This window comes from Kitasatospora sp. RG8 (assembly GCF_017813315.1).
Lineage (GTDB): Bacteria > Actinomycetota > Actinomycetes > Streptomycetales > Streptomycetaceae > Kitasatospora.
On sequence record NZ_JAGIYX010000001.1, the window covers coordinates 113,005 to 338,853 of the forward strand.

At 74.2% G+C, this 225,849-nt stretch carries 196 protein-coding genes, 1 pseudogene and 2 riboswitches (1 of these 199 only partly in view); of the genes and pseudogenes, 88 read left to right on the plus strand and 109 right to left on the minus strand.

Translation table 11 applies throughout. From position 1 onward, the window contains the following. On the minus strand, positions 1-1,308 hold the 5' portion of the coding sequence (locus J5Y04_RS00520) for a hypothetical protein (RefSeq protein ID WP_209408669.1). It extends 21 nt beyond the left edge of the window; 1,308 of the gene's 1,329 nt are visible here — the first part of the coding sequence; its start codon is at positions 1,306-1,308; its stop codon lies beyond the left edge, outside the window. A 143-nt stretch (positions 1,309-1,451) separates the two neighbouring features. Beyond that, positions 1,452-1,536, plus strand: a riboswitch (cobalamin riboswitch). Between the two features lie 107 nt (positions 1,537-1,643). On the opposite strand from J5Y04_RS00520, the gene cobN reads away from it, so the two are divergent. Next, positions 1,644-5,258: a cobaltochelatase subunit CobN gene (gene cobN / locus J5Y04_RS00525; RefSeq protein ID WP_209408672.1), complete on the plus strand. Its 3,615-nt coding sequence runs from the start codon at positions 1,644-1,646 to the stop codon at positions 5,256-5,258. Between the two features lie 277 nt (positions 5,259-5,535). Beyond that, complete coding sequence (gene lnt, locus J5Y04_RS00530; protein ID WP_209408674.1) at positions 5,536-7,125, plus strand: apolipoprotein N-acyltransferase; 1,590 nt, start codon at positions 5,536-5,538, stop codon at positions 7,123-7,125. Positions 7,126-7,285: 160 nt separating this feature from the next. Here the strand turns inward: lnt and J5Y04_RS00535 are convergent, their stop codons facing one another. Together J5Y04_RS00535 and J5Y04_RS00540 are read right to left on the minus strand one after the other, a co-directional pair. After that, positions 7,286-8,050 carry a VOC family protein gene (locus J5Y04_RS00535; RefSeq protein ID WP_209408677.1) on the minus strand — a complete coding sequence of 255 codons (765 nt, stop codon included), beginning with the start codon at positions 8,048-8,050 and terminating at the stop codon, positions 7,286-7,288. A 12-nt stretch (positions 8,051-8,062) separates the two neighbouring features. Beyond that, positions 8,063-8,971: an NADP-dependent oxidoreductase gene (locus tag J5Y04_RS00540; RefSeq protein ID WP_209408679.1), complete on the minus strand. Its 909-nt coding sequence runs from the start codon at positions 8,969-8,971 to the stop codon at positions 8,063-8,065. A gap of 199 nt (positions 8,972-9,170) precedes the next feature. Here J5Y04_RS00540 and J5Y04_RS00545 point away from each other — a divergent pair. After that, positions 9,171-9,695: pseudogene (locus J5Y04_RS00545) on the plus strand (amidohydrolase family protein); the annotation flags it as partial. Positions 9,696-9,776: 81 nt separating this feature from the next. On the opposite strand, the gene J5Y04_RS00550 reads toward J5Y04_RS00545, so the two are convergent. Continuing rightward, entirely contained in the window at positions 9,777-10,280 is a 504-nt protein-coding gene (locus J5Y04_RS00550; protein ID WP_209408681.1) for a DinB family protein, read from the minus strand. Between the two features lie 64 nt (positions 10,281-10,344). Next, positions 10,345-11,250, minus strand: coding sequence for a GyrI-like domain-containing protein (locus J5Y04_RS00555; protein ID WP_209408694.1), 906 nt, complete (start codon positions 11,248-11,250; stop codon positions 10,345-10,347). A 314-nt stretch (positions 11,251-11,564) separates the two neighbouring features. Here J5Y04_RS00555 and J5Y04_RS00560 point away from each other — a divergent pair, with 314 nt between their 5' ends. The 3 genes from J5Y04_RS00560 to ribA all read left to right on the plus strand — a co-directional run bounded on the left by J5Y04_RS00560 (position 11,565) and on the right by ribA (position 13,821). After that, positions 11,565-12,404, plus strand: coding sequence for a hypothetical protein (locus tag J5Y04_RS00560; protein WP_209408696.1), 840 nt, complete (start codon positions 11,565-11,567; stop codon positions 12,402-12,404). A gap of 34 nt (positions 12,405-12,438) precedes the next feature. Continuing rightward, the gene (locus J5Y04_RS00565; RefSeq protein ID WP_209408698.1) at positions 12,439-12,927 is read left to right on the plus strand and encodes a SitI3 family protein; all 489 of its coding nucleotides are present in this window, start codon (positions 12,439-12,441) and stop codon (positions 12,925-12,927) included. 234 nt (positions 12,928-13,161) lie between these two features. Continuing rightward, entirely contained in the window at positions 13,162-13,821 is a 660-nt protein-coding gene (ribA, locus tag J5Y04_RS00570; RefSeq protein WP_209408700.1) for a GTP cyclohydrolase II, read from the plus strand. 175 nt (positions 13,822-13,996) lie between these two features. On the opposite strand, the gene J5Y04_RS00575 is transcribed toward ribA, so the two are convergent. The 13 genes from J5Y04_RS00575 to J5Y04_RS00635 all read right to left on the minus strand — a co-directional run bounded on the left by J5Y04_RS00575 (position 13,997) and on the right by J5Y04_RS00635 (position 31,438). Further along, positions 13,997-15,301, minus strand: coding sequence for a family 16 glycosylhydrolase (locus J5Y04_RS00575; RefSeq protein WP_209408702.1), 1,305 nt, complete (start codon positions 15,299-15,301; stop codon positions 13,997-13,999). A gap of 202 nt (positions 15,302-15,503) precedes the next feature. Next, on the minus strand, positions 15,504-16,718 hold the full coding sequence (locus J5Y04_RS00580) for an FAD-dependent oxidoreductase (RefSeq protein ID WP_209408704.1): 1,215 nt from the start codon (positions 16,716-16,718) through the stop codon (positions 15,504-15,506). Continuing rightward, on the minus strand, positions 16,715-17,986 hold the full coding sequence (locus tag J5Y04_RS00585; RefSeq protein WP_209408708.1) for an ATP-grasp domain-containing protein: 1,272 nt from the start codon (positions 17,984-17,986) through the stop codon (positions 16,715-16,717). The genes J5Y04_RS00580 and J5Y04_RS00585 overlap by 4 nt, the downstream gene beginning before the upstream one ends. Positions 17,987-18,014: 28 nt before the next feature. After that, complete coding sequence (locus J5Y04_RS00590; RefSeq protein ID WP_209408713.1) at positions 18,015-19,340, minus strand: family 16 glycosylhydrolase; 1,326 nt, start codon at positions 19,338-19,340, stop codon at positions 18,015-18,017. Further along, positions 19,337-21,379 (minus strand): glycosyltransferase, encoded by a 2,043-nt coding sequence (locus J5Y04_RS00595; protein ID WP_209408716.1) that lies wholly within the window; start codon positions 21,377-21,379, stop codon positions 19,337-19,339. Before J5Y04_RS00595 ends, J5Y04_RS00590 begins: the two co-directional genes overlap by 4 nt. Before the next feature lie 5 nt (positions 21,380-21,384). Beyond that, the gene (locus tag J5Y04_RS00600) at positions 21,385-22,209 is read right to left on the minus strand and encodes a polysaccharide deacetylase family protein (protein WP_209408719.1); all 825 of its coding nucleotides are present in this window, start codon (positions 22,207-22,209) and stop codon (positions 21,385-21,387) included. Beyond that, positions 22,206-23,294: a glycosyltransferase family 2 protein gene (locus tag J5Y04_RS00605; protein WP_209408722.1), complete on the minus strand. Its 1,089-nt coding sequence runs from the start codon at positions 23,292-23,294 to the stop codon at positions 22,206-22,208. The genes J5Y04_RS00600 and J5Y04_RS00605 overlap by 4 nt, the downstream gene beginning before the upstream one ends. After that, positions 23,284-24,678: a lipopolysaccharide biosynthesis protein gene (locus J5Y04_RS00610; protein ID WP_209408725.1), complete on the minus strand. Its 1,395-nt coding sequence runs from the start codon at positions 24,676-24,678 to the stop codon at positions 23,284-23,286. The genes J5Y04_RS00605 and J5Y04_RS00610 overlap by 11 nt, the downstream gene beginning before the upstream one ends. Beyond that, the gene (locus J5Y04_RS00615; protein ID WP_209408728.1) at positions 24,678-25,919 is read right to left on the minus strand and encodes a glycosyltransferase family 2 protein; all 1,242 of its coding nucleotides are present in this window, start codon (positions 25,917-25,919) and stop codon (positions 24,678-24,680) included. Before J5Y04_RS00615 ends, J5Y04_RS00610 begins: the two co-directional genes overlap by 1 nt. Next, the gene (locus J5Y04_RS00620) at positions 25,916-27,241 is read right to left on the minus strand and encodes a glycosyltransferase family 2 protein (protein WP_209408733.1); all 1,326 of its coding nucleotides are present in this window, start codon (positions 27,239-27,241) and stop codon (positions 25,916-25,918) included. The genes J5Y04_RS00615 and J5Y04_RS00620 overlap by 4 nt, the downstream gene beginning before the upstream one ends. Beyond that, the gene (locus tag J5Y04_RS00625) at positions 27,238-28,068 is read right to left on the minus strand and encodes a glycosyltransferase family 2 protein (RefSeq protein ID WP_245203942.1); all 831 of its coding nucleotides are present in this window, start codon (positions 28,066-28,068) and stop codon (positions 27,238-27,240) included. The genes J5Y04_RS00620 and J5Y04_RS00625 overlap by 4 nt, the downstream gene beginning before the upstream one ends. Positions 28,069-28,520: 452 nt before the next feature. Further along, positions 28,521-30,635 carry a bifunctional diguanylate cyclase/phosphodiesterase gene (locus tag J5Y04_RS00630; RefSeq protein ID WP_209408736.1) on the minus strand — a complete coding sequence of 705 codons (2,115 nt, stop codon included), beginning with the start codon at positions 30,633-30,635 and terminating at the stop codon, positions 28,521-28,523. Beyond that, positions 30,632-31,438, minus strand: a complete 807-nt coding sequence (locus tag J5Y04_RS00635) for an SAM-dependent methyltransferase (protein ID WP_209408739.1) — start codon at positions 31,436-31,438, stop codon at positions 30,632-30,634. The genes J5Y04_RS00630 and J5Y04_RS00635 overlap by 4 nt, the downstream gene beginning before the upstream one ends. 223 nt (positions 31,439-31,661) lie before the next feature. Between J5Y04_RS00635 and J5Y04_RS00640 the strand changes: the two genes are divergently transcribed. Then, positions 31,662-33,440, plus strand: a complete 1,779-nt coding sequence (locus J5Y04_RS00640; RefSeq protein ID WP_209408742.1) for a glycoside hydrolase family 15 protein — start codon at positions 31,662-31,664, stop codon at positions 33,438-33,440. Between the two features lie 70 nt (positions 33,441-33,510). Then, positions 33,511-33,960 (plus strand): SRPBCC family protein, encoded by a 450-nt coding sequence (locus J5Y04_RS00645; protein WP_209408745.1) that lies wholly within the window; start codon positions 33,511-33,513, stop codon positions 33,958-33,960. A 108-nt stretch (positions 33,961-34,068) separates the two neighbouring features. Here the strand turns inward: J5Y04_RS00645 and J5Y04_RS00650 are convergent, their stop codons facing one another. Together J5Y04_RS00650 and J5Y04_RS00655 are read right to left on the minus strand one after the other, a co-directional pair. After that, positions 34,069-34,398 carry a hypothetical protein gene (locus J5Y04_RS00650; RefSeq protein ID WP_209408747.1) on the minus strand — a complete coding sequence of 110 codons (330 nt, stop codon included), beginning with the start codon at positions 34,396-34,398 and terminating at the stop codon, positions 34,069-34,071. A 20-nt stretch (positions 34,399-34,418) separates the two neighbouring features. Then, positions 34,419-35,000 (minus strand): antibiotic biosynthesis monooxygenase, encoded by a 582-nt coding sequence (locus J5Y04_RS00655; protein WP_209408749.1) that lies wholly within the window; start codon positions 34,998-35,000, stop codon positions 34,419-34,421. Between the two features lie 307 nt (positions 35,001-35,307). Between J5Y04_RS00655 and J5Y04_RS00660 the strand changes: the two genes are divergently transcribed. The 7 genes from J5Y04_RS00660 (at position 35,308) to J5Y04_RS00690 (ending at position 44,390) form a co-directional block, all read left to right on the plus strand. Beyond that, a complete protein-coding gene (locus J5Y04_RS00660; protein ID WP_209408751.1) occupies positions 35,308-36,468 on the plus strand; it encodes a MalY/PatB family protein in 1,161 nt (386 codons plus the stop codon). Between the two features lie 310 nt (positions 36,469-36,778). Beyond that, complete coding sequence (gene egtA, locus J5Y04_RS00665; RefSeq protein ID WP_374105930.1) at positions 36,779-38,131, plus strand: ergothioneine biosynthesis glutamate--cysteine ligase EgtA; 1,353 nt, start codon at positions 36,779-36,781, stop codon at positions 38,129-38,131. Next, entirely contained in the window at positions 38,128-39,528 is a 1,401-nt protein-coding gene (gene egtB, locus J5Y04_RS00670; RefSeq protein WP_209408755.1) for an ergothioneine biosynthesis protein EgtB, read from the plus strand. Before egtA ends, egtB begins: the two co-directional genes overlap by 4 nt. Beyond that, on the plus strand, positions 39,528-40,283 hold the full coding sequence (egtC, locus tag J5Y04_RS00675; protein WP_209408758.1) for an ergothioneine biosynthesis protein EgtC: 756 nt from the start codon (positions 39,528-39,530) through the stop codon (positions 40,281-40,283). Before egtB ends, egtC begins: the two co-directional genes overlap by 1 nt. Before the next feature lie 57 nt (positions 40,284-40,340). After that, positions 40,341-41,315, plus strand: a complete 975-nt coding sequence (gene egtD, locus J5Y04_RS00680; RefSeq protein ID WP_209408772.1) for an L-histidine N(alpha)-methyltransferase — start codon at positions 40,341-40,343, stop codon at positions 41,313-41,315. Positions 41,316-41,463: 148 nt separating this feature from the next. Beyond that, positions 41,464-42,873 carry a sugar porter family MFS transporter gene (locus J5Y04_RS00685; protein WP_209409936.1) on the plus strand — a complete coding sequence of 470 codons (1,410 nt, stop codon included), beginning with the start codon at positions 41,464-41,466 and terminating at the stop codon, positions 42,871-42,873. Between the two features lie 278 nt (positions 42,874-43,151). Beyond that, positions 43,152-44,390, plus strand: a complete 1,239-nt coding sequence (locus tag J5Y04_RS00690) for a nitric oxide synthase oxygenase (protein WP_209409938.1) — start codon at positions 43,152-43,154, stop codon at positions 44,388-44,390. A 107-nt stretch (positions 44,391-44,497) separates the two neighbouring features. Here J5Y04_RS00690 and J5Y04_RS00695 read toward each other — a convergent pair whose 3' ends face one another. Then, on the minus strand, positions 44,498-45,139 hold the full coding sequence (locus tag J5Y04_RS00695) for a TetR/AcrR family transcriptional regulator (RefSeq protein ID WP_148641687.1): 642 nt from the start codon (positions 45,137-45,139) through the stop codon (positions 44,498-44,500). 263 nt (positions 45,140-45,402) lie between these two features. On the opposite strand from J5Y04_RS00695, the gene J5Y04_RS00700 reads away from it, so the two are divergent. The 4 genes from J5Y04_RS00700 (at position 45,403) to J5Y04_RS00715 (ending at position 50,263) form a co-directional block, all read left to right on the plus strand. Continuing rightward, on the plus strand, positions 45,403-46,551 hold the full coding sequence (locus J5Y04_RS00700; protein WP_209408775.1) for an acyl-CoA dehydrogenase family protein: 1,149 nt from the start codon (positions 45,403-45,405) through the stop codon (positions 46,549-46,551). A gap of 112 nt (positions 46,552-46,663) precedes the next feature. Next, positions 46,664-47,851, plus strand: coding sequence for a thiolase family protein (locus J5Y04_RS00705; RefSeq protein WP_209408778.1), 1,188 nt, complete (start codon positions 46,664-46,666; stop codon positions 47,849-47,851). 94 nt (positions 47,852-47,945) lie between these two features. Beyond that, complete coding sequence (gene fabG / locus J5Y04_RS00710; protein ID WP_209408781.1) at positions 47,946-48,704, plus strand: 3-oxoacyl-ACP reductase FabG; 759 nt, start codon at positions 47,946-47,948, stop codon at positions 48,702-48,704. 197 nt (positions 48,705-48,901) lie between these two features. Beyond that, complete coding sequence (locus J5Y04_RS00715) at positions 48,902-50,263, plus strand: S8 family serine peptidase (RefSeq protein ID WP_209408783.1); 1,362 nt, start codon at positions 48,902-48,904, stop codon at positions 50,261-50,263. 166 nt (positions 50,264-50,429) lie between these two features. Here the strand turns inward: J5Y04_RS00715 and fabV are convergent, their stop codons facing one another. The 3 genes from fabV to J5Y04_RS00730 form a co-directional block, all read right to left on the minus strand. Next, positions 50,430-51,644, minus strand: coding sequence for an enoyl-[acyl-carrier-protein] reductase FabV (gene fabV / locus J5Y04_RS00720; RefSeq protein ID WP_209408786.1), 1,215 nt, complete (start codon positions 51,642-51,644; stop codon positions 50,430-50,432). A 343-nt stretch (positions 51,645-51,987) separates the two neighbouring features. Further along, the gene (locus J5Y04_RS00725; RefSeq protein WP_209408789.1) at positions 51,988-53,871 is read right to left on the minus strand and encodes a hypothetical protein; all 1,884 of its coding nucleotides are present in this window, start codon (positions 53,869-53,871) and stop codon (positions 51,988-51,990) included. Between the two features lie 758 nt (positions 53,872-54,629). After that, complete coding sequence (locus tag J5Y04_RS00730; protein WP_209408792.1) at positions 54,630-56,150, minus strand: FAD-dependent oxidoreductase; 1,521 nt, start codon at positions 56,148-56,150, stop codon at positions 54,630-54,632. A 256-nt stretch (positions 56,151-56,406) separates the two neighbouring features. On the opposite strand from J5Y04_RS00730, the gene J5Y04_RS00735 reads away from it, so the two are divergent. Then, on the plus strand, positions 56,407-60,018 hold the full coding sequence (locus J5Y04_RS00735) for a BTAD domain-containing putative transcriptional regulator (protein ID WP_245203946.1): 3,612 nt from the start codon (positions 56,407-56,409) through the stop codon (positions 60,016-60,018). On the opposite strand, the gene J5Y04_RS00740 is transcribed toward J5Y04_RS00735, so the two are convergent. The 13 genes from J5Y04_RS00740 to J5Y04_RS00800 form a co-directional block, all read right to left on the minus strand. Next, positions 59,945-63,916 (minus strand): BTAD domain-containing putative transcriptional regulator, encoded by a 3,972-nt coding sequence (locus tag J5Y04_RS00740; protein WP_209408796.1) that lies wholly within the window; start codon positions 63,914-63,916, stop codon positions 59,945-59,947. The two genes, J5Y04_RS00735 and J5Y04_RS00740, sit on opposite strands and share 74 nt — an antisense overlap. Beyond that, entirely contained in the window at positions 63,916-64,311 is a 396-nt protein-coding gene (locus J5Y04_RS00745) for a hypothetical protein (RefSeq protein WP_148641696.1), read from the minus strand. Before J5Y04_RS00745 ends, J5Y04_RS00740 begins: the two co-directional genes overlap by 1 nt. A gap of 229 nt (positions 64,312-64,540) precedes the next feature. Beyond that, a complete protein-coding gene (locus J5Y04_RS00750; protein ID WP_209408799.1) occupies positions 64,541-65,029 on the minus strand; it encodes a TadE/TadG family type IV pilus assembly protein in 489 nt (162 codons plus the stop codon). After that, a complete protein-coding gene (locus J5Y04_RS00755; protein WP_307852857.1) occupies positions 65,026-65,397 on the minus strand; it encodes a TadE/TadG family type IV pilus assembly protein in 372 nt (123 codons plus the stop codon). Before J5Y04_RS00755 ends, J5Y04_RS00750 begins: the two co-directional genes overlap by 4 nt. 35 nt (positions 65,398-65,432) lie before the next feature. Beyond that, the gene (locus tag J5Y04_RS00760) at positions 65,433-65,717 is read right to left on the minus strand and encodes a hypothetical protein (RefSeq protein WP_148641698.1); all 285 of its coding nucleotides are present in this window, start codon (positions 65,715-65,717) and stop codon (positions 65,433-65,435) included. A 66-nt stretch (positions 65,718-65,783) separates the two neighbouring features. Next, positions 65,784-66,662, minus strand: coding sequence for a type II secretion system F family protein (locus tag J5Y04_RS00765; RefSeq protein ID WP_148642265.1), 879 nt, complete (start codon positions 66,660-66,662; stop codon positions 65,784-65,786). Next, positions 66,659-67,648: a type II secretion system F family protein gene (locus J5Y04_RS00770; RefSeq protein WP_209408816.1), complete on the minus strand. Its 990-nt coding sequence runs from the start codon at positions 67,646-67,648 to the stop codon at positions 66,659-66,661. The genes J5Y04_RS00765 and J5Y04_RS00770 overlap by 4 nt, the downstream gene beginning before the upstream one ends. Then, positions 67,648-69,264 carry a CpaF/VirB11 family protein gene (locus J5Y04_RS00775; RefSeq protein ID WP_307852858.1) on the minus strand — a complete coding sequence of 539 codons (1,617 nt, stop codon included), beginning with the start codon at positions 69,262-69,264 and terminating at the stop codon, positions 67,648-67,650. The genes J5Y04_RS00770 and J5Y04_RS00775 overlap by 1 nt, the downstream gene beginning before the upstream one ends. Then, complete coding sequence (locus J5Y04_RS00780; protein ID WP_209408839.1) at positions 69,254-70,534, minus strand: hypothetical protein; 1,281 nt, start codon at positions 70,532-70,534, stop codon at positions 69,254-69,256. The genes J5Y04_RS00775 and J5Y04_RS00780 overlap by 11 nt, the downstream gene beginning before the upstream one ends. Position 70,535: 1 nt before the next feature. Beyond that, the gene (locus tag J5Y04_RS00785; protein WP_209408841.1) at positions 70,536-71,273 is read right to left on the minus strand and encodes an SAF domain-containing protein; all 738 of its coding nucleotides are present in this window, start codon (positions 71,271-71,273) and stop codon (positions 70,536-70,538) included. 107 nt (positions 71,274-71,380) lie between these two features. Continuing rightward, positions 71,381-72,325, minus strand: a complete 945-nt coding sequence (locus J5Y04_RS00790) for a hypothetical protein (RefSeq protein WP_209408843.1) — start codon at positions 72,323-72,325, stop codon at positions 71,381-71,383. Then, positions 72,319-72,891, minus strand: a complete 573-nt coding sequence (locus J5Y04_RS00795) for a hypothetical protein (RefSeq protein ID WP_209408845.1) — start codon at positions 72,889-72,891, stop codon at positions 72,319-72,321. The genes J5Y04_RS00790 and J5Y04_RS00795 overlap by 7 nt, the downstream gene beginning before the upstream one ends. Positions 72,892-73,079: 188 nt before the next feature. Continuing rightward, positions 73,080-73,943 carry a hypothetical protein gene (locus tag J5Y04_RS00800; protein ID WP_209408848.1) on the minus strand — a complete coding sequence of 288 codons (864 nt, stop codon included), beginning with the start codon at positions 73,941-73,943 and terminating at the stop codon, positions 73,080-73,082. A 311-nt stretch (positions 73,944-74,254) separates the two neighbouring features. Between J5Y04_RS00800 and J5Y04_RS00805 the strand changes: the two genes are divergently transcribed. From J5Y04_RS00805 to J5Y04_RS00815, 3 genes are all read left to right on the plus strand, one after another. Then, complete coding sequence (locus J5Y04_RS00805; protein ID WP_209408851.1) at positions 74,255-74,686, plus strand: pyridoxamine 5'-phosphate oxidase family protein; 432 nt, start codon at positions 74,255-74,257, stop codon at positions 74,684-74,686. Positions 74,687-74,859: 173 nt separating this feature from the next. After that, positions 74,860-75,312, plus strand: coding sequence for a MaoC family dehydratase (locus tag J5Y04_RS00810; RefSeq protein ID WP_209408855.1), 453 nt, complete (start codon positions 74,860-74,862; stop codon positions 75,310-75,312). A gap of 475 nt (positions 75,313-75,787) precedes the next feature. Beyond that, the gene (locus J5Y04_RS00815) at positions 75,788-77,068 is read left to right on the plus strand and encodes an MBL fold metallo-hydrolase (protein ID WP_245204044.1); all 1,281 of its coding nucleotides are present in this window, start codon (positions 75,788-75,790) and stop codon (positions 77,066-77,068) included. Positions 77,069-77,149: 81 nt separating this feature from the next. Here J5Y04_RS00815 and J5Y04_RS00820 read toward each other — a convergent pair whose 3' ends face one another. The 5 genes from J5Y04_RS00820 to J5Y04_RS00840 form a co-directional block, all read right to left on the minus strand. Beyond that, positions 77,150-78,097 (minus strand): DUF389 domain-containing protein, encoded by a 948-nt coding sequence (locus tag J5Y04_RS00820; RefSeq protein ID WP_209408859.1) that lies wholly within the window; start codon positions 78,095-78,097, stop codon positions 77,150-77,152. A 59-nt stretch (positions 78,098-78,156) separates the two neighbouring features. Beyond that, positions 78,157-78,513: a hypothetical protein gene (locus J5Y04_RS00825; RefSeq protein ID WP_209408861.1), complete on the minus strand. Its 357-nt coding sequence runs from the start codon at positions 78,511-78,513 to the stop codon at positions 78,157-78,159. 131 nt (positions 78,514-78,644) lie between these two features. After that, on the minus strand, positions 78,645-79,175 hold the full coding sequence (locus J5Y04_RS00830; protein ID WP_209408863.1) for a TetR/AcrR family transcriptional regulator: 531 nt from the start codon (positions 79,173-79,175) through the stop codon (positions 78,645-78,647). A gap of 158 nt (positions 79,176-79,333) precedes the next feature. Next, complete coding sequence (locus J5Y04_RS00835) at positions 79,334-82,015, minus strand: DUF6493 family protein (protein ID WP_209408865.1); 2,682 nt, start codon at positions 82,013-82,015, stop codon at positions 79,334-79,336. Continuing rightward, on the minus strand, positions 82,012-83,406 hold the full coding sequence (locus J5Y04_RS00840; RefSeq protein WP_209408868.1) for an SWIM zinc finger family protein: 1,395 nt from the start codon (positions 83,404-83,406) through the stop codon (positions 82,012-82,014). Before J5Y04_RS00840 ends, J5Y04_RS00835 begins: the two co-directional genes overlap by 4 nt. 136 nt (positions 83,407-83,542) lie before the next feature. On the opposite strand from J5Y04_RS00840, the gene J5Y04_RS00845 reads away from it, so the two are divergent. The 7 genes from J5Y04_RS00845 to J5Y04_RS00875 all read left to right on the plus strand — a co-directional run bounded on the left by J5Y04_RS00845 (position 83,543) and on the right by J5Y04_RS00875 (position 88,183). After that, positions 83,543-84,454, plus strand: coding sequence for an acyl-CoA thioesterase II (locus J5Y04_RS00845; protein WP_307852861.1), 912 nt, complete (start codon positions 83,543-83,545; stop codon positions 84,452-84,454). Positions 84,455-84,558: 104 nt separating this feature from the next. Beyond that, positions 84,559-85,209, plus strand: coding sequence for a TetR/AcrR family transcriptional regulator (locus J5Y04_RS00850; RefSeq protein ID WP_206670930.1), 651 nt, complete (start codon positions 84,559-84,561; stop codon positions 85,207-85,209). 528 nt (positions 85,210-85,737) lie between these two features. Then, positions 85,738-86,526, plus strand: a complete 789-nt coding sequence (locus tag J5Y04_RS00855) for an alpha/beta fold hydrolase (protein ID WP_209408874.1) — start codon at positions 85,738-85,740, stop codon at positions 86,524-86,526. A 129-nt stretch (positions 86,527-86,655) separates the two neighbouring features. Next, positions 86,656-87,054 (plus strand): MerR family transcriptional regulator, encoded by a 399-nt coding sequence (locus J5Y04_RS00860; RefSeq protein WP_209408884.1) that lies wholly within the window; start codon positions 86,656-86,658, stop codon positions 87,052-87,054. Between the two features lie 238 nt (positions 87,055-87,292). Further along, the gene (locus J5Y04_RS41230; RefSeq protein ID WP_245203948.1) at positions 87,293-87,472 is read left to right on the plus strand and encodes a hypothetical protein; all 180 of its coding nucleotides are present in this window, start codon (positions 87,293-87,295) and stop codon (positions 87,470-87,472) included. Positions 87,473-87,512: 40 nt separating this feature from the next. Beyond that, the gene (locus J5Y04_RS00870) at positions 87,513-87,791 is read left to right on the plus strand and encodes a hypothetical protein (protein WP_245203949.1); all 279 of its coding nucleotides are present in this window, start codon (positions 87,513-87,515) and stop codon (positions 87,789-87,791) included. Continuing rightward, entirely contained in the window at positions 87,791-88,183 is a 393-nt protein-coding gene (locus J5Y04_RS00875) for a hypothetical protein (RefSeq protein ID WP_374105931.1), read from the plus strand. Before J5Y04_RS00870 ends, J5Y04_RS00875 begins: the two co-directional genes overlap by 1 nt. A 3-nt stretch (positions 88,184-88,186) precedes the next feature. Here J5Y04_RS00875 and J5Y04_RS00880 read toward each other — a convergent pair whose 3' ends face one another. Next, complete coding sequence (locus J5Y04_RS00880) at positions 88,187-89,917, minus strand: DUF2398 family protein (protein ID WP_209408890.1); 1,731 nt, start codon at positions 89,915-89,917, stop codon at positions 88,187-88,189. Between the two features lie 302 nt (positions 89,918-90,219). Here J5Y04_RS00880 and J5Y04_RS00885 point away from each other — a divergent pair, with 302 nt between their 5' ends. Beyond that, positions 90,220-90,984, plus strand: coding sequence for a lysoplasmalogenase (locus J5Y04_RS00885; RefSeq protein WP_209408892.1), 765 nt, complete (start codon positions 90,220-90,222; stop codon positions 90,982-90,984). 104 nt (positions 90,985-91,088) lie between these two features. Here the strand turns inward: J5Y04_RS00885 and J5Y04_RS00890 are convergent, their stop codons facing one another. The 3 genes from J5Y04_RS00890 to ggt all read right to left on the minus strand — a co-directional run bounded on the left by J5Y04_RS00890 (position 91,089) and on the right by ggt (position 94,598). Then, positions 91,089-91,700 (minus strand): hypothetical protein, encoded by a 612-nt coding sequence (locus J5Y04_RS00890; protein WP_209408894.1) that lies wholly within the window; start codon positions 91,698-91,700, stop codon positions 91,089-91,091. Positions 91,701-91,853: 153 nt separating this feature from the next. Then, a complete protein-coding gene (locus J5Y04_RS00895; RefSeq protein ID WP_209408896.1) occupies positions 91,854-92,657 on the minus strand; it encodes an exodeoxyribonuclease III in 804 nt (267 codons plus the stop codon). 138 nt (positions 92,658-92,795) lie between these two features. Then, a complete protein-coding gene (ggt, locus tag J5Y04_RS00900) occupies positions 92,796-94,598 on the minus strand; it encodes a gamma-glutamyltransferase (RefSeq protein ID WP_209408898.1) in 1,803 nt (600 codons plus the stop codon). Between the two features lie 209 nt (positions 94,599-94,807). On the opposite strand from ggt, the gene J5Y04_RS00905 reads away from it, so the two are divergent. After that, complete coding sequence (locus tag J5Y04_RS00905; protein WP_209408900.1) at positions 94,808-95,161, plus strand: VOC family protein; 354 nt, start codon at positions 94,808-94,810, stop codon at positions 95,159-95,161. Between the two features lie 81 nt (positions 95,162-95,242). On the opposite strand, the gene J5Y04_RS00910 is transcribed toward J5Y04_RS00905, so the two are convergent. Genes J5Y04_RS00910 through J5Y04_RS00925 form a run of 4 tightly spaced genes read right to left on the minus strand, consistent with a single transcriptional unit; the run spans position 95,243 to position 99,256 of the window. Next, on the minus strand, positions 95,243-96,349 hold the full coding sequence (locus tag J5Y04_RS00910) for an ROK family glucokinase (protein ID WP_209408902.1): 1,107 nt from the start codon (positions 96,347-96,349) through the stop codon (positions 95,243-95,245). Continuing rightward, positions 96,346-97,200, minus strand: a complete 855-nt coding sequence (locus tag J5Y04_RS00915) for an ATP-binding cassette domain-containing protein (RefSeq protein WP_209408904.1) — start codon at positions 97,198-97,200, stop codon at positions 96,346-96,348. Before J5Y04_RS00915 ends, J5Y04_RS00910 begins: the two co-directional genes overlap by 4 nt. Continuing rightward, positions 97,197-98,240, minus strand: a complete 1,044-nt coding sequence (locus tag J5Y04_RS00920; RefSeq protein ID WP_209408907.1) for an ABC transporter permease — start codon at positions 98,238-98,240, stop codon at positions 97,197-97,199. Before J5Y04_RS00920 ends, J5Y04_RS00915 begins: the two co-directional genes overlap by 4 nt. After that, complete coding sequence (locus tag J5Y04_RS00925) at positions 98,237-99,256, minus strand: sugar ABC transporter substrate-binding protein (protein ID WP_209408909.1); 1,020 nt, start codon at positions 99,254-99,256, stop codon at positions 98,237-98,239. The genes J5Y04_RS00920 and J5Y04_RS00925 overlap by 4 nt, the downstream gene beginning before the upstream one ends. Before the next feature lie 358 nt (positions 99,257-99,614). Here J5Y04_RS00925 and J5Y04_RS00930 point away from each other — a divergent pair, with 358 nt between their 5' ends. Continuing rightward, positions 99,615-100,724, plus strand: coding sequence for an alpha/beta hydrolase-fold protein (locus J5Y04_RS00930; RefSeq protein WP_307852863.1), 1,110 nt, complete (start codon positions 99,615-99,617; stop codon positions 100,722-100,724). Positions 100,725-100,859: 135 nt separating this feature from the next. Here J5Y04_RS00930 and J5Y04_RS00935 read toward each other — a convergent pair whose 3' ends face one another. After that, positions 100,860-102,452, minus strand: a complete 1,593-nt coding sequence (locus tag J5Y04_RS00935; RefSeq protein WP_209408915.1) for a PucR family transcriptional regulator — start codon at positions 102,450-102,452, stop codon at positions 100,860-100,862. Between the two features lie 424 nt (positions 102,453-102,876). Between J5Y04_RS00935 and J5Y04_RS00940 the strand changes: the two genes are divergently transcribed. The 5 genes from J5Y04_RS00940 to J5Y04_RS00960 all read left to right on the plus strand — a co-directional run bounded on the left by J5Y04_RS00940 (position 102,877) and on the right by J5Y04_RS00960 (position 109,850). Next, positions 102,877-103,764 (plus strand): xanthine dehydrogenase family protein subunit M, encoded by an 888-nt coding sequence (locus tag J5Y04_RS00940; protein ID WP_209408918.1) that lies wholly within the window; start codon positions 102,877-102,879, stop codon positions 103,762-103,764. Next, complete coding sequence (locus tag J5Y04_RS00945; RefSeq protein ID WP_209408921.1) at positions 103,761-104,249, plus strand: (2Fe-2S)-binding protein; 489 nt, start codon at positions 103,761-103,763, stop codon at positions 104,247-104,249. Before J5Y04_RS00940 ends, J5Y04_RS00945 begins: the two co-directional genes overlap by 4 nt. Then, positions 104,246-106,618 carry a xanthine dehydrogenase subunit D gene (pucD, locus tag J5Y04_RS00950; RefSeq protein WP_209408924.1) on the plus strand — a complete coding sequence of 791 codons (2,373 nt, stop codon included), beginning with the start codon at positions 104,246-104,248 and terminating at the stop codon, positions 106,616-106,618. Before J5Y04_RS00945 ends, pucD begins: the two co-directional genes overlap by 4 nt. Positions 106,619-107,016: 398 nt before the next feature. Continuing rightward, positions 107,017-108,498: an NCS2 family permease gene (locus J5Y04_RS00955; RefSeq protein WP_209408927.1), complete on the plus strand. Its 1,482-nt coding sequence runs from the start codon at positions 107,017-107,019 to the stop codon at positions 108,496-108,498. 80 nt (positions 108,499-108,578) lie between these two features. Beyond that, positions 108,579-109,850 (plus strand): XdhC family protein, encoded by a 1,272-nt coding sequence (locus J5Y04_RS00960; protein WP_209408930.1) that lies wholly within the window; start codon positions 108,579-108,581, stop codon positions 109,848-109,850. 48 nt (positions 109,851-109,898) lie between these two features. Here the strand turns inward: J5Y04_RS00960 and J5Y04_RS00965 are convergent, their stop codons facing one another. Continuing rightward, positions 109,899-110,192 (minus strand): hypothetical protein, encoded by a 294-nt coding sequence (locus J5Y04_RS00965; RefSeq protein ID WP_209408933.1) that lies wholly within the window; start codon positions 110,190-110,192, stop codon positions 109,899-109,901. A 204-nt stretch (positions 110,193-110,396) separates the two neighbouring features. On the opposite strand from J5Y04_RS00965, the gene J5Y04_RS00970 reads away from it, so the two are divergent. Further along, entirely contained in the window at positions 110,397-110,690 is a 294-nt protein-coding gene (locus tag J5Y04_RS00970; RefSeq protein ID WP_209408936.1) for a hypothetical protein, read from the plus strand. Between the two features lie 29 nt (positions 110,691-110,719). Here J5Y04_RS00970 and J5Y04_RS00975 read toward each other — a convergent pair whose 3' ends face one another. Further along, complete coding sequence (locus J5Y04_RS00975; RefSeq protein ID WP_209408942.1) at positions 110,720-111,340, minus strand: LysE family translocator; 621 nt, start codon at positions 111,338-111,340, stop codon at positions 110,720-110,722. 141 nt (positions 111,341-111,481) lie between these two features. Next, on the minus strand, positions 111,482-111,685 hold the full coding sequence (locus J5Y04_RS00980) for a cold-shock protein (RefSeq protein ID WP_209408946.1): 204 nt from the start codon (positions 111,683-111,685) through the stop codon (positions 111,482-111,484). A 176-nt stretch (positions 111,686-111,861) separates the two neighbouring features. On the opposite strand from J5Y04_RS00980, the gene J5Y04_RS00985 reads away from it, so the two are divergent. After that, the gene (locus J5Y04_RS00985; protein ID WP_209408962.1) at positions 111,862-112,944 is read left to right on the plus strand and encodes a YafY family protein; all 1,083 of its coding nucleotides are present in this window, start codon (positions 111,862-111,864) and stop codon (positions 112,942-112,944) included. On the opposite strand, the gene J5Y04_RS00990 is transcribed toward J5Y04_RS00985, so the two are convergent. Beyond that, the gene (locus J5Y04_RS00990) at positions 112,935-113,849 is read right to left on the minus strand and encodes an SDR family oxidoreductase (RefSeq protein ID WP_209408965.1); all 915 of its coding nucleotides are present in this window, start codon (positions 113,847-113,849) and stop codon (positions 112,935-112,937) included. The genes J5Y04_RS00985 and J5Y04_RS00990 overlap by 10 nt on opposite strands. 120 nt (positions 113,850-113,969) lie before the next feature. Between J5Y04_RS00990 and J5Y04_RS00995 the strand changes: the two genes are divergently transcribed. Continuing rightward, positions 113,970-114,248 carry a CopG family transcriptional regulator gene (locus tag J5Y04_RS00995; RefSeq protein WP_209408986.1) on the plus strand — a complete coding sequence of 93 codons (279 nt, stop codon included), beginning with the start codon at positions 113,970-113,972 and terminating at the stop codon, positions 114,246-114,248. Further along, positions 114,245-114,682: a PIN domain-containing protein gene (locus J5Y04_RS01000; RefSeq protein ID WP_209408990.1), complete on the plus strand. Its 438-nt coding sequence runs from the start codon at positions 114,245-114,247 to the stop codon at positions 114,680-114,682. The genes J5Y04_RS00995 and J5Y04_RS01000 overlap by 4 nt, the downstream gene beginning before the upstream one ends. A gap of 38 nt (positions 114,683-114,720) precedes the next feature. Here the strand turns inward: J5Y04_RS01000 and J5Y04_RS01005 are convergent, their stop codons facing one another. From J5Y04_RS01005 to J5Y04_RS01020, 4 genes are all read right to left on the minus strand, one after another. Next, positions 114,721-116,442 carry an SDR family oxidoreductase gene (locus J5Y04_RS01005; protein WP_209408993.1) on the minus strand — a complete coding sequence of 574 codons (1,722 nt, stop codon included), beginning with the start codon at positions 116,440-116,442 and terminating at the stop codon, positions 114,721-114,723. Then, positions 116,439-117,404, minus strand: coding sequence for a M24 family metallopeptidase (locus J5Y04_RS01010; RefSeq protein WP_245203950.1), 966 nt, complete (start codon positions 117,402-117,404; stop codon positions 116,439-116,441). Before J5Y04_RS01010 ends, J5Y04_RS01005 begins: the two co-directional genes overlap by 4 nt. A 9-nt stretch (positions 117,405-117,413) precedes the next feature. Beyond that, the gene (locus tag J5Y04_RS01015) at positions 117,414-118,502 is read right to left on the minus strand and encodes a PDR/VanB family oxidoreductase (protein ID WP_209408996.1); all 1,089 of its coding nucleotides are present in this window, start codon (positions 118,500-118,502) and stop codon (positions 117,414-117,416) included. A gap of 86 nt (positions 118,503-118,588) precedes the next feature. After that, positions 118,589-119,503, minus strand: coding sequence for a metal-dependent hydrolase (locus J5Y04_RS01020; protein WP_209408998.1), 915 nt, complete (start codon positions 119,501-119,503; stop codon positions 118,589-118,591). Between the two features lie 328 nt (positions 119,504-119,831). On the opposite strand from J5Y04_RS01020, the gene J5Y04_RS01025 reads away from it, so the two are divergent. The 4 genes from J5Y04_RS01025 (at position 119,832) to J5Y04_RS41245 (ending at position 122,854) form a co-directional block, all read left to right on the plus strand. Next, entirely contained in the window at positions 119,832-120,608 is a 777-nt protein-coding gene (locus J5Y04_RS01025; protein WP_209409001.1) for a TnsA-like heteromeric transposase endonuclease subunit, read from the plus strand. Further along, positions 120,608-120,955, plus strand: a complete 348-nt coding sequence (locus J5Y04_RS41235; RefSeq protein ID WP_245203952.1) for a hypothetical protein — start codon at positions 120,608-120,610, stop codon at positions 120,953-120,955. Before J5Y04_RS01025 ends, J5Y04_RS41235 begins: the two co-directional genes overlap by 1 nt. 81 nt (positions 120,956-121,036) lie before the next feature. Beyond that, the gene (locus tag J5Y04_RS41240) at positions 121,037-121,663 is read left to right on the plus strand and encodes a hypothetical protein (RefSeq protein WP_245203953.1); all 627 of its coding nucleotides are present in this window, start codon (positions 121,037-121,039) and stop codon (positions 121,661-121,663) included. A 27-nt stretch (positions 121,664-121,690) separates the two neighbouring features. After that, the gene (locus tag J5Y04_RS41245) at positions 121,691-122,854 is read left to right on the plus strand and encodes a hypothetical protein (RefSeq protein WP_245203956.1); all 1,164 of its coding nucleotides are present in this window, start codon (positions 121,691-121,693) and stop codon (positions 122,852-122,854) included. 11 nt (positions 122,855-122,865) lie between these two features. Here the strand turns inward: J5Y04_RS41245 and J5Y04_RS41250 are convergent, their stop codons facing one another. Then, complete coding sequence (locus J5Y04_RS41250) at positions 122,866-123,321, minus strand: hypothetical protein (RefSeq protein ID WP_245203958.1); 456 nt, start codon at positions 123,319-123,321, stop codon at positions 122,866-122,868. Between the two features lie 163 nt (positions 123,322-123,484). Between J5Y04_RS41250 and J5Y04_RS41255 the strand changes: the two genes are divergently transcribed. Both J5Y04_RS41255 and J5Y04_RS01040 read left to right on the plus strand, forming a co-directional pair. Next, positions 123,485-124,135 carry a hypothetical protein gene (locus tag J5Y04_RS41255; protein ID WP_245203960.1) on the plus strand — a complete coding sequence of 217 codons (651 nt, stop codon included), beginning with the start codon at positions 123,485-123,487 and terminating at the stop codon, positions 124,133-124,135. Positions 124,136-124,138: 3 nt separating this feature from the next. Beyond that, the gene (locus tag J5Y04_RS01040) at positions 124,139-126,142 is read left to right on the plus strand and encodes a TniQ family protein (protein WP_209409003.1); all 2,004 of its coding nucleotides are present in this window, start codon (positions 124,139-124,141) and stop codon (positions 126,140-126,142) included. A 111-nt stretch (positions 126,143-126,253) separates the two neighbouring features. On the opposite strand, the gene J5Y04_RS01045 is transcribed toward J5Y04_RS01040, so the two are convergent. The 8 genes from J5Y04_RS01045 to J5Y04_RS01085 all read right to left on the minus strand — a co-directional run bounded on the left by J5Y04_RS01045 (position 126,254) and on the right by J5Y04_RS01085 (position 138,717). Next, positions 126,254-128,710: an alpha/beta fold hydrolase gene (locus J5Y04_RS01045; protein WP_209409006.1), complete on the minus strand. Its 2,457-nt coding sequence runs from the start codon at positions 128,708-128,710 to the stop codon at positions 126,254-126,256. A 1,157-nt stretch (positions 128,711-129,867) separates the two neighbouring features. Beyond that, entirely contained in the window at positions 129,868-130,647 is a 780-nt protein-coding gene (locus J5Y04_RS01055; RefSeq protein WP_209409009.1) for an IclR family transcriptional regulator, read from the minus strand. Positions 130,648-131,014: 367 nt separating this feature from the next. Continuing rightward, entirely contained in the window at positions 131,015-132,475 is a 1,461-nt protein-coding gene (locus J5Y04_RS01060) for a catalase (RefSeq protein WP_209409012.1), read from the minus strand. 71 nt (positions 132,476-132,546) lie between these two features. Then, positions 132,547-133,812, minus strand: coding sequence for an allantoicase (gene alc, locus J5Y04_RS01065; RefSeq protein ID WP_209409015.1), 1,266 nt, complete (start codon positions 133,810-133,812; stop codon positions 132,547-132,549). After that, positions 133,809-135,197: an allantoinase AllB gene (gene allB / locus J5Y04_RS01070; RefSeq protein ID WP_209409018.1), complete on the minus strand. Its 1,389-nt coding sequence runs from the start codon at positions 135,195-135,197 to the stop codon at positions 133,809-133,811. Before allB ends, alc begins: the two co-directional genes overlap by 4 nt. A 131-nt stretch (positions 135,198-135,328) precedes the next feature. Next, complete coding sequence (locus tag J5Y04_RS01075) at positions 135,329-136,486, minus strand: glycerate kinase (protein WP_209409022.1); 1,158 nt, start codon at positions 136,484-136,486, stop codon at positions 135,329-135,331. A gap of 436 nt (positions 136,487-136,922) precedes the next feature. After that, positions 136,923-137,810, minus strand: a complete 888-nt coding sequence (locus J5Y04_RS01080) for a 2-hydroxy-3-oxopropionate reductase (RefSeq protein WP_209409025.1) — start codon at positions 137,808-137,810, stop codon at positions 136,923-136,925. A gap of 61 nt (positions 137,811-137,871) precedes the next feature. Then, entirely contained in the window at positions 137,872-138,717 is an 846-nt protein-coding gene (locus tag J5Y04_RS01085) for a TIM barrel protein (protein ID WP_209409028.1), read from the minus strand. Between the two features lie 213 nt (positions 138,718-138,930). Here J5Y04_RS01085 and J5Y04_RS01090 point away from each other — a divergent pair, with 213 nt between their 5' ends. The 7 genes from J5Y04_RS01090 to J5Y04_RS01120 all read left to right on the plus strand — a co-directional run bounded on the left by J5Y04_RS01090 (position 138,931) and on the right by J5Y04_RS01120 (position 144,834). Beyond that, positions 138,931-139,176, plus strand: coding sequence for a thiamine-binding protein (locus tag J5Y04_RS01090; RefSeq protein WP_148642267.1), 246 nt, complete (start codon positions 138,931-138,933; stop codon positions 139,174-139,176). After that, complete coding sequence (locus J5Y04_RS01095) at positions 139,173-139,553, plus strand: helix-turn-helix domain-containing protein (protein ID WP_209409031.1); 381 nt, start codon at positions 139,173-139,175, stop codon at positions 139,551-139,553. The genes J5Y04_RS01090 and J5Y04_RS01095 overlap by 4 nt, the downstream gene beginning before the upstream one ends. Positions 139,554-139,776: 223 nt before the next feature. Next, a complete protein-coding gene (gene uraD / locus J5Y04_RS01100; RefSeq protein ID WP_209409034.1) occupies positions 139,777-140,280 on the plus strand; it encodes a 2-oxo-4-hydroxy-4-carboxy-5-ureidoimidazoline decarboxylase in 504 nt (167 codons plus the stop codon). A gap of 75 nt (positions 140,281-140,355) precedes the next feature. Beyond that, positions 140,356-140,691, plus strand: coding sequence for a hydroxyisourate hydrolase (uraH, locus tag J5Y04_RS01105; protein WP_209409037.1), 336 nt, complete (start codon positions 140,356-140,358; stop codon positions 140,689-140,691). A 27-nt stretch (positions 140,692-140,718) separates the two neighbouring features. Continuing rightward, positions 140,719-141,639, plus strand: coding sequence for a factor-independent urate hydroxylase (gene pucL, locus J5Y04_RS01110; protein WP_209409040.1), 921 nt, complete (start codon positions 140,719-140,721; stop codon positions 141,637-141,639). A 289-nt stretch (positions 141,640-141,928) separates the two neighbouring features. Beyond that, the gene (locus J5Y04_RS01115; protein WP_209409043.1) at positions 141,929-143,392 is read left to right on the plus strand and encodes a nucleobase:cation symporter-2 family protein; all 1,464 of its coding nucleotides are present in this window, start codon (positions 141,929-141,931) and stop codon (positions 143,390-143,392) included. Between the two features lie 56 nt (positions 143,393-143,448). Beyond that, positions 143,449-144,834 (plus strand): 8-oxoguanine deaminase, encoded by a 1,386-nt coding sequence (locus J5Y04_RS01120; protein ID WP_209409046.1) that lies wholly within the window; start codon positions 143,449-143,451, stop codon positions 144,832-144,834. Positions 144,835-145,070: 236 nt separating this feature from the next. Here the strand turns inward: J5Y04_RS01120 and J5Y04_RS01125 are convergent, their stop codons facing one another. After that, positions 145,071-146,309 (minus strand): MFS transporter, encoded by a 1,239-nt coding sequence (locus J5Y04_RS01125; protein ID WP_209409049.1) that lies wholly within the window; start codon positions 146,307-146,309, stop codon positions 145,071-145,073. A 55-nt stretch (positions 146,310-146,364) separates the two neighbouring features. Here J5Y04_RS01125 and J5Y04_RS01130 point away from each other — a divergent pair, with 55 nt between their 5' ends. Further along, positions 146,365-147,408 carry an ArsR family transcriptional regulator gene (locus J5Y04_RS01130; RefSeq protein ID WP_209409052.1) on the plus strand — a complete coding sequence of 348 codons (1,044 nt, stop codon included), beginning with the start codon at positions 146,365-146,367 and terminating at the stop codon, positions 147,406-147,408. Positions 147,409-147,462: 54 nt separating this feature from the next. Here J5Y04_RS01130 and J5Y04_RS01135 read toward each other — a convergent pair whose 3' ends face one another. Then, complete coding sequence (locus J5Y04_RS01135; protein ID WP_148641760.1) at positions 147,463-147,849, minus strand: gamma-glutamylcyclotransferase; 387 nt, start codon at positions 147,847-147,849, stop codon at positions 147,463-147,465. Between the two features lie 141 nt (positions 147,850-147,990). Next, a complete protein-coding gene (gene aceB / locus J5Y04_RS01140; RefSeq protein ID WP_209409055.1) occupies positions 147,991-149,643 on the minus strand; it encodes a malate synthase A in 1,653 nt (550 codons plus the stop codon). Positions 149,644-149,843: 200 nt separating this feature from the next. On the opposite strand from aceB, the gene J5Y04_RS01145 reads away from it, so the two are divergent. Continuing rightward, on the plus strand, positions 149,844-150,641 hold the full coding sequence (locus tag J5Y04_RS01145; RefSeq protein ID WP_209409059.1) for an IclR family transcriptional regulator: 798 nt from the start codon (positions 149,844-149,846) through the stop codon (positions 150,639-150,641). A 261-nt stretch (positions 150,642-150,902) separates the two neighbouring features. Further along, positions 150,903-151,526 (plus strand): hypothetical protein, encoded by a 624-nt coding sequence (locus J5Y04_RS01150; RefSeq protein ID WP_209409061.1) that lies wholly within the window; start codon positions 150,903-150,905, stop codon positions 151,524-151,526. A 27-nt stretch (positions 151,527-151,553) separates the two neighbouring features. Here the strand turns inward: J5Y04_RS01150 and J5Y04_RS01155 are convergent, their stop codons facing one another. Continuing rightward, entirely contained in the window at positions 151,554-152,834 is a 1,281-nt protein-coding gene (locus J5Y04_RS01155) for a family 16 glycosylhydrolase (RefSeq protein ID WP_245203962.1), read from the minus strand. A gap of 2 nt (positions 152,835-152,836) precedes the next feature. Further along, a riboswitch (cyclic di-AMP (ydaO/yuaA leader) is annotated at positions 152,837-153,002 on the minus strand. Positions 153,003-153,253: 251 nt separating this feature from the next. Continuing rightward, positions 153,254-154,594 (minus strand): triacylglycerol lipase, encoded by a 1,341-nt coding sequence (locus J5Y04_RS01160; protein WP_256463439.1) that lies wholly within the window; start codon positions 154,592-154,594, stop codon positions 153,254-153,256. Between the two features lie 271 nt (positions 154,595-154,865). Between J5Y04_RS01160 and J5Y04_RS01165 the strand changes: the two genes are divergently transcribed. Then, positions 154,866-155,195: a MoaF N-terminal domain-containing protein gene (locus J5Y04_RS01165; protein ID WP_148641765.1), complete on the plus strand. Its 330-nt coding sequence runs from the start codon at positions 154,866-154,868 to the stop codon at positions 155,193-155,195. 106 nt (positions 155,196-155,301) lie between these two features. Here J5Y04_RS01165 and J5Y04_RS01170 read toward each other — a convergent pair whose 3' ends face one another. After that, entirely contained in the window at positions 155,302-156,450 is a 1,149-nt protein-coding gene (locus tag J5Y04_RS01170; protein WP_209409078.1) for an esterase family protein, read from the minus strand. 401 nt (positions 156,451-156,851) lie between these two features. Next, the gene (locus J5Y04_RS01175) at positions 156,852-157,499 is read right to left on the minus strand and encodes a TetR/AcrR family transcriptional regulator (RefSeq protein WP_245203963.1); all 648 of its coding nucleotides are present in this window, start codon (positions 157,497-157,499) and stop codon (positions 156,852-156,854) included. Positions 157,500-157,602: 103 nt separating this feature from the next. Here J5Y04_RS01175 and J5Y04_RS01180 point away from each other — a divergent pair, with 103 nt between their 5' ends. The 3 genes from J5Y04_RS01180 to J5Y04_RS01190 all read left to right on the plus strand — a co-directional run bounded on the left by J5Y04_RS01180 (position 157,603) and on the right by J5Y04_RS01190 (position 160,474). Then, a complete protein-coding gene (locus J5Y04_RS01180; RefSeq protein ID WP_209409081.1) occupies positions 157,603-158,664 on the plus strand; it encodes a carboxymuconolactone decarboxylase family protein in 1,062 nt (353 codons plus the stop codon). A 235-nt stretch (positions 158,665-158,899) separates the two neighbouring features. Further along, complete coding sequence (locus J5Y04_RS01185; protein ID WP_209409084.1) at positions 158,900-160,009, plus strand: FHA domain-containing protein; 1,110 nt, start codon at positions 158,900-158,902, stop codon at positions 160,007-160,009. 72 nt (positions 160,010-160,081) lie between these two features. Further along, the gene (locus tag J5Y04_RS01190) at positions 160,082-160,474 is read left to right on the plus strand and encodes a hypothetical protein (protein WP_209409087.1); all 393 of its coding nucleotides are present in this window, start codon (positions 160,082-160,084) and stop codon (positions 160,472-160,474) included. 68 nt (positions 160,475-160,542) lie between these two features. Here J5Y04_RS01190 and J5Y04_RS01195 read toward each other — a convergent pair whose 3' ends face one another. Further along, positions 160,543-161,202 carry a Pr6Pr family membrane protein gene (locus J5Y04_RS01195; RefSeq protein ID WP_209409090.1) on the minus strand — a complete coding sequence of 220 codons (660 nt, stop codon included), beginning with the start codon at positions 161,200-161,202 and terminating at the stop codon, positions 160,543-160,545. A 231-nt stretch (positions 161,203-161,433) separates the two neighbouring features. Here J5Y04_RS01195 and J5Y04_RS01200 point away from each other — a divergent pair, with 231 nt between their 5' ends. Continuing rightward, complete coding sequence (locus J5Y04_RS01200; protein WP_209409093.1) at positions 161,434-161,964, plus strand: SMI1/KNR4 family protein; 531 nt, start codon at positions 161,434-161,436, stop codon at positions 161,962-161,964. A 93-nt stretch (positions 161,965-162,057) separates the two neighbouring features. On the opposite strand, the gene J5Y04_RS01205 is transcribed toward J5Y04_RS01200, so the two are convergent. The 5 genes from J5Y04_RS01205 to J5Y04_RS01225 form a co-directional block, all read right to left on the minus strand. Further along, positions 162,058-162,990, minus strand: coding sequence for a phosphotriesterase (locus J5Y04_RS01205; protein WP_209409096.1), 933 nt, complete (start codon positions 162,988-162,990; stop codon positions 162,058-162,060). Further along, entirely contained in the window at positions 162,987-163,385 is a 399-nt protein-coding gene (locus tag J5Y04_RS01210) for a carboxymuconolactone decarboxylase family protein (protein ID WP_148641772.1), read from the minus strand. Before J5Y04_RS01210 ends, J5Y04_RS01205 begins: the two co-directional genes overlap by 4 nt. Positions 163,386-163,402: 17 nt before the next feature. Further along, on the minus strand, positions 163,403-163,993 hold the full coding sequence (locus tag J5Y04_RS01215) for a DUF4865 family protein (protein ID WP_209409099.1): 591 nt from the start codon (positions 163,991-163,993) through the stop codon (positions 163,403-163,405). A gap of 141 nt (positions 163,994-164,134) precedes the next feature. After that, entirely contained in the window at positions 164,135-164,701 is a 567-nt protein-coding gene (locus J5Y04_RS01220; RefSeq protein ID WP_209409102.1) for a TetR/AcrR family transcriptional regulator, read from the minus strand. A 265-nt stretch (positions 164,702-164,966) separates the two neighbouring features. Further along, positions 164,967-165,986 (minus strand): LLM class flavin-dependent oxidoreductase, encoded by a 1,020-nt coding sequence (locus J5Y04_RS01225; RefSeq protein WP_209409105.1) that lies wholly within the window; start codon positions 165,984-165,986, stop codon positions 164,967-164,969. Positions 165,987-166,413: 427 nt separating this feature from the next. On the opposite strand from J5Y04_RS01225, the gene J5Y04_RS01230 reads away from it, so the two are divergent. Beyond that, positions 166,414-167,403: an aldo/keto reductase gene (locus tag J5Y04_RS01230; protein ID WP_209409108.1), complete on the plus strand. Its 990-nt coding sequence runs from the start codon at positions 166,414-166,416 to the stop codon at positions 167,401-167,403. A gap of 312 nt (positions 167,404-167,715) precedes the next feature. Here J5Y04_RS01230 and J5Y04_RS01235 read toward each other — a convergent pair whose 3' ends face one another. The 6 genes from J5Y04_RS01235 to J5Y04_RS01260 all read right to left on the minus strand — a co-directional run bounded on the left by J5Y04_RS01235 (position 167,716) and on the right by J5Y04_RS01260 (position 173,723). Next, positions 167,716-168,792 carry an LLM class flavin-dependent oxidoreductase gene (locus tag J5Y04_RS01235; protein ID WP_209409111.1) on the minus strand — a complete coding sequence of 359 codons (1,077 nt, stop codon included), beginning with the start codon at positions 168,790-168,792 and terminating at the stop codon, positions 167,716-167,718. Positions 168,793-168,796: 4 nt separating this feature from the next. Then, positions 168,797-169,702, minus strand: coding sequence for an ABC transporter substrate-binding protein (locus J5Y04_RS01240; protein WP_209409114.1), 906 nt, complete (start codon positions 169,700-169,702; stop codon positions 168,797-168,799). Positions 169,703-169,851: 149 nt separating this feature from the next. Next, entirely contained in the window at positions 169,852-170,652 is an 801-nt protein-coding gene (locus J5Y04_RS01245) for an ABC transporter ATP-binding protein (RefSeq protein WP_209409119.1), read from the minus strand. Next, positions 170,649-171,455, minus strand: a complete 807-nt coding sequence (locus J5Y04_RS01250) for an ABC transporter permease (protein ID WP_209409967.1) — start codon at positions 171,453-171,455, stop codon at positions 170,649-170,651. The genes J5Y04_RS01245 and J5Y04_RS01250 overlap by 4 nt, the downstream gene beginning before the upstream one ends. Before the next feature lie 128 nt (positions 171,456-171,583). Continuing rightward, the gene (locus J5Y04_RS01255) at positions 171,584-172,606 is read right to left on the minus strand and encodes an ABC transporter substrate-binding protein (RefSeq protein ID WP_209409123.1); all 1,023 of its coding nucleotides are present in this window, start codon (positions 172,604-172,606) and stop codon (positions 171,584-171,586) included. A 76-nt stretch (positions 172,607-172,682) separates the two neighbouring features. Beyond that, positions 172,683-173,723, minus strand: a complete 1,041-nt coding sequence (locus J5Y04_RS01260) for an ABC transporter substrate-binding protein (RefSeq protein ID WP_209409135.1) — start codon at positions 173,721-173,723, stop codon at positions 172,683-172,685. Positions 173,724-174,182: 459 nt separating this feature from the next. Here J5Y04_RS01260 and J5Y04_RS01265 point away from each other — a divergent pair, with 459 nt between their 5' ends. Beyond that, the gene (locus tag J5Y04_RS01265; protein ID WP_209409138.1) at positions 174,183-174,965 is read left to right on the plus strand and encodes an IclR family transcriptional regulator; all 783 of its coding nucleotides are present in this window, start codon (positions 174,183-174,185) and stop codon (positions 174,963-174,965) included. Positions 174,966-175,151: 186 nt separating this feature from the next. Here the strand turns inward: J5Y04_RS01265 and J5Y04_RS01270 are convergent, their stop codons facing one another. The 6 genes from J5Y04_RS01270 to J5Y04_RS01295 all read right to left on the minus strand — a co-directional run bounded on the left by J5Y04_RS01270 (position 175,152) and on the right by J5Y04_RS01295 (position 181,386). Then, positions 175,152-175,973 (minus strand): winged helix-turn-helix domain-containing protein, encoded by an 822-nt coding sequence (locus J5Y04_RS01270; RefSeq protein WP_245203965.1) that lies wholly within the window; start codon positions 175,971-175,973, stop codon positions 175,152-175,154. Between the two features lie 82 nt (positions 175,974-176,055). After that, positions 176,056-176,361, minus strand: coding sequence for a hypothetical protein (locus J5Y04_RS01275; protein WP_209410091.1), 306 nt, complete (start codon positions 176,359-176,361; stop codon positions 176,056-176,058). A 553-nt stretch (positions 176,362-176,914) separates the two neighbouring features. Beyond that, on the minus strand, positions 176,915-177,550 hold the full coding sequence (locus tag J5Y04_RS01280; protein WP_209409142.1) for an ATP/GTP-binding protein: 636 nt from the start codon (positions 177,548-177,550) through the stop codon (positions 176,915-176,917). Continuing rightward, positions 177,531-178,010 (minus strand): DUF742 domain-containing protein, encoded by a 480-nt coding sequence (locus tag J5Y04_RS01285; RefSeq protein ID WP_307852865.1) that lies wholly within the window; start codon positions 178,008-178,010, stop codon positions 177,531-177,533. Before J5Y04_RS01285 ends, J5Y04_RS01280 begins: the two co-directional genes overlap by 20 nt. Then, positions 178,007-178,426 carry a roadblock/LC7 domain-containing protein gene (locus tag J5Y04_RS01290; protein ID WP_209409145.1) on the minus strand — a complete coding sequence of 140 codons (420 nt, stop codon included), beginning with the start codon at positions 178,424-178,426 and terminating at the stop codon, positions 178,007-178,009. Before J5Y04_RS01290 ends, J5Y04_RS01285 begins: the two co-directional genes overlap by 4 nt. Continuing rightward, a complete protein-coding gene (locus J5Y04_RS01295; protein ID WP_209409149.1) occupies positions 178,423-181,386 on the minus strand; it encodes a nitrate- and nitrite sensing domain-containing protein in 2,964 nt (987 codons plus the stop codon). The genes J5Y04_RS01290 and J5Y04_RS01295 overlap by 4 nt, the downstream gene beginning before the upstream one ends. Before the next feature lie 520 nt (positions 181,387-181,906). Between J5Y04_RS01295 and J5Y04_RS01300 the strand changes: the two genes are divergently transcribed. From J5Y04_RS01300 to J5Y04_RS01310, 3 genes are all read left to right on the plus strand, one after another. After that, the gene (locus J5Y04_RS01300; protein WP_209409153.1) at positions 181,907-183,736 is read left to right on the plus strand and encodes a long-chain fatty acid--CoA ligase; all 1,830 of its coding nucleotides are present in this window, start codon (positions 181,907-181,909) and stop codon (positions 183,734-183,736) included. Positions 183,737-183,991: 255 nt separating this feature from the next. Further along, positions 183,992-185,164, plus strand: a complete 1,173-nt coding sequence (locus J5Y04_RS01305; protein ID WP_245204078.1) for a polysaccharide deacetylase family protein — start codon at positions 183,992-183,994, stop codon at positions 185,162-185,164. Between the two features lie 703 nt (positions 185,165-185,867). Next, positions 185,868-186,746 (plus strand): nitroreductase/quinone reductase family protein, encoded by an 879-nt coding sequence (locus J5Y04_RS01310; RefSeq protein ID WP_209409161.1) that lies wholly within the window; start codon positions 185,868-185,870, stop codon positions 186,744-186,746. Positions 186,747-186,951: 205 nt separating this feature from the next. On the opposite strand, the gene J5Y04_RS01315 is transcribed toward J5Y04_RS01310, so the two are convergent. From J5Y04_RS01315 to J5Y04_RS01325, 3 genes are all read right to left on the minus strand, one after another. Next, positions 186,952-187,752 carry an SGNH/GDSL hydrolase family protein gene (locus J5Y04_RS01315; protein WP_374105932.1) on the minus strand — a complete coding sequence of 267 codons (801 nt, stop codon included), beginning with the start codon at positions 187,750-187,752 and terminating at the stop codon, positions 186,952-186,954. A gap of 598 nt (positions 187,753-188,350) precedes the next feature. After that, a complete protein-coding gene (locus J5Y04_RS01320) occupies positions 188,351-188,995 on the minus strand; it encodes a hypothetical protein (protein WP_209409164.1) in 645 nt (214 codons plus the stop codon). A gap of 205 nt (positions 188,996-189,200) precedes the next feature. Further along, positions 189,201-190,106: a hypothetical protein gene (locus tag J5Y04_RS01325; RefSeq protein WP_209409166.1), complete on the minus strand. Its 906-nt coding sequence runs from the start codon at positions 190,104-190,106 to the stop codon at positions 189,201-189,203. 587 nt (positions 190,107-190,693) lie between these two features. On the opposite strand from J5Y04_RS01325, the gene J5Y04_RS01330 reads away from it, so the two are divergent. Both J5Y04_RS01330 and J5Y04_RS01335 read left to right on the plus strand, forming a co-directional pair. Next, positions 190,694-191,863 (plus strand): exonuclease SbcCD subunit D, encoded by a 1,170-nt coding sequence (locus tag J5Y04_RS01330; protein ID WP_209409169.1) that lies wholly within the window; start codon positions 190,694-190,696, stop codon positions 191,861-191,863. Further along, positions 191,860-194,919 (plus strand): AAA family ATPase, encoded by a 3,060-nt coding sequence (locus tag J5Y04_RS01335; RefSeq protein WP_209409173.1) that lies wholly within the window; start codon positions 191,860-191,862, stop codon positions 194,917-194,919. The genes J5Y04_RS01330 and J5Y04_RS01335 overlap by 4 nt, the downstream gene beginning before the upstream one ends. 43 nt (positions 194,920-194,962) lie before the next feature. Here the strand turns inward: J5Y04_RS01335 and J5Y04_RS01340 are convergent, their stop codons facing one another. Then, positions 194,963-195,238 (minus strand): hypothetical protein, encoded by a 276-nt coding sequence (locus tag J5Y04_RS01340; RefSeq protein ID WP_209410093.1) that lies wholly within the window; start codon positions 195,236-195,238, stop codon positions 194,963-194,965. A 294-nt stretch (positions 195,239-195,532) separates the two neighbouring features. Here J5Y04_RS01340 and J5Y04_RS01345 point away from each other — a divergent pair, with 294 nt between their 5' ends. Continuing rightward, a complete protein-coding gene (locus tag J5Y04_RS01345) occupies positions 195,533-196,246 on the plus strand; it encodes a DUF1990 domain-containing protein (RefSeq protein WP_307852866.1) in 714 nt (237 codons plus the stop codon). 4 nt (positions 196,247-196,250) lie between these two features. Here J5Y04_RS01345 and J5Y04_RS01350 read toward each other — a convergent pair whose 3' ends face one another. Beyond that, complete coding sequence (locus J5Y04_RS01350; RefSeq protein WP_209409176.1) at positions 196,251-196,688, minus strand: YjbQ family protein; 438 nt, start codon at positions 196,686-196,688, stop codon at positions 196,251-196,253. A gap of 253 nt (positions 196,689-196,941) precedes the next feature. Further along, positions 196,942-197,208, minus strand: a complete 267-nt coding sequence (locus J5Y04_RS01355; protein WP_209409179.1) for a hypothetical protein — start codon at positions 197,206-197,208, stop codon at positions 196,942-196,944. Positions 197,209-197,919: 711 nt separating this feature from the next. Between J5Y04_RS01355 and J5Y04_RS01360 the strand changes: the two genes are divergently transcribed. Beyond that, on the plus strand, positions 197,920-200,130 hold the full coding sequence (locus tag J5Y04_RS01360; protein ID WP_209409181.1) for a bifunctional glycosyltransferase family 2 protein/CDP-glycerol:glycerophosphate glycerophosphotransferase: 2,211 nt from the start codon (positions 197,920-197,922) through the stop codon (positions 200,128-200,130). Positions 200,131-200,232: 102 nt separating this feature from the next. Here the strand turns inward: J5Y04_RS01360 and J5Y04_RS01365 are convergent, their stop codons facing one another. Then, positions 200,233-200,445: an EF-hand domain-containing protein gene (locus J5Y04_RS01365; RefSeq protein ID WP_209409183.1), complete on the minus strand. Its 213-nt coding sequence runs from the start codon at positions 200,443-200,445 to the stop codon at positions 200,233-200,235. A 263-nt stretch (positions 200,446-200,708) separates the two neighbouring features. On the opposite strand from J5Y04_RS01365, the gene J5Y04_RS01370 reads away from it, so the two are divergent. Beyond that, positions 200,709-201,377, plus strand: coding sequence for a 1-acyl-sn-glycerol-3-phosphate acyltransferase (locus J5Y04_RS01370; protein WP_209409185.1), 669 nt, complete (start codon positions 200,709-200,711; stop codon positions 201,375-201,377). Positions 201,378-201,518: 141 nt separating this feature from the next. Here J5Y04_RS01370 and J5Y04_RS01375 read toward each other — a convergent pair whose 3' ends face one another. Further along, a complete protein-coding gene (locus J5Y04_RS01375) occupies positions 201,519-203,339 on the minus strand; it encodes an ABC transporter ATP-binding protein (RefSeq protein ID WP_209409187.1) in 1,821 nt (606 codons plus the stop codon). A 251-nt stretch (positions 203,340-203,590) separates the two neighbouring features. Next, complete coding sequence (locus J5Y04_RS01380) at positions 203,591-204,364, minus strand: SDR family oxidoreductase (protein ID WP_209409189.1); 774 nt, start codon at positions 204,362-204,364, stop codon at positions 203,591-203,593. A gap of 232 nt (positions 204,365-204,596) precedes the next feature. On the opposite strand from J5Y04_RS01380, the gene J5Y04_RS01385 reads away from it, so the two are divergent. Genes J5Y04_RS01385 through J5Y04_RS01400 form a run of 4 tightly spaced genes read left to right on the plus strand, consistent with a single transcriptional unit; the run spans position 204,597 to position 207,654 of the window. Next, positions 204,597-204,788, plus strand: coding sequence for a hypothetical protein (locus J5Y04_RS01385; RefSeq protein ID WP_209409192.1), 192 nt, complete (start codon positions 204,597-204,599; stop codon positions 204,786-204,788). Positions 204,789-204,832: 44 nt separating this feature from the next. Next, positions 204,833-205,690, plus strand: a complete 858-nt coding sequence (locus J5Y04_RS01390; RefSeq protein WP_209409195.1) for a hypothetical protein — start codon at positions 204,833-204,835, stop codon at positions 205,688-205,690. Next, positions 205,687-206,619 carry a hypothetical protein gene (locus J5Y04_RS01395; protein ID WP_209409207.1) on the plus strand — a complete coding sequence of 311 codons (933 nt, stop codon included), beginning with the start codon at positions 205,687-205,689 and terminating at the stop codon, positions 206,617-206,619. Before J5Y04_RS01390 ends, J5Y04_RS01395 begins: the two co-directional genes overlap by 4 nt. After that, the gene (locus J5Y04_RS01400; RefSeq protein WP_307852868.1) at positions 206,620-207,654 is read left to right on the plus strand and encodes a serine hydrolase domain-containing protein; all 1,035 of its coding nucleotides are present in this window, start codon (positions 206,620-206,622) and stop codon (positions 207,652-207,654) included. Between the two features lie 44 nt (positions 207,655-207,698). Here J5Y04_RS01400 and J5Y04_RS01405 read toward each other — a convergent pair whose 3' ends face one another. The 3 genes from J5Y04_RS01405 to J5Y04_RS01415 are packed head-to-tail and all read right to left on the minus strand — an operon-like array spanning position 207,699 to position 211,107. Next, positions 207,699-208,592 carry an SDR family oxidoreductase gene (locus tag J5Y04_RS01405; protein ID WP_209409209.1) on the minus strand — a complete coding sequence of 298 codons (894 nt, stop codon included), beginning with the start codon at positions 208,590-208,592 and terminating at the stop codon, positions 207,699-207,701. Next, the gene (locus J5Y04_RS01410) at positions 208,589-209,536 is read right to left on the minus strand and encodes an alpha/beta fold hydrolase (protein ID WP_209409213.1); all 948 of its coding nucleotides are present in this window, start codon (positions 209,534-209,536) and stop codon (positions 208,589-208,591) included. The genes J5Y04_RS01405 and J5Y04_RS01410 overlap by 4 nt, the downstream gene beginning before the upstream one ends. Further along, positions 209,533-211,107: an NAD(P)/FAD-dependent oxidoreductase gene (locus tag J5Y04_RS01415; RefSeq protein ID WP_209409215.1), complete on the minus strand. Its 1,575-nt coding sequence runs from the start codon at positions 211,105-211,107 to the stop codon at positions 209,533-209,535. Before J5Y04_RS01415 ends, J5Y04_RS01410 begins: the two co-directional genes overlap by 4 nt. A 180-nt stretch (positions 211,108-211,287) precedes the next feature. On the opposite strand from J5Y04_RS01415, the gene J5Y04_RS01420 reads away from it, so the two are divergent. From J5Y04_RS01420 to J5Y04_RS01450, 7 genes are all read left to right on the plus strand, one after another. Then, positions 211,288-212,091, plus strand: a complete 804-nt coding sequence (locus tag J5Y04_RS01420; RefSeq protein ID WP_209409217.1) for a MerR family transcriptional regulator — start codon at positions 211,288-211,290, stop codon at positions 212,089-212,091. Between the two features lie 130 nt (positions 212,092-212,221). Continuing rightward, the gene (locus J5Y04_RS01425) at positions 212,222-213,241 is read left to right on the plus strand and encodes an ABC transporter substrate-binding protein (RefSeq protein ID WP_209409219.1); all 1,020 of its coding nucleotides are present in this window, start codon (positions 212,222-212,224) and stop codon (positions 213,239-213,241) included. A 210-nt stretch (positions 213,242-213,451) separates the two neighbouring features. Continuing rightward, a complete protein-coding gene (locus J5Y04_RS01430; RefSeq protein ID WP_209409227.1) occupies positions 213,452-214,819 on the plus strand; it encodes an MFS transporter in 1,368 nt (455 codons plus the stop codon). A 144-nt stretch (positions 214,820-214,963) separates the two neighbouring features. Then, positions 214,964-215,308 carry a type VII secretion target gene (locus tag J5Y04_RS01435; RefSeq protein WP_148641807.1) on the plus strand — a complete coding sequence of 115 codons (345 nt, stop codon included), beginning with the start codon at positions 214,964-214,966 and terminating at the stop codon, positions 215,306-215,308. After that, a complete protein-coding gene (locus J5Y04_RS01440) occupies positions 215,305-216,861 on the plus strand; it encodes a WXG100 family type VII secretion target (protein WP_209409229.1) in 1,557 nt (518 codons plus the stop codon). The genes J5Y04_RS01435 and J5Y04_RS01440 overlap by 4 nt, the downstream gene beginning before the upstream one ends. Further along, the gene (locus tag J5Y04_RS01445) at positions 216,858-217,244 is read left to right on the plus strand and encodes a hypothetical protein (RefSeq protein ID WP_209409232.1); all 387 of its coding nucleotides are present in this window, start codon (positions 216,858-216,860) and stop codon (positions 217,242-217,244) included. Before J5Y04_RS01440 ends, J5Y04_RS01445 begins: the two co-directional genes overlap by 4 nt. A 134-nt stretch (positions 217,245-217,378) precedes the next feature. Then, positions 217,379-217,930, plus strand: coding sequence for a GNAT family N-acetyltransferase (locus tag J5Y04_RS01450; RefSeq protein WP_209409234.1), 552 nt, complete (start codon positions 217,379-217,381; stop codon positions 217,928-217,930). 70 nt (positions 217,931-218,000) lie between these two features. On the opposite strand, the gene J5Y04_RS01455 is transcribed toward J5Y04_RS01450, so the two are convergent. Then, positions 218,001-218,909: a LysR family transcriptional regulator gene (locus J5Y04_RS01455; RefSeq protein WP_209409237.1), complete on the minus strand. Its 909-nt coding sequence runs from the start codon at positions 218,907-218,909 to the stop codon at positions 218,001-218,003. A gap of 71 nt (positions 218,910-218,980) precedes the next feature. On the opposite strand from J5Y04_RS01455, the gene J5Y04_RS01460 reads away from it, so the two are divergent. Continuing rightward, on the plus strand, positions 218,981-219,583 hold the full coding sequence (locus J5Y04_RS01460; protein ID WP_209409239.1) for a maleylpyruvate isomerase family mycothiol-dependent enzyme: 603 nt from the start codon (positions 218,981-218,983) through the stop codon (positions 219,581-219,583). 315 nt (positions 219,584-219,898) lie between these two features. On the opposite strand, the gene J5Y04_RS01465 is transcribed toward J5Y04_RS01460, so the two are convergent. The 3 genes from J5Y04_RS01465 to J5Y04_RS01475 form a co-directional block, all read right to left on the minus strand. After that, positions 219,899-220,666, minus strand: a complete 768-nt coding sequence (locus tag J5Y04_RS01465; RefSeq protein ID WP_209409242.1) for a dienelactone hydrolase family protein — start codon at positions 220,664-220,666, stop codon at positions 219,899-219,901. 197 nt (positions 220,667-220,863) lie between these two features. Further along, positions 220,864-221,265 carry a VOC family protein gene (locus tag J5Y04_RS01470; protein WP_209409246.1) on the minus strand — a complete coding sequence of 134 codons (402 nt, stop codon included), beginning with the start codon at positions 221,263-221,265 and terminating at the stop codon, positions 220,864-220,866. Positions 221,266-221,311: 46 nt separating this feature from the next. Beyond that, positions 221,312-222,172 (minus strand): (2Fe-2S)-binding protein, encoded by an 861-nt coding sequence (locus J5Y04_RS01475; protein ID WP_245203967.1) that lies wholly within the window; start codon positions 222,170-222,172, stop codon positions 221,312-221,314. Between the two features lie 248 nt (positions 222,173-222,420). Between J5Y04_RS01475 and J5Y04_RS01480 the strand changes: the two genes are divergently transcribed. The 3 genes from J5Y04_RS01480 to J5Y04_RS01490 all read left to right on the plus strand — a co-directional run bounded on the left by J5Y04_RS01480 (position 222,421) and on the right by J5Y04_RS01490 (position 225,826). Beyond that, positions 222,421-222,705 (plus strand): hypothetical protein, encoded by a 285-nt coding sequence (locus tag J5Y04_RS01480; protein WP_209410095.1) that lies wholly within the window; start codon positions 222,421-222,423, stop codon positions 222,703-222,705. A 98-nt stretch (positions 222,706-222,803) separates the two neighbouring features. Beyond that, complete coding sequence (locus J5Y04_RS01485) at positions 222,804-224,057, plus strand: acetyl-CoA carboxylase biotin carboxylase subunit family protein (protein WP_209409251.1); 1,254 nt, start codon at positions 222,804-222,806, stop codon at positions 224,055-224,057. Continuing rightward, positions 224,054-225,826 carry an IucA/IucC family protein gene (locus J5Y04_RS01490; RefSeq protein WP_307852872.1) on the plus strand — a complete coding sequence of 591 codons (1,773 nt, stop codon included), beginning with the start codon at positions 224,054-224,056 and terminating at the stop codon, positions 225,824-225,826. The genes J5Y04_RS01485 and J5Y04_RS01490 overlap by 4 nt, the downstream gene beginning before the upstream one ends. The last annotated feature ends 23 nt before the right edge of the window (positions 225,827-225,849 follow it).

Consider the following 225,849-nt stretch of genomic DNA (forward strand, 5'->3'; position numbering starts at 1 on the left):
CTCGGCGACCGCCTCGGCCATCTCCTCGTTCGTCACGTCCACGGTGGCGGCGTCCACCGTCACCCGGTAGCCCTGCCCGGTGGCGAGCACGTCCACCCACGCCCCGGCCGGATGGCCGCAGCGCCGCTCGCAACCGGACCAGTGCACCCGCAGCCCGCCGCCCGGCACCGGCGCGAGGTCCAACGCCCGGGCCGCGTCCGTACGGACGTCGGCCAGGGACTTGGCACACCCCGGCAGTCCGGTGCAGGCGCTCGCGCCGTCCCAGGCGGTGCCGGGCGCCGTGCGGAAGCCGGCCGCCGCCAGCGCGGGCAGCCGGTCGGCGGCCGCCCCGGGCAGGACGACGCCGCGCCAGGGGGTCAGCCGCAGCTCCCCGGCCGACGCCCCGGCCAGCACGCGCCACTGGGCGGCGGTGGCCCGGCCGAAGCGCAGGCCGACGGAGAGCCCGCCGGGCAGCGCACCGAGCGGCGGGGGCGTACCCGGCAGGTCGGGCAGCGGGGCGGTGCCGGGGTCCAGCAGGTCCGGCACGTCGCGCAGGTGCCAGGCCTTCCGGCCGCTCGCACGCAGCGCGTCCAGGAACTCCCGGGCCGCGTCCAGTGCGGCGTCCACCGCACCGGCGGCCGGGACGACGCGCGCGGTGGCGGCCCGGCCGAGGCGCAGCAGCACCGTGCCGTCCGCACCTCCTGAGCCGGGGCCCGCGCCCTCCGCACCGGCGCGCGGAGTGCCGTCCGCGCCCCTGTCCACGCCGTCGGCCGGGGCCGTCCCGGGGCCGGCGCCCGAGCCTGCGATCAATGTCACATCGGCGTCGAGCGCGGCGACGTCGCCCCGCCCGTCGTCCAGCGCGAAGAGGAACTTGCCGGAGAGTCCGGTGGCCCAGCCGCTCGCGCAGAGCGCGGCGTCCAGCTCGCGCGCCCAGGCCCGGACGTCGGGCCGGCCGTCGGCGGGGCCGGCCGACGGGCCCGGCGAGGCCACGATGTTGCGGACCCGCTCGTGCGTCTCGGAGGGCAGCAGTGCGGCGGCGCGCAGCCGCTCGGCCAGCTCCTGCCCGCAGCCCGAAGCCAGGCCGCGCAGTTGGACGTTGCCGCGCGAGGTGGTCTCCAGCGCGCCGTCGCCCAGCGCCTCGGCGGCCTCGGCCAGCGCCAGTGCCTGACGGTCCGTCAGCAGACCACCGGGCAGGCGGACCCGGGCCAGGGCGCCGTCGTCGGCGGTGTGCAGACGAAGGGCCCCCGGGCAGGCGTCCGCGCGCCCCCGGTCGGGCACCGCGGCGCCCGGCGTGGTGGCGTCGGGTGTCGGTGGCATGGCCGCGAGCATACAGATGATCCGATCGCTTGCCTCCGTACGCCGGGTCACACTCCCCGCCGCCCCACCGGGGCACTCCCCCAGGTCAGCCGCACCCCGTACGATGCTGCCGGGCGGCCCTCGCGGACCGCCCGCACGCCAGCGACGGCGCAGGGGAGGAAACCGGTGCAAGCCCGGTGCGGTCCCGCCACTGTGACCACGGTTCACCGGACTTCCGGAGACCGTGGGAGCCAGGAACTCCTGCCGTCCTCCACCGGCCCGGGGCGCGGACCCCGAGGAAGGCTCCACGCCATGCGCCCCCGCAGTTCTGTGCCCATGCCCGCCATCGAGGCCGGGAGGGCCTTCGCATGATCCTGCTGCTGTCGACGTCCGACACCGACCTGCTCAGCGCCCGTGCCTCCGAAGGGCCGGTCCGCTACCGCCTCGGCAACCCGGCCCGGCTCTCGTCCGACGACCTGCCCGCCCTGGTCGAGGGCACCGACCTGGTCGTGGTCCGCCTGCTCGGCGGGCGCCGCGCCTGGCAGGAGGGCCTGGACGCGCTGCTGGCCGGCCCCCGCCCGGTGATCGTGCTGACCGGCGAGCAGGCGCCCGACGCCCAGCTGATGGAGCTGTCCACCGTGCCCGCCGGCATCGCCGCCGAGGCGCACGCCTACCTCGCCCACGGCGGCGCGGCCAACCTCGCCGAGCTCGGCGCGTTCCTGTCCGACACCGTGCTGCTCACCGGCCACGGCTTCGCCCCGCCGGCCTCCGCCCCCGCCTGGGGCCCGCTGGTCCGCGAGGCCCGTACGACCGACGGCCCGACCGTCGCCGTGCTCTACTACCGCGCCCACCACATGAGCGGGAACACCGCCTTCGTCGAGACGCTGTGCCGGGCGGTCGAGGACCAGGGCGCGCAGGCCCGGGCGTACTACTGCGCCTCGCTGCGCGGCGCCGAGCCCGAGCTGCTGGCCGCGCTCGGCGAGGCCGACGCGATCGTCACGACCGTGCTCGCCGCGGGCGGCACCCGCCCGGCCGACGCGCAGGCCGGCGGCGACGAGGAGGCCTGGGACGCGGGCGCGCTGGCCGCGCTGGACCGGCCGATCCTGCAGGCGCTCTGCCTGACCTGGTCGCGCGCCCAGTGGGAGGCCAGCGACGACGGCCTCTCCCCGCTGGACACCGCCACCCAGATCGCCGTGCCGGAGTTCGACGGCCGCCTGATCTCCGTCCCGTTCTCCTTCAAGGAGCTGGACGAGGACGGCCTCACCGTCTACGCCGCCGACCCCGAGCGCGCCGCCCGGGTCGCCGGCACCGCCGTCAAGCACGCCCGGCTGCGGCACATCCCGGCCGCCGAGCGCCGGCTCGCCCTCGTCCTGTCCGCGTACCCGACCAAGCACGCCCGGGTCGGCAACGCCGTCGGCCTGGACACCCCGGCCAGCGCGATGCGCCTGCTGGAGCGCCTGCGCGCCGAGGGCATGGACCTCGGCACCGACCTGCCCGGCCTGGACACCGTGGCGGAGGACCAGCACGAGGGCGACGCCCTGATCCACGCCCTGATCGCGGCCGGCGGCTACGACCAGGACTGGCTCACCGAGGAGCAGCTCGCCCGCAACCCGGTCCGCATCCCCGCGGCCGACTACCGCCGCTGGTACGCCACGCTGCCCGAGGCGCTGCGCACGCAGGTCGAGGAGCACTGGGGCCCGGCCCCCGGCGAGCTCTACGTCGACCGCTCGCAGAACCCGGACGGCGACATCGTGCTGGCCGCGATCCGCTCCGGGAACCTGCTCGTCCTGATCCAGCCGCCGCGCGGCTTCGGCGAGAACCCGGTCGCGATCTACCACGACCCCGACCTCCCGCCGTCCCACCACTACCTGGCCGCCTACCGCTGGATCGCGGCCGCGCAGGCCGACGGCGGTTTCGGCGCCGACGCGGTGATCCACCTCGGCAAGCACGGCAACCTGGAGTGGCTGCCCGGCAAGACCGCCGCGCTCTCCGCGGAGTGCGGCCCGGACGCCGTCCTCGGCGACCTGCCGCTGGTCTACCCGTTCCTGGTCAACGACCCGGGCGAGGGCACCCAGGCCAAGCGCCGCGCCCACGCCACCCTGGTCGACCACCTGGTGCCGCCGATGGCCCGCGCCGACTCCTACGGCGACATCGCGCGCCTGGAGCAGCTGCTGGACGAGCACTCCAACATCGCCGCGATGGACCCGGCCAAGCTGCCCGCGATCCGCGCCCAGATCTGGACGCTCATCCAGGCCGCCAAGCTGGACCACGACCTCGGCCTCGACGAGCGCCCCGAGGACGACGGCTTCGACGACTTCCTCCTGCACGTCGACGGCTGGCTCTGCGAGATCAAGGACGCCCAGATCCGCGACGGCCTGCACGTCCTCGGCCAGGCGCCGGCCGGGACCGACCGGGTCAACATCGTGCTCGCCATCCTGCGCGCCCGGCAGATCTGGGGCGGCGTCAGCGCCCTGCCCGGCCTGCGCGAGGCGCTCGGCCTGGACGAGGCCGCGCTGACCCTGGGCGCCACCGACGCCGCCGAGGCGCAGGCACGCGCCCTGGTCGAGGCGATGGAGGCCGAGGACTGGGCGGCCGAGGCGGTCGAGAAGGTCGCCGCCGGGCTGCCGGAGGCCGTCCACGAGGTGCTGGCCTTCGCCGCGACCCAGGTCGTCCCGCGCCTCGCCGCCACCACCGACGAGCTGGACGCCGTGCTGCACGCGCTCGGCGGCGGCTTCGTCCCGGCCGGGCCGTCCGGCTCGCCGCTGCGCGGCCTGGTCAACGTGCTGCCGACCGGCCGCAACTTCTACTCCGTCGACCCGAAGGCCGTGCCCAGCAAGCTCGCCTGGGAGACCGGCCAGGCGCTCGCCACCTCGCTGGTCGAGCGCTACACCGCCGACAACGACGGCGCCTTCCCGCCCTCGGTCGGGCTCTCGCTCTGGGGCACCAGCGCGATGCGCACCGCCGGCGACGACATCGCCGAGGCCTTCGCCCTGCTCGGCGTCCGCCCGGTCTGGGACGACGCCTCGCGCCGGGTCACCGGCCTGGAGGCGGTCTCCCTGGAGGAGCTGGGCCGCCCGCGCATCGACGTCACCCTGCGCATCTCCGGCTTCTTCCGCGACGCCTTCCCGCACGTGGTCGCCCTGCTGGACGACGCGGTGCGCCTGGCCGCCGCGCAGGAGGAGCCCGCCGAGCAGAACTTCGTCCGCGCGCACGTCCAGGCCGACCTGGCCGTCCACGGCGACGAGCGCAAGGCCACCGTGCGCGTCTTCGGCTCCCGCCCCGGCACGTACGGCGCCGGACTGCTCCAGCTGATCGACAGCCGCGACTGGCGCACCGACGCCGACCTCGCCGAGGTGTACACGGTGTGGGGCGGCTACGCGTACGGGCGCGGCCTGGACGGGCGGCCGGCCCGCGAGGAGATGGAGACCGCGTACAAGCGGATCACCGTCGCCGCGAAGAACACCGACACGCGCGAGCACGACATCGCCGACTCGGACGACTACTTCCAGTACCACGGCGGCATGGTCGCCACCGTCCGCGCGCTCACCGGCAAGGCGCCGACCGCCTACATCGGCGACTCCACCCGCCCGGAGACGGTCCGCACCCGCACCCTCACCGAGGAGGCCGCCCGGGTCTTCCGCGCCCGCGTGGTCAACCCGCGCTGGATCGAGGCGATGCGCCGCCACGGCTACAAGGGCGCCTTCGAGATGGCCGCCACCGTCGACTACCTCTTCGGCTACGACGCCACGACGGGCGTGGTCGCGGACTGGATGTACGAGAAGCTCACCCAGGAGTACGTCCTCGACCCGGTCAACCGCGAGTTCCTGGCCGGCGCCAACCCGTGGGCGCTGCACGGCATCAGCGAGCGCCTGCTGGAGGCGGCCGAGCGCGGCCTCTGGGAGCAGCCCGACCCGCGGCTGATCGAGGAGCTCCAGGCCGCGTTCCTGGAGACCGAGGGTGACCTGGAGGGCGACGAGGGCTGACGCCCGGCCCCGTGCGGCCGCCGTCCCCGCTCCGGGGGCGGCGGCCGCACGCGTGAGCGCCGACGGCGTTTCCCCGCCGACGGCGTGCCGGTCGCGTGCGGGGTGCCGGTCGCGTGCCGCGTTCCCGCCACCGGCCGCCTGCCCGCCACCGGTGGCGTCTCGCTCTCCGGTGGCGTCTCACTCGTCGGCGACGTTTCCTCGTCGGCGGAATTTCCATCGCCCGTTCGGGTGACGCGAATACTGGTGGCATTCCCCGGCCAAGCGGACAATACGGGGCATGTCGCGCCGCCTCGCCCTCAGCCCGCCCGCCCTCGGGACATCCGCCGGCCAGGACCGGGACGTCCGTGCCCACCGGTACCGGGCCCGGGTGGCCGCGCTGGCGGCCGGGGCGCTGCCGGTGTTCGCCTTTCCGGCGCCCGGGCTCGCCCCGCTGGCGTGGGTCGCGCTGGTGCCGGGCCTGATGCTGATGCAGCGGGCGCCCGGGGGGCGGGAGGCGGCGGTGCGGGGGTGGTGGTTCGGCGCAGGGTTCATCCTCACGGCGATGTACTGGCTGATCCCGTCGATCGGGCCGGCGCTGCCGGTGCTCGCGGTGGTGTTCGGGGCGTTGCAGGCGGGGGTGGGGTACGCCGTGTGGCGACTGCTGCACCCGCCGCTGACCACGCGTCGGGCGCTCTCGGCCCTGGTGGTCGTCCCCGCGGTCTGGCTGACCACCGAGTACGCGCGGTCCTGGCACGCGCTCGGCGGGCCGTGGGCTCTGCTCGGCGCGACCCAGTGGCAGCACCCGGCCGTCCTGGCGCTGGCGTCGGCGGGCGGGATCTGGCTGGTCAGCGCCGCCGTCGCGGCCGCCAACACCGGGGTGCTGATCGTGCTGACCGCCACCGGCCGGCGCCCGCGCGCCGTGGCGGCACTGGCCACCGTGCTGGTGCTGGCGGCCGGCCCGGTGCTGTTCTCGCTGCGCGCCGCGCCCGTCCGGGACGGGGCGGTGACCGTTGCGCTGGTCCAGCCCGGGATCGTCGAGGATCCGCAGGCCCGGTTCGCGGCGAGCGCCGCCGCGACCGCCGCGCTCGACGGGCGGCCGGTCGACCTGGTCGTCTGGGGCGAGTCCAGCACCACCGCCGACCTCGACCGCGATCCGGCATCGCTGGCCCGGCTGCGTCAGCTCGCCGCGGTCACCGGCGCCGAGGTGCTGGCCGGCGAGGACGCCCGCAAGGCGGACGGGCGGATCTCCAAGGACGCCGTCCTCGTCTCCCCGGCCGGCGTCGTCGACCGCTACCGCAAGATCCGGCTGGTGCCGTTCGGCGAGTACATCCCGCTGCGGCCGCTGCTCGGCTGGATCGCGGGCGTCAGCCGGGCGGCCGGCGAGAACCGGGCGCCGGGGACGGCGTTCCACGTCCTCCCGGCCACCGACCGCGGGGGCGCGCCGCTGCCGGTCGGGGCGCTGATCTGCTTCGAGTCGGCCTTCCCCGACATGTCCCGCACGGCCGCCCGGGACGGCGCCCGGGTGCTGGTCTACCAGTCCTCGACCTCGACCTTCCAGCGCACCTGGGCACCCGAGCAGCACGTCTCGCTGGCCGCGATCCGCGCCGCGGAGACCGGCCGGCCGGCCGTCCAGGCCTCGCTCACCGGCGTCTCGGCCGCGTTCGACGCCCAGGGCCGGGAACTGGCCCGGCTCGGCACCGACCGCACCGGCGCACTGACCGTGCGCCTGCCGCTGACCGGGCCGACCGAGCTGACCTGGTACGACCGCGTCGGCGACGTGGTGCCGGCGGTGGCGCTGCTGGTCACGGCAGGTGCGGCTGTCACGGCGGTGACGGCGTCACGCCGACGCGCCCGCACCGGCCGACGTGACCCGGACCAGCCGGCCTGACTCCGGCCTGCCGACGTGACCCGCACCGGCTGGTCTGACCCCGACCTGCAGGCCTGACTCCGGCCTGCCGACGTGACCCGCACCGGCTGGTCTGACCCCGACCTGCCGGCGTGACCCCGACCGCCCGGCGTGACCCGGACGGACCGGCCCGCGTCGGGGCTCAGCCGTCCCCGGGGTCCTGGTAGATGCCGAACGCCGCCCCCAGCGGGTCGCGCAGCACGGCGATCCGGCGGCCGCCCGGCATCGAGACCGGCGCCATCAGGACGCCCGCGCCGAGGTTGCCGGCCCGGAACGCGGTCACCTCCGCGTCCGCGACGGCGAAGTACGGCAGCCAGTGCGGCGGCACCTGCGGCGGGAAGCCGTCGTCCATCGTCAGCATGCCGCCGAAGTCCTCGTCGGCCAGGCCCCACTGGGTGTACCGGTCGGACGGGCGGACCGTCCAGCCGAACACCGCCGGGTAGAACGCCCGGGCGCCCTCCGGGTCGCGGGTCAGCAGCTCCACCCACCCCAGCGCGCCCGGTTCGTTGAGCACCTCGGCGCCGGTCAGCCGGTTCGCCTGCCAGAGCCCGAACACCGCTCCCGACGGGTCCGCCGCGATCACGAACCGGCCGAAGTCCAGCGCCTCCATCGGCGCGACGATGATGGTCCCGCCCGCCCCGGTGATCAGGTCGGCGGTGGCGTCGGCGTCGGTGACGGCGAAGGAGATGCTCCAGGCCGTCGGCTGGCCCTCCCCGTAGAGCGGGGCGATCGACGCGGCGATCGCCCCGTCCAGCCTCATGAAGGTGTAGCCGCCGGCCTCCGGCCGTTCGTCGCGGTCCGGCTGCCAGCCGAGGAGTTCACCGTAGAACCGCTGGGCCGCGCCCGGGTCCGCGCTGCCGTGCTCCACCCAGCAGGGCCCGCCCGTGGTCACCTTGTTCTGCTTCATCTCGCCCTGCTCTCAGCCGATTTCGAGGATCAGTTTGCCGCGCGCGTGCCCCGACTCGACGAGGGCCAGCGCCTCCGCGGCGTGGGCCAGCGGGTGGCGGCCGGTGATGTGCACGTCCAGCTCTCCGGCGGCCACCAGGGCGGCCAGTCCGGCGAGCGTCGCCGGGGTGGTGGAGCGGGTGATGAAGCGCCCGCCCAGCTCCGCGGCGGTGGCCGGGTCGACGGTGGAGACCAGTTTCGAGCGGTCGGACAGGGTCGCGGCGGCGGCGCGCAGGTCGTCCCCGCCGACGAGGTCGAGGATGCCGTCCACCCCGTCCGGCGCGACCGCCCTGATCCGCTCGGCCACACCGTCGCCGTAGCGCACCTGCACCGCGCCCAGCGACTCCACGTACCCGCGGTTGGCGTCGCCCGCCGTTCCCACCACCCGGATTCCGCGGCTGCGGGCGATCTGCGCGGCTACGCTGCCCACGCCGCCCGCGATGCCGAGGATCAGCAGCGTCTGCCCCGAGCCCACCCCGACGTCGCGGACCCCGTCGTCGGCCGTCGCCGCCGCCACCGGCAGCGTCGCCGCCTCGGCGAATCCGACGGTCCCGGGCTTGACGGCGCTCATCGAGGCCACCAGCAGGGTCTGCTCGGCGAAGGCCCCGGCCGCCGCGACGCCGAACACCTCGTCGCCCGGCGTGAACCCCGTGACACCCGGCCCGATCCGCTCGACCACCCCCGCGGCCTCCTGCCCCATGACGGCCGGCAGCTCGCCGTCCGTCCCGAGCCACCCGCGGCGGACCTTCCAGTCCACCGGGTTCACCCCGGCCACCCGTACCGTGATCCCCAGCTGCCCCGGTCCGGGCTCCAGCACCGGCCGGTCCAGGAACTCCTGATTCTCCGGCCCGCCGTAGTCGACGAACCCGAACGCCTTGGCCATCCTCGATCCACTCCTTCGCCGCGGCCCCTGCGCGGGGCGCTGCCAGGCCTCCTCCCCCGCCCCAGCATGCGGGCCGGGCCGGGGCACGGCCCGCCGGTGCTGCGCCGAACGGACGTGTGTCGGCGGCGGCGGCCGCGGGCCGGCGGCCGACTCGGGCTTCACCGTCCGTCAGCGGTCCGCCGTGCGCCGCGGGCCGCGGGCCGCCACCCTGCCCGCGCCGGAAAGGGAGGCCGCCCGGCTGCTCTCGCACGCGGTGACCCGGGGGACGCGCGCGGTGCGGGCCCACGTGGACGTGGCACCCGCGTACGGCCTGGCCGGCGTGGAGGGGCTGGCGGCCGTCCGGGAACGGCTGGAGGCGGCGCTCGACGTCCAGGTCGTGGCCTTCCCCCAGCACGGGGTGCAGGTGGGGCCTAGGCTCGGACGGGGTGCGCGACTCGTGGAGCCCGTTCGGCAACGCCGACATGCTGCACCGCGCCCACCTGCTCGGCTGGACCACCGACGCCCGGACCGATGCCGTGCTGACCGACTGCTTCGCCCTCGCGGCCGACGGCGGCGCCGAGTTGCTCGGCCTGCCGGTGGCGGACCTCGCGCCGGGCTCACCGGCCGACTTCATGCTGGTCTCCGGCGAGTGCCTGCCGCAGGTGGTGGTCGACCTGCCCGGTCGCGAACTGGTCGTCCGGGGGCCGGCCGGGTGGTGGCCCGGGACGGCCGCTTCACGGACTGAGCCGCTTCACGGACCGAACAGGGCTGGTGAACAGGACGGGCGGCCCCGGGTTGCCGGAACCGCCCGCCCCGCTCCCGCCGCTCACCCCCGGTTGTGGTCGCCCGTCCGGCCGTCGAGCAGTTCGCGGAGGATGTCCATGTGCCCGGCGTGACGGGCGGTCTCGGTGGCCATGTGGATGAGGACCCAGCGCAGCGACACCTCGTCGCCGAACCAGGCCCGCCCGAGGTCGTCCAGCTCCAGATCCTCGACCACCAGGTCGGCGGCCGCACGGGCGCGGGCGTAGAAGGTGAGGACGTCGGCGGTGGACTCGTCCGGCCGGATCCGCATGTCGGACTCCTCGTCCTCGTCCAGGTCGAACGGCAGCGGACCGCTCTCGCGGCCGAACGCCTCGCAGAACCAGCCGAGTTCGGCACCGCCGAGGTGCTTCACCAGACCCAGCAGGGACGTCCCGGACGGGGTCATCGGCCGCCGGAGCTGCTCGTCGTCGAGCCCTTCGAGCTTCCAGAGCACCGCGTCACGGTGCCGGTCGAGAGCCGTGAACAGGCTTTCCTTCTCCGCCCCTTGGAAGGGCACGCGCTTCATCATGCGCGGACCATAACAGCCCGCCGTTCCGGTGGGGGTGGCCAACTCCCCACCGGAACGGCCTGGTTCACCGCGCAGACCGCTCCACCTGGATCCAGAGCTGAGCCTCCGCCTCGCCCGCGGGCAGGAAGCGGGTGCGCAGGATCTCCGGGCCCGGGCGGGTCTCGTACGGGTTGGAGGGGAACCACTGGGTGTAGACGTCCCGCCACATCTCCTGGAGGGCCTTCGGGAAGATCCCGGTGTTGGAGAAGACGGCCCAGGTGCCGGCCGGCACCTCGCGCACGTCCAGGCCGTCCGGGACCACCGCGTCCGCACCGGCCACCACCGCGTGGTAGTAGTCGAGTTCGACGCCCTCCTCACGGCTGTCCGAGAAGAACTCGGTGACCGCGACGATCCCCTCCGGCTCCTGGTCCGAGAGGGCCGAGATCCGGTCGACAACCTCCTGGCCGAGCCCCTTGATGAACTCGGCGATGGCCGGGTTCACCCCCTCGTGAACCAGCGGGACCCGGGCCCGCCGTCCGACGATCCGGAACGCGGGCTTCTCGACGATGCGGTATTCCATACTGCTGCTCCCTTCGATGACGACTCGGAAGGACATCCGGGGCTGGGACTTCAGCGCCGCACCCCCACGACGGGCCTCCCCGGGCCCGACGCCGTGCATCGCCCGGAACGCCCGGGCGAACGCCTCCCCCGAGGTGTAGCCGTAGCGGACCGCCACATCGAGCAACGTCCGCTCGCCGGCGAGCACTTCGGCCCCGGCGATGGTGAGCCGACGGCGCCGCACGTACTCCGACAGCGGCATGCCGGCCAGTGCGGAGAACATCCGCCGGAAGTGGTACTCCGACGTCATCGCGATCCGCGCCAGCTCGGCCACGTCGACGGACGCGCCCGCGGACCCGTCGGCCGACAGGCCGACCGACGCGCTCAGGCACTCCTCGATGTGCTCCATCGCCCGGTTGAGGTGCTCCAGCATCCCTGCCCCCGTCCTTCCTCTTACTGATCACCACCGTAGGAAGGACCCAGCCTGCCGCACCCGACATCCTGTGCCCGCTCCGGTCGGGTGCCGGACGGCGACCGCCTCCGAGACGGTGGCCGGGTCGCCGCCCGACAGGCCGTCGGCCTCCCGGCGCGACACCGGCGTGAAGCCCACCGTCGGGGCGCCGGCGACCCACCGCCCGGGGCGGCGGCGGAGAATCCGTTTGACCGCGTGGCCTGTCAGGCCCCAGTGTTCCGACCCGGACGTCCGCCCACCGCGGGGGGACCGTCAGGGAGGGAACCCGAAAGCCGATGCCACGCAACGACACCGACCCCGCCGGAGCCACCGAGACCGCACCCGGGACCGAGGCCGGCGCCGGCACCACCTCCGACACCGACACCGGCCCCACCTCCGACACCGACACCGATACCGACAGCGGCACCGCGACCGCCTCCGGCGCCGAAACGGCCGCCGAGCGCCTGCGGGCGCGGTGGGCGGAGCCGCCGGCGGCGGTGCCGCCCTGGTACCGGCGGGTGTCGCGGCGGACGTGGAAGGTGTCGGGGGGCGTGGTCGCGGCGCTGGCGGCCTTCGGCCTGTTGGCCACCGTGTTCGGGCCGGACGATCCGGTGCGCTACCGGCTGGACGCGCCGCAGAGCATCGGCGAGCTGACCCGGGAGGCGGACTCCTCCGGTGCGTACGCCGCCCAGGACGCGGAGATCTTCCCGAACACCCTCGGCTACATCCGGTTCCACGAGCACTTCGTCGCCGGGTACCGCCGGCCGGGCTCCACCGAAGCGGACTTCCTCGTCATCGGCGCCACCGGCTCGTTCGCCAGCCCGGTCCGCGAGCTGGACGACCTGCTCGGCGGGGTGGATCCGGCGCTCCGGCCGGCCGCGATCGGCGCCGCCTCACCGCAGGCCTCCCCCAGCGGGTACACCATCTTCCCGTCCGGCCCGCTCGGCGGCTTCCTCAAGTGCACCGCGCACGACAACGGGCACAAGGACGTCATCGCCGTCTGCGCCTGGGCCGACTCCACCACCCTCGGCAGCGTCACCGACTACTCGCAGGACGCCGGCAGCATCGACCTCACCGCGCTCGCCGAGCGCACCCGGGCCATCCGCGCGGCGATGACCAGCCGCGCCGACGGGTGACACCCGGCCCGCCCCAGCCCCGGAAGGACGGCCGATGGCCCTCGACTTCGACCTCGAACTCACCGCACCCGTCACGGCCGGACAGCTCGCCGCCGCCGTCTGGGCCGCGGCCGGCCCACTGCTGCCCGCCGGCCGCTTCACGCCCGGGGACCTGCTGACGGACGGTGTCCTGACCGTCCGGGAGACGTGGCTGAAGGTGGTCGAGTCCCAACCGGTGGCGTACTGGCAGCCGACCCTGGACTGCGTGCCGTTCACGGCGACCGCCAGGCTGGCGCTGCGGCTCGGCAAGTTCACCGACCTCTCCGCCCAGCAGGACGACATGACCGGTCTCGCCGCCGCCGTCCTGGCCCTGGTCCCGGCGGAGGCGGACGCGGCGCTGCACTTCCAGTCCGAGGTGGTCTGGCTGGTGCGCCGCGGCGGCCTGCTGAGCCTGAGCGAACGGTCCGACCTCTGGCCCCCGCACCGGCTGGCCGCCTTCCCCGGGCCGTACGCCCGCGCCGCCCACACCCTCGACGGAGTGTGACGCGCGGGAACAACGGAGTGTGACGCGCGGGAACACCCGCGTCCTCCGTGGTGTTGCGAGCCTGCGCCGCTGCAGCGTCGCCCGTACCGGTCCCTGCCACCTGCCACCTGACGTCGGCAGCCGCCACCGAACGGTGAGCCGACGCCCCGGGCACGTGGACGGCAGTTGTTCAAATTGGAACGACCTAGTACGGTCGACAACCGACCACCACACCGCAATCGGAGGGCCCGTCCCATGCCGCAGCCCGTCACGTCGCAGCCCGGCACCGCCACGGTGCGCTCCCGGGTGCGCATCCCGCTGACCTTCCCGGACGGCTACCGCGCCGAGGCCGAGGTCTTCACCTTCCACGGCCTGGCCGACGGCGCCGAGCACCTGGCGCTCGCGTTCGGCGCAGTGGCGCAGGGCCGGCCGGCGGACGGCGGGACGCCGCTGGTGCGGCTGCACTCGGAGTGCCTGACGGGCGACGTGTTCGGCTCGGACCGCTGCGACTGCGGCCCGCAGCTGCGCGAGTCGGTCGAGCGGATCGCCGAGGCCGGCGGCTACCTGCTCTACCTGCGCCAGGAGGGCCGGGGCATCGGCCTCTACAACAAGCTGGACGCCTACGCCCTCCAGGACTCCGGCCTGGACACCTACGACGCCAACACCGCGCTCGGCCTGCCCGAGGACGGCCGCGACTACACCGCCGCCGCCCAGATGCTCGGCGCACTCGGCGTCACCGGCGTCGACCTGCTCAGCAACAACCCGGACAAGGCGGCGCAGCTGGCCGCGCTCGGCATCACGGTCGAGCAGCGGGTGCCGACCGGCGTGCACCTGAACGACAGCAACGTGCGGTACCTGCGGGCGAAGGTGGAGCGGACCGGGCACTCGATCGAGCTCTCCCGGCTCGTGGGCTGAGCCCGCGGCGCCCGTCCGGCACACCCGGCCCCCACCGGCCCGGCACCGACCACGGCCCACCGGCCGGGCCCGCCGGAAGGACCGCAGGCCGGAAGGACCGGCCGGACACGTCGGTCCGGCACCGCGGAGTGGCTCCGCGGTGCCGGACCGATAGGAAGCCGGCGGACCGGTCGGGTCAGTGCTGCCAGACCCGCACGTAGTCGACCTGCATGTCGCCCGGGACGGAGGTCGGACCCGGGGTGTAGACGGCGTTGTTGAGGATCAGGTACATCGGCGAAGAAGTGACGCCGCTGGTGATCTGACCGACCTTCACCCCGTCGTAGTAGTAGGTCACCGAGCCCGGCTGCCAGTCGGCGCCGAAGGTGTGCCACCCGCTGTAGTTGCCCGAGGCGCAGCCGCCGGGGCCGCCGGACGGGGAGTGGAAGTGGTAGCAGGCCTGACCGCTCAGGCCCTCCATCACGTCCATCTCACCGTCGGCCGGCCAGTTCTGGCCGTCGGTCCAGAAGGCCGGCCAGTTGGCGACCTGCGAACCGGCCGCGGGCAGGTAGATCCGGGACTCGAAGGCGCCGTAGGTGAACTGGGCCTTGCCGTTGGTGTTGACCAGCCCCGAGGTGTACGCGAAGTTCTTGCCGTTCACCGTGGCCGGCTTCTGGGCGGCCGTCAGGTGCAGGTTCCCGCCGCTCTCGGACACCTGGGACGGGGCGTAGGCGGCGGACTCGTCGCTGTTCACCGGAGGCGTCGTGCAGGTGGCGCAGCCGAACCAGTTGGGGTTCCACTTCGAGCTGTCGAGCGAGCTGCCGTTGAACTCGTCGGCGAACACCGGACGCCAGCTGCCGGGGATGCCGAGCGGAGCGGCCGAGGAACCGGACGGCTGAGTGGGCGACGCGGTGGCGGACGGCGACGACGGCGAAGCGGTGGCCGACGGCGACGCGGTCGGCGTCGAGGACGGGCTCGGCGTCGAGGTCGGACTCGGCGTCGAGGACGGGCTCGGCGTCGAGGTCGGACTCGGCGTCGAGGACGGGCTCGGCGCCGGAGTCGGGGCGGTGCCCGAGGTGAAGGCGCCGACCGGGGCCAGGTTGTGCCAGCTGTTGTTGATCTTGTACGCCACGAAGTACGTGTACTTGCCCGCCGGGAAGACGCGGCTCTGCGGGGTGAACGTCCGCTGCGCCGTGGTCAGGGTGGTCGCAGTGGCGCCGCCGAAGTCGTAGTTCGCGCCGTCGGCGGAGCGGACGGCGATGGTCAGGGCCTGCACCGCGGTCCGCTTGGTGGCGTGCAGCTTGGCGGTGGCGGTGACCGGGGCACTGGCGCCGGGGGCGGTCGGCGTGACCGACAGCGAGTCGACGACCACCGGCTCGGCCGGGGTGGTCGGCGCGGCCCAGGCGGCCACGCTGGTCCCGCTGGCGGCGAGGGCGAGGGCGAGGACGGCGAGCCGTCGTCGGCCGGTGAACGTGCTGCGGCGGTGCTTCGAATGCTTGGACATGCGTGGGAGGACCTTTCGTTCCCCCCCGGCTGTGGAATTGCAGCAGCCTGAACGAGGACTCGGTCCGTACGCAAGCCCGATGCCGCGGCCGGAACCGCGGCATCGATCGTGCACATTCTTAAAACTCCTGGTGGGACGGCCCCTCGAGGTGCCGGGACCGGGCGTCTGTGATATGAGGCACAGGGGCCGGTTCGGCGGCCGTTCAACGCCGTACGGCCGTGGCGATCGACCTGCTGATCGTCCGGGCCGCGAAGCCGGTCCCGCAGACGAAACGCATCATCGGCCCGAAGGTGTCGGCGGCGGCCAGGCCGGTGAAGTAGAGCCCGGGTACGGAGGACTCGAAGCCCGGGGAGAGCCGGGGAGCGCCTCCGTTCCGGCAGGTCAGCGCCCGGCGCAGTCCCGGCTCCAGCAGGTCGAGTCGCTCGACGTCCACCCGGTAGCCGGTGGCCACCAGGACCTGGTCGGCCTCCAGGGTGTCGGTCGGGCCGCGCAGCCGGAGCCGCGCCCGGCCGCGGACCTCCTCGGCCGAGACCACCTCGTGCCCGGTGAGCTGCGGGAACCGGCCGAGCGTCCGCTCGCGCAGCCACCATGCCCCGGACGGTCCGAGCACCGTCCGGACCAGGTGGGCCCTGGTGCGGTCCGGCAGGTACCGAAAGGCCTGGGGGGCCCGGCTGAAGGCGGTGAACGACCAGCCCGGCCCCAGCGGCGAGGCCGGCTTCGCCAGCCGCTCCGGCCACGGCCGGTCGCCCGGCCGGTCGGAGTCGGGCGGGTCGCCGAAGAGCAGGCGCCCGGTCCTCGCGACCAGGACCGGTTCGGAGCCCGCCTCGTGCATCAGCGTGGCGCTCTCCAGTGCCGACTGCCCGGCGCCGATCACCGCCACCCGCTGGCCGGCGAACTTCGCCAGGTCGGCGTGCTCCGAGGTGTGCGAGGCGAGGCCGGCCGCGGCCAGCGGCCTGAGCTCGGCGGGAATCCTCGCGTAGGGCGGGAAGCCGTTGGCCAGGACCACCGTCCGGGCGGTGAACGACTCCCCGGTGTCCAGGGAGAGCCGGAAGCCGTGCGGCGCCGGCTCGATCAGGGTCACGGCGGCCCGCTCCACCTCGGGGACGCACCGCTGCTGGAACCAGTCGCCGTAGCGGACGAACTCGTCGAGCGGCACCGCGTACCGGTCGCCCACCCACGCGTGGTGTTCGGCCGCGCGGAAGTCGTTCAGACCGTGGCGGCCCTCGGGGTCGGAGATCGAGGAGGCCCGGGGGGTGGACTTCAGGAACATCCCCACCGGCATCCGCGCCCTCCAGCTGCCCATCGGCACGCCGAGGACACGTACGGCCACACCCCTCGACTTCAGGTGGGCCGCGACTGACAGCCCGTACGGTCCGGCCCCCACGACCGCGACGGGAACTGGACTGGGAGAGATCATGTCGAACCTCCGGAAGTGAGACGGGCGGCGATCCCGTGCCGCACGTGGTCGGCCACGCGCCGCGTCCCCTGGCCGCCGAAGCGGACCGCCAGGGCGGCGGCGGGTGCGAGGTCGTCGCCGCAGAGCCAGGCGCGCTCGGTCGACCGGCGCGGGCGCAGATCGGGCAGCGGTCGCCGTTCACGCCAGACCGTGACCGCGGCGGAGAGCGCGTCCAGCTGCCCGACCCCGTAGAAGCGGCTCAGCTGCGGCGCACGGGGGACCGGGCGGCCGGTGAGCGACAGGTGGAGGGCACGGACGACGTCCAGGCCGTTCTCGGTCTCGAACAACCGGAACTGGGCGCCGGTGCGGGGGTTGAAGTCGAGGAGCTTGTACCTTCCGTCCCGCAGGTCCAGCCTCCAGTCCAGATCGGCGATGCCCCCGTAGCCGATCGCCCGGCACAGTCCGGCGGCCAGCTCGGCCAGTTCGGGGTTGGGCAGGGCGACGGCCCGGGTGGTGAATCCGCCCGCGGGCGGGTAGGAGCGCAGCTTGCGCCCGGTGAAGACGGCGAGTGGTTCGCCTCCGGGGCCGCAGCACAGGTGGGTGATCCAGTCCTCGGAGCGTTCCGGCGGCAGGTACTCCTGGGCCAGGACCGAGAACCGTTCGTCGGTCGGGCAGTTGGCCAGGAGCTCCCGCTCGTCGTGCACGATCGTGGTGTTCGGGACGACGGGGCGGCTGAGCCGGGTGAACGGCTCCAGGTTCTTCAGCACCAGCGGGTAGCCGCAGGTCCAGGCGGCCTTCAGCAGCTCGTCGTGGTCGCCCGGAGCGACGGTGACGGGTGCCGGGACGCCGTGCTCCTCGCAGATCGCGTGCATGGCGCCCTTGTTGGCCAGCCGCCGCGGGAGCCCGGCGGGCACCGGGGGCAGGACGAAGTACGGGGCGAGCTCCTCGGCGTGCTCGGCGAGCAGGACGGCGGCCTCGTCGTCGGTGGGCAGGGCGATGCACCGGCGCCCGATCGCCCGGCCGACGCCCAGGACGGCCGAGAGCAGCTCGTCGGTGCCCTCGCGCCCGGTGGTGGGCCGGACGAAGGCGCGCGTCAGGTAGCGGGAGAGCGCCGTCGGGGTGAGGCGGTCCTCGACCATCGCGTGGACGGGAACCCCGGCGCGGCCCAGCGACCGCACGACGCCGAGCGGGCCGTGCGCCAGCGGGTACCTCCCCACCTTGACGAGCAGGACTTCGGTGTCCCGGTCCAGGTCCGGCCTGGCCCGGTGGGCGTGATCGACGCGGTTCATGGTGTCGCACCTCCTCCGATCGTGCGCTTCAGTGCTGCCAGACGGCGACCCAGTCGACCTGCACCTGCGTCTTGTCGACGGTGGGCGGGGGCGACTGCTGGTAGCCCACGGCAAGGTTGAGGATCAGTTCCATCGGGGTGGTCGGGATGGCGGCCGGGTCGGTCACCTGGAAGACCTGGACGCCGTCGACGTACCAGGTCACGGCGTCCGGCTCCCAGTCGAGACCGAAGACGTGGTAGCCGAGGGAGTAGTCCTGCGGGCCGTGGGCGTAGTGGGCGTCGATGTTGCTGCCGTCGGGGGCCTCGGCGTGCAGGTTGAGGTCGGCGTACTGGTTGCTGTTGATGAACTCGACGGTGTCCAGCTCCGGCAGCCCGCCCCGGGTGTTGGCGGAGAGCAGCCAGAACGCCGGGAACATGCCGAGCGGCTGGTCGGTGGTCCTGAGGGCGGCGGCGAAGTACCCGTAGGTGAAGGTGTGCCGCGGGGTGCCGTCCCAGTTGTCGCGGCCGGTGGAGACCATCCCGGAGGTCCACGGGTAGGTCTTACCGTCGCTGCCCTGCGTGGGTTGGCGTTGGGCGGTGAGCGTGAGGGCGCCGTCCGCCACCGAGACCTGGCCCGGGAGGTACCACTCGTCCTCGTGGTTGCCGGTGTTGCTGCAGCCGCGGACGTTCCAGTCGTAGCAGGTGGTCCACTTGGAGCCGTCCAGTGAGGTGCCGTTGAAGTCGTCCCGGAAGGCCTGGTGCCACGGGCCGGTCCCGGGCGGCTGGTCCGCCCCGACCGGCGGCAGGATGGCGGTCGGGCTCGTGGGCGACGCGGATTGCGGGTGCAGCGCCGCCGCGCCGACGCCGGCGCCGTTGACCGCGCCGCAGGCGGCGACCAGGAGCAGCGTTCCGACCACCGACAGCAGCCGCCACCGGACCTTGGGCCGGGCGGCCTGCCGGCGCGGGCGCCGGAACCTGTGGGCGGGCCGGGCGGGCCCGCCGGTCACGGGTGCGGGGGCGGCGGGGAGCCGGCGCGGAAGCAGCGTCAGGAGGGTGGTGAGGACGGCGAGGGCCAGGACGGTCCGGCCGACCGTGAAGGAGTGTCGGAAGAACAGCGCCTCCGCCGCCAGCATCGTCAGCGCCAGGCTCAGCGTCACGGTCAGCGAGACGGCGCCCAGCCGGCCGGGCCCCCGCTCGCGCCAGGACGGGCCCGGCCGGGCCCAGGCCACGGCCGCCGCGCCCGGACCGGCGAGCAGGAAGATGCCGGCGGCGACGGCCCGCAGCGGGTTCCCGGCCGGGAGCAGCAGGGCGGCGAGGGCGATCCAGCCCGAGAGCGCGGGCAGCACGCGCGGCAGGGTCCACGGGCGGACGGTCATGGTGTCCCCCCTCCGGCCGGGGCCGTTGCGGCGTTCGCGCCGCCGGGCGGGACGTACTGGTAGACGACGGCGTCCTCGTTGGAGAACACGGGCCGCAGGTCGGGCGAGCTCGCCGCGGCGGCCGCGAAGGCCTTGGTGGCGGAGGCCGGCAGCAGCCCGGTCAGTTCGCACTCGGCGATCTGGGCCCGGGTCAGGATCACGTAGCTCGGTCCGCCGGCCGCGTTCGGTCGTTCCAGCGCCAGCCGCAGGACGTCGCCGGGGTTGGCGGCCAGGCGCTGGAGGTCCGCGCCGGCGGCGTCGCCGAGGACGAGCCGGTCGTGGTCGTCGTAGCGCATCTCGCCTCCCGGCTCGTTGGCGGTCAGCGAGACCACCCGGGAGCCGGGCGGGGTGGCGGCGACGTACCGGAGCGCGGCGGCCTCCTGCGGGGTGAAGTAGTTCATGCTCTCCTTGCCGAAGTATCCGAAGAGCAGGCCGGCGAGCAGGCCGAGCAGGACGACGGCGGTGGCACCGGTCCGCAGCGGGCCGACGGGGCGGGCGGCCGGGGGCGCGGACGACGTGCCGGACGAAGTGCCGGACGACGGACCTGACGACGCGCCGGGCGGGTCGGACTTCGGGGCGGGCGGCCGGACGGCGCGCGGGCTCCACAGCAGGGTCGCGGCGAGGAAGGCGGCGGCGGGAAGGGCGAACAGGTAGGCCCGGAAGAGCATCTCCCCGTCGTAGGCGTTGGCCAGCAGCAGCACGAGCGGCGCCACCAGCAGGGGTACCAGGCCGACCCGGCGCACCCAGCGGTGGCGGATCAGGGCGGCCAGGGCGAGCAGGAAGACGGTGGCGGTCAGGCACCGGTCGGCCCAGGAGGTCATGATCTGGCCGGGGGCGGCCTGCCCCAGCCGGGCGAGGCCGGCCACCGCGTTGTGGTCCGGCGAGCCCAGGGCGGTGACCAGGCTGGTCAGGTGTTCCGACACGAACGGCCGGGCCACGGTGGCGTCCCAGAGCACGGTCAGCCCGGCCACGGCGGCCAGTACCGGCAGGACGGTGCGGCGGTTGCGGCGGCCCAGGGCCAGCAGGGCCATGCTCACGGTCAGCATGATCGGGGTCAGCTGGTGCGAGGAGACGATCGCGGCGATCAGCACCAGGACCAGCGCGAACGGCGCCGCCCGCCAACCGCCGCGGGCCGATGCCTCGTCCGCCGCCGACAGGGCCAGGGCTCCGGGCAGGCCCGGCCTCCGCTCCCGGGGTTCGCGTGCGTCCGCCGCGAGCGAGCGCGCCACCGCCAGCCGGCGCATGACCAGCGCGATCACGGTGAGCGAGAGCACGTAGGCGAAGGCCTGCGGGGAGAAGTAGTCCTGGCCGACCCAGGCGGTCGCGAAGTAGAGCCAGACCCCTCCCCAGACCAGTCGGCGGTCGGTGGTGATGCTCCGGTACAGCATCAGCAGCGGGCCGACCAGCAGGAGGTTGGTGATCAGCGGGTACCAGGAGGCGTAGCCCAGGACGGAGTCCAGGCCGGTGGCGCGCAGGATCACCGCGTGGAGCTCGAAGAAGCCGGGCCACTGGTTGTAGACGTCCAGCTTGCCCGCCCCGGGCACCGTCCCGCCGTGGCGCAGCATGGCGTCGACGATCGCGACGTGCTTCCAGGCCCAGGCGTACCGCAGGGTCGGGTACAGCAGGCTGGGCGTCGCGTGGATCACCAGGATCAGCGCCAGGACGTAGGCGGCGGGCCAGCGGTGACGGACCTGCGGGGCGCGCAGCGCGGTGACGAAGCCGAGGGTGAGCAGGCCCAGTGCGGCGAAGTAGGCCGGCGGCAGGGCCTGGAGCAGGCCGAGGTCGCCCATCCGGGAGAGCTCCACCCGGGAGAGGGCCAGCAGCCAGAGCACCAGCGCGGCCGGCAGTGCGCACCGGACGACCCAGCCGGACCAGCCGGCCTCGGAGAGGGCCGCCCGGAGTTCGCGGGCCCGCTGAGCCTTGCTGCGGTGGGTGGTTGAGCGGTGGGCCGGTGTCCGTGAGTCGGGTCGGACGTCTTCACGTTCCAGGGCGTCGGTCACTGTGATCACTCCTGACCGCGAGTCCTCGGCGACCCGCCGACCGGGCTGCCGAGGGCCGCGCGCAGGCGGCGGTAGGCCCGCCACACCCGGGTGGCGGCGCTCTCTTGGAAGGGCGCGGTCGGGGCGCCCTGGCGCTTCGTCCAGTCGTCGAACACCTGGGGCGGCGTGTCGGCGCGGACCATCAGGCGGGAGATCCGCAGCGGGTCGTCGGCCGGGGAGCTGAAGGCGTTCCCGACGGCGGCCGCGGAGGTGTAGCCGGCCTGTGCGACCTTGCGGCGGACCTCCGCGCCGGAGTACCCGTGCGGGTAGGCGAAGGAGGCGACCTCGTGGCCGAGGATGTCCTCCAGGGCCGTCTTGCAGCTGGCGATCTCGTCGGTCAGCCGGCGGCCGTAGACGGTGTCCATGGGGACGTGGGTCCGGGAGTGGGCGCCGATCTCGACGCCCAGCGCGTCGAGGTTGCCGATCTGGCGCCAGTTCAGCATCGGTGCCGGCGGCAGCAGACTGCCGGTGCCCTGCCCGCCGGGCGGGTGGACGGCTCCGGTGGTGATGTAGAGCGTGGCGGGCAGGCCCTCGTCCGAGAGGATCGGGGCGACCGTCCAGTAGAAGTCGGCGTAACCGTCGTCGAAGGTCAGGACCGCGGCGCCGGGCGGCAGCGGCGGACCGCCGCGCAGGGCGGCGACCAGCCGGCGCAGCGGCACCAGCGACAGGCCGCTGTCCTTGATCAGGTCCAGCTGCTCGCGGAACACGCGGGGCGTGACGGTGTACGGCGCGAGCCAGGACGGCGGGTCGTCCGAGACCGAGTGGTACAGGAAGACGGGTATCGCGCTCATGGCCCGTCCCTGGTCGGGCGGCCCCCAGTGGGCCGGGCCTTGGTGGGCTCGGCGCCGGCGGTCCGGTCACGGGTGGCCGGACGGACCGCGCCGGTCCGGCGGGGCGCGGTCCGTGCGGCCCAGCCGCCGGCCAACCCGGTGAGGTAGCCGGCGGCGGTCAGGGTGACGCCGGCGCAGAGCGCCGCCGCCGTGGCGGGCCGGCGCCGCCGGAGGCTGTCCAGCAGCGCGGCGGGCACGGTGTGCCGCAGGTAGGCGCGTTCGCTGGCGAGGCCGGCGGCGGCGCCGTCGTGCCGCACCACCGCGGCCTTGGAACGGCCCTCGGCGAAGCAGCGTGCGGCGAAGTAGGAGAAGGTGGTGCGGGCCGGCGGCACCCGGTGGAGGACCGCCGCGGCCGGTTCGTAGCGCAGGACGGCGCCGGGGTGGCGGGCGGCGAGGCGGATGCAGAGCTCCGTCTCCTCGCAGCCGAGCGGACGCCGGCCGACGCGGCCGAGGTCGGTCCGGAAGCCGCCGGCGGCCAGTGCCTCGGCACGGCGGAAGGACATGTTGGCGCCGATGAGGTTCCGCACCCCGGCCGGCCGGCTCGGCAGTCCCCGGTAGGAGCAGCCGACCACCCAGTCGAACTCGGGCGGGAACCAGTCCGGGCGGCCGCTCTGCCACCAGGGCCTGACGTGGCCGCCGACGCCGAGCACCGCGGGTGTCCGGTAGCCGGCCAGGAGCCGCCCGGTCCAGGCGGGGTCGGCGGTCGCGTCGTCGTCCAGGAAGGCGATCAGCTCGCCGTGGGCCGCGGCCAGGGCGGTGTTGCGGGCGCCCGAGAGGCCGCGCTGCTGCCGGCTGGGGAGGATCCGCGCGTCGGCCGACAGGTGTTCCCGGGCGAGGTGCAGCAGCTCGGGGCAGTGGTCGACGACGAGCAGCACCTCGGCGGGCGGGTGGTGCTGGCCGCGTACGGAGGCGACGGCGGCGCACAGGTCGTCCCAGCGCTCGACGGTGTAGGCGCAGATCACGACGGTCAGGCTCGGTGCACGGCCGTCTGCGGCGCGCTCGGGGGTCCGGTCGTCGGCCCGCCCGGAGGACTGGTCAGTGGTCATGGTCCTGGGCTCCTTCCATGGCACGCAGCCAGCGCCGGAGGACGAACAGCAGTGCCACCGCCATCGTGTATTCGGAGATCACCCAGGCGAGGCCGACGCCGATCAGTCCGTGGCTCGGCAGCAGCAGGGCGACCAGGGTGATGATCATCGTGGCGGAGGCCATCCGCACCCCGACCATCCAGGGCAGCGAGCGGCGGACCCGGGCCACCTGGATGACCACGTTGGTCACCGCGATCGGCAGCGCGCACAGGGCGAGCAGACGCAGCACCGCCGTGCTGTGCTCGGCGTACTCGGGGCCGAACACGGCCAGGATCTGGCGCGCGCCGATCTCGATCACCAGCACGGCGCCGACCAGCAGCAGACCGGTGTGGCGCAGCATGCGCCGGGCGTACTCGGCGAGCCGCTTGGGGTCGCGCGCGCCCTCGACCACCAGCGAGTGGCCCATGCTGAACGTCGCGACGAAGAGGGTGGAGGCGATGACGAAGGCGAGCGAGTAGTAGGCGCTGCCCTCCGGGCCGAGCTGGGCGAGCACGATCAGGGGGACGGCGCTGTAGCTCGCGAAGCTGAAGAGGTTGCCGAGGTAGTCGGCGCCGGCCCAGCGCAGGACCCGCTGGGGCGGTTCGGCGTCGGCGTCGCCGGCCGCCTCGTGGTCCGGCACGGCACGGCGGAACAGCACCACGTTGGCCAGCCCGATCGCGACGACCATGGCCACCGCCCAGGCGACCAGGATGCCGGTGCCGACGGCCAGGGCCGCGCAGGCGGCGAGCAGCAGGGACTTGGCGACCGCGAAGACGGCGTTCTCGCCGAGGACCCAGCCGGTCCTGCGGGTGCCGGTGAGCGCGCCGTCCTGGAGCACGAAGACCGCGTAGCCGGCGGTGGCCACGACGAACGCGACCGCGAGCACCGGCGAGTGCAGGAAACCGAGGTTGGGGGCGACCACCGGGACCAGCAGCAGGAAGCCGACCGCGACCGCGGCGCTGCAAGCGGTGCTGATCGCGTAGCACCGCAGCACCAGGTGCCTGGTGTGCCGGCCGGCGGCGGGGACGAAGCGCACCAGGGCGTCCCCGAGGTTGAGGCTGCCGAGCGTGGCCAGGAACATCGCGGCCGACAGGGCGGCGTAGCTGCGCCCCACGGCCTCGACGCTGTAGTAGTGGGTGGCGAGGATCCAGAAGAACGCGCCGAGTCCGGCCGCGACGATCGAACTCGCCGCCAGTACGTGGCCGTTGTGCATCAGGGAGTCGGCGCGCAGGCTCTGGGCGGCCGCTCTGATCCGGGCCCGCAGCAGGGCCGGGTACGAGCACTCGCAGGGCAGCGCCACCGGGCAGGAGCACGGCCGTGCGGTGTCCGCCCGCCGCTTGGAGCGCGTGTGGTCGAGGATGGACATCACGGCCTCGCCCAGGTGTCGGCCCGGCGTTGCAACCGGACGCTGCGCAGGTAGCAGACCGGCCCGTAGAGCAGGCCGAGGAGTTCGAGCCGCCCGAGGTGGGCCATCAGCGGGTCGCGGCGGCCGGCGGCCGGGTCGCCCCGGCGCAGGGTCTGCCGGACCCCGTGCGGCACCCGGGCGAGCAGGGCGGCCAGCAGGCGCGGCTGCCGGCGGGTGGCTGCGGCCAGGTAGGCGCCGAAGCCGACGCCGAAGCCGAAGACCTGGGTGGTCAGCGCCTCCATGGAACGGCGGTGCGGGTGCCACACCAGCGCGTCCGGCCGGTACACGACCTTGTGGCCGGAGGTCAGGACCTGGAGGAAGGAGAGCAGGTCCTCTCCCCCGCGCGCCGGGGTGCCGGTGCTGGTCGCGGGGTCGAAGCCGCCGAGCGAGCGGAGCAGACCGGTACGGAAGGCCATGTTGGCCCCGGTGCCGAGCCGGCCGGTGGCGAACGGGAAGAGCGGGTCGTCGGACGGTTCGCCGAGCGACCAGCTGCGGACGGTGAAGCCCTTGGCGTAGCCGCAGTACCGTTCCAGGGCGATCTGCGCCCGGGTGTCCAGCTCGGCGGGCAGCACCAGGCCGGTCACGCAGCCCACCTGCGGGTCCGAACGGAACCCGTCGACCAGGGCGGTCACCCAGCCCTCGTCGATCAGGAGGTCGTCGTCGGCGAAGGCGCAGATCTCCCCGCGCGCGACGGCGAGGCCGCGGTTGCGGGCACGGGCCAGGCCGGGCACCGGCTCGCGCAGGTACCGGACCCGGCCGGGGTAGCGGAGCGCGACGAGCAGCTCGGTGGCCCGGTCGGAGGGGGCGTTGTCGACCACGATCACCTCGACGTGCCGGTAGGTGCCGGCCAGGAGGGCGTCCAGGGAGCGCGGCAGCAGGTCGACGCGGTCGTGCGTGCACACGACGATGCTCACGAGCGGGGCGTAGGGCGGCGCTTCCGGCCGCAGCGCGGTCCCTGCACGCGGGTCCGGCCCGCGGGCGGCCGCGGCGGCCAGGGCGCGGCGGAAGGCCGCCGGGTCGTCGGACGCGGCCTCGGCGGTGACCAGGCCGAGGGGTTGTCCCCCGCGGCGGATCAGGGCCAGCACCCGGCCGTTCGGGGTGAACACCTCGCCCCGGCCGGGCCGGTGCAGTTCGTCCGGGCGTTCGAGGTCCAGCTCGGCGACCTCGACGGGCGCCGGCGGCAGGGCGATCGGGGTGATCATGACAGCCGACCTCCAGCCCGGGGATGGCGTTGTTGCCAGACGGTGAACAGGTAGCAGAACGGGCCGTACAGCAGCCCTCGGCGCTCCAGCCTTCGGAGTCCGCGCAGGGTGTCGACGTCGGCCGGCCCGGTGCGGGCGCCGGGACGGTGGCTGACGTGCCACCGCCAGACGCCGTAGGGCAGTCGCCGGAGGAGCTCGGCGAGCAGGCTCGGCCGGTGGGAGACCGCCGCCGCCAGGTACGCGCCGAACCCGACCCCGAACCCGCTGATCTGGTGGGCCAGCGCCTCCATGGTCCGCCGGTGCCGGTGCCAGACGAGCGCGTCGGGCTGGTAGGCCACGGTGTACCCCGCGGCCAGGACCTGCTGGAAGGAGAGCAGGTCCTCCCCGCCCCGCGAGGGCGTCCCGGTGCCGGTGGCCGGGTCGAAGCCGCCGAGGGCCCGGAGCACCGCGGTGCGGAAGGCCATGTTGGCCCCCATCCCGAACCGGCCGACGGAGAACTGGACCAGCGGGTCGTCCACGGAGCCCTTGAGCGACCAGCTCCGGGCCTCGAAACCCCGGCCGGGACCGCAGTACTGCTCCACGACGAACTGCGCCTTGGTGTCGAGCTCCGCGGGCAGCACCAGGCCGGTCACACAGGCGATCCGGTCGTCCGACTGGAACGCTTCCACCAGGGCGTTCACCCAGCGGGAGTCGGCGATGGCGTCGTCGTCCGTGAAGGCGCAGAACTCGCCGCGTGCGGCGGCGAGGCCGCGGTTGCGGGCCCGGGAGAGGCCGGGCAGGGGCTCCTTCACGTACCGGATCCGGTCACCGTAGCGCGTCCGGACCAGCCTCTCCGTGGCGTCGTTCCTGGGGGCGTTGTCCACCAGGATCACCTCGACGAGGGGAGGGCCGATCCGCACCAGCGAGTCCAGGCAACGCGGCAGCATCTCGTCCCGGTCCCGGGTGCAGACGATCACCGAGACCGTCGGCCTGCCCGCAGGCACCCGGGCGCGGCCGACCCGACCGGGACGCGCCGCGGGTGTCGCGGTGGACAGGGCGGGAACACGCAGTTCCCGGTGAGCGGCATCGACCAGCGCCCGGCGCAGCGCGGCGCTCTCGCCTGCTGTTCCGGTGGCCGTGACCAAGCCGAGCGGGTGTCCGTGCAGCCGCACCAACGCCAACACGCGGCCGTCCGGGTCGGCGGCACCGAGACCTCCGGGGGAGCGCAGCTCGCCCGGTTCGTCCAGGTCCAGGTCGACAACACGGACGGGGGTGTAGAGCGAGTCGCGGGCGGCGGGGCGCGGGCAGGCAGCTGCGGTGCGCCGGTCGGGGCCATTCATCATCGCTCCTCCGCGGCGACGGCCGCCGAGGACCGGGCGCCGGGACGCTCGGAGATCAGGGTCCTCAGCACCCGGCGACCGTCGGAGACGGCGTGGAGGTGTGAGCGACCGCTGCGGCGGGGGAGTTCCAGGCTCGGCACTTCGGCGATCCGGAGTCCGGAGCGCAGCGCGTGCGCGATCATCTCGGCCTCGATCTCGAAGCCGGTGGAGCGCAGGTCGAGGGCGTCCAGGAAGGAGCGGCGGAAGGCGCAGTAGCCGTAGCACAGGTCGGTGAGGCTCGCGTCGTACAGGTAGTTGACGACGGCGAGCAGGGCACGGTTGCCGAGCGAGCGGATCTTGGTGAGGTCCAGCGAGCCGCCGCCGGCGATGCACCGCGATCCCTTGACGAAGTCGAAACCGTGGTCGAGGAAGTGCAGGAAGTGCGGGATCTCGCCGGGCCACATCGAGCCGTCGGCGTCCATCATGACGATGTACTCGCCGGAGGCGGCGGCGAAGCCGGTGCGCAGGGCGTTGCCCTTGCCCGGGCCGCGCTGCTGGACGCTGCGGACGGTCGGCAGGCAGTGCCGGGCCATCGGGACGGTGGCGTCGTCGGACGAGCCGTCGACCAGGATGACCTCGTCGACGCAGCGCGGGATCTGCTCGAACACCCAGGGGATGTTGCGGGCCTCGTTCTGGGCGGGCACGACCAGCGTGACGCCGTGCTTGCTGGCGACACCGTCCCCGGCCCGGCGCATCGGCCGCCGGGCGGTGACCCGGTCCTCGGCGCGGCGTTGCGGCCGGCCGTCCTGGTTCGGGTACGGGACGACGTTGGGGGGCATGGTGGTGCTCATCGAGGACGGCCTCTCAGGGGGAGGCGGCGGGCGGGCGCCGGGCACGGCGCGGCCCCTGATGTGACGGGGCGGGCCCGGTACGCGACGGATGCGCGGGGCGGGCGGGGCCCCGGAGGGAAGTCCCCGGACGGGGACTGCCGAAACGCGGAGAGCGGGTCGGGCGGCCCGGGTGGGAATCCGCCGCCGGCTCTCACGGGCGCCGAAGCGCCGGTCTGTCGAACTGGCCGAATGTGCTTCCCGCACCGGGGGTGCGGGGTGTGCCAGGGCCTCATCGTGCCCAGGTGACCGGCGTCACGTCAAGAGGTTTGCGGGGATTGAGTTCTTATGTCGGATTCGGCATGAATTGCCCGAGATGGGCCGGAGGCCCCGTCCCGACCCCGCACAACGGCCGGGCCCGGCCCGCCGACCAGGGCCGCGGCCGCCGTCGGCGGTCAGCCGCCAGCCGTCAGTCGTCAGCCGCCGACCGGGCGGCCCTCCGGCTCCTCGGCGATCCGGCGGGCGATCTCGGCCGGCCGCACCGGCCGCCCGAAGTGCCAGCCCTGCGCCCAGTCGCAGCCGATGGTGCGCAGCCGTTCGGCGTCCCGCCGGGTCTCCACGCCCTCGGCGGTGACGGTCAGGCCGAGCGCGTGCGCCATCGACACCAGGCCGCTGACGATCCGCCAGCCGGTCTCCTCGTCCTTGGCGGGGTCGTGCAGGTCGCCGACGAACGAGCCCGCGATCTTCAGGCCCGAGACCGGAAGGTCGCGCAGGTAGGCCAGGTTGGACCAGCCGGTGCCGAAGTCGTCCACGGCGAGCGAGACGCCCTGGTCGACCAGCCCGTGCAGGGTGCGCAGCGCCTCGTCCTCGGGGCCGACCACGGTGGACTCGGTGATCTCCAGCTGGAGCCGGGCCGGGTCCAGGCCGGTGGATTCGAGGATCCGGCCGAGGTCGGTGACGAGGGCTGCGCTGCGCGCCTGACGGACCGCCAGGTTGACGTTCAGCTGCGGCGCGTCGTCGCCGAACCGCTTGATCCAGTCGGCCGCCTGGCCGCAGGCCTGCTCCAGCACCCAGCGGCCGAGCGGCATGATCAGGCCGGTCTCCTCGGCGGTGGTGACGAACTCGTCCGGCCCGAGCACGCCGAGCTGCGGGTGGCGCCAGCGCACCAGCGCCTCCACCGCGGCCAGCCGGCCGTCGGCCAGCGCGTACAACGGCTGGTAGTCGATGAAGAACTCGCCGCGGTCGAGTGCGGCCGGCATCCGGACGGACACGGCGTACCGGCTGACCGCGCGGGCGTTCTCCTTGGGGTCGAAGAGCGTCCAGCGGCCGCGGCCGGCCTCCTTGGCCCGGTACAGCGTCAGGTCCGCGGCGCGGACGGCGGCGCCCGGGGTCGTCGTCGAGACCCGCCGCTCCAGCACGCCCACGCTGGCGCCGACGGCGAGCTTGTGATCGCCGATCAGGACCGGCCCGGCCAGCGACTTCAGCACGGTCTTGGCGGCGGCGACGGCCTCCTGCTCGCCCCGGCAGTTCTCCAGCAGGACGACGAACTCGTCGCCGCCGAGCCGGGCGACCAGGTGGCCGAGCGGGGTCAGGGCCGCCTTGAGCCGGGCGGCGACGGCGGAGAGCAGCTGGTCGCCGGTGTCGTGGCCGAGGCTGTCGTTGACCACCTTGAAGCCGTCGAGGTCGACGTAGCAGAGACCGAACCGGGCGCCCGGGTCCGGCTCCTCGAACAGCTTCTCCAGCCGCTCGAAGAACGCCGCCCGGTTGGGCAGGCCGGTCAGCGGGTCGTGGGTGGCCTGGTGGCGCAGCCGCTCCTGAAGCCGGTACCGGTCGGTGATGTCCTCCAGCATCGCCACCTGGTACTGCGGCACGCCGTCGTCGTCACGGATCAGCGAGACCGTCAGGTGGGTCCAGACCACTTCGCCGTCCTGCCGGTAGTACGGCTTGTCGAACTGGAAGTAGTCCCGTTTGCCGCTGATCAGCTCCTCGTAGGCCTCCCAGACGCCCGGGGCGTCCTCGGGGTGCACGAGGTCGCCGACGCGGCGGCCCTGCATGTCCTCGGGCGCGGCCCCGAACAGCTCCTGGAGCGCCTTGTTGACGGCCAGGATGTTGCCGTCGGTGTCGCCGATGCCGATGCCGATCGCCGCGCTCTCGAACAGCGCGCGGAACCGGGCCTCGGACGCGCGCAGCGCCCGCTCGGCCTCCTTGCGGGCCAGGTCGGCGGCGGTGCGGATGGCCTCCTGCTCGCGCAGGGTGCGCTCGCGCAGCGCGGCCGCCCAGCCGGCCGCGAAGGCGCCGCAGAGCGCGGGCCCGCGGTCGTCGGTGACCGGCTGCTCCTGGAGCAGCTCCAACGCGCGGGCCAGGACCACCGGGTCCGTGAAATGGGCGTCGACGAGCTCCGCACCGGCCTGGGAGGCCAGGTGCGGCTCGAACGGCTCGTCCTGCTGGGCACGGTGGAGCAGCACGGCGGTCCGGGAGACCAGCCGGCCGAGGAGGCCGGGGTGGACCGCCGTGCCGTGGTCACCGGAGAGCAGCCGCGCCCAGTCCTCGTGGAACCGTTCGGCGCTGCCCGACACCGGCGAATCGCTCACGGGCGGAACCCCACGCCCGCCACCCCGGTCATCCGCTCGGGGTGCTGGCCGACGGCCTCCGGCTGGTCGGGCCGCCACTGCGGCAGGTAGACGACGCCGGGCTCGACCAGCTCGAAGCCGGCGAACATCGCGGTGATCTGTTCGTGCGTGCGCATGGTCAGCGGGGTGGGCGTCATCCGGTAGAGCTTCTGGTGGTCCTCGGCCTGGTCCGGGCGGCCCTCCAGGGAGGCGTGCGAGAGGACGAGCGCGCTGCCCGGCGGGAGGGCGTCGCGCAGCACCTCGACCAGCTTCCACGGGTCCTCGGAGTCGCTGACGAAGTGCAGGACGGCGACCAGCAGCACGGCCACCGGCTCGCCGGCCGCGAGCAGCTTCTGCACCTCCGGGCGGGCCAGCAGGTCGTCGATGTCCCGCAGGTCGGCCTGGACGACGTCGCTCTTCGGGTCGTCCTGCAGCAGCAGCCGGCTGTGCGCGACGGCCACCGGGTCGCGGTCGATGTAGACGACCTCGGCCTCGGGGCGGATCGCCCGGGCGATCTCGTGCACGGCGCCGAAGGTGGGGATGCCGGAGCCGATGTCCAGGAAGCGGGTGATGCCCCGTTCGGTCACGAACTGCACGGCGCGGCGCAGGAAGGCCCGGTTGGAGCGCATGATCTGGGGCAGCTCCGGCCACAGGGCGATCGCTTTGCGGGCCATCTCCCGGTCCACCTCGAAGTTGTGCGAACCACCGAGGTAGTAGTCGTAGACCCGCGCGGCGTTCGGTTTGTCCAGGTCCGTGCCCTCCGGTACCCAGTTCGGTCGCCGCATCCTAGGGACTCCTTCGCTCCGGTTCCGGGAAGCCAGCTGTCCTAAGGGACGGCTGCGACTGATGAGACTACAAGCACAAAAGATCCTCCCTTGCACGCCGAACGCGTGCAAGCGGAGTTCTCCCATCCTGCCGGAGTCTCCGGTTCCGCTCGACGGGGCCCGGGCCCGCCGGGGTGCGGGGCCCCGGCCTGCCGGACGGGCGGCGACGGCCGAGAATGGGGTGATGGCCGGACGCATCGAGGACTACGCCCTGATCGGCGACCTGCAGACCGCCGCCCTGGTGGGCCGGGACGGGTCGGTCGACTGGCTCTGCCTGCCCCGGTTCGACTCCCCCAGCTGCTTCGCCGGCCTGCTCGGCGACCGGCAGCACGGCGCCTGGCGGCTCGCCCCCGTCAGCGCCGCGCGGTGTTCCTCCCGCCGCTACGTCGACGACAGCCTCGTCCTGGAGAGCGAGTGGCACGCGCCCGGCGGCACCGTGCGGATCACCGACTTCATGCCCCAGCGCGGGCAGGGCGCCCGCACCCCGCAACTGATCCGGATCGTCGAGGGGGTCGAGGGCACCGTCGCGGTCCGCAGCGAACTGCGGCTGCGGTTCAACTACGGCCGGATCGAGCCCTGGGTCCGCCGCACCGGCCGCCACCGGGTCGCCGTCGCCGGACCGGACTCCGCCTGGCTGCGCGTCCCGCCCGGGGTGCACACCTACGGCGTGGACGGCATCACCGCCTCCGACTTCAGCGTCACCGCCGGCCGCCGCGTCGCCTTCGTGCTCACCTGGCAGCCCTCCCACCTGCCCACCACCCCGCGGACCGACCCCGAGGAGGCCCTGCTCGCCACCCTGCGCGACTGGCAGCGCTGGGCGGCCGGCTGCCGCTACCGCGGCGAGTGGCGGGACGCCGTGCTGCGCTCGCTGATCACCCTGAAGGCGCTCGCCTACGCCCCCACCGGCGGCATCGTCGCCGCACCGACCGCCTCACTGCCCGAACGGATCGGCGGGATGCGCAACTGGGACTACCGGTTCTGCTGGCTGCGCGACTCCTCGATGACCCTCTCCGCCCTGCTCCGCGGCGGCTTCCGCGAGGAGGCGGCCGCCTGGCGCCGCTGGCTGCTGCGCGCCATCGCCGGCGACCCCGGCGACCTCCAGACCGTTTACGGCGTCGCCGGCGAACGCGTTCTCGGCGAGACCGTCGCCGAGTGGCTGCCCGGGTACGAGGGCTCCCGGCCGGTCCGGTTCGGCAACGCCGCCGTCGACCAGCTCCAACTCGACGTCTACGGCGAGGTGGTGGACACCCTGCACCTCGCCCTGCTGGCCGGACTGCCGATGGAGCGGCACGTCTGGATCCTGCTGCGGACCCTGATGGAGTACCTGGAAGGGCACTGGCGCGAACCCGACGAAGGCCTCTGGGAGGTCCGCGGCGGGCGGCGGCACTTCGTCCACTCCAAGGTGATGTCCTGGGTCGCCGCCGACCGCGCCGTCCGCCTCGCCGAGGCCACCGGCCTGCCCGCGCCCGTCGACCGCTGGCGGGCCATGCGCGACGCCGTCCACGCCGACGTCTGCGAGCACGGCTACGACCGGCGGCGCGGCGTCTTCGTGCAGCACTACGGCGGGCAGGGGCTGGACGCGGCCACGCTGTTCGTGGTCAAGAGCGGGTTCCTGCCGCCGGACGACCCGCGGGTGGTCCGGACCGTGGACGCCGTCCGGGAGGGCCTCGACCACGGCGGCCTCGTCCGCCGCTACCAGGCCCACCAGCGCACCGACGGCCTGCCCGGCGGCGAGGGCGCCTTCCTGGCCTGCTCCTTCTGGCTCGCCGACGCACTGGCCGCCACCGGGCGGCGGGCCGAGGCGCACGAACTCTTCGCCCGGGTGGTCGGGCTCGCCAACGACCTCGGCCTGCTCTCCGAGCAGTGGGACCCGCGCGCCCGCCGCCAACTCGGCAACACCCCGCAGGCGTTCAGCCACGTCGCACTGGTCAACACGGCGTTCACGCTGGCCGAACCGGAGTAGCGCAACGCGGCGGGCCGGGGCGGCGCGCGGAGGGCGCGCTCCCCCGTCGCGGGCGGGTACCGTTCGGCGGATGGACCCGAACCACTACCGGTTCCGCGGCGTCTGGCGACTGCCCGCGCCGCCCGCCGCCGTGTACGCGGCACTGGAGGACGTCCGGAGCTATCCGCTCTGGTGGCCCGAGATCCGCACCGCCCGGGAGACCGGCCCCGGCCGCGGCGAGGTGGTGGCGCGCGCGCTGCTGCCCTACCGGCTGGTCATCGGCCTGGAGACGGTGCGGTGCGACCCCGCGGCCGGGGTGCTGGAGGCCGCCATGCACGGCGACCTCACCGGCTGGTCCCGCTGGACCGTCGCCCCGGACGGCGCCGGCAGCCACGTGCTGTTCGAGGAGGACACCAGGCCGGCCAAGCCCCTGCTGCGCCGTCTCGCCCTCCCCCTGCACCCGGTCTTCCGCGCCAACCACGCCGCGATGATGTGGCGCGGCCGGCGGGGGCTGGCGGAGTACCTGACGGCGAACGGCTGACGGACGAGGGACGACGGACCGGCCCCGGCGGCCGGCTCGCCGGGGACCGGCAGGGCGGGGACCGGCAGGGCGGGCCGGACGCCTCTGCGGCGCAGGACCGGCCCGGGGTCACCGCTGCGGCAGGACGCGCCAGGCCGTCTCCAGGGGCAGCAGGTGGCCGGTCACCGAGTGGAGGTCGGCCCCGGGCGCGGCACGCTCCCGCAGGGCCGGCAGGTGTCCGGCGGCGGAGTGCGCGTGAGCGGCGGCCCCGGACCACAGGGTGGTGACCAGGTAGCGGTGCGCGTCGAGCCGGGTGACGAGGCCGCCGAGCATGCCGCCGGCCGCCGCCATGCCCGGTGCCCACACCCGGCGCTGCACGTCGAGGAAGTGCGCCTCGCGGCCGGGCCGGGACCGGAGGCGTACGACCCGGGGCGCCCTGGCCGATCCGGGCGGAGTCACGCCCGGATCGGCCCCGGCCGTCAGCGGCGGAAGAGCCACGGCCGCAGCAGCCGGGTCACCACCGGCAGCGCCGCGTACGTCATCAGCGCGCTGATCAGCGGCGCGGTGACGAGCGGCCGGACCGCGGTCGGCAGGCCCGAGAGGTGCGGGGCGATCAACAGGGTCGAGGTGACGACGATCGGGGCGATCGCGAGCGTCGAGGCGACCGTCATCTTCCAGCGCACCGGCGGGCGTCCCTTCGACGCGGCCGCCTTGGTGGTGGCGAACCAGCCCTCCATGCCGAGGATCTCGTGCCGGTGCACCTCGTGGTGGTGCCCGTCCGCCACGGCGAAGCACGCCGCCCGCGCCGGGGACGCCTGCCAGGAGCGGAACGCCTCGCCGTCGCGGAAGTGCAGCAGCAGGTGCCAGGGGTCGTCCGGCCCGGCCGGCCGCAGCAGCCCCGTGCCGAGGTTGCCCTCGTGCGCCGCGGCCGCGGCCAGGATGTCCTTCGCCCAGACCTCGAAGGCGTCCTCGTACCCGGGCTCCACCCGGCGGGCCACGAAGAGGGTGACCTCCTCGTCCTGTCCGCTGTCGGCCACCGTGTCGCGCGTCGTCGTCGCCATTGGTCCTCCCCGTCCTGCCCGAACGCCGTACCAAGGGCGCAGCGTACGGCGTGCGCCCGCGCTTGCGCGCCCCCGTCCACCGGGCGGCCGGACGGCTGATCATCATCCAGTCGGCCACCGGCTCCGGGCGGCCCGGTTCGAGTGATCGTCCGATGCGGCCGGTCCGTCCGTCCGTCGCCCTGCGATGCGCGTCCGGAGCGGCGCGGCCCGATCCGGCGGGATCCGGCGGGATCCGGCGGGATCCGCACGGAACGCCCTACCGTGGCTGCGGACGTCTTCGCCCGCCGCCGTACCGGGAGGCCCTGCCGTGACCGCCCCACCCGAGGACTTCGGCTTCGGCCGGCCCTTCGACCGCGCCGGAACCGGCAGCAGCAAGTGGGCCCGGGCGGCCGGTCCGCCCGGCGCGGCCGGCGCAGTGATCCCCATGGGCCTCGCCGACATGGACCTGCCCGGGCCGCCCGCCGTCGCTCGCGCGCTGGCGCAGCGGGCCCGGCACCGGGCGTTCGGGTACACCGTCTGCGATCCGTCCGGGCGGTCGCTGGTGGCGCGGTGGTACCGGGAGCGGCACGGCGTGACGGTGGACCCGGCCTGGGTGATGCTGCTGCCCTTCGGCCCGCGGACCGCCGTACGGCTGCTGCTGGAGGCGGTGCGCCCGGCCGGGCCGGTGCTGTTCCCGACGCCCGAGTGGGGCGGCTTCGCCCAGCTCTGCCGGGCCGCCGGGCTGCCCTACGAGGAGGTGCCGCTGGAGCGGGACGGCACCGGGTACCGGCTGCCGGTGGCCGGACTGGCGCCGCGCGGGGGCGGGGCGGTGCTGCTGAGCAGTCCGCACAACCCGTCGGGGCGGGTCTGGACCGGGGCCGAGGTCCGCGCGCTCGCCGGGGCGGTGGCGGAGGCCGACGCGGTGCTGGTCTCGGACGAGGTGCACGGCGACCTCACCCACCCGGGCCACCGGCATCCGGTGGCCGTGGCCGTGGCGGGCCCGTACCGGGAGCGGACCGTCACGCTCAACTCGGTCGGCAAGACCTTCAACACCTCCGGCCTGCCGAGCTGCTTCGCGCTCGTCCCGGACGGCGCGCTGCGCGAGCGGCTCACCGCGGTGACGGCCGGGTTCGGCTTCTGGGAGGGCGGGCTGCTGGAGCAGGAGGTGCAGCAGGCGGCGCTGCGGTTCGGCGGCCCGTGGCTGGACGCGCTGCTGGCGCACCTGGCGAGCGCGCGGGACCGGCTGACCGGCCTGCTCGGCGACGCCGTCCTGTCCGCGCCCGAGGCCTCGTACCTGCTCTGGGTGGACGCCGCCGCGCTCGGCCTGCCGCCGACCGGGGCGCGGGCGGCGCTGCTGGAGCGGTGCGGTCTGGAGGCCTCCGACGGGGCGGACTTCGGGCCCGGCGGGCGCGGCGCGCTGCGGCTCGACTACGCGTTGCCGGGCCCGGTCCTGGAGGCCGTCCTGGAGCGGCTGGCACGGCTCCGCTGAGGCTTCGGGGGCTTCTCCGGGAGGGCTGCTCCGAGGCCGCCCGAACGCTTCGAGCAGGCTTCGAGCAGGCTCCGCGGAGTCCTCAAGGAGGCTCCGAGGAGGCTTCGAGGAGGCTTCGAGGAGGCCTCCGGGCGGACCGGGAAAAGGCCCTGCGCGGGGCCTCGAAAAGGCCCGAATCACCCGATTGCACCGCCTCTGACCTGCGACGACATCTCTTCACGAGATGTTTGCGGAGCGCCTTCGCATGGTCCGTAGCAGACTGGGCAGGGTAGACCGGGCCGCAATCGTGATCCCGAGGATGGTGAGTCCGGTGATACCCGTTCGCCCGACCAGCCCGACCGCCCGACCGACCGCCGAGCCGCCCCCGGACGGGGTGACGCCGCTGACCGAGTCGGCCGCGCGCAGCCACATGGCCGGGGTCTGCTTCAAGATCGGGCCTCCCCGGCTGGTCGGCGTCGAGGTCGAGTGGTTCGTCCACGACGACCGATGTCCCGCCGACCCCGTCCTACCGGAGCGGCTTCACGCCGCACTGGACGCGCTGCCGCTCGGCGGCCCCGACGGGACGTCGCTCCCCTCGGGAGCCCGCCTCACCCTCGAACCCGGCGGACAGGTCGAGCTCAGCTCCCCGCCCGCCGACAGCCTCACCACCTGCGTCGACGACACCCGACGCGACCTCGCCGCCCTGCGGGCCGCCTTCGCCGCCCAGGGCCTGCGCCTCACCGGCACCGGGACCGATCCCCTGGCCCGTCCGCGGGAGATGGTGCTGGATCACCCCCGTTACCTGGCGATGGAACGGTTCTTCAACTCGGCCGGGCCCTGGGGCCGGATCATGATGACCGGCACCGCCTCCGTCCAGGTCTGCCTGGACGCGGGCGCCACGGACGGCCCGCACGCGCTGGACCGGCGCTGGCGCCTCGCCCACCGACTCGGCCCGGTGCTGGTCGCCGCCTTCGCCAACTCCCCGCTGCTGGACGGCAAACCGACCGGTCACCGGTCCACCCGCCAGACCGTCTGGTCCCGGATGGACCCCACCCGCACGCTCGCCCCGGGCCCCGACCACGGCGACCCGCGCGAGGCCTGGGCCCGGTACGTGCTGGACGCCGAGGTGCTCTGCATCCGCCGCCCCGACGGGCTGCCCTGGACCGCGCCGGCCGGGCTGACCTTCGCCGACTGGCTGCGCGGCGCCGGCGAGCGCCCGCCCACCCTGGCCGACCTGGACTACCACCGCACCACGCTGTTCCCGCCGGTCCGCCCGCGCGGCCACCTGGAGCTGCGGATGATCGACGCCCAACCCGGCGACGGCTGGATCGTCCCCGCCGCCCTGGTCACCGCCCTGCTGGACGACCCGGTGGCCGCCGAGGCCGCGCTCGCCGCACTGGAGCCGCTGGAGCGCGCCGACGGCCCGCGGCCGCCGCGCAGCGACGCCTGGCGCCGGGCCGCCACCCTGGCCGTCGCCGACCCCGGGCTGCGCCGCGCCACCCTCGCCTGCTTCGCCGCCGCCGACGCCGCACTGGGCCGCCTGCCCGGTGCCGAGCGGCTGCGCACCGCCGTCGCCCAGTACGCCGAGCGCTATCCCGCGCGCGGCCGCTGCCCGGCCGACGACCAGCTGGACGCGCTGCGCTCCGGCGCCCGACGCACTCCCCCGGAGGAGGCCGCACCATGATCGACGACGCCCGCCCGACCGGCGCCCCCGCCGCCGGCCCCGACGCCCGCCCGCCGCTGGAGACGCCGGCCTCGCTGGAGGCGCCGGCCTCGCTGGAGGCGCTGCGCGAGACGATCGCCGCCGAGCTGCTGGCCGCCCGCGCCCGCACCGCCGCGCTCACCGACTGCGTCGAGGACCGCGACCTGACCGCCCAGCACTCGCCGTTGATGTCCCCCCTGGTGTGGGACCTCGCGCACATCGGCAACCAGGAGGAGCTCTGGCTGCTGCGCAACGTCGGCCACCGGGACCCGATGCACCCGGAGATCGACCCGCTCTACGACGCGTTCGAACACCCGCGCGCCGAACGCCCCAGCCTGCCGCTGCTGCCGCCGAACGAGGCCCGCGCGTACGCGCACGAGGTGCGCGGCCGGGTGCTCGACCTGCTGGGCGAGAGCCCGCTGGAGGGCGCACCCCTGCTGGACGCCGGCTTCGCCTTCGGCATGATCGCCCAGCACGAACAGCAGCACGACGAGACGATGCTGATCACCCATCAGCTCCGGGTGGGCGAGCCCGCACTGGCCGCTCCCCCGCCGCCGCCCGCCCCGGCGGACGCGGCCGCCCTGCCGGCCGACGTTCTCGTCCCGGCGGGCCCGTTCACCATGGGCACCGACACCGAGCCGTGGGCACTGGACAACGAGCGCCCGGCGCACCGGGTCGAGCTGCCCGCCTTCCGGCTGGACACCACGCCCGTCACCAACGGCGCCTACCTGCGGTTCATCGCCGACGGCGGGTACGACGAACCGCGCTGGTGGACCCCCGAGGGGTGGGAGCACCGGCGGACCGCCCGGCTCAGCGCCCCGCTGTTCTGGCGTCACGAGGACGGTCAGTGGCTCCGCCGCCGGTTCGGCGTGCTGGAGCCCGTGCCCCTCGACGAACCGGTGCTGCACGTCAGCTGGTACGAGGCCGACGCGTACGCGCGGTGGGCGGGGCGGCGACTGCCGACCGAGGCCGAGTGGGAGAAGGCCGCCCGGTACGACCCGGCCACCGACCGCTCCCGCCGCTACCCGTGGGGGGACGCCCCGCCCGCGCCCGGGAACGCCAACCTCGGCCAGCGCCACCTCCGCCCGGCCCCGGCCGGCAGCTACCCCGACGGCGAATCGCCCCACGGGGTGCGGCAGTTGATGGGTGACGTGTGGGAGTGGACGGCCAGTGACTTCCGCCCCTACCCGGGATTCCGGGCCTGGCCGTACAAGGAGTACTCGGAGGTCTTCTTCGGCCCCGAGTACAAGGTGCTGCGCGGCGGGTGCTTCGCCGTCGCACCGGTCGCCTGCCGGGGCACCTTCCGCAACTGGGACTACCCGATCCGGCGGCAGATCTTCGCCGGGTTCCGCACCGCCGCCGACGCGGAGACCGACTGATGTGCCGTCACCTCGCCTACCTGGGAGAGCCGGTGGCGCCGCAGGAGCTGCTGGTGGAACCCCCGTTCGGGCTCTACCGGCAGTCCTGGGCACCCCGGGCGCAGCAGTACGGCACGGTCAACGCGGACGGCTTCGGCCTCGGCTGGTACGCGGACGGCGACGAGGTGCCGGCCCGCCACCGGCGGGCCGGGCCGGTCTGGGCGGACGCCACCTTCGCCGACCTCGCCCGGGTGATCCGCACCCGGGCGCTGCTGGCGGCCGTCCGCTCGGCCACCCAGGGCTGCGCGGCGGGCGAGGAGGCGGCCGCGCCGTTCACCGCGGAGCGCTGGCTGTTCAGCCACAACGGCGCGGTGGCGGGCTGGCCCGCGAAGCTCGACGCCCTGGCCGGGCTGCTGCCGCCGGCCGAACTGCTGGAGCTGGTGGCGCGCACCGACTCCGCACTCGTCTGGGGCCTCGCGCTGCACCGGTTGCGGGCGGGCGCCGGCCTCGGCGAGGCGCTGGCCGGCACCGTCGCGGACGTGGCCGCGCACACCACCGCGCGGCTCAACCTGCTGCTCACGGACGGCCGCGCGCTCGCCGCGACCGCCTGGGGCGACACCCTGCACCACCGGACGCTGCCCGGGCGCGGCGTGGTGGTGGCCTCCGAGCCGTACGACGACCACCCGGACTGGACGGCCGTGCCGGACGGCTCGCTGCTGCTGGCCGGCCCGGACGGCGTCACCGTCCGGCCGCTCGGCACCGTCCGGCCACTCTGAGCCCTCCACCTCCCCCACCGCCCTTCCTTCACCTTTTGAACCGAGGACCCGTCTGCCATGAGCACCTTTGACCTCACCCGACTGCTGCCCGCCGACCACTTCAGCACCGCGTTGCGCCACGACGTGCAGCACGGTCTGACCTCCGAACCGAAGTGGCTGCCGCCGAAGTGGTTCTACGACGCCCGGGGCAGCGAGCTGTTCGAGGAGATCACCCGGCTGCCCGAGTACTACCCGACCCGCGCCGAGCGGGCGATCCTCACCGCCCGGGCCGGCGAGATCGCCGCCGCCACCCGCGCGCGCACCCTGGTCGAGCTGGGCTCGGGCTCCTCCGAGAAGACCCGGCTGCTGCTGGACGCCCTGCGCGACCTCGGCACGCTGCACACCTACGCCCCGGTGGACGTCAGCGAGAGCGCGCTGACCGCCGCCGGCGGGGCGCTCGCCGGGGAGTACCCGGAGCTGGCGGTGCACGGCGTGCTGGCTGACTTCACCGCCCGGCTCGGCCTGCCCCCGGACGGCGGCCCGCGCCTGGTCGCCTTCCTCGGCGGCACCCTCGGCAACCTGCTCCCCGCCGAGCGGGCCGCCTTCCTGCGCGGCCTGCGCGCCGCGCTCGACCCGGGCGACTTCCTGCTGCTCGGCACCGACCTGGTGAAGGACCCCCGCGTGCTGGTCGCCGCCTACGACGACGCGGCCGGGGTGACCGCCGAGTTCAACCGGAACGTGCTCAACGTGCTGAACCGCGAGCTTTCCGCCGACTTCGACCCGGACGCGTTCGAGCACGTGGCGCTCTGGGACCCGGAGCAGGAGTGGATCGAGATGCGGCTGCGCTCGCTGCGCACCCAGACCGTGAAGATCCCGGCGCTCGACCTGCCCGTCCACTTCGACGCGGGCGAGGAGCTGCGCACCGAGGTGTCGGCGAAGTTCCGCCGGGAGCGGGTCGCCGGGGAGCTGGCGGCCGCCGGCCTGCGGCTCGCCCACTGGTGGACGGACGACGAGGGGCGATTCGGGCTGTCGCTGGCCTCCCCCCAGGTTTGACAGTTCACTTTACTAATAGAGAAAGGGACTTGGCGGGCATCCCATGTACAACACTTGAACATTGACGGGTTACGATCGCGGCTACCAAGCTCAGTGTTGAGTACCAGGAGTCAAGATCGTGAGCGTCACCCAGAAGCCCACGGAGCCGATGGAGCCGACGGCGGCGGAGGCCCGATCCTCCGACCGCCTCGGCTTCGTCGTCTTCATCACCGCCGCCGCGGCCCTCGGCGGGTTCCTGTTCGGCTACGACAGCTCCGTGATCAACGGCGCCGTCTCCGGCATCCAGGAGAAGTTCGGCGTCGGCGACGGCGTGACCGGCCTGATCGTCTCCTCGGCACTGCTCGGTTCGGCGGTCGGCGCCGCGCTGGCCGGCCGGTTCGCCGACCGCTACGGCCGGATCAAGGTGATGAAGGCGGGCGCGCTGCTCTTCGCGGTGAGCGCGGTCGGCTCGATGCTGCCGTTCTCCGCCTGGGACCTCGCCTGCTGGCGGGTCCTCGGCGGAGCGGCCATCGGCATCGCGTCGGTGATCGCCCCGACCTACATCGCCGAGGTGGCGCCGACCAAGTACCGCGGGCGCCTGGCCTCCTTCCAGCAGGCCGCGATCGTGCTCGGCATCGCGATCTCCCAGCTGGTCAACTGGGTGCTGGCGGACGCCGCGGGCGGTGACACCCGCGGCCGGCTGCTCGGGCTGGAGGCCTGGCAGTGGATGCTCGGCATCTGCGTGCTGCCCGCCGCCCTCTACTTCGTGCTCTCCTCGATGATCCCCGAGTCGCCGCGCTACCTGATCGCGGCCGGCCGCCTGGACGAGGCCCGCGCCGTGCTCGCCGAGGTCGAGGGCAGGGGCGCCGACACGGACGCCCGGATCGCCGAGATCCAGGGCCTGATCGACTCCGACCACCGCCCGCGCTTCCGCGACCTGCTCGGCGGGCACTTCGGCCTGCTGCCGATCGTCTGGGTCGGGATCGGCCTCTCGGTCTTCCAGCAGCTGGTCGGCATCAACGTGATCTTCTACTACTCGTCGATCCTCTGGCAGTCGGTCGGCATCGACCAGAGCAACTCGCTGCTGATCAGCTTCATCGGCTCGGTCATCAACATCCTCGGCACCGTGGTCGCGATCCTGCTGGTCGACCGGATCGGCCGCAAGCCGCTCGCCCTGATCGGCTCGGCCGGCATGGCCGTCGCACTGGCCGCCTGCGGCTGGGCGTTCTCCTCCGCCACCGGCAGCGGCGACAACGTGACCCTCCCCGACCTCCAGGGCACCGTGGCGCTGATCGCCGCCAACGCGTTCGTGCTCTTCTTCGCGATGTCCTGGGGCGTGGTGGTCTGGGTGATGCTCGGCGAGATGTTCCCCAACCGGATCCGCGCCGCCGCGCTCTCCGTCGCCGCCTCCGCGCAGTGGATCGCCAACTGGGCGATCACCGTCTCGTTCCCCTCGCTCTCGCGCTGGAACCTCTCGGCGACCTACCTCGTCTACGCGGCGTTCGCGGCGCTGTCCGTCCTCTTCGTGGCACGGTTCATGAAGGAGACGAAGGGCATCCGGCTGGAGGACATGGGCTGATCCGACCGTCAGACCGTCGGACGTTCGGCCCCCGCACCCTAGCGCCCCCGGCGCGGGTGCGGGGGCCGAATCGTTCACTCCCTGCGGCGGGGCGCACACCTCGGGTACTCCTGGTGGCCAGGAGGGATGTGTCCTTGATCTTCAACCGGCTTCGCACCCGCAGCGCCCGCAGGACCGTGGCAGCGCCTGCCACCGGCTGCCCGTACGCCCACACGCACCCCGCGCCCGAACCCGCCGGGCCGGCGCCCGCCGAGGGCACCGGACACCCCGCCGGCCGGCTGACCGACCACGTCACCGGCCCGCTCACCCGCCTCGCCGGGGCTCCCGAGGAGCGCCCGGCCCCCGGGCCGTCCGCGGACGGCCCCACCGGCGCCGCCCGCAGCACCGGCTCGGGCTCGGGCTCCGGCCCGGGCTCGGGCTCCAGTGCCGGCCACTTCACCGATCCGGCGGAGGCCGAGGCGTTCGTCCGGCAGTTCCACCACGAGCAGCCCGCCGCCGGCGACCCGGCCGAACGGCTGCGGGCCGTCCTGGACGAGATCGACCGCACCGGCACCTACGAGCACACGCCCGCCGAACTGGCCTACGGGGCGAGGCTGGCCTGGCGCAACGCGGCCCGCTGCATCGGCCGGCTGTACTGGCGCAGCCTGGTCGTCCGCGACCTGCGGCACCTCGGCTCGGCCGACGACATCGCCACCGAGTGCTTCGAGCACCTGCGGGTGGCCGGCAACGGGGGCCGGATCCGCCCGGTGATCTCGGTGTTCGCCCCCGACCGGCCCGGCCGTCCGGCCGCCCGGATCCTCAACCAGCAGCTGGTCCGCTACGCCGGGCACCCCGGCGGGGACGGCGCCTGGATCGGCGACCCGGCCGGCGCCCGGCTCGCCGCCCGGGCCCGGGACCTCGGCTGGAAGTGCGGCGAGGAACCCTTCGAGGTGCTGCCGCTGCTGGTCCAGGAACGGCCCGGCGAACGCCCCGAGTGGTACGAGCTGCCGGACGACACCACGCTCGAGGTCGACCTCGTCCACCCCGACCACGCCTGGTTCGCCGACCTCGGCCTGCGCTGGTACGCGGTACCGGCGATCAGCGACATGACGCTGGAGATCGGCGGCGTCCGCTACCCCACCGCACCGTTCAACGGCTGGTACATGGGCACCGAGATCGGCGCCCGCAACCTCGCCGACGCCGACCGGTACGACATGCTGGCCACCGTCGCCGAACGGCTCGGCCTGGACACCTCCAACGACCGCACGCTCTGGCGCGACCGGGCGCTGGTCGAGCTCAACGTGGCGGTGCTGCACTCGTTCCAGGAGGCCGGGGTGACCATGGCCGACCACCACACCGAGTCCGGGCGGTTCCTCAAGCACGTCGCCCAGGAGAAGCGGCTCGGTCGGCCGACCCCCGCCGACTGGAGCTGGATCGTGCCGCCGGTCTCCGGTGGGCTGACCCCCGTCTACCACCGGTACTACGACCCGGTCGACCCGTCGCTGCGGCCGGCCTTCGTGGCGCGCGAGCCCTGGTAGCCCGCCCCGGGCGGCGCGGGGTCAGGGACGCGGGGCCGGCGGCGCGGGGCCGAGGGCGCGCGGGGTCAGGGACGCGCGGGACCGGGGGCGCGGGTCAGGGGCGCGGGTCAGGGGCGCGGGACGGTGCGCTCGTACCGTAGGAGCAACCCGTCGAGGAGCGCCTCGAGTCCGGTCTCGAACGCCCCCTCGTCGATCGCACTCCGGTGCTCGGCCAGCCGGTGCGCCTCGCCCAGGTGCGGGTAGTCGGCGGCGTCGTACACGCCGGCGTCCTCGGGGAAGCCCGCCGCGAACGAGGCCAGCGCCGAGCCGGCGACGAAGTACCGCATCAGTGCGCCGATCCGGGTGGCCTGACCGCGCGGCCACCCCGCCTCGACCAGGCAGCCGAAGACGGCGTCGGCCAGCCGCAGGGCGTTCGGCCGGCGCCCGGGGCCCTGGGCGAGCACGGGGACGATGTTGGGGTGCGCGGCGAGGGCGGCCCGGTAGGAGCGCGCCCAGTCGCGCAGCGCCGCCGGCCAGGGTGCGTCCCGCCCGAACATCGACAGGTCGACCTCGCCCATCACGCTGTCCACCACCGCGTCCAACAGCTCGTCCTTGGTGGCGAAGTGGTTGTAGAGCGACGGCCCGCTGACCGACAGCTCGGTGGCGAGGCGGCGGGTGGAGAGCGCGGCGAGGCCCTCGGCGTCGATGAGCTGGAGCGCGGCCGTGACGATGCGCTCGCGGCTGAGCAGGGGGGTGCGCGGGCGGGCCATCGTCGCGGTTCCTCCGGTCGGGTCGGCGGGTTCGAGTGGGTGGGTGCGGGTCGGTGGGTTCGAGTCGGTCCGGCGCGTTCGGATCGGTCGGCGGGTGCGGGGCGGGTCCGGCGCGTTCGGAGCGTTTGGTGCGGGTGAGTGCGTTCGGGTGACTGCGTTCGGGTGGGTGGGGACCGATTCTGGCAGGCACCTCTTCCCAGTGCGGCCCGGTCGGGGCTACAGTCCCCCCATAAAACTTGCAGCGCTAGTTTAACGGGGTCCCGATGAACCTGGAGCTCTCCGAGGAGCAGGCAGCCCTCCGTGACCTGGCGGCCGCCTTCACCGACCGCGAGATCGTCCCGTACGCCGCCGAGTGGGACCGCGCCGAGTCCGTCGACCGCGCGATCATCGGCAGGCTCGGCAAGCTGGGCCTGCTCGGCCTCACCCTCCCCGAGCAGTACGGCGGCAGCGGCGGCGACCACCTCGCCTACTGCCTGGCCCTGGAGGAGCTGGGCCGGGGCGACTCCGCCGTGCGCGGCATCGTCTCCGTCTCGCTCGGCCTGGTCGCCAAGTCGGTCAACGGTTACGGCAGCGAGGAGCAGAAGCAGCACTGGCTGCCCCGGCTCACTTCCGGCGAGGCGCTCGGCTGCTTCGCGCTCACCGAGCCCGGCACCGGCTCCGACGCCGCCAACCTCACCACCCGCGCGGTCCGGGACGGCGGGGACTGGCTGATCAGCGGCACCAAGACCTTCATCACCAACGGGACCTGGGCCGACGTCGCCCTCGTCTTCGCCCGGACGGGCGGTCCGGGGCACAAGGGCATCACCGCCTTCCTCGTCCCCACCGACCTGCCCGGGTTCACCCGCACCGAGATCCACGGCAAGCTCGGCCTGCGCGGCCAGGCCACCGCCGAACTCGCCTTCGACGCCGTCCGGGTGCCGGACTCCGCGCGGCTCGGCGAGCCCGGCAAGGGGTTCACCGTGGCGATGGCCGCACTCGCCAAGGGCCGGATGTCGGTCGCCGCCGGCTGCGTCGGCATCGCCCGGGCCTGCCTGGACGCCGCCGTCCGGTACGCGGGCGAGCGCGAGCAGTTCGGCAAACCGATCGCCTCGCACCAGCTGGTGCAGGAGCTGCTCGCCGACATCGCCGTGGACGTCGAGGCCTCCCGGCTGCTCACCTGGAAGGTCGCCGACCACATCGACCGCGGCCTGCCGTTCGCCGCCGAGTCCTCCGTCGCCAAGCTCTATGCGAGCGAGGCCGCCGTCCGGGCCGCCAACAACGCGCTCCAGGTCTTCGGCGGCTACGGGTTCATCGACGAGTACCCGGTCGGCAAGTACCTGCGCGACGCGCGGGTGATGACCCTCTACGAGGGCACCAGCCAGATCCACAAGCTGCTGATCGGACGCGCGCTCACCGGCGTCAACGCGTTCTGAGCCCTGCCCCTTCCGTTCCGCTGTCCCCTTTACCCCTGTCGTTCCCGCTGTTCCCGCTGTTCCCGTTCTCTCCGCTGTTCCCGCTGTTCCCGCTGATAAGGAGCCCGACGACGTGCGTCCTGTCTACTTCGCCGCAGCCCGCCGCACACCCATCGGCCGGCTGCGCGGAGCGCTCGCCACGGTCCGCCCCGACGACCTCTCGGCCACCGTGCTGCGCGCCCTGCTCGCCGACGTACCCGCCCTCGACCCGGCCCGGATCGACGACGTCTACTGGGGCGCCGCCAACCAGGCCGGTGAGGACAACCGCAATGCCGCCCGGATGGCCGTCCTGCTGGCCGGCCTGCCCGACACCGTGCCCGGCGCCACCGTCAACCGGCTCTGCGCCTCCGGCCTGGAGGCCGTCACCATGGCCGCCCGGGCGATCGGATCGGGCGAGGCCGACGTGGTGCTGGCCGGCGGCTGCGAGTCGATGACCCGCGCCCCCTTCGTCCTCCCCCGCCCCGACGAGGCACTGCCGCACAAGATCGAGACCTATGACACCCGGCTCGGCTGGCGCCTCACCAACCCCCGGATGGCCGACCTGCACGGCGCCCTCTCCATGGGCGAGACCGCGGAGGAGGTCGCCACCCGGTACGGCATCACCCGTGAGCGGCAGGACGCCTTCGCGCTCCGCAGCCACCAGCGCGCCGCCGCCGCCCGCAAGGACGGCCACTTCGACGCCGAGCTGGTCCCGGTCGAGCGGCCGGACGGGGTGACGGTCGGCCAGGACGAGAGCATCCGCGAGGACACCAGCCTGGAGAAGCTGGCCCGGCTGAAGCCCGCCTTCCGGGCGGGGGGCACGGTGACGGCGGGCAACGCCTCGCCGATGAACGACGGCGCGGCCGGCCTGGTGCTGGTCAGCGAGGAGGCGCTCGGCGACCTCGGCCTCCAGCCGCTCGGCCGGTACGTCGCCGGCGCCTCGGCCGGGGTGCACCCGGACGTCATGGGCGTCGGCCCGGTGCCGGCCACCCGCAAGGCGCTCGGCCGGGCCGGCTGGTCGCTCGACTCGCTGGAGGAGGCCGAGCTGAACGAGGCCTTCGCCGCCCAGGTGCTCGCCTCCATGGACCAGCTGGGCATCGATCCGGAGCTGGTCAACCCGGCGGGCGGCGCCATCGCGCTGGGCCACCCGTTGGGCGGCTCCGGCGCCCGCATCCTCACCACCCTGCTGCACCGCATGCGCCGCAGCGGTGCCCGCCGGGGCCTGGCCACCATGTGCGTGGGCGTGGGCCAGGGCACCGCCGTCCTCGTCGAATCGGCCTGACGGACGGCGGACGGCGGACGGCCGCCATCGGCCATCGGCCCTCGTCCACTCCCCCAGTTCTTCACCTCTTCACCGCTTCATCGAAGGAGTTGCTGTGACTCGTTTCGCAGGCAAGGTCGCCGTCGTCACCGGCGCGGCGCAGGGCATCGGTGCGGCCACCGCGCGGCTGCTGGCGGAGGAGGGCGCGGCCGTCGCGGTCGTCGACCTGACCGCCGAACGCGCCGCCGGCACGGTCGAGGAGATCACCGCCAAGGGTGGCACCGCCCGCGCGTACGGCTGCGACGTGGCCGACTACGACGCGGTGGAGGCCGTGTTCGCCCAGGTGGCGCAGGACCTCGGCGGGGTGCACATCCTGGTGAACAACGCCGGGATCACCCGGGACAACCTGTTCTTCAAGATGCCCAAGTCCGACTGGGACGCGGTGCTGACGGTCAACCTGACCAGCGCCTACAACTGCAGCCACGTCGCGCAGAAGTACATGACGGCCCAGAAGTACGGAAAGATCGTCTCGCTCAGCTCGCGCTCCGCGCTCGGCAACCGGGGCCAGGCGAACTACGCGGCCGCCAAGGCCGGCATCCAGGGGCTGACCGCCACCCTGGCGATCGAGCTGGGTCCGTTCAACATCAACGTCAACGCCGTCGCCCCCGGCTACATCGCCACCGCGATGACCGCCGCCACCGCCGAGCGGGTCGGCGCCACGGCGGAGGACCACCAGACGGAGGTCGCCGCCCGGACGCCGCTGCGGCGGGTCGGCCGGCCCGAGGAGATCGCCTCGGTGGTCGCCTTCCTGGCCAGCGAGGACGCCTCGTACGTGAGCGGGCAGACGCTCTACGTCAACGGTGGGGCACGCTGACCGGCTGCTGACGTTTCATCAGTTGGCCGTCCCCGGTGGTGGGTTACCTTCGCCTGGGACGGCCTTTACCTTTTCTGGTGGCCAGGCGTGACCATGCCGGCAGTACGAAATGACTATGGCATGATCATGTGGCACTCGATGGGATGGCCGGACCGACCCGACCGAACCAGGTCGGGCCCTGCGTCCCAAGGAGTCCCATGGGCAGCCCCGCCACCCTCCGCCGCGCCCTGGCCCTGCTCGCCGCCGGGGCAACCGCCCTCACCGCCGGCACGCTCTCCGTCCCGGCCGTGAGCGCCACGGCCTCCGGCAGTCTGGCCGGCGTGCACGTCCGCCCCGCCTCCGCCGGGCACATCAGCGCCACCGGGCGCACCGCGCCACTGCCCACCTCGCAGTGCGTCAGCCAGATCGGCATCAACTGCTACTCCCCGCTCCAGTACCGGACCGCCTACAACCTCGACCCGCTGTACAAGGAGGGCATCACCGGCAAGGGCCGCACCATCGTCATCGTCGACTCCTTCGGCTCGCCGACCATCCAGCACGACCTGGAGGTCTTCGACAAGCAGTGGGGCATCCCCGACACCCAGGTCGAGGTCGTCAAGTGGGGCAACGTCCCGCCGTTCGACCCCACCAACGCCGACCACACCGGCTGGGCGGGCGAGACCACCCTCGACGTCGAGTACGCCCACGCCGTCGCCCCCGACGCGCACATCATCCTGGTCGAGACCGGCGTCGCGGAGACCGAGGGCACCACCGGCCTGCCCGAGATGATGGACGCCGAGAAGGCCATCATCAAGTCCGGCAAGGCCGACGTGATCTCGCAGAGCTTCGGCGCCACCGAGAACACCTTCCCCGGCTTCGACAAGGGCGACTTCAAGTCGCTCACCGACCTGCGCTACGCCTTCAAGGAGGCCGCCGCCCACGACGTCACCGTGCTCAGCGCCTCCGGCGACAACGGCGCGACCGACGCCAAGGAGAACGGCGAGGACCTGTACCCGTACAAGGTCAACTCCTGGCCCTCCAGCGACCCGCTGGTCACCTCCATCGGCGGCACCCAGCTCAGCCTGGACGACGCGGGCAAGCGCACCGCGCCCGACAAGGTCTGGCACGACAAGTACGGCGCGGGCGGCGGCGGCGTCTCCGGCGTCTTCGACCGCCCCTGGTACCAGGCCGGCGTGGCCGGGGTCACCGGTAACCACCGCGGCACGCCCGACATCAGCATGAGCGCGGCCGTGGACGGCGGCGCCTGGACGTACGAGTCCTACGACCCCACCTCGGTCGGCTGGCACCTCACCGGCGGCACCAGCGAGGCGACCCCGATCTTCTCGGGCATCGTCGCCCTCGCCGACCAGCTCGCCGGCCACCGCCTCGGCCAGCTCAACTGGCGTCTGTACGGCCTCAACCTGCTCCCGCAGCAGTGGAGCGGCCTGGTCGACGTGACGGCCGGGGACAACTCCTGGGACAAGGTGACGGGCTACCAGGCCACCAAGGGCTACGACCTCGCCAGCGGCCTCGGCACCATCGACGGCAACAGGTTCGTCCGCGCCCTCGCGGGCCGCTGACCCCAGCACACCCCCGGTGGGGGAGCCGGCCCGCCCGGCTCCCCCACCGGCACATCCGCCCCGCGCCCGTGGCGCGCGGACGCCGTCGACGAGGCGGGGGCCGCACGGCGGGGCCCCCGCCGTGCGGCTCCCCGGGCGGTCCCCCGGCCGGCCCTCCCGGTCGGGGTCAGGGCGCGGGCGTGGGCCACGGGACGTCGGTGGCCACTGCGGCGGTGTAGTCGACGCCCGGGACGGAGAACCCGTACAGGCGCTGGACCTCGGCGTGGAACCAGTCGAGGTCGGCGAGGCCGGCGACGGTACCGGTCGTGGCGGCCTCCCAGCGCTCGGCCACCGCGGCCTGGACGTCGTCGGAGAGTTCCCACCCGTCCAGGCGGACCCGGCCTTCGTCGTCCAGGGCGAGCGGGGCGGCACCGGTGAGCTGGTCCCAGAGGGCGGCGAGCTGACGCACCGGCGGGACCATCTCCTCCCCGAGGACGCCGCGCAGCAGGCCGGTGTACAGGGCGATGCCGGGGATCGCGGTGGAGGACTGCGTGACGGCGGCGCCGTTGACGGAGGTCACGGCACGACCGCCCACCGTCCCTGCGAGCCGCTCGTTCAGGGTGCGGGCGGTGGCCTCCAGGTGGGCCTTGGCCGCGCCGATGGTGCCCTGCCGGTAGATCGCCGCCGTCAGCGACGACCCGATGTACGACAGCGCGGCGGTGGTGAAGCCCTCGCCGAGCAGTCCCCGGCCGGCCAGGTGGTCGATCCAGCGTTCCCAGTCCGCACCGCCCATCACGGCCACGGTCTGCTCGACGTCGTCGCCCTCGGCCGGCCCGGTCTCGACCTCACGGACCTCGGGAACGCCCTGGTCGTCGAAGACGAGGGTCTTGGTGCGGTTCGCCCGGCCGATCGGCTTGAGGACGGAGGCGTACGTGGTGCCGGTGCCGGGGTCGGTACGCCGGGGCGCGGCCACCGAGTAGACCAGGTGGTCCAGCCTGCCGCCGAAGCGCTTCTCGATGAGGTCGGCGACCTGGTCCTTCATCGCGTCGGAGAACGCGTCGCCGTTGAGGAAGACCAGATCCCGCCCGGCGGCCCGGGCGATGTCGGCGGTGGCGGCGGTGCGGTACCAGCCGGCCGTGGCGGTGCGCCGTTCGGTGGGGGCCTTCTCGAAGGAGACCATGACGCCGCGGATGCCGGCGCGCTTGAGTCCGGCGAGCGTGGCCGCCAGACCGTATCCGGCCGAGGAGCCGATGACGAGTGCCACCGGCCCGGCGCCCTCCGGCACGCCGTCCGGGTCGGGGCACGCCTGCCACATGTCGGCCACCAGCCGCTCGCAGCCGGCCGGGTGGGAGTCCAGGAAGAGGAAGCCCCGGTTGCGGGGGATGAGAACGCGCTCGCTCACGACTGCAGTCCTTGGGTCGACGGGTCCGAAGACGGGGCGACCGGCCGGGCCGCCACGTCCTGCAAGTCTGCGAGAGGACGGGCACCCGCCGTGGGCCCGCCAGGAACAATGATCAAGACCCGATCTTGGAGTGTTTCCACCAGTCACGGCGCGGCCGGTCGCGGCCGCGACCGGGCTGCGCCGGGCTCCGTCCGTCCCTTCGCCCGCACTCCCGGTCCACGTTCCCGATCCCATGACGGGCATGGCGGACCGGCACCGCCCGCACAGGAGATCGGCCTGGCCGACTTCCTGTGCAGCGGCGGGAGGAGTGAGAGGGGTGAGAGGGGTGGGCGGAGCAGGAGGATCAGCCGGCGTCGGCGGCCAGGTGGGCGAGGTGGCGTTCTGCGGCGCGGAGCTTGCGGCCGTCGGGGCCGGGGAGGTAGGCGCGCAGTTCGATGATCTCGGGGGCGATGCGGATGGCCTCCGCGCGGTCCGGGATCGCCCGCCAGCAGGCCTCGGCGTTGGTGGCGGCCTGCTGGGTCTCCGGGTGGTCCGGGCCCTGGGAGCGGAGCAGGGTCAACGCGACCTCGCGGTAGATGTCCGCCGCCTCGATCGTCTTCCCGGCCAGGCGGCACACGTGGGCGCGGACCTGACGGACCTGCAGGACCGGTTCGGAGACGGCGCCGTGCTCGGCGATCGCCTCCAGTTCGAGGGCGAAGGCGAGGTCGGTGGCGGCGGTGTGGTCACCCGCGTCGGCGCTGCGGACGATCCGGCCGATCACCTCGCGGTAGTCCGCGCGGGGCTTCGAGGCGTCCGCTTCGGGGGCGTCGGGAGCGGCGGCAGTCTCGGGCACGGCAGTCTCGGGGGCGTCGGCCTCGGGAGCTTCGGGCGCGGGCGCGGCGGCCTCGGGCTCGACGCGAGCGGGGTCGACGGGGGCCGGCACCGCAGCCTCGGGCACCGCAGCCCCGGGAACCACGTCCGTGGGCGCCTCAGCCTCGGGCACCGCAGTCTCCGGCACCTCGGCCTCGGGCACCGCAGTCTCCGGCACCGCATCCGCCGGCACCGCGTCCGTCGGCGTCTGCTTGTCGAGGGTGACGACGCCGTCCGAGGTGGGGCGCCAGGCGTAGGCCTTGAGCAGGTCGACGGGGTGGGCCGGGGGCGGGGGTGTGGGCGGGACGCCGGGCTTGAGGAGGTGCACCGGGCCGTCGGACGGCGGCACGGGCGCGGCGGCCGGTACGCCGGCCGGTGCGGCAGTCGGTACGCCGGTCGGCGCGGCCGCGGCGAAGGCGGCCGCGGCGGGCTTGTCCAGCGTGACGGCGGGCCTCGGTGCCGGGACGGCATCGCGCGGAACGGCGTCCCGCACCCCCTCGTCGTGCTCGGCCGGCGGGCGCGGCAGCACTGCGGCCGGGCGCGGGCCCTCGTACGGGGTGGCGTCGACGACCGGGCCGTCCGTACGGCGGGCCGTGTTGCGGAAGAACGGACGGTTCGGCGCGTGCGTGGCGAGGATGACGACGTCCGGGCGCAACACCGAGTACACCTGCTGGCGCAGCTGTTCGGGGGCGAGGACGGCGTCCGCGCCCGGGCGGCCGCCGTGCAGGGCCTCGATCAGCGCGCGGGTGAAGGTGCCGATCTGCTCCGGGTCGGGGCTGACCACGGCCCAGAGCGGGAGGCCGTCGGCGAGCGGGGAGACGGTCCCCTGGAGGAACGGCAGGGCGTTCTGGTCGGCGCTCAGGTCGGCGATCACCAGGGTCTGCCACTCGGCCGGCCGGTGCCGCAGTTCGCCGGCGATGGACTGCCAGGCGAGGCCGTCCTGCCGGACGCTGCCGGGCTTGGAGTCGCGCAGGGTGAGGTGGAGCTGGCCGCCGCGCTTGTCGGCGAGCAGGTGGCCGCCGAGGTGGACGAGCAGCGGTCCGGGGTGCCGGGCGGCGGCCCGGAGGTGGGCGAGCACGGTGTGCGGGTCGCTGGCGGCGGGGAGGTGGACGGCGTCCACCGCGTCGGCCGCGAGCAGGACCTGCGGGGAGACGGCGGCGAGCATCGCCGACAGTACGGGTGCCTGGGCCGGTCCGCCGCGCCCCCAGGTGCGGCGGCCGGAGTTGCCGTAGCCGCCCTCGACGACCAGGATGCGCCCGCGCGGCGCCGTCCCGAGGCCGCCCGGGCCGACGGGGACGCCGTGGGCGGGGGTGGTTCCCGGGAGCGGGACGGTGAACGGCAGCGGCGTCGCCGACGGCGGCGGGGCCACGACGGACATACCGGTGACGGTCCATCCGGTCGGTGGAGCCGGCGGCGCCGGCGGGGCCTGGACGGGTACCGACCCCTGGCCGGGTACCGGAGCCTGGACGGGTGCCGGCCCCTGCACGGGCGCCGGGGCCTGGACGGGCGCCGGGGCCTGGACGGGCGCCGGAGCCTGCGCGGGCGGTTCGTACAGCGCGGCCGGTCCCGGTGGGTGCTCCTCGTACGGGTTGCGCGCGGGGCCCGGCGGCACGGCGTCCCAGGGGCCCGTGTCGGCCACGGGATCGGGACTGCCGGGGACAGCCGTCGTCTCCGCCATCTCTGGTCACCGCCCCGCCCCGCCGCCCAGCGGCGTCTGACTTCCTGCCCCGTGGTGCCGACCACCACGTCCGTCTGCGCCACCCTACGAGATCCCGGCACGCCCGAGCCAGGCCGGGGCGGTGATCAAGGCCCGGCCGGCCCCGCGCGCGAGCCGCGCCGCCCGCCGGCCGGTGTCCCCGGCACCAGCGGCCGTCCCCGCCCGGCCCCGCGTCAGGCCGTGTCCGCCCCGTCGGCGCCGTCCTCCGACGCCGGTCGGCGAGGGGCGAACGGGTCTTCCTGCCGGGCCAGTTGCCCACGCTGGTCGTCCGCCCGGGCTCCGAGGCCGAGCAGGGCCGCGCGCAGTGAACGGCCGGGGCCGGTCACGCGACCAGGCGCAGCCAGGCCGCCGCGAGCGCGGCGTGACCGGCCGGTGTCGGGTGCACGCCGTCCGCCGCACCTGGGCACGAGGCGGCCGCCTCAGAGTTCCGGACTGCCGAACCACTGGCCGGCGGCCCGCTCGAACGCTGCACAATCAGGGTCGCGACCACCCGCCCAAGCGACGGTGCCGTCGGGCCGGACGAGCACGGCGCCCAGGCCGAGGTCGTCCCTCGCCGGCCCGACCGCGTACCGGATCCGGCCCTCCCAGCCCCTCGCTGAACCGTGCAGGGCACGGTCGGCGCTGAGATCGAGCACGACGCCTCGTCCGTCGTGCATCAGGTCACCGAGGCGGATGCCGTGGGCAATGCGGAAGTCCGGGGCGCTGCGACCGGTCAGCGGGTGTTCGCTGCCGAGGTCGTAGCGGTTGGACGATCCCGATGTCCGCTCGAACACATGGGTCGTTCCGTCCCGGGTCCCGAGCAGGTCTCGAACCACTCCTTGGATCGCCCGGGCATGCGGGTCCGGCCTCATGACCGCCACTTGGGCGCGCGACCAGTCGAGCACCCCCGCGCCGACCGGATGGCGCTCGCGGGTGTAGGTGTCGAGAAGGCCGTCCGGCGCGTGTCCGTGCACGGACGCCGCGAGCTTCCAGCCCAGGTTCACGGCGTCGCCGAGGCCGAGGTTGAGTCCCTGGCCTCCGAGCGGGGAGTGGATGTGAGCGGCGTCGCCCGCGAGCATCACGCGCCCCTGCCGATAGGTCGTCGTCTGCATCGCCCGATCGGTGAAGCTGGCGGCAAGGCGGACGTCGCCCAAGGTCACGTCGGTGCCCGACACACGGCGCAGAACCGCCTGGAGGTGGTCGCGAGTCGGCCGCTGCGAGCGGTCGAACGCGCCGCCGTCGAAATCCGTCATGCCGATGTGCCCGTCCCTGTGCGTGCGGAGGTACATGCCCGTCGGCGTCAGGTTGAACCCGGGGCGCAGCTTCTCGAGGTCGGCGACGGTGGCGAGCATGACGTAACCGGTGAACTGCGGCTCGGTACCGACGAATTCGAAGCCCGCGAGCCGGCGCACCGTGCTGCGTCCGCCGTCGCAGCCGACCAGCCAGCGCGCCGCGTACTCGTGCCCGCCGGCTCGCGCGACCACGCCGTCCTCGTCCTGGGTGACGGCTGACACCGTGACACCGCGCCTGATCTCCACGCCGAGCTCGGTTGCCTGCTCGGTCAGCACCGTCTCGATCGCTTCGAGGTTCGTCATCACGCCCTCCACGGCCGGGCCGGGAAGCCGGAACGGCAGGGCTGCGAGGTCGACCCTGGCCGGATCGAGCATCATTCCGGCGAAGTGGCCCGCGCTGCGAGGGGGTGACGGCTCGTCCGCGTCGGGGGCCGCGCCGGGATCGTCGCGGACGCCCGAGGCCGTCAGCAGCGGGCGCAGCAGCCCCCGGCGGTAGAACGCCTCGACCGACGCGGCGGACAGGCCCCGCATCCCGAGCGGTTCAGCCTTCCACGGGGAGCGGAGCTCCGGCTCCCGCTCCAGCACCACCACGGAGCAGCCCGCGAGGCGGAGCTCGCAGGCGAGGAACAGGCCTACCGGGCCGGCGCCCACGATCACTGTGTCATGCACGGGATTTCCTCTTTCCGAAGGGCCGACAGAACGCGTGACCCGGTGCGTGGAACCGGGGATCCGTCACTCGGAGACTGCCGCGGTCCGCTCACACGGCGCACACACGGCGCTGACACTCCGCCCCGCACCGTGTCAGCGCCGGGTGCGCGCAGCCGGCAGGCCTCCCGCAGGGCTTGACGGGCCAGGGCACCGTGCTGATTTGCCGGGGCACCGTGCTGATTTGGGGGTGCGAGGGTGCGCGCGCGAGGATCGGTGGATGGACGGGGACACGCGGCTTCGCCTCACACTGCTCGGCGCCTTTCGGGTGGCCCGCGGTGACGCCGCCCTGCCCGTTCCGGGTGCGCGGTTGCAGGCATTGGTCGTACGGCTGGCACTCGCCGGCGGTCGCCCGGTCGCACAGGGTGTCCTGGTCGACGCGATCTGGGCCGACGCCCCGCCGGCCGGCGCCGCCCACGCCCTGCAGACCCTCGTCTCGCGGCTGCGCCGGGCCCTCGGCTCGGCCCGCGCCGTCGCGCAGGTCGCGGGCGGCTACCGGCTGGACGTGGACGCGGCCGACGTGGACGCGTTGCGGTTCGAGCGGCTCGCCGCCGCCGGCCGTGACGGCCTGCGCGCCGGCGACCCGGGGGCCGCGGCGGCCGTGCTCGGCGAGGCCGTGGCGCTGTGGGGCGATCAACCCGGCGCCGAGCCCGCGGCCGTCGCCGCGGTGGCACCCGCCGCCGCGACCCGGCTGGCTCACACCTCGGTCGAGGCCGTCGCCGACCTCGCCGACGCCGAGCTGTCCCTCGGCCGTGCCGACGCGGCCGCCGCCCGGCTGACCGCACTGCTCGCCGAGCGGCCGGTCCACGAGCGGGCGGCTGCGCTGCTCATCGACGCGCTCGCCGCCCAGGGCCGCCAGGCCGAGGCCCTGGCCCTGTACGGGCGGGTCCGCGAAGCCCTGGCCGACGCCCTCGGCACCGAGCCGGGCGCCGCCCTGCGCGAGCGCCACCTGCGTCTGCTGCACGCCGAGCCACCCGCTCCGGCCGCCGACACCGCGCGGACCGGACCGGCCGCCGACACCGCGCGGCCCGGTCCGGGCAACCTGCCCGCGCCGCTGACCAGCCTCATCGGCCGCGACGACGACCTCGCCCGGATCGCCACGCGGCTCACCGCCGGCCGTCTGGTCACCGTGCTCGGCCCCGGCGGCGCCGGCAAGACCCGGCTCGCCGTCGAGGCCGCCCGCCGCCACCGCCACGAGTACCGCGACGGCGCCTGGATGATCGATCTCGCCCCGGTCACCGAACCGGCCAAGGTCGCCTCGGCCCTGCTCGCCGGGATCGGACCGCGCGGCGGCGCCGTGTTCGACGCCCGGACGCGCGTCGAGGGCGAGGAGCTGGACGTCCTCGTCGACCGGCTCGGCGGCCGGGAGAGCCTGCTGCTCGTCGACAACTGCGAGCACCTGATCGACGCCGTGGCCCACCTGGTCGCGGCACTGCTGTCCCGCTGCGCCGGGCTGCGGGTGCTGGCCACCAGCCGCGAGCCCCTGGCGGTCGACGGCGAGGTGCTGGTGCCCCTCGGTCCGCTCGCGCTGCCCGGGCCGGACGACGGCGTCGAGCAGGTCCGGCGGGCGGCGTCGGTACGCCTGTTCACCGAGCGGGCCGCGGCCGTGCGCCCGGGCTTCGACGTGGACGAGACGACGCTGCCCGCGGTCCGGCGGGTGGCCCGCGGCCTGGACGGGATGCCGCTGGCCCTCGAACTGGCCGCGGCCCGGCTGCGGACACTGTCGCTGCCCGAACTGGCCGACGGGCTGTCCGCCCGGTTCCGGCTGCTCACCACCGGCAGCCGGACCGCGCTGCCCCGGCACCGCACGCTGCGCGCGGTGATCTCCTGGAGCTGGGACCTGCTCGGCGAGCAGGAGCGCACGGTCGCCGAACGCGTCTCCGTCCTGCCCGGCGGCGTCACGCCGGCCTCGGCCACCGCGGTCTGCGCCGGCACCGCCGTACCGGCGGCCGAAGTCCCCGAGCTGCTCGCGGCCCTGGTCGACCGGTCGCTGCTGCAGCTCGCGCCCGACCCGGGCCGCTACCGCATGCTGGAGACGTTGCGCGAGTACGGCACCGACCGCCTGGCCGACACCGGCGACCTCGGCACCGTCCGCGACCTGGCCGCCGACCACTTCGCCGAGCTGATGGCCCGGTACGACCCGCAGCTGCGCGGGCCCGGCCAGCCGGCGGCGATCCGAGTCGTGAGCGCCGAGTACGACAACACGCTCGCCGCCCTACGCCGGCGGTGCGACACCGGCGACGCCCCCGGCGCGGTCGCCCTCGCCCTGGACCTGACCTGGTACTGGCAGATGTTCGGCCGGCACGCCGACGCGGCCTACTGGCTGGGCGAGGCACTGGCGGTGCCCGGCGGCGAGCCGACGCCCGACCGCGACTGCGCCCGCGCGATCCACCTGCTGAACCGGATCGACATCCGGTCGGGGATGACCGCCGAGGAGACCGCGGCCGACCACGCCGGGATCCGCGCGCTGGCCGACCGGCTGCTCGCGTACCCGGAGCTGCCCGGCCCGTACGGCGCGCTCGCCGCGCTCCCGCGCGCGTTCCGGCAGGAGGCGCAGAGCACGCCCGCGCTCATCGAGCACCTGGCCGACGGCGACGACGTGTGGCTGTCCGGGCTCGCCCGCATGTTCCGGGCCCGGTTCGCCGAGAACGCGGGCGAGCTCGACCGGACGCGCACCGACGTGGCGGCGGCCCTGGCCTGTTTCCGGCAGGTCGGCGACCGCTGGGGCCAGGCCAACGTGCTGCCGATGCGCGCCCAGCTGCGGCAGTACGACGGCGACCTGGACGGCGCGCTGGCCGACCTGCGCGAGGCCCGGTCGCTGGCGGACGAGTTCGGCCCGCTCAGCCTCGGCGACGAGGTGTTCAACGACCTGCGCTGGGTCGACCTGCACCTGCGGCGCGGCGACACCGACCTGGTGACCACGACGATCGACTCGGCCCGGGAGCGGGCGCTGCGCGCGAACGCGCCGGAGATGCGGTTCCTGGTCGACGCGTGGGAGGCCGTCCTCCGGGTGCGGCTCGGCGACCTGGACCGGGCACGGGAACTGCTCGACGGAGCCGAACGGGGCCTGGAGGGCGACTCCCCGTTCCCCGGCGACCATGCCCGGACGCTGGTCGGCAGCGTCCGTGCGTCGCTGTACCTGGCGACCGGTGACCCGGCCGGCGCGGAGCAGGCGCTGGCGAAGGCGTACGCGACGGGGCTGGAAACCCGGGACCTGCCCGTCCTGTCGCTGGTGGCGGTGAACACGGCCGCACTCGCCGAGGCGCACGGGCTGCACCAGGAGTCCGCCGTCCTGCTCGGTGCCGCCTCCCGGCTGCGCGGCGCTCACGACCGCACCGATCGGCAGGTCGGCGAGCTCACCCGCCGAGGGCGCGCCGCGCTGGGCGAGGAAGCCTTCGCAGCGGCGTACGGGAGGGGTTGGGAGCTGGACGGGAGGACGGCCGCGACCGAGGTCGCCCGGCCCGGCTGCGCCGGCGACCCAGGACGGCTCGCCCGGATCCCGGGTGATCGGCCGTGGGCCCCTGCGTTCGTCACGGCCCTTGCCCGGGCTCCGTACCGTCACGCCCGGACGGTACGGAGCACCCGTAGGACGGTACGGAGCACCCGTTCCGTCCGGGTTCGGGAGACCGCAGGGGTCCGACGACCGACAACTGCCGAACGTCACCGATGCTCATGGTCACCCGGATCTGCTCGGGCAGTGCTCGTGATCCGCCGGCAGTGCTCACGAAACGGCGGATCCCGGAACGACGGGAGAGGCGTCACGCTCCCGACAGGAGGTCGCGGAGCAGGGCGACGGTGTCGGCGTCGAGGCTGCGGCCGGTGCGGCGGCTGAGGGCGTCGAGGCGGTTGACGGCGCGGACGAGTTGGTCGCGGGCACCGGCCGAGGCGTAGGCGTAGAAGAGGTCGCGGTGCAGGAGTTCGACGTCCGGGGCGACGGCGAGGCCGCGGAAGACGGCGGCCTCGGCGCTGCGGTGGTCGCCGTACTGGAGGCGGCGGGCGGCGAGTTCGTGGGCGGTGTCGACGATCGCGGCGATCATGTCCTGCCGTTCGGCCTCGGCCCAGCCGTAGGCGGCGGGCGGGGCCTCGGCGAAGGGGGCGCCGCGGACGAGGGCGAGGGCGTGGGCGAGGGCCGCGTCGGCGGTGGCGCTGGTGCTGCGCATGCCGCGGCGGTAGAGGCTGCGGAACTCGTCCCAGTCGCAGGTGACGGTCGGGGCGAAGGTGTAGCCGTCGGGGGTGTCGGTGGGCAGGAAGGCCCGGCCCTCGGTCGAGCTGCCGAACCAGGCCGCCAGGTCGGCGAGTTTGCCCGGCAGCGGGCTCTTGGCGTCGGCGGCGGTGGGGTGCGGGTCGAGGTGGGCGGCACCGGGGTGGAGGTCGTGGTCGAGGGCGTTGTGGTCGGCGCCGGGCCGCAGGGCGAGGTAGGCGGCGAGTTCGGTGAGCCGGGGCAGGACGGCCGGTTCGGCGGTGCCGGCGGCGCCGGCCACGTCGACCGGGCCGAGCAGCCTGATCCGGGGGGCGTTGCGGGTGGCGTGGGCCTCCGGGGAGCGGAGGATGGCGAGCAGGTCGTCGCTGTCACTGCGGCCGGGGGCGGTGCGGGCCGACGGCGCGGCGGGGCCGCCGTCCTGCTGCGGCGACGGCTCGGGGGCCGGCTGCGGGCGGGCGGGTGTACGAGGGTCGACGCCGGTGGGCGCGGGTGCGGGGTCGTGCGTCGGCACCGGCTCGGGGACCGGCTCCGCGGCGCGCCCGGGGGCGGGTTCCGGAGCGGACCCGGGCGAGGGCTCGGGCGACGGCTCGGGCGAGGGCTCGGCGGGCGGCACCGGCTGGACGGGCCGCACCGGGACGACCACGTCGGCCCCGGACGGGAGCCGGAGGTTCTGCGTGGTCTCGTCCAGGTCCTCCTCCCCCTCGGCTCCCGTTCCCGCTTCCGTTCCCGATTCCGCTTCCGCACCGGCTCCGGTGCCCGAACCCGAGTGCAGCCCCAGGCCGTTGGCCAGGAAGCGCGCACCCGGACCGCCCGGGGTCCCCGAGGCACCCGGGCCGGCCGCCGCACCGGCTGAACCGGCCGTGCCGGCCGTGCCGGCCGTGCCGGCCGTGCCGGCCGTGCCGACGGCGGGCGCGACCGGGTCGGTGCCCGCGAACGGGCTGACGCCGGTGCCGATGACCCGGGCGAGCAGACGCGGGCCGGCCGCGTCTGGGCCACCGCCGTCCCGCTCGCCGGGGGCGGCACCCGAGGCGGCACCCGGACCGGCCCCGACCGCTGCCAGGACCGGGACGGGGGCCGGGAGTTCCGCCGGTTCGAGGTCGATGCCGGGACCGTCGAGGGTCCAGGCCGGGGCGGGGTACTGGGTGGTGTCGTCGGCGGCCCGGAGCAGTTCGGCGACCTGCTCGTACTGCCCGCCGGTGAGGCGCTGGAGCTCCAGGGTGAGGTGCAGGCCGGGGATGGTGGCCTGGCCGGTGCTGGGCAGGGTCCAGCGGGCGACCGGCCCGGTGCCGCGCTCGGGCGCGCGGGTGATCACGGCGACGCAGGTCCGCGGGCGGGCGTCGAGCAGGCGGCCGAGTTCGGCGGGGATGTCGCCGCCCGGCTGGTGGGCACAGAGCACGATCTCCGGGATCCAGGACTCGTCGGCCTGGCCGCGGCTGCGCGCGTCCCGGGGGCTGGCGGCCTCCGCGGCGACCAGGGTCGCACGGGCCTTGGCCGTGCGCGGGCCGAGGGCGGTGAGCGCCGCCTCCAGGGTGGGGTGACGGTGGATCCGTTCGGCGGCCGGGCCGCTGATCGGCAGCTCCTCGGCGAGGTCGACCAGGTGCAGGTGGAGACGGTCGGCGAGCGGGCTGTGGGCGAGCTCGACGGCCAGGGTGCGCAGCACGTCGCGGGCGTCGTCGGGGTGCCCGGAGAGGTGGAGCAGACGGACGGTCTCCAGGTCGGCGAGGACCACCGAGCCGTCCGGGCCGGTGCCGAGGGTGACCAGGGCCGGGTAGGGCGCGGCGGACTTGCGGGCCTGGGCGGGCGAGAGCAGGTCGGTGGAGTCGGCCGCGCACCACCAGACGTTGGGCGCGTGGGCGGCGCGGAACGGCGCGATCGGGGCGGCCGGTCCGGAGAGGTGCAGCTCGACGGTGCCCCCGGGGGTGACCCGGGCGGCGACGATGACGGGCAGGCGCTTGCCGCCCCGGACGGTGTTGCGGGCCATGGTGCGCAGGGCGCGGTCGAGCAGGTCGAGGCCGCGGTCGTCCTGGCGGGCCTTCAGCTCGGCCTCGAAGGCGGCGGCGGGCGCGCCCGGCAGGGCGATGCGGTGGCGGGGACGGCGGGCGCGGAGCTGGGTGCCGCGCTTGTGGGCGACGGTGCCGATCATCATGGCGGCGAGCAGCACGCCGACGGTGGAGGCGGCGAGCGCGGCGGTGTAGTCGTCGCTGGGGGCCGCCTCGGTGTGCGCGGCGGGGGCCGGGGCGTGGGTGGTCGGCGGGGTGGGCGCGGGTGTGTGCGCCGGGGCCGGTGCCTGGGTGGCCGGGGCCGGCGTCGCGGGGGCCGGAGGTGCCGGGGCAGGCGCGGGTGCGGGTGCGGGTGCCGGGGCAGGCGCGGGTGCGGGTGCGGGTGCCGGGGCAGGCGCGGGTGCGGGTGCGGGTGCGGGTGCCGGGGCAGGCGCGGGTGCGGCAGCACCCGGCACCGCCAGGACCATCCCCGGCACCACCATGTCCGGGTCGGTCAGCCGCTCCCCGTCCGGTGCCTGGACGCCCTTGTTCGCCTCGAACAGCTTCGGCCAGGCCTCGGCATCGCCCAACTCCCGCTGGGCGATGGCCGACAGGCTGTCCCCGGCCGCCACCGTCACCGTGCCGTGCCCGGCCGCGGCACCACCGTCGGCCCCCGTCTGCGGCGCGCTCGGCGAACTCGGCGCGGGAGCGGGCCCGGAAGCCGGACCCGGCGCGGGAGCAGGCGACGCGTCCGCCTTGGCGTCACCCGGCATCGCCAGCTCCCACCCCGGCTGGATCGGCCGGTCGGCGTCGAACCGGGTGCCCGAACCGTCCATCACCCGACCGTCGTTGAGCTTCGCGATCTCCACCCACCGCTCTCCCGAACCGAGTTGGCGCTCGGCGATGGACCAGAGGCTGTCCGCGGGCCGGGAGTCCCGGACGGTGTACGTGGGGTGCTGGTCGGCGGCGGGCGCGAGCGCGGGCGCGGCCTGGGCCGCGGGCAGTGCGGCCCGCTGCGCGCCGATGGTCAACTGGGCCGGGGCGGAGACGGCCTGGGCCCGCTCGGGGGTGGCGGCGAAGGACGATCCGGCCACCGGCAGCAGCGCGATCACCGAGCCGACCAGACCGGCGGCCAGTCGCTGGCTCCAGCCGAACGCCGGGATCCGCCGGGCGATCCGCCCGCGCAGCTGGGCCGGGATCTCCAGCAGGACGGAGAGGGCGAAGCAGAGCCAGCCCAGCCAGCCGACCACGACCAGCAACCAGAGGAAGAGCCGACCGTCGTCGGGGCTGGTCAGCGCCTGCCCGACGCCGTCCGGTGCGACGTCGCCCATCGCGGCGACGGCCTGGGTGCCGTACAGCAGCAGGGCGGGCACGCCGGCCAGCAGCGCGCACAGCGTGAGCAGCGCCGCGACGGCGGTGAGCAGGGCCCCGCCCCGGCCGCCACGGCGCGGCGGCAGCGCCGCCGGGCGCCGGCCGGGCGCCGGGTCGGCGGGCCCGCCGCGGGCCGAACGTCCGGCGCGGGCTTGGTCCTTGGCACGTGGCGCGACCATCAGTCGGTCTCCGCTTTCTCGACTCCGTGGACGAGGGTGGCAGTCCCCTTGCCCGTGACCTTCTGCTTGCCGAGCTCGCCCAGCAGGGCCGGCTTGTAGTCGGCCTCCACGGTGACGGTGACGGCCTTTCCGTCCGGCGAGAACGACACGCCCGCCGCCTTGAGGTGGTAGAGGGCGAGGTAGCTGTTGGCGGCGTCCTCGACGTACTGCTGCTTGACCCGGTAGCCCTCGCCGCTGAGCACACCGGCCTCGTCGAGCTGCTGGCCGCCGACCCGGGCGGCCTCCTGGGCGTAGGCGTCGGTGCGTTCGGCGACGCGCAGCCGGCCGCCGGCGTCCACGACGAGGGCGATGACCAGGACCAGGAAGGCCGCGCAGATCGCCACGAAGATGGCCATCGCGCCCCGGTCCGACCGGCCGCGCGTCCACCCCCGGACACCGCGGCCCCGCCATTCCCCCCGGGGTCCGCGCGCCCTCACGCTCCCCTCCCGCACGTTCGTCTCCCCACCGGTCCCCGCCGGAACCGCTCCGCCTCGCACCTGCCGCCCCCGGGAGCCCTCCGCTTGCGTCTCCCCCGCCCGGGGCGTCCCCAATCCCCGCCCGGGAACCTCGTCCGCACCGGCCGTCTCACCCGCCCCGGTAGCGGTCGACCACCGAGGTGAAACGGCCGATGAGCTTCTTCGTCCCGGGCATGCGGGGCCCCGGCACCAGGTCGCTCAGACCCACCTCGCACTCCACGATCACCTCGACGGTGGCCATCACGACGCCCCGGCTCTCCAGTTGCCCCGGCTTCCAGGTGACCTTGCTCCTGCGGCAGTCGACACCCTGCTGCTGGAGGGTGGCCCGGGCGGTCCGCTCGACCAGTTCGTCCATCCCGGCGGCGCTGCGCACCAGCGACGCCGTCCGGGCGGCCGAGCGGGCGGCCGCCTCCACCGTGCCGGCCGCGGTCTGCACCCGGCCGGCGGCGACGGCGACCAGGATCAGCGCGACGACGCCCGGGGCGACGACCGCCGCCTCGATCGCCACGCCGCCGCCGGCGCGCCCGCGCCCCGACCGGGCGGTCCGCCACGCCGCGAACCGCCGCCCCCACCCGGGGAACCCGGCCGCCCGCTTCACGGCACCACCTTCGGCGGCAGGAACCGCTCGCGCGGCGCCTCCGCGTACTGGGTGACGGTCGGCTTGAGGAACGGGACGACGGAGGGGGCGGTCAGCTCCACCGTCACCCGGATCAGCTCCGGCGTGCTGCCGTCCCTGGTCACCCGGTACTCCCGCACGCCCTGCCGGCCGAGGAAGTCCTCGGCCTGCCTGGTCGCCGCCTCGTCCTTGGCCCCGTCGCTCCGGTCCCCCTGCACGCGTCCGGCGTCCACGCCCTCGCGGGCGGCGGTGAGCGCGACCTGGCGGTAGTACCACCACATCGACGCCTGGACGACGAGCAGGATCAGCACCAGGACGACCGGGAACACGATGGCCAGGCTCAGGCTCACCGATCCGCGGTCGCCGCGGCGACGGGGCCGGTGCCTCACGTGGCCGCGCCGGCACCCGCGCCGGGGAGGTTCGGGTCCTGCTCGACCTTCTTCACGACCTTGTCCTTCAGCGCGTACAGCGCCACCGCGACGGCTCCGGCGACGAAGACCAACGCGATGACGGCGAGGGCGAGTTCGATGCTGATCGCACCTCGGTCGCCGCGCGCCCGGGCGGCCCTGACCCGGCCGACCCGGAACTGGAAGAGCAGCAGCGCGAACTGGACGGGCAGCAGCGTGGGCCGGATCAACCGGCCTGCCAGGGCCTTCAACTGGTCGGACATCGGGGACTCCCGGGGTTGGTGTGGTGTCAGCCGCTCGGTCGGTGTGGCAGGTCCCGCGCGACCTGCTCAGCCGAGCATCTGGTGGAGCGCGGGGAAGATGATCAGGACGGTCATCAGCAGGGTCAGGGCGGCCCCGGGCGCGACCATCCGCTCGCTGTCGGCGTTGGCCCGGGCCAGGTCCTCGGCGAGCAGTTCGCCGCGCAGGCCCTTGGCCCGGGCCCGCAGGGTGTCGTAGACGGCGGCGCCGTCCGTGCCGGAGAGCCGCATGATGTCGGCGACGTCCTGCAACGGGGTCAGTCCGAGCTCGGCGGCCAGAGCGTCCAGGCCCGCCCAGGGCGGCAGCCGGTCGGTGGCGGCGCGGTCCAGGGCGTCCCGGATCCGGCGGAAGACCGGGCCGCGCCCGACGGAGGCGGCACGGCGCAGCGCCTCGGCGGGACCGAGGTCGGCGGCCCGCTCCAGCGCGACCAGTTCCAGGTAGGCGGCGATGCCGTGCAGGTACTCGGTGCGCGCCTCCTTGGCCTCGCCGCGCACGATGGCGTCCGGGACGAACCAGAACAGCCCGGCCAGCAGCGGCCCGACCACCAGCGGCATCGCGACCGGCAGGCCCATGTCCAGCAGCAGCGCCATCGCCGCCAGGTAGGCCGGCAGGACGAGGCCGATCACGGCGAACAGCAGCTTGTGCGCCATGAACCGGGCCGGGGTGCGGCCGATCAGCGACAGCTCCCGGTACGGGATGCGCACGCCGCGCAGACCGATCGACTGCTCGCCGATCCGGTCGAACCAGCGCGGCCGCTCGTCCGGGTGGGGCGTCCGGTCGGCGGGCGTGCGGTGCAGCCGGTCCAGTGCCTGGCTCAGGTCGGGCGGGGCGGGCCGGAGTTCGGAGATCAGCAGGGCGACGCCGCCGGCCGCGACCGCGCCGGCCAGCACCGACCAGGGCGAGATCATCGGGCCTCCCCGAGAAGGTCCTGCTCTTCGGCGGAGCCGCCCTCGCCGGGGCCCGCGTCCGCGCGCCGGCCGGACCGCCCGCGGCCGGTCCTGCTGCGGCGGTCGGCCTCCAGCAGCCGCGGCACCGGCGGGTGCGAGGCCAGCGCGCGCATCCAGGCGATGATCGCCACGAAGAGCGCGGCGACCACCGCGAGCACGACCTGGCCCAGCACGGTGCCGTAGGGCCTGGTGTACTCGGTGTTGAACGAGCCGAGCACCACGACCAGCACGATGATGCCGACCAGCCAGCGGATGGTGGTGCGGTGCTTGGCCCGGTCGGCCTCGATGGTGCGGCGCTGGCGGACCTCCTCGCGGACGGAGTCGGCCATGTCGGAGAGCGCCCGGGCCAGGCCGGGGCCGCTGTCCCCGGAGCGCAGCAGCAGCGCGGCGAGCACCTTGTCGGCGGTGGCGTCGGCGAGGCTGTCGGCGAAGGAGCGCAGCGCCTCCTCCGGCTGCCAGCGGGCCTGCAACCGGGCGGCCAGCTCGCCGACCTCGTCCTCGATCGCGGCGGGGGCGGTCCGGCGGCTGGTGACGATGGCCTGGTTGAGGCCGACGCCGAGCAGCAGCACGTCGGCGATCCGCTGGGTCCACTCGGAGAGCGCCTCCAGCCGCTCGATCCGGTGGGTGTCCGGGCGGGTGGTGTCGAACAGCCAGGGCAGCCCGAAGACGGCCAGCGGAACCAGCAGCGCGGTCAGCGGGATGCCGGTGAACAGCCAGCCGAGCGGCGCGCCGGCCAGCGCCAGCGGCAGCTGGATCCGGCGCAGCCGCACCACCCGGGCGGGGGCGGTGCCGGGGGCGCCGTACCAGAACACGTGGGCGCGGCCGGCCAGCGGGCCGGGCCCGTCGGCCTCGGCGTCCTCCTCGACGGGCTCGCTGCCGCGGGCCCAGGCGACGAGGGCGACCAGGCCGAGTGCGACCAGCAGGCCGCAGAGGACGAGGAGCAGCATCACCGGCCGCCACCGCCGATCCGCAGCTGGAGGGGCTCGGCCCAGCTCCCGTACCGGGAGCCGAGCAGCGCGGCGTCGAAGCCGGCCCGGCGCAGGTCGTCCAGGCAGTTCGGCGGGGTGTGCGGGACGGCGCGCGGCTCGCCCAGTTCCGGGCGCGGGCCGAACACGGTGTTCAGGGCCGGCCGGCCGCTCTCGCCGAGGCCGGTCACCTCCAGGACGTGCGAGACGAAGCGGTGGCGCCGGCCGCCGACGGCCGTCTCGTCGACCATCGACACGTGCACGATGAGGTCCACGGCGTTGGCGGTGAGCCGGTAGGCGAGGGCGTCGGTCATGTGCGAGCCGTACTCCAGGCAGAGTTCGGCGATGCGGTCGACCACCATGTGCGGCCCCCGGGCGTGCAGGGTGCACATCGAGCCGCCCTCGCCGTTGGTCATGACGCGCAGCATCGGGACGACCTCGCCGGAGCGGACCTCGCCGACGATGATCCGCGACAGCGTCATCCGCAGCGCGGCCGGGATGAGGTCACCGATCGTCAGCTCGCCGGCCATCCGGCCCTCGACGCGCTCGCCGTTGCCCTCCCGGGCCTCCATCGGGACGACCTGGCGCAGGTGGCCGAGGGTGTGCAGCCAGAGCTCGAACTCCGACTCCAGGGTGCCGATCCGCTCGTCCGGCGGGATCTCGGCGGCCATCGCGCGCAGCAGGCTGGTCTTGCCGACGCCCTGGGTGCCGGTGATCATCACGTTCTTCCGGGCCTTGATCGCCGAGGCCAGGAACGCGGCCAGGGTGGAGTCGAGGGTCCCGAGCCGGACCATCTCGGGGAGGGTCGCCGAGGCCACCCGGTGGCGGCGGATCGCCACGTAGGGTCGCGGGGTCACCTCGGTGAGGGCCTGGAGACGCATACCGCCCTCCAGCCGCAGCGCGAGGGTCGGGCTGGCGGTGGAGAGGCTCCGCTCGCCGCCGCCGTGCTGGCGGGCGAGGTCCTGGAGCAGCTCGACCAGCTCGGCGTCGGTGTCGGCCACCGGCGGGACCTGGCGCAGGGGTTGGTGCACCCGGGAGACCCAGACGTCGTCGCAGCCGTTGATCAGGATGTTCTCGATCTCCGGGTCGTCCAGGTAGGGCTGGAGCCGGCCGGCCCGGAAGAGCAGGTCGAAGACGGCCTCGGCGAGCGCGCGGTCCTGCTCACGGGTGGGCGGGATGCCGTGGGTCTGCGCGTAGGCGTCGGACCAGCGGGCGACGGCCTCCTCGATCAGCGCCCGGCCGCGCTGACGGCGGGTGGCGCGGTCCGGCTCGGTGCCGGAGGCGGCGGTCAGCCGGGTGATCTGCTGGTGCAGTTCGGCCGCGACCTGGCGCTTGAGCTCGCGCGCCACCTGCGGGTCGACGGCGGGCCGGGTGCCGGCGCCGCGCCGGTCGAGCGAGGGCAGCTGGGAGGGGACGGCGGTCGGGGTCGCGGAGCCGCCGTACGGGGCGGCCGCGGGCGGGACGGGGCCCGGAGCGACGGGGCCCGGCGCGACAGGACCAGGCTGGACGAAGGGCTGGGCGGCCGGCTGGGGCGTCGCCCAGGGCAGCGCGGCCGGGTCGGCCGGCGCCGGGTGCTGGTTCAGGGGGCTACCGCGCACGGAGCACCTCCCCGTGGCCGGGCTGCGACGGCTGTGGGCCATGCCCGTACGACGGCGGGCCCTGCCGGTACGGCTCCGGCTGGACGCGGCCGTACTCCGGCGAGGGTCCCTGGGCGTACTGCGGCCCGTGCACCTGGCCGTACTGCGGCGCGGCCCCCTGGCCGTACTGCGGCGCACCGGAGGGTTCCTGCCCGTACCCCGGCGCGGCGGAGGGCCCCGCGGACGACGGGCCCGCCGACGTCCCCGGCTGCTGCGGCTGCTGCGGCTGGACGTGCGCCGGGAAGGGCGCGGGCGCGGCCGGCTGCGGGGCCAGCCCGGCCAGCGGCGCCACCGGCCCGGTGGTGATCACCGGCGGCACCGGCGGCGGCACCTGGCCGTACGGCTGGGGCGCCGGCACCGGCGGCGGGGGGTAGGCGAGCGGCTGCGGCTGGGCGTCGGCCTCGGGCGCCGCGGCGAGCCGGGCGGGTGCGGGCGCGGCCGTGGGGGCCAGCCGCTGCCGGCGGCGGCGCACCAGCAGCTGCACCTCGTCCGCCGCCGAGCGGGCCGTCCGCATCAGCTCCGAGCGGATGAACCGGCGGTCGGTGACGTCCCCGCCGTCCGACAGCACCCGGGCCGTGCGGGCCGCGTGCGGCAGCAGCCCCAGCACCGGCAGCCCGAACTCGCGCGAGACCTCCGCGCCCGAGTACGGCCCCTCGGCGACCAGCAGCAGGCCCAGCGCGTCCGCCCCGGTGCCGGCCGTGGCGAGGTCCTCGGCGAGCCCGGACAGCCGCGGGCGGACCGCGCTCAGCCCGCGCAGGGTGGTGCGCACGGTGACCGCGACGACGTCGGCCCGGCGGGCGAGGACGGCGCTGGTCCCGGTCGCGCCGGAGCGGCCGAGGTCCAGGATCACGTCGTAGCCCTGCGGCTCCAGCCCGTGCAGCACCTCCATCAGCGGTTCCCAGGTGTAGGCGAGCCCGGGCGCCTGGGTCGGGTCGGTCAGGCCGGGCAGCAGCAGCCGCTCGGCGTTCCCCTCGGGCGAGAGGTCGATCAGCTGTTCCCAGAGCGCCTGGGCGAGCAGCCCGCGACGGTCCGCGACGGCCAGGTTGCGCAGCCCGTACACGGCCTCGACCCGGCCCTCCAGCGCGCCGGCCAGCACCGCGCCGCCGTCCGGATCGCACTCGACCAGCAGGATCCGGCGCCCGGGCTGCAACGGCCAGGCGAGCAGCAGTGCGAGCGCCGTCGTGGTGGCCCCCGGTGCCCCGGGGCCGCCGACCACCGCGATCACCGCCATCTCAGGCCCCACCAGCCCCGGTGGACGCGGCACCGGTCGCCGCACCGGTCGCCGCACCGGACGGGCCGGCCGTCCCCGAGGGCGCGGGGGTCCCCGGGGCCGTGCCGGCGGCCGCCCCGCGCGGCGCGAGCACCACCTGGATCCGCCCGCTGGCCACCCAGGAGGCCAGCCGGGGGGCGTCCGCCGCCGGAACCGCGACGTCCACCACCTGGCTGCCGTCGGTGTCGACCCGGCTGACCGCGATGACCACCGCGGTCAGCGAGTCCGGCCGGCCGGTGTCCGGCGTGTAGACCACGACGATCGGCAGGCCGGGCTGGAGCCTGGTCGCCGGCAGCTGGGTGCGCTTGGCCGAGACGCCCACGATCAGCTGGCCCGGCTGCACGCTCAGCGCCTGGGCGACGTCCGCCTTCAGCAGCAGCGCGCCGCGCTTGAGGTCGGTGGTGGCCCGCATCCCGATCGCTTCCTTGCGGTCCGTGGCCGCCACCGGCTTGAGCACCGGGTCGCTGGCGATCCGGGCCACCACCAGGTCCGCATCGGTCAGCACCTGCCCGTACGGCACGTCATGGGCGAGCGCCAGCACGGCGACCCGCTGCCCGGTGCTGTTGTAGAGCACCGCGCCGCCCAGCCCGCCGGCGGCTATCAGCGCCACCGCCATGGCCAGCACCGCCGGCCGCCGCCGCCGTGCCCGGAGCGCGCGCCCCGGGGCGTGCGGCGTGGCCTGGCCCTGCTCAGGCACCACCACGGACACCCCCGGCGTCGCTGTCTGTACGGTTCTCCACCGGGCTCCGGCCTCTCCCACGTCGTTCGGACACGTTGCTGTGCTGTGCTGCTGCGCTGTCGCCGGCCTCAGTTGAGGACCTGCACCTCGGCCACCCGTACGGTGAGATCGGCGGAGAGCGGCACCTTGATCGGGGGGACCTTCAGGTTGCCGGGGGTGACGACCACATCGCCCACCCAGTTGGCCGTGACCGTCCCGGCGAAGGTGCCGCCGGCCTTGGTGGCCGAGCCGGTGGTGAACAGGTGGCCGCAGGTGGGGGACTTGGCGGCGCCGTACTTCGGGTCGTACGGGGTGCCGGCCGCGCCCTCCTTGGTGCAGGTCTCCGTCGTCCCGTCCCCGAGGTCCCAGACCACGGAGTCCAACCGGGGGGTGACCGTGACGGTCACGGTGCCGTTGCCGACCGACTTCGGCGCCGGCGCCTTGGCGTTGGCGAGCCAGAGCCAGACCGGTACGCCGACCACGGCCGTGCCCTTGGGGGCCGTGGTCGGCTCGGGGAACGGCAGGGCGATCTGCTCGCGCATGATCTTGTCCGCCTCCGCCGCCGGGTCGAACGGCGGCGGCTGGACGGGCGTCTGGGCGAAGAACTTCGGCACCGTCGTGCCCATGCTGCCGTCGGTGAAACGGCAGGTCTCGGCGTAGACCGTGCCCTCGGTGGGCTTGTGCCCGGCCCAGACCGGGTCGTCGGCCGCGGGCTGGGGGGAGACCGTCCGGTAGTAGCAGCCGGTCCCGCTGCTGAACCAGCCCAGCTCCGGATCGTGGCAGGGCCAGTCCTCGCCGTTCCAGCGGCAGAGCTGCGGGCCGCCGGAACCCCCGCCGCCCGTCCCGCCGTTGCCGCCGCCCGGGGTCGGCGTGGACCCGGGTGTCTTGGTGCCCTCGCAGATGACGTTCACCGCGCAGTGGGTGACCTCCCCGCCGATGGGTGGTTCCTCCGCCGTCGCGGGCGCCGCCGGAGCCGCCAGTAATCCGGCGAACAACAGCGCGCGGATCACGATTCGCCGTTCGGGTTTCAGCACGATCGGTCCACCTCCCGCTTGAACTCGTTGATCAGCCAACGCGTTTGGAACCTCCGCAGGGAAACGGTCGCGAGGTACCGCGTCAGCCGCTGTTGCGGATCCTTTACCGCGTGGGTGGCGGCATCGGCCTGGTGCCAGCCCGTCACGTCGAGACAGTCCTCGATCACGGCGGTCTGCGGATCCGACTTCAGGTCGACGGTCTTCACCACCGGGGAATTCCTCGGACTTCCGATCATCACCAGTTTGGCGTCACGCAGTTGACGGAGATTGACGAGGGAGTCGCGCAGCGCCGTCCCGGAGGAGTACGTCTGAAGCCGGGAACCGTCCGAATCGACGCTCCCGAACTCCTCCACCTGGGCCTTCCACCAGTCCTGATAGGTGCTCAGGGCCAGCCGGGCCTGGGCCCCTTCGGGACCGTCGGTCGGCGCGATCCGGACGTTTGCGGAACCACCCGAAGGAGTTACCGGGTTCGCTCCCGCAACAGTGGGCGCAGTCGTCCCGAGACGATCGACGGAACCGGCGTCACCACCGGCCGCGCAGGAGCTCAGCAGGATCGCCAGAACCACCCCAGCGACCCCAACCGCCCCAGGGCGCAACACATTTCCGCGCCGCCGCATCGCCCCACCTCATCGCGACCGACCCCGTCCGTGGTCCGTGGTCGCCAGAAGAATTCCGCCGTCCCGCCGGTGTTGCTGCGAGGGCATCGATTCTTCGCCAACCCACCCCTTCACGGCAACACCCCGGGGCCCTGACCTTACGCGGAAGGCGGATCCGTCGGGGCACTTTCCCGCCACAGAACGGCCAACAGTTCTTCGGAAAGCGACAATCCGGCCAATGCGCCCCGAACCGCGGCCCGATTCCGCATCAACAGGCGCCCGCCCTGGGGCGGTACGAGCAGGCGCGCGCCCGGCGCACCTCCTCCCGGGGCGGCGCCGGAGCCGGCATCGCCACCGTCGATCAGTCCGGCGACGGCCGGTTGGAGGTCGAGCGGGGAGACCGCGGCGGGCGCGCCGGCGACACCCTGCTGGAGCACGGTGGTGAGGGCGTGGCTGAAGGATCCTTCGCTCCCGGGCAGGACGGCGTCCCGCCCGCGTCTACCGGCGCTGTAGCGGCCGACTCTGCCCCAGAGCGGCACCCGCGGGTAGCTGAGCAGCTCGCCCGCGCCGTCCTCGCCGCCACCGCGTTCGAGCGCGGCCCAGGTGTCCCGGTCGGCGACGGCGTCGACCAGGAGCAGCGCCTCCTCCTGGTCGCCGTGCACCATCGCGCTGACCACCCAGTCCCAGGCCAGCCCGCGCCGGTAGGCGTTGTCGGCGGTGGAACCGCCGGTGACCAGCGCCAGGCGCCGGCCGCGCGGATCGGCGACCAACTGGCCCACCAGGCAGACCAGCAGCCAGCGGCCGGGCCGGGCGGCCGCCTCGCGCACCGCGGTGAGCATGGTGTTGGCGTCCGCGCCCGGCTCCACCACGTCGACCCTGCAGCCCGCCGAGCCGGCGTCGAAGCACATGCCGGGCAGCACGTCGGCGAGCAGCCGGGCCCCGGCCGCCGCGTTCGCCGAACCGCCGAAGCCGCGGTCCGGCCCGCCGTCCGCCCCGATCACCACCAGATCGATTCCGCTCACCACGCGCACCGCCCCCTCCTCGCCGGCCCCTCGCTGCCCGGGGCCGCCCACCGCACCGTCGCGCGCTCCGTCCGGCCGCGCGTCCCGTCCTGCCGTACCGCGGTGCTCGTCGTACCGCGTCGTGTCGTGCCGCGGCGCCGGTCGTGCCGCGCCCGGCCGTCCGGCGGCGCACCCGCCCGTGCCCCCGGCACGTTCCGCACCGCCGCCGGACAAGCTACCGCCCCGCGGGCCCGGAGGCGGGGCTCCCGGCCCGCCGCTCCGGGACCATGGGCCCTATCGGCCCGCACTGCGGCGGGAGGACGATCGGAGGCATGGACCGTGAAGACCGTGTACAGACCCTGAGCGAGGCCGAATGCCTGCGACTGCTCAGCACCGTGCCCGTCGGGCGCGTGGTGTACACCGAGCACGCGCTGCCGGCCGTCCTGCCGGTCTCCTTCGCGGTCGCTCCGGACAGTCGCCTCCTGCTCGCCGTACGCCGGGACAGCACCACCGCGCGCGGGCTCGACGGCACCGTCGTCGCCTTCCAGGCCGACCAGCTGGACCCGGCCACCCGGACCGGCTGGAGCGTGCTGGTGCACGGCCGGGCGGACGTGGTGCGCGAGCCCGAGCAGGTGCGGCAGGCCCTGCGTTCCGGGCTGCGACCCTGGGTGGGCGGCTCGGACCCGCTGTTCATCGCCCTGGTGCCGGAGCTGGTCAGCGGCCGCCGGCTGGCACCCGTCGGACGGACGGTGCAGCGCTCCTGAGCGCTCCCCCCGGCTCCGGCCGCCGCCGGGCCGCCCCCTCCGGGACGCCCCTCGCGGGCTCCGGTTCCCCTTCCCGACCCTGATCGTTTTCCGGCCGGACCCCTGACAGGTGACCGGCGAGTAGGCATACTCTGCCGGAGTCCGCACCCCCACCTGCCCACCAGGAGCGTTCCGTGACGACCTTCGCCTCCCTCGCCGACCTCACCGCGGCCGTCGGCACCGAGCTGGGCACCAGCCGGTGGCACACCGTCTCGCAGGAGCAGATCGACCTGTTCGCCGAGGCCACCGGCGACCACCAGTGGATCCACGTCGACCCGGAGCGGGCCAAGGAGAGCCAGTTCGGCTCGACCATCGCGCACGGCTACCTCACGCTGTCGATGATCCCGGTGCTGGCCAAGGAGTGCTACGGCGTCGAGGGCGTGCGGATGGCGCTGAACTACGGCTCGGAGAAGGTCCGCTTCCCCGCGCCGGTGCCGGTCGGCACGGCGATCCGGGCCACCGCCGAGCTCGTCTCGGCCACCGAGGTGCCCGGTGGCGTCCAGGCCGTGGTCCGGTTCACCATCACCAGCGCGGAGAGCACCAAGCCGCACTGCGTCGCGGAGACGATCACCCGCTTCTACGCGTAGCGGGCCCGGCGGCACCCGAGCCGCGAGCCGCACAGCCCTGCCCTGTTCCGTCCCCTGCTGCCCTGGCGCGGCCCGGCCTGGCGTGGCCCGGCCTGCCATGCCCTGGGGCTGCCCCGGCCTGCCCGTTCCGCCCTGTCCTGGCCCGTCTTTCCCTGCTCCGCCCCGTCCTGCCCCGTTCCGCCCTGTCTCGCCCCGTCCTGCCCGCGGACGGATCCGCCGCACAGTCCTGCCACACCCCCCGTCCTGTACGCCGAACGGCACGCCCGGGGCCGCTCGCCGGGTCCGGGCGACCCACTGCGAGTAACCTCCGACGAGATGGTTGTCGTACCGCAACGGCCCTACCGCCGTGGGTACGCGCCCCGGCATGCCGGTAGCCGTAACCGTCCCTGGAGGTGCCGTGCCCCGCCCCGTCCCCTGGTACTCTCGCGTAGCCGGTCTGACCTCGCAGTTCTCCAGCCCGCCGACCCTCGCCGGACTGCCCCGCGCGGCCTGGCACCGGGTCCGCACGGACGCCTTCGGCGCCGAGCCCCGGGGCGAGCGGCTGTCCCGGATCCACCGCTCGCCGCAGTTCGCCGACGGCGCCTTCCGCAACCCGCTGCCCACCCGCCGACTCGTCTACGAGCGCACCCCGCTGGAGATCACCCGCGCCCAGCTGGCCTCCGACAAGACCCGGCGGGCGCCCACGGCCGCCGTACCGCTGCACCGCCTGCTCCCGGCCGACCTCGCCACGCCCCCCGTCTCCGGCCTACGGCTCACCTGGCTCGGCCACGCCACCGTGCTGGCCGAGATCGCCGGCCGCCGGGTGCTGTTCGACCCGGTCTGGGGCGAGCGCTGCTCCCCCTTCGGCTGGACCGGCCCCAAGCGGCTCCACCCGGTGCCGCTGCCGCTCTCGGAGCTCGGACCGGTCGACGTGGTGGTGGTCTCCCACGACCACTACGACCACCTCGACATGGCCACCATCCGCGCTCTCGTCGGCACCGGCGCGGTCTTCGCCGTCCCGCTCGGCGTCGGCGCCCATCTGGAGCACTGGGGCGTACCCGCCGAGCAGCTCGTCGAACTGGACTGGTGGGAGTCGGCCGAGGTCGCCGGGCTCACCCTGACCGCCACCCCGGCGCGGCACTACTGCAGCCGCGGCCCCCGCACCAGCGCGCTCTTCCTCTGGGCGTCCTGGGTGGTGGCCGGTGGCGGGCGCCGGGTCTTCCACAGCGGCGACACCGGCTACTTCCCCGGCTTCACCGAGATCGGCCGCCGGCTCGGGCCGTTCGACGCCACCATGATGCAGGTCGGCGCGTACAGCGACTTCTGGCCCGAGGTCCACATGACCCCCGAGGAGGGTGTCCGGGCCCACCTCGACCTCGGCGGCGAACTGCTGCTGCCGATCCACTGGTGCACCTTCAACCTGGCCCCGCACCCGTGGGAGGAGCCCGCCGAGCGGGTGGTAGCCGCCGCTCAGGCGCTCGGCGCACACCTGGCCGTGCCCCGGCCCGGCAAGCCGTTCGAGCCGGCCTCCCCGCCCGCGCTGCGGCTCTGGTGGCGGGCGGTCGCGGCGCTGCCGCAGGACGACGCGGAGCTGGTCGTCCCCGACGGCCTCGCCGCGGGGGACCACCCGCCAACGGGCGGCACCGCGGCGGTCGCCCCGGCGACGGCCGGAACGGCGGACGGCGGAGCGACCGCGGGCGAGCCCCTGGCAACCGAGCCCGCCGCCCGGCCCAAGGCGGCCGCCAGGACGACCGGGTCACCGTCCGACGCGGCCTGACCTGCCGGGAGGGGCCCGGAGTTCACGCGAACTCCGGGCCCCTCTCCGCACTCCCGGCCAGGCCGTCGCCGTCGCCGTCCCTCAGGCGGGCTGTTCCCGCTCCGCCCGGCGGCGGATCAGCCGCCAGACACCCTGCTGCACCAACAGCGTCAGCACTCCGGCCACCACGATGCCCGCCATGTTCAGCAGCAACTGCATGCTGGACCCCCAGAACTGACGGAGATCCCCGTACCCGAGCCCGACCGCTGCGTTGGCGGCGGCCGGCACCGTCGTCACCGAGATCGCGACGCCGACCAGCATCCCGGCCTTCGAGGACGTCAACGAGAGCAGCCCGGCGATACCGGCCAGGAAGGCCACCACGAACGAGGTCGCGTCCGGCTGCCAGATGAACGAGGTGTTCGGCCGCACGGCGTCGAACTGCCCCCGGCTGAACAGGCCCAGTCCGTCCATCAGCAACGAGAAGCCGACGGTCAGGGCCATCGCCACCGTGAACCCCGCCACCAGCGCGTTCAGTGAACGGAGTGCGGGCCCCGGGCGTCGCTGGACCAGGGCGACACAGAGCCCGGCGAGAGGCCCGAACTCGGGGCCCACCGCCATGGCACCGACGACCAGGATCGCGCTGTCCAGCACCGCCCCGCAGGCGGCCAGCATCGTCGCGACGGTGAGGAAGGCCAGGTAGACCCCGGTAAGGGTGGACTCCTCGTGGGTGATCTCGGAGACCGCCTCCCAGACCAGGGCGTCAGCGCCCTCTCCGGGTGCGAGCCGCTCGGCCTCGTCGGCGGCGGCCGAGAGGGTCAGCTCGATCTCGTCGACGTCGATCGCCCCACGCTCGGTCAGCCCGGTCTCCCGCAGCGCCGCCAGCACCTCGTCCGCCGACTCGCGCGCCACGTCACAGAGCACCACGTCCCCGGCCGGCCGGACGGCGGCATCGGGCAGCAGCACGACGTGGGTCACACCGACCGACGCGTCCAGGCGTTTCAGCACGGAGTCGCGAAGGTCGACCGGCACGATCAGACGCAGGTGCAGCACGGGTGCTCCGGACGGGGTACGGCGGCGGATGACCCGCCCACCCTAGACCCGCCTCCGGCTCACCCTGGGCGGCGGGCCAGCTCGACCAGGTCGACCGTCGCCCGCGGGTCGTCGACCTCGATCACCAGTCGGCTGTACCGCTCGTCGGCCAGCTCGATCACCACCGCCTTGGCCGGGTCCTTGACGTCCCAGAAGACCCACTCGCCGCCCGAGCGGAAGGTCCCGGCCGTGATCAGCCCCGGGAAGTGCGTGCCGCCGACCCGGATCCCCTTCGGCTCACGGAGGATCCCCGGGTCCAGCGTGGCGCCCCGGACGTTGGCGAGCGGTATCTCGATCCGGCTCTTGATCGCCCAGAGCCGGTCGAGACCGGCGATCTCGACCACGAGGGTGCCGTCGGTGACGCTGACGTTGGCCATGGATGCGTTTTCCCTTCGTTCTTTCGACTGCGAGGAGACTGTGAGGAGGTTGGGCAAGGGGCCCGGGCGGTGGGGACCGAGGCCGTCGGACCCGCACGGTGGGGCTCTGCCCGGTGGGCCCCGGGCCGGGGTCAGGCCGTGGGGGCGACCCGTTCGGCGAGGGCCTGCACGGCGTCGGGCGTGGGTGCGTCGGCCCCGGCCCGGGCCCGCATGCGCAGCCCGAGCACGGCCGCGGCGAGCACGCCCGCCGCCCGGTCGTCGCCGAGCACCTGACCGATCGCCCGGTCGAGCGCAGCCACGCCCTCCGCCACGAGGGCGGCGACCTCCGGGTCGCTCCCGGCCCGCTCGACCGCCGCGGACAGCAGCAGCCCGGCGGCCGGTCCGCCGTCGAAGTCCGCGGCGGCCCGGGTCAGCACGGTGGACAGGTCGGGTGCCTCGGACAGGCCGGCCGCGACGGGCAGCACCTCCAGGTCGAGGTGCCGGCGCAGGGCTGTCAGGTAGAGGCCGCGCTTGCTCCCGAACACCTTGTAGAGGCTCCCCCGGTGCACCCCCAGCCCCGTGACCAGGTCGTCCACCGAGGTGCCCTCATAGCCCCGGGTGGCGAACAGTCCTGCCGCCGCCTGAACGGCCTCGTCCTCGTCGAAGGCGCGTGGTCTTCCCATGCCGATGACCGTAGGGGTTTAAGAACGTCCAGTCAAGAACGAGTGTTCTCAAACACCGGCGGGCAGGACGCCGGCGGCGGTCCGGTCCGCCGGGCCCCGGGTCAGCCGGCCCGTCGGCCGGCCCGGACCGGGCGTGACCGGCCCCGGCCTGCCGCCCCTCAGCCGGCCAGCACGTCGCGCAACGACCGCGCCTCCTTCACCAGGCGGCCCGACCCGGCCCGGGCCGCCACCGCGCTCACCTCGGGTATCGGGCCGCGGGCCGAGCAGCGGCGCGCCGCGTCCGCCGCGACGGCGACGAGGTCGGCCGTGCCCCGGACGGACTCGCCGGCCAGGAGCGCCGGCAGCGCCGGGGCGAGGACGGACCAGACGGTGGCGTAGGCGCCGGTGCCGGCGGCGGTGGTGAGGGCCGCGAGGAGACGGTTCGGCTTGACGGTCCCGCAGGCGACCAGCTCGCCGAGTTCGCGGCCGAGCAGGGCGCCGTCGAGGTCACCGCGGGCGGCGAGGACCAGCAGGGCGTCGACCGCGGCCGTGCGGTCCTCGGGGAAGCGCGCGCCCAGGCCGTAGGCGACGGCCAGGTGGAGTGCGAGGCCGGCCCGGCCGCCCGCCTCGGCGAGGACGGGGAGCAGGGCGGCCGCGCCGCGCCGCTCGCGGTCCGCGCAGTCGGCGAACCAGTCGAGCCAGCGGGCGGCCTGCTCCTCCCGGTGGTGCGGGAGCATGGCGGCCCAGTGCTCGGTCGGCCGCCAGAGCCACTCGTTCTGCTTCCGGGCCCGGGCCACACTGGGCTCGGTGGCATCGAGCAGGGCCCGGAACTCCGCGCCGAGCCGCTGCCCGGCCGGGCCCTCGGGGCCGGCGCCGAGGCCGGGCTGGGCGACGGCGACCCGCGTGAGCTCCTCCCACCAGCGGTCCCAGAAGGGGCGGCCGCCGCCGCCCCGGCCGGGCGCGAAGACCGCCCGCACCGAGGGCAGTCCGGGCACGCCGCCGTCGCGCAGCCACCGCGCCACCCAGCGCCCGGCCGGCGAGGCCAGCCGCCCGGCAGCGGCGAGCACGGCCTCGTCGGTGGTCGGGGCGAGCCGCAGCAGGGCCGCGTGGAGGTCGGCCTGACCGGGCGTCGAGCCCGCCGCCTCGTACACGGTCAGCCGCTCGACCAGGGCCGCGGCGGCCAGCGCGCCCGTCGCATCGGTCGGGGTGGCGAGGAGCAGCGGCGGGCGGTCGGCGGTGACCCGCTCGGCGGCCTCGCCGAGGCGGGCGGCCAGCACGTTGCCGTACGGCGTGTTGTGCTCGCCGCGCAGCGGGTGCCGGTCCTTCTTGCGGAGGACGAAGCCGCGCTCGTGCGGGTGGACGTGGCCGGCGACGGCGGCCGCGACGTACAGGACGTCGCCCGGCCCGCAGTCGTGCCAGCGGCCCACGCCGCTCCACCGGTGCACCCGCAGGACCGGCTCCAGCGCCTCGGCCAGCGCCGCCCGGTCGCGGTGGGCGTGCCGGACCAGGCCGTCCAGGGTGCGTTCGAAGACCGCGACGTCCGGCTGTGCGGCGGCCATCAGCGCGGACAGCTCCTCGGCGACCTCGGCCGCGGTGGCGATCGGCCCGCCCAGCGGTACCGGCAGCGGGGCGGGCGGAAGCAGGTCGCTCCACCCGGTGTCCGGCTCGTCGCCGCCGACCGGCGCACCCAGCAGCTTCCCGGCGCGCGCGTGGTGGGCCGGGTTGAGCCCCTCGGCGGCGGAGCGCAGCTCGGGCAGCACCGCCTCGCCCGCCGCCGCGAGGTGACGCGCCACCACGTTGAGCGCCCGCTCCTGGACGGCGGAGTCGGGGTGGCCGAACGCCTCGGCCGCCGCCAGCACCACCGGCCCGGCCTGCTCCGGCGATCGCTTCGCCGTCCTGTCCAGCCAGCCCAGCTGGGCGCGGACGAGCTTCTTCTCCGTCCGGAACAGCACCACCGACGAGGCCTCCACCAGCACCTCGGGCCCGACCAGCCCGGCGGCGTCCAGTTCGGCCAGCGTCCGCTGGGCGTGGCCGGCCGCCGCGGAGAGCCCGTCCAGCAGGGCGACCAGGCTGCGCGCCCGGGCGGCGTACTCCTCCGGGGTGGGCGCGAGGGCGGCCAGGACGGCGAGGAAGGCCCGCTGGTCCCCCGGCTTGCCGCCGCGCACCAGCCGGGCGAGGCACCGCTCGATCAGGTCGGCCCGGTCCAGCCCGCCGTCGGCCGCGAGCATCGCGACCGCCTCCGGCCAGCAGTCCCCGGGCCGGTCGGTGAACCTGAATTCGAGCTGCCAGCCGATGTCGGCAAGCTCGAACACCCGGGGCACCAGCACCGGCGTGAAGGCGTCCTCGCGCATGCGCTCCAGCAGCGTCCGGACGCGGCCGCGGGTGCCGTCCCCGTCCGCCAGCCGCCGCAGCCACTCGGCGGTGAACGCCTCCGTGTCGGGCACCGGGCAGCCGGTCCGGCGGACCACCTGCTCGATCAGCGGGTAGAGGTCCCAGCTCCAGCCCGATCCTCGGCGCGCCGCGAGCCGGGTGACCACCTCGACCTGCCACTCGGCCGGCTGCGCCGCGACCACCTGGGCGAGCGCCGGGTGGCGGGCCCAGGAACGGCCGGCGAAGTCCCGCCCGCCGATCCAGGTGGCGGCGCCGGCCGGCCCGGCGTGGCAGCCCGCGCCGGCGACCAGGAGTGCCCCGGACTGCGCCGACGCCTCCTTCGACCACTCCCCCCGGACCTGCTTGCGCAGTTCCCTGAGCGCGGGCAGGCAGGCCCGCCGCTCGGCCGGGCCGAGCGCCGCCACCAGGGCCGGCAGCTGCGGAGTCCGGCCCTCGCGGACCGCCGTCACCAGTTCCTCGACACCGTTCATGCGCCCGCCTCCACCGTGTCCGACGCCTTCGCCGCGTTCTCCCGGACCATCCCGACCGCCAGCGCGTGCTTGCACGGTCCGCGCCCGCCCCGGTACTTGGCCCACCAGAGGCAGGTGCAGCTCACCGCGCCCGCCCGGTCCGTGCGGACCCGCTGAACGTGGTCGTCCACCGTCACCGTGGCGAGCTCACCGCCCGCCTCCAGCCGGACCGCGCCCGCCGCGACCAGCGCGTGGGCGGCCCGCAGCCGCGGGTTGCGCGCCTCGGCCCGGCCGGCGTCGTAGGGCAGCTGCCGGTGGAAGTACGCGGCCTCGGCGGTGTCGTAGCCGATCTGCCCGGCGGTGCCGAGCCGGGTGAGCGCGGCCCGCACCCGGGCCGGGGTGAGCCCGGACTGCTCGGCGAGCTCGGCGATCTCGATCCGCGGCTCCCAGGCCAGCAGGACGGCGACCAGCTCGGCGTCCTGCTCGGCGGTGCCGGTGGCCAGCGCTCCGAGCACCCCGCCCTCGCCGGAGAAGCCGCGCGAGACGTCGGGCGACAGCGTGAGGGTGAGCCGCATGCCGGGCAGCACCACCTCCCAGGCCGAGGCGGCCGGGCCGTCGCCCGCCACCGGCCCGTAGACCCGCAGCGCCGACGCGTGCCGCAGCACCCGCTGCAGGGCGGCCAGCCGCTCCGGCCCGGGCAGGCAGACCGCCCCGGGAACCGGCCGGGTGGTCGGGCGCAGCGTCCGCCCGGCCGGAACGATCCACTGGACGGTGCGCGCGCCGCCCCGGCCGCCGCGCGGCAGCGAGCGCAGGAAGCGGACGGCCTCGGCGGCGGGCAGCTCGGCGCGCAGGTCGAACCCGGCCGCCGTCACCTGGGTCTCGGCGAAGCCGCGCAGCCAGCGTTCGGGCAGCGGCACCTTCTTCTCGACGACCGGCCCGTCGAAGGTGGTGACCTCCAGGGCGTCCGGGCCGACGGCGAGGTGCAGCGGGTCACCCGGGCCGATCCGGGTGAGCGCCTCGCGCAGCGGGTTGTTGACGTCGACGTTGGTGGTGCCGTGGCCGATCTCGTCCCCGTCGAGCCCGGCCCCGAGCACGTCGAGCCGGGCGTAGACGCCGCAGCAGCCGGAGAAGGACTCGAACCGCAGCCGGTCGCCGTTGGCGGTCACCACGGGGTCAAGCGAGGCGCGCAGCTGAGGCTGGTAGTAGCGGGCGGCGGCGACGTCGGCGACCGCGAGCAGCGCGGCGGCGGCCGGCGCCGGGTCGGCCAGGAAGCCCGCGAAGAAGCGCGGGTTGGCGACCGCCCCGAGGGGCGTGGCACCGCCGGAGGTCTCCAGGGCGAGGCGCGGGCCGTCGGCACCGTCGGAGACGGCGGACGGGCGCAGATAGGCGTACGCGTATGCGGCTTGCGACATGCCGAGGACGCTAGGAGGGGGTACTGACAATCCGTCGGGAGAACCCCGTCACTGGAACAGGTTCTACACCGATGTTCGCCCGAAAGGGTTACCCAGGTCACACCATCGGACCGTTGGCTTCTGCCACTATGGGCCGGTGACCGACGTGACCGAACAGGAGAGACGGGCCACCGACACCGCCGGCCCGTTCGCCGAGCTGCTGCGGATCGAGCGGCTGGACGAGAACACGTTCCGGGGCCGGTGCCATGCCGGCGCCCCGATGCGCGCCTTCGGCGGCCAGGTCGCCGCGCAGGCGCTGACAGCAGCCGGGCTCACCGTCGGGCCCGACCGCCCGGTGCACTCGTTGCACGGCTACTTCCTGCTCCCCGGCGACCCGACCCGCCCGATCCGCTACGAGGTCGACCGGGTCCGCCAGGGCATGTCGTACGTCACCCGCCGGGTGACGGCGGTCCAGGGCGGCGATGCGATCTTCACGCTCTCCGCCTCCTTCAAGCGGCCCGAGCCCGCGGCCGACCGCCACCGGGAGATGCCGCTGCTGCCCGGCCCCGAGGAGCTGCCGGACGCGCTCTCGCTCTGGGACGAGGCGGCCCGCGCCGAGCTGACCCGCTCCAGCGGCTTCGGCTCCCTGGAGCTGCGGTTCGTCCCGCCGGACGCGCCCGGCGTGCCCGCGGCCGTGCCCGGCATGCCGCAGCAGTTCGTCTGGCTGCGCACCGACTCCCCGCTGCCCGACGACGACCCGCTGCTGCACGCCTGTGCGCTCACCTACCTCTCGGACCTCACGCTGGCCTCGACGGCGGGGCTGCACGTCCAGCCGAACTTCTTCCAGCGCGCCGAGGCGCCGAGGCTGATCATGGCCTCGCTGGACCACGCGATGTGGTTCCACCGCCCGTTCCGGGCCGACGAGTGGCTGCTGTTCGCCCAGCGCAGCCCCTCCTCCTCGGACGGCCGGGGCCTGTCGCTCGGCGAGTTCTACGACCGGGACGGCCGGCTGGTGGCCTCCGCCGTCCAGGAGGCGCTGCTCCGCGACCGCTCGGCCCGGAAGCGCTGACCGGCGCCTCCGGCCGGGCCCGGAGCCCGGTGGACGGCGGGCGAACGAGGGGCGACCGGTCGGCGTCATACTCCTGAGCGGCCCCGAGCCGTATCATGGTGCGGGTGACCAAGGTTGACCTGTCACCACGGCCGGTGGAGACGATGTCTCCGCGTCAGCTCGAACGCCGCGAGTCCCTGATCGCGGCCGCACTCGCCCTGGTGAACGAGATCGGCGTCGAGCGGCTGCAGATGAAGCAGGTCTGCGAGCGGTCCGGAGTCGCCCTGGGGACGGCGTACCGCTACTTCTCCTCCAAGGACCACCTGTTGGCGGCGGCGATCGCCGAGTGGCACCGGCTGCTCCTGGCCGACCTGGTGGCGGAGCTGCGCGGACCCCGGGCCGGGCCGGCCGCCACCGACCGCGTGGTGCGCTTCGTCCGCGGCGGCATGCGCGCCTACCAGCGCCAACCCGAGCTGGCCCGGCTCCGGGTGGCCGTCGCCGCCTCCACCGACCCGTTCGCCAGCGAGGCGCTCCAGGGCATGGCCCGCGCCGACAGCACCGCGCTCCAGGCGGTCATGGGCGAGGTCCCGGCCGCCGCGAGCGACCTGGTGCGGCACATCGTCGGCCACGCCTGGCAGGGCGAGCTGACCGCCTGGGTGACCGGCCGCACCACGCTCGGCGACGCCCGGCGGCGGCTGGAGGACGTGGTGCGGCTGGTGCTGGCCCCGTACGAGACGCCGTACCCGGCCCCGTACGAGGTCCAGCCCGCCGGCTGAGCGGCCGGACCGCCCGTCCGGGCCGCCGTGATCAGGTGCCGTGGCGCCGTCGCCCGGGCGGCCGTCACCGGGTGGACCACCACCGCGTCGACGAGATGGCCCTCGCGGTCGATCGGGGACACCTCGGGCCGGTGTTGCCGCGGCAGTCCGTCGCGCGCGGGCGCGCAGCTCGTGGGGCCCGGCCGCCCGGGCGCCAGTCGGTGCTCCAGCGTGTCCGGTTGCCGGCCCGCGGCCCGCGGCTCTGGAGCGGAGCTCGCGGCGGGGCGCGGCTGTCGACGAGATCCGGGCCGTGCTCCGCCCGGGCGTCCTCAGCGCGGAATCCCCCGGTCACGCCCCGGACCACCGGGCCGCCGCGGGCCCCGCGTCAGCCGTTCCGGAGGTCCGCCGGGGCGGCACCGCGTTCCCGTCGAAGCGTCATCACGGCTTCCTGCGAACGGAGTTGATCCGGAATGTTGACCTTCACATCGGTGTGAACACGTACTGTCGTGAGCGAAGGAAAAGCCAACGGCCGTTGAGGAGCCACCCGTCATGACCGAGAAGCCCGCCACCCCCGCCCCGCTCGCCCGGACCGTCGTCGGCTCCGGCCCCGGCCTGCTGCTCGCCCACGGCGCCGCCGGCAGCGGCGTCAACAACTGGGGCCCGCTGCTGGAGGACCTCGCCGCCCACCGCACCGTCGTCGCCCCGGACTTCCCCGGCTCCGGCGACTCCCCGTTCGAGCCGGTGGCGCCCACCCTGGACGAGCTGGCGGACCGGCTCGTCGCGGCCGCCGTCGAGGAGGGCCTGGAGACCTTCGACCTGGCCGCCTACTCGATGGGCGCCGCCGTGGCCGTCCGCGCCGTGAACCGCCACCCGCAGCGGGTCCGCTCGCTGCTCCTGATCGCCGGGGTGGCCGGCGGCGACCACCGCCTGCGGATCACGGCCGAGCTGGCCGTCGGCCTGGCCGACCAGCCGGAGCTGATGGCACGCTTCCTGCTCTCGGTGGTCTTCGGGTCGAGCTGGGTCAGCTCGCTCACCCCCGAGCAGCTCGCCGGCCTGCACGCCAACCTGCTGACCCCCCTTCCGGCCGCCTTCCGGCAGCAGTTCGAACTGGTGGGTTCGCTGAACGTGCGGGACGAGCTGGGCTCCATCGCGGTGCCGACGCTGGTGATCAGCCCCACCGAGGACATGCTGGTGCAGCCCAGTCAGCACCGCGCCCTGGCCGACGGCATCCCGGGCGCCCGGTTCACGGAGCTGGCCGCCGGCCACATGGCCGTCGTCGAGCAGCTGCCCGAACTGCGCAAGCTGATCCTGGACTTCCTCACCGGCCCCGCGGAGTAACCGGCCCGCCGGGGCCACCGGAGCCGCCGGAACCACAGGGAACGCCCCCTGCACCGGCACCGCCCCGGCCCCGGCCCCGGCCCCGGCCCCGGAGGGAACAGCGTCGGGCGGGCGGGCGTTCCGGTGATCATGCGCATCGGAGAACTCGCCCGCCTGACCGGGGTGTCCACCCGTCTTCTGCGGTACTACGAGGAGCAGGGCCTGCTCCGCCCGGAGCGGTCCGCCGCCGGCTACCGCGAGTACGGCGAGGACGCCCTGGTCCGGGTGCGACAGATCCGCGGCCTGCTGGCGGCGGGCCTGTCCACCCGGGTGATCGCCGAGATCCTGCCGTGCGCCACCGGCCCCCTCCCCGCCCTGGAGGCCTGCCCCGACCTGCTCGGCACACTGCGCGGCGAACTCGCAGATCTGGACGCCCGCATCGGCGAGCTGACCCGCAGCCGGCAGGCGCTCGCCGGCTACCTCGACACCGCCGTCCCCACCACGCACGTGGCCGCCGAACAGGCGCCGCCGGTGTACGCCGCCGCCTGACGAGCCGCCTCGGGACGAGGGCCGCCCCGGCTCCTGGAGGATCTTCCACTGGGCCCGGCGGCTCTCGTGGGCCCCGTTCGCCGGCGCCTTCATCGCCTGCATCCCGCGCGGCCGCACACCGACCCGCGCGACCGGCCCCGCGCACGCGGGCCCTCCCGGGACGAACCGACGCCCGCCCCCCATCCGGACTTCACCCACGCGTAGCGATCGTTCACACCGCCCTGGAACGCTCCCTGACATGAACGCCAACCCTCCGGCGACCCTCCAGGATCCGCGCTTCCCGCTCCCCCAGCGCCACCGCCGATTCCTGGCCTGCGCCGCCGTCCTCGCCTCCATCGCCCTCGGCACCCTCGGCGTCGGCGCCACCGTCGAAACCGTCCAGCACGGCCCGGTGGCCGCGGCACCGGCCAGCCGGTGATGTGATCCGGGCCACATTCGACCGTGGTATGGTCCGTGGTATGGCTACGACCAAGAAGTACACCGTGACCCTGCCTGAGAAGCTCGCGGAGCAGATCCGCGCCCAGGTCGGCCCGGGTGCCTTCAGCCGCTACGTCACCGAGGCCATCCAGCGCAAGCACGAGCAGGAACAACTCACCGAGTTCGTGGACCGGTGGGAGAGCGAGTACGGGCCCGTACCGGACGATGCCATGGCCCATGCGGAACAGGAACTTCGCGAGCTCCACCGTCGCCACGCGGAACGCCAGAACCCACCCGCGCCCACGGCCCAGGCGAGCTGATGGACCTCGTACACGTTCTCGACTGTGAAGCCCTGTCGCGCGCAGTGGGCGGCGACCCCCTCATGGGCGCCCGGATCAAGACCGCGAGCCAGCTGGGCATCCGGGTCATCACCAGCTCGATGACGCTGGTGGAGAGCTATCACAAGAAGATCAACCGACCGCTCTGGCAGTGGATGCTCTCCCGCATCGTCGTAGAACCCGTGACGGAGCAGATCGCCAATGACGCGATTGCGCTGCTTGCCGACGCCGGCCTGCACGGCCACAAATACGCCATCGACGCCGCACTCGCCGCCATCGCCCTGCGGCAGCACGGCCCGGTGACCGTCTTCACGTCGGACCCCGACGACATGACCATGCTCTGCGGCCATCGGGCAGAGATCATCCGGGTCTGACCCTCAGGCCCGCTGTTCCTCGCGCGGCCCGGCCGGGGCGGGGATGGTGACCGTGGCGTCCCGGCGTGAGTGCCGGCCGGTCCCCGGGGCCGGGAGGAGGTCGGCGGCGGGGGCGTAGCGGGCGGCGGGGGCGCGGAGGAGCCAGCCCGGGGGGCGGGTGCCGCGGGGGGTGGGTGCGAGCAGGCCCATCCGGTGGAGCAGGTCGAGGGTGTCGCGGCGCAGGGCGGTGCGGTCGGCGAGGTAGTCGCGGCGCCAGCCGGCCGGGAGGCCGTACTCGTCGGCGAGGTCGCCCAGGACGCCGTCTATCAGCGCGTCCGGGACGGGGACGTCCGCGTCGACGGCCTCGCCGGGGAGCGGGCGGACCTCCTCGACGAGACGCTCGACCAGCAGCAGGGCCGCCTGGGCCACGGTGCCGGCCCCGGGCAGGGCGAGGTCGGTGAGCTCGTCGGCGGGGTCGACCAGGGCGACGCCCTCGGCCCGGATCTCGGCCTCCAGGCCGAGGAAGTCGGCGAGGGCGGCAGGGCCGGTGTGCCCGTGGTCGCGGAGCCAGGTGCGCTGGTCCTCGGTCAGGTCGGCGGCGAGGACTGCCGGGGTCTCGGCGAGGCGGCGGCGGACGGCGGTGCCGGGCTCGGCCTCGCCGGCGCGGCGGATCAGGCCGGCGGCGTCGGCGGCGAGGGCGGGCGGCCCGGCGGGGACGGCGCGGGCCAGCTCGCGGTCGACCGTCAGGACGGCGCCCTCCTCGGTGAGGTCCGCCGGTATGTCCGCGAGCACCTGCCAGTCGGCGAGTGCGGCGAACGCCATGGCGAGGTCGGCGAGGTCGGCGGGGGCGGCGGCACGGTCCGGCCCGGGTGCGGCGGCGCGCATCGCGGCGAGCAGCCGGCCGAGCGGGAGCTCCTCGGGTGCGTCGACCAGCAGGGCCAGGGCGAGGGCGAGTTGGGCATAGCCGCCGGGGGTGAACGGGGCGCCGGTGCCGGGGTGTTCGAGTCGGCGGGCGGCGCCCGGGCCGAGGCCCGCCTTGCAGAGGCGGGCGTGCCAGGGGCCGACCACCAGGCGGTAGCCGAGCAGGGTGTCGAACCGCTCGGTGAGCCAGTCGCGGTGACGGCGAATCAGTGGGAACCCGTCGGCGTGCGGCCCGGAGGCGGTCACCAGGGGGTGGGCCAGCAGCAGGCGGGCGGCGATCCGGCGCTCGGCGGCGGCGGAACGGTCCTGCGTACCGGCCGCGGAGGAGCGCGACTGTTCGGGCTTGCGGTGCTTGCCGGGCGTGCCCGGCTTCGCGCCCGAGGGGACGACGGGCGACGCGCCCGCGTCGCGCCGGGCCCGGCGAAGGCCGCGCGCAGCACGGGCCTCGCGGGCGCGTAGCGCGGCGGGCGCGTGCGCGGTGGGGCCGTGCCACCAGCTGACCTCGGCCCCGGCCGGGCCGGGTGCGAGACCGGCGGCCGGCTCGGCGGGGACGCCGAAGTGGCGGGCGGGGTAGAGGCCGAAGGAGGCGACGCAGAGGTCGTCGGCGGTACTGGGGCCGGCCTCGGCGAACCAGCGGGCGAGCCGGAGCAGTCCCGGGTCGGGCGAGAGTCCGGCGGCCTCCGCGGCCGGGCCGGCCTCCTGCGGAGCGTCAGGCCCGGCTTCGCGTACGGCGACGACGGCGTCGGTGGTGCCCCGCCCCGCCCCGCCCGCGCGCCCGTCCGACGTGCCGCCGGCCACCTGCGTGGCGCCGACCGCGTACTCCTGCTGCTCCATGTCGTTGACCAGACTAGACGGTGGGCCCGGCGCCCGCTGGCAGCAAGGGGACCCGGTACCGAATTGGCCGGCCGCGCCCCGGTGCGACGCCGCCCCGCCCGTCGCCACGCCGCCCCGCCGGTCACCACGGTGCCCCGCCCGCCGCCGCGTCACCCCGCGGGCCCGACGGCCGCTACGCGCCGGTAACAAGCCCCTTCCCCGACTCGGGCCCGGTCGCCTAGGGTGCGAACGAACAGGCCGGCCCGCCGCACCACGTCCGCAGCACCGCCCGCCCCGCCCGAACTCCCGGAGGACACCGCCGCATGAGCATCCGCACCACCACCCGCGCCGTTCTCGGCGGGCGCCTGCGCAGCGCCACCGGGCTGCTCACCGGCTTCGCCGCCACCTCGGCCGCCCACCTGGGCGCGCTCCTCACCGACACGCCCGCGCTGCGGCACGCCACCAAGCCGGCGCTGATGCCGCTGCTGGCCGCGCACAGCGTCACGGCCGCCACCACGGCGGGCCGGGAGGCTCCGAAGCTGCTGGCGCCCGCGCTGCTGCTCAGCGGGGGCGGCGACGTGCTGCTCCAGCTCGGCGACGACACCGCGTTCCTGGCCGGCATGGGTTCCTTCGCGGCGGCGCACGTCTGCTACGTGACGATGTTCGTCCGGCAGGGGGCGCTGAGCGACAGGCGGCGGGCGCTGGTCGTCGCCGCCGCGTACGCGACGGCCTGGGCGGTGATGGTGGGCCGGCTCTGGCCGGATCTCGGCGACCTCCAGGCCCCGGTGGCCGGGTACAGCCTGCTGCTCGCCTCGACGGCGGTCACCTCGGCGGGGCTCGGGTGGCGGACGGGCCTGGGCGGGGCGCTCTTCCTGCTCTCCGACACGCTGATCGCCACCAAGCTGGCGAAGTGGCGGGAGCTGCCGGGGCATCAGTTCTGGATCATGGCCACGTACATCCTGGCCCAGTACCTGCTCGCCAACGGCGCCCTGCGCGCCGCGGAGGCCGCCGGGTCCGCGGAGTCCTCCGGACCGGGAGGGTCCGCCGACGCCCCGCAGTGGCCGGGGGCCCGCGCCGTCACCGTCTGAGGACCGGCCCGGAACAGGACGGTGCCGCCGGGCCATCGGCCCGGCGGCACCACACGGCCGACCGCAGGACCACCGGCGCGCTCGTCCTCGCCGGCGGCGGTCCTTCAGGCGGAGCCGGCACCGGTCCGCCGCCGCAGCAGCCAGAAGCCGCCGATGCCGCCGACGACCAGCGCCGCACCGCCGGCCAGCTCCGCCGGGTTGGAGGCGACCGAGCCGCCGAGGCCGGTCTTCACCGCGCCGTGCGGGGCGATCTGCTGGCTCCCCGCGCCGGACTGCCCGAGCGATCCCGCCCACTCCCCGGCGGCCTGTCCCCACTCGCCGAGGCTCCCGGCCGGCGACGACGTGGTCGTCGACGCGGACACGGTGGTCACCGTGACGCTGGTGGAGAAGGCGGCGCCGTCGGGGCAGGTGCCGTCGACCTTGTTGTCGCCGCTGTACTTGCCCGCCAGCCGGGCCGAGCCGGTGTGCTTGCCGTCGGAGCCGAGCGTGAGGGTGGCCGGGCCGCCCTCGAACGCCTGGGAGTTGGCGGTGATGGTCTTGCCGTCGGGCTTGTCGGACTTCTCACAGGAGACCGTGACCGTCACGGTCTGGCCCGGTGCGGCCTGGGAAGGGCTGACCGTGGCGGCGCCGTCCTTGGCCAGCGCGATGGGGGCCGTCAGGCCGGTCAGCACCGTCGCGCCGATCAGGGCGGCGGCGGCCGTACGCGTGGGGCGCATGCCGGAACCTCCGGGATTCTCGGGCGCAGCCGGGGACTCCGATGTCCTCGTGATCGAACAACCACACCCAGTCACTCACCGACGGTAGGCACCCCTCCCCCGCCCGGCCACCGCTCTGGACCGTTCGAGGGAGGACCCGCTACCGGGAGTGGATCAGAGGTCCAGGTCGACGACGACCGGGGCGTGGTCGGAGGTGCCCTTGCCCTTGCGGGCCTCGCGGTCGACGTAGCTGTCGGTCACGGCGTCGGCGAAGGCCTTGTTGCCGTAGGTGAGGTCGATCCGCATGCCCCGGTTCTTCGGGAAGGCCAGCTGGCGGTAGTCCCAGTAGGTGTAGGGGCGGTCGTACTTGAGCGGGCGGGGGACGACGTCCTGGAGGCCGGCCTCGGCGAGGGCGGCGAGGGCGGCGCGCTCGGCGGGGGTGACGTGGGTGAGGCCCTCGAAGGCGGCGACGTCGAAGACGTCCTCGTCGGCCGGGGCGATGTTGAAGTCCCCGAGGACGGCGAACGGGCGCGGGCCGGCGGCGTCCTCCAGCGCGGCCTGGCGCAGGGCCTCCAGCCACTCCAGCTTGTAGCGGTAGTGGGCGTGGCCGACCTCGCGGCCGTTGGGCACGTAGACCGACCAGACCCGGACCGGGCCGCAGGTGGCGGCGATGGCGCGCGGCTCGACGTCGGACAGCAGGGCGTCGTCGGCGAGGTAGCCGGGCTGGCCGGGGAGGTCGCGCACGACGTCGTCCAGGCCGATCCGGGAGACGACGGCGACGCCGTTCCACCGGCCGGTGCCGTGCGCGGCCGTCTCGTAGCCCAGCTCGCGCACGGCCTCGTACGGGAAGGCGTCGGCGGCGCACTTGAGCTCCTGGAGGCAGAGCACGTCCGGCTTGGCGCTCTCCAGCCATTCGAGGAGCTTGGGCAGCCGCGCGGTGACGGAGTTGATGTTCCAGGTGGCGATGCGGACGGTCACGGCGGGCGGCCTTCCCGGTGGTTCGGACGGTGGTTCGTCGGGTCGTGCGGACGACGGGTGGGCGCCCGCAGGACGCCCACCCCGAATCTACCGCCGCCCACCGACAAACCGGCCCGGCCCCGGGCGCGGGCCGGTGCCTCAGGGGGCGGGCCGCACCACCGCCGCCGCGCCGCCGCCGCGGCGGACCGGTTCGGCGGCCGCCACCCAGCGGCCGTCCGGCAGCCGTTCGACGCCGGTCGCGGCGCCGATCTCGGGCGTGCTCGCGAACACGTGGCCGAGCGCCTCCAGCCGGGCCCGCTCGGGCAGGGCGAGGAAGGCCGGCTCGGCCTGCGTGGCGGCCGTGTTGCGCTGGCTGGCGCGCGGCGCGGCGATCGCCTGCTCCAGGCTCAGCCCCCGGTCGAGGCGGCCGAGCAGCACCTGGAGGGTGGTGGTGATGATGGTCGCGCCGCCGGGCGAGCCCGCCGCCAGCACGGGCTCGCCGTCGCGCAGCACGATGGTCGGCGAGAGCGAGGACCGGGGGCGCTTGCCCGGGCCGGGCAGGTTGGGATCGGGCACCCCGGGGGTGAGCGGGGTGAAGTTGAAGTCGGTCAGCTCGTTGTTGAGCAGGAACCCGCGGCCGGGGACGGTGATGCCGCTGCCGCCGGTCTGCTCCAGCGTGAGCGTGTAGGAGACGACGTTGCCCCAGCGGTCGGCCACGGTCAGGTGGCTCGTGCTGAGGCCCTCGTACGGCTCGGCGGCGGGCGCGGGGCCGGCGCTCGCGCAGGCGGCCGGGTGGCGCGGGTCGCCGGGGGCGAGCGGGCTGGTGAGGGCGCGGTCGGGGCTGACCAGGCAGGCCCGGGACGCGGCGTAGCGCTCGGAGAGCAGCTCCTTCACCGGCACGTCGTTGAAGGCCGGGTCGCCGACCCAGCGGTTGCGGTCGGCGAAGGCGATCCGGGAGGCGTCCAGGAAGTGGTGGTAGTACTGCGTGGCGTCGTAGCCGCCGACCTCGCCGTCCTCCAGGATGCCGAGCGCCTCGCCGACGGTGGTGCCGCCGGAGCTGGACGGGGCGATCGAGTAGAGGTCGTGGTCGCGGTAGGCCACGTGGGTGGGCTGCTGGCGCTTCGCCTGGTAGCCGGCCAGGTCGGTGGCGTCCACCCGGCCTGGGCGGGCGTTGCGCCCGGACGCCGGGTCGACCGGCGGGTGCTGGATGGTCCGGACGATGTCGGTGGCGAGGTCGCCCTGGTAGAGCGCCTTGGTGCCCTCCTTCCCGAGCTGCCGGTAGGTGGCGGCCAGGTCGGGGTTGCGGAAGGTGGAGCCGACGACGGGCAGGTTGCCGCCGGGGAGGAAGAGCTTCGCCGTGTCGGGGAAGTCCTTGAACCTGGCCTGGTTGAGCGCCGTCTGGTCCTGGAAGGTCTGGTCGACGGTGAAGCCCTGGTCGGCGATCCGCTGGGCGGGCTTCAGCGCGTCGGCGAAGGAGCGCCTGCCCCAGAGCCGGACGGCCGTCTCCCAGGTCGCCGGGGAGCCGGGCACGCCGACCGACAGCCCGCTGGTGACGGCGTCGGCGAACGGCAGCGGCTTGCCGCCCTCCAGGAAGAGCCCCTCGTCGGCCGTCCGGGAGGCCGTCTCCCGGCCGTCGATGGTGGAGACCCGCCCGGTGGCGTGGTCGTAGTAGACGAAGTACCCGCCGCCGCCGATCCCGGCCGAGTACGGCTCGGTGACCCCGAGCGCCGCCGCGACGGCGACCGCGGCGTCCACCGCGTTCCCGCCCTTGCGCAGCACCTCGATCCCGGCGGCGGTGGCGTCGGCGTCCACGCTGGCGACCGCGCCGCCCCACCCCACCGCCTCCGGCACCTTGGGCGGCGACTGCACTGGTGGCCCCGCCGCGGTGGCCGGCCCCGCGACGGAGCAGACCAGGGCGGTGGCAAGAAGGAGCGACGGGGCGATGCGGGCCAGGGCTCTCATCCGGAAATGCCTCCTGAGTCGACGTCAACTCCGTTGTTTCACAGGAGCCATGGCCGCGACAACAGGGCCGCTTCACTACCAACGGGTAGTTGACGTACGGCCGCCGGAGACGGGCGGGGCGGGAGAGCGCGTTCCGGGCTCGGTGCCACGGGAGGGGCGCGCTGGTGCGGTGCCGGCCGGACCGGTCGCCCTCCTGGCAGGATGGCGCCATGGAACGTGTGCTTGGAATCGGTGGGTACTTCCTGCGGGCCGCCGACCCGGCGGCCCTGAGCGCGTGGTACCGCGACTGCCTGGGCCTGGACGCCGACGAGCACGGCCTGTGGCGTCAGGAGGCCGGGCCGACGGTGTTCGCGGCGTTCGAGGCCGGGACCGACTACTTCGGGTCCCGCACCCAGCAGACCATGCTCAACTTCCGGGTCCGCGACCTGGACGCGATGCTCGCGCAGCTGCGGGCCAAGGGAGCGGACGTGGCCGGGGACACCCAGGACATGGAGGGTGTGGGCCGGTTCGGCTGGGTCACCGATCCCGAGGGCAACCGGGTCGAGCTGTGGCAGCCCGCCTGACCCCGCCCGGTCGCGCGGCCTGACCCGGAGTGGGAAGTCGGACCGGCCGACTTCCCACTCCCCCGCGCGCCGGGACGAGCCCTACGGGACGCTGCGTTCCACCCGGCGGCGCTTGATGGTGCGGAAGCGGCGGGCGACCTGGCGGGCGAGGTCGGCGGCGCCGACCAGGCCGGCCTCGTTGCCGAGGGCGGCGTGCACGATGGTCGCCTCGGGGCGGAAGCCGCGGCCGGTGAGGGTGCGGCGGAAGGTGTCGCGGGCGGGGGCGAGGAGGAGGTCGCCGGCCTCGGAGACGCCGCCGCCGATGACGAAGCGGCCGGGGTCGAGGGCGGCGGCCAGGTTGGCGATGCCGACGCCGAGCCAGGTGCCGACCTCGTAGAGGAGCTCGGTGGCGGTCGGGTCGCCGGCCCGCGCGGCCTCGGTGACCAGCGGGCCGGTGATGCCCTCGACGGTGCCGCCGGCCCGGGCGAGCAGCGGCTGGACCACCGGGGACTCCTCGGCGACCAGTTCGCGGGCGTCGCGCACCAGGGCGTTGCCGGAGGAGTACTGCTCCCAGCAGCCCCGGTTGCCGCAGGGGCAGCGGTGGCCGCCGGGCACCACCTGCATGTGCCCGAACTCGCCGGCCAGCCCGTACTTGCCGCGGTCGACGAAGCCGTCGCGGACGACGGCCCCGCCGATGCCGGTGCCGAGGGTGAGCATCACCATGTGGTCCTCGCCGCGCCCGGCGCCGAAGCGCCACTCGGCCCAGGCCGCGGCGTTGGCGTCGTTCTCGACGATCACCGGGAACCGCAGCCGCTCGCTGAGCACCTCCTGGAGCGGCTCGTTGCGCCAGTTGAGGTGCGGGGCGAAGAGCACCTTGGAGCGGTCGGCGTCGACCCAGCCGGCCGCGCCGATGCCGACCGCGTGGACGTCGTGCCGGTCGGCGAGCTGGAGCACCAGCTCGACGATGACGTCCTCGACGACCTTGGCGCTCTTGCTCTTGTCGGGGGTGTCGGTGCGCAGCTTCTCCAGCACCTTGCCCTCGCCGTCCACCACGCCCGCGACGACCTTGGTGCCGCCGATGTCGACGCCGATGGTGGGCAGCCGCAGGAGGCCTGCGGGCAGGGCACGGCGGCGGCGCTCGGCGCGCGGGCCGAGGCCGAGCAGGGTGGGCAGGACCGGCGGCCGGGTGGCGGCGTTGGGGCTGGTCACGGCTGCGGGCGCTCCTCAGGGGTGTCGACGGGTTGCGGGCGGGCGAGTTCGTGCGAGAGTTCGGCGAGGTCGGAGCCGCCGGCCATCTCGGTGGTGAGCTCTTCGAGGCCGATCTCGGCCCTGGGGTGGCTGCCGGCCATCCGGCCCCGCCTGAGCAGGGTGAAGTGGTCGCCGACCAGGTACGCGTGGTGCGGGTTGTGGGTGATCAGCACGACCCCGAGCCCGGCGTCGCGCGCCGCGGTGACGTACTTGAGCACCACACCGGACTGCTTGACGCCGAGTGCGGCGGTCGGCTCGTCCAGGATCAGCACCTTGGCGCCGAAGTGCACGGCACGGGCGATGGCGACGCACTGGCGCTGGCCGCCGGAGAGGGTGCCGATGGGCCGGTCGACGTCGTGCAGGTCGATGCCCATCCTGGCGAGGGCCTCGCGGGTGGTGGCGCGCATCCCGTCGGCGTCCAGCCGCAGGCCGCCCCACCGCTTGTACCCCTGCTCGGAACCGAGGAAGAAGTTCCGCCATACGGGCATCAGCGGCACCACGGCGAGGTCCTGGTAGACGGTGGCGATGCCGCGGTCGAGGGCCTGGCGCGGGGAGTCCAGGCGGACCTCCTCGCCGCCGATGGCGTAGGCGCCCTCGTCGTGCCGGTGCAGCCCTGCGATGATCTTGATCAGGGTGGACTTGCCGGCGCCGTTGTCGCCGAGCACGCAGCTGATCTCGCCGGCCCGCAGGGTGAGCGAGACGTCCTCCAGTGCGCGGACCGTCCCGTACGTCTTGCCGACGCCCTTGAGGGAGAGCAGCTCGGACGGGAGCGGCTCGGTGGCGAGCGGCTCGGGGGAAGGCAGGCCGGTCATCGCGGTCCCCTCTCGGCGCGGCGCTTGACCCAGGAGTTCAGCAGGGCCGCGAGCAGCAGCATCGCGCCCAGGAAGAACTTGAACCAGTCGGGGTTCCACTGGGCGTAGATGATGCCCTTGCTGGCCATGCCGAAGATCAGCGCGCCGAGCGCGGAGCCGGCCACCGACCCGTAGCCGCCGGTGATCAGGCAGCCGCCGATGACGGCCGCCACGATGTAGATCAGCTCGTTGCCGACGCCCTCGCCGGACTGCACGGTGTCGAAGGAGAACAGCAGGTGCTGGCCGAGCACCCAGGCGCCGAAGCCGACGCCGAGGTAGAGCACGGTCTTGGTCCGGGCGACCGGCACGCCGACCGCGCGGGCCGCGGCCGCGTCGCCGCCGACCGCGAAGATCCAGTTGCCGAAGCGGGTGCGCAGCAGCACCCAGCTGCCGACCACCAGCAGGCCGAGCCACCACCAGACGGTCGCCTTGATCGTCAGCCCGCCGACGGTGACCTCGGAGGCGAAGAGCCAGCGGCAGGAGCCGAAGCCCTCCATGTCGGAGATCGGCTTGGTGGAGACGGTGCCGGAGACCAGCTTGGTGACGCCCAGGTTGGCGCCGGTGAGCATCAGGAAGGTGCCCAGCGTGACGATGAAGCTGGGGAGCTTCGTCCGGCTGAGCATCCAGCCGTTGAAACCGCCGACGGACAGCGTGACCAACAAGGAGACCAGCACGCCGACCCAGGTCACCGCGGTGAGCTGGTAGCTGACCATGGACGAGGTCAGCGCGGCGGTGGTGACGAGCACGCCGGCCGAGAGGTCGAACTCGCCGCCGATCATCAGCAGGGAGACCGGCACCGCCATGATCCCGATGGTGGACGCCGCGTAGAGCACGGTGCCCAGCGAGGAGACCTGCAGAAAGGGTTCGGCAACGGCGGAGAAGACCAGGAACACGGCGGCGGCGGCGATCAGCGCGCCCAGCTCGGGCCGGGCGAGCAGCCGCCGCAGAGCCGCCGGGCGGTCCTGGGCGGGGTCCTGCACGAGCAGGTCGGGGGTGCTCAACGCGTCCCCCTCGCGACGTACTCGGCGAGCGCGTCGGCGTTGTCCTTGGTGAGGATCTGCGGGCCGGTCAGCACCGGCTTGCCGCCACCGAGCATGTCGAGGTTGGAGCGGTAGAGCCAGAGCAGGTCGACGCCCTCGTAGCCCTGGAGGTAGGGCTGCTGGTCGACGGCGAAGCCGACGCTGCCGGCCTTGAGCCCGGAGACCACCTGCGTCCCGAGGTCGAAGGTGTCCAGCTCGACGGTGCGGCGGGCGTCCTGGATCGCCTGGAGGCCGGTGGCGGCCATCGGGCCGGAGAGCGTGAGCACCGTGTCGATGGCCGGGTCGGCCTGGAGCTTGGCGGCGAGGGCGGCCCGCGCGTCGGGCATGTTCACGCCGTCCACGTAGAGCACCTGGAAGGCGCCGCCGGCCTTGGCCTGGGCACCGGAGCAGCGCTGTTCCTGGCCGACGTTGCCCTGCTCGTGGATCACGCAGAGCACGTTCTTGCGCCCGCGCGTCGCCAGCTCGGCGCCGGCGGCCTGGCCGGCGGTGGACTCGTCCTGGCCGATGTGGGTGAGGGCGCCGAACTTGGCGGAGAACTCCTGGCCCGAGTTGATGGTGATCACCGGGATGCCGGCGGCCTTGGCCTTGCCGAGGACGTCGCCGAGCGCGTCGCCCTTGGCGAGGGTGACCAGCAGGCCGTCGACCTTCTGGTCGATGGCGGCCTGGACGAGCTGGACCTGGTTCTGGGTCTGCGCGTCGTTGGAGTACAGGAAGGTGATGTTGTCCTTGGCGGCCGCCTGCTCGGCGCCCTTGCGCACGGTGTCCCAGAAGGCGTCGCCGGCGCCCGCGTGGGTCACCATGGCGATCTTCCAGCGCGGGGTCGTGACGGCGCTGCCGGCGGCGGCCGAGGCCTTGGCTCTGGCCTGCTCGGCGCGCAGGCCTCCGGTACTGCTGCAGCCGGCGACGGCGGCCAGCAGGACCAGGGCGGCGCAGACGGGCCGGATCCGGTGGGAAGGTCGGAAGCGCGTAATGCTCATGACCATAGTCTCGCTGCACGCCGTAGCGGCCCGTGCACCGCCTCGCCTGCCACCGCGCTCCGCCCGGGCGGTATCGTGCCCTGCCGGGGGGAAATCCTGGGAGTCGGCTGGGCGCATCGTCAGGGCACGGGCCGTCAGGGTGGCAGACTAGGACGGACCCGAAAAGGGATCATCACGGAAACGTGATGTTCCTCTCAGGTTCCACACAGATTAGGACGGCAACCGATCCCCGTTCCTGGCCGTCCGATGTCATTGGAGCGAGTTCCGGGCGAGTGGGGCCCCGGACGGCTTTGAACCCGGATACGAGAACTTGATGCAACTGACAGGCACGCCATTCTTCCTCTGCACGGTCATTCTCGTGCCGATCTCCATCGCAGTGGCCCTGCTGCTCTGGGGCAAGGTGCGCGGGCCCCGGCCGGTGCAGATCCTGTCCAGGCTCGCGATGATCGTCTTCTGTCAGGTCACGGCCGTGCTGATGGTCTTCATCATGGTCAACAACGCCAACCTGATCTACGGCAGCTGGGACGACCTCCTCGGCACCGGCAAGCACGTGCGGGCGGTGCCCTCGGTGCCGCCGGCCGACCCGGGTGCCGGTGGCACGGCCGCAGCGTCCGGCGGCCAGGGGGGCAGCGGGGACGCCAAGCAGCCGCCCAAGGTGGCGCAGCAGTTCCGCGGCGTGGACGACCCGAAGGTGCCGAACGACGTCCAGAAGACCGACCTGAAGGGCCAGCTGTCCGGCGTGGACGGCGAGGTCCTGGTCTGGCTGCCGCCGCAGTACCACGACCCGGCGTTCAAGGACAAGAAGTTCCCGGTCGTCGAGCTGATCCCGGGCTTCCCGGGCTCCTCCTCCACCTGGTACGGCACGCTGAAGGTCTCCGAGCAGCTCAAGCCGCTGATGCAGCAGGGCAAGGTCGCCCCGTTCATCCTGGTCTCCCCGCGCACCCTGCTGCTGGGCAACAGCACCGACGCCGGCTGCACCGACGTGCCCGGCAAGGTCAACGCGGACACCTGGCTGACCCGGGACGTCCCGCAGATGGTGCTGGACAACTTCCGCGCCGACGCCTCCCCCGACCGCTGGGCGGTCGCCGGGTACTCGGCCGGGGCCCACTGCGCCACCAAGCTGTCCCTGGCCCACCCCAACCGCTACCGGGCCGGCGTCAGCCTCTCCGGCTACAACGACCCCGCGACCGAGAAGGACTCGCTGGTCGGCAAGGACCCGAAGCTGCGCGAGGCGAACAACCCGGTCAACATCGTCAAGACCGCCGCCCAGCCGCCGAAGGTCGCCCTGTACATCTCCGGCAACAAGGGTGACGGCTACGAGGACGGCCAGGCGATCGCCGCGGCCGCGAAGGCGCCGACCACCGTGCAGGTCCAGGAGACCACCGGGCCGCACTCCAGCGACGTCTGGAAGAACATGGTGCCGGGCGTGTTCGAGTGGATCACCAGTGTGATCCCCGCCCAGCCCTGACCGGTTGAGACGAAGGGCCCGCCGCGATCCGCTCGCGGCGGGCCCTTCGTCGTCCGGCCGGCCTGCCGGACGGTCAGGCTCCGGACGGTCAGGCTCCGGGTGGTCAGCCCGCCGTGGCGTCAGCCCGCCGGGCGGTCAGGCCAGTTCGAGGGCCAGGTAGAAGTCCACCCGGTCCTCCAGCCGGGAGAGGTCCCGGCCGGTCAGCTCCTCGATCCGGCCGATCCGGTAGCGCAGCGTGTTGACGTGGACGTGCAGCTGGCCCGCGCACCTGGTCCACGAACCGTCCGAGCGCAGAAACGCCTCCAGGGTGCGGACGAGGTCCGCCTGGTGCTCGATGTCGTAGGCGATCACCTTGTCCAGCAGCCGGCTGCGGAACGCCCGGCGGACCTCGTCCGGGACGGCCGCCAGCAGCAGCACGTGCGAGGCCAGCTCCTCCGGGCCGGCCACGCAGACCCGGCCGACCCGGGCCGCGGCGATCCGGCGGGCGTGCCGGGCCTCCTCCAGGGCGCCGCGCAGACCGCCCGCCTCGGAGGCGGGGGCGGAGACGCCGAGGGTGATCCGGCCCTCCGAACCGAGGCCGGCCTCCAGCGGGGCGAGCAGTTCGCGCAGGGTGTCGGCGGGCACCGCGCTGTCCAGCGCGGGCAGCACCACGACGGCGCCGGTGCCGGCCCCGGCGATCAGCGCGCGGTCGGTCGTCCCGCCCAGGGCCTCCTCCAGGACCGAGCGCACCGTCCCCTCCGGCAGGCCCGTGCCCTCGGCGCTGAGCACCAGCCAGGAACCGTCCTGCGCCTGGGGCTTGGGCTCGTGGCTCTCGTAGCGGGCGGCCATCGCCGAGGAGGCGTAGAGGGTGCGGCTGATCTCGGCCGGGTCGGCGTCGCGCTGCAGCAGGGTGAGCACCTCGTCGGCGAGGCGGCGGCGCAGCCGGCGGCCCTCGTCGCGGCGCTGCCGCTCGGCGGCGACCAGCCGGGCCAGGTTCTCGGCGAGCTGCTGGCGCTTGCCGGTCCACTCGGTGACGTCGCCGGCCACCGCGAGCACCCAGTCGGCGAGCGGCGACTCGGCGTCGGGGGTGGCGGGGGCGGGCAGCAGCGAGTAGGAGCCGGTGACCAGCCGGGCCCGGTGCGGGGGGCGGCGGCGCTGGCGCTGGGCGCCCAGGTGGGCGCGGACCAGCTGGTCCCGGTCCTCGGCGGAGAGCCGGTCGGCCGGGCCCGCGATCACCGCGCCGGTGGGGGTGAGCACCCAGCAGTCGAGGTCGAGGTCGCCGCCGAGCAGGTCGAGGACGGCGTCCAGGCCACCGCCGCCGGCCGCGGAGACCAGCAGGCGGTGGCGGTCGACCAGGGCGGCGAGGTCGGCCGCGCGGTCGGCGGAGACCTGCCGGCCGATGAACTCGGTGACGGTGCCGAAAGCGATGTCGTCGGGTACCGCCAACAGGGGCATGCGGTGGCGGCGACAGGCGTCGACGAGGTCCTCGGGGACGGGGCCGACCTCGGCCTCGCCGGCCGCGAGGGCGACGGCGCCGCCGGCCACGATGGTCCGCACGAACCGCTCGGAGTCGGCGGGCCCGGTGCGCCAGAGCATGCCGGTGAGCACCAGCTCGCCGCCGTGCAGGTAGCGGCCCGGGTCGTGCAGGTCCGTGGTCATGACGCCGCTGACCTGGCGGTCAAGCTCTTCCTCCGCCGCGAGCAGGCGCAGTCGCGGGGCTCCGGGGGCGAGCAGGTCACGGACACGCATCCGGGACTCCTAACGGGCTGGGGGGAGGGTGAAAGGGGGCCCGAGCGCTCGGTCCGGGGAGACAGTGTGCCCGAACATCTGTGCTCGGTGTTACGTACCGACCGGCGCCCGGATCACGGGGCCATAGCTTGGGAATCACGGCCGGATTACGGTCGTAGGTAGCGCCCGGTAAACGGCTGGGCTGCGAGATTGTCCGCCTTAGAGGAACGTACAGGATGCCGGGCGGGACCACAGCCGGGGCTTCATGCCATCGGTGACTGCCAGTGGGCCCCGTCACAGCGGTTCACTGGCCACACGCCGCCGGACACATCCCGGTGACCAGGATCGGACGCCGAGGTAACGAAGCGGTTCGCACGGTCCGAACACCGAGTTCCGGGCACTGTGCCCACCAGTCCGGCCGGCAACGACTTGAGGAGACACCCGCATGGAGTTCCTTCGGCCCGCTACCTGGGACGAGGCACTCGCGGCGAAGGCTGAGTACCCGACCGCGCTGCCCATCTCGGGCGGCACGGACGTCATGGTCGAGATGAACTTCGACGTGCACCGGCCATCCGCGATTCTCGACCTGAACCGCATCACCGAGCTCACCGAATGGTCGAACGACGGCGACGTCGTCAAGCTCGGCGCCTCGGTCCCCTACACCCGGATCATCAACGAGCTGTCCGGACCGCTGCCCGGCCTGGCCCTGGCGGCCCACACCGTCGGCTCGCCGCAGATCCGCAACCGCGGCGGCGTCGGCGGGAACCTCGGCGGTGCCTCCCCGGCCGGCGACGCGCACCCCGCGCTGCTGGCGGCGGGCCGGGACGTCTTCGTCGAGGCGGCCTCGGTGCGCGGCACCCGGATGATCCCGATCGACGAGTTCTACGTCGGCGTGAAGCGCAACAGCCTGGAGGCCGACGAGCTGATCCGGGCCGTGCACATCCCCGTCGCGGACGGCCCGCAGCAGTTCTCGAAGATCGGCACCCGCAACGCCATGGTGATCGCGGTCTGCGCCTTCGGTTTCGCCCTCCACCCGAAGAACGGCACCGTCGGCACCGGTATCGGTTCGGCTGCCCCCACGCCGCGCCGCGCCGTGGAGGCCGAGGAGTACCTGCAGGGCGTGCTCGCCGAGCGCGGCCTCTGGGAGTCGGGCGACCTGCTGGGCGCCGAGGTGATCCAGCGGTTCGGCGAGCTGGTCAAGGCCGCGGCCTCGCCCATCGACGACGTCCGCGGCACCGCCGACTACCGGCGGCACTCGCTGGCCGTGATGGCCCGCCGCACCCTCACCTGGTGTTGGAACGACTACAGCAAGCAGATCAGGAGCGCGGCATGAGGGTCACTTTCACCGCCAACGGCAAGCCGGTCGAGGCCGACGACGTGTGGGAGGGCGAGAGCCTGCTGTACGTGCTGCGCGAGCGGGTCGGCCTCCCGGGCTCGAAGAACGCCTGCGAGCAGGGCGAGTGCGGCTCCTGCACGGTCTACCTGGACGGGACGCCGGTCTGTTCCTGCCTGGTCGCCGCCGGCCAGGTGCAGGACCGCGAGGTCCGCACGGTCGAGGGCCTGGCCGACGAGAACGGTGAGCTGGGCCTCGTCCAGCAGGCGTTCATCGACGCCGGCGCCGTCCAGTGCGGCTTCTGCACCCCCGGTCTGCTGGTGCAGACGGACGCGCTGCTGGAGAACGACGCCCAGCCGAGCGACAACGACATCCGCGAGGCGCTGTCGGGCAACCTCTGCCGCTGCACGGGCTACGAGAAGATCATGGACGCGGTGCGGCTGGCTTCCGCCCGCAAGTGCGCTGGTAAGGCGGCTTCGGAATGAGCACTCGCACGATCCAGGGTCAGAAGAACCTGCAGAACATCAACCAGGCGTCCAAGGACGGCATCGGCGGCTCGCCGCTGCGCCCGGACGGCAACCTGAAGGTCAAGGGCGAGTTCGCGTACTCGTCCGACATGTGGCACGAGGACATGCTCTGGGGTATGGCGCTGCGCTCGCCGCACCCCCGCGCCAACATCCTCTCGGTGGACGTCTCCGAGGCGCTCAAGGTGCCGGGCGTGTACGCCGTCCTCACCCACGACGACATCCCGGGCTCGAAGTTCTACGGCCTGGAGATCCAGGACCAGCCGGCCCTGGCGATCGACAAGGTCCGCTACCACGGTGAGGCGATCGCGCTGGTCGCGGCCGACCACCCGGAGACGGCCCGCCGCGCGGTGAAGAAGATCAAGGTCGAGTACGAGGTGCTCACCCCGATCGTCACCGAGGAGCAGTGCCTCGACCCCGAGACCCACGGCTACGTGCACGAGCCGCACGAGTTCAAGTCGCACGGGTACGGCAACATCTGCCACGAGCAGAAGCTGGTCTCCGGCCTCGGCGTGACCGACGAGGTGCGGGCGATGGCGGACGTCATCGTCAAGGGCACCTACGAGGTCGGCATGCAGGACCAGGCCTTCCTCGGCCCGGAGTCCGGCCTGGCCGTGCCGGCCGAGGACGGCGGCATCGACCTCTACGTCGCCACCCAGTGGCTGCACGTGGACCGCCAGCAGATGGCGCCCGTGCTGGCCCTGCCGGAGGAGAAGGTCCGCCTCACGCTGGCCGGTGTCGGCGGCGCCTTCGGCGGCCGCGAGGACATCTCGATGCAGATCCACGCCTGCCTGCTCGCCCAGCACACCGGCAAGCCGGTCAAGATCGTCTACGCCCGTGACGAGTCCTTCTACGGCCACGTGCACCGCCACCCGGCCAGGATGCAGTACGAGCACGGCGCCACCCGCGACGGCAAGCTGGTCTTCGCCGACGCCCGGATCGTGCTGGACGGCGGCGCGTACGCCTCGGCCTCGCCCGCCGTGGTCGGCAACGCGGCCTCGCTCGGACACGGCCCGTACGTGATCCCGAACGTCAAGATGCACGCCATCGCGCTCTACAGCAACAACCCGTCCTGCGGCGCGATGCGCGGCTTCGGCGCCGTCCAGGCCGCGTTCGGCTACGAGACGCAGATGGACCGGCTGGCCGCCGAACTGGGCATGGACCCGGTCGAGCTGCGGCAGCTGAACGCCATGGCGGAGGGCGACCACATGCCCACCGGCCAGCAGATCGACTCGCCCGCCCCGGTCGCCGAGCTGCTCCAGCGGGTCAAGGACATGCCGCTCCCGCCGCCGCTGGACACCGAGCACCTGGACGTCCGGCAGGTCCCCGGCGCGCTGTCCAACACCTCGCACGGCGAGGGCATCGTGCGCGGTGTCGGCTACTCGGTCGGCATCAAGAACGTCGGCTTCTCCGAGGGCTTCGACGACTACTCCACCGCCCGGGTCCGCCTGGAGGTCATCGGCGGCGAGCCGGTCGCCATGGTGCACACCGCGATGGCCGAGGTCGGCCAGGGCGGCGTCACCGTGCACGCCCAGATCGCCCGCACCGAGCTGGGCGTCGAGCAGGTCACCATCCACCCGGCCAACACCGAGGTCGGCTCCGCCGGCTCGACCTCCGCGTCGCGCCAGACCTACATGACCGGCGGCGCCGTGAAGCTGGCCGCCGAGGCGGTGAAGCAGGCGCTGATCGAGAAGGGCCGCCGTCGTTACGGCTGGACCCGGAACGACCTGTCGCTGGCCGGCGGCAAGGTCGTCTCCGAGTCGGCCGGCGCGCTGGTCTCCATGGTGGACCTGCTCGGCGACGAGGCGATCGACCTCACCCGCGAGCACCACCACCGCCCGACCGTCCCGTTCGACAAGGAGACCGGGCAGGGCTTCGGCCACGTCCAGTACACCTTCTGCGCCAACCGCGCGGTCGTCGACGTGGACGTCGAGCTGGGCCTCGTGAAGGTGGTCGAGCTGACCGCCGTCCAGGACGTCGGCAAGGCGCTCAACCCGCTCTCCGTGGTCGGCCAGATCCAGGGCGGCTGCACCCAGGCCCTCGGCCTGGCCGTGATGGAGGAGATCGTGGTCAAGGACGGGAAGGTCCGCAACGCGTCCTTCACCGACTACCTGATCCCCACCATCCTGGACACCCCGCCGATCCCGGTGGAGATCCTCGAACTGCCCGACCCCCACGCCCCGTACGGGCTGCGCGGGGTCGGTGAGGCCCCGACCGTCTCGGCGACGCCGTCGATCGTGGCCGCCATCCGCAACGCCACCGGCCTGGCACTCAACCGGATCCCCGTCCGGCCCGAGCACCTGACCACCGAGACGCCCGGCCCCCTGTAGCCACGGGTCCCCGCACACCTCCCCGGGGCGGCGACCGCCTTCTCCGAGCGCAGGCGAGGAGAACATCGAGCACAGTTCTCCGAGCGCAGGCGAGGAGAACATCGAGCACAGTTCTCCGAGCGCAGGCGAGGAGAACATCGAGCACAGCCCCGCCGCCCCGGGGCAGCACCACCAGAGCAGTGAAGAGCACCACCGATGCACCACCTGAAGCAACGCGAACGCACCATCCCGCTGCCTCTCCCACGCCGGGGTTCTGCAGCGGTGCGCACCACCTACGCACCGCAGGCACTGCCACAGAGTGCGCCCAGTGAGTCGAATCGTCCCCCTGTGCCAACCTCGTTGACTGGCTGTCAGGTCGACTCGCCCACCCCAACCCCCTTTGACACTTGGGAGTGGACATGACCAGGATCCCCACGGAGCCCGGCACCACTGAAGACAGACCCGCCGAGGACGACGCCCCCACGTCGGTCCCCGCGCCACCCTCGAAGAACGCGCTGGACACGTACTTCAAGATCTCTGCCCGGGGATCGACGCTCGCCAACGAGCTGCGGGGTGGCGTCACCACCTTCATGGCGATGGCGTACATCATCCTGCTCAACCCGATCATCCTCAGCGGGGCCGACGTCAACGGCCTGAAGCTGGACCACGCCCAGCTCACCACCGCGACCGCGCTGGCCGCCGCCGTCACCACGATCCTCATGGGCGTGGTCGGCAACGTGCCGCTGGCCGTCGCCGCCGGCCTCTCCGTCTCCGGTGTGGTCTCCGCGCTGGTCGTCCCGCACACCACCTGGCCACAGGCCATGGGTCTCTGCGTGATCTACGGCCTGCTGATCGTCCTGCTGGTGGTCTCCGGGCTCCGCGAGAAGATCATGAACGGCATACCACTGCCGCTCAAGCACGCGATCACCATCGGCATCGGCCTCTTCGTCGCGCTGATCGGCCTCTACAAGGCCGGCTTCGTGCACACCGGTGGTCCCACCCCGGTCTCCCTCGGCCCCTTCGGCGAACTGGCCGGCTGGCCCGTCCTGATCTTCTGCCTCACCCTGCTCACGATCTTCGTCCTGCTGGCCCGCAACGTCCGCGGCGCGATCCTGATCGGCATCGCCGGCGGCACCGCGGTGGCCTTCGTCGTCAACGCGGTCGCCGACCTGCCCGCGAAGACCTGGATCAACTCCGCCCCGGTCTGGCCGGGCAGCCCGGTCGCCTCCCCGGACTTCGGCCTCTTCGGCCACGTCGACCTGTTCGGCGCCTTCGGCAGCCACGGCCTGGGCGCGATCAGCGCCACGGTCGCCGTCTTCACCCTCGTCCTGGCCGGATTCTTCGACGCGATGGCGACCATCATCGGCGTCGGCACCGAGGCGGGCCTGGCCGACAAGCAGGGCCGGATGCCCGGCCTCTCCAAGGCGCTGTTCATCGACGGCGCCGGCGGTGCCATCGGCGGCGTCTCGGGCGCCTCCGGCCAGACCGTGTTCGTCGAGTCCGCCACCGGCGTCGGCGACGGCGCCCGGACCGGCCTCGCCTCCAGCGTCACCGGCGGCCTGTTCGCCCTGATGCTCTTCTTCTCGCCGATCGCGGGCATCGTCCCGACCGAGGTCGCCTCCGCCGCCCTCGTCGTCATCGGCTCGATGATGATGAGCCAGGCCCGGCACATCGACTGGTCGGACCGCGAGGTCGCCATCCCGGCCTTCCTCACCAGCGTCCTGATGCCGTTCACCTACAGCATCACCGCGGGTGTGGCCGCCGGTGTCATCTCCTACACGGTCATCAAGGCGGGCCAGGGCAAGTGGCGCGAGCCCGGCACCCTGATGTGGATCCTGACCGCCGTGTTCGTCGTCTACTTCGCGCTCACGCCCATCAAGTCCTGGCTGGGCGTCCACTAGCAGCACCGCCGCCGTACGGGAATCGTTTCCCGTACGGCGGCCCCTCCCGTTCCCGTCCGTTTCGTAAGGAGCTCCCCGACATGCAGGACATCGCCGAGCAGCTGCAGGCCTGGCACGCGTCCGGGCGCTCCTTCGCCGTGGCCACCGTGGTCGGCGTCTCCGGCAGCGCGCCGCGCGACCCGGGCGCCGCGCTCGCCGTCGACACGTCCGGCGAGGCCATCGGCAGCGTCTCCGGCGGCTGCGTCGAGGGCGCCGTGTACGAGCTCTGCCAGGCCGCCATCGAGTCCGGCGAGCCGGTGCTCGAACGCTTCGGCTACAGCGACGAGGACGCCTTCGCCGTCGGCCTGACCTGCGGCGGCATCCTGGACGTCTTCGTCCAGCCGGTCGTCCCCGGCACCGACCCCGCGCTGGACGCGGGCATCACCTACATCGCCTCCGGCACCCCCGTCGCGCTCGCCCGGGTGATCGCCGGCCCCGGCGGGCTGGTCGGCGCCACCGTCGCCGTCACCGCCGACACCCACCACGGCGCGCTCTCCCCCGCACCGGCCCGGCCGTCGCCCGCCACCGCCCTTGCGACGGCGCTCCCCCGGCCCTCGGCCGGGGGGACCCCCCTCGCGCGGCGCCTCATCGCCGGGCTGGAGCGCGCGATCGTCGCCGAGGCCCGGGCCATGCTGGACGCCGGACGCACCGGCCAGGTGGTGCTCGGCCTGGACGGGCGCCCCTGCGACGAACGCGGGCAGGGCACCGTCACCTTCTTCGTCGAGGCCTACGTGCCCGCGCCGCGGATGCTGGTCTTCGGCGCCATCGACTTCGCCGCCGCCGTGGTGCGGATCGGCAAGTTCCTCGGCTACCACGTCACCGTCTGCGACGCCCGCCCGGTCTTCGCCACCGCTCGGCGCTTCCCCGAGGCCGACCAGGTCGTGGTCGACTGGCCGCACCGCTACCTGGACTCGCAGCTCGACCGGCTCGACGGCCGCACGGTGCTCTGCGTGCTCACCCACGACGCCAAGTTCGACATCCCGCTGCTGGAGCGCGCCCTGCGCCTGCCGGTCGGCTACGTCGGCGCGATGGGCTCGCGCCGCACCCATCGCGACCGCGAGGAGCGGCTGCGCGAGGTCGGCCTCACCGAGACCGAGATCGGCCGGCTGCGCTCGCCCATCGGCCTGGACCTCGGCGCCCGCACGCCCGAGGAGACGGCCGTCTCGGTCGCCGCGGAGATCGTCGCCCACCGGCGCGGCGGCAGCTGCCTGCCGCTGAGCGCCGGCAACGGACCGATCCACCACGACCTGGCGCGCGCCGAGGACGCCCCCGCGCAACGGGACGCCGGGGACCCGCAGCCGCACGCGGCCTGAGCCCGGGGCGGTCCGGCCCGGGCCGGGCTCAGTGAACGACGGCCGGGCTCAGTGCACCACGTTGTAGGCCTCGCAGACGAGCGGCGGGGTGGTCGGGATGCCGACCTCCTGGAGGATCGGCATCAGCACCGCCGCGAAGTGCTCGAACGCCTCCCGGGACTCCCAGACGTCCGTGACGTGCCACCCGCCGTCCGGCGTCGGGCCCGCCGCGTGCAGGACCAGCCCGCGAACCGGCCAGTCGGACGGCCGGTTCAGCCCGGCGCCGCCGGTCAGCCGGTCCACCGCCTCGTCGTACTGGGCCTGGCTGACGCCGGCCAGCTCGAAGGTCGTGATGATCGCCATGGGGTGCTCCCGTTCACGGTGGGGTGTCGCCTCCAGTGCAGCCCCGGTCCGCCCGGCGCGGCCATCGCTGGCCACCAGCCGGGTGACCCAGCGGGCGGGTGCCCCACCGGCCGGGTGACATTGCGGGCACCGGACGGCGGCGGGACGCTGGAACCCGGGGTCCGGCCCCGCGGGCCCCACGAGTCCGGGGAAGGAGCACCGCTCATGCGTGCCCTGCTGGAGATCGAGATCGACACCGCGACCACCAACAAGCTGATCAGCGACGGCGAGGTCGCCGCGAAGTTCGAGCGGATCATGGGCAATCTCAAACCCGAGGCCGCCTACTTCTTCGCCCGCAACGGCAGGCGCTGCCAGGTCGTCGTCATCGACATCGCGGACGAGGCCTCGCTGCCGTCCGTCTGCGAGCCGTTCTGGCTGGAGTTCAACGCCTCCGTCGAGGTGCACATCTGCATGAACACCGAGGAACTGCACGAGGGCCTCGGCCGGCTCGCGCGCTGAGCCCCGCGCAGCCCCCGGCACGCCGCCCCCTACTGGGCGGCCGCCAGCTTCACTCCGAACCCGACCACGACCGCCCCGGTCACCCGGTCCATCAGGCGGCGCGCGGACGGCCGGCGCAGCCAGCCGCGCACCGCCTGCGCGAACGCCACCAGCACGGCCGACCAGACCAGACCCTCCAGGAGGTGCACGCAGGTCAGCGCCACGCCGGCGGCGAAGTGCGGGGCGCCGGCCGGGATGAACTGCGGCAGCACCGCCATGTAGAAGACGCCGACCTTGGGGTTGAGCAGGTTGGTCGTCGTACCGCGCCGCCAACCCTGCCGGAATCCGCCGGCCGCCGGACCGGCCTCGGCCGCCGCCTCGTCGCCCCGGCTGCGCAGCAGCTTCACGCCCATCCAGATCAGGTAGGCGGCGCCCGCCCACCGCAGGACCTCGTACGCCACCTGGGAGGCGGTGAGCAGCGCCGTCACCCCGGCCGAGCTGAGGACGCCCCAGGTCAGGGTGCCGGTCTGCACGCCGGTGATCACGCCCCAGGCCTGCCGGCGGTGGCCGAGGGCGGCGGTGCGCAGGATCAGGGCGGTGTCCACGCCGGGCGCCAGCGTGAGCACCCCCACCACGAGGGCGAAGGACCACAGAGCGGTTGTCATCTCCATGGGCCTGATCGTAGGGGCCGTCCGTGGACTCCCGTCCGCCCGGCAGGGGACGGGAGTCGGACGGGCCCCCACGCCCTCCGGCAGGCCCCGCTCGGAGCGGGCGGACGCTCAGAGCGGCGGACGCTCAGAGCGGGCGGACGCTCAGAGCGGCCGGACCCGTTCCGCCACCGGGCGGCCCTCCTGCTCGGTCGGGTCGTACGCCACCCGCTGCCCCTCGGCGAGGGCCCGGTCCCCCTCGCCCTCGATCGAGTCGAAGTAGACGTAGAGTGCGGGCCCCTCGTCGTCGGGGGTGATCGTGCCGTAGCCGTGGTGGACGTTGTACGTGCTCACGGTGCCGGTGGCCATGGGTGCTCCTCGCTGGTGTCGGCCCCCTCCTCGTGGCACCCATGATCGGGGCTGGGGCCCGGCGGCGCGCGTCCTAGGATCAGGTCACCGGCCCGGCGGGGAACGGCCCGGCGGAGGACAGTCCGGCGGAGGACAGTCCGGCGGGGAACGGCCCGGCTGCGGAGGGTGGTGGGTCTGTGCGGGCGGCGCGTGCCATCTCGCTGCTGTTGCTGCTCCAGGCGCGGCGGAGCCTGACCGGGGCCGAACTGGCCGCGGAGCTGGAGGTGTCCGAGCGCACCGTCCAGCGGGACGTCCTGGCGCTGGCGGAGGCCGGGGTGCCGGTCTACGCCGACCGCGGCCGGGCCGGCGGCTACCGGCTGCTCGACGGCTACCGCACCCGGCTGACCGGGCTGGACCGGGCCGAGGCGGAGGTGCTGCTCCTCGCCGGGCTGCCCGGGCCGCTCGGCGACATGGGCCTCGACGGCCCGGCCCTCGCCGCCCGGCTGAAGGTGCTGACCGAGGTCGGCGAGGCGCCCTCCGCCGGTGCCCGGCGGTTCCACCTGGACGCCCCCGGCTGGTTCCGTACGGCGCCCGTGCCGCCGCTGCTCGCCGAGGTCTCCCGGGCGGTCTGGGGCGAGCGGTTGCTGCGGGTCCGCTACCCGCGGCGCGACACCGAGGTGGAGCGGACGCTGCGGCCGTACGGGCTGGTGCTGAAGGCGGGCACCTGGTACCTGGTCGCCGGTCCGGGCCGGTCCGGGGTCCCACTGGTGTACCGGGTGGACCGACTGGTCACCGCCGAGCCGCTGGACCAGCCGTTCGAGCGGGACGAGCAGTTCGACCTCGCCGCGTTCTGGGAGGCGAAGGCGGAGGAGTTCGCCCGCTCGCTGCTGCGGGAGAGCGTGCTGGTGCGGCTCAGCCCGCTCGGCGCCGAGCGGCTGCCGCTGCTGCTGGAGCCGGTCGCCGCCCGGCAGGCACTGGCGACGGCCGGGGAGCCGGACGGCGACGGGTGGGTCACCGTCCGGCTCGGGGTCGAGTCGGCGGACGTCGCCTACGACGAGCTGCTCAGGCTCGGGCCGGAGGCCGAACTGCTCGAACCCCCGGCGCTACGGCGGCGGTTGGCCGAGGCGGCGGCCCGCACCGCGGCGCTGTACGGCGCCGCGGACCGGAACGGCGAGAACCCGCCGAACGAGAAGCGGCCGGGTGAGGACCGGAACGGCGGAGACCCTCCGAGCGACGACCGGCCGGGCGAGGATCGGAACGGCGGGGACGTTCAGCGGTAGCCGGCCGGGTCCAGCGGGCCGTCCGCCCCCTCGGCGTCCACCAGGTAGCTCCAGGCGTCCGGGCGGCTGCCGTCCAGGTCGGTGAAGCCGTACTCCCTGGCCAGCGCGCCGCTGGAGAGCGAGGTGCCGTTCCAGCGCGCCACCTCGGGGTCCGCGGCCAGCGCGACCACCGCGCGGCCGACGTACGCGGGCGACTCCGAGATGCCGAAGTCCGGCTGCCGCCGCGTGGCCTCCCGCCAGTTCTCCTCGGTGACCTCGAAGTGCTCCAGCATCATCTCGGAACGCATCCAGCCGGGCGTCAGCGCGACCGCCGTCGCCCCGCGCGGGGCCAGCTCGTGCCCCAGGGCGAAGGCCATCCGCAGCACCGAGGACTTGGCGACGTCGTAGAAGTAGGAGTTCCGGTAGCGGGTCGCGTTGTACTCGGCGGTGCCGTCCGTCATCTCCACCACCAGCCCGCCCGGCCGGCGCAGCAGCAGCGGCAACAGGTGGTGGCTGGTGATCGCGTGCGTCTCCACGGCCAGGCGCAACAGGCGCAACCCGTTGTCGAGGTCGTGCTCCCAGACCGGGCTCTCCCACTCGAAGAGCTGCTCACCGCCCCAGATGTCGTTGACCAGGATGTCCAGCCCGCCCTGCTCGGCCTCGATCCGCTTCGCCACGGCCGCCACCTCGGCGGGCACCAGGTGGTCCGCCCGCACAGCGATCCCCCGGCCGCCGGCCGCCGTCACCAGTGCGGCCGTCTCCTCCAGGGTCTCCGGCCGCCCGTACTCCGACCGGTGCCCGCCGGCGCTGCGCCCCGTCCCGTACACCGTCGCCCCCGCGGCTCCGAGTTGCACCGCGATCCCCCGCCCGGCCCCCCGCGTCGCCCCGGCGACCAGTGCGACCTTGCCCTTGAGCGGCTGTGCCATGTCCTGCCCTTCCGTCGTGCTTCCTTCGACACCACCGATGCTGCCGTGGAATCCCGACACCTGCTGTCGGGATTCCGGAAGCCTCGCCCACGGGATGTATGGCGCCAGTACCATACGTACATGGCTCTCAAGCGCACCACGGTCTACGTCGAAGCCGAGGACCTCGCAGTGATCAAGGAGGCGGCCGCCCGCGAGGGGATAGCGGAGGCCGAGATCATCCGGGAGGCGATCCACCTCGCCGCGCTGTCCAGGCGCACCTGGACCGAGCCGTTCTTCAGCGCCGACTACGAGCCGATCGGGGAGGCCACCGACGACGACGTCTGGGCCGACAAGGTGCGGGCCTACCGGCGGACCAAGCGGAACGCCTCCGACGAGGAGAACGGACGGGGCGTCGCGTGATCGTCGTCATCGCCGACACCTCGGGTCTACTGGCAGCGCTGGACAGGTCCCACCCGGCCCGCTCCTCGGCCCGCGAGGTCCTGGACTCGGCAGGTCTGCTGGTCGTCTCGCCGGTACTGCTGAGCGAACTCGACCATCTGGCACGAAGGATCCTCGGATTCGACTCCGCCATGGCGGCGACGGACGACATCCGACGACGGGTCAGGTCCGGACGCGCGGTGATGCCGGAGATCACCGCTGAGATCCTCGATACCGCCCAGGCCGTCCGCGTCCGCCACCGGAGCCTGGGTCTCGACCTCGCGGACGCGGTCAACATCGCCCTGGCCGCCGAGTTCCGCACCAATGCCGTCCTGACGCTCGACCAGCGCGACTTCCGCGCCGTCCGCCCGCTGACCGTTCACAAGGCCTTCCGGATCCTGCCCGACGACCTCTGATCGGTCGTCGGGCAGGGCGGGGGACCAGAGCGGGGGACTCACGTCACGTTGAGGCGGGCGGCCAGGCGGAGCAGGCCCGGGGAGAGGCGGCTGAGGAAGCGGGCCGCCTTGGCCTCGGGGGTGACCGGGACGACGGGCTTGCCGGTGCGCACCGCGTGCAGGATGGCGGCGGCGACCTTCTCGGGCGGGAAGCCGCGGCGGGCGTAGAGCTTGGCGGCACGGGCCTGCTTGGCGGCCTGCTGGGCGGCGCTGGTCGCGGAGAAGGTCGAGGTGCGGGTGATGTTGGTGTTGACGATGCCGGGGCAGATGGTGGAGACCCCGATGCCGTGGCCGGCGAGTTCGGCGCGCAGGCAGTCGGAGAGCATGAAGACGGCGGCCTTGCTGGTCGCGTAGGCGGTGAGCGCCTTGGACGGCAGGTAGGCGGCGGCCGAGGCGAGGTTGACGATGTGGCCGCCGGCGCCGCGGTCGGCCATCAGGGTGCCGAAGGCGCGGCAGCCGTGGATGACGCCCCAGAGGTTGACGTCCAGGACGCGCTGCCACTCCTTCTCGGTGGTCTGCAGGAACGTCCCGGAGTGGCCGATGCCCGCGTTGTTGACCACCACGTCGGGGACGCCGTGGGCGGCGGCGACCTCCTCCGCGAAGGCGTCGACGGCGGAACCGTCGCTGACGTCGACCCGGTAGGCGTGGGCCTGCGGGCCGATCAGGGAGGCGAGTTCGGCGGTACGGCGGGCCGCGTCGAGGTCGAGGTCGCAGACGACGACGCGGGCGCCGTCCTCGGCGAAGGCCAGTGCGGTGGCGCGGCCGATGCCGCTGCCGCCGCCGGTGACGACGACCAGCCGGCCGAGGCCGGCCTCCCCGGTGCCCCGTCCGGCGCCGACGGAAGCGGTGAACTCGCGGACCATGCCGGCCACGGCGGATCCCTTCTCCAGCAGGGCGGACCAGTGGGTGGCGTGCAGCGAGCGGCGGGTCAGCCTGGGCACCCAGCGCTCCAGGCCCTCGGAGAGGAACCCGCCGACGTAGTGGTCCTTGGTCAGGGTGATCAGCTGCACCGGCACCTCGGTGGGCCGCTCGCGCGGGTTGCGCAGGGTGGGCCGCATGTTGGCGCGGTACAGCTCGATGCCGCGCACCGCGTCCCGGCGCAGGGTGGGCTGCGGGTGGTTGGGGCGCGGGGTGACCTCCTCCAGGTCGCGCAGCACCCGGCCCCAGGCGCGGGCCAGGCCGAGCCGCCATATGCCGGGGGCGAGGTAGGGCAGGTGGAAGGCGGTGATGTACCAGGAGTGGACGCCCTGGGTGAGCAGCTGCTTCAGGTGGCGCGGGGTGGGACGGCGGTAGCGGTCGCGCAGCCAGTGCCCCATGTGGTCGAGGCAGGGCCCGGACATGGTGGTGTACGACGCGAGCCGCTGCTCGGCGCCGGGCGAGGTGACGGCCTCCCAGGACTGCAGCGAGCCCCAGTCGTGGGCGACCACGTGCACCGGGCGGTCCGGGCTGACGGCGTCGGCGACCGCGAAGAGGTCGGCGGCGAGGTGCTCCAGCCGGTAGCCCTCGCGGGAGGCGGGCACACCGGACTCGCCGGCGCCGCGCACGTCGTAGCGGACGACGTGGTGGTCGCGGGCGAGGTCGGCGGCGACGTCGTCCCAGACCACGTGGGTGTCCGGGTAGCCGTGCACCAGGAGGACGGTGGGTGCGGCCGGGTCGCCGTCCTCGAACACGGCGAGCGGGAGCCCGCCGGAGTGGACGGTCCGGCGGCGGGTGGTCGTCATCGGGTCGCCTCCTGGGCGGTCTCGGGGTCGGCGGCCGCTGCCGCGGTCACGGGATCCGGCGCGGTCCCGGCCGCTGCCGCCGCCGTCCAGCGGCGGACGTGCGGCAGGTCGTCGTCGAGCCAGTACGCACCCCCGTGCTCGTCGTCGGGGGACTCGGTGACCACCAGCAGCTCCTCGAACTTGATGCCCACCTCGCGGAACCCGATGTGCGGTTCCACCGCCCACAGGCCCGGGGTCGGCGCGTGCCGGGACGCCCGTCCGTCCGCCCAGAGCGGCGAACGGCCGTGCAGGCGTTCGCTGATCAGCTCGCGGCCGAGCGTCTGGAGTGTACGCACACCGAAGCCGAAGAGGTTGACCCCGGCCGGGCCGCGGGCGGTCATCCGGGTCACCTGGTGGCCGATCACCCGGCCCGGGTAGACCTGGTGGCGGTTGTCGTAGCCGTGCGCGGCGATCTGCGCGTCCACCGCCGCGTACACCTCGTCGAGCGGCCTGCGGGCGCGGACCTCGGCGAGGATCAGTTCGCGGTACACCCGGAGGTCGGCGGCGAGCCGGTCCCAGACCCGGTTCTCGCCGACCTTGCCGCCGTAGCCGATGTCGGCGGTGTAGCCGTCCACGACCGGGGCGCAGTCCAGCACGTACGGCATGCCCTCCTCCAGCCGGCGGCCGCCGGCGAAGAACTGGAGCGGGGTGTGGAAGTGCCGGAACGCCGTCCGGTCGCCGAACCAGGCGAAGGGGACGTGGAAGAAGTCCTGCACGCCGGCGGCGACCAGGCAGCGGCGCAGCTTGGCGGTGGCCTGGCGCTCGGTGACGCCCGGTTCGATCCAGGCGGCGACCTGCTCGGCGCAGTGGTAGGCGAGCTGCTGGGTCTCCCGGAACCGGGCGAGGTCGTGGTCGGTGTACGGGAAGGCGGGCCGGGCCGTGGCCGTGGCCGCCCTCCCCGCCGTCGCGGGCTTCGTGGTCATCGGGGCTCCTTAGACGTCGAGCACGAGGGTCTCGCCCTCGGCGGCCCGGGAGACGCAGGGCAGCAGGGCGCCGGCGGCGCGCTGCTCGGGGGTGAGGCGGCGGTCGCGGTGGTCGGGGGTGCCGGCCAGCAGCCGGACCTCGCAGGTGCCGCAGAACCCCTGGTGGCAGGAGTACGGGAGGTCGGGGCGGGCCTCGCGGAGCACGTCCAGGGCGGAACGGTCGGCGGGCACGTCGAGCGCCGGGCCGTCCGCGCCGAGGCGGACCGTGAACGGCTCGCCGCCGGTGACCGGGGCGGCGCCGAACCGCTCGAAGTGCAGGGCCGCGGCGGGCGACCCGTCCAGCGCCCGCTGGACGGCGGCCAGCATCGGTGCCGGGCCGCAGCAGTAGACGGCGGCGCCGCGCGGGGCGTGCGCGAGCAGCTCGGCACCGGTCGGCACGCCGCCGTTCGCGTCGTCGGTGCGCAGGTGGACCCGGCGGGGGTCGAGGGCGCGCAGCTCGTCCGCGTACGGGAGGGTGCCGGCGCTGCGGCCGACGTGGACGAGCCGCCAGTCCAGGCCGTGGCGCTGCGCCTCGCGGGCCATCGGGAGCAGCGGGGTGACGCCGATGCCGCCGGCCAGCAGCAGGACGGCCGGCTCGGCGCAGAAGGCGAAGCCGTTGCGGGGGCGGCGGGCGGTGAGGCGGGTGCCGGGGTGCAGCGTGTCGTGGACCTCGACCGAGCCTCCGCCGCCCTCCGGCAGCCGGCGTACGGCGATCCGGTAGGCGGTGCGGTCGGCGGGGTCGCCGCAGAGCGAGTAGTGGCGTTCGCGGCCGGACGGGAGCGCGAGGCGCAGGTGCGCGCCGGGCTGCCAGGCCGGGAGCGGGCTGCCGGAGGGGTCGGACAGCGTCAACTCGACGACGTCGGCGGCGACCTGGCGGCGGGCGGTGACCACCAGTTGCAGCGGCGGGGTGGGGCGGCCGGGCGGGCGGCGGGGGCTGCGGCGCAGCAGCGGGGAGCCGAGGGCGGGGCTGTAGCGGTCGCCGAAGGCGGTGAGGCGCTGCATGAACCGGTCGGCGCGGGGGCGGCCGTAGAGGTCGGGGGGCGGGTTGTGCAGGTCCATCCGGCGGGGTCCTTGGGGTCCTGGGGCGACGGGCGGGGGCGGCGGGCGAGGGTGACGGGCAGGGGCGGCGGGCGGGCTGCGGTCCGTCAGCGGCCGGCCGCGGCGCGGGCGGCCGGGGAGGTGGCGAGGTAGCCGAGGGCCTGGCTGGAGGAGCCCTCCTGGGTCGGGTGGTAGCCGGGCCGCAGGTAGCGCAGGCCGGAGCGGACCGACCCAAGTGGGTCGGGCAGCAGGCCGCGCCGGGCGATCCGGCCGGCCTCCCGCCAGCTGGGCCGCAGCCGGCCGTCCAGGGTCGGGTCGGCGGCCAGCAGGAAGCGGGCGCCCCGCACCCAGAGGTGGACCAGCAGCGGGCCGGAGACCGCCATGCCGCGGACCCGCCGCAGGTAGCCCGGGTCGAGGTGGACCATCAGGTCGAAGGCGACGCTGCGGTGCTCGACCTCCTCCGCGCCGTGCCAGCGCAGCAGGTCCAGCATGGTCGGGTCGGCCTTGGCCCGGTCCAGGCCCGGGGAGTTGAGCGCCCAGTTGCCGAGGAAGGCGGTGAAGTGCTCGATCGCTGCGACGAAGGCGACCCGCTCGATGATGTTCTCGCGCCGCCGGGCCGGTGACAGCCCGGGCTTGTCGCCGAGCACGCGGCGGAACAGCCAGGAGACCTGGCGGACGTACGGGCGCGGGTCGAGGCCCTGGCCGAGCAGGTGGTCCAGCACCTCCTGGTGCGCCTCGGCGTGGATCGCCTCCTGCCCGATGAAGCCGAGCACCTCCTCGCGCAGCTGCTCGTCCCGGATCAGCGGCAGCGCCTCCTTGAACACCTTGACGAACCAGCGTTCGCCCTCGGGGAGCAGCAGGTGGAGGACGTTGACGATGTGGGTGGCCATCGGCTCGTCCGGGATCCAGTGCAGCGGCAGTCCGGCCCAGTCGAAGCGGACGTCGCGGGGCTCCAGGACGAGGGCGTCGTGCACGCGCGCGGCGGGGGCGGCGACGGCGGGGACGGGGGTGGTACTGGACATGGGAGGGCCCTCCTGACCTGCGGTGGCGGCTCGGCTCAGGGGAAACGTACTCGCGGGTAGCGGCGGCGACAAGGGTTTCGGCACCCCTTATCGACATCGAGTCTAATAAGTGATGTGCACCGGACGGCGGCCCGGGAAACGCACGGTGTGACTTCGATCGGTAGATTGCGAATCCGAGCTGTAGTTTGCGAGCGGCGTCCGAGGGCCGGTCAAGTCACGTTGAGTAGTGGTCATGTGCTGTCTCTGGCGGCGCTCAGGTATGTGACTGTGGTGCTGTGGACCGGTGGGTTCTTCGGCTGGGACCTCGATCGGGTCCGATGTCTGCGGTGTGGATGACCTGTTGGTGGCGTACGCGGATGATGCCGCTGAGCGGGATCGTCTTCGGCTGGCCGATGGCTGGCTGCGTCGCTGGGTCGGTACGTGGCTGATCGGCGGGACCGAGGTCTCGTGGCCGCTGGGGGACATGGCGTCGGTTCCGGTGCTGGCCTCGCGGCCGGTGCGGAAGTTCACGTGGCGGTCTCGGCAGGGGCACCGGCCGGGCTTGCAGTTCATGGTTTCCACGGGGCGGCACCACGGCTTCGAATCGCTGGAGGAACAGCGCGTGCTGCTCGCGCTGGACTTCGTCGGCGTCCTGGAGGCCCTACCACAGCCGTTCGAGCTGGACTTCGAGCACCAGGGAGGACGGTCGCGGCACGTTCCTGACTTCCTGGCGGTGATGCCCGGCGGCAGGATCTGGCTCTTCGACGTCCGCCCGAAGCGGCTGATCAAGCTGGAGGACCGGTTGAAGTTCGCCGCTGCCCGGGAGGCGGCCGCGGCCTGCGGCTGGGGCTATTCGGTAGTGGCCGGCTGGCGGGAGCACGTGCTGACCGGCTTGGACCACCTGTCGTCACAGCGCCGTCCACTGCCGGACTGGCTCGGTCTGGAGGGAGAGCTGCTGGCAGCGGCGCCGCTGCGGTTCGGTGAACTGGTGGCGGCGACGAGGCTGCCGGCCGTCGCCCGCGCGCACGCGACGCACCTGCTCTGGCACCGGCGCCTGGGCGTCGATCTGGGCCGGCCGCTCGGCGACACCTCGCTGGTCTGGCCCACTCGCGTCGGCGGCCTGTGATGTGGTCGTTCGACCTGGCCGCGGGCGCGCGGGTGGTACTGAACGGCGTCGAGTGGACGGTCACCGGGATCGAGCCGCAGTTCGGTCGGCTGACGCTGGCCACCGAGGAGGGCCCGGCGGAGGTCCGCTCGTTCGCCTGGCTGGTCAACCATCCCGATGCCCGGCCGGGACGGCCCGCGCCCGCACCGGCCGCAGGGGTGGGCGTCCAGCCTCCAGGCCCTGCGGACCTGACGGAGGACCAGCTGCGGCGGGCCCGGCTGCGGGCCGAGCACGTCCGGGAGGCGGTGACCGGGTTCCGCGAGGGGACCGCGTCCCTGGCCAGGCCCGGCGAGCCGCGGCCTGCCTAAGATCCCGCGACCACAACGCTGACCGAGCGGCGGCGGGCGAAGGTCGCCGAGCTGAAGGCACTGCCCGCCGACGAGGCGGCGATGCTGGGACTTGCCGGGCTCGGACTGCGCACGCTCCAAGGCCTGTCCACGGTCGCTCCGCAGGATCTGCTGGCGGCCTGCGCGGACGGCCGGTGGACCCGGCGGCGCGGTCCGCGCCGCAGCATCACCCCGGAGATCCGCGAGGCGGTCTTCGCGGTCCGCAAGGAGTGCCAGGGCCGTTCACGGATCAGCATGAGCGCGAAGCACCGTCTGCTGCACCAGTACGTCGCGGAGCGGTTTCCCGACTTCCCGACCGAGAAGGTCCCCTGCCGGGACACGCTGGCCGCAGTCTGGCAGGAGTGGTTCGGCCCGCAGGGCGGCCGGCAGCGTTACCTGCGGTCGGCCGCGGCAGCGGAAGAGGCGGGCGTCCAGGGCCGGGTGGTCGTCCACCGGCCGGGTGAGGTGCTGGCGCTGGACTCCACTCCGCTGCCGGTCAAGCTGCGCGAGTCGGTGTTCGGGGAGCCGGTGAGCGCGACGCTGACGCTCGGCCTGGACCTGTTCACACACTCGGCCCCCGCGTTCCGGCTTACCCCGCAGGCGGATCAGTCGGTCGACGTCGCCATGCTCCTGCGGGACGTGATGCTGCCGCTGCCGATGCGTCCGGGCTGGGGCGAGGAGATGGCCTGACCCTATCCCGGCGTCCCCGCCGAGATCGTGGCCGAGTTCGCCGGGCACGAGGTCGCCGCCCTGCCGTTCTTCACCCCGGAGACGGTCACCACCGACCACGGCGGCCCCTACAAGAGCCACGAACTGGTATCAGCGGAACGGGAGTTGGGATGCAACGTCCTGCCCGCCCGGGCTCTGCGTCCGACCGACAAGTTCGCCGTCGAGCGCGCGTTCTCCGCGTTCAAAACGCTGCTGTTCGAGCACCTACTGGGGTTCACCGGAACGGACGTCGCGGACCGCGGAAGCGACCCGGAGGCGGACGCGGTGCTGACGTTCTCCCAGATGGAACACCTGATCGCCACCTGGATCGTCCAGGTCTGGCAGGCCCGGGAACTGGGCGAGTACGCCCCAGCCTGGGGACCGGGCGAGCGGCACAGCCCGAACTCGCTGTTCGCGGCGGCGATGCAGCAGGGCGGCTTCTCGCTGCGGATCCCCGAGCCGGAGCTCTACTACCGGCTGCTTCGTCGGCACCACGTCAAGATCCACCCGCGTCGGGGGGTGAAGATCCTCGGGCTTTGGTATCACGCTCCGGTCCTCGACGAGCCGCGCTACCTGCTGCCGTCGCAGCGCGGCGGCCGGCACGCGGGCAAGTGGGCCGTCTCCAGCGACCGGCGCGACCGACGCACCGTGTTCTTCCAGGACCCCGACGACCACCAGGTCTGGCACACGCTGCGATGGAACGGACTGCCGCCCGAGGGCGAGGTCCCCGCGTTCTCCGACAAGAGCGCGGCCGACCTGCTCGCCGAGGCCCGGCGGGCCGGACTGGCCCCGCGCTCGGACGCTGAGCTGCTGCCGGTCCTGCTGAAGCTGCTGGGCTCGGTCACCCCGGTCGCGGCCTGGCCGAGCCAGGCTGGGAAGAAGGACCGCGCCGCCCGCTCGCGCGAGCACACGCGGGCCCAGGCCGCGGCCACCGACCGGCCGCAGCCTGACGCCGTCCCTGCACCTGCGGCGATGCCGCAGCCGTGGGAGCGGCACGCCCAGGCCGTCCGGGCGGCGGTCGACGCCGACCGCCGCCGCCGACGCGAGAGCGCGGAGCCGGCCGCGCTGACGGCGCCGCCGCTGCTGGAGGAGTCCTTGCGCAGCAACCTGTTCCTCCTTCCCGCCCACGCCCCGGTCGGCCAGGCCGACGACGAACCCCTGGAGAACACGTGACGGCATCCGGATCAGGCGATCCGCAGGACCAGTGGCCGTCGCGCGAACGGCTCGCCGAGCTCGTGCTGCGGCCCGCGCTGCACCGCGACACCTTCGAGGGCTGGCAGCACTACCGTCGCACCCGCGGCCAGTTGCTGCCCCCGCCGCGACTGACCCCGAAGCAGTGGGCGGTGCTGCCCGTCGACCGCCGATTCGACTACGACATGTTCCGCCGGCTCACGAACGTGAACCTGCCGCTGCAGCAGACTCCGATGGCGGCGAAGGTGACCCGACTGATCAAGCGCCGACTGCACGGCAACGCGCTCAAGATGGACGACCCGACACTGGCGGGCGTGATGGTCAGCGGCTTCGGCCACTACGGCAAGACCGCCACGGTCAGCGCGGTCTGCGCGGCGTTCGAGGACTCCTGGCTGCAACTGCACGACTTCCTCAACCAGGCCGCCGTTCCCGGCACCGCCGACCTGCACGCGCCGGTCGTCTATGTCTCCACCCCGGTCACCGCCACCCCGAAGAGCACCTGCCAGGCGATCCTGCGGTTCTTCCGGGCCGACATGCGCGCCTCGGCGACACTGCCCCCGCCTGGTCCAGCTGGTCGCCGACACGCTGCGGGACCACGGGGTCCGCGCGCTGGTGCTGGACGACATCAACCGGCTGCGAATGCACCGCGCCGACGACCAGGACGTGCTCGACCTGATCCGCGCGTTCATGAGCCTGGGAGTCACCTTGATCCTGACCGGGGTGAACATCCCCGGCACCGGGCTGCTGCGCGAGGCGAAGTGGAGCGCGAAGCAGCAGCAGTGGGTGCTGCCCTCGCTGGAGTCCACCCGGGTCAACGGCCTGGAGCCCACTCAGACCGAGCACCGCTTCGAGCTGGTCGAGATGGACCGCTTCCGCTACACCACCAGTGAGCAGATCAACGCGTTCCTGCAGCACCTTCGCGGCATCGAGGTCCACCTGCGGCTGCTGAACGCCAAGCCGGGCATACTGACCGAGGGCACGATGCCGGAGTACCTGATGCGCCGCACGAACGGCGTCGTCGGGCTCTTGGGCCGTCTCATCGAGGACGGCTGCCAGGAAGCCATGGACAGCGGCCGCGAAGTGCTGGACGAAGGCGTGCTGGACGAGATCGTGATCCGCCGCGACGACCCGCAGCTGGCCCCGGAAGAGGTCGACCCCACACCGCCGGCCACCACTCCACAAGCACCTGTCCGCCGACGCCGCGGCCGCAACACCGTCTTCGACGACCACGGGCCCGCCTCAGCGACCGGGCCAGCGGGCTGAGCCATGACCATCCCTGCCCACCGCATGGCCAGGTGCCTGGTCCCGCTGCCGGACGAGTCGCTGCCCGGCTTCGCGCTCCGCCTCGGCCATCGCCTTCACCTGCCACCGGGACACATCCTCTGGCGGTTCGGGCTCGTCGGCGTCCAGCCGACCTCGACCCTCGCCCCGAGCGCTCGCCTGCACTTCATCGACCCGGTCAGGCGCGAGCGCTTCGCCCAGATCATCGGGGTCAGCCCTCAGGCCGTCGACCAGCTGACCCTGCATCCCCTGGTCAGGCGGTTCCCGCCGGCGTCCCACGCGTTGAGCTGGCCGGGTGGTCCGGGCGAGCCGCCCAAGATCCGCCAGATCATGCCACCTTGGATCCTGACTTCTTTCAGCCGCTACTGCCCCCTTTGCCTGGTCGGAGACGGCTCGGCCGTCCAACAACGACACGGCGGTCCATGGCGCCGCCGTTGGCGACTGGCCACCAGCTTCGCCTGCGTCAAGCACCGCAAGTTTCTGGAACACGAGTGCCCAGGCTGCCGCAAACCGTCCGGCCTCACCCTCATCGAGGGCTGGCCCGGTTCCCTCCAGCTGATCGGCAACCCCGGAGTGGAGGACCTCCACCCTGCCAGCTGCCGCAACGACGCCCATCGCGGGCGGCCCGGAGTGACCTGCGGCCACCGACTCGACCAGCCCGCCGACCAGTTGGCCCGGCCCCTGCCGCAGAACCTCGCGGATCTACAGTCCCGTCTCGATTGCCTTCTCGATGAGGAGACCGCGCCGGAGCACGCCTTCGCGGCCTTCGCCGACCTTCAGTTCATTACCGCGGTTGTCCTTGCGACCTGGCCCGCAACGGCGGACATGGTCACCGCCGACCAGAAAGCCGCTGTCGACGAGCACGTGGCCGCCCAGGAGAAACTACTGCCCGGATTCAACGTTCACCGTCCGCCCCGCGACGAAGGCGTCCTCTGGACCTACCTGCCACGCGCACCGCTGGCCTCCGCCGCGGTCTTGTCCATCGCGGACCAGTTACTGAGCCTTCCGGAAGGGGAACTCCTGGAGGAACTGAGACAGTTGGACCGCCGATGCCCCGAACGTGACAACAAGCGCTGGGGGGCGACCTGGAAGCTTCTGGACAAGGAAGCCTCACCCGCCCGCCGCGCGATCGTCCAGCAGACACTGCGCAGGCCCGCCCCCGGTCCGCGGCCGCGCATTCCCTTCTCAGCCTGGTCACGGCGTCAGATCGTCACCTCGCTCCTCACGCTCGCGATCGGCAAGCGTCACGACTTCGCGCCCGAGAACATCCCCCAGGAACTCCCCGACCATTGGTTTCGGATCTTCTGGACGGATGTGGACCGCCCGTTCCCGCCCTACTCGCGCAGGGTCCGGCGCACCGTCGCGATTCTGCTCGTTCAAGCCGCCGAAGACATGGACGCTCAACAAGCGGCCGAGTATCTCGGCCTCCCACTCGGCACCGACCAGCCAGCGCCCCCAACCTCGCAGTCAATCCCCTTCAGCTTCCAGCAACGCGCGGACGAGCTTCGTGAAAGTCTCGGCCGACTGGCCGACCACGTCGCTGCCATCCCCGCAGCCGACCGCATCGACTACCGGCGTCGACGCCAGCAACACGAGTCCTGGCATCTGAACGACGAGGCGTTCGCCGAGCTCGTCGAGCGCTACGTCGCGGCCAACGAACGACGACCGCCAGCGCTGGCAGACCAACTGCAGGAAGCTCTGTCCGCACTCATCTGGTCACGTGTCACTGGCAGCGAGCCGTGCCTCGCCCCGTGCTTCCGGCCCCCGTTCGCCGCGTCAGGCCGCAGCATCATCACATCGGATCCGGCGATCCATCTTGCCCGTCGGATCAGAGGAGCTGGCCCTCGTTCGCCCTACTGGGTCCTCCTGCCGGCCCTGGCCCACCACGCCGACGGTCTGCTGGCAGACCCGATTCGCGCCGCTGGTAGTGGTAATGCACGGCCGAGAATCTCGGTGGCGCGGACGGCTCGGGGAAGCCCTGCTCCGTAAGGAGCGGCTCCAGTCGCTGTGAGCAGGCCCAGCCCTGCCGTGGGGACCATCTACTCGCCTCATTCTTGCACGGCAATCCCTTTCAGCTCCCGCGCGGGGCTGCTGGCGGGCCTACTCATGACCGTCCACTGCCTGAAAATGAGACCAGTCGACGGGCTTCGGGGCCGTGTCGTCCGCACCGACATTGAGTTGGATCTCCTCGTACTGCTGTAGGGCGATGTTGCGTGGATTTCCGGCGTACGCCTTTCCGTTGACGTATGCACTCACCGGGCCGATCGCCGGCCCGACGCGCGTAGCCGAGAGCGGCTGTCGCCAGACGTCGAAGAATTGGCCCAGGGTGTACCCGGTCTGGGTGGGAGAATCGACGTGGATAACGCCGTCCGACACTCTGGTATTCAGCTGGTAGGAGCAGTTGCTGGCCTTCACGTAGGTACCACTCGGCGTGGAGACCGGGATGGGTGTGACGACGCCAACGCCAGCGGGGACACTGCGTGGCCGGCCGTTGACGTAGACCGCCAAGTGGGACTGGATGCGGTAGGCAGCGTGGCCAGCGACGCTGCATGAGAGGCCGTCGACGATCGGCCCGCCAGCGGCCGCACCTGCGGGTGCGAGCTCAGATCCGGACTCCAGGCTGATGCCTTCGGGCCCGGTCTCAGCTGGCGCGGTGAGCCTCGGTGAGACCGCGATACCGACGCCGACACCGACGCCAATACCGATGCTGAGGATGCCGAGACCGAAGAAGAGCCACTTGCGGCGGCGAATGAAGTCCCATCCCCGGCTAACAGAGCGAGATCCGCCTTCCTCGGGCTCCCGACCCCCGCCTTTCATTCTATTATTCGTGACTATCGTTTCCGCGTGGGGTGCGCCTGATTTGTCTTTCATTCGGTCGTAAACGCTGATCTTCAAGTGCGCGTTCTCCCCGATTGCAGGAAGGGCCCTGGCAGCGTGGGGAAGTTTGATGATCAAAGCCTGGCTGCCGTCTTTCTGCCGTGTATGCTCCAGCGGCGCGTCAGCGACCAGGTCCAAGTGGTCAATTTCCCCCTCCCGCATGGACTTCCATGCACACCAAGATTCCAGATTAGTCCTATCGCCCAGGGGCTTCATATCAACAATGAGCCAGTCACCCCAGTCGGGTACTTGCTCAAGATGGTCGTCAAGACAGAAGGCTCCTTTTGGCTCATTGAGCTTGAACACATGCAGGGACAGCGCGTACCGCATCAGGCCATCATGAGACTTCTTCTTCCCGCTCCCCCCGGTCGAATTTTCACGCGCGATCGCGTCCATGTCATAAAGAAACGTGCTAACCAATGACACCGATCCAGATTCCGTAGACTCCTTGCTGAGCGAGATCGGGCACCCGTGCTCGGACCATCGCTCGCTCATCACGATCGAGAGCCCGCGGATCGCCAGACGCACATTGACTTGCCACTTGGAACCCTTCGGGCCGGATGGAGTGGGCGTAAGACCGCCCAGCTCTACCTGAATACCCCACCGGCCGAATAGGAAGCGTCGCAGGTTCTGGTAGCCCTCTTCAGAATTAACCAAGCCATAGCGACCGGAGTGGGACTTGTAAACATAAGCCTTTGGGGACCGGCGAATGAAAGCTCTATCCATGAGAACCAGCCCGTCACTCCCCGAGCCCACGAGGTGTCGAGAAAATCCAAGCGCAGCCTCATAATCTTTCCAGTCTGTACCAACCAGACAGAACATTTTGTCGGCAGGGAACACGTCCTCCGGAATTTCCTGCGGGTCCCATCTCCGCGGAGCTTTGTCGCCAAATTTTGCGCCACGGTCTAGGTAGCCGTACATCAGACCTGGAACGAAGATATCCGAACCATAAACCCCAAACAGCTCCTGAAATTTTTTGGAACCGCTCACACGTGTGGAGATTCCCCCGTGCGGCGTGCCATAGGTGAAGAACTTCTCGACTAGCTTTTTCGCTTCTTGCCGTTTATGGCCGCTCGGAGTAGCGGGCTCTGTCTCGCTATGCCTTCTTCCAGGTTTTACCCGTTGAGCGATCTTTTTTAGCCTCGTAGCAGTCGGCTTAACCAAGCGGCTTGGCAATGATGGGCGCCGCCCGCCCCTATAAGTATCCGGCAAGAAGCAGATCTTCTGCATCATGCAGCGCACAATCAGGCCGCCCATGGAGTGGGCGACAAGATAGACCTTATCCGCGCCCGTCTTCCGCCGGATTAGAATGATGAAGTCATACAGGTCGGCAGCCGCTTCTTCGATGTTAAACTCAACCGGATCACGTCGAGGCTTAAAGGTCGTAGCCGACTGGTCGTAGAACCTGAAGACCCAGAGTGAATTCGGCTTGACCTTGCGATCCTCGGCATTTTTGAGGTATCGATGCTGGTCGCCCTCCACGAACAGCTCGTATTGCTCATCAATCATCAATCGCAGCAGAGGGCTTTCGAATTGATGAAAGTCCGGATCACCATCTCCACCCATTCTGTAATGCACGGCTCCGAGATTGAATCCGTAGAACGGATCGTCCACCGCAGCATCAATATCGGACTGCCGCATGGCATACCCGCGCACGTAGATGATCGGCAGCTTCTCCATCCCACCTCCGCACGCCCTCATGGTTGTACAAAAGGGTTCCCGAGCAGGCAGAAGGGATCACACGGGCTGAGCAGTATCACCCGTACGATCCAGCCGTCCCCAGCAACGCATCCGAAACTGTGGAGCGCCGCCGGGGCTGGCTTATGTCGAACCGCATACGGGCAGGGCTCCCCACACAGGAGGCGTCCGGGTAAGAGTCGAAGCCATGGCGAGGGCATGGATCGAGCCGGTACTCCGTCCGCCTCGATCCAACAAGTCGAGGATCTACTCGGCGAGCGCCCCCTGGGCCGGACCCTCGGCAGTCGACCATGTTTGCTCTGACAGTAGGGGATGACATGGGACTGTGCCTGTTTCCTGGTGATGGGGACGTCACTTCACCGGGCCTGAGCCTCTCCTGCACCGGTTCCACCGCTTCCGCCAGCGGTTGGCGCAAGCCGAGAGCTTCGAGCTCTCCCAGATGCAGGGGTTCGGCGGAGATCGGCCGTGGAGTGACGTCTCGACAACGCTGGAGCCGCTCCTCGATCACCGGGATGACGACAGCGAACTCTCGGCTGCCCAGTGTGGCGCTGTGATTCCCGCCTGGAACAGATCGCTGCACTACGGGAGGCTGATTGCGGCGATGCAATGATGCAGCAGCACATCGAGTACTGCCACCAACTCGTAGTTGTCATGAAGTTCTGCGGGGCGGGGGATGTGGAGCTCATCTTCGGGTGAGAGCCTGACAGGCACACCCTGTCAGGAGCGGCCTGTCAGGCGCTCAGGCAACGTGGGAGTCGCCATCGGACACGACAGAAAGGCAGCCTGACCGTCTGCCATCTGGCAGACAGTTCACTGAGCACGTTCATCCATCCCTGGCTGAGCATCTCGATGAGTACGCGGACACCTGTCAGCAGCCGGATCTGTCACCCACGGTCACCACAGCCGGACGGCCCCTCGCAAACTAACGCTCGGAACGGCGCGCAAACTACAAGTCGAAAACCCCAGCTCAAAGAAGACGGACTCGCAAGCTACCCATCGGAGTCACACACGGGCCCCGCCGAATCCCGGAAGGGGTTCGACGGGGCCTGCGGTCGACCTGCGGTACGACGGGGCCTGCGGTTGCCCTGTCGTACGGCGGGGCCTGCGGTTTCGGCGGGGCCCGCGACGCGGGCCGGCGGTCAGACCGCCATCGCCAGCATCAGCGGCGCCGCCCGGGCCGCCAGCAGCTCGGCGGCCGCCTTCAGCCGGTGCACGTTGTCCACCGGCATCGAGGTGGCCAGGCAGCCGACCGTGCTGCCGGCCATCACCGGGACGGCCGCGCAGACGGTGCCGAGCGCGTACTCCTGGATGTCCAGCACCGGCACGGTGGCGGGCTGGCGCTCCAGCCGGTGCATCAGCTGGTCGGCGTCGGTGACCGTCCGCGAGGTGAGCCGGGCCACCGGGTGCCGGGACAGGTGGTCCCGGCGGGCGTCGTGGTCGAGCTGGCTCAGCAGGCACTTGCCGATCGCGCTCGCGTGCGCGGTGGCCCGGAAGTCCACCCACTCCTGCACGGCCGGCGCGTGCTCGGCGGCCGAGACCGCCTCCACCGACAACTCGCCGTCGTGGTACCGGCTGAAATACACCGCGGCACCCAACTCATCGCGCAGGTCGGCGAGTTTGCGGTCCAGCCGGGCGCGCACCAGCTGCTCCCGGTTGTACTGCCCGAGCAGCGCGAACGTGCCGCCGAGCACCCAACCGCCGTCCTGGCACTGGAGATAGCCCTCGATCTCGAGGATCTCGGCGAGCCCGCGAACCGTCGACAGGCTCAGGGAACTCTCCCTGGCGAGGGAGACCAGGGTGGCACCGCCGGGGTGCCGGTCGACGGCCTCCAGCAGTCTGAGGGCGTGCTGCAAGGAGGTGAACGGACCGGGCGTGCCCCGGTCCAGTGCGGCGTGACGACCCGGGGCTGGTGTCGACATGTCGTCCCCTTCCGATGTCCGCCCGCGGAGCGACCTGCGGGCGCCTCCAGCCTAGCCACCCCGGGGGCCCGGCAGTTGCCGTCCGCGAATATTCGGTGAAGGTGCTGGACGGGCCCGAGGGCCGCGTGCTTCGCAGGGGGCCGGCGGACGCCCCCGGGAGTCCCGGCGGACGGCGCCCGACGACCACCGGCCACGGGCCGACGACAACCGGCCACGGACCTGCGGGGCCCGACCGGCGGCCGGTCCCGGAAGACGGAACAGCCCGGAAGAAGGAACGGGCCCCTCCCCCACTGCCCTGGGGGAGAGGCCCGGTCGCGGCCGCCGGGGTACGGGCCCGGGCGGCCGGTGAGGGTGGTCGGACGGGGCGTCAGCCCTCGTCGCCGGCGCGCAGCTTGGTGACGGCAGCCTCCAGGCGGGCGCCGTACTCCTCGTCGGCGGCGTGGAAGTGGGCGAGGTTCTTCTCGACGATGTCGTCGCGCGAGACCTGCGCCAGGAAGCCCGCGATGTTGTTGATCAGTCGGGTCCTCTCGCCGGCCGACATCAGGCGGTAGAGCTCACCGGCCTGGAAGAAGTCGTCGTCCTTGGTGTGCGCCGGCGTGGTGTAGGTGCCGGTGTAGCCGTCCAGCCTCACCGGCGCGGCGAGCGCGCTGTCGGTCTGGGCGGGGCCGTCGTACGAGTTGGGCTCGTAGTTCTTGCCGCGGCCGGACTTGTTGACGGCGGAGAAGCCGTCACGGCCGTAGTTGTTCGCCTCGGTGGCCCGGGGGGCGTTGACGGCGAGCAGGGTGTGGTTGACGCCGAGGCGGTAGCGCTGGGCGTCGGCGTAGGCGAACAGGCGGCCCTGGAGCATCTTGTCCGGAGACGGGCCGATGCCGGGCACGAAGTTGTTCGGCGAGAACGCGGACTGCTCGACGTCGGCGAAGACGTTCTCGGGGTTGCGGTTCAGCACCAGGCGGCCGACCTTCACCAGCGGGTAGTCGGCGTGCGGCCAGACCTTGGTGAGGTCGAACGGGTTGAAGCGGTACTCCGCGGCCTCCGCGACCGGCATCAGCTGGACGTAGAGGGTCCAGGACGGGAAGACACCGCGCTCGATGGCCTGGTGCAGGTCGCGCTGGTGCGAGTCGGCGTCGGCGCCGAGCACCTCGGCGGACTGGTCGCCGTCCAGCGAGCGGATCCCCTGGTTGGTCTTGAAGTGGTACTTCACCCAGAAGGCGTCGCCCTGCTCGTTGACCCACTGGTAGGTGTGCGAGCCGTAGCCGTTCATGTGGCGGTACGAGGCCGGGATGCCGCGGTCGCCGAAGAGCCAGGTGATCTGGTGGGTGGAGGCCGGCGAGTGGGCCCAGAAGTCCCAGACGTTGTCGGCCTCCTGGATGCCCGTGTACGGGTCGCGCTTCTGCGAGTGGATGAAGTCGGGGAACTTGATCGGGTCCTTGATGAAGAACACCGGGGTGTTGTTGCCGACGAGGTCGTAGTTGCCCTCCTCGGTGTAGAACTTCACCGCGAAGCCGCGCGGGTCGCGGACGGCGTCGCTGGAGCCCAGGTTGCCGGCCACGGTGGAGAAGCGCAGGAACAGCTCGGTGCGCTTGCCGACCTCGGAGAGGAAGGCGGCCCTGGTGTACTGCGAAACCTCGTCGGTCACCTCGAAGTAGCCGTACGCGCCGGAGCCGCGGGCGTGCACGACGCGCTCCGGGATGCGCTCGCGGTTGAACCGGGCGAGCTTCTCCAGGAGCTGCTGGTCCTGGATGAGCAGCGGGCCGTACTCGCCGGCCGACGCCGAGTTCTGGTTGTCGGCGACGGGCGCGCCGGACTCCGTGGTCAGGATCTTGGACATGGGGGGTCCTTCGGGTGTCGATAAAGGCGTTGCGTGGAGAATGAGGTGACTGGGCCTCAGGTGAAGGATGCTCAGATGCCGAGCAGGCGCCAGACGGCGGAGCGGCGGCGGGAGGAGTGCTCGCCGTCCGGGCCGTCGGCCGGCCGGAGCGCGGCGACGGCGGTGGCAGCCGCGGCCTGGTCCGCCAGCGGGCGGGCGGCGGCCAGGGCGGCGGCCTCGTCGGCGGCCAGTCCGGCCTCGGTGAGCGCCGCGACGGCCTCGGCGGCCGGGACGGCGTTGAACCAGCGCAGCGCGAGGGCGGCGCGGCCGGCCTCGGTGAGGCGGCCGGTGAGGCGGAGCCGGGCGAGGCCGCCGTCCGGGTAGACGTTGATCCGGACGTGCGTGACGGGGCGGCCGACGTCGAGCCGGAAGCGGTGGCGGGTGTCGGGCTGGAGGCGGGTGCGGGGCAGGATCTCGAACCAGCCGTCGCGATCCTGCGACGGGTCGCCGCCCGCCGAGGCGTCGTAGCCGGTCAGGTCGGCCCAGCCGGGGGCGTTGGCGACGAAGTGGGTGGTGTCCACCTCGGCTGCCAGGACCTCGCCGCCCCCGGCCAGGGCGATCTGCACCCAGTCGTTGGCCTTGTCGCGCCGACGCCGGGTCTCCCAGCCCTCGCCCATGACGGAGGCGCGACCGGGAGCGTTCAGGTTGTGCGGGGAGGAGAAGTAGCGGTCGGACGCCGCCTCGGCCACCCCGCCGTACTCCTGGGCGGCCAGGTCGAAGGTGAGGCCGTCCAGTTCGCGCGGGTCGGGCAGCACCTCGCCGTGCACGCGGAGCCGGGCGACGCCGCCGTCCGGGAAGATGTTGAGGCGTACGTGCGTGAAGCGGGTGCCGTTGTCGACGGCGAACTCGTGCGCGGTGTCGCCCTGGAGCGGGGTGCGCGGCAGCAGTTCGACCCACTCGGCCGCGGTCAGCTCCTCCGGCGACGGGTGACCGGGGACGGCCGCGGCCTCGACCGAGGCGCTCTCCGGGTAGTTGCCGGTGAAGTGCGCGGTGTCGACGACCAGCCCGCGGACGACGCCGCCGACGCCGAGCCGCACGATCGTCCAGTCGTGGTCCTCGTCGGTGGGGTGCGGCTGCTCGGCGCTGACGCCGCGGCGGCGCTTGGACTCCCAGCCGTCCATGATCTGGCCCTTGTGGCCGAAGGTGTGCGCGCGGAACTCGGCGGGCTTGGCGACCAGCAGGTTCTCCGCGTCCGCGAAGGTGTCCTCGTTGGTGGCGACGACGCCGGCGCCGAGCAGCCGGGAGGCCAGGTTGACCAGCTCGGTGAACGGAGCGCTCGGGGTGTTGACGGTGCTCACTGAGACTCCTCGTGACGGGTGACCGGGCGGGTGACTGGGCGGGTGATCTGGCGGCCGAACGGCTCGGCCGTGACGTCGACGACCCGGCCGCGGAGCCAGGTCGTGCGCACGGCGCCGGTCAGCGTCCGGCCCGCGTACGGGGTGACGGGGTTGCGGTGGTGCAGCTCGGCGGCGTGCACGGCGAAGTCGGCGTCCGGGTCGAAGGCGACCAGGTCGGCGTCGTGGCCGACGGCGATGGCGCCCTTGGTCCCGGTGAGGCCGACCAGGGAGGCCGGGCCGCTCGCCATCCAGCGGACGACGTCGCCGAGCGTGTGGCCGCGGCGCCGGGCCTCGGTCCAGATCGCCGGCAGGCCGAGCTGGAGGGAGGCGATGCCGCCCCAGGCGGCGGCGAAGTCGCCGCTGCCGCCGAGCTCGGGCAGCAGCTTGAGCTCGGGGGTGGACGGCGAGTGGTCGGAGACGACCGCGATGAACTCGCCGGCGGCCAGGGCCGCCCAGAGCGCGTCGCGGTTGGACTCGTCGCGGATCGGCGGACAGCACTTGAAGGCGGTGTCGCCGTCCGGGACCTCCTCGGCCGCGAGGGTGAGGTAGTGCGGACAGGTCTCGGCGGTGACCCGAACGCCGTCCTCCCGGGCCTGGCGCAGCAGCGGCAGCACGGCGGCGGAGGAGACGTGCAGGATGTGGACGCGGGCTCCGGTGCGGCGCGCGGTGTCCAGCAGCCGGGCCACGGCCGCGGTCTCCGCGTCGGCGGGGCGGGAGGCCAGGAAGTCCCGGTAGTGGACGCCGGGCTGCTGCGGGGCGGCGTCCAGGACGGCCGGGTCCTCGGCGTGGATGATCGCCAGTGCGCCGATCCGGGCCTGCTCGGCCAGCGCGGCCTCCAGGTCGGCCTGCTCGACGTGCGGGAACTCGTCCACGCCGGAGGGTGCGAGGAAGCTCTTGAAGCCGAACACGCCGGCGCGGTGCAGCGGTTCGAGGTCGGGGACGTTGCCGGGAACGGCGCCGCCCCAGAAGCCGAGGTCGATCCAGGCCTGGCCCTCGGCGACCTTCCGCTTGGCCTCCAGGCCGTCCACCGTGGTGGTGGGCGGGACGGAGTTGAGCGGCATGTCGATGACGGTGGTGACACCGCCGGCGGCGGCGGCCCGGGTGGCGGTGGCGAAGCCCTCCCACTCGGTCCGGCCGGGCTCGTTCACGTGCACGTGGGTGTCGACCAGGCCGGGGAGCAGGGCGGTGTCGCCGAGGTCGGTCAGGTGCTGGTCGCCGGCCAGGAGGGAGCCGTGCTCGGCGATCTGCTCGATCCGCCCGTCCCGGATCAGCACGTCCGCGGGACGCTCGCCGTCCGGCAGGACCACCCGGCGGGAGCGGATCACCACGGTGTCACTGAAGGGCATGGGGGGCCTCCGAAACCTGAAAGAGCGGTTGCCTGAAGAAGAGTTGAGGACTTCGTCGAAGGATTGCCCGGAGCCTAGGGCCGCCTTCAACAAAACGTCAATGGAGGAACGTACGAGAGGCGTACGGGTCGCTAGCGGGCCAGGAGCGCGGCCGCGAGCCGCTCCCCCGCGACCTCGGCCAGCTCGGCCGCCTTGGTCATGCTGTCCCCGGGTTGTTCGGCCAGGTCGGTGAGGGCGTAGGCGGCGGCGAACCCCGCCGCCCGCCACTCGCGCTCCGACAGTTCCAGCCGCCCTGCCACAGCGGCCACCCGAACCCCCGCCCGGGCGGCCGCCGCGGCAACTCCGGCGGGTGCCTTGCCATGGAGCGTCTGAGCGTCCAGGCAGCCCTCGCCGGTCACGACGAGGCGTGCCCCACGCACGGCCTCGTCGAAACCCAGCAGTTCGAGCATGAGCTCGATGCCGGGTCGCATGGTGGCGCCGAGCAGGGCGAGGGCGGCGAAGCCCACCCCGCCCGCGGCCCCGGCGCCGGGGGCGTCGCGGAAGTCCCGTCCGACGGCCTCGCCGACCACGTCGGCGAAGCGGGTCAGGCCCTCCTCCAGGATCACCAGGTCGTCGCCGTCGGCGCCCTTCTGCGGGCCGTAGACGGCGGTCGCGCCGCGCCGGCCGAGCAGCGGGTTGTCCACGTCGCAGGCCACCACGACCTCGACCCCGGTGAGCCCCGCCGCAGGTGTCCCGGTGGCCAGCGGGCCGAGGTCCAGCCGGGCCAGCCGGCGCAGCGCGGCGCCGCCGGGCGGCAGCTCGGCGCCGTCGGCGTCCAGCAGCGAGACGCCCAGCGCCTGGACCATGCCCGCGCCGCCGTCGGTGCAGGCGCTGCCGCCGAGGCCGAGCACGATCCGCTTGGCACCCAGGGAGACCGCCCGGCCGATCAGCTGGCCGACGCCGTAGGAGCCGGCCGCGAGCGGGGCGGTCCGGCCGCCGGGCAGGCGGGCGAGACCGGAGGACTGCGCCAGCTCGACCACGGCGGTGTCGCCCCGGACGGCGAGCGCCGCGTCCACGGGCAGGCCGGTGGGGCCGGCCACCTTGGCCGGGATCCGGGTGAAGCCGGCCGCCAGCGCGGCGGCCAGGGTGCCCTCGCCGCCGTCGGCGACGGGCAGTTCGCGGACCTCGGCGCCGGGCGCGGCGCGGCGGATGCCGGCGGCGATCCGGGCGGCGACCTCGGCTCCCTCCAGGGTGCCCTTGAACTTGTCGGGAGCTACGACCACATGGCCCTGGGTGGGGGTGGCGGGCATGGCGTGGGCCTCACTTCCGGACGGGTCTGGCGATGGTTCGTCAAGCATGTGCCCTGGCGGCCGTGGCGGCCCGGGTTCGGTTGGGGGCGGCCCCCTCCCCGCCGTTCCCCTCGTCCCGCTTCCGACGTACGAGGGGCTCCCCTCGGCGAAGGAGGGGGCCGGGCGACGCGCAACGGCACGACCGAAGTGCCCCCGACAGGGAGTGCGCGTCACCGGCTTGGACGATCGGCAGGAGGCGGATGAGCCCCAGCCCGCCTGCCGATCGGGCCTGGCCTCCTGGTGGCGCGGGCACGACCGGATAGGTACACGCCACCAGGAGGAGTCTGTGGTGCCGGGGCTCGACCGCCCCGGCCCGGGGCCGGGGTCTCACCACCCCGGCCCCGGAGGGTGCCGCGCACCGCGCGCCCGGGAAGGGCGGCGGCGGGCGACTCGTGGGCTACTTGACCTCGCGGCCCGACAGCCGCTCGACGCCGCGCAGCAGCGCCGAGTGGTCCAGGGAGCCGTCGCCGTTGGCACGGGCCGAGGCGACCAGCTGGGCGACGACCGCGCCGACCGGCAGGGCCGCGCCCACGGCGCGGGCGGCGTCGGTGACGATGCCCATGTCCTTGTGGTGCAGGTCGATGCGGAAGCCGGGGGCGAACTCGCGGTCCAGCATGTTCGCCTTCTTGCGGTTGAGCACGGTGGAACCGGCCAGGCCGCCGCCGAGCACGTCCAGCGCGGCACCGAGGTCGACGCCGGCGTTCTCCAGGAAGACCACGGCCTCGGCCAGGACCTGGATGTTGACGGCGACGATCAGCTGGTTGGCGGCCTTGACGGTCTGGCCGGCGCCGGCCGGGCCGACGTGGACGACCGTGGTGCCCAGCGCGTCGAACAGCGGCTTCGCCTCGGCGAAGTCCTCGGCGGCGCCACCGACCATGATCGACAGCACGGCCTCGACGGCACCGGCCTCGCCGCCGGAGACCGGGGCGTCCAGGGTGCGGACGCCCTTCTCCTTGGCGGCGGCCTCGACCTTGATCGAGGTCTGCGGCGTGATGCTCGACATGTCGATCACGAGGGTGCCGGCCTTCACGTTCTCCAGCACACCGCCCTCGCCCAGGATGGCCTGCTCGACGTGCGGGTCGGCGGGGACCATCGTGATGACGACCTCGGCGTCCTTCACCGCGTCCGCGATGCTGGTCGCACCGTGGCCGCCGGCCGCGACCAGGGCGTCGATCTGCGGCTGGGTGAGGTTGTACCCGGTGACGTGGTGGCCGGCCTTGACCAGGTTGGCGGCCATCGGGCTGCCCATGATGCCGAGGCCGATGAAGGCGATCTTGCGGCTCATCGCGTGGTTCCTTTGTACGTGGAGGGGTGTGGGGTACCGAGGGCCGGTTCGGCGGCGCGCGTCAGTGGGACGGGCGCAGCTCGCGCGGGAGCCACTCGAAGCTGTCGGCGCTGACGCCGGTGAAGGGGCGGTACTCCAGGCCGATCCGGCCGGTGTAACCGGCGGCGGCGAGGCGGGCGAAGAGGTCCTCGAAGTCCAGCCCGCCGGTGCCGGGCTCGTTGCGGCCCGGGTTGTCGGCGATCTGCACGTGGCCGAAGCGGTCGGCGTAGGTGTCGATGACGGCCGCCAGGTCCTCGCCGTTCTTGGCCAGGTGGTACAGGTCGCAGAGGAACTTCGCGTTGCCGAGGCCGGTCGCGGCGTTCACCTTGTCGACGACCTCGACGGCGGCGGCGGCGGAGACCAGCGGGTAGTCCGGGGACTCCGGCCGGTTCAGCGCCTCGATCAGCAGGACCGCGCCGATCTCGTGGGCGGCCCGGGCCGCGAGGACGAGGTTCTCCAGCGCGAGCGCGTCCTGCTCGGCCGGGTCCACACCCTCGACCCGGTTGCCGTAGAGGGCGTTGAGCGCCTTGGTGCCGAGGGAGGAGGCGAGCCCGGCGGCGACCGGGACGTTGGCCCGGAAGCGCTCCCGCTCGGCCGGCACGGAGACGGTACCGCGGGCACCCCTGCTCAGGTCGTCCAGGAAGTTGAGGCCGGTGAGCTGTACGCCGGCGTCGGTGAAGGCCTTGCGGAGCGCGTCCTGCTCGGCCTCCGACGGGGCGTGCTCCTCGCCGAACGGCCACCACAGCTCGGCGGCGGTGAAGCCGGCGGCGGCGGCTGCGGCCGGACGCTCCAGGAGCGGCAGCTCGCTGAACAGGATCGACAGGTTGACCGTGAAGCTGTGCTGGGCGGCGGCCGTCACGTCAATCACCTCTCACTCTCTTCCTTCATCCGCAACTTCCACGATCCGGAAGAGGGATTCTGCTTGGTGGAAGCATGTCCGGAGCGCCGATCGGGTGTCAAGACCGCCGCAACAATTTGTTGAAGCCTCTCCGGAGCGCTCCGCCCCAGGCCCGGCCGCTGTTCGATCGACCAGCCCCTGACCCCGCCCGCACCCGCTCGCTAGAGTGAGCGGGTGCGATTGATGGTGGAGTTCACGACAGAACCGTTCGAACTGGACACGTTCCCGGAGCACGCGGTGGCGGCCCGCAAGGTGGTCGACGAGGCCGGCCTGGCCGTCTCGGTCGGTCCCTTCGGCACCGGCGCGGAGGGCGAGGCCGAGGAGGTCCTGGCCGCCGTGACCAAGCTGCTCAGGAACACCCTGGACGCCGGCGCGACCCGGATCTCCGTCCAGGTCAGCGTCCTCGGCGAGGAGGGCGGTACGCCATGACCGAGCACCTGGAACACCCGCTCTCCGCGGCGATAAAGCCGCTGCTGGCCGCCGTCGGCGCGACGCCCGTCCCGCTGGACGAGGCCAAGGCCGAGGACGTCGTCCTGGAGTGGGAGGGCGTCCCGGCACTGGCCGTCCGGCTGCCCCACCTGAGCAGTGCGCTGGACCGCCTGCTGGCCGAGATGGCCCGCCAGTTCGACGGCCGCCCGCTGTCCGAGCTGGACCGCTGGGAGAAGCAGCGGGTGGTCGCCCTGCTGGAGGAGCGGGGCGCCTTCACCGTCCGCCACGGAGTGGAGACGGTCGCCACGGCGCTGGGCGTGAGCCGCTTCACCGTGTACAACTACCTCAACCGCCAGGACGGCTCGAAGTCCGGCTGAGTACGAACGGACGCGCCCCTGCGGGCGTGTCCGGGGGTGCCCCTGCCGGTCCGGTCAGTCTTCACCAGCCCCCGGCGGGGCACACTTGTCTCATCGCACACGAAACGGCCTGGTAACCGGGGCCCGTTCAAAACGTAACCACCAACCGTTAAACAAAGTGTTGACGGCCCGGGTGGGTGGATCTAGCTTGTGCGGGTGGCACCACTCTTCAGGAGGTCCACCCGTGACCAACCACCCCCACGCCCTTGACGCCCTGGCGGCGGCCGACGCCGCCGAGCTGAGGGCGATCCTGCTGGAGGTCTGCTCCAGCCCCCGTTGGGCCGACGCCGTCGCGGCGGCCCGCCCGTGGTCCGACCGCGCGGCCCTGCTCGACGCCAACGCGTCGGCCATGGCCGCACTCGCGGCCGACGACCTGCACGACGCGATGGCCGGCCACGCCCGGATCGGCAAGCCCAAGACGGGTGACGCCACCTCCGAGCGCGAGCAGGCCGGCATCAGGGGAGTGGACACCGCACTCCTCGACGAACTGCGCGAGGCCAACGCCGCCTACGAGGCCAAGTTCGGCCACGTGTTCCTGATCTGCGCGACCGGCCGCACCGCGGACACGATGCTCGCCGCCCTGCGCGAGCGCTTCCCCAACGACGCCGCCACCGAGGCGGAGATCGTCCGGGGCGAGCTGCGGAAGATCAACGACATCCGCATCAACCGCCTGCTCGACGAGGCCTGACGGCCACGCGCCTGACGTACCGTCAGTTCTTTCCGACGTAAAGTCACATCTGCCATCAGTAAGGTCACTTCACCCATGACTGGCATCTCCACCCACGTGCTCGACACCAGCCTCGGCCGCCCGGCCGAGGGTGTCCCGGTCGAGCTCGCACTGCACACCGAGGGTGGCTGGAAGGTGCTCGGCACCTCCGCCACGGACTCCGACGGCCGGGCCAAGGACCTGCCGGCCGTGGAGGCGGGCTCGGTCGTCCGGCTGCTCTTCGACACCGCCGCGTACTACGCGGCGAAGTCGGACGAGACGCCGTTCTTCCCCGAGGTCTCGATCGTCTTCACGGTCGCGCCCGCGCAGCACCACTACCACGTGCCGCTGCTGCTCAACCCGTTCGGATACTCGGTCTACCGCGGAAGCTAGACCGCCTCATTGATTGGGAGCCATGTCATGGCCCACGTGCTCGGTCAGAACCAGTACGGCAAGGCGGAGAACCGCATCGTCCGGATCTACCGTGACTCGACCCGTCACGAGATCAAGGACCTGAACGTCTCGGTCTCCCTCCAGGGCGAGTTCGAGGACGTCCACCTCACCGGGTCGAACGCCAACTGCCTGCCCACCGACACGACGAAGAACACCGTGTACGCCTTCGCGAAGGAGTACGGGATCGAGTCGGCGGAGCAGTTCGGCATCACCCTGGCGCGGCACTTCGTGGACGACACCGAGCGCGGTGTGGTGCACAGCGCCCGGATCCGGATCGAGGAGTTCGCCTGGGACCGGATCAAGACGCCGGACAACTCGGCGCGCTTCATCGGCTCCGAGGAGGTCGGCCACTCCTTCGTCCGCAACGGGCAGGAGACCCGCACCACCGAGATCGTCTACGACGGCGAGAACGTCCAGGTCATCTCGGGCCTCAAGGACCTCATCGTGATGAACTCCACCAACTCGGAGTTCTGGGGCTACATCAAGGACAAGTACACCACCCTCCAGGAGGCGTACGACCGCATCCTCGCCACCCAGGTGACGGCACGCTGGAAGTACGGCTTCAACGGGCGTGACGGCGAGGCCCAGCCCAACTGGAACCGCTCCTACGCCCACGTGCGGCGCCACCTGCTGGAGGCCTTCGCGGAGACCTACTCGTACTCGCTGCAGCAGACCCTGCACGCGATGGGCACCCGCGTCCTGAACAACCGCGCCGAGGTGGACGAGGTCCGCCTCGAACTCCCCAACAAGCACCACTTCCTCGTCGACCTGGAGCCGTTCGGCCTCAAGAACGACAACGAGGTCTACTACGCCGCCGACCGGATGTACGGCCTGATCGAGGGCACCGTGCACCGCGAGGGCGTCGTCCCGGTCATCCCGGTCGCCTGACCTCACCACCCTCATGACCCCGCCCGGCACCGCTGCACCCTCCGGCCCCCACGGGCCGGCCGCTGCCGGGCGGCCGGAAACACCCGCTCCACCTGCACCACCTGCACCACCTGTTTCTCCACCCCCCACCCACCGGAGATCGTGCCCGCCTCACGGCGGCCGGCCCGGGGCGCTGGGGAGGCCGGCCGAGGGACCCTTGCACCGCCGTCCCGCCCTCGGCCAGGGCATTGCCAGCCAGTCTCCAGCGCCACGGGCGCGCCGCGAGCCACGGGTACAAGAGGGGCTCGACATGGCACCCAGCAACACCAGCAGCACAGACGGCGGTTCCACCCCTGCAAGATCTTCTGGTCCGGACGGTGCGTCAAGCAGCCTCCCCGGCAAGCCGTCCGGACCGGAAACCCACCCCGTGGACGAGTTGCTGCCACCGGTGAAGCTCATCACCACCGGCCTGCAGCACGTCGCCGCGATGTACGCGGGAGTCGTCGCTCCCCCGCTCATCGTCGGTGCCGGCGTGGGGCTCTCCCCCACCGAGCTCGCCCTGCTCATCTCGGCCAGCCTGTTCACCGCCGGGCTGGCCACCCTGCTCCAGACCCTCGGCCTCTGGAAGATCGGAGCGCGGCTGCCGTTCGTGAACGGCGTCTCGTTCGCGGGCGTTGCGCCCATGATCGCCATCGCCAAGGAGCACGGGCCGAAGGACGCCCTCCCGGTGATCTTCGGCGCGGTGATCGTCGCGGGGGTCCTGTGCTTCCTCGCGGCACCGTACTTCTGCAAGCTCATCAGGTTCTTCCCGCCGGTCGTCCAGGGCACCGTGATCACCCTCATCGGGGTGTCCCTGCTCCCGGTGGCGGTGAACTGGGCGCGCGGCGGCTCGCCGGGCGCCCCCGGATACGGCTCCGTGCGGGCCATCGGCCTCGCCGCGATCACCCTCGTCGCGGTGGTGCTCTGCAACCGGCTGCTGCGCGGCTTCTGGCAGCAGCTCTCGTTGCTCATAGGACTGGCGATCGGCACCCTGCTCGCCTTCCCGCTGGGCCTGGCCGACTTCGGCCCGGTCCAGGACGCGAAGGTCTTCGCGCTCCCCTCCCCGTTCCACTTCGGCGCACCGCTGTTCGACGCGGCCGCGATCGCCTCGCTCTGCATCGTCATGGTGGTCTCGATGACCGAGTCCACCGCCGACATGCTGGCGCTCGGCAAGATCGTCGACCGTGAGGCCGACGAGCCCGTCCTCGCCGCCGGCCTGCGGGCCGACGGCCTGGCCACCGCGCTCAGCCCGGTCTTCAACGGCTTCGCCGCCAGCGCCTTCGCCCAGAACATCGGGCTGGTGGCGCTGACGAAGATCCGCAGCCGCTTCGTGGTCGCGGCCGGCGGAGGCATCCTGATCGTGCTCGGGCTCTTCCCCGTGCTCGGTTCGGTCGTCTCCCTCGTACCGCAGCCCGTCCTCGGCGGCGCCGGGATCGTGCTCTTCGGCACGGTCGCGGCGAGCGGGATCCGCACCCTCGCGGAGGCCGGGATGGAGTCCAGCTCGAACACCATCCTGGTGTCCGTCTCGCTCGGCGTCGGCATCATCCCGATCGCCGTCCCGACCTTCTACGACGCGTTCCCGGAGGCCGTCCGCACCCTCATGCACTCCGGGATATCGGCCGGCTGCGTGATGGCCGTCCTGCTCAACCTGCTCTTCCACCACGTCGGGGTCGCCCGCCGGTCGCCGGCCGATGGAACACCCGGCACGACGGTGCCGACGGCGACACCGTCCTGACCCACCGGGCGGGCATGCGCCCCATGCCCGCCCGGCCTCCCCCATAGGAGTTCCCCATGGCAGTCCAGCCTCCGCCCGCCGACCAGCGGATCGTCATCGAGAACGTCGCGATCGCGACGGTCGACGCCAACGACACCGAGTACGCCCGCGGCCACGTGGTCATCCTCGGCAACAAGATCGAGTCGGTCGGCGACGGCCCCGCCCCGCAGTGGCTGGACAACGTGGTACGCCGGATCAACGGCGAGGGCCACCTCGTCACCCCCGGCCTGGTCAACACCCACCACCACTTCTACCAGTGGATCACCCGCGGCCTCGCCCAGGACAACATCCTCTTCGACTGGCTGGTCGCCCTCTACCCGACCTGGGCCCGGATCGACGACAAGCTCGTCCACGCCGCCGCGCAGGGCTCGGCCGCCGCGCTGCTCAAGTCCGGTTGTACGACCGCCTCGGACCACCACTACGTGTTCCCCGAGGACGGCGGCGACATCCTCGGCGCCGAGATCGAGGCCGTCCAAGAGCTCGGCATGCGCTTCACCGCGCTGCGCGGCTCGATGGACCGCAGCAAGAAGGACGGCTTCCTGCCGCCCGACCACGCCGTCGAGAAGACCGAGGACATCCTCATCGCCTCCGAGGAGGCCGTCGCCAGGTACCACGACGCCTCCCCCGACTCGATGCTGCAGATCGCCCTCGCGCCCTGCTCCCCCTTCTCGGTCTCCACCGAGCTGCTGCGCGAGTCCGCCGTGCTGGCCCGCCGCCTGGGCGTGCGGCTGCACACCCACGGCTCGGAGACCGCCGAGGAGGAGGCGTTCTGCAAGGAGCTGTTCGGCATGGGCCCGACCGACTACTTCGAGTCGGTGGGCTGGCTGGGCGAGGACGTCTGGATGGCGCACTGCGTCCACATGAACGACTCCGACATCGCCAAGTTCGCCGAGACCGGCACCGGCGTCGCCCACTGCCCGTCCTCCAACGCCCGCCTCGCCGCCGGCATCGCCCGCGTCCCCGACATGCTCAAGGCCGGTGTGCCGGTCGGCCTCGGCGTGGACGGCACCGCCTCCAACGAGTCCGGCGAGCTGGGCACCGAGCTGCGCAACGCGCTGCTGATCAACCGCCTGCACGGCTACCCGACCGCGCTCACCGGCCGGCAGGCGCTGCGCCTGGGCACCATGGGCGGCGCCCGGGTGCTCGGCCGGCAGAACGAGATCGGCTCCATCGAGGTCGGCAAGCTCGCGGACCTCGCGCTCTGGAAGATCGACGGGATCATGCACTCCTCGATCGCCGACCCGGTCGCCGCCCTCACCCTCGGCGCACTGCCGCCGCTGGCCACCCTCTTCGTCAACGGCAACGCCGTGGTCGAGAAGGGGCAGCTGACCACCGTGAACGAGGACCGGATCGCCCAGGCCTGCGCCCGCGCCGCCAAGGAGCTGGCCGCCCGCCCGGTGTAGTGCACGGTCCCCTCCGGAGGTCCCCTCCGGAGGTCCCCTCCGGAGGGCCGCTCCGCACTACCCCCTGAACTCCGGGCCGCCCAGGGACGGTGCGTCACCCGGACTCCGCCCGCCGCCCCCTTCAGGACGGCGTGCGGAACACAGCCCCGGACCCACGGCGAGGGTCCGGGGCTGTGGCGTGCCCGCGCACACCCCGCCGGCCCGCTCCCACCCCCGTGGGGCGCGGGCCGGCCGGGCTACCCGGCGCGCACCGGCCCGCGGACGGCCGCCGGCAGGGCCAGCCCCGCCAGGGCGAACAGCCCCGCCAGCACCACCCATCCGGCACCGCCGTGGTCGACCGCCGTCACGGTGATCACCAACGGGCCGATCACGTGGGCGGCCGCCTGCCCGCTCATGAACACCCCCTGGTACTCGCCGTGCGCCCGCGGATCGGCCAGCTCCAGACTGAGCGTCCAGCCGCCGGCCGAGGTCAGCAGCTCACCCAGGCTGTGCACCAGGGCCCCCGCGAGGACCACCCCGGCCGCCAGGGCCGCCGGGCCGGACTGCGCGGCCGCGTACACCAGGCAGGCACCCGCCAGCAGCAGCGCGCCACGTGCGCAGGCCGACGCCGCGCTCGCCACGTCCGTCACCCCCCGGCTCGCCCGGACCTGGAACAGCACCACCAGCAGGCAGTTGGCCGCGTTCACCGCGGAGACCACCCCCGGCGGCGCGTCCGTGCCCAGCACGATCCAGAGCGGGAGGCCCACCGTGAGCACCGCGAGCTGGAGCTCCAGCACCGCGTGCAGCCCGGCGACCAGCAGGTACCGGCCGTCCCGCAGCGCGGTGCGCCGCTTCGCCGGCCCCCCGGCGGCGCCCGCCGCACGGACCGGCCCGGCCGGCACGGGCAGGCCGGCCAGCAGCGCCGTCACGCCCAGGAAGCTCGCCGCATCCAGCACCATCATCGTCACGTACCCGGCGTACGCATCGGCCTGCAGCGCGAGGGCCGCACCGCCGGAGCCGACGACGAGGCCCGCGTTCATCACCGAGCGCAGCAACGCCCGGGCGCGGACCTGGCCCTCGGCGGGCAGCGCCCGGGCGATCAGCGCGCTGCGCACCGCCACCGCACCGCGCTCCAGCACCGTCGCCGCACAGGCCAGTGCCACGAAGGCCCCGAAGGAGTGCACGAACGCGTAGCCGAGCACCGCCGCGGCCTCCAGCGGCCCGACCACCAGCAGCAGCCGCTTGCTGCCGACCCGGTCGGCCAGCCGCCCCATCGGCACGCCGGCGAGCACGCCGCAGACGCCGGCCACGGTGAGACCGAGTGCCACCCGGCCCGGCGTCAGGCCGACGGAGCGGGTGAAGAACAGGACGCTCACCGTCACGAAGAGGCCGTCCCCGACGGTGTTCACCAGGCTCATCAGGACGAGCCGGCGCAGGAGCGGATCGTCCGGCAGTAGGCGGCCGAGAGCAGCGGGGCGCACCGCGGTGGAGGTCATGACAGAAGGACAGCGGGGTTCCCGGGCGGGCGGAATTCTTTTACCGTTGCGGTCAATGTTCGAGTTCCGCTTCGATGTTGACGACCTCGCCGCCACCTGGTTCGCGTACTCGCCGCTCCAGGAGACCGTGCTGAGCCTTCGTGCCCGCCGGTTCGCCGCCCGCTACCCGGAGCACCGGCCGTGGATCGCGGCCTGGCGGTCCCGGTACGAGACGCTGGACACCGCACTGCTGGAGTCGCTGATCGCGCCCGTCGGCTTCGTGCCGGACTTCCTCACGCCCCGTCCGCCGGCGCCCCGTCCGGAGTTCACCGCCGAACTCGCCCGGCTGGCGGCCACACCGCCGGAGGTGGTGCGCGCCGACGTGCTCGCCGCGTACCGGGGCGACGGGAGCCCGCTGCCGCCCGTGCTCGCGGGGCTCGTGGACGACCCGGCGGCGCTCACCGCCCGGGTGGCCGAGGCGCTGGAGGCGTACTGGACGCGCTGCCTCGCCCCCGTCTGGTGGCCGCGGGCGCGGTCGGTACTGGAGGCGGACATCGCGTACCGGGGCCGGATGCTCTCGGAGCGCGGCGCGGAGGGGCTCTTCGCCGACCTCGACGCGCGGCTCTCCTGGTGCGCGGGGGTGCTGCGGCTCACCGATCCCCATCCGGCCGTGCAGGCCGTGGGCGCCTCGGTGGACGTCGCCGGCCGGGGGCTGGTGCTGATCCCGACGCTGTTCGGGCTCGGCGCACAGACCGACATCACCCAGGTGGGGCCGCCGCTGATCACGTACCCGGCACGCGGGAAGGCCACCATGGCCGAGGGTCTGGGCGGCGGCCACCGTGGGGAGCCGGCGGGGGCGGCGGGGGCGGCGGCCGGGCCGCTGGCCGGGCTGATCGGCGCGCCGCGGACCAGGCTGCTCCTCCTGCTGGAGTCCCCCGCCAGCACCACCGAACTCGCCCACCGGCTGGGCGTCACGCCGGGCGCGGTCAGCCGCCACCTCGGTGCGCTCGCCGCCGCCGGCCTGCTGGACCGCACCCGGCACGGGCGCAGCGTCCTGTACCGCCGCAGCCCTCTCGGCGACGCCCTGGTCGGGCGGGGGCCGCAGACCGGGGACGGCTGACGGACCCGGGGCCGGCTGACGGGGGCCGGCGGACCGGCAGACCGGCAGACCGGCTCAGGCCGTGCGGCCCAGGGTGGCGAGGTAGGCGCGCCAGCCGCCGTGGTGGGTGATCTCACGGTGCACGCCGCGGTCGGCCTCGCCCCGGGCCAGCAGCATCGAGAGGCAGGCGGAGCCGTCGTCCAGCTCGATGACGCCGAGTTCGAGCTCACGGGGCTCGCCCGGCAGGATGACGTCGCGGAGGTGTTCGAGGGTGATGTCGTACAGCTCGCCCTCGATCGCGGTGTCGGCGGCCGGGTCCGGGTGCAGGCCGGGGCAGACGTCGCCGATGGAGAAGAAGCGGTAGCCGGGCGCGGTGCGGACGGGGCCGACCAGGGCGTCGGCGACGGAGGCGTGGAACGGACCGCCGACCATGGCCTGGCCGTTGAAGAAGATGCGGGGCACTGGGGTCCTCGGGGGGAGAGGCCGTTCCGTACGGCGATGGGAAGACGGTGGATTCGTCGCCGTACGGAACGGAGCAATGGAGCGGGAGGAGTGCTACAGCCTGGCAGGCGGCAGCCTCTTCCGTACTGGATAGATTGGGGCTCAGCCCAGCAGGGGAAGCGCGGGGAGGGTCAGGAAGTCCGCGAACTCCTCGGCCAGGGAGACCTGTTCGAAGAGCTTGGCGGCCTCGCGCCAGCGCCCGCCGGCGTAGGCCTCGTCGCCCAGCTCGGCCCGGAGCCCGGCCAGCTCCTCGGCCACCAGGCGGCGCACGAGCTCGGCGGTGGCCTTCTCCCCGGTGTCGGAGAGCACGACGCCGTTGTTGATCCACTGCCAGATCTGCGAGCGGGAGATCTCGGCGGTGGCGGCGTCCTCCATCATGTTGAAGATGCCGACGGCGCCGAGGCCGCGCAGCCAGGCCTCGATGTAGCGGACGCCGACCTGGACGGCGTTGTGCAGGCCCGCGTGGGTGCAGGTGCCGCCGGCGCCGGCGATGTCGAGCAGCTGGGCGGCGGTGACGGGCTCGGCCGGGCCGGGGTTGTCCTTCTGGTTCGGGCGGTCGCCGAGGACGGCGTCGAAGGAGGCGCGGGCGACGGGCACGAGGTCCGGGTGGGCGACCCAGGAGCCGTCGAAGCCGTTGCCGGCCTCGCGGTCCTTGTCGGCCTTGACCTTCTCCAGGGCGGCCGCGTTGACCGCCGGGTCCTTCCGGCTGGGGATGAAGGCGGCCATGCCGCCGATCGCATGGGCGCCGCGGCGGTGACAGGTCTGCACCAGCAGCCGGGTGTAGGCGGCCATGAAGGGGGACGCCATGGTGACGGTGTTGCGGTCCGGCAGGATGTAGTGCTCGCCGGCGTCGCGGAAGTTCTTGACGATCGAGAACAGGTAGTCCCACCGGCCGGCGTTGAGCCCGGCGGCGTGGTCGCGGAGCTCGTAGAGGATCTCCTCCATCTCGAACGCGGCCGTGATGGTCTCGATCAGCACGGTGGCGCGGACGGTGCCGTGCGGGAGGCCGAGGGCGGCCTGGGCGTGCGTGAAGACGTCGTTCCAGAGCCGGGCTTCGAGGTGGCTCTCGGTCTTGGGGAGGTAGAAGTACGGGCCGGAGTTCGGGTCCTCGGCGCCGCGGGCCGTCAGCCGGGCCGCGTTGTGGAAGAAGTAGAGCCCGAAGTCGAGGAAGGCGCCGGCCACCGGCTCGCCGTCGACCAGCAGGTGGTTCTCGTCCAGGTGCCAGCCGCGCGGGCGGACCACGACGGTGGCGAGTTCGGCGGCGGGCTTGAGGGTGTAGGCCTTGCCGGCCGGGGACGTGAAGTCGATCCGGCCCTCGAAGGCGTCGATCAGGTTGATCTGGCCGCTGACCACGTTCTCCCAGGTCGGGGAGGTGGCGTCCTCGAAGTCGGCGAGCCAGACCCTGGCGCCGGAGTTCAGCGCGTTGATGACCATCTTGCGGTCGGTGGGGCCGGTGATCTCGACCCGGCGGTCCTGGAGCGCGCGCGGGGCCTCGGCCACCGTCCAGTCGCCTTCGCGCACGGCGGCCGTCTCGGGGAGGAAGTCCAGGACGCCGGCGCGGGCGATCTCCGCGCGGCGGGTCTTGCGGCGGGCCAGGAGCTCCTGTCGGCGGTCCTCGAAGGCGCGGTGCAGCCCGACGACGAAGGCGACCGCCTCCGGAGTGAGCACCTCCTCCGCCCGATGGACGCGCGGACCGGCGACAGTGACGACCGGAGCGGCGGGGGAGGCGCCGGCGGGTCCCTGATCTGTAGCCATGAGCAGGACACTCCTAAGACGGTTGAGCATGGCGAAGGCAGTTCCGGTGGGAACTTCCTTGATCTGAACCGATCTGAACCCACCTACCGGAGGGTTCGATTCTGTAAGGTGGAGACTAGTTTCCGCGATACAGAATTTCAACGGTTTGTTGAGGTGATCGCAGGGACTCTACTCCTCCCCCGACAGCGAAGGGAACGCCGGTGGTTGCGACCCCCGACACAGCATCGACGACGGGCACGGACCGCGCGAGCGGCGGTGTGCAGTCCGTCGAGCGCGCCTTCCAGCTGCTGGAGGCGCTGGCCGACTCCGGCGGCGTGGCCACGCTCAGCGAGCTCTCCACCTCCTCCGGGCTGCCGATGCCCACCATCCACCGTCTGGTTCGTACCCTCGTCCAGCAGGGCTATGTGCGCCAGGACACCGCACGCCGCTACACCCTCGGCCCGCGGCTGATCCGGCTCGGCGAGACGGCCGGCCGGCTGCTGGGCAGCTGGGCCCGCCCCTACCTGGCCGAGCTGATGGAGGCCACCGGCGAGACGGCCAACCTGGCCGTGCTGGAGGGCGGCGAGGTGGTCTACGTCGGACAGGTGCAGTCGCGGCGCTCGATGCGGATGTTCACCGAGGTCGGCCGCCGGGTGCAGCCGCACTGCACCGGCGTCGGCAAGGCCCTGCTGGCCCAGCTGCCGGAGGACGAGGCCCGGGCCGTCCTCGGCCCCAACCCGCTGCCCGCGCACACCGAGTTCACGGTGACCGACCCGCAGGAGCTGCTGAACCAGCTGGCCGAGGCGCGCGAGCGCGGCTACGTGGTGGACGACCAGGAGCAGGAGATCGGGGTGCGCTGCATCGCCCTCGCCGTACCGGGCGCGCCGACCCCGACGGCCCTCTCGGTCTCCGGTCCGGAGGCCCGGATCCGGGCGCTGGAGGAGCAGGCCGGCGCGGCCTCGCTGGTACCGGTGATGCACCACATCGCGGCCCGGCTGGGGCAGGTCCTGGCCCCCTGACACGGCGTCACCGGCGTTTCCCCGCACAGGAGGTCGACCCGGTCGGCCTCCTGCGGAGGCGTTCGCCCGTTCGAGCGGCCCGAGGGCGGGTTGCCCCGGCCGCGACGGGCCGGTCGGTCACGCTGAATGCGGACGCGCCCCGCGACGGTGCCGGGCGCCGGAACGCGAAGGACAGGGTGAGCGGCGATGTCGCGCAGAGGGTCCGTACGGGGTTTCTTCGGCAGGTCGGCGGAGGCCGGGGCGCCCGGGGCCGGGGAACCGGTGGCCGGGGAACCGGTGGTCGGGGAACCGGTGGTCGGGCGGACGGTGGTCGGGCCGTCGGCAGGCCGGTCGCTGGCCGTCAGGTCGCTGACGGTCGGGTGTGCACTGGCGGCGCTGGCCGCCGGTCCCGCGTGGGCGTGCCCGGACGCCGATCCGGCCCCGGGGACCGACCCGGCGGCGGAGGTCACCGCGCCGGCGGCACCCGCGGCCCCCGCCCCCTCCGCCTCCGATTCCGACCTGGAGGTGATCCGGATCGATCCGGACCCCGCCGTACCCGGCGGCACCACCACGGTGCACGCGTTCGTCACCAACACCGGCCCGGACCGGACGGCCTCACCGTTCACCGTGGTGATCACCCTGCCAGAGGGGGTCACGCCCGAGAAGCCCTACTTCCCGGAGAACTGCTACGACTTCCAGAACGGCCACCGGGTGCGCTGCACCTTCCCGGCCGGCCTGGGGCGGTACCGGAGCGCGACGGCGCTGATCCCGGTCCGGCTCGCCCCCACCGTCCCCCTCGGCGAGCTGAGCGGCGGCTACGTCGCGGTGCGCGGTGACGACGACCGGAACGAGACGGACAACCGGCAGCCGTTCAGCATCCAGGTCGTGGAGGCCGCCCGCCACTGACGGGCGGGCGGTCCGCAACGGCCGGTCCTACCGGTAGACGCGGACGTAGTCCGCGGCGAAGGTGATCGGCGCCGTGCCCTGCGGCGCGGGGTGGTACTGCCCCGCGCTCAGGGACAGGTTGAGGATCGGGTACGCGGCCCAGTCGGCGCCGACGCCCTTGCCGTCGGAGAACACCTTGGCGCCGTTGACGTACCAGTCGACCGAGGTGGCCCCGTAGTGGGTGCCGATGGTGACCCAGCCGTCCTTCGCGATCGCCTTGGCGTCCGTGTAGTACAGGTGACCCGGGGTGATGTGGTTGGTCAGCTCCAGCAGGTTCGGGTTGTCGGTGTGGTACTCGAAGGAGTCGATCTCACCGTGGGCGCCGCTGGTGCCGTTCCAGGTCCACAGCGCCGGCCAGGCGCCGGTGCCGGCGGGGAGCTTGACCCGGGTCTCGATGTAGTCGCCGGTCTTCACCTTGAAGCCCTCGCTGGAGTACTCCGTGGTGAGCAGCCCGGTGTCCCAGGCCTGCTTGCCGTTCTCCAGCGTGTGGCTGCTCGGCTTGGCGGTGAAGGTGGCGACGCCGCCGGAGACGGTGACGTTGTTCTTGTTCAGCCAGTCGAGCTTGTTGTCGTTCGGGTTGTGGTCGCCGTAGTGGTACGAGCTGCTCCGGTCGGCCGTCCAGCGGGAGCCCAGGTCGAGGCTGTTGAAGTCGTCCGACCAGGTGAGCTTCTTGCCGGCGACCGGTATCGCGCCCGGGGCGGCGGTCTGCGACGGGGTCGCGGTCGGCGCGGGCGTCGGGGTGGCGGTGGGTGCGGTGGTCGGGGTGGCGGTGGGTGCGGTGGTCGGGGCGGGCGCCGGCGTGGCGGCGGCCGAGACCACGAGCTTCTGCGAGGGCAGGTTGTGCCAGGCACCGGCGGAGTCCTGCCAGAAGCCGAACTGGGTGTAGGTGCCGGCCGGCAGGGTCCGCGAGCCGGTGGTGACCGTCAGCCCGCCCGGGCAGATCTGCGCGTTGGTGCGGTTGCCGGGGAAGTCGAGGTTGTGGCCGGCCGCGTCACGCACGCCGACACCGACCGTCCTGGCGGTGAAGCAGGCCGAGGAGTGGACGGTCAGCGAGGCGGCGGAGGCGTTGCCCGCGACCATGGTGGCCGGGCCGAGCCTGTCCTGGGTGACGGTCGGCGCGGTGGCCGCCTGGGCCCCGCTCACCGCGGGAATGCCCAGGAGGCCGGCACCGCTGATGGCGAGCACGCCGGTGACGGCGAAGGCGGCGTTGCGACCGCGGTGGCTGGGGCGGGCATGGCGCGGCGCGCTGCGCCGGGTGGGCTTCTGCATGGCAGTGTCCTCTGCGACGCCTGCGAGGTGAGCTGTCGGGTTCGGGCTGAGGTTGCCCGGCCGCCTGTGGAGCGGCTTCACCCCTAGCCACGGCCCGGGCGCGGGGAGCGCACGGGCCGGGCACTGACCTGGGTCCCCCGCTCCCGTCCGCTGTGGTGCTCGGTTGCCGGCCGGCGGGTGGACAGGACTCGGCGTCCCGACGGCGGAGGTCCGCGAAGCGGACGTCCCGAGCAGGCTAGGCAGGCCGTCCGGGGGGCGACAACTCGGTGGAGGGTGTTGTCGTGCAGGTCACAGTGGAGTCGATCAACGACGGTGCGGAGTGGATCAGTTGGCCGTACGGGCACCGGGAGGACGGTGAGCGGGGCGCCGGCCGGGCGGTGTCGTGGCATCGGCCGGGCGGGCGGTCGCCGGCCGGGTGGTCAGCCGAGCCAGCTGTTCACCTGGCTCATCGCGTCCGGGGACCAGGCCAGCTCCAGGTGGTTGAGCCCGCCGAGCAGCCGCGTCCCGCCGACCGTACCGATCCCGGTGGTGTCCAGGGCGCTGCGGGTGAGGACGATGCCGTCGCTGGGCCCGCGGTTCTCGTTGAGGATCCCCGGGATGTCGGCCGAGCCGCCCGCCATCAGGAAGGTGGCGACCGCCGCCGGGACGCCCGCCTGCTGGAGCGGCCCGATCAGCGAACCGGCGTCGATCGCCGCCTGGATGCCCTGGCCGGAGGTGTAGTAGCCCTGTCCCCCGTAGTACGTCGTCCACCAGTCCTGGGCCGAGCCGTCCACCCCGTAGACGCCGTCCCAGCGGGCGAGCAGCTGGCGCTGGCCCGGGTAGCAGTCGTACCCGCCGGTAGGCAGGACCCCGAGGCAGGGCTGGGCGGTGTACGTGCCGTAGCAGGTCATGTACAGGTGCGGCGAGGGCGCGTTGGCGGTGCCGCCGCAGGCCGGCCAGGTGGCCAGCGAGAACGCCCAGCCGTGCGCGTAGACGTAGTCCAGGCCGCCGTTCGGCCCGCCGAGGGTGACCAGGCGGCGGACGTCTCCCGCGTAGGCCCGGCCCCAGGACGGCCGTACCGAGGAGACGTACGCGCGGGCGGCGACCTCCCCCTTGCTCCAGGCGACCACGTCCACCTGGGACACCCCGAGCCGGGCCCGGATCAGGGCGATCGCGTCGCCGACGGCCTGCGCCTGGAGCAGGTTGTCGCCCTGCTTGTGCGCGAAGCCGACCGCGAAGACGCGGTGGCCGGTCCCGGCGAGGTACTGGGCGAGGCCGGTGGACGGGCAGGCGGACGCGCCGCAGCTGCCGCTCTCGTTCGGGTTCGCCCAGGCGCGGTCGGCGTTGTCGTTCGCGCCGTGGACCAGCAGGACCGGGACGTCCCGGCCGCCGGTGTTCCAGCCGGCGGCCGAGTAGAGCAGGAAGCGCCCGGAATAGGGCTGGCGGACGCCGCCGAAGTAGGTCAGGCGGGCGCCGTCCTGGTCCCCCCGCCCGCCGGGCGGGTACTGCTCGGCGCGGAACCCGGCGGTGGTGTCGAGGTAGCGCTCGACCTTGGCCCAACCGTTGCCGGGCGCGGTGAAGGCGGCCTCCAGGGTGAGCGGTGCGGTGGCCGCCGAGGCGGGCGGGGGCGTGCCGAGGAGGAGGGCGGTGAGGGTGAGGAGGACGGTGAGGGCGGCCGGCAGGCGTCCGGCGGGGGTGGGCGGGGTGGCTCTTCCGGTGACGGGCCCGGTGACGGGTCTGGTGCTGGCGGTGCTGGTGCTGGCGGTGCTGGTGGCGGGCATCGGCGGCTCCCTGGCCGGAAGGTGGCGGGCTGCTGGGTCGGCCCACGTCCCGGTGGGCCGGATCCTGCACCGTACGACCGGACCGCCGGGCCGCCCATGTGCCGGTGTCACACCCCGCGACTGGAGGGCGTGGCGGCCCCGTCCGTGGCACCGGCGGGCCCGCGCCGTGACGGGGTGGGCGCAACGCCGCCGCGAAGGTCACCCGTCGGATAGGTTGGAGGTCCACCCGCAGTGCCGTACGCCCAGACGAGAGACGAGGACCCGTCCCGCCATGACCGCGCCCCTGCCCGCCTTCGCCGGCCGCACCTACCTCTTCCAGGTCGACAACGGCGCGGCCTTCCGCAACGCGTACTCGGCCGACGGCAAGCGGCTGCGCTGGGAGGGCCTCGGCGAGTCGGCCGGCCAGTGGGAGGACGTCGCCCTGCACGTCGCCCAGGTGGGCCCCGAGCTCTACTTCGTCAGCTGGACCGAGCAGAGCGGCATCACCGTCAGCCACCTGATGGACCTCGGGAAGCTGACGGTGCGCGCGTTCTGGACGTACGAGGGCGAGGGCGGCCGGGTCGGCGAGCTGCACACCGGCACGCTGGAGCCGGTGGGCTGAGGCGGAGGAACCGGAACGCCGGGCCCGCTCATCCCTCGGGGTGGGCGGGCCCGGCGTTCGACGTGGGCGGGCCCCGCGTTTCGGTGGTCGGCGCGGCGGACCGGGGTCAGACCGTCCGGCCGGGGACCTGGAGGCGCTGGGAGAGCCACTCGAGCGAGGACGGCAGCAGCCTGCTCCAGGTCTCGAAGTTGTGGCCGCCGGTCTGCAACATGCTGTACGAGACCTTCATCGGGCTGTTGACCGCGGCCACGAACGCCTCGGTGTCACGCTTGTAGTCGCCGTCGCCCTGCTTGGTGCCGGCCAGCAGGACGGACACCTTGGGGTGCGGCAGGTTCTTCAGCCGCCACATGAGGTCGGCCTCGTGGCGGCGCTGCTGGCCGCCGGGGCCCTTGAAGAGCTCGGTGGTGGTCGGGTCGTCGGCCGCCTGGTAGTAGCCGGAGAGCGAGACCGCGGTCGGGAAGGCCTCCGGGTGGCGCATGGCCAGCTTGAGGGCGCAGTAGCCGCCGGTCGAGTTGCCCATGAAGCCCCAGGCCTGCGGGTCCGAGGAGACCCGGTACGACGCCTGGATCGCGGCGGGAACGTCCTTGGTGTAGTAGGTCTCGGACTGCGGGCCGCCCGGGACGTCCTCGCACTCGGTGTCCTGCGGCAGCGCGGGCGACGGCGTCATCAGCACCAGCACGGTCGGCTGCATCCGGCCCTCCTGGAGCAGCTTCAGTGCCGCACCCGGGTAGTTCAGCCGGGTCACCAGGTTCTTGGCGATGCCGGGAAAGCCGGTGGAGACGATGATCGCCGGGAACTGCTTCTGCTCGTACTCCGGCTGGAAGTACTGCGGCGGCAGGTAGACGTACCCCTCGGTGGAGAGCCGGCTGGCGGCGCCGTCGATCCGCACCTCGCGGATCTCGCCGGACTGCCTGGGATCGCGGCCGAGCGCCCCGCCGCCCTGGACGGCGGCGTGGCCGATGGTCTCCACCTGCAGACGGCCCGAGGCGTCCGCCTTGTTCTGGATGACGACCGGGCCGTTGTCACCGGTGCCGAGCAGGTCGTCCCAGCTGCTGTAGAAGGCGAAGTAGTTGTTGGCCACCAGGCCCAGTGCCGCGAGCACGGCGAGCTGGGTAGCGAGCAGCGTGCCGATCCGGCCGAGCACCGCCTGCCAGGTCCGCTTCGCCAGTCTCGGCCACAACCAGACCGTGCCCGCCATCATCCCGACGGCGATCAATGCGGTCAGCGCCAGCACCTTGTGGCTCGTCAGACCCATGTCCTACTGCTCCCACGCCTCGTACGTCACAGCCCCGACCGCCGGCGGCCAGTTGCCATGACACTCGGGACGGCCGCCCCGGTTCCCCCGTCCACTGCGAAGGCCGTCGCCGAGGCGCGATCAACAACCCTAGCGGTCCGCGGAGGTGTCCCGGACCCGCCGACCAGCGGGGATCGGCGGGCCGGGCGGGGTCCGGAGGTATGACACGGGCATCGCGAGACGGCGCGAGAGGGCGCGAGGTGGCCCCGAGGTGGCGCGGAGTCAGCTGGCTGGGGTTCAGAGGCGCGGCCTGCGCCCGGTTCGGCTCCGGCCCGGGCGCTCTCCGGACACCGGCGTACTGCGGCACCGACGGCGTCGGCACCCGCAGCCCCGGTCGACGGCGGTGCGCGCCGACCGCGGGTTCAGCCCAGTCCGCCGTGCCGGGCGGCCGCCAGGGCCGCGGTCACGGCACGGTCGGCGGCCGCGTCGTCGACCGGCTCGGCAGTGATGAGCACCCGGAAGTAGAGCGGCGCGGCGAGGGCCTTGATGACCGCGGCCGGGTCGGTGCCGGCGGGCAGTTCCCCGCGCCCGAGGGCCCGGGTGACGATCGGCTCGGCCCGCCGCAGCCGGTCGTCGAAGATCCGCGACCGGACCTCGGCGATGCCCGGCGCCTGGGCGCCCTCCGAGAGCATCACCGCGAGCACCGCCGCACCGGACGGCCCGCGCAGCCAGGCGGCCAGGCCGCGGGCGAGGAGCCGCAGGTCGCCCTCGACCGTGCCGGTGTCCGGGATCGGGATGTCCGCCGCGATCTGCCCGGCCAGGGCGTCGACGATCAGGGCGTCCCGGTCCTTCCAGCGCCGGTAGACCGTGGTCTTGTGGACGCCGGCCCGGCGGGCGACGGCGTCGACGGTGAGCCCGGCGTAGCGCAGCTCGGCGAGTTCGGCGAGCGTCGCGGCCAGGACGGCCGCCCGCACCTTCTCGCCCCGCCCGACCGTCGGCCGCCGGTCCGCTCCCGGGGCGCGGCCGTCGTCGGAGGCGTGGGGCCGGGAGGGCAGGGGATCGGGATTCATTGCAACTCCTGGTTGCGTTACGGCTGCCAGCGTGACACGCTCAGCGTATCGCAACCAGGAGTTGCGTTACACCTCAGGCATCGCCACCAGGAGGGGAACGCGCATGTCCAGGCCCTACCGCCACACCACCCCCGTCCCGAAGAAGTCCGCCACCGGCCGGGTCGCCGCCGTGTACGCGCAGATGGCGACCGACTTCCTGCTGGACGACGGTCCCCTGATGAGCCTCTCCCCCGCCCCCGACGTGCTGGCCGGCACCTGGGCGCTGCTGCGCGAGGCGGAGATCGTCGGCACCGCCGCGCGCGCCGACAAGGAGGCCGTGGCGAGCGCCGTCTCGCTGGCCAACCGCTGCCCGTTCTGCACCGAGGCGCACGCCCTGCTCGCCCACGGCGCCGGGGACCACGACCTCGCCGAGGCCGCCCGGGCCGGCCGCACCCCGGAGGACCGGCGGCAGGCCGCGCTGCTCGCCTGGGCGGCCGCCACCCGCTCCCCCGGCAGCCCGGACCTGGCGCGGCCGCCGTTCCCCGCCGACCAGACGCCCGAGTTCGTCGGGACGGCGCTGGCCACCCACTTCATCAACCGGATGGTGACCTCGCTGCTCGACGAACAGGCGCTGCTGCCGAGCGCACTGCGCCGCTCGCAGTACGTCCGACGGGCCACCGCCCTGGCCATCGGGCGCGTCGCCCGGGTCAGCCCCGAGCCCGGGGCCGGCCTGACCGTGCTCGCCGGGCCCGTCCCCGCCGGCCCCGCACCCGCCTGGGCCGGGGAGGGCCCGGTCGGCCCCGCCTACCTGGCCCTGCGGGCCGCCGCCTCGGCCGGCGGCGAACTGCTCGGCGAGGCCGGCCGGGCCGCCGTGCTCGACGCGGTGGCCGCCTGGGACGGCGGCCACCCGCCGCTGGGCGGCGACCCGGTCGGGCGGGAGGTCGGCGCCGACCTCCCGCCCGTCGAACGGCCGGCCGCCCGGCTCGCACTGCTGGCCGCGCTGGCGCCGTACCGGATCACGGAGGCGGACGTGGCGGCGTGGCGCGCTGCGGCCGGGGGCGGGGGCCAGGGCGAGGGGCGCGGAGACGGCGAGCTGACCAGGGTGCTGGCGTTCGGGGCGATCACGGCCACCACGCGGGTGGAGTCCTGGATCGTCGCCGGGGCACGCGCGGAATCCCCCGCGTAGCCGGCGGCGCGGCGCCCGCGCTGGTCGGCCGGGGCCTCCCGGGCGGGCGGGCCGCCGGGCGCGGGAGCGGTCCGACGGCCGCACTTCGTGGGATCGCGGCCCGCCGGGGCTGTTCCGCGGAGGTGGAGGTGGACTTTACTGGAAGGGAAGGCACCCGAGCCGGCGGGCAGGCGGATCATCGCCACCGCCGGTGGTTCAGCGGTTCCGCCGTTCCCACCCGGCAGGAGGTCATGCCATGAGCCCGCCTTCGCAGCAGCAGGCCTTACCGCGCCTCGTCGTCGACAATCCGGGCCGGCTCCGGGGGCAGGTCTTCGTCCTCGCCGACCAGCCGATGCTGGTCGGCCGGGACTCCGAATGCCAGATCCACGTCGGCGAGCCCGGCGTCAGCCGGCGCCACGCCGTGGTGTGGCGCTCCGGCGGTCACACCACCGTCGAGGACCTGGCCTCCACCAACGGCACCCGGCTGAACGGCCACCCGGTCTTCGGGCAGCAGGAGGTGCACACCGGGGACGTCCTGGACTTCGGCCCGTTCGAGGTCCACTACGAGGAGCCGCGCGACAGCGGCGCCACCGTCCCCGGGCTGGGCGCGACGGGGCCGACGGCCAGCTTCCGGACCGTCGCGCCGCCCCCGCCGGGGACGCCGTCCCCGCCCTGGGAGCCGCCACGGCCTCCGCCGCAACAGTCGGCGCGGCAGTCCGCGCAGCAGTCGGCACAGGAGTCGGCACAACGGGCGGCAGCGGCGCAGCAGGCGGCAGCCCAGCAGGCGGCGGCGCAACAGGCGGCCCAACAGGCAGCGGCCCAACAGGCAGCGGCTCAGCAGGCGGCGCAGCAGGCGGCAGCCCAGCAGGCAGCGGGCCGGCGGTCGGCGCAGCCGCCGCCGAGGGCGCAGCCGCCACCTGGGTCCGGGCCCCGCTTCGACGTGGGGCAGCAGGAGGCCGAAAACGTCAACAACGTCGCCAGGGACCAGTACAACTACGTGATGCAGGAGCGGCGGGACAGCTTCTTCCGCGAGATCGCCGCCACCCGCACCCGGGCACGGCACCTGATCCTCACCGGGTTCCTGGCCTTCGTGGTCGGCGGCGGGGTCTACGGGTGGGCGTTGGTGAGCTTCATCGTCCGGACCAACAACGCCGCGCAGTCCGGGAACCCGAACTTCACCGTGCCCGACCTGCTCGGGCCGAAGGTGGGCGGCGTGCCCGTCGGGGCCATCGGCTTCGCCGTGGCCGCGATCGGCGTCGTCCTGCTGGTCGTCGGCATCGTCCTGCACATCGTGACGACCTCGCGGCGGCGCCGCTTCGAGGAGGACGAGTCGCGCCGGCTCAGCATGCCGCCACCGCCGCGCTGAGTGCACCGCGGCACCGGCTGCGGCACCGACCGGTTCGGGCCGCCGCATCGAGTCTCACCACGGGAGGCCGTCGTGGTCTTCAACATCGGCAACCAACAGGGCGGCGTGATCAACAACGTCGCCGGCGACCAGACCGTCCACGGCGGCCAGTCGGGCCACCTCACGGTGGACGGGCAGGACGTACGCGACCTGGTCGGCGAACTCCGGACGGCCGTCGAGCAGGCGCAGCTGCCGCCGGCGGTGGCGCCCGAGGTCCGGGCCGAGCTCGACTCGCTGGACGCGGAGGTCGCCCGGCCGGAGCCGGAACGCGAGGCGGTGGCGGGCCGCCTGACCCGGATCACCCGGCTGCTCACGTCGGCCGGCGCCCTCGTCGCCGCCGGCACCGGACTGCTCGGACCGCTCTCCGCGCTGGCGGGCTGGCTGGGCGCCCTGGGACAACCGATCCTGCACGCCCTCGGGGGCTGAGGCCGGCGCGGGGTCGGCCAGATCGGCCGGGCGCGGCAGCGGGTCAGGCCGGCCGGGCGCGGGGCGGGTCAGGCCGGCCGGGCGTGGGCGCGGCGGCCGGTCGGCGCCGCGCCGCTGCGGGCGGCCCGGCGGTCGGCGAGGGCGTTGCCGGCCCGGAGCAGCGCCGCCCCGACCAGGACGAAGGCCCCCGTCATCAGGAAGGAGGCGCCGGCCACCCGGCAGTAGCCGTTCGGGAGGGCGGGGTCGAGGAAGGGGTAGGGGTACCAGTCGATCAAGTAGCCGCGGACCATCGTGTAGGCGAGGTACAGGAGCGGGAAGGCCATCCAGCCGGCCGCCTGGACCGGACGGATGCGGCGCTCCGGCGGGTCGGCCAGCCAGTCGGCGAGCACCACGGCCGGCATGAGCTGCTGCAGCACGTGACCGACCCAGGGGATCATGACGGCCTCGGGGTAGCTCGCCAGCCCCAGCCCGTAGAAGATCCCGGTGATGGTCATGCAGAGCACCACCCCGCCCCGTACCACGCCGGGCACGGGACGCCGGCCCGTCAGACCCGCCCAGCCGCCGAACAGCAGGACGACCACCGCGGCCATGTTGCTCAGGTTGGTGAAGTAGTTGAAGTAGTTCACCACCCCGACGACGCCGGTCGCGGCATGGTAGCCGGCGAAGCCGAGCGCGACCGAGGAGAGGACGGCGAAGGCGATCCTGGTGGGGGCGAGCCATCGGTGCATCGTCGGATCCGCCTCTCCGCCGGGGGCGTCGTGGTGCTGCCGGGTGCCGGGGTCTCGTACCAGCGGGTCGCCCCGGTAGCACGTCCTCAGATTCAAACCCCGGCGCGGGCATCCGGCCACCGGGCCGGACGGGCCGGCAGTGGCGGCGGCGGTCGCGGTCGGCGGTGTCGGTCGCGGTCGGCGGTGTCGGTCGCGGTCGGCGGTGTCGGTGGCGGGCAGTAGCGTGCGGGCATGATCGAGACGACCGGTGACGACCGCACCTTCCCGCCCGCCCTGGCCGAGGTGGCCAGGGTGGAGTTCGAGTACGGCGACGACGGCGAGGGCGTCGACTTCGAGCCGTACGACGCCTTCGACTCCGCCGAGGAGACGACTCACTGGATCCGGTGCTGGACCGGCAACCAGGAGCTCGACGGTGACGCCTACCGGGTCTTCGGGCAGGACGGTACGGGCGGTCTGGCCGCCCTCTGGCTGGTGCGGCCGGGGCGCCCGCTCGCGGAGCAGCCGGTGGTGTTCCTGGGTTCCGAGGGCGAGAGCGGCGTGGCCGCCGGGAGCCTCTCCGACTTCCTCTGGGTGCTGGCCGACGGCCTCGGCCCGCTGGAGGCCGCCGTCGACGGTGAGCGGGACGCCCGCCCGGACGCCGCCCTGGCCGCGCTCGCCGCGCGCCACGCGACCACGCCGCGCCGGCCCGCCCGCGAGATCATCACGGAGGCGCAGGCCGAGTTCGCGACCTTCTCGGAGGACCTCGACGCCCTCTGCCGCTGACCGACCGGTCGGGTCCGGCGGCTCCGGCGGGTCCGGTGACTCGGGCGGGTCCGGTGACTCGGGCGGGTCGAACCCGCCGAACCGTCCGGACGGTCAGGACGTCCAGGTCACGGCCAGCGCCCTCGCCGGGTTGGCCGTCAGGAGGAGCCGGGGCAGCTCGGGGCCGAATTCGCGGGCGAGGCGCGGGGCGAGGGCGGTCAGGAGGTGCGTCGGGCCGGGGGCGTGCCGGGCGCTGCGGGTGGTGGTGTCGCCGCCCAGGAGGAGCTGCGGCGCGTGGCCCGCCTCCACCAGCGCGGCGATGGTGTCGAACAGGTGGTGGTCGGTGGCGTGGTGGGCGCGCGAGGGTCCGTCCAGGGCCAGGTACGCGCCGGACGCGGCGAGGTGCCGGTGCAGCCGCAGGTCGGGGAGGCGGTTGAGGTGGCCGAGGATCACCCGCTGGGGCGGCACGCCGAACCGGCCGCAGAGCAGGTCCAGGACGTCGGACGCCGCGGTGCCGAGTTCGTGGTGCACGGCGATCGGGGCGCCGGTGGCGTGGTGGGCCTCGGCCGCGGCCTCCATCACGCGGCGGGTGTGGTCACCGAGGCCGTGGTAGTCGCCGGCCACCTTGATGAGGCCGGCCCGGACGCCGGCGGGCGCTCCGCGCAGCCCGGTGGTCAGCTCGGCCGTGAACAGCCCGGCGAGCCCCTCGTACAGCGCGTCGAGGACGGCGGGTTCGTAGTGGACGGCCTGGTGCAGACCGGTGGCCGCGACCAGGTGGACGCCGGTCGCGCGGGAGAGGCCGGCGAGGGCGTCCCCGCCACGCCCCATGCCGTGCGGGGTCCACTGGACGAACGCCCGGCCCCCGGCCGCCGCGAAGGCGCGCAGGACCTGCTCGGCCGCGGCCGGGTCGTCCAGCTCCTCGCCGGGGAGGCGGGGGCTGCGCAGGAAGAGGTGGTCGTGGGCGTCGCAGACGCCGAGTTCGGCGGGGTCGAGGTCGCCGAGGACGGTGCGGACCGTCGCTGCGCCCGGAGTGGCGGCGGCGGTCACGAGGACTCCGCGAAGGTCGTGGCGGCGACGCGCAGGCCGGCCAGCGCCTTCGGCACGCCGACGTAGGGCGCCAGGTGGACCATCACCTCGGTGATCTCCTCCCGGGTGACACCGATCCGCAGGCTGTTGCGGACGTGGTCGGCGAGCTGCGGTTCGACGCCGCCGAGGGCCGTGAGGGCGGCCAGGTTGGCGATCTGACGGTCGCGCAGGGCGAGGCCCGGCCGCTGGTAGGTGCCGCCGAAGAGGCTGGTGACGATCCAGTCGGGGAAGCCGGGCGCGAGTTCGTCCAGGCCCTTCAGGGTGGCGGCCTGCGTCTGCGGGCCGGCGAGTTCGTCCAGCAGGGCGTACCCGGCGGCGCGGTCCAGCGGGGCGGGGGTCAGCGCGGTGGAGTCCATCGGGAGGGGAGGTCCTTTCACCAGTGGCGGCCGGCGGGCAGCCGGTCGAGTTCGGGGTCGGCCAGGTGCAGCACCTCGTAGCGGGTGCCGGTCGGCTCGATGTCGGATTCGGCCCGGGGGCCGGGTCCGGACCAGAGGGCGATGCGCAGCAGCTCCCAACGGCCGGGGTCGACGGCGACGGCCGCCGTGTGCAGGTCGGGGTGGTCGGGCAGTGCGGCGAGGGCTGCCTCGACGGCCTCCGCCGGGTCGGTGCTCTCCGGGATGCGTTCGAGGTGGCGGACGGCGGTGACCGGGGTGTCCCGGGCGGGGCCGCGGCGCAGTCCGGTGCCGAGCCAGTGCCGGACGGCGGGGCGGCCGAAGTCCGCGCTCAGACCGCGGAACCCCGGGCCCCAGAGGAAGCTGTTCATGCCTTCCGGGGTGCGCCAGAGGTAGAACGGGGCGTACTCGTTGACGGGAGAGCCCGCCCGGCCGCGCTCGCGGACCAGGAAGGCCTTGAGGCCGAGGCCGGGGAAGTCGTCGAGCAGGTGTCCCTTGTCGGCGACCCGCCTGCGGATGATCCCCATGTCGTAGTCGGCGGGGAGGCTGATCTCGTACTGCATGGCGTGCACGGGTGGTCCCCCTGGATCAGGGCAGCCAGGCTCCGGGCCGGCTGCTCCGGCCGACGTGTCAGGCTGCGCGGTGGACGTCTCGGGCCGCGCGGTGGGCGCTCCGGCTGCGCGGTCGGCGCCTCGGACCGTGCGGCGGCCGCCTCAGAGCGTGCGGTGGGCGGCGAGCAGGCCGAGGGCGCCGCGGACGGCCTGTTCGAACGGCTCGGCCGTGCCGGCGGCGCGGGCGAGCACGTAGCCGCCCTGGACGACGGCGACGATGGCGGCGGCGGTGTCGGCCGGGTCGGCGGCGGGCGTGAGTTCGCCGGTGGCCTGACCCTCCGCGACGACCTCGGCGAGGCGGCCGCGCAGCCAGTCGAAGATCTCCTCGACGGGCGCGCGCAGCTGCGGGTCGGCGATGACGTCCGGATCCTGGGCCATCCGCCCCATCCGGCAGCCGCGCAGTACCTCGCGTTCGCGGTGCAGGTAGGAGGCGATCCGGTCGTAGGCGGTGCCGGGTCCGGCCAGGTCGGCCTCGGCGATGGCGCGCAGCTGCCCGGCGCTGCGGCGCAGGGCGGCCGCGGCGAGGTCGGGCTTGCCGGTGAAGTGGTGGTACATACTGCCCTGGCCGACGCCGGCGCGCTGCTGGATGGCCTTGGGGCTGGTGCCGACGTAGCCGCGTTCCCAGAGGAGTTCCTGGGTGCTCTCGATGAGGCGGTCCTGGGTTGCCATGCGGATCACTGTACATACCTGTAGGTACAGATGTACATACCAGTAGGTACAGAATCCTCAGCGGCCCGCGGGACGCGGACGGGCCGTGGGCCGCCCCCCGGCGGTCCACGACCCTGCGTGATCACCGTCCCCCGGAACGGAGCACGGCATTCACCGCAGGACGGTGGCGCGCGTCACCCCGGGGAGCCACCCGGGCGGCGGGGCGGGCCGAAGTCCGGACACCGGACTGCACGTTCGGACGTCGGCCCGTCAGACGCCTTGGCCTTCAGGGCAGTTCGCGGCGGATCACCGGGGCGACCTCGCTCGCGAACAGCTCCAACTGCTCGTGCTGCACCTCCTCGGTGAGCGAGTCCACCCCGATGCCGACCACCTCGTTGCCGAAGGCCTCGTGGTAGCGGTGGATCTTCTCGATCACCTGCTGCGGACTGCCGACCAGCGCCGACCCCCGTTCCAGCGCGTCCTCCAGCGAGGCGAACGGCGAGTTGTTGTGCCTGCCCGCCGCGGAGTTGAACAGCGCGTCCCAGTACGGGCGGAACCCCTCGACGGCGTCCTGCGAACGCCTGGCGATGAACAGGCCGCCGAAGCCGGTACCGACCCTGGCATCCTTCGGGTCGTGGCCGTAGTGCTCCCAGCGCTCGCGGTAGTGGTCGACCAGTACCTTGTACTTCGCCAACGGGTGAAAGGAGTTGGCGGAGAACAGCGGGTCGCCGTAGCGGGCCGCGAGGTCGGTGGACTGCTCGCTGGTCGCGCTGCCGTGCCAGACCGGGATCGGGTCCTGCAAAGGGCGCGGCGAGGTGGTGACCTCCTTGAGCGGCGGCCGGGTGCTCCCCTCCCAGCTCACCTTCTCCTCCCGCCAGAGCCGGTGCAGCAGGCCGTAGTTCTCGGCCAGCGCGTCCCACTGCCGCTCCTCCGGCAGGCCGAACAGGTCGAAGTGGCGCGGGTCGTTGCCCTTGCCGATGATCAGTTCGAGCCGGCCGCCGGAGAGTTGGTCCAGTACCGCGTAGTCCTCGGCGACCCGGACCGGGTCGAGGATGCTGAGTACGGTGACGGTGGTGAAGAGCCGGATGGTGGACGTCCGGGCGGCGATGGCGCTGAGCAGCACGGGCGGTGCCGGGGAGAGGAACGGCTCACCGTGCCGCTCCCCCACCCCGTAGCCGTCGAAGCCGAGCCGTTCGGCGGTGACGGCCTGGTCGATGACGTTGTGCAGCTTCTCGTACGGGGTGCGCTGCACGCCGGTGACGGGGTCGGGTCCATTGGCGACGAGGGACGAGACGGTGAACCGCATGCGGTCTCCTTGCGGGGCGTTCGGTGGCCGGAGGGGCCGTGACGTTGGCCGTGGGGCGCTCGGTGGCCGGGGCGTCCGACGGCCTGCGGGGGCGTTCGGGGAGGGGTCGGCCCCGCAGGCGTGCAGCGGGGCCGGGGCGACGGCGGTGACCCGGCGGAGCGCCCGGGACACGGCTGCGCTCGCACGGGGGCAGCACCGGGGCGGGATGACGCGGATTCGGCTCTCGGGCGGTGTCAGCGCGAGGCGGGGCGCGGGCCGTGCGGGCTGCGGGGGCTGTCGGAACGACAACAGCGCAGGGACGCGGCGGACTCGGACATCACCGCTCCCCCCTTCGCCTCGCACACACACGATCCACCGCGAGCTTATGCACCGGCCACGAGCGGGGCAAGGGCTTGATACGGGCCGCCGGACTGGCAGGATGTCCGGCATGACCTACCTCGCCGCGGATGACCGCTATGCCTCGATGACCTACCGCCGGGCCGGCCGCAGTGGCGTTCAGCTGCCCGCCGTCTCGCTGGGTCTGTGGCACAACTTCGGTGACACCCAGCCGCTGGACGTCCAGCGGGCGGTCCTGCGCCGCGCCTTCGACCGGGGCATCACCCACTTCGACCTGGCGAACAACTACGGCCCGCCGTACGGCAGTGCCGAGCGCAACTTCGGCTACCTGTTCGCGCAGGACTTCCGCCCGTACCGGGACGAGATGTTCATCGCCAGCAAGGCCGGCTACGACATGTGGCCGGGCCCGTACGGCGACGGCGGCAGCCGCAAGTACCTGCTGGCCAGCCTCGACCAGTCGCTGGGCCGGATGGGCCTGGACTACGTGGACGTCTTCTACTCGCACCGCTACGACCCGGCCACTCCCCTCGAGGAGACGATGGGCGCGCTGGACACGGCGGTGCGCTCGGGGCGGGCCCTGTACGCCGGCATCTCCAACTACCCGGCGGAGCAGCACCGCGAGGCGGTGGCGATCCTGCGCGAGCTGGGCACGCCGGTCCTGATGAACCAGTGTGCGTACTCCGTCCTCAACCGGTACGTGGAGGACGGCGTACTGGATGCGGTCGGCGAGACGCAGACCAGCCTGATCGCCTACTCCCCGCTCGCCCAGGGCCTGTTGACCGACCGCTACCTCTCCGGCGAGGTGCCGGCGGGGTCGCGGATGTCGGTCGGGCACTTCCTCAAGGAGGAGGCGCTGACCGGGCCGAAGCTGGAGCAGCTGCGGGCCCTGAGCAAGGTCGCCGAGCGGCGCGGGCAGACCCTCGCACAGCTGGCGCTGTCCTGGGTGCTGCGGGACGAGCGGGTGGTGTCGGTGATCATCGGCGCCAGCAGCGTCACCCAGCTGGACCAGAACATCGACGCGCTGAACGGTGGCCCGCTGACCGCCGAGGAGCTCGCGGAGATCGACGCGCTGAGCCGGTGAGGTGCTGAGGCCGCGAGGCGCCGAGGCGGGCGGTCGGCGGCGAGGCGCCGCGGCGCGCGCGGCGTGCGTGCGTGCGGTGCACCGCGTGCAGTGTGCGGTGCGCGGTGCGCGGTGCGGCCCGGGGGATTCCGGGCCGCACCGCACGCCGTGACCTGTGGGGCTTCGGGGCGTTGTACCGTCCGCACACGTCCTTCGAGACTCCGGGAGCCCCCGTGCGGACGATCCTCCTGCGCGCCCTGGCCCGCTTCGCCCGTCAGCTGGCGCTGACCTCGCCGGTGCCGTTCCCGATGCTGCCGGGCACGCCCCCGCGCGCTACCGGCGATTGATCCCCAGCGCGGGCAGCAGCGTCTCCGCCACCCGGTGGGCCTCTTCGAGCAGCGGGTTGCCGGAGAGGATGAAGGTGTCCACCCCGAGCGACTCGAACTCCTGGAGGCGCTCGACCACCTGGGCGGTGGACCCGACCACCGCGGTGCCCGGTCCGGGCCGGAACAGGCTCATGCCGGGCCAGAGGTTCGGGTGGCTCTCCAACTCCCGGGCCCGCGCCGGGACCCTGCCGCCGTGCTGGCGGAACTGGCGCTGCCAGCCGACCCCGTCCTCCCCCTCGGCGCCGCCGAGCCGTCGGGCGTACGTCGCCTCGCTGGTGACGTCGAGCAGGCGGTCGGCGGCGGCCCAGGCCTCGTCCTCGGTGTCGCGGACGATCAGGTGCAGCCGCAGCCCGATCCGCAGGCTGCGCCCGTACGCGGCGGCGCGCTCGCGGACCAGGTCCAGCTTCTCCTTGAGCAGGTGCGGCGGTTCGCCCCAGGTGAGGTAGACGTCCACGTGCTCGGCGGCCATCTCGATGCCGGCCGCCGAACTGCCTCCGAACCAGAGCGGGATACCACCCGGCTGCACCGGGGCGAGCTCGCGCAGGCTCGCCCCCGCGTTCTTCAGGTCGTAGAACTCGCCCTTGTGGTCGAAGACTTCACCGGCGGTGAGCCGCTTCACGATGGACCAGTACTCGCCGCTGAGCCGGTAACGGTCGTCGTGCTCGACGTCCAGCCCGTACTCCCGCAGCTGCGCGGTCGAGCCGTTGACCACGTTGAAGCGCAGCCGGCCGCCGTGCAGGTGGTCGAAGCTCAGCGCCATCTTGGCCAGCAGGGTGGGCGAGATCAGCCCGGGGTGGACGGCCAGCAGCGGTTTGAACGCCGGGGTGGTCGCGGCCGCGAGGGCGTTGCCGAGATCCCAGACGTCGTAGAGGTCGGTCGCCAGCAGTGCGCCGGTGTAGCCCAACCGCTCGACGCTGCCGGCGAGTTGCTGGAGGTAGCGGAGGTCGACCGGGCGGCAGCCGGCCGGCTCCCACGGGTAGTGGCCCTCACGCGGGATGATGTACCAGAGGACTTCGGAGGCCATCGGTTCAGACCGCCCTGGCGATCGCGGCGGCCACCGGGGCCTCCAGGGCAGGCAGATGGGCGTCGGCGACGGTCACCGGACGCTCGATGAAACCGACGCCGTGGAAGATGTCCGCGGCCTCCTGCTGCTCGGCGACGAACCCGGCGGTGGCGGGCTCCAGTTGCCAGGGCAGCGCGGCCAGCGCGGTGCGCCAGTCCTCGGCCGTGCCGCCCAGGTCGGCGGCGGCGATCGCGGCCGCCTCGGCCAGGTTGGCAGCCACCCAGGCGTCCGCCCGGCGCAGCGCGGCGCCGATCGCGGCGACCACCTCGGGGCGGTCGGCGGCGAAGTCCCGGCGGGTGAAGAACACCGAGCGGTCGGTGATCACGTCACCCGTGCGGACCAGCTCTCGGAAGCCGCCGTCCCGGCGGGCGGCGGCCAGTTCGGCGCCCTGGGCGATCCATCCGGCGATCTCGCCGTCGCGCAGCCGCTGCGCCTGGTCCTCACCGGCGGCCGGACGGACGGGGGTGACGTCGGTCGCGTAGGAGAGGCCCTCGGCGTGCAGGGCCTTGGCGAGCAGGTGGGTCTGCCAGGAGCCGACCCCGAGCACGACGGTGCCGCCCTTGAGGTCGGCGACGGACCGCACCGGGCCGTCGGCACGGACCAGCAGCGCGCCGTGGTCCGGGCGGGGCGCGGAGACCGCCGCGTACACCAGGTCGTGGCCGGCGGCCTGGGCGGTGACCGGCGGGGTGGAGCCGGTGCCGCCGAAGTCGATGGTGCCGTCGGCGAGCAGGGCCCCGGTGCGGGTGCCGTCGGCGTAGTGGTGGAAGGCGCCGGTCTCGCCGAGCGGGGCCAGTTCCTCGTTCAGGTGGTCCAGCCGGGAGAGGTAGTAGAGCGAGGGGTTGCTGGCGTGGACGCCGAGGGTGATGGCCATGGTGAACTCCAGTGCGGGTGGCGGGGTTTGGCGGCTGCTTCGTCGGGCGGCCGGTGGTCGGCAGGTCGGGCCTCGGGTGGGGTCGGGCGTCGGGTTGGGGTCGGGCGTCGCGTGGGGTCGGGCGTCGGGTCGGGGTCCGGCAGCCGCGGTCAGTGGACCCCGAGATCGGCGAGCAGGCGTCGGCGCAGTTCGGCGAAGGCGGGGTCGGCGGGGTCGCGCGGGCGCCCGACCGTGACGCGCTCGTCGCGGACGAGCCGGCCGTCCCGCAGAACGGCGACGCGGTCGGCGAGCCGGACGGCCTCCTCCACGTCGTGGGTGACCAGCAGGACGGCCGGGCGGTGGCGGCGGACGAGGTCGCCGACCAGGTCCTGCATGCGCAGCCGGGTCAGCGCGTCCAGGGCGGCGAACGGCTCGTCCAGCAGCAGAAGTTGCGGCTCGCGGACGAGGGCCCTGGCGAGCGCGACGCGCTGCGCCTCGCCCCCGGAGAGGGTGGCGGGCCAGGCGCCGGCATGCTTCTCCAGGCCGACCTCGGCGAGCGCCCGCAGGCCGGTCTCCCGGGTGGCCGCGCCGCGCGGCAGGCCGACGGTGACGTTGGCGAGCACCCGCTTCGAGGGGACCAGCCGGGGCTCCTGGAAGACCACGGTGCGCACCGGCGGGACGAGGACGGTGCCGGCGTCGGCCCTGTCCAGGGCGCCGAGGATGCGCAGCAGGGTGGTCTTGCCGGTGCCGCTCGCTCCGAGCAGGGCGACGAACTCGCCGCGGGCGATGGAGAGGTCGACGCCGTCCAGGACGGCCCGGGTGCCGAAGACCCTGCGCAGCCCGCGCAGGTGGACGGCGGGGCCCCCGGTGGCGGCCGGGAAGGCGGCCACCGGCGCCGCGGGAACGGCGGCCGGGACAGTGGTCGGGGTGGCGGCCGGGAAGGCGGCCGGCGTGGCGGTCGGGGTGGTCATCGGCCTGCTCCTTGGGTGGCCTTGCGCCAGGGCATCAGAAAACGTTCCAGGACACGGACGAAGCCGTCGGCGGTGAGGCCGAGCAGCCCGTAGATCAGGATGCACACGGCGAGGACGTCGGTGCGCGAGTAGTTCTGCGCCTGGGCCATCAGGTAGCCGATGCCCTCGGTGGAGTTGATCTCCTCGGCGGCGATCAGGGCGATCACACTGAGCGTCATCGAGAGCCGCAGGCCGGAGAGGAGCGAGGGCAGCGCGCCGGGCAGCACCACTGTGCGCACGACGGCCCAGCGGCCGAGTCCGAAGCTGCGCATCGCCTCGACCAGCTTGCGGTCGGTGTTGCGGACCCCACCGGAGGCCGAGACGTACATCGGGAAGCTGGTCGCGACGCCGATCAGGGCGATCTTCGCCGTCTCGGTGATGCCGAACCAGACCATGAACAGCGGCACCAGCGCGAGGAACGGCACCGTCCGCAGCACCTGGACCGCCGAGTCGAGCAGCTCCTCGCCGAGCCGGAAGAACCCGGTGACCACTCCGAGGACGAGCCCGGTGGCGGCGCCGAGGAGCAGGCCGAGGCCGGCCCGGGTGAGCGAGACGGTCAGCGCGTCGACGAGCTGGCCGTTGCCCCAGAGCTCGCCGACCGCCTCGGCGACCTGGGCGGGCGAGGCGAGCACGTCCTGGGTCAGCGCGCCGGTGGCGGAGGCCAGCGCCCAGCCGCCGAGCAGGGCGAGCGGGCCGATGGTGCGCAGGGTGACGGCGAGGGCCCGCGGGCGGGGTGCGGGCAGCCTGGTCCGCGGGGCGACCAGTCCGGCTTCGAGCGCGGCCGCGGTGCCGTCGTCCTCGGCCGCGCTCGCGGTCGCGCTCGCGGTCGCAGCCGTGGTGTCCGTAGGGGCCGTGGTGTCCGCGGTGGCGGCGGCCTGCGTCGTGGCGGCGCTCACCTGGCACCGTCCGAGAACGTGCTGATGTCGATCAGGTACGGCTTGACGTCGACCAGCTGCTTGGTGACCTTCTGGTCGGCGAAGAACCGGGCGACGGTGCCGAAGCGGGCGATGTCGGCCTCGGAGATCACGTCCGCGGCGGCGCCCTGCCTCGCGACGGCGACCGCGACCTCCTTCTCGGCCGCGGTGACGGCGGTCGGGCCGGAGTCGGTGAAGACGTTGAGGTAGGCGGCCGGGTCGGCCTTCTCCTTGAGGCCGTTGTCGTGCAGGTAGGTGTAGAAGGCCCTGACCACCGCCGGGTGCTTGTCGGCGAAGCCGTTGCGCACCGCCCAGACCGCGTAGTTGTCGGAGCCGACCTCCTTGCCGGTGGCCAGGAAATGCGCTCCGGAGTTGGCGATCGCCGGGGTGGAGAAGGTGTTCCAGGTCGCCCAGGCGTCCACCTGGCCCGAGTTGAAGACGCCCGAGGTCTGGTCGGCGCGCAGGTAGACGCGCTCGACCCTGTCGACCGGCACGTTGTTCTTCTCCAGGGCCTTGAGCAGCAGGTACTCGCTGGTGCCGCCCTGGGAGACGGCGACCTTCCGGCCGACCAGGTCCTGGACGGACTTGATGGGCGAGTCGTTCTTCACCAGGATCCCCTCACCCGCCCCGTCCGGGGCGGTCCGGGCGAACAGCTTGAACCCGGGCTTCTGGGCGAGTGCGGCGACGGCCGAGGTGATCGAGCCCTGGGCGACGTCCAGCTGGTCGGCGGAGAGGGCCTGGGCCGCGGGGGCGAACGGGCCGGCGCTGCCGGTCCAGGCGGCCTTGGCGTGGACGGCGGCCAGGGCCCTGTCCAGCGAGCCGTCCTTCTTGCCGAGGGCGAGGAAGCCGTTGTTGCCCGGGTCGGGCAGGCGCAGCACGACGTCGGCCCCGGCGCCGCCGTCGGCAGAGGCCTTGGCCCCGTCGGCGGACGAGCCGCAGGCGGCCAGGGCGGTGGTGGCGAGCAGCGCGGCGGCCGCGAGGGCGGGGCGGGGGGTCTTCACTGGTGGCTCCAGGTGGGGTCGGCAGGTGGGTCGGGAGGCCGCGCGGGTGGTCGGAGGGACCGCGCGGCTGGCGCCGTCAGCCGCGCGCGGCGGCCCGGCGGCGTTCGAGCAGCTCGCGGGCGGCGCGCAGCGGCTCGGGGTCGGTCCAGGTGCGGACGTCGACGGGCGCGTCGAGGAAGCCGTGACGGTGCAGGAAGCGCTCCTGCTGCGCCAGCAGGCCGAGGCGCTCCCCGGAGAGGTCGAGGTGCAGGGTGCGGTGGCTGCCCGCCGCGTAGGCCCCGGTGACGCCCTCGGCGCCGGCGCCGGTCTCGGCCTGCAGGATGCGGCCCACCTCGGCGGGGTGGTCCGCGGCCCAGTCGGCGGCCTCCAGCAGGACGGCGAGGAAGCGGGCAACCAGCTCGGGGTGGTCGTCCAACAGCCGCTGGTGGACGGTGATCGGCCGGGGTGTGCCGTTGTTGACCCGGGTGCGGCGCTCGGGCACGGCGTCCAGCTCGACGGCGACCTCGGCACCGATCCGGCGGGCCGCCTCGACCGCCAGCGCACCCTTGACGTAGACGGCGTCCACGGTGCCGGCGCGCAGTGCGGCCAGCTCCGCCGCCCACTGCCCGCCCCCGGGGAGGGCCGGGACGTCCACCAACTCGGCGTCCTCCAGGGCGAGTCCGGCGAGCGAGAGGGCACCGTTCAGGCCGGCCAGGGCCATCGCCCGCCAGAAGTCGATGCCGATCCCATGACGTGGGACGGCAAGTCGCAGGCCGCGCAGCTGTCCGGGCCCGGTGATCCCGCTGCCGGAGCGGACCAGCACGACCTGGCGCTCCTCGATCCAGGTGAGGCCGATCAGCCGGGTCCGCTCGCCGCGCGAACGGGCCCAGAGCGCGGGGACGTTGCCGCCCTCACGGACCAGGCCGGTGAGCGCGTGGGTGTAGTGGTGGTCGACGGCGACCTCCGGCGGGGCCTCCTGGAGCGAGCGGACGGTGATGCCGTCCGGCGCGAACTCCCGGGCGAGCCAACCCCGGTCGGCGGCGATCCCGGTGGCGGTGGGGACGGGGCAGCGGGTGAACCAGAGGGTGTCCGGGGCTTCGGACGTCGCCGGGACGGCGGTGCGGGCGTGGCTGGGCACGGTGGCGGGATTCCTCTACGGGTGGGTGTGCACGGGCGCGGCGGGGCGCGGCACGGACGTGGGACGTCGGGACGTCGGGGGCGGCAAGGCGCCCGACGGGGCGGGAGGGGCGTCAGCGACAACAGGCGCAGGGGGCGGGGCACCGGCGGGTCGTCACGGCGCTGCTCCTTCCTGCGGATCGGGACCATCGATGCGGGCCGGCGGAGAGGGACCGTCGGGCCGGCGGCGGCCGGACGCGCATGCTTCCGGCGGGCGCTTCGGACGGGGCCGTCCGGTGCGATGTGCCGAGCGTTCCACGGCGAGGGAGCGCGAAGCAAGCTATTGCCACATGATGGGATCACTTGTTCATGAACGCCATTCCATTGCAACATCACCGACATCATCCCGAAGCATCAGCTGCCCTAGTCTGGAGCCGACTTCGGTGAACCGGCCGGAGCGCCGGACAGAACGAGAGGTGTCATGGCCGACGCCGTCACCGCCGTCCAGAGCCCGCCGGCCGGCGCACAGGCCGTTCAGCGGGCCCTGGGGCTGCTGCACTGCTTCCACGACAACGGCCCCGACCTGAGCGCCTCGGACCTGGCCCGCCGGATGGGACTGTCGGTCTCCACCGCGCACCGCCTCGCCCGCACCCTCGTCAGCGCCGCGTTCCTGGAGCAGGACGAGCAGACCGCCCGGTACCGGCTCGGCCCGGCCGTCGCCGAACTCGGCCAACTCAGCTTCCACCAGCGCGGACTGCACCTCGCCGCACCCGAACTCGACCTGCTCGCCAGACGCACCGGCGCCACCGCGGACCTCGCGATCCGCAGCGGTCCGCACGCGGTGATCCTGGTCGGCGCCTCGGTCCGCCCGGACACCGGGCTCGGGCTGCGCCGGCCGCTCCACTCCACGGCCCTGGGCAAGGTCCTGCTGGCCTGGCCGCGGCCCGGCGACGCCGGGGCGGCCGCGATCGGCCCGCTACAGCCGTTCACCGACCGGACGATCACCGAACCGGAGCTGCTGGCCGCGGAGTTGGTGAAGGTCCGCACCGCGGGCCACGCGCTCAACGACGGCGAGTCGGCCGCCGGCGTCCGGACCGTGGCCGTCCCGGTACTGGACCGCACCGGGCAGGCCCGGTTCGCGCTGGCCGTCCGCTCGACGCCGGCCCACCTCACGGACGACCGGCTGGACTGGTTCCTCGGTCACGCCAGGACCTGCGCGGGTGCGCTCTCCGTCCTGCTGCTGCCACCGGACCAGCGCGCCTGAGCGGCGGGCCCGGTGAGCGGCTCCGGCCCGGGCCTCGCGCCGGGCCTCGCATCGGGCCGACGCGCCGGGCCGGCCACTCCGGGGGCCGCCGACACACCGGTGCGGGCCGGGCGTTCAGGGTGAACGCCCGGCCCGCACCGGCTGGTTCGCTTCAGCGGCGCCCCGTTCGGGCGGCCGCGCCCGGAATCAGGCCACCGGGGTGTACTTGTATCCGACCCGACGGACCGTCACGATGCTTTCGCGGTAGGCCGATCCGAGCTTGCGGCGCAGCCGCGCCACGTGCACGTCCACCGTGCGGCCGTCGCCGACGTGGCCGTAGCCCCAGACGGCGGACACCAGGTGGTCGCGGGTGTGGACCCGCTGCGGGTGCTCGGTCAGGTGGGCCAGCAGCTCGAACTCCAGGTAGGTGAGGTCGAGCAGCCGCCCGTCGACGTAGGCGTTGCGGCGTTCCACGTCGACGGTGATGCCGCGGCCGGCCGGCCGCACCGGGCGGACGGCGGCGGGCCCGGCGGACACCCCCGCCGGGAGCCCGGCGGCCGGAACCGCGGACGACACCCGGGCGGCGCCGGCGGCGGCCGTCGAAGCCGCGGCGACGGCAGTCGGGCCGGCCGGGGCGGACCCGCTCTCGGCGGGCACCAGCACCAGGTACCCGACCATCGGATGGCCGGCCGCGCTGCCGAACTGCGCACCGAACTGCGCGCCGTACTGGGCGAGCAGCGCCTGCGGCAGCGCACCCTGCGGAAGTGCGGCGACGACGGTGGCCCCCTCCGGCAGTGCGGCGAGCAGGGCCTGCGGCGCCGGGACGCCCGGTACGGCGCCGGCCGCCGGATGCGCCGGGGCGGCCACCGGATGCGGCTGGACGGACGGCTGCTGGGGAACGGCGGAGTGCTGCGGACCGGCGGGGTGCTGGCCGTGCCATCGCTCGGCGGTCGAGGGGACGGACCGGACCGCGCGCAGGTGCGGGGTCGCGGCGGGAAGGGGGAGGGTGGCGGTGGAGGTGGAGGACATGGTGCCGCTCATTTCGCGCGTGACGGACGGGGTGGAGTCGTCTTGCGCGTCGACCGGGCGTACTGCCGGGGCTGATTCGAGGTCAGCGGGCGGAGTGCCGGGACGCGCTGGGCGAGCCCGGACACGTCTGGTCGAACAGGTGCGGCTGCCGGGACGGCCAGAACGGCTTGAGGTCGAGGTGACCTCGGGCGCCGTCCGCGACGGTGTCCCTGCGGCCGTTCGACCCGGCGAACGGACCACTGCTCCGTGCCCGCCGCACCGCCTCCGCCCCGCCGACGACACCGACGACGGCGCCGGCGGCGACCCCGTCACCGGCGACGGCGAGGGTGGGAACGGGGGCTGGGACAGGATCGGGGACGGGGGTGGAGGTGGAGCAGAGGAGGTTCACTGGTGCTCTCCGCGATGCGGGTCCGGGGCACGGCACGGCGCCGGACGGGGAGACGTCCGATGCGGCCGGGTCGATGATTTGACGGATCGTCACATGGCGGCCGACGCGACGACCCGGCAACCGTGGGGTGCGGGGCGTGCGGGGCCGGCCGGGGGATCCGTCGGAAGTGCGGGGACGGGCCGGGCCGTCACCGACAACAGGCGCTGCAGATCAACGCGTGGTCGATGTACCGGCGGATCGTCAGCGCCGGGGCGACCGGGGCGGGGACGGGCACGGCGGCAGTGCGTCGCTGGTCGACGGTCACGGCTCTGCCCTCCCCCTCATTGCTGTCGATCGCCTTGCGGTCGATCGCCCTACTGCCGGCCACTCTGTCGTGAATCGCGCCGACGCGAGTTCACGGTGGCGTGCATCGCCGCCGGACAGGTCCGCACGGCCTTCGTCGACAGAGCCTTCCATGCCGCGCCGGTCAAGGCAACCTCCCGGCGCCCGAACGTCCGGGATGCGGACGCCGAAATGAGACGACGGCCTCCCGGCCCCCTCGGCGGAGCCTCCGTCAGGCCCGCGCCGGGGCGCGCCGGGACCGCTCGGCGGCGTGCTCGACCAGTGTGACCAGCAGGTTCTTCCCGTCCTCGCGGCGGCGCGCGTCGCAGAGGACCACCGGGATGTCCGGGTCCAGGTCGAGCGCGTCCCGGACCTCCCCGGGCGTGAACACCTCGGTGCCGTCGAAGCAGTTCACCGCCACCACGAAGGGGATGCCGCGCTGCTCGAAGAAGTCCACCGAGGGGAAGCAGTCCGCGAGCCGGCGGGTGTCGGCGATCACCACGGCGCCGAGCGAGCCGCGTGCCAGCTCGTCCCAGACGAACCAGAACCGGTCCTGGCCCGGCGTGCCGAAGAGGTAGAGCGCGAGCCCGGGCCGCAGGTCGATCCGGCCGAAGTCCATGGCCACGGTGGTGGTGCGCTTGGCCTCCACACCCGAGGTGTCGTCCACCGGGCGGCCGAGCTCGCTCAGCTCCTCCTCGGTGCGCAGCGGACGGATCTCGCTGACCGAACCGACCAGCGTGGTCTTGCCCGCGCCGAAGCCCCCCGCGACCAGGATCTTCACGGCGACGCCCGGACCTCCCCGCCACTGCGGGTCGTCGGTGTTCCCCCGTTGCTCACGGGGCTGGTGGTCAGAGCGCACGGAGTCCATTGATCACGTCTCGCAGCAGGCGCTCGTCCGGCAGCTCGGCGAGCGGAACGGGTCGGGTGACGCTGATCAGCTCGGCGTCGTAGAGGTCGCCGAGCAGCACTCGGACCACACTGACCGGGAGGTCGGTGTAGGAGCCGAGTTCGGCGACGGACAGCGGCTCCCGGCGGCACCAGGCCAGGATGGTCTGGTGCTCCGGGTCGAGCACGTGCGCGGGTACGGCCCCCGCGTCCGGCCCGGGCTCGGCGGCGGTGACCAGCGAGATCAGGTCGAACAGGCCGTCCTCGACCGGCCGGGTGCGGCCCCGCGTCATCGAGTAGAGCCGCACCACCGGGCCGGCGTCGTCGTCGAACCAGCGGTCGTCGACCGGGGTTCGCGCTTGGAACAGGTCGACGTCGGGCTCGTCCCCGCCCGGGTCGTCCTGTTCGCGCGTCGGCTCCTCCTCCGCCATCGGGCCGCTCATCTCCCCGGCGGGGCGGCTTCGGTACGCGGCTCGGCGGCCAGGTGCTCGCCGACCCGCTTGACCAGCAGGGCCATCTCGTAGGCGATCTGGCCGATGTCGGCCTCGGCCTCGCTCAGCACCGCCAGGCAGCTGCCGTCACCGGCCGCGGTGATGAAGAGGAACGCCTCGTCGAGCTCCACCATGGTCTGGCGCACGCCGCCGACCTTGAAGTGGCCGCCGGCGCCCTTGGCCAGGCTGTGGAAGCCGGCCGCCACGGCGGCGAGGTGCTCGGCGTCCTCGCGGTCGAGGTTGCGGGAGGCCCCCGTGGCCAGCCCGTCACTGGAGAGGATCACCGCGTGGCGCAGGGCCGCGACGCGTCCCACCAGGTCGTCCAGGAGCCAGTTGAGGTCCCCGGATGACTGCGTCGTAGTGGTCATGAATCTGTTCCTTCCGCTGGAGCGGGTGGTGCGGGCTGTGCTGGTCGTACGGGCTGTGCAGGTGGTGCCGTTGGTGAGGGTGTTGACGACGGGGTCCGGGCCGCGCGCGGCACCGGGGGTGCGGATGGCACGCGGCGGGCGAGCGGCGCCGAGCCGGTGGCGGGCGGGGCGGGCAGCGCCGCCGGCGCGGGCGCCGGGCTGATCGCCCGTCGGGCCGGGTCCGGGGGAAGCCAGGCGGGTACGGCGACGGGCCGGGCGGGCGGGGACACCGGCGGGGTGCCGGCGCCGCTGGTGGCTCTGCTGCCGGCGCCGCGCCCGCGGGTGTAGCCGCGCTGGAACGAGGTGAACGTCGCCCGCGCCTCCTCCGGCGAGCGTTCCCGGGCGGCCTCGGCGGCGCCGGCCTGCCCGGTGCCCCGGGAGGCGTCCTGTGCGGCGCGCTCACGCAGCTGCGGCGCGAGGCTCGCCTGGCGGACCCGGCGCGGCAGCGTCCTGACACCCGCAGGGGCGGCGTCCCCCAGCGCCGGGGCAGCTGCGACGGCAGGCCCGGCGGCCGGGACGGCGGTCGGAACGGCGGTCGGCGGAACGGCGGTCGGGACGGCGGTCGGCGGGACGGCGGTCGGGACGGCGGCAGGCGTGACGGCAGGAGCCTCCGCCGGCCCCTCGGCAGGTGCGGCGGCCACGTCCTCGCGGCGGTGCCTTCCGGTGCCCGGGGAGTCCTCGTCGACGGGCGTCGGCACCAGCACCGGGCCGCCCTTGGTCCGGGAGCGCCGCGGCAGCCCGCCCGGGGTCCGGGCCGGCTCGGGCGCCGACGGGCGCGGCCCGCCGCTCACCCGGTGACGGCCGCCCTGGCCCGCCACCGCGCCACCGGTCCGGCGGTCCTCCGCCCTGGCGGCGCCCTGCCCCTCGTGCTCCTCGCCGCTCAGCGCCGGCACCGCGACCAGGTCGCGCTGCCCTCGCCGGCCGGGCACCGCACGCTGCCCGGCAGCGGCGGCGGCTCCCGGAACACCGGCAGCCGGAGCACCGGCGGCGACGCCACCCGCCGAGGGCGGCTCCGCCAGCCCGTCCGGCGCCTCCGCCAGCAGCTCGCGCGGGATCAGCACCACGGCCGTCGTCCCCCCGTACGGCGAGGGCCGCAGGTGGACCCGGATGCCGTGCCGGCGGGCCAGCCGGCTGACCACGAAGAGGCCCAGCCGGTCGGTGTCGGCCAGGTCGAACTCCTGCTCCACGGCGAGGCGTTCGTTGATCTCGGCGAGCGCCTGCTCGCTCAGCCCGAGGCCGCGGTCGTCGATCTCCAGCGCGAAGCCGTGCGCCACCACCTCGCCCTGGACGGACACCTGGGTGCTGGGCGGGGAGAACACGGCCGCGTTCTCGACCAGTTCGGCCACCAGGTGGGTCACGTCGGCGACCGCGCTGCCGAGCAGCCCGGTGCCGGGGAACGGCCGGACGGTCACCCGGGCGTAGTCCTCCACCTCGCCGACGGCGGCGCGGACCACGTCCACCATCCGGACCGGCTTGCGCCAGGCCCGGCCGGGCGAGCCGCCCGCCAGGATGATCAGGCCCTCGGCGTGGCGGCGCATGCGCGTGGTGAGGTGGTCGACCTTGAAGAGGTCCTCCAGCTCGGCCGGGTCCTCGGTGCGGCGCTCCATGGTGTCGAGCAGGGTCAGCTGGCGGTGCAGCAGCACCTGGCTGCGTCGGGCCAGGTTGACGAAGACCGCGGAGACGCCGCGCCGCAGCTCGGCCTGTTCGACGGCGGCCTCGACGGCGGCCCGCTGTACGGCGTTGATCGCACGCCCGACCTGGCCGACCTCGGCCGGGCCGAACTCCAGTTCCGGCGCCTCGACCGCGACGTCCACCGCCTCGCCCTTGCGCAGGCGCAGCATCACCGAGGGCAGACGGGTGCCGGCCAGTTCGTTGGCGGCGTTGCGCAGGCCGATCAGCTCGCGGGCCAGGCCGCGGCCGATCCGGTAGGAGATCACCACCGACAGCACGACGGCGACCAGGCCGATCACACCGGCGATGCCGCCGCGCCAGAGCATGCCGATCGCGTACGAGCGTTCGCGGTCGCCGATCGCCACGGCGAGGCGCGAGTTGATCGCGGCGAGGTCGCCCAGGGCGCGGTCGGCGGTGTCCCGCCAGGAGTCGCCGTTGATCGCCTGGACCACCCGGTCCGGCCCGCCCGCGCCGACGAAGTCCGCCTCGGCCCGGGCCAGCGCCGCCCAGGCCTCGCCGCCGCGCAGCGCGATGTAGTCGGTCTGGTCGGCCGGTTCGAGCTCGGCGATGTAGACGGTGAACAGCGCCTGCTGGTTGTGCAGGGCGTCCAGCGCCACCTGGTACTGCTCGGCGGTCGGCCGCCCGGGCGCGGTGCGCAGGCCCTCCATCGCCGCGTCCTCCTGCGCGAGGTACTCGCGGGCGCGCGCCAGCTCGATCAGGATCGTTCCCTGCCGCGGGAGTTGGCCGCTCTGGCGGGCGACGAACGCGGACCGGAAGCCGAAGGTGGGCTTGATCAGGTCGCTGTACTGGCCGAGCGCGAACTCCCAGTTGAGCGCCGAGCGGTTGATCTGCCCGCGCAGCGGGGCGAGCTGGTCGGCGGCGGCGAGGATCTGCACGTAACGGCCGCGCTGCGCGGTGTCGAGCCGGCCTCCGCCGCTGTCCTTCTTCTGCCGCAGCACGGCGAGACCCTGGTCGGTGACGGCCTGGGCGTGCTCGAAGGCGTCCCGGGCGGCCCGCGAGGACGGGTCGGCCAGCCGCTGGACGGCGGCGCGGCGCTCGCTCTGCAGGTCGGCGGCGTACTGGTCGACCGGCGTCCCGAACTCCTTGTACGTACTGCTGACCTCCAGCCGGCTCCAGACGTCGCCGGTGGTGGCGAGCGTCGCGTACGCCCACAGGGCGGTGAGCGCGACGATGGGCACCAGGAGCAGCGCGATGATCTTCGCGCGGATCGAGCTGCTGCGCAAACGCATGGAGTCCTCGGTCGGGAAGTGCCAGGCGCGGACGGGGAGCGGATCGAGGGGTCGGCCGGGGACGGCCGCGACGGGACGGCTGTGACAGGCGGACGGCGGGCGGGCGGGTCGGACAGGCAGGTCGGACGGATGGTTGGCAGGCGGATCAGGCCTGGCCGGGAGGTCCCGGCCGCAGGTCTGCGAGAGCCTACTACGCCCTGACCACTCGTTCGAGGGTCGAACCCGTCCTCTGCTCCGCTTCACCCCGGCCGTGTCCGGATCGTCCCCGACGTCCCGGATTCGCCCTCTCCCGCGTCCGTCCCCCGCCGCCGCGGCCGCGGGCCGCCACGGCACTTTCCCAACGGGCCGGTGCCGATCTCGGCGCGTCACGGTCACACCCCTGGGCAGTGACAGTGCAATCCGATAGTTTCGCTCCCACCTGCCCGACCGGTCAGCGCACCGCCGATCCGGACGCCCGTAGGGGCCCGGCAAGGCCCGCACGGGCCCGGCAGGCAGGGGACGCAACGGGATCGGGGGCAATGTGCGCGAGTTCACCACCCCTGCGCCGGCCGGACCACCGGCCAGTGGCGGGCTGGCCGACTCGCTCTACGACACCGCGGAACGCACGCCGGGGCTGGTCCAGCTGGCCCGCCGGGACGGCGACGACCAGGAGTGGCGGGGAGTCACCGCGGCCGCCTTCCGGGACGAGGTACTGGCGCTGGCCAAGGGCCTGCTCACCCGGGGCGTCCGCTACGGCGACCGGGTCGCCCTGATGTCGCGCACCCGCTACGAGTGGACGCTCTTCGACTACGCGCTCTGGTCGATCGGCGCCATCCCCGTCCCGGTCTACCCGACGGCGGCCCCCGAACAGGTGCGCTGGATCCTGGCCGAGACCCAGGCGGTGGCCTGCCTGGTCGAGGACGAGGACCACGCCATGACGGTCGGCGCGGTCTGCGACGCTCTGCCGGACCTCACCGGGATCTGGCAGCTGGACCGCGGCTGCGTCGCCGCGATCACCGAGGACGGGCGCGGGGTGCCGGACTCGCTCGTCCACCGCCAGCGGCTCGGCGTCGCGCCGGACAACATCGCCACCGTCGTCTACACCTCGGGCACCACCGGCCGGCCCAAGGGCTGCCTGCTCACCCACGCCAACCTCGCCGCCGCGGCCGACGCCCTGCTCGACGGCTGGGGCGACGTCTTCCAGGACACCGGCGGCGCCCAGCCGTCCACCCTGCTCTTCCTCCCGCTGGCGCACGTCTACGGCCGGATGGTGCAGGTCGCGGCGGTCCGCGGCGGCTTCCGGATCGGGCACATCCCCGAGGTCGCCACCGAGGTGCTGCTGCCCGCCCTGGCCTCCTACCGGCCGACCTTCCTGCACGTCGTCCCGTACGTCTTCGACAAGATCTTCCAACGGGCCCGGCGGGCGGCCGAGGAGGCCGGGCGCGGCGAACTCTTCGAACAGGCCCGGCAGGTGGCCGTCGAGTGGGCCGCCGCCCGCGAGCAGCGCGCACTCGGCCACGGGCCCGGGCCCGGCCCGAAGGTGCGGCTGCGCCACCTGGCGTACGAGCGGACCGTCTACCAGCGGCTGCGGGCGGTGCTCGGCGGCCGGGTGCGCGGCGTGATGTGCGGCGGCTCCTCGCTCGGCCGGGAGCTCGGCCTCTTCTTCACCGGCATCGGCCTCGACCTGTACGAGGGGTACGGCCTCACCGAGACCTCCGCCGCCGTCACCGCCAACCCGGCGCGGCGGCAGAAGCTCGGCACGGTCGGCCGGCCCGTACCGGGCGCCACGGTGGCGATCGCCGACGACGGCGAGGTCTGGGTGCGCGGCCCCGGCGTCTTCGACGGCTACCTCAACCACCCGCAGTGCACCGCCGAGGCGCTGTACGACGGCTGGCTCGGCACCGGCGACCTCGGCAGCCTGGACGAGGACGGCTACCTCACCATCACCGGCCGCAAGAAGGACCTGATCGTCACCAGCAGCGGCAAGAACCTCGCGCCGAGCTCCCTGGAGGAGCGGGTCCAGGCCCATCCGCTGGTCTCGCAGTGCCTGGTCGTCGGCGACGACCGCCCGTACGTGGCCGCGCTGATCACGCTGGACCCGGCCGCGCTCGCACACTGGCTGAAGTCGCACGGGCGCGAGCAGCTCGACCCGTGGGCGGCCCTCGCCGACGAGGAGCTGCACGCCGAGATCCAGCGGGCGGTGGGCGCCGCCAACACCGCCGTCTCGCGCGCCGAGTCGATCCGCGCGTTCCGGCTGCTGCCACGGGAGTTCGACGTGGACCAGGGACTGCTCACGCCGTCACTGAAGCTTCGGCGCGCCGCGATCACGGAGTACTACGAGCAGGACATCGAGGAGCTGTACGCACCCTGACGGTGCGTCTTGTCCGTTGTGCCGCACGGTGGATGACTTCTGCGGCTTCGGCGCGCGCGGCGCGCGGTTCACCCGCCGGTCCCTTGACGATCCGAGTGGTCCAGTCCATTGTTCTGCCACGGTCCGAGTGCGGCACGCCGACGGCTCCCACCCCTCGGGGAGCGCTCCACCCCGCTCCACCCCGCTCCACCCGCCCTCCCCACGGGCGTGGTCCCCCACGGTCTCACGGCCCCACGCAGGAGTCCTCACGTGTCCATGTCCTCCCGCCCGTCCGCGTTCCCGCGGCGGTCCGCACGCCTGTCCGCGCTGGCCGCCTGCGCGTCGCTCGCCGTCTGTGGCCTCGCCGCCCCGGCGTCCGCCGAGCCGGTCGCGGCAACGGCAACGGCAACGACCCCCGTCGGCACCGCTGCCAACCTGGCGACCAACCCCGGCTTCGAGATCCCCGCCTCCTCCTTGGCCGACTGGGGCAGCGTCCCCGGCTGGCGCTGCACCGGCGGCCCGGCCGAGGCCGCCGTCACCACCTCGGCCCCGCACTCCGGCGGCTCCGCCCTCGCCGTCACCCCGGCCGGCGACGACTCCAACGGCGAGTGCGCCCAGACCGTCTCCGTCCAGCCCAACACCACGTACACCGCCTCGGCCTGGGTCCGCGGCGCGTTCGTCCACCTGGGCGCCACGGGCACCGGCCGCGACGTCGCCCCCGCCTGGACGGAGACCACCCACGGCGGCTGGCAGCAGCTGACCACCCGTTTCACCACCGGTCCCGACGCGCACACCGTGCGGCTCTACGTCCACGGCTGGTACCAGCAGGGCCCGTTCGCCGTCGACGACGTCCGGGTGGACGGCCCGGCCCCGGCCCCCGCGACCGGCTCCGGCTCGGTGCCGACCACCGACAAGGTGGTCTTCTTCACCGTGGACGACGGCTGGCAGCGCACCCCCGAGGCGGAGAGGTTCATCACCGACCACAAGCTGCCGATCACCGCCTTCCCGCTGCCGATGCCGGCCGCCACCGACCCCGACTTCTTCCGGCGCGTCACGGCCGTCCCCGGCTCCTCCGCGCAGGACCACAGCGTCTCCCACACCGACCTGACCAAGCTCTCGCCCGCCGAGCAGCAGGTCGAGATCTGCGACGCCCGGGACTCGCTCACCCGCATCTTCGGCACCGCCCCGACCGTCTTCCGGCCGCCGTACTTCGCGTGGAACGCCGACACCCTCCAGGCGGCGGCAAACTGCGGCATGCGCACCGTCCTCACGGCGGACGCCGACTTCAGCTGGGGCGCCTCCAACATCTGGCACGAGGGCACCCTGTCGCCCGGTGACGTCGTGCTGATGCACTGGACCGACACCCTCGCCGGCGACCTCCAGCGCGCCCTCGCCGCCGCCGACGCGGCCGGCCTCAAGCCCGCCGGTCTGAGCTCCTACCTGCACTGACCGGTGCGGGGCCGCTCCGCCGATCCCGGGGGGACCGGCAGGGCGACCCCGGGCCTGCTCCGGGCGCCGGGTCCACGGCCGGCGCCCGGAGCCTGGCCCTGCACGTGCCTTGACCTTGCCCCCGCCCCTGCCCCTGCCCCTGCCCCTGCCCCTGCCGGCAGCGGCGGCGGCGGGTTACGGTCGGACGCCGAAGACCCGGTACACCACCCGTCGAGCCGCCTGCCGAAGGCCGCGGCCGAGGTGATGCCCTGCGCCGGGATCGGGCCGGCCTCGTCGCCCGACAGGAAGTCCACCAGGCCGGCCGCGCGCCACCGGCCGGTCCGCGCGGCCAACTCCCCGGCCGCCCGGTCGATATCGGCCATGCGTTCCATGCCGGGATCGTCCACCACCCACCACCGGTCGGGCACCTGGGTTTCGCGACGCCGGCCCCCAGCCCGACGATCTTGCTCGTTGACAGGCGGCCGGGCGGATGGCTCTAATGTGAGGCGTGCAGCGTGGCGTCGGCCAAAGAGAACTGGGCCGGCCGACAGCCGAGCGGGCACCTTTCACAGAGGGACGATGCGCGATGAGTTCTTACTCCGCTCCCCTGATCTGACGTCAACGGCTGCGACGGCGCCCGCCCGCGGGCTCCCTTCTGCCGCGCCCGTGCGCAGGTGCGCCGCCGCCGCCTTCACTCCCCCTTGTTCGGAGATCCCACAGGCGTATGCCCATGTCTTTCAATCAAGCGATCATCGAGGAATTCCGCGCCAACGCCGGAAGGGTCGGCGGCCCCTTCGAAGGCGGCGACCTGCTCCTGCTGACCACCGTCGGCGCCCGGTCCGGGCAGGAGCACACCGTGCCGCTCGGATACGTACGGGCGGACGGGCTGCTGCTGGTCGTCGCCTCGGCGGCCGGCGCTCCGGAGCACCCGCAGTGGTACCGCAATCTGCTCGCCCGGCCGGTGGTGCGGATCGAGCTCGGGTCGGAGGTGTTCGAGGCGGTCGCGGTGCCGGCCGAGGGCGCCCGGCGGAACCGGCTGTTCGAGGCGGTGGTGCGCGTCGCGCCGGGGTACGGCGACTATCAGGCGCACACCGCACGGGTACTGCCGGTGGTGGTGCTGGAGCGGCCCGAGGCGCAGCCGCGTGAGGTGGCCACCCTGGCGGACAAGCTGCTGGAGGTCCACGCCTGGCTGCGCGCCCAACTGCGGCACGTCCGGACCGAGACGGAGGCGCACTTCGCGGCCGGGCCCGCGGGCGAGGGCCGGCCACCGGGCCTCGGGCTGCAGATCCGCCAACACTGCCTCGCACTCTGCGAGGGGCTGACCCACCATCACAACGGCGAGGACGCAGCGATCTTCCCCGCGCTGGCGCGCAGCCATCCGCAGCTCCGGGAGACGCTCGTGCGCCTGGGCGAGGAACACCGCTCGGTCGGCCGGATCAAGGACGAGCTGGTGGGGCTGCTGGCCGGGATAGGGGTGGCCGAGCCGGAGCGGTTCCGGGCCGAACTGACGCGGCTGTCGGCCGAGCTGGAGGCGCACCTGGACCACGAGGAACGGGAGCTGCTGCCGGTGCTCGCCGGCATCCCGTTCCCGCCGAGGCCCTGAGGGACCGGGGTGATGAGGGACCGGACCGCCGAGGGGCCGGGCCCCTGATGGGGGTGGGCCGCCGGCCCCGTGGCCGCCTGCCCCCACCCGGAGGACGGGTGGGGGCAGGCGGGCCCTACCGGAACCGGCGGACGCGACCGGAGCCGCGCGGCCTCACCAGGTCCGGCGGGCGCCACCGAACCGGTGGCGCCAGGCCCGGGTTCGGCTACACCTGGGCCGAGAAGACCGGCAGGTAGCCGCCCGAGTGGCCGGCCGCCTTCGGGTGGTAGCTCTCGTCGACGGGCAGGGTGGTGCTGTTCAGCCAGGTGGTGCTGGAACCGCAGATCTCGTGCTCGGTGAAAATGCTGCGGACGTCACCGAAGGCGAAGCCCGCATTGGCGGCACGCTTGGCGATGACGCCGTCCAGGACGTCCGCCGCACTGTTGATGGCGGAGCGCTTGGTGTCGCCGATGCCGAAGATGCAGCTGCCGCCGATCTTGTAGAGGTGGGGGTAACCCAGCACGACCACACGGGCGTTGGGGGCCTTGGCGTGGATGGCCGCGTAGACCTGGTCGAGCTGGCCGGGCAGGGTGTTGTTGGCGTAGTTCTTCGCGGTGGCGACGGCGTTGAGGCAGGCGCTCTCGGTGTCCAGCACGCAGGTCTGCATGGTGCTGGCGAAGCCCGCGTCGTTGCCGCCGATGCTGATGCTGACCAGCGTGGTGCCGGAGTTCAGCACCGAGAGCTGGTTGTTGAGGACGTCACCGGTTCTGGCGCCGGAACAGGCGACGAAGGAGAAGGACGACGGCGCGTGCGCGTTCTTCCAGAGGTAGGGGTAGGCGTTGGTGCTCCGCTTGCAGCTTCCGCTTTCGCTCGTGTAGCTGCCGGCACCGACGCCGGAGGCGTAGGAGTCCCCCAGGGCGGCGTAGTTGACACCGGCCGCGTGGGCGGACGAGGCGGTGAAGAGGGTGGTCAGGGTGAGGAGTGCCGCGAAGGCGGCGACTGACATGGAGCGGGTGGGGCGCAGCATGACACCTCCAGAGAGTGACGTGAGTCACAGAATTTGATACCAGGCAGTAGGTATCCCGGGAAGTGGTCATGCCAAGGCAATTGACGGTCGGTCGGACGGACGCGAGGTGAACTGCGCCACGGTCAAAGGAAAGTGCGCTGGCCAGGCGCCCTGGACAAGGTCCGCGGCACCCCGCCGCAACTCACTCGTCCGGAGGAGCGCCCGGCAGCGCTGTGGAGGGTTTCCGGGACACGTCGGCGGCGGTCACGGGTGCTCCGGTCGGATCCACGGGTACGCCGAACGGGTCCACCGGGGGTCCACCGGGGCTCCGCCGACTGGGCCCCCGGGTGCGCCGGATGCGCCGGATGCGCCGGCCGGACCCCCGGGTACGCCGACCGGACCCAGGGCGGTCCGCCCGGCCGGCCTCACGGGCGCGCCGGCGTGGAAGCCTCCCGCCCGGCTCCCCGACCGGCCATCCGGTGTGCTGCCGCTCCCGGCATCGACGCGCGGCGTCCGGTGGGCGGCACGGCACCCAGCGGGCCCGCGCGGCGACGAGGCGCACGTCCGGAGGTCGACGTGGTGGAGCAGCCCGCCGGGGGTGTGCCTCCGCGGCTCCCCGTCACTCCCCGCCGGGGTGAGCGGCGCCGGCGCTGCCGCGGACCGCCCCGGGGAAGACCTCGCAGCCCTCCGCCGGGAGCTCCTCGATCGCCTCGTTGGCGGCCGCGGGCACGCCGAGCCACCGGACGCCGGCCGACACCGCCGCCCGGGCCTGCCGCAGGCCGGGCGCGCCCCAGCCGAGCAACTCGACCGCGAGGCCGGGCGCGACCAGCAGCCTCCGGTAGTGCCGGCCCGATGCCGGGTCGGGCGCGCTCGGACCGACGGCCCGCAGCGCCGCGGCCATCCGGACCCGCGCGCACTCGTGCCCGCCGTTGGCCGAGCCGACCCGGTCGTAGAGGTAGCCGAGGTAGTACGGCGTGCCGATCAGCGCCTGGGCCTCCTCGGCCGCCTCCCGGGCCAGGGCGGAGCCCGGCTCGCCTTCGTCCTCGGGCTCCAGCGACCCGCCCGGGAGCGAGACGATGCCGTCCTTGGGGTTGACCAGGGTCAGCACCCGGCCGTCGGGGGCGAACAACCAGCCCCACGACTGCTTCACCGGCAGTCCGTCGGGCACCTGCTCCCCGGGCCGCCACGGCCAGCCCGCGGTGGGACGCCGTCGCACCTTGCCGAGCAGCTCGGCGATCTCCGCGCTGTACTCGATCCGGCTCATGCGTCCCCCTTTCGGTGTCGGGCTCGCCGGACCGGCGGTGCGCGGGGAGGACCTGCGGTGCGCGGTTCAGGGCGGAGCGGCCGGAACGACGGCGTGGGGCACCGCCGGCTCCTGCTGTTGATCTTCCCCGAAATCTTCCCCGAACAGGCGGTCGATGAACAGTCCCCAGCGCCGCTTGGTGGACACGGAGGTCCTAAGTCCCTGGTCACCCCAAGGGCTCACCGCCGTCCTCGCGCACCCCGCCGGGGCCGGCCCCGTCACCCGGCGCCGCACCCGGCGGCACGGGCCCCGGCTGCCCAGGGCCCGGCAGTGCGAAGCCCGGCAGCGGCACGGCGCCCGGCGGGAACGGCAGGCCCCGGCCGACGTCGTCGGCGAGCGAGTCGAACACCTCCTGGGCGGACATCGGCCGCATCCGGCCGCCCTCCAGGGCCCAGCCCCGCACCTCCTGCCCGCCCGGCGCCGCCGGATCGCCGTGCAGCAGCAGCGCGCCCGCGCCGCCGGCGGCCACGCCCGCCGCCAGGGTGACGCAGAGCGCCTCGGTGTCCCGGCCGGCGTCGAGGAGGCGGCCGCCCCGGACCCGGACGTCCGCGGCGGCGGTGAGCTCCTCGCCGTCCTCCGGCCCGTGACACCGCAGGGTCAGCAGGTGACGCCCCTCCCCGGCCCCCTCCGCCACCGCCAGGAAGACCGAGGTGACGTACGTCATGACCGCGACCATCCGGGGCTGCCCGGCCGGGCCCTCGCCGAGGGCGTCCAGCAGCGCGGTGCAGGCGATGGTGATCCGCACCCTGGCCCGGTGGTCGTCGGCCAGCGCCGGGAGCAGCCCGGCCAGCCGCTCCCCCGCGTAGACGAAGGGCTCGCCGGCCAGCTCCGGGTCGGCCGCGTACGCGACGCGGGCGGCCGCGCCACCCGGGTCGAAGCCGAGGGCCTCGCAGTAGTCCTCGTAGTCGGCGGGGTCGAGCACCCGCAGGTGCACCTCCACCCCCTGTCCGCACAGGGCTCTGAGCTGGGACTCCGTCCGGCTCAGGTACTCCCGGAAGGCCAGGCCGCCGAACAGGCCGTGGCGGGCCAGGCCGGCGAAGTCGGCCTGGCGGACGGCCAGCGCGACCGCCACCGGCAGCGGCGGCGGAGCCCCGCGCGCCCGGCCCCGCTGCCGTGCCCGGCCGCCGGGCCCACCCGGACCTCCGGTGCCGCCGGGGCCGCCCGGACCCGCTCCGCCCGCACCTCGCACGCCGCCGCCCGTCGGCCGGGCGCCGCCCCTCCCGGCGGACCACCCGCCCGACGACGGACCACCCGGCGGGCCGCCCGCGCGACCGCCCCCGGACGGCCCGGCCGGCCCCGGCCGCCGCCCGGACACCCGACCGGACGACCCCGGCCGCCCGCCCGTACTCGCGCCCGCTGTACCTGTAGCCGCACCCACACCCGCCCACGCACGGACGCGCGCCCGGTGCGCCCGGCGCACCAGGGGCCCGGCGAGGCCGAAGAACCGGGACTGCTCGGACATGGTTCCTCCCACGAGTTCGCACCGGTCGCTCCGGAGTGGCGCCGGCGATCCGGACCATACGCAGCGTCACTGACAATGCACCGGGAGCGACGATCCGGCGGCGGAGAGCGCCCCGCCCGGCGGCAGCCCGCTCCGCGGGACCCCCGGGTCCCCTGTTCCGGCCGCGTTGTCAGTGCCGGGCGTTAGGGTCGGGGACCATGCGACTGCTGCATACCTCCGACTGGCATCTCGGGCGCTCCTTCCACCGGGAGAGCCTCCACGACGCCCAGCGCGCCTTCCTGGACCACCTCGTCGCCGTGGTCCGGGCCGAGCGCGTCGACGCCGTGCTGGTCGCCGGCGACGTGTACGACCGGGCACTGCCGGGCCTGGAGGCGGTCGCCCTGTTCGACGACGTGCTGCACCGGCTGGCCGGCCTGGGCGTGCCCACGGTGTTCATCAGCGGCAACCACGACTCGGCCCGCCGGCTGGGCGTGGGGGCCGGCCTGATCGGCGAGGCCGGCGTCCACCTGCGGACCGACCCGGGCAAGTGCGCGGAGCCCGTCCTGCTGGCCGACGAGCACGGGCCGGTCGCCGTCTACGGGCTGCCCTACCTGGAGCCGACGCTGGTCCGCGGGCAGTTCGGGCTGGAGCGCGGCGGCCACGCGGCGGTGCTCGGCGCGGCGATGGACGCCGTCCGGGCCGACCTCGCGGCCCGCCCCGCGGGCACCCGCGCGGTGGTGCTGGCACACGCCTTCGTCACCGGTGGCGCGCCCAGCGACAGCGAGCGGGACATCGCGGTCGGCGGCGTCGCCTCGGTGCCCGCGTCCGTCTTCGACGGCGTGCACTACGCCGCCCTCGGCCACCTGCACGGCTGCCAGACGCTCGCCCCGCACCTGCGCTACAGCGGCTCGCCGCTCGCCTACTCCTTCTCCGAGGCCCGGCAGCGCAAGACCATGTGGCTGGTCGACCTGGCGGCGGACGGCTCGGTGGCCGCCGAGCGGGTCGACTGCCCGCAGCCGCGCCCGCTGGCCTGCCTGCGCGGCCGGCTCGACGAGCTGCTCACCGACGAGCGGTACACCGAGCACGAGCAGTCCTGGGTGCAGGCGACGCTGACCGATCCGGGCCGCCCCGGCGAGCCGATGGAGCGGCTGCGCCGGCGCTTCCCGCACACCCTCCAGCTGCTGTTCGACCCCGAGGAGAGCGAGGCCGCCCCCGCCCGGTCGTACGCGGCGCGGGTGAGCGGGCGGGCCGACCTGGAGATCGCCGAGGGCTTCCTGCGGCACGTCCGCCCCGGCGCGGAGCCGGACCAGGACGAGCTCGGCTGGCTCCGCGAGGGATTCGAGACCGTCCGGCAGACCGGCGACCGGAAGGCGGAACTGCCCCGATGAGGCTGCACAAACTCACCGTCACCGCCTTCGGCCCGTTCGCCGGCACCGAAACGGTGGACTTCGACGCGCTCGCCTCCGGCGGCCTCTTCCTGCTGCGCGGGGCCACGGGCGCGGGCAAGAGCAGCGTGCTGGACGCCGTCTGCTACGCCCTCTACGGCGAGGTGCCCGGCACGCGCCGGGTCAACCGGCTGCGCAGCGACCACGCCGACCCGCGCCGGCTGACCGAGGTCCGGCTGGAGCTGACGCTCGGCGGGCGCAGGCTCCAGATCACCCGCCTCCCGGAGCAGCCGCGGCCGAAGAAGGTCGGCAAGGGGACGACCGTCGAGCGAGCCCAGACCCTGCTGCGCGAGTGGTCCGCGGACGGCTCCGACGGCGGTGACGGCTCCCCCGGCTGGCGGGCCGTCAGCAAGTCCCACCAGGAGGCCGGGGAGGAGATCCACCGGCTGGTCGGGATGAGCCGGGACCAGTTCTGCCAGGTGGTGCTGCTGCCGCAGGGCGACTTCGCCCGCTTCCTCAGGGCCGACTCGGAGGAGCGCGGCAAGCTGCTCCGGCGGCTGTTCGACACCGAGCGGTTCCAGCACGTCGAGGCCTGGCTGGCCGAGCAGCGACGGGCCCAGGAGGCCGCCGTCCTGGCCGGGCGCCGGCGCCTGCGCGACCTGTGCAGCAGGGCCGAACAGGCCGCCGGCCCGCAGGCCGAGCCGGCCGCGGCCTGGGTGCCCGGCGAGGACGAGCCGGCCCACGCCGCCGCCGGCCTCACCGCGGACGTGCTCGGCTGGGCCGCCATCCTGCGCAACGGCGCCGCCGAGCAGCTGGCCGTCGCCGACGCCGCGCTCGCCGGTGCCGAGGCCGGCCACCGCGCTGCGCAGCGCGCCCGGGCCGACGCCGAGGAGCTGGCCGGCCGGCAGCGGCGCCACCAGGCGGCGGCGCAGGAGGCGGCCCGCCTCACCGGGGCCGGTCCGGAGGTCGAGCGCGACCGCCGTCGGCTGGCCGACGCCCAGGCGGCCGTCGGGGTGGAGTCGGTGCTGCACCTGCGCCGGACCGCCGCCGAGGCCCACCGGGCGGCCGTCGAGAACGAGCACCGCCGACGGGAGGCGCTGGCCGGTGCGCCCGGCGGCGAAGGCGCAGCGCTGGCCCGCGCCGGCGCCGAGGAGCTCGCCGCCGCCGAGCAACGGCTGCGCGCCGAGGTCGTCCGGCTGGAGGCGGCCCAGGCCGACGAGGTCCGGTGCGCCGCACTCGGCCGGGAGCAGGCGTCGCTGGACGCGGACCGGCGCAGGGCCGAGGAGCTCGCCGAGGAGGCGGCCGACTGGCTGGCCGAGTTCGACGGGCGGCTCGCCGCGCTGCAGGAGGTGCAGGCCGCCGCCCGGGCCGCGGGCACCCGGGTCGAACAGCTGGACGCCCGGCACGGCGAGGTGACGCAGCGACTGGCCGCGGCCCGCCGCCGGGACGCGCTGCGCGAGGAGATCAGGGCCGCCGCGCCGCTCGCACTCGCCCGGCGCGCCGAGGCCCTGGACGCCCGCGAACACAGCCAGGACGTGCGCGAGCGCCGGCTCACCGGCATGGCCGCCGAGCTGGCGGAGCAGCTGCGGGCCGGCGAGGCCTGCCGGGTCTGCGGTTCACCGGAGCACCCGGAGCCGGCCCGGCCGTCCGGCGGGCAGGTCGGCGCGGCGGACGAGGACCGGGCCCGGGCCGCCCAGGCCGTGGCCGAGCAGGCGGCCGACGCCGCCGAGCGGGAGCTGGCCGGCCTGCAGGTGCGCGAGGCGTCCGCCGCGGGGGCGGCCGGGCCGGAGAGTGCCGGGGTCATCGCCGAGGCGCTCGCCGAGGTCGAGCGGGAACGCCGCGAGGCGCTGCGGGCTGCGGAGGGGCTGGGCCCGGTCACCCGCCAGATCGAGCGGCTGACGGACGACCAGAACCGCCGGCTCGCCGAGCTTCGCGACGCCGGCGAGCGCACGGCCGCACTGACCGCCCGGGCCGAGGCTCTCGGCACCGAGCAGGAGGAGCTGGGCCGCCGGGTCGAGGCGGCCCGGGGCGACGCGCCCTCGGTGGCCGGCCGGGCCTCGGAGCTGGCCCGCCTCACCGAGGCCGTGGCGGCCTCCGCGGAGGCGGCGCGGGCCGCCCGGGCGGCGGCCGAGCGGCTGGAGGAGGCCTCCGGAGAGCTGGCGCGGGCCGCCGAGGCGGCCGGGTTCCCGGGCGTGGAGGAGGCCGCGGCCGTCCTGCTGCCACGGGAGCGGCGCGAGCAGCTGGAGGCCCGGCTGGCGCGGTACCAGGCGGAGCTGGCCGCGGTCCAGCAGCAGCTGACGGAGCCGGAGCTGGCCGCGGCTGCGGCCTGTCCGCCGGCGGACGTGCCCGGCGCGCAGTCCCGGCTCCAGGCGGCCGTCGACCGGCTGCGCCGGGCGCACGCCGCGCAGGAGGCGGCCCGCGAGCGACGCGAGGCGCTCGCGGCGATCGGCCGGGAGCTGACCGGGCTGGCCGCCTCGCTGGCGCCGGCCCTGGACAGGTTCGGCCGGATCAACCGGCTCGCCACCCTCGCCGCCGGCACCTCGGCGGAGAACCGGCTCCGGATGCGCCTGGAGTCGTACGTCCTGGCGGCCCGGCTGGAGCAGGTGGCGGCGGCCGCCAGCGACCGCCTGGTGCGGATGTCGGGCGGCCGCTACACACTCGTCCACAGCGACGACCGGGGCACCGGCACCAAGCGCTCGGGCCTGGCGCTGCGCGTGGTGGACGCCTGGACCGGCACCGAGCGGGACACCGCGACGCTCTCCGGCGGCGAGAGCTTCTTCGCCTCGCTGGCCCTCGCCCTCGGCCTGGCCGACGTGGTCACGGACGAGGCGGGCGGCATGCCGCTGGACACGCTCTTCATCGACGAGGGCTTCGGCACGCTGGACGAACAGGCACTGGAGGAGGTCATGGACGTCCTCGACGGCCTCCGCGAGCGGGACCGCGCGGTCGGCATCGTCAGCCACGTCGCCGACCTGAAGTCCCGGATTCCGGCCCAGCTGCTGGTCAGCAAGGGCCGACACGGCTCGACCCTCACCCTGGCGGGCCGGGAGAACACGTAGCACGGCCCGCGCGCGGAGGACGGCCGACGGGAACGCCCGGGGGTCAGCCGGAGCAGGCGATCCGCTGTGCCTGCTGCCAGGCGCAGACCGGGCAGAGCGTGGTGCCCGGGTGGTCGGCGGGCAGCTCGGTCGGCTCACCGCAGAGCACGCAGTCGGCGCGCGGCCCGGACAGCCCCGGGTCGTGCACCAGCGCGGCCTGTGCCGCCTCGGCCGCGGCCGGCGCCGGGGCGCACACCAGGCCGTCCTGACCCGTCGCCGAGCCGACCGCCGCCGTACCGCCCGCCGCCACTTCCGCCGTCACCGCTGCCTCGCTGCTCATGCCGCCTTCCTACTCCGCTCCCCCGCCCGCTCGCAAGGACACCCGGTCGCACGGACACCCCGTCGCACGGACACCCGATCGCACGGACACCCGATCGCGACGGCAGCCGCTCGCGCCGGGCCGCGACCACCCCGGGACCGGGCGACCCCGGGACCCGGCGACCACGACTTCCGCGTGCAACGAGACCCGGCCACGACGACACCCGGCCACGGATCCGCCCCTGCCGCGCCCGCACCCGCACCCGCACCCGCACCCGCCACGATCCCGGTGGCCCGCCTCCCGTACGGTGGCCCCGTGCCCGCTGACCTCGCCCAGATCCTGGCCTCCGCCCGCGCCGCCTCGCCCAACTACCCCGAGGTGGGCGCCACCCTGGGGCCCCGGCTGCCGGCCGGGTACGCGCAGCTGCGGCGGCGCATCCACCTCGGTCACGGACGCGCCGTACTGGAACGGGCCGGGCGGTACGTGCTCGGCTGGGGCTGCCAGCTCGGCACCGGCTTCGCCGTCCACCCGTACGCCCCGGCCGAGGAGGGTGCGACCGTCCTGCTGCGGCTGAGTCCGCCCCGACTGCGGTGGCCCCGCGTGGTGATCCCCTGCCGGGTGGTGTGGACGGTCGACGAGCCGGACCGGATCGGCTTCGCCTACGGCACGTTGCCCGGGCATCCGGAGTGCGGCGAGGAGGCGTTCCTGGTGAGCATGGACGCGGCGGGCGAGGTGTGGTTCGAGGTGACCGCGTTCGCCCGGCTCGCCGCCTGGTACGCGCGGCTCGGCCGTCCGGTCGCGGTGCTCTGCCAGTACCTGGCGATCGAGGGCTACCTCGCCGCGGTCGCCACCGCCGCCATCGGGCCCGACGACCCGACCGAACCGGTCCGCGCCGCGACCCCGGCCGAACCCGTCCACCCCGGCGGGGCCGCCGCCCCTACCGGCCTCGCCGACCCCGTTCACCCGGCCGACGACCACGCCGCCCCGGCCGAACCCGCCGACCCCGGCGGGGCCGCGGCGGCCGGGTAGCCCGTCACCCCAGGAAGGACAGCCGGACCGTCCGGTGCGGGTTGTCGCCGTTGGTGTCGACGAGGACGACCGACTGCCAGATGCCCAGGGCGAGTTGGCCGCCGATCACTGGCAGCGTGGCGTGCGGGGCGACCAGGCCCGGGACGACGTGGTCACGCCCGTGGCCGGGGCTGCCGTGCCGGTGGCGCCAGCGGTCGTCGGCGGGGAGCAGCTCGCGCAGGGTCGTCAGGAGATCCTCGTCGCTGCCCGAACCGGTCTCCAGGACGGCGATGCCGGCCGTGGCGTGCGGCACGAAGACGTTGAGCAGGCCGTCGCGCCCGGCGGCCCGGTCGTTGAGGAACTCGGCGCAGCGGTCGGTGATGTCGAGTGCGACCTCGCGGCTGCCCGTGGTGATCTCAAGGGTGGTGGTGTGGAAGGGGGTGGAGTGGATGTTGTCCGCCATGGCGTCATCCTCACCCACACGAGGGGATCTGGCGGTCCGCCTCGCCGACTCTCCTTGCCAAGGAGGCAAAATCTCGTACGCTGACAGGTTCGGCACCTCGGCGAGCCCGGACGCCCGCCCCTGCCCGCGCCCGTGCCGTGCCAGCACCCCCGGCCCGTGCGGACGGGCGCGCCCCGCATCCGGACACACCAAAGACCCGACGGTCCCTGAGGTCCGTCGGGCCGGATGCCGGTCGGCGCGGGGGGCAACCGCCCTAGCCGCGACTCCCGAACAGGCTCCGCCGCAGCCGGCGCAGCGGCGCCAGCAGCCTCACCCGCACGTGGCGGCGCGGGGCCGTGGGGGCGCCGGCGCCGCGTGGCGTCAGCTCCCTTATCAACCCGAGCGCCTCGGCGGTGTCCACCGCCGAGAGTGCGGGCGCGCCGAGCACAGCCAGGTGACGGTCGATCCGACGGCCGGTCGCGCCGACACCGCACTGGATCGCCGGCACACGAGGCCGAGTCCGCACTTGCATGTGTTCCATCAGTATTCCCACCCCTACGAGGCGCCAGGGCCGTGAGGCGAAGACTATCCGTGATAGACGGTCTTCGCGCAACCGTCCTGGTGTTCTGCCACCGTATCGTGCGGCGTCAACTGACGGCGCACCAGGGGCCACTCGAGCGGTCACGACTAGGCATCAATGATGGTGCACGACCGGCCGCACGTCACCGGGTCCACGGAGGCACTGACCCGGCGCCCTGCCCGGGTGGCACGCGCCGGGCGCACAGGGTCACCGTCGGTCACCGTCCGCACTCCGCGCCCGCCTCGCGCCCGCCCTTCTCCGTCGCGCGGCTCTCCTAGCGACACCTCGACAAATCCCTAGGACAATCACTTCAGAAAGTGAACGCAATCGAGGGATTGACGCGGGCGAAACCTCCAAGCAATATCTTCTTTGACCGCACAGGGCCACTCCCCGGCCGCCTGTGCGTTCGACTGGTGAACATCGATCGAATCGATGATCACCGGTTGCTGAAGATCTCCGGCTCCCCCGAGCCACTGCCCGGCCGCCTCGACGCTGCGGTGGCCAGGCTCGGGAGGTGCCCGGACCGGCGGCCGGCCGTAGAGGGTCGGCCGGGCCGCCACCAGGCTGCCGGTGCCGCCCCGCGAGGGGCCCGGCACCGGCGGTTCCGGGCCCCGGCCCCGAGCGGCCCCCGCCCGGCCCCCGCCCCGGTCGCGCTCGGTAGACTCGGCCAGCGTGCCAGTCCTCCTCAGCATCGTCCTCCCGGTCCACGGGGTGGAGCGCTACCTGCCCCGCTGCCTCGACTCGATCCTGGAAGCCGCTCCCGCCGGGGAGTCCCGCTTCGAGGTGATCGCGGTCGACGACCTCTCCCCCGACCACTGCGGCGCGATCCTGGACGAGTACGCGGCCCGCGACCCGCGGCTGCGCGTGCTGCACCTCACCGAGAACCAGGGCCTCGGCGGCGCCCGTACCGCGGCCCTGCCCGAGGTGCGCGGCGAGTACGTCTGGTTCGTCGACAGCGACGACTGGCTGCCCGAGGGCACCGTCCCCGCCCTCCTCGACGAGCTCGACCAGGAACGCCGGCGCGAGACCCCGGCCGACGTGCTGCTCACCGACTTCACCCACGTCTACCCGGACGGCGGGACGGAGCCCAACCCCTGGCGCCACGTGATGGCCGGCTCCCCGCTGACCGACGGCGCCACCCTCGCCGAGCACCCGGCGCTGTTCCAGACCGTGATGTCGGTCTGGAACAAGGTCTTCCGCCGCGCGTTCCTGCTCGGCCTCGGCGTCTCCTTCGGGCGCGGCTACTACGAGGACATCTCGGTCACCTATCCCGCCCTGCTCGCGGCCGGGCGGCTGCGCTACCTCGACCGCCCCTGCTACTTCTACCGGCGCGGCCGGGCGGGCGCGATCACCTCCACCGCCTCCCCCAAGCACGCCGACGCCTTCGCCCAGTACGACGCGATCTTCGCCTTCCTCGACCGCCCCGACCGGCCCGGCCGCCCGGTGCCGGACTCGCTGCGCACCCTCGTCTTCGACCGCACCGTCAAGCAGGCGCTCACCGTCTACGACACCCCCGGGCTGGTCCCCGTGGAGCGGCGCAAGGAGTTCTTCCGCCGGATCTCCGAGCACTTCGCCCGCCACCGCCCGGCCGGCTACCGCTTCCCCGGCGGCCTGCGCGGCGTGCAGTACCGGCTGGCGGCGCGGGGCGCCCGGGTCACGTACGCGGAGCTGCGCCGCACCGGACGGCTGCCGCGCGAGCTCAAGCGCGGGGCGCGCGCGGTCGCGCCGGCCGTGAAGAAGGGGGTCCGGAAGGGCGTGCGCAGCGGTGCGCGCTTCACTGCCTACAACGCGTTCCGCCGACTGCCCCTGGACGAGCACCTGGCGGTCTACGCGGCCTACTGGCACCGGGGTTACGCGTGCAGCCCGGCGGCGATCTACGAGAAGGCGAAGGAGCTGGCCCCGGACGTGCGGGGCGTCTGGGTGGTGGAGAACAGCACCCAGGCGGCCACGCTGCCGGCCGGGGTCCCGTACGTGATCGTCAACACACCCGCGTACCTGAAGGCGATGGCGACGGCCAAGTACTTCGTCAACAACGTCAACTTCCCGCGGACCATGGCGAAGCGGCCGGGCACCGTGCACGTCCAGACGCAGCACGGCACGCCGCTGAAGGCGATGGGGATGGACCTCAAGGACCACCCCGTGGCGGCGGACGGGATGGACTTCGACCGCTTGCAGGAGGCCGTCGACCGCTGGGACTTCCTGGTCTCCTCCAACCCGCACACCAGCGAGCACTTCGCCCGGGCCTTCCCCGGCCGGTACGAGATGCTGGACTCCGGCTACCCGCGCAACGACCGGCTGGCCAACACCACCCCGGCCGAAACGGCCGCGATGCGCGAGCGGTTCGGCCTGGCCCCGGGCCGCACGGCGGTGCTGTACGCGCCGACGCACCGCGAGGCCAAGGGCGGGTACGTGCCGCTGCTGGACGTCCGCGAGCTGGCACGGCGGCTCGGGCCGGGCTTCACGCTGCTGGTCCGCACCCACTACTTCCACACCGGCGGCCCGGGCGACCTGACGGCGGGCGCGGGGGCCGCGGAGATCGTGGACGTCTCGGCCCACCCGACCGTGGAGGACCTCTACCTGGCGGCGGACGTGCTGGTCACGGACTACTCGTCGATGATGTTCGACTACGCCGTGCTGGACCGGCCGGTGGTGATCTTCGCGCCGGACTGGGACGAGTACCGCACGAACCGCGGCGTCTACTTCGACCTGTTCGAGCAGCCGCCGGGCGCGGTCACGGTGGACGCCGACGGGCTGGCGAAGGCGCTGCTGGCGGGCGACCCGGAGCCGGACGCGCGGGCGCGGTTCCGCGAGCGGTTCTGCCCGTGGGACGACGGCGGGGCGTCGGAGCGGGTGGTCCGCCGGGTGTTCCCGGTCCGGGGCTGAGGCCAACCCGGCCGGGCCGGCCGGGCCTTTGCGCCGGCCCCGGTAAGGCGAAGGGCGGGGCCCCGGGAGTCCCGGAGCCCCGCCCGTGCGGCCTCGGCCGACTCAGCCCTGGCGCGCGGCCAGGAACTCGTCGAAGGTCAGCTCGCCGTCGTGGTTGGTGTCCATCTGCTTGATGATGGCCTCGGCCATCGAGATCGACGTGGTGAGGTCGCCGAGCTCACGCGCGACCTTGGCGTACTCGGCGGCGGTGATCCGGCCGTTGCCGTTCACGTCGAACTTGTCGAAGGCCGCGCGGATGGTGTCGACGTCTGCCATGGGTAGGCCCCTCCTGAGGGAACTGATGAACTGCTGAACTGCTGATCCGCCGATCACGACGACCTGCTGATCTGTCTTTCTTTCCGACGGCGGTACCCTACCCGGCCGTGGCGAGCGCCACGGCCTCCGGGAGTGGACGGCCTCGGGGGTGGGTGTCGTAGTCTGCGGGTCTGATTCCCGGCCCGGCCGGGGACGGACGGACCGTCGGTAGTCGAATGTTCAAGCCCGGGCTCCTCCCGGGCGTGCTCGTCCTGGGAGGGACCATGCTCGATCTCGTCACCAAGCTGGTGCTGAAACCGCTCGCGCGGGGGATCTGGCGGCCCACCATCGAGGGCCTGGAGAACGTGCCGCGCAAGGGCGGCGTGATCCTGGCCAGCAACCACCTCTCCTTCATCGACAGCGTGGTCATCCCGATGACCGCCCCGCGCCGGGTGCACTTCCTGGCCAAGGCCGAGTACTTCACCGGCCCCGGGCTGAAGGGCGCGCTGTCCCGGGGCTTCTTCGAGGCGATCGGCGCGGTGCCGGTCGAGCGCGGCACCTACCGCTCGGCGCAGGCCTCGCTGGAGTCGGCGCTGGAGATCCTGGAGGACGGCAAGGCCTTCGGCATCTACCCGGAGGGCACCCGCTCGCTCGACGGCCGCCTCTACCGCGGCAAGACCGGCGTGGCCTGGCTGGCGCTCACCGCCGGTGTCCCGGTGGTGCCGGTCGCGCTGGAGGGACCGGAACAGATCCTGCCGGTCGGCAAGCGAGTCCCCCGCGTCCGCAAGGTGACGGTCCGCTTCGGCGAGCCCCTGCACTTCGACGAGCTGCACGGCCAGGCCCGTTCGCTCAAGGCCCGCCGCCAGGTCACCGACGAGGTGATGCGGGCGATCCAGGAGCTCTCCGGCCAGGAGGTCGCGGAGACCTACAACGAGATCCCCAAGGCGGCCTGAGGGCCCCGACGCCCGCCGGGCCCGGGTGCCCACAGCACACCGGGCCGACGGCACGCGGGACCGACGGCACGCAGGACCGACGGCACGCAGGACCGACGGCACGCAGGACGGACAGCACGCCGCCCCGGCAACACGCGGCCGCTACGCGCGCCCCAGCGCCGCGGCCACCGGCGCCTCGCGGCGCAGCAGCGCGGCGTAGCGGCCGTCCGCCTCGACCAGTTGGTCGTGGGTGCCCAGCTCGGCCACCTCGCCGCGGTCCAGCACGACGATCTGGTCCGCGGCCCGGACGGTGGAGAGCCGGTGCGCGATGGTGATGGTGGTCCGGCCGGCCGCGAGGGTGTCGATGGCCTGCTGGACGGCGTGCTCGGTGCGGTTGTCCAGCGCGCTGGTGGCCTCGTCCAGGATCAGCACCGGCGGGTTGCGCAGAATGGTCCGGGCGAGCGCGAGGCGCTGCTTCTCCCCTCCCGAGAAGCGGTAGCCGCGCTCGCCGACCAGGGTGTCGTAGCCGTCGGGCAGGCCGGCGATGGTGTCGTGGATCTGCGCGGCCCCGGCAGCGGCGACCAGTTCGGCGTCGGTGGCGTCCGGCTTGGCGAAGCGCAGGTTGTCGGCGACCGAGGCGTGGAAGAGGTACGTTTCCTGGGAGACCACGCCGACCGCGCGGGACAGCGTGTCGAAGGAGAGGTCGCGGACGTCCACGCCGTCGATGGTGACCCGGCCGCCGGTCACGTCGTAGAGGCGCGGGACGAGGTAGCTGAGGGTGGTCTTGCCGGAGCCCGTCTCGCCGACCACGGCGAGTGAGCTGCCGGCCGGCACCTTGAGCTCGATCCCGGAGAGCGTCGGCCGCTCCTGCTCCGGGTCGTAGCGGAAGTCGACGCCCTCGAACCGGACCTCGCCGCGGAGAACCTCCAGCTCCGCGGGCTGCTCGGGCTCGGCGATCTCCACCGGGAGGTCGAGGTACTCGAAGATGCGGTGGAACAGCGCCAGTGAGGTCTGCACCTGCACGCCGGTGGAGAGCAGGCTGACGGTCGGGCGGAAGAGCCCCTGCTGGAGCGAGACGAAGGCGACCAGGGTGCCGACGGAGACGATCGGCGCGCCGTCGGCCGCGGCCAGGCCGGCCGCCCAGTAGATCACCGCCGGCATCGCGGCCATCACGATCTGGATGGTGTTCATCCGCCAGCGCCCCGCCATGCTGGCGCGCACCTCCAGCTCGGCCAGCTCGTCGGACTGCCCGGTGAACTCCTTGGCCAGCGAGTCGGAGCGGCCCATCGTACGGCCGAGCAGGATGCCGCTGACCGACAGCGACTCCTGCACCGCCGAGCTCATCGCGGCGAGCTGCTTCTGCCGCTCGGCGGTGATCTTCTTACGCTCGTTGCCGACCCGCCGGCTGATCCAGACGAACAGCGGCAGGAGCAGCAGCGAGACCACGGTGAGCCGCCAGTCCAGCGCCACCATCGCGACCACGGAGGCGATCACGCTCGTGAAGTTGGAGACCAGCGAGGTGGCGGTGGAGGTCACGGTGGACTGCATGCCGCCGATGTCGTTGGCGATCCGGGACTGCACCTCGCCGGTGCGGGTCCGGGTGAAGAAGGCCAGCGACATCCGCTGGAGGTGTCCGTAGACGGCGGTGCGCAGGTCGTGCATGACGCGCTGGCCGACGGTGGTGGAGATCAGCGTCTGGAGGACGTTGAAGATGCTGTTGACCACGGCGGCGGCGATCATGCCGAGCGCGAGCAGGCTCAGCAGACCGGTGCGGCCCTGCGGGATGGCGGTGTCCAGGACGGCCCTGAGCAGGAACGGCGATATCACCGAGACCACGGCGGAGGCGGCCACCAGCAGGCCGACCACGACGAGCCGGCCGGTGTACGGGCGGAACAGCGTGAGGATGCGGCGCCACTGGGCCGGCGGGCGCGGTTCGTCCGCGGCCCGGTCGGGCGGGGTCCATCGGATGCCATCGGGCCTCAAGGGCGGTCCTCCCTGGATCGGATGCGCGAACGCGCGGCGGGCACGACGCCGCACGGGCGCGCGGCGGGCACGGCGGGCACGGCGGTCGGGCGGCCGCCAGCATAGCGAGAATAGCTCATAGTTAGCGAAGCTAATAGTGAGGCTCGCTCTATTCCCGGGCGGAGCCCCGGCTCCGCCCTCCGCCCCCGACCGCCCCGGCCCCCGCGGCCCCCGCGGCCGCCTCGCGCGCCCGCCCCGGGCCCCGCGGCCCGCTAGTTGGTCCGGTAGGTGCGCGCCGCCTTCGAGGACAGCCCGCCGAGCTTGCCGGACGGCAGCAGGCGGGCGATCGCCACCGCGATCTTGTAACGCTTGCCCGGGACGGACAACGAGCGGCCGCGGGCCAGGTCGCGCATCGCCTCGTCGACCACCCGCTCGGCGGACAGCCAGCCCCAGGACGGGATGTTGCCCGTCCCCATGCCGGCCCGCTGGTGGAACTCGGTCCGGGTGAAGCCCGGGCAGAGCGCCATCAGCCGCACCCCGGCACCGCCGAGGTCGCGCTGCACGCCCTGGGTGAAGCTCACCACCCACGCCTTGCTCGCGCCGTACGTGCCGCGCGGGAGGAAGGCCGCCACCGAGGCCACGTTGACGATCGCGCCGCGGTGCCGCTCGCGCATGCCCGGCAGGGCGGCGGTGGTGAGCCTGAGGATCGCCTCCACGTGCACCTTCAGCATGTCCAGCTCGTCCTGGAGCGGGACGGTCAGGAAGGCGCCCTTGTTGCCGAAGCCGGCGTTGTTCACCAGCAGGTCCACCGGGCGGGCGCCGTCGGCCAGCCGCGCCTCCACGGCGGCGATGCCGTCCTCGGTGGCGAGGTCGGCGGTCAGCACCTCGGCGTCGACGCCGTACTTCGCTTGCAGGTCGGCGGCGGAACGCTCCAGCCGCTCGGTGTCGCGGGCCACCAGGACGAGCTGGTAGCCGCTCCGGGCGAGCCGGCGGGCGAACGCGGCTCCGATGCCGGCGGTCGCGCCGGTGATCAAGGCAGTGGTCATGCCCCTGACCGTACCGACTACGCCCGGCGACGGGTACCGCAATCCGCGACGCGCCCCGGTCCGGCCGGCCGCGCGCCGGGCTCCGCCCCTGCGACGACCTCCCGCGCCGGGCAACGGACTTCGCCGCCGGTCACGCAGCGTACCGGGGTGGCATCAGACGGTTCGCACCCGTATCGTCGGTAGAGGGGCATCGCCGGGCCAGGCGATGACATCTTCGATGAGGAGGCACCTGATGCTTGCTCAGACCACGCGCACCACGAGGGCCCCGCTTGCCACGCCGGCCGAGGCCGACGCGCTCGGCACGCTGATGACGGAGGACGAGGCGGCCGTCAGCGACGCGCCCACGTACTGCCCAGAAGCCGCCGGCGTGCTGCTCGCCCTCCTGCTGCTGTCGCCGAAGCAGCCCAAGGAGAAGACCCGGTAGGCCACCGGACGCACCGGTCTCCAGAACAGGAGAAGTCAATCCTCATGCCGTTCGCCGACACCTCCCTCCGTGACGAGTACGCCGCGGCCGTCGAGCGAGTGGCGGGCCGGGTCCTCGACGCCCTCCGGGGCGGCGGGGGCCCGGCCGCGCCCGCCCGGCCCGACGACGGCGCACCGCCCTCCGGTGCGGCCCTTCCCGGTGGACCGGGGCCGACCGGGGAACCGGCCCTGACCGGCGACCCCCGGGACCCGGGCCTGACCGGTGAACCCTCGCCGACCAGGGCGGAGTTGGCGGCCGTCCGGATCCTCGGGCCGGACGCCTTCGCCCCCGGGCTGCTCGACGGCCGGGCCCCGGACGCGGCGACCGCCCTCGTGGTGGCGCAGGCCCTCGACATGTTCCCCTCCACCGGCACCACGGCCGCCGCTGCCACCGCCGCCGACACCCGGCCGGAGGCCGCGCTCGTCACCGCCTGGCGCGACCGGGCCACCGCCCAGCTGCTCACCCGGGCCGGAGCGCCGACCACACCGGCCGCCGCCGTGACCGCCGAGCACGTACCCGGCGCCGTCCCGGGGCCCGGAGAGCTCGGCTGGCCCCGCTGGTCGGTGATGATGGCCCAGCTCTCCTCGCTCGCGCTGCCCGGACTGGACGGCCCGGTCCACGAACTGGCGCGCCGCAACGACCTGGCCCTGGCCCGCGGAGCCGTCCGGTCGATGCTGCGTCGCGACCACCGGACCGCCGCCCGCCTCGCCCGCTGGCTGGCCCGGACCGGGTCGGACGGCGTCCCGGCCCGGCTCGACCTCGCCCCGGTCCTCGACCGGATCCGGGCGGCCGGCGACGGCAGTGCCCGCTCCGCACTCGAGGTCGCCATCGCCGAGCGGATGCTGAAAGGAGTGCCGGCATGACCGCACCCGCCGTCCTGCGCACCGCGCAACAGGTCTCCTCCGGCGCCCTGCGCTGGCTGCACGGCTGCTACGAGAACGGCCTCGGCCGCTTCCCCGAGGACGCCACCATCGACCTGGCCGACCCCAACAACGTCTACAAGCCACTCGGCGAGGCCGCGTTGGCGACCGGATTGCTGCTGCGCGAGGGGGTCGGCGGCGCGGAGGACAGCCGGATCGCACGCCGCGTCCTCGACCTCTGCTGGGCGGAGCTGCGCGAGGGGGACCTGCTCTACGAACGGCAGTTGCGCTACCCGCTGATGACCGACCCGCTGGAGGTCTACGTCCACTTCGCCCGGGCCGGCTACCGCCACCGCGTCCTGGAGGGGTTGCTGGAGTCGCTGGCCGGGCTCCGCGCCGTCCAGGCCATGGAGCTCCTGCCCAACCGCCGCCTCGCGGTGGCCAACGCGCGCCGGGTGGTCGGGCTGGCCCGGCAGCCGGACTGGTCCGCCCTGGCCGCCGCCACCTGGCTGGGTGCCACGCCGGAACCCTGGATGATCGACTGGCTCACCGCCTACGACGTCACCCACACGGTCTTCCACCTCACCGACTGGGGCGCCCGGCCCGACGGCCTGCCCGCCCCGATGCGCGACTACCTGGGCGACTGGCTGCCCGCCTGGCTGGACATCTGGCAGGAGATCGGCCAGTGGGACCTCGTCGGCGAACTGCTCGTCGTCGCCGCCTGCATCGGCGAGCCCGACGCCGGCGCGTCCGGGTGGCAGGCGCTGGCCGCCGCCCAGCGGGCGGACGGCCTGGTGCCGCGCGACACCGACCCGATCACCGACGACCCCGAGCAGCTGCTCACCGACCACGGTCACACCGCCGTCGTCACCGTGGTGGCCGCCACCACCACCCTCGCCCGCGCACTCGGCGGCGCGTCCGTGGCGGCCTAGGTGGAACGGCCGGCCGGCGAGGCGGAGTTGGACGGGATCGTCCGGGCCGCCGCGCCGTACGCGACCGCCGTCACCCTGGCGGTGGCGGCCGGCGACCGGCAGGCCGTCCACTGCCACGGGCGGCTCGGCCGGGACACCGCCGCGCCCTGCACTCCGGAGACCGTCTTCGAACTCGGCTCCGTCACCAAGACGTTCACCGCCCTGCTGCTCTCGACCATGGCCGCGCGCGGCGAACTCACGCTGGACGACCCGGTGGAGCGCCACCTCCCCCGTCACTGGCGGCCCGCCGCCGTCCGCTCCGGCGCGCCGATCCGGCTGCTGCACCTGGCCACCCACACCTCGGGGCTCCCCCGGCTGCCGCCCGGGTTGCTGGCCGGCGCCCTCCCCGCCTTCTTCAGCAACCCCTACGCCGCCTTCGGGGACGAGCAGTTGAGGTCGGGACTGACCAGAACCACCGTTCACCACCGGCCCGGCAGCTACTTCGCCTACTCCAACTACGGCGTCGGGCTGCTCGGCCGGCTGCTCGCCGAAACCGGCGCCGGCACCTACGCCGAACTGCTCGCCGACCGCGTCTGCCGCCCGCTCGGACTGCGCTCCGCCACCACCGGCCGCGACACCCCGGGCCGGGCCACCGGCCACCGCCGTGGCCGCCCGCTGCCACCCTGGCACATCCCCGGCCTGCCGGGCGCCGGCGCCGTCCGGGCGGGCGGCGCCGACCTGCTGCGCTATCTCCGGGCCCACCTCTCGCCGGGCGGGGGCGAGTTGGGCACCGCCCTGCGCGACGTCCAGCGCCCCCGGCTGCGCCTGCCCCGCTCGGCCGACCAGCTGGCCCTGGTCTGGAACCACCGCCGGATCGACGGCCGCGACCTCTACTTCCACTCCGGCGCCACCCGCGGCTTCACCGCCTTCGTCGGCTTCTGCCCCCGGTCCGCCACGGCGGTCGCCGCCCTCGCCAACTGTGGCCCCGCCCTGGACGGCCGGTTCGTCCAGGGCGGGTACGAGGTGCTGAAGAGGCTCTCGCACGACCGGGGTTGACGGCCGACGGGACCGCCGCCCGGCCCCGGTTCAGGAGCCGCCGCTCACTGCTTCGCCGAGCGGGCGGCGCTGTCGGCCGCTCCGCCGGCGCCGACGGGGCGCAGGCGGGTGGCGGCGGTGGCGGCCAGCTGCGGGGCGAGCCTGGCGACGTCGCGGGAGCCGACGGCGGCGATCACCAGGGGCAGGATCGCCCGGACCGGCTGCATGCCGCGCAGCCAGGCCTGGGCGTAGACGTGGGCGGAGCGGCGGGCGATGCCGGCGACCAGGCGGTCCACGGCCGGGCCGAGCGGGTAGGTCTTGTTGGCGGGCCAGGGCAGCCGGGAACGCATCTGCCTGAGCACCGCGTCCTGGTCGGCGCCGCGCACCATGTCGGTGTCGGTCCAGCTCAGGTAGCCGACACCGACCTTGACGCCCTGATGGGCGACCTCGGCGCGGATCGAGTGCGCGAAGGCCTCGACGCCGGACTTGCTCGCGCAGTACGCGCTCATCAGCGGGGCGGGGGTGAGCGCGGCCAGCGAGGCGATCTGGAGCAGGTAGCCGCGGCTCTCGGTGAGGGCCGGGAGGAAGGCGCGGGCGGTGGCGACGCTGCCGAGCAGGTTGACCTCGATCACCCGGCTGAACGCCTTGTGGTCGCTGTCCAGCAGCGGGCCGCCGATCGCGATGCCCGCGTTGGCGACGACGGCGTCGATCCGGCCGTAGTGCTCCTTGATCAGCCGGGCGGTCTCGGTGAGCGCCTCGAGGTCGGTGACGTCGGCCTCCCAGGCGGTGGCGGACGGGCCGCAGAGCGCGGCGACGGCCTTGAGCTCGGCCGGCTCCAGGCCGAGCAGCGCGACCTTGGCACCCTGGGCGGTGAGTTTGCGGGCGAGGGCGGCGCCGACGCCGCGCGCGGCACCCGTGACGACGACGACCTGAGCGGACAGCGGCGGAACGGCACTCATGCGGTCAGGCTCCTCTGCTGGCTGGGGAGTCGGGTCGCCGCCAGGTGGGCGGCGGCCATCCGGTCGATCTCGGCGGCGACCTCGACGGGCCGCTCCAGTGGTGCCATGTGGCCGACGCCGGGCAGCAGGAGCAGGCCCTGCGGGTCGGACAGCGCGGCGACCATCCGGTGGGAGTGCACCGGCGGGGTCATGCGGTCGTCGGTGCCGACCACGACGGCGGTCGGCGCGGCGAGCCTCGCCAGCCCGGCCCGGACGTCGAGCACGTCCAGCACGCCCGCCCACGAGGCCCGGACCGCGGTCGGGCAGGCGTGCACGATCCGGGCCGTCGCCTCGACCTGGTCGGCGGGCGAACCCGGGCCCATCGTCGCGTACTTGAGCGCGGCGCGGCTGACCGGTCCGACCGGTCCCAGCGGCAGGCGGGAGCGGAGCAGCCGGCGGTGCAGGAGACGGCGCAGCCGCGGCGCGCGGACCGCGTCGGGCAGCACCCGCAGTTCGGCGACCAGGTCGGACGGGCCGGTGGAGACCAGCACCGCGGCGGCGGTCCGCCCGGCAACCTCGGGACGCCCGCCGGCGGCCATGATCGTCATGCCGCCCATGCTGTGGCCGACGAGCACGGCGCGCTCCCCCTCGGGGACCGTCCGGGTGAGCACCGCGGAGAGGTCCTCGGCGAGCGCGCGGGTGGAGTAGCGCAGCCGGCTGGGCGGGAGCTCGCTGCGGCCGTGGCCGCGCTGGTCGTAGGCCACCACCCGGTAGCGGTCGGCGAGCCGTCGGATCACCGGTGCCCAGAAGGCCGTCGAGCAGGTCCAGCCGTGGGCGAGCAGGACGGTCGGGGCGGCCGGCTGCCCGTGGATCTCGACGTGCAGGCGGATGCCGTCGGCCGAGTGGACGTCCAACTCCTCGACGGGGGTGGGCGGTACGTGGTCGGCGGGGATCGCGGGGCTCACGCCAGGGCCTCCTCGGTCTCGGCCGGGCGCGGCGCCGGAGTGGTGCGCATGATCAGCTCGTACTCGCCGAGGTCGACCTTGCGGGTGGCGCGCCGGAAGGCGGTGGTCGATCCGGGCCAGAGCACGGTGTTCTTCCCGCTCGGGTCGAGGTACCAGCTACGGCAGCCGCCGGTGGTCCAGACGGTGCGGTCCATCCGGTGCTGGAGTTCGAGGTTCCAGTGCCGCTGGGCCCGTTCGGTGGGCTGCATCGCGGTGGCGCCGATCGAGCCGAGCGTGGTGAGCGCGTCGACCAGGTAGTTCAGCTGGGACTCGATCATCAGGATCATCGAGCTGTTGCCGAGACCGGTGTTGGGGCCGATGACGAAGAAGAGGTTGGGGAATCCGCGGACGGTGGAGCCGCGCAGCGCCTCCATGCCGTCCTTCCAGTGCTCCGCCAGGCTCGTGCCGTCGACGCCGAACACCCGGGCGCCGATGGGCATGTCGGTGACGTGGAAGCCGGTGCCGAAGACGATCGCGTCCACCTCGTGCTCGCTGCCGTCGGCCGCGACGAGGGTGGAGCCGCGCACCTCGCGCAGGCCGGAGGCCACCACTTCGGTGTTGGCGGCGGCGAGCGCCGGGTAGTACGTGTTGCTGAGCAGGATGCGCTTGCAGCCGATCCGGTAGTCCGGGGTGAGCTTGGCGCGCAGCGCCGGGTCGGCGACGCCCTGGGCGATGTGCCGTTCGGCGAGCTGCTGGACCACCTTCAGCAGGCCGGGGCGGCGGACGAAGGCGTCCACCTGGAGCTCGCGGAGGGCGAACAGGGCGCCGCGGCGGAGCTTGGCGGTGACGGGCAGCCGGCCGTGCAGCCACTTCTCGATCTCGGTGATCTCGCGGTCGCGGCGGGGCAGCACCCAGGCCGGCGTGCGCTGGAACACCGTCAGCCGGCCGGCCTTCGGCTGGATCTCGGGGATGATCTGGGCGGCGGAGGCGCCGGTGCCGACCATGGCGATCCGCCGGCCGGCGAGGTCGTAGTCGTGGTCCCAGCGGGAGGAGTGGAACACCTTGCCGGGGAAGCCGTCCAGGCCCGGCAGGTCCGGGATCTGCGGGTCGGCGAGCGGCCCGGCGGCGGAGACCACGGCGTCGGCGGTCCACTCGCCGGCCGTGGTGGTGACCCGCCAGCGGGTGTGCTCCGCCTCCCAGCGCGCCTCGGTGACCTCGGTGTGGAAGCGCAGGTGCGGACGGAGGCCGAAGACGTCGGCGACCTTCTCCAGGTAGGTGCGGATGTCGGGCTGGCCGGAGAAGCTGCGCGGCCAGTCGGGGTTGGGCGCGAAGGAGAAGGAGTACAGGTGGGAGGGGACGTCGCAGGCGCAGCCGGGGTAGCTGTTGTCCCGCCAGGTGCCGCCGACCGAGTCGGCGCGCTCCAGGATCACGAAGTCGGTGATGCCGGCCCGGCGCAGCCGGACGCCGGCGCCGAGGCCGCCGAAGCCGGAGCCGATGACCGCCACCCGGACGTGCGGGACGGGCCGGGCGGCCTCGGCCCGGGAGTCCCGGCCGGGCGCGCCGGGGCTGGGGCGCTTGCTCGTGGATGCCATTCGGCGTCCTCCTGAGGGTGGGGGCCTGAGGTGCGCACTTGCTGCGACGTGCCGCCTTCATGGTGCCGTGACACCGTCGCCATAACCATGCCAGCAATCACTGGCACGATTGGCAGGTTAGCCCGTGCCGACAGCGGAGGGAAGGAGTCCGGCCGCCCCACTTCCACGATCGGCGGTCCTATGCTGAGCGCCGTGGACAGGGTCAGAGCAGCTGCGGGCGACGGAAAGCGCGAGTACCGGGTGGAGGAGCTGGCCGAGGCGGCCGGCATCACCACCCGCACCCTGCGTTTCTACCGCGAGCGCAAGCTGCTCCAGCCGCCGCGCAAGGAGGGCCGGATCGCCTGGTACGGCGAGGCGCACCTGGCCCGCCTCCGGGTGATCGCCGAACTGCTGGAGCGCGGCCACACGCTGGGCGGCATCGCCGAGCTGATCGGCGCCGGAGAGAGCGGCCGGGACGTCGCCGAGCTGATCGGACTGGAGGCCGCGATCATCGCGCCGTGGTCCGACGAGACGCCGGTCCACGTGGACTGGGCCGAACTGCGGGCCACCTTCGGCGACCAGCTCACCGAGGAGACCACGGCCGAGTCGATCGCCCAGGGCTACGTCACGCCGGACGAGGACGGGATCACCCACGTCAGCCGCCGGCTGATGGACGCGACCACGGCACTGGTCGCCGAGGGCGTGCCGCTCGCGGTCGTCCTGGAGGCCAGCCGGCGCACCCAGGAGCACGTGGACGCGATCGCGGAGATCTTCACCGCACTGGTGCGCGACCGGATCCTCGGCGCGCTCGCCGCCGACGCCCCGCTGCCGCCCGGCGAGGCGACCCGCCTGACCGAGCAGATCCTGCGGGTGCGCCCGCTCGCCCGGACCGTCACGGACGCCCAGTTCGCGCTGGCGATGGACCGGCGGGTGCACGCCGAGTACGACGAGCTGCTGCGGCAACGGCTGGAGCAGCGGGAGGACGGGGAAGCGGCGGAGGGCTGACCCCCCGGCGGCCGCCGCGCGCGCCCGCCCCGCCACCACTCCCGTACGCCCCCGCGCCCGAGGCGTGGCCGCGGCCGCCGGCGGGCAGGGATCGGGGCGCCTCGCCGCCTTCCGCAACGGAGTCGCCCCGATGCCGTCCGCCCTGCCCGCCGAACCCGACCCGGCCCCCGCCCCCGCGCCCGCCCGCCACGGCCTCCGCCGCCGCAGCCTCCTCGCCCTCGCCTCCGGCCTCGCGCTCGCCGCCTGCGGATCGAACGGCTCCGACGGGCCCGCCCGCGCGGGCGGCCCGGGGAGCGCGGACGGCGGCACCCGCACCGTCCGGCACGCGCGCGGCGAGAGCACCGTGCCCGGCCGCGCCGCCCGCGTCGTCGTGCTGGACACCGACGCCCTGGACTCGGCCGTCACCCTCGGCGTCACCCCGGTCGGTGCCACCGTCGTCGCCGAGGGTGCGCCGCTCTCCGGGTACCTGCCGGCCGCGCGGCTGGCCGGGACCAGGACCGTCGGCACCATCGGCCAGCCCGACCTGGAGGCCGTGGCCGCGCTGAGGCCGGACCTCATCCTGAGCAACCAGGTCCGGGACGACAAGCGGTACGACGAGCTGTCGAAGATCGCACCGACCGTGCTGACCAGGACCACCGGACCGGCCTGGAAGGAGAACGTGCGGCTGCACGCCGAGGCGCTCGGCCGCGAGGGCGAGGCCGCCGCGGCGGAGGCGGCGTACCGGGCCAGGGCCGCGGAGCTGGTCGCCGCGCTCGGCGGGCCGCAGAAGGCGGCGGCCACCCGGGTGGAGCTGGCCCGTTTCCTGGCGGGCGCGCCCACCCGGCTCTACCTGAACGACACCTTCGCCGGCTCGGTCTTCAAGGACCTCGGCCTGGGCCGCCCCGCCAACCAGGACAAGGCCGGCTTCTCGATCGAGATCAGCCCGGAGCAGGTCGACCAGGCGGCCGCCGACGTCATCTTCTACTCGGTCTACGGCGACCCGGCCCGGTCCGACCAGAAGAAGATCATGGCGGGCCCGCTCTGGAGGAACCTGGACGCGGTGCGCGGCGGGCGGGTCTTCGCGGTGGACGACGGCCTCTGGATGCTGGGCATCGGCTACACCGGGGCCGGCCTGGTCCTGGACCAGATCCGCAGGGACCTCGTCGGTTGAGACGAGCCTTCGGCGGCGGGCCACCGGCCCCGTTGGCCGGTCCTCCAAGCCGGTCGATCACCTTGCCCCGAATGCGCTGGGTGATCGTACGGTTACCCGGGGGATCGTCCGGGCCGTACGGTCGGAGCTCACCCGCGGGCCGCAGTCACCAGGCCGGGCCGGTGGTGGGAGGCGGGCGCCCACCCCGGCTCCGTGTGGGGGTTCGGCAGGATGTCCGTGGTCACGAGGTTCCGTTCGGCGGCGCAGCTGACGGGTGGTGGGGTGCTGGTCTGGTCGCTGCTGGGCCGGCTGCCGAACGCGATGTGCCCGATCGGCACGCTGCTGCTGGTCACCCGGAACACCGGCAGCGTCTGGCGCGGCTCGGTGGTCGCCGGGGCGCTGGCCGTCGGGCAGGCGGTCGGCGGTCCGCTGGTCGGCCGGCTCGCGGACCGGCGCGGGCAGCGGACGGTCGGGCTCGCCGCGGCGGCCGTCAACGCGGTGGCGATCCTCGCCCTGGTCGCCGCCTCCCAGGCCGGGCTCCCGTCGGCCTGGCAGATCGCACCGGCCGCGCTGATCGGCCTCTCCGTCCCCCTGGTGGGCCCGCTCTCGCGCAGCCGGTGGGTGCGGTTGGCCGACGGGGACCCGGGGCTGACCTCCTCGATGCTCTCGCTCGACGGCATCGTGGACGAGGTCAGCTTCACCACCGGCCCCGCACTGGTGGGCCTGCTCGCCACGCTGGTCTCCCCCGCGGCCGGCCTGCTGACGGCGGCCGCACTGACCGGCGTCTGCGCCACCCTCTTCGCCCTGCACCCGACCGCCGCCCGCGCGGGCTCCGGCAGCGGCGCGCAGGTGCGCGCCCCCGGGCGGCTGCTGAACGCGCCGTACGTCCTGGTGCTGGCCGGGATGGCGCTGCTGGGCGCCTGCTTCGGCTCGGTGCAGGTCGGGGTGACGGCCACCACGGGCGCCCTCGGGCAGCCGGGCGCGGCGGGGCTGATCTACGGGTTCATGGGCTTCACCAGCGCCTTCGCGGGGATCGCCACCGCCGCCCTGCCCGCCCGCTGGGAGCTGCCGCTGCGCCTGCGGGCGGGGACCGTCCTGCTCTGCGCCGCGTCCGTCCTGCTGCTCTTCTCGGGCGGCGGCGTGGCCGCCCTGGCCGCCGCGATCGGGTGCCTCGGCGTGGCGGTCGCCCCGCAGATGATCACCATGTTCGGGCTCGTGGAACGGACGGTGCCCGCCGCCCGGCTGGGCGAGGCGATGGCGGCGCTGGTCAGCGCGATCATCCTGGCCCAGTCGGCGGGGACGTTCCTCGGCGGCTGGGCGGCCGACCACGTCGGGCCCACCGCGCCGTTCCGGATCACCGTCGCCGCCGCGGCGGCCGCCCTGCTGCTCGCCGCGTTCACCGCGACCGACCGCCGCTACCGCCGCCGGGGCGAAGCGGCGTCGGACAGCCCGTCAGGGGGCGCTCCGGACGGCGCACGGGCCGCCGGACCGATTCCCAAGAACACCCCAAGCACTGGGGCGGATTCTCCGGAGAAAGCGGAGCCCGGGCGTCGGCGGCGTGAAGGGAACGAGGAGCCCGTGCAGCCCTCGCGGGCGTAACGCCCCCGCCCCTGCCACACGTTAGGCTCTGCCACCGATGTCCGCGCCACACCACACGGCGCGGGCATCGAGCCATTCGGACGGACGGACCGACTGACGCACCGGCAGACGTGAAGACGTCCCGGGGACGGGGGAACGGGAACCATGAGCGGCGGGACAAACACGGCACCCGGAGCGGGGGCGGCGGGCGGGTACGGCGTCAGCCTGGCCGGCCTGAGCGGCGTCGGCGACCAGCTGGGCAAGACGGCGACCGACATCGCGGCGGCCAAGGCCGCCTACGCCGGCTCGGTCTGCTACGCGTCGACGGCGTTCGGCGAGTTCGGCATGGACCAGGCCTGGGCCGCCTTCGACACCGCGTGGTCGAAGGAGATCACCGTCACCCAGCGCGCCCTCGACGAGCTGTCGCAGAAGATGTCGGCCACGACGCAGAACTACCGCAACGCGGAGAAGGCCGTCACCGCCTCGCTGGTGCCGGCAGGTGGCCGGTGAGCAAGGTCAAGGATCTGGAACACGCCCAGCACAGCATCGAGCAGCTGGAGTTCATGTTCGCCAACCTGCACCTGCTGCAGGGGATCAACGAGGCGCTGGCCGTGCCGGAGCCGGTCGGCGACCCGGGCGCCGTACGGGCGCGGGCGAAGGACTACGCGCAGGCGGCCTCCTCCTTCGGCCAGGCCTCGCAGGACCTCGCGGGCATCGCCACCAACCAGCTCCCCGCGGTCTGGACGGGTTCGGTGGCCGAGCACGCCACCCAGGCGATCCACGCGATGTCGGCCGAGACCACCACCTCCAAGGAGACCCTGGCCGAGGCGGCCAGGCTGCTGGACGCCTGGGCCAACGAGCTGGAGTGGGCGAAGCGGACCGACGCCGACGGCTGCCGCCAGCTGAAGGAAGCCGGCGACCGGGTCAAGGACGATCTCGGCGGCTTCGACGCCGACGCCCGTGCCACGGCGCTGTCCGGCGTCGGCGCCCGGCTGGCGGCCGCCCGCCGGGCCGAGAGCTCCGGCACCAGCACCGCGAGCAAGCTGAACCAGCTGACCTCCAAGGCCCGCGCCTCGCGCGCCGGCGAGGGATCGCTCGACCCGCTGGCGGCCGTGGTGCTGGCCACCGAGAAGAACCCGGGCGCGGGCGAGGACGACGGCTACATCCTGACGCCGGGCCAGCTCGACCGCGCCACCCAGACCCTCGGCGTGATGACCGGAGCCGACCAGGCGGCCTTCCGCGCCCTGCTGTCCGGCGCCAAGTCCCCCGAGGAGGCCGCCTACCTCTGGAAGGCGCTGGCGGCCGGCCACTCGGTGGCCGACATCCAGAAGTTCGACGCCGGCATCCACCCGCACGGCGACGACCCGGCCTGGCTCGCCCAGCACCTGGTGCCCGCGACCAGCACCACGGACATCAACCGCGAGTCCTCGGACAACATCGACCTCACCTACCAGGGCCAGCAGGTCAACATCGACGGCTACGGCGTCTACTCGCAGCGCAACGTCAACGACTGCGTGGCCGCGTCGACCGTGATCGCCCAGGCCAAGCTGGACCCGCTGCTGATGTACCAGCTCACCACCGGCGGCACGCCCGACGAACCCGGCGCGGACTCCGCGCAGAACTTCGAGCAGCGGCTGCAGAAGACCTACGTGGACGAGTACATCGCGGGCCAGAAGGCCGACGGCCAGAAGACCTACCCCAAGGAGGACAGCGGTCTCGGCCCCAAGGCCCAGACCTACCTGGCCGACAAGGACCTCGGCAAGGCCACCGGCGCCGACTACGAGCACGTGGAGCTGAAGAGCGACGCGGACCGTCGGGCGGCACTGGCCCGGATCGAGAAGTCCGTGGACGAGGGCCTGCCCGTCCCGATCAGCGTCCGCAACGAGGACGAGGGCCACCAGATGATGATCATCGGCCGGGACGGCGACAAGCTCCAGATCTACAACCCCTGGGGCTTCACCTCCTGGGTGACCGAGGACCAGTTCGTCAACAGCCAGCTCGGCGGACTGACCCCCGGTGAACACCCCCTGAACAAGTCGACCGCCCTGGAGCTGCCGAAATGACCACCGTCCGGCCGGACGCCGAACTGGCTGACCTCGACGTGCCCGCCGCCATCACCCGCGGCCTGCTGCTCGACGGCGGCCCGCGCCAGGCCCTGTTCACCGAGGCCGCCATCGCCGCCGTGCACCGCGCCGAGGCGGCGGGCGTCGGCCCGTACCCGCTGGGCTTCCTCGCCCGGCACGTCCGGGCCGGCGGTTTCGCGGCCGCCCTCGCGCTGCCCGAGCCGGTGATCGGGCTGACCGGTCGCGCGCTGGTCCGCGACTGGCTCCAGGCCGCCGCGGCGAGCGGCGCCGACGTGGCGCGCGAGCACCTGTTCGCGCGCTGGCTGGCGGAGGTCTCCGCACTGATCGCGATCCGGCGCGACATGCGGGAGTTGGACGACTGAGCGGCCGTCCGGCGCCTCGGCCTCCCGGGGGCCGGGCCCGGGCGGGGGCGTTGCGGCGGGCCCGGGCGGGGCGGCGGACGCGCGGGAGGTTCGCCGGCCGCCGGCCGGCGAACCTCCCGCCCTATGATCTGATCATGATCGAAGGAACGCGGGTGAGACTGCGCGCGCTGCGCGCCGAGGACGCGGAGCACCATCTCCGGTGGCGCAACGACCCGGAGGTGGTCCGCCTGGCCTCCGCCGGGGACCCGTGCTTCGGGCCGGTCACGGCCGAGGCGGTCGGGATCGCGTTCGACACCATGCTGCGACTGGTCCCGCGGGAAGCGGCCGTGCTCACCGTCGAGGAGTCGGCGACCGGGCGCGTCATCGGCGTCACCGACTACCGCGACCTCGACCCGTACCTCGGGGTCGCCACGCTCGGGATCACCATCGGCGAACGGGAGTTCTGGGGCCGGGGGCACGGGTCGGAGGCGCTGCGGCTGCTGGTGGACCACCTGTTCGGCGCGTACGGACTGCACCGGCTGGAGCTGGACACCTGGAGCGGCAACGAGCGCGCCGCCCGGGCCTTCGTCCGGCTCGGCTTCCGGGAGGAGGGCCGCCGCCGGTCGGCCGCCCTGGTGGGCGGAGTCCGCTACGACCGGGTCCTGTTCGGCATGCTCCGGGAGGAATGGGCCGCGGCGAGGCCGTAGGCACGGGGCCCGGGACGGCCGGGCCCGGGACGGCGGGGCCCGGGACGGCGGGGCCCGCGCCGGCGGGCGGTCAGCCTGGCCGCACCGCCGGGAACGCGCTCCGCAGCCGGGCGAGCAGTTCCCGCGCGGCCGGCCGCTGCGGGCCGTCCGCCTGCCAGGCGAGGGCGATGCGGGCACGGGCCTCCTGGTCGGCGAGCCGCCGGGTGCCGAGGCCGAGGACGGCGGCGTACTCGGAGGGGACCTCCGGAAGGACGGCCACGCCCAGTCCCCGGGCGGCGAGTTGGGCCAGCAGCGGCGGCGAGGAGGCCTCGAAGGCGATGTGCGGCCGGACACCGGCCCGCGCGCAGGCGTGTTCGAGGGTGGCGCGCAGACCGGTGCCGCGCGGCAGGCTGATCAGGGGGCGGTCGGCCAGGGCGGCGACCGGAAGGGGGTCGGTGGCGAGGAAGGGGTCGCCGACGGCGGTGGCGGCCACCAACGGGGTGTCCACCACCACCTGGAAGGCGATGCCCGGCGGGGGCTCCTGCTGCGCCACCCCGACGATCGCGATGTCCAGCTCCCCGCGACGCAGGGCGGCGAGCATCTGCTCGGAGCCGGACTCGCTCAGCGAGATCTCGACGCCGGGGTGGTCGCGGTGGAAGCCCGCGAGCAGTTCGGCGACCGCGAACTCCTCCGTCGACGCCCCCGACACCAGCCCGATCGCCACCTGCCCGCGCACCAGTCCCGCGTACTCGTCGGCGGTCTGCCGGATTCCCTCGACCGCCGCGAGGGCCGCCCGGACGTACGGGAGGACGGCCTCGCCGAGCTCGGTCGTGGCCACCGTCCGGCCCGAGCGGTCGAGCAGCCGATGGCCCAACTCGCGCTCCAGCTGGAGGATCTGGGCGCTCACTCCCGGCTGGGCGAGGTGCAGGCGCGCTGCGGCCCGGGTGAAGTTGGCCTCCTCGACCACGGCGGCCAGGTACTGCAACTGGCGAAGCTCCATAACCACTGATTCTAGTGATCAGAACAACTGTCTCTTGGACTTATGACGCCGCCCCGGGCAGGCTGACGATCATGGGAAGCAGCACCGCATCGACCGTCCGGGCCGCCATCGCCGCAGAGCGTCGCGAGCTGGCCGACCTCCTCGACGGCCTCACCGAGGCCCAGTGGGACGCCCCTTCGCTCTGTGCCGGCTGGCGCGTGCGCGAGGTGGCCGCACACATGAGCACGGGGTTCCGCCACTCGCTGCCCCGCACCGCGCTCGAACTCGCCCGCGCACGCGGCAACCTGCACCGGATGACGGACCGCACCGCCCGGCGTGACGCCGCGGCCCTCGGACCGCGCGAACTCGCCGACGCCCTGCGGGAGAACGCCGACCACCCGTGGAAGCCGCCGGTCGGCGGGTTCACGGCCGCACTCGGGCACGACGTCGTCCACGGCCTGGACATCACCGTCCCGCTCGGCCTGGACCGCCGGGTACCCGCCGACCGCCTGCGCCTCCTCCTGGACGCCGTCACCCCTCGCAGCCTCCGGTTCTTCGGCGCCCGGCTGGACGGTGCCGGGCTGCGCGCCACCGACCTCGACTGGTCCTACGCCGGTGACGGCGGCGGCCGCACGGTGGCCCGGCCGGCCCAGGAGCTTCTGCTGCTCGCGTATGGGCGGACGCTCCCCGGCTGACGGAACGTCGGGCCCCGGTGCCGAGCCGCCCGCAGACCGAGGACCGCCGACCGCCGACCGCCGACCGCCGACCGCCGACCGCCGACCGCCGACCGCCGACCGCCGACCGCCGACCGCCAGAGTGCCAGAGTGCCAGCACCGGGCGGACGGAGAGGTCCTGGAACAGGCCCTCTCCGTCCGGGCCGCGGAAGAGCTCGGGGACTGAGGTCGGCGAGGGACATGGCGGCAGTCTGGCACGGGCCGCCGACACGGCCGCCCCGCCGAGGAACGGGACGCCGTACCGGACGGCTTCCTGCTTCTCGGCCGCCCCCGACGTCAGAACGTGCGCTTCAGCAGGGCGAACAGCGCGTCCCAGTGCCGGGCGGCCGCCTCCGGGTGGTAGGGGGCGGTGTCGGCCTGGGTGAAGCCGTGCGGCGCGCCCTCGTAGACCTCGCAGGTGTGGCGGACGCCGGCCTCGGCCAGGGACTTGGCCAGGCGGTCGATCTGGTCGGCGGGGAGCGACGGGTCCTGGTCGGCGTGCCCGAAGTACAGCTCCGCCGTGACCTTTCCGGCGACGAGATGCGGACTGTCCTCCTCGTCGGAGGCGAGCATGCCGCCGTGGAAGCCGGCCGCCGCCGCGACCCGGTCGGGGTAGGCGCCCGCGGTGCGCAGCGCGAGCTGGGCGCCGAGGCAGTAGCCGGTGATGCCGACCGGCCCGTCGGACGTCAGCGGCGATTCGGCCAGCCAGTCCAGGTACGCGCCGGCGTCGCGGACCGCCATCTCGGCGGTGTGCGACGCCATGATCGGGCCGAGGCGCTCGAACAGGGTCGGGTCGGCGGCCGGGTCGATCGGCTCCGGCGGCTCGGGCAGCGCGACGAGCGGCGCGCGGCCGTGCCGGTAGAACACGTTGGGCACCAGCACGGTGTAGCCCTCGGCGGCGATCCGGTCGGCCATCGACTCCAGGAACGGGCGGAGCCCGAACGCGTTCATGTACAGCAGGACGGCCGGGTGGGCGCGGCCGTCGTCCGGGTGGGCCAGGTAGGCGTCGGCGGTTCCGTCCGCCGTCGGAATGTCGACGGCTGTGCCACGCAGGGCGGTTGTCACGGTCGGTTCTCCTCGGTGCTGGGTGGCTGAGCGCGTTCGGCCCGGAGATTATCGACGCCCCGATACCGCTCGTCCACGCGGTTTCCTGCCGAGGGCCCGGCGGCCGGGTGTCCGGACGGCCGCAGGGCCCGGGCGTTCGGACGGCAGCGGCGGTTCCGGGACCGGCCGCCGGTGGGCCCGGCCGGGCGGCCAGGCGGTCAGGCGGTCCAGGTCCGGGTGCAGAGCACCAGGCGGTAGCCGTCCGGGTCGGCGACGGTGACGCCGAACTCGTCCCAGTACGGGTTGTGGGCGGCCACGCGGGTGCCACCGGCAGCCTCCAGGCGGGCGACCCGGGCCTCGTCCACGGGCGCGCCCAGGTAGAGCACGAAGAGGTCGTCGACGGTCGGGGTCGGGTCGAGGGGGCGCTCGGGGTCGCGGGTGAGCTCGAAGTGCCAACTGCCGCCGGGGATGCCGACCATGACGAGGTCGTGCTCGCCGGGGACGTGCTCGGCGGTGCGCCAGAGAACGGAGAGGCCGAGGCCGTCGACGTAGAAGCGTTCGGCGGCGGCGAGGTCCCGGGAGGGGCGGGCGACCCGGACGTGCGTAGTGGAGTCGATCATGCGGCGAGCGTACCGGTGGGCGCCCGAGCCGGCGCCCGATGGGGCGTCAGAGCCGTTTCAGGCGCTCGTCGTCGGGCGTCCGGGGGCAGGTGATGCAGGCGGAGTCCGGGCGGATCGCGTAGTAGAGGCAGCACCCGAGGCGGGTCCGGGTGGGGTGGCTGCGGCCGTCCGCGCCGAGCAGGGTCCGGAAGGCGGCGGCGCCGACGAGGGGTTCGGTCCCGCCGGGCAGAACGGCCTCCGCGGCGGCGACGGCCCCGGCCACCCCGGCGGACCCGGCGGACCCGGCGGGGTCGACGGCCTCGGCGGGCTGCGACGATCCGCCCGAGCGCTCGTCGAGCATCCGGCCGAGGTACCAGATCGCGGAGGCCAGGTCGTCCGTGACCATGCCCCAGAGCGCCCGGGTGCCGCGCCGGGTGGGCCCGGCGAACGCGGCGAGCAGCGGCTCGACGTGCGTCACGACCGCGGCGCGCAGCTCGGCGCGGAGCTCGTCGTCGCCGGGGAGGCTCACGTGGGCGCGCGGGCGGAGCGCGAGGTCGCCGGTGGGGGCGTGCAGCCAGAGGTCCGCCGCATCGATCACGGGGACCCGGCGGGCGAGGTGCCAGGGGCCGGCGATCAGGACGGACACCGACCAGAGGTAGTGGTGCAGCAGCCGGGAGGCGGCGACGTGCGGGCGCGGGGCGGTGCCGTGTTCGTCGGCGACCGGGGCGATCCGGGCGGCCTCGCCGGCCAGCGCCGCCTCCAGGGCCGCCGGGTCGGCGGCCAACTCGGCGGCGGAGTACCAGCCCTGGGCGGGCGACGGGGACGGCTCGCCGTCCGCGAGCAGGGCGAGCCGGAGGACGGGACAGAGCTCCAGCAGCAGCCGGTAGTCCGCATGGAGGGGGGAGGCGTCCCGGCGTGCGGCGGGCATGGGTGTGGCGGTTCCCGAGATCATCGGTACTCCCGAGCTCGAATTAGGTGAGGCTCACCTTATAGGCACTCGACCGCCGGTTCGCACGCGGGCGACACCCGGGGCGCAGTCGCTCCGGACGCGGGCGACGCCCGGGCGCGGTCGGCCCGGACGCGGACAACGCCCAGGTGGGGACGGTCCGGGCCGAGCCGGGACAGAAAGGTCAAGGCTTGACAAATTTAGGGTTGCCTAACCTACTATCTCGCCTCGTGCTGACAACCGATCCGTCGGCCGCCCCGGCCCCGGCGGCGCCCCCGCCCTCCGTGGCGCGGCGGCCCCTTCTGCTGGCCGCCGGAGTCGGCGTGCTCCCGCGCTGCGTCGCACTGAGCCTCGCACTCGGCCCCCGGGCCGTCCCGCTCTCCACCGTGCTCGACGCCCTCACCGGCGGCGGCCACGGTGCCGACGAGACCTGGATGTCCGGCATCGGTGTCCAGGCCGCCGACGCCATGCTCGGCGACATCGCCAAGGCCGTCGGCGTCGACGCGCCCAAGTAGCGGCCGCCCGGGCGGGGCGGGCGCGCGGGACCGTCCCGGCCCGTCCCGCACACACCCACTCGGAACTCCCCCACCACACGGTAAGGACTAGCGCCGACATGCGGCTCTACCTGCTCGCCCTCAACCCCACCGACTCGGTCACCCAGGGGTTCCTGCCGGCCGCCGCCCGGCTCGGGCTCGACGTCACCGTGCTCACCGACCACGCCGAACCGCACCGACGCGCCTATGCCGGACTGGACTTCGCCCCCCGGGTGGTGGAGTGCGAGGTGCGCGACTTCCGCGAGGTGATCGGAGTCGTGTCCCGGCACCGGGAGCGCGACGCCGCGACGGCGCAGGCCGCTGCGCGATCCGCAGGCTTCGCGCTCTTCAGCAACAGCGACCACCTGCAGACCCAGACCGCCCTGGCCGCCGAGTACTTCGGGCTGCCGGCCAAGGACTGGAAGGCCACCCTGCGGGCCAAGAACAAGGGCGAACTCCGCCGCCACCTGGCCGCGGCGGGCGCCGACGCCGTCCGCTCGGCCGAGCTCGCTCCCGGCCAGGACCCCTCCGCACTGCGGGAGTCGGACCTGCCGTTCCCGGTCGTCGTGAAACCGCGCGAGGGCGTCGCCAGCGAGGACGTCTCGCTGGTCGCCGACGCGGCCGAACTGGAGCGGCGCTGCAGGGAGATCCAGCACCGCCGGCCCGGGGCCGCCCTGGTCGTCGAGGAGTTCCTGGACGGCCGGCTGTGCACCCTGGAGACGCTCGGCGACGGGCGGCGGCGCCACGTCCTCGGCGGCTTCCGCACCAGGCTCTCCCCGCCGCCGCACTTCATCGAGGAGATGCTGGAGTTCGTCCCCGCCCACCCGCCCGCGGTGGTGGCGCAGGTCCTCGCCCAGCTCGACGCGATCGGCATCGGTCTCGGCGCCTGCCACACCGAGTTCGTCGTCCAGCCGGACGGCCGGGCCCGGATCATCGAGGTCAACTACCGCGCCATCGGCGACCAGTGCGACCTGATGCTCGCCGAGGCCCTCGGCATTCCGCTCTTCGAGCACATCCTCTCCGTCCACCTCGGCCGCGAACTCCCCGCCGACCTCGGCGAGCGGTGCGCCGGCACGCCGCTGCGCGCCCGCAACGAGGCGGTCTGTGCCGACCGGGCCGGCACCCTCACCGCCGCGCCCGGGCCGTACGACGAGGAACGCGACGGCGTCCGGCTCGCCTACCGGCCGCTGCGCCCGCTCGGCGAACGGCACGAGCACTACCGCACCAACCGGGACTACCTGGGCGTGATCTGGGCCGTCGGGCCCGAGCAGGCCGCCGTGGACGCCGCCGTCGCCCGCTTCGTCGCGGCCAACCGCTGGGAGATCACGCCGTGAGCGCCGCCCCCGTGCCCCCCGCCGACGCGCTGACCCTGCGCGTCCTCTCCGCCCTGGTGCGCGAGGACGTCCTCGGGCTGCGCACCCGTGGCGCCGTCGAGGAACGCGCGGACGGCCCCTGGCTCGTCCTCGCCGACGCGGGGATCGCGTTGCCCGTCACCGCCGACGGCTTCCAGAGCGAGTACGCGGCCAGGCTGCCGCTGCTGGAGGCCGACGGCAGCGGGCTCACCGGCGCGGAACAGGCCGTGGCCGCCCTGGCCGGCCGCGCCGAGCCCGCGGACCGGCCCGGCTGGGCGGCCTTCGCCGAGGAGTGCCGGCAGACGCTCGCCACCATGGAGCTGCACGAACGCGTCCGGAACGAGGTGCACACCGCGCTCACCGACCTGTACGGCGCCGACCCGGCGTACTGGACGGGCCCGGCGGCCGCCCTCGGCCACGACACCCTCGCCGCCCACCTCGACCACCCGGTCTACCCCACCGCACGCGGCCGCTCCGGCCTCACCGAACCGCAACTGCGCTCCTACGCACCCGAGTTCCACCCCGCCTTCGAACTGCGCTGGCTCGCCGTCCCGGCCGACGGGCTCAGCACGCACGGCGACCGGCCACTGCCCAGCTGGTGGCCCACCCCGAGCTGGCTCGGCCTCGACCTGCCGGGCGGCGACGGCGCCTGGGCCACCCTGCCGGTCCACCCGCTGACCATCGGCGAACCGCTCACCGCGGCCCTGCGCGCGAGCGGCCTGGAGGGGCGGGCCGTCCTCGCCGGCCGGCCGTACCTGACCGTGCTGCCCACCCTCTCGATGCGGACCGTCGCCGTCGCCGAGGACCCCGTGCACCACCTCAAACTCCCGCTCGCCACCGCCACCCTGGGCCGGCTCAACCGCCGCACCATCAAACCCGGCACCCTGCGCGACGGCGCCGCCGGCCAGCGGCTGATCGAAGCCGTGCTGGAGCGCGAACCGCGCTTCTCCGGCCGGATCCTGCACGCCGACGAACAGAGCTGGGCACACGCCGGCCACGAACTGCTGGCCGTTCTGCTGCGCCGCCACCCCTGCGGGCTCGACGGGTCCGTCACCGTGCCGCTGGCCGCCCTGCTCGCCCCGGCCCCCGGCGGGCGGCTGGTGATCGACCACCTCGCCGACCGCTTCCACGGCGGCGACCCCGTCGCCCTCTTCGACGCCCTGCTGGAGCTGCTGCTCGACTGGCAGACCACCCTCTTCGGCTACGGCATCGCGCTGGAGTCCCACCAGCAGAACACCTCGCTGGTGCTGGACGAGGACGGCGGACTGCGCCTGCTCTACAAGGACGACGACGGGCCGCGCGTCCACACCGCCCGGCTCGCCGCGGCACTGGGCGAACTCGCCCCGGCACGGGAGGAGTTCGACGACGCCCGGATCCTCTGCGACGACGACCGGCCGCTGACCGACCTGTTCACCACCATCACCGGCCACCTCTGCACCGGCGCCCTGGCGTTCGGCCTCGCCGCCCACGGCCGCGCCGGCCTCGACGACCTGCTGGCCCTGCTGCGCAGGCGGCTGGCCGAGTCGCTCGACCGGATCGGACCGGCCGGCGAACCCCTTCGCACCGCCCTGCTCGACGCCGAACGACTGCCGGTCAAGGCGATGGTCACGGCCGGCACCCTGCTGACCAAGCAGCGCTCCGGCGCCGCCGACATCAACAAGCACTACACCGACGGCCCCAACTACCTGTTGCCACGGGCGTCCACACCGCCGGCGAACGGCCGGCCGGGCGACTCCCCGGGCGCCCGGTGACCGTCGACGCGCTCGCGCAGCAC

What these genes read in the sequence shown, in the direction of transcription:
- J5Y04_RS01120 (WP_209409046.1), top strand. Translation starts at nt 143,449, where the DNA reads ATGGCAGTCCAGCCTCCGCCCGCCGACCAGCGGATCGTCATCGAGAAC.
- J5Y04_RS00885 (WP_209408892.1), top strand. Translation starts at nt 90,220, where the DNA reads ATGAGCATCCGCACCACCACCCGCGCCGTTCTCGGCGGGCGCCTGCGC.
- J5Y04_RS01330 (WP_209409169.1), top strand. Translation starts at nt 190,694, where the DNA reads ATGCGACTGCTGCATACCTCCGACTGGCATCTCGGGCGCTCCTTCCAC.
- J5Y04_RS01075 (WP_209409022.1), bottom strand. Translation starts at nt 136,486, where the DNA reads ATGCCCGCCACCCCCACCCAGGGCCATGTGGTCGTAGCTCCCGACAAG.
- J5Y04_RS41230 (WP_245203948.1), top strand. Translation starts at nt 87,293, where the DNA reads ATGAACGCCAACCCTCCGGCGACCCTCCAGGATCCGCGCTTCCCGCTC.
- J5Y04_RS00655 (WP_209408749.1), bottom strand. Translation starts at nt 35,000, where the DNA reads ATGGCGACGACGACGCGCGACACGGTGGCCGACAGCGGACAGGACGAG.
- J5Y04_RS00535 (WP_209408677.1), bottom strand. Translation starts at nt 8,050, where the DNA reads ATGAAGCAGAACAAGGTGACCACGGGCGGGCCCTGCTGGGTGGAGCAC.
- J5Y04_RS00615 (WP_209408728.1), bottom strand. Translation starts at nt 25,919, where the DNA reads ATGATCACCCCGATCGCCCTGCCGCCGGCGCCCGTCGAGGTCGCCGAG.
- J5Y04_RS01010 (WP_245203950.1), bottom strand. Translation starts at nt 117,404, where the DNA reads ATGACCACGAAGCCCGCGACGGCGGGGAGGGCGGCCACGGCCACGGCC.
- J5Y04_RS00960 (WP_209408930.1), top strand. Translation starts at nt 108,579, where the DNA reads ATGCAGGACATCGCCGAGCAGCTGCAGGCCTGGCACGCGTCCGGGCGC.
- J5Y04_RS00875 (WP_374105931.1), top strand. Translation starts at nt 87,791, where the DNA reads ATGGACCTCGTACACGTTCTCGACTGTGAAGCCCTGTCGCGCGCAGTG.
- J5Y04_RS01310 (WP_209409161.1), top strand. Translation starts at nt 185,868, where the DNA reads ATGCCCATGTCTTTCAATCAAGCGATCATCGAGGAATTCCGCGCCAAC.
- J5Y04_RS00580 (WP_209408704.1), bottom strand. Translation starts at nt 16,718, where the DNA reads ATGATCTCTCCCAGTCCAGTTCCCGTCGCGGTCGTGGGGGCCGGACCG.
- J5Y04_RS01280 (WP_209409142.1), bottom strand. Translation starts at nt 177,550, where the DNA reads ATGGACTCCGTGCGCTCTGACCACCAGCCCCGTGAGCAACGGGGGAAC.
- J5Y04_RS01115 (WP_209409043.1), top strand. Translation starts at nt 141,929, where the DNA reads ATGGCACCCAGCAACACCAGCAGCACAGACGGCGGTTCCACCCCTGCA.
- J5Y04_RS00825 (WP_209408861.1), bottom strand. Translation starts at nt 78,513, where the DNA reads ATGGCCAACGTCAGCGTCACCGACGGCACCCTCGTGGTCGAGATCGCC.
- J5Y04_RS00685 (WP_209409936.1), top strand. Translation starts at nt 41,464, where the DNA reads ATGGAGCCGACGGCGGCGGAGGCCCGATCCTCCGACCGCCTCGGCTTC.
- J5Y04_RS01165 (WP_148641765.1), top strand. Translation starts at nt 154,866, where the DNA reads ATGACCGCGCCCCTGCCCGCCTTCGCCGGCCGCACCTACCTCTTCCAG.
- J5Y04_RS01055 (WP_209409009.1), bottom strand. Translation starts at nt 130,647, where the DNA reads ATGTCGACACCAGCCCCGGGTCGTCACGCCGCACTGGACCGGGGCACG.
- J5Y04_RS01020 (WP_209408998.1), bottom strand. Translation starts at nt 119,503, where the DNA reads ATGTCCAGTACCACCCCCGTCCCCGCCGTCGCCGCCCCCGCCGCGCGC.
- egtD (WP_209408772.1), top strand. Translation starts at nt 40,341, where the DNA reads ATGAGCACCTTTGACCTCACCCGACTGCTGCCCGCCGACCACTTCAGC.
- uraH (WP_209409037.1), top strand. Translation starts at nt 140,356, where the DNA reads ATGACTGGCATCTCCACCCACGTGCTCGACACCAGCCTCGGCCGCCCG.
- egtC (WP_209408758.1), top strand. Translation starts at nt 39,528, where the DNA reads ATGTGCCGTCACCTCGCCTACCTGGGAGAGCCGGTGGCGCCGCAGGAG.
- J5Y04_RS01395 (WP_209409207.1), top strand. Translation starts at nt 205,687, where the DNA reads ATGACCGCACCCGCCGTCCTGCGCACCGCGCAACAGGTCTCCTCCGGC.
- J5Y04_RS00905 (WP_209408900.1), top strand. Translation starts at nt 94,808, where the DNA reads ATGGAACGTGTGCTTGGAATCGGTGGGTACTTCCTGCGGGCCGCCGAC.
- J5Y04_RS01245 (WP_209409119.1), bottom strand. Translation starts at nt 170,652, where the DNA reads ATGACCACCCCGACCGCCACGCCGGCCGCCTTCCCGGCCGCCACCCCG.
- J5Y04_RS00780 (WP_209408839.1), bottom strand. Translation starts at nt 70,534, where the DNA reads ATGGCGGTGATCGCGGTGGTCGGCGGCCCCGGGGCACCGGGGGCCACC.
- J5Y04_RS00840 (WP_209408868.1), bottom strand. Translation starts at nt 83,406, where the DNA reads ATGTCGCAAGCCGCATACGCGTACGCCTATCTGCGCCCGTCCGCCGTC.
- J5Y04_RS01095 (WP_209409031.1), top strand. Translation starts at nt 139,173, where the DNA reads ATGACCGAGCACCTGGAACACCCGCTCTCCGCGGCGATAAAGCCGCTG.
- J5Y04_RS01365 (WP_209409183.1), bottom strand. Translation starts at nt 200,445, where the DNA reads ATGGCAGACGTCGACACCATCCGCGCGGCCTTCGACAAGTTCGACGTG.
- J5Y04_RS00760 (WP_148641698.1), bottom strand. Translation starts at nt 65,717, where the DNA reads ATGTCCGACCAGTTGAAGGCCCTGGCAGGCCGGTTGATCCGGCCCACG.
- J5Y04_RS00550 (WP_209408681.1), bottom strand. Translation starts at nt 10,280, where the DNA reads ATGATGAAGCGCGTGCCCTTCCAAGGGGCGGAGAAGGAAAGCCTGTTC.
- ggt (WP_209408898.1), bottom strand. Translation starts at nt 94,598, where the DNA reads ATGAGAGCCCTGGCCCGCATCGCCCCGTCGCTCCTTCTTGCCACCGCC.
- J5Y04_RS01485 (WP_209409251.1), top strand. Translation starts at nt 222,804, where the DNA reads ATGCGGCTCTACCTGCTCGCCCTCAACCCCACCGACTCGGTCACCCAG.
- J5Y04_RS01425 (WP_209409219.1), top strand. Translation starts at nt 212,222, where the DNA reads ATGCCGTCCGCCCTGCCCGCCGAACCCGACCCGGCCCCCGCCCCCGCG.
- lnt (WP_209408674.1), top strand. Translation starts at nt 5,536, where the DNA reads ATGTCGCGCCGCCTCGCCCTCAGCCCGCCCGCCCTCGGGACATCCGCC.
- J5Y04_RS00975 (WP_209408942.1), bottom strand. Translation starts at nt 111,340, where the DNA reads ATGGAGATGACAACCGCTCTGTGGTCCTTCGCCCTCGTGGTGGGGGTG.
- J5Y04_RS00925 (WP_209408909.1), bottom strand. Translation starts at nt 99,256, where the DNA reads ATGAGCATTACGCGCTTCCGACCTTCCCACCGGATCCGGCCCGTCTGC.
- J5Y04_RS00890 (WP_209408894.1), bottom strand. Translation starts at nt 91,700, where the DNA reads ATGCGCCCCACGCGTACGGCCGCCGCCGCCCTGATCGGCGCGACGGTG.
- J5Y04_RS01160 (WP_256463439.1), bottom strand. Translation starts at nt 154,594, where the DNA reads ATGCCCGCCACCAGCACCGCCAGCACCAGCACCGCCAGCACCAGACCC.
- J5Y04_RS01460 (WP_209409239.1), top strand. Translation starts at nt 218,981, where the DNA reads ATGGGAAGCAGCACCGCATCGACCGTCCGGGCCGCCATCGCCGCAGAG.
- J5Y04_RS00620 (WP_209408733.1), bottom strand. Translation starts at nt 27,241, where the DNA reads ATGATGAATGGCCCCGACCGGCGCACCGCAGCTGCCTGCCCGCGCCCC.
- J5Y04_RS01415 (WP_209409215.1), bottom strand. Translation starts at nt 211,107, where the DNA reads ATGGCATCCACGAGCAAGCGCCCCAGCCCCGGCGCGCCCGGCCGGGAC.
- J5Y04_RS00995 (WP_209408986.1), top strand. Translation starts at nt 113,970, where the DNA reads ATGGCTCTCAAGCGCACCACGGTCTACGTCGAAGCCGAGGACCTCGCA.
- J5Y04_RS01015 (WP_209408996.1), bottom strand. Translation starts at nt 118,502, where the DNA reads ATGGACCTGCACAACCCGCCCCCCGACCTCTACGGCCGCCCCCGCGCC.
- J5Y04_RS00805 (WP_209408851.1), top strand. Translation starts at nt 74,255, where the DNA reads ATGGACCGTGAAGACCGTGTACAGACCCTGAGCGAGGCCGAATGCCTG.
- J5Y04_RS00565 (WP_209408698.1), top strand. Translation starts at nt 12,439, where the DNA reads ATGGCCCTCGACTTCGACCTCGAACTCACCGCACCCGTCACGGCCGGA.
- J5Y04_RS00585 (WP_209408708.1), bottom strand. Translation starts at nt 17,986, where the DNA reads ATGAACCGCGTCGATCACGCCCACCGGGCCAGGCCGGACCTGGACCGG.
- J5Y04_RS01350 (WP_209409176.1), bottom strand. Translation starts at nt 196,688, where the DNA reads ATGGCGGACAACATCCACTCCACCCCCTTCCACACCACCACCCTTGAG.
- J5Y04_RS41235 (WP_245203952.1), top strand. Translation starts at nt 120,608, where the DNA reads ATGTGGTCGTTCGACCTGGCCGCGGGCGCGCGGGTGGTACTGAACGGC.
- pucL (WP_209409040.1), top strand. Translation starts at nt 140,719, where the DNA reads ATGGCCCACGTGCTCGGTCAGAACCAGTACGGCAAGGCGGAGAACCGC.
- J5Y04_RS00575 (WP_209408702.1), bottom strand. Translation starts at nt 15,301, where the DNA reads ATGTCCAAGCATTCGAAGCACCGCCGCAGCACGTTCACCGGCCGACGA.
- J5Y04_RS01430 (WP_209409227.1), top strand. Translation starts at nt 213,452, where the DNA reads ATGTCCGTGGTCACGAGGTTCCGTTCGGCGGCGCAGCTGACGGGTGGT.
- J5Y04_RS01355 (WP_209409179.1), bottom strand. Translation starts at nt 197,208, where the DNA reads ATGGAACACATGCAAGTGCGGACTCGGCCTCGTGTGCCGGCGATCCAG.
- J5Y04_RS00765 (WP_148642265.1), bottom strand. Translation starts at nt 66,662, where the DNA reads ATGATCTCGCCCTGGTCGGTGCTGGCCGGCGCGGTCGCGGCCGGCGGC.
- J5Y04_RS01005 (WP_209408993.1), bottom strand. Translation starts at nt 116,442, where the DNA reads ATGACGACCACCCGCCGCCGGACCGTCCACTCCGGCGGGCTCCCGCTC.
- J5Y04_RS01210 (WP_148641772.1), bottom strand. Translation starts at nt 163,385, where the DNA reads ATGGACTCCACCGCGCTGACCCCCGCCCCGCTGGACCGCGCCGCCGGG.
- J5Y04_RS01225 (WP_209409105.1), bottom strand. Translation starts at nt 165,986, where the DNA reads ATGCGGTTCACCGTCTCGTCCCTCGTCGCCAATGGACCCGACCCCGTC.
- J5Y04_RS00735 (WP_245203946.1), top strand. Translation starts at nt 56,407, where the DNA reads ATGGACGGGGACACGCGGCTTCGCCTCACACTGCTCGGCGCCTTTCGG.
- J5Y04_RS00645 (WP_209408745.1), top strand. Translation starts at nt 33,511, where the DNA reads ATGGACCCGAACCACTACCGGTTCCGCGGCGTCTGGCGACTGCCCGCG.
- pucD (WP_209408924.1), top strand. Translation starts at nt 104,246, where the DNA reads ATGAGCACTCGCACGATCCAGGGTCAGAAGAACCTGCAGAACATCAAC.
- J5Y04_RS01125 (WP_209409049.1), bottom strand. Translation starts at nt 146,309, where the DNA reads ATGACCTCCACCGCGGTGCGCCCCGCTGCTCTCGGCCGCCTACTGCCG.
- J5Y04_RS00740 (WP_209408796.1), bottom strand. Translation starts at nt 63,916, where the DNA reads ATGGTCGCGCCACGTGCCAAGGACCAAGCCCGCGCCGGACGTTCGGCC.
- J5Y04_RS00915 (WP_209408904.1), bottom strand. Translation starts at nt 97,200, where the DNA reads ATGACCGGCCTGCCTTCCCCCGAGCCGCTCGCCACCGAGCCGCTCCCG.
- J5Y04_RS00695 (WP_148641687.1), bottom strand. Translation starts at nt 45,139, where the DNA reads ATGGCCCGCCCGCGCACCCCCCTGCTCAGCCGCGAGCGCATCGTCACG.
- J5Y04_RS01080 (WP_209409025.1), bottom strand. Translation starts at nt 137,810, where the DNA reads ATGAGCCGCAAGATCGCCTTCATCGGCCTCGGCATCATGGGCAGCCCG.
- J5Y04_RS00945 (WP_209408921.1), top strand. Translation starts at nt 103,761, where the DNA reads ATGAGGGTCACTTTCACCGCCAACGGCAAGCCGGTCGAGGCCGACGAC.
- J5Y04_RS00540 (WP_209408679.1), bottom strand. Translation starts at nt 8,971, where the DNA reads ATGGCCAAGGCGTTCGGGTTCGTCGACTACGGCGGGCCGGAGAATCAG.
- J5Y04_RS01130 (WP_209409052.1), top strand. Translation starts at nt 146,365, where the DNA reads ATGTTCGAGTTCCGCTTCGATGTTGACGACCTCGCCGCCACCTGGTTC.
- J5Y04_RS00835 (WP_209408865.1), bottom strand. Translation starts at nt 82,015, where the DNA reads ATGAACGGTGTCGAGGAACTGGTGACGGCGGTCCGCGAGGGCCGGACT.
- J5Y04_RS01450 (WP_209409234.1), top strand. Translation starts at nt 217,379, where the DNA reads ATGATCGAAGGAACGCGGGTGAGACTGCGCGCGCTGCGCGCCGAGGAC.
- J5Y04_RS01285 (WP_307852865.1), bottom strand. Translation starts at nt 178,010, where the DNA reads ATGAGCGGCCCGATGGCGGAGGAGGAGCCGACGCGCGAACAGGACGAC.
- J5Y04_RS00965 (WP_209408933.1), bottom strand. Translation starts at nt 110,192, where the DNA reads ATGGCGATCATCACGACCTTCGAGCTGGCCGGCGTCAGCCAGGCCCAG.
- J5Y04_RS01380 (WP_209409189.1), bottom strand. Translation starts at nt 204,364, where the DNA reads ATGACCACTGCCTTGATCACCGGCGCGACCGCCGGCATCGGAGCCGCG.
- J5Y04_RS00880 (WP_209408890.1), bottom strand. Translation starts at nt 89,917, where the DNA reads ATGGAGCAGCAGGAGTACGCGGTCGGCGCCACGCAGGTGGCCGGCGGC.
- J5Y04_RS00980 (WP_209408946.1), bottom strand. Translation starts at nt 111,685, where the DNA reads ATGGCCACCGGCACCGTGAGCACGTACAACGTCCACCACGGCTACGGC.
- J5Y04_RS00600 (WP_209408719.1), bottom strand. Translation starts at nt 22,209, where the DNA reads ATGAGCGCGATACCCGTCTTCCTGTACCACTCGGTCTCGGACGACCCG.
- J5Y04_RS01470 (WP_209409246.1), bottom strand. Translation starts at nt 221,265, where the DNA reads ATGATCGACTCCACTACGCACGTCCGGGTCGCCCGCCCCTCCCGGGAC.
- J5Y04_RS01305 (WP_245204078.1), top strand. Translation starts at nt 183,992, where the DNA reads ATGTCCTCCCGCCCGTCCGCGTTCCCGCGGCGGTCCGCACGCCTGTCC.
- J5Y04_RS00700 (WP_209408775.1), top strand. Translation starts at nt 45,403, where the DNA reads ATGAACCTGGAGCTCTCCGAGGAGCAGGCAGCCCTCCGTGACCTGGCG.
- J5Y04_RS01180 (WP_209409081.1), top strand. Translation starts at nt 157,603, where the DNA reads ATGTCCAGGCCCTACCGCCACACCACCCCCGTCCCGAAGAAGTCCGCC.
- J5Y04_RS01405 (WP_209409209.1), bottom strand. Translation starts at nt 208,592, where the DNA reads ATGAGTGCCGTTCCGCCGCTGTCCGCTCAGGTCGTCGTCGTCACGGGT.
- J5Y04_RS00605 (WP_209408722.1), bottom strand. Translation starts at nt 23,294, where the DNA reads ATGACCACTGACCAGTCCTCCGGGCGGGCCGACGACCGGACCCCCGAG.
- J5Y04_RS01370 (WP_209409185.1), top strand. Translation starts at nt 200,709, where the DNA reads ATGCTCGATCTCGTCACCAAGCTGGTGCTGAAACCGCTCGCGCGGGGG.
- ribA (WP_209408700.1), top strand. Translation starts at nt 13,162, where the DNA reads ATGCCGCAGCCCGTCACGTCGCAGCCCGGCACCGCCACGGTGCGCTCC.
- J5Y04_RS01195 (WP_209409090.1), bottom strand. Translation starts at nt 161,202, where the DNA reads ATGCACCGATGGCTCGCCCCCACCAGGATCGCCTTCGCCGTCCTCTCC.
- J5Y04_RS01295 (WP_209409149.1), bottom strand. Translation starts at nt 181,386, where the DNA reads ATGCGTTTGCGCAGCAGCTCGATCCGCGCGAAGATCATCGCGCTGCTC.
- J5Y04_RS00590 (WP_209408713.1), bottom strand. Translation starts at nt 19,340, where the DNA reads ATGACCGTCCGCCCGTGGACCCTGCCGCGCGTGCTGCCCGCGCTCTCG.
- J5Y04_RS00990 (WP_209408965.1), bottom strand. Translation starts at nt 113,849, where the DNA reads ATGGCACAGCCGCTCAAGGGCAAGGTCGCACTGGTCGCCGGGGCGACG.
- J5Y04_RS01185 (WP_209409084.1), top strand. Translation starts at nt 158,900, where the DNA reads ATGAGCCCGCCTTCGCAGCAGCAGGCCTTACCGCGCCTCGTCGTCGAC.
- J5Y04_RS00935 (WP_209408915.1), bottom strand. Translation starts at nt 102,452, where the DNA reads ATGCGTGTCCGTGACCTGCTCGCCCCCGGAGCCCCGCGACTGCGCCTG.
- J5Y04_RS00610 (WP_209408725.1), bottom strand. Translation starts at nt 24,678, where the DNA reads ATGTCCATCCTCGACCACACGCGCTCCAAGCGGCGGGCGGACACCGCA.
- J5Y04_RS01060 (WP_209409012.1), bottom strand. Translation starts at nt 132,475, where the DNA reads ATGTCCAAGATCCTGACCACGGAGTCCGGCGCGCCCGTCGCCGACAAC.
- J5Y04_RS01265 (WP_209409138.1), top strand. Translation starts at nt 174,183, where the DNA reads ATGGCCGACGCCGTCACCGCCGTCCAGAGCCCGCCGGCCGGCGCACAG.
- cobN (WP_209408672.1), top strand. Translation starts at nt 1,644, where the DNA reads ATGATCCTGCTGCTGTCGACGTCCGACACCGACCTGCTCAGCGCCCGT.
- J5Y04_RS00715 (WP_209408783.1), top strand. Translation starts at nt 48,902, where the DNA reads ATGGGCAGCCCCGCCACCCTCCGCCGCGCCCTGGCCCTGCTCGCCGCC.
- J5Y04_RS01040 (WP_209409003.1), top strand. Translation starts at nt 124,139, where the DNA reads ATGACCATCCCTGCCCACCGCATGGCCAGGTGCCTGGTCCCGCTGCCG.
- J5Y04_RS01385 (WP_209409192.1), top strand. Translation starts at nt 204,597, where the DNA reads ATGCTTGCTCAGACCACGCGCACCACGAGGGCCCCGCTTGCCACGCCG.
- J5Y04_RS01475 (WP_245203967.1), bottom strand. Translation starts at nt 222,172, where the DNA reads ATGCCCGCCGCACGCCGGGACGCCTCCCCCCTCCATGCGGACTACCGG.
- J5Y04_RS00555 (WP_209408694.1), bottom strand. Translation starts at nt 11,250, where the DNA reads ATGCTGGAGCACCTCAACCGGGCGATGGAGCACATCGAGGAGTGCCTG.
- J5Y04_RS01290 (WP_209409145.1), bottom strand. Translation starts at nt 178,426, where the DNA reads ATGACCACTACGACGCAGTCATCCGGGGACCTCAACTGGCTCCTGGAC.
- J5Y04_RS01090 (WP_148642267.1), top strand. Translation starts at nt 138,931, where the DNA reads ATGGTGGAGTTCACGACAGAACCGTTCGAACTGGACACGTTCCCGGAG.
- J5Y04_RS41240 (WP_245203953.1), top strand. Translation starts at nt 121,037, where the DNA reads ATGCTGGGACTTGCCGGGCTCGGACTGCGCACGCTCCAAGGCCTGTCC.
- J5Y04_RS00560 (WP_209408696.1), top strand. Translation starts at nt 11,565, where the DNA reads ATGCCACGCAACGACACCGACCCCGCCGGAGCCACCGAGACCGCACCC.
- J5Y04_RS00860 (WP_209408884.1), top strand. Translation starts at nt 86,656, where the DNA reads ATGCGCATCGGAGAACTCGCCCGCCTGACCGGGGTGTCCACCCGTCTT.
- J5Y04_RS01175 (WP_245203963.1), bottom strand. Translation starts at nt 157,499, where the DNA reads ATGAATCCCGATCCCCTGCCCTCCCGGCCCCACGCCTCCGACGACGGC.
- J5Y04_RS00745 (WP_148641696.1), bottom strand. Translation starts at nt 64,311, where the DNA reads ATGGCCATCTTCGTGGCGATCTGCGCGGCCTTCCTGGTCCTGGTCATC.
- J5Y04_RS00635 (WP_209408739.1), bottom strand. Translation starts at nt 31,438, where the DNA reads ATGCGGCGACCGAACTGGGTACCGGAGGGCACGGACCTGGACAAACCG.
- J5Y04_RS01340 (WP_209410093.1), bottom strand. Translation starts at nt 195,238, where the DNA reads ATGAGCAGCGAGGCAGCGGTGACGGCGGAAGTGGCGGCGGGCGGTACG.
- J5Y04_RS01315 (WP_374105932.1), bottom strand. Translation starts at nt 187,752, where the DNA reads ATGCTGCGCCCCACCCGCTCCATGTCAGTCGCCGCCTTCGCGGCACTC.
- J5Y04_RS01420 (WP_209409217.1), top strand. Translation starts at nt 211,288, where the DNA reads ATGCTGAGCGCCGTGGACAGGGTCAGAGCAGCTGCGGGCGACGGAAAG.
- J5Y04_RS01155 (WP_245203962.1), bottom strand. Translation starts at nt 152,834, where the DNA reads ATGCAGAAGCCCACCCGGCGCAGCGCGCCGCGCCATGCCCGCCCCAGC.
- egtB (WP_209408755.1), top strand. Translation starts at nt 38,128, where the DNA reads ATGATCGACGACGCCCGCCCGACCGGCGCCCCCGCCGCCGGCCCCGAC.
- J5Y04_RS00725 (WP_209408789.1), bottom strand. Translation starts at nt 53,871, where the DNA reads ATGTCCGTCGTGGCCCCGCCGCCGTCGGCGACGCCGCTGCCGTTCACC.
- J5Y04_RS01270 (WP_245203965.1), bottom strand. Translation starts at nt 175,973, where the DNA reads ATGTCCTCCACCTCCACCGCCACCCTCCCCCTTCCCGCCGCGACCCCG.
- allB (WP_209409018.1), bottom strand. Translation starts at nt 135,197, where the DNA reads ATGCCCTTCAGTGACACCGTGGTGATCCGCTCCCGCCGGGTGGTCCTG.
- J5Y04_RS01230 (WP_209409108.1), top strand. Translation starts at nt 166,414, where the DNA reads ATGACCTACCTCGCCGCGGATGACCGCTATGCCTCGATGACCTACCGC.
- J5Y04_RS01170 (WP_209409078.1), bottom strand. Translation starts at nt 156,450, where the DNA reads ATGGGTCTGACGAGCCACAAGGTGCTGGCGCTGACCGCATTGATCGCC.
- J5Y04_RS00955 (WP_209408927.1), top strand. Translation starts at nt 107,017, where the DNA reads ATGACCAGGATCCCCACGGAGCCCGGCACCACTGAAGACAGACCCGCC.
- J5Y04_RS00855 (WP_209408874.1), top strand. Translation starts at nt 85,738, where the DNA reads ATGACCGAGAAGCCCGCCACCCCCGCCCCGCTCGCCCGGACCGTCGTC.
- J5Y04_RS00830 (WP_209408863.1), bottom strand. Translation starts at nt 79,175, where the DNA reads ATGGGAAGACCACGCGCCTTCGACGAGGACGAGGCCGTTCAGGCGGCG.
- J5Y04_RS01435 (WP_148641807.1), top strand. Translation starts at nt 214,964, where the DNA reads ATGAGCGGCGGGACAAACACGGCACCCGGAGCGGGGGCGGCGGGCGGG.
- J5Y04_RS01240 (WP_209409114.1), bottom strand. Translation starts at nt 169,702, where the DNA reads ATGGCCATCACCCTCGGCGTCCACGCCAGCAACCCCTCGCTCTACTAC.
- J5Y04_RS00625 (WP_245203942.1), bottom strand. Translation starts at nt 28,068, where the DNA reads ATGAGCACCACCATGCCCCCCAACGTCGTCCCGTACCCGAACCAGGAC.
- J5Y04_RS01235 (WP_209409111.1), bottom strand. Translation starts at nt 168,792, where the DNA reads ATGGCCTCCGAAGTCCTCTGGTACATCATCCCGCGTGAGGGCCACTAC.
- J5Y04_RS01445 (WP_209409232.1), top strand. Translation starts at nt 216,858, where the DNA reads ATGACCACCGTCCGGCCGGACGCCGAACTGGCTGACCTCGACGTGCCC.
- J5Y04_RS00970 (WP_209408936.1), top strand. Translation starts at nt 110,397, where the DNA reads ATGCGTGCCCTGCTGGAGATCGAGATCGACACCGCGACCACCAACAAG.
- J5Y04_RS01390 (WP_209409195.1), top strand. Translation starts at nt 204,833, where the DNA reads ATGCCGTTCGCCGACACCTCCCTCCGTGACGAGTACGCCGCGGCCGTC.
- J5Y04_RS00940 (WP_209408918.1), top strand. Translation starts at nt 102,877, where the DNA reads ATGGAGTTCCTTCGGCCCGCTACCTGGGACGAGGCACTCGCGGCGAAG.
- J5Y04_RS01335 (WP_209409173.1), top strand. Translation starts at nt 191,860, where the DNA reads ATGAGGCTGCACAAACTCACCGTCACCGCCTTCGGCCCGTTCGCCGGC.
- J5Y04_RS00640 (WP_209408742.1), top strand. Translation starts at nt 31,662, where the DNA reads ATGGCCGGACGCATCGAGGACTACGCCCTGATCGGCGACCTGCAGACC.
- J5Y04_RS01045 (WP_209409006.1), bottom strand. Translation starts at nt 128,710, where the DNA reads ATGGAGAAGCTGCCGATCATCTACGTGCGCGGGTATGCCATGCGGCAG.
- J5Y04_RS01220 (WP_209409102.1), bottom strand. Translation starts at nt 164,701, where the DNA reads ATGGCAACCCAGGACCGCCTCATCGAGAGCACCCAGGAACTCCTCTGG.
- J5Y04_RS01320 (WP_209409164.1), bottom strand. Translation starts at nt 188,995, where the DNA reads ATGAGCCGGATCGAGTACAGCGCGGAGATCGCCGAGCTGCTCGGCAAG.
- J5Y04_RS00870 (WP_245203949.1), top strand. Translation starts at nt 87,513, where the DNA reads ATGGCTACGACCAAGAAGTACACCGTGACCCTGCCTGAGAAGCTCGCG.
- aceB (WP_209409055.1), bottom strand. Translation starts at nt 149,643, where the DNA reads ATGGCTACAGATCAGGGACCCGCCGGCGCCTCCCCCGCCGCTCCGGTC.
- J5Y04_RS01200 (WP_209409093.1), top strand. Translation starts at nt 161,434, where the DNA reads ATGATCGAGACGACCGGTGACGACCGCACCTTCCCGCCCGCCCTGGCC.
- J5Y04_RS00770 (WP_209408816.1), bottom strand. Translation starts at nt 67,648, where the DNA reads ATGCTGCTCCTCGTCCTCTGCGGCCTGCTGGTCGCACTCGGCCTGGTC.
- J5Y04_RS01455 (WP_209409237.1), bottom strand. Translation starts at nt 218,909, where the DNA reads ATGGAGCTTCGCCAGTTGCAGTACCTGGCCGCCGTGGTCGAGGAGGCC.